Here is a 218,992-nt window from a genome sequence, read left to right as displayed (position 1 = left end):
AGACTATACTTAAAAACAAAGCAACACCGCTGTGAAACCCTTATAGAATAGGGCTTCCAGCGGTGTTTGAATTTTTTTACTGTCAAAGACGGGATTATATCATATATTGTCGGAATCTGTCTATTTTTTTTCTTTGCCGGGTTACAGACCCCCCGGAGATTTCAGAACTGTGAAAAGCAGGTGCAGCAGGTTATGAGGCTCATAGATCATGGGCGGCCGGTCAGGAAACCAGTATTTCATGCGGATGATATAGAATACCACCATAAGGAAGATGCAGACGGCTATGTAGACGGAGAACAGGCGAGCTTTTCGTTCCAGGACGTAATGCTCGTAAAGAAATAAGACTCCACCGGCCAATAGCGGCAGGAGAAATGGATTGCACAGAAGACTGCCGTGGATATCTCCTTTTAACAGCAGGACGGTGGCTCGGGTAAGTCCGCATCCGGGGCATGGAATCCCCAATAAGAGCCGGGCCGGGCACACCTTACCGGCAGCGGCAGTCATGGCAGACAGAAAAATTGCGCACAGAAGCATTCCGGGCAGGCAGTGTCTGACATCGGAAATCAGATGTTTTATTCTTTTTTTATACAAAATCGGGCAGTGATTTTTTTTCATGATTATATGCTATCCTTTTCGGTGGTTGTGTGAAGCTGCAGATTTCATTATAAGGCAGTGTTACCGCTTTTACAAGCTTGTGCCCCGAATAGAGGTTTGATATAATGAAGCTGTTTGATATGCGAAATTAAGATAAACAGGATGGGGGTGTCTATGATCAAAAAAACACATATTGTATTTCTGTCATTTCTCTGTGCCGCGCTTGGAGGCTGCGGGAGCAGCAGGCCAGTGGCGGAGAAAGAGACTTCTCCGATTACCGTCGTGACAGCCACAGATCTGCACTATTTATCACCGGAGCTTACGGACTATGGAACCGGATTTATGAGAATGGTCGGAAATGGGGATGGAAAGCTGACTCAGTACGCGCCGGAGATTACGGACGCTTTTTTAGAGGAGGTAGAGAAGCTGCATCCGGACGCGCTTATTTTAAGCGGAGATCTCAGCTTTAACGGTGAGAAGACAAGCCATGAGGAACTGGCCGGGAAGCTGTTCAAGCTGCAGGAACAGGGAATCCCGGTTCTTGTGCTGCCTGGAAATCATGATATCCTTTATCCATTTGCCGCACGGTTTGAGGCAGAGACGGTGACGAGGACGGAACGGGTCAGCGGCGAAGAATTTCGTGATATATATGGAAGTCTGGGGTATCAGGACGCGGCTGAAAAGGATGGAGAGTCCTTAAGCTTCCTGTATGAGCTGTCGGAACGGGTCTGGCTGCTGCTTCTGGACGCGAATACGGAGGATGCACCCGGCCGGATTAAGGATTCCACGATGCAGTGGGCGGAGCGGCAGATGAAACGCGCTGAGGAAGCGGGGGCCTCCATCATCACGGTGACTCACCAGAATGTCCTGGCTCAGAACAAACTTCTGTCACAGGGCTTTCTGCTGGATCATCATGAGGAGATGGAGCAGCAGCTGAAAGCTCATGGGATCGCTTTGAATCTAAGCGGTCACGTTCATATCCAGCATATTGCAAAGAGCGGCGGCCTTTATGACATTGCAACCGGATCCCTCAACGTGTTCCCGCACCGGTACGGCGTTTTAATGGTTGATCCGGATGGAAGCATCACGTATGAAACGAAGCCGGTAAATGTGGATCGATGGGATGAGGGAAAAGCTGGAATCTCCGGTGAATATGGGGATTTTGAAGCGCTGTCCCAGGCGTATTTTGACGCGTGTACGCGAAAGAAGATGAAGAAAGAGCTGGAAGCGCTGTCGGTTTCGGAGGAGGAGCGGGCGCAGATGGCGGAACTGGCCGTGGAGATGAACCGGAACTACTTTGCCGGCACGACAAAACCGGAAAAAGAAGTGACGGATACCGAGGGCTGGAAACTTTGGAAAGAAAAAGGCGCAGAGCTCTTTTTCGGAAAATACATGGATTCCATGCTGGAAGATGCGGGATGTGATGAAAACGAACTGAAGATAGAAAGGGATCCGCGGTCATAGTATCCGGAGGCGATATTGGAAGGAGGCTTATCCATGGATAAGAAAAATACAAGAATACTGGTCAGCGCCTGTCTGCTGGGGGTTAACTGCCGCTACGACGGAAAGAACGGGCGTCGTGACGAGGTACTGAGGCTGCTTCGGGAGTATGAACTGATCCCGGTTTGTCCGGAGCAGATGGGAGGGATGGAGACCCCCAGAGAGCCGTCGGAATGTCGGAGAGACGGCGGGCGTGTCCAGGTGATGAACCGGAAGGGCCGGGATGTGACAGAGTATTTTGAAAAGGGCGGGGAGGAAGCGCTTAAGATCGCAAAGCTGTATGGATGCCGGTACGCCATTTTGAAAGAGCGGAGTCCGTCCTGCGGCAGCGGGATCATCTACGATGGAACCTTTTCGGGCACAAAGACGGCCGGAGACGGGATGACAGCCCGCCTTCTCAAGGCGCATGGGATCAAAGTTGTGGGAGAAAGCGGCATTTCAAGCTTGATATCGGAAATCAGCAGTGATATGATGGATGACAACATAAAATTTACAGAGGAGTGACAGGAATATGAAAACAAATGTAACGAGAGACAAGGCGCTTTCCCTTCTCATGAAATATAATAAGGAGCCCTTTCATATACTTCACGGGCTTACGGTGGAAGGCACCATGCGCTGGTATGCAAAGGAACTGGGATACGGTGAGGACGAAGATTTCTGGGGAATCGCCGGTCTTCTCCATGATGTGGATTTTGAAAATTATCCGGAGGAGCACTGCATCAAGGCGCCGGAGCTTCTGGCCGAAGCCGGGGCTGAACCGGAGCTTGTTCATGCGGTCGTAAGCCATGGCTATGGACTCGTCTCTGATGTGGAACCGGAGCATGATATGGAGAAGGTACTGTTCGCGTCAGACGAACTTACAGGCCTGATCGGAGCCGCCGCCAGAATGCGTCCGTCGAAGAGCGTAATGGATATGGAGGTCTCCAGTTTGAAGAAAAAATACAAGGATAAACGGTTCGCGGCAGGCTGTTCCCGCGAGGTGATTGCGCAGGGAGCCGAGAGGCTCGGATGGACGTTAGAGGAGCTGTTTGAAAAGACCATTGAGGCCATGCGTTCCTGCGAGGCCTCTGTCAGCGAAGAGATGGAAAAGCTGGGCGTTTAAGAGCGCCGGAAAGGGAAGACCAATCGGGAGAAGAGAACGATGATATCAGTTTCAGTGCTGAATTTTACAGGAGTTTACGAAAGAGAAAGCTTCTATAAAGATGGGGACTGTGAATGGATTGACTGTTCGGATTTGTCCGGGGTAAACGGATTCTGTGATGAGGCATCCATGGAGGAGATTGAGGCGCGGATCAGTGGGCTGTCAGGCTGGATTCACTTTATAGACGGCGGAAATTTCCACTATTTAAGCTATCTCATGGTGAGGAAGATCCGGGAGCCGTTTACCCTGGTGGTATTTGACCATCATACAGATATGAAGCCTTCTATATTTGCTGGAATTTTGTCCTGCGGCTGCTGGATCAAACGAGCGCTGGACGACCAGCCATACTTAAAAAAGGTGATCCTGATCGGTGTCGCGGATTCGCTGGCAGATACCGTAGAATCAGAGTATGCGGACCGCGTGCAGGTGTTTTCGGAGAGCGCGGCCGGGGCAGATGACTCATGGCTTAAGGCTCTGGAAACAGAGGTGTCGGAGGCCGTGTATCTGTCCATAGACAAGGACGCGTTCGGGCGGAAGGAAGTGGTGACTGACTGGGATCAGGGAACCATGACGCTGGAGCAGCTTGAGAGGGCGTATCGCTGCCTGGAGAGCCGCCGGATTCTGGGTGTGGACATCTGCGGCGAAGCGAATCAGGACGATTCTTTTTCGGGATGGATGTCCGTGTCAGACAAACAAAATGACGCGGCAAACAGACGAATCCTCCGAATGCTTCGAAACGGTCATAAGAAGCCGGAGGGCAGTATACAATAGGGAGAGAGAAATGGAAGAAGCACCGATATTTTCGAAGGCGGCCATCAGGCGGCTGATTCTGCCGCTGATCATCGAGCAGTTTCTCGCCGTCTTAGTGGGAATGGCGGATACGATCATGGTGGCCGGAGTGGGGGAGACCGCGGTCTCAGGAATTTCCCTTGTGGATACGCTTAATATTCTGCTGATCAACGTGTTTACCGCCATGGCTACCGGAGGCGCTGTCATCGCGGCCCAGGAGCTGGGGAACGAAAACAGGGAGGAGGCGTTAAAGGCCTCCAATCAGCTGATTCTTGTGGTTCTGGTATTTTCAACGGTTTTAATGGTGTTGTCCTTACTGTTCAACTACCAGATTCTGCGGACGATTTACGGGAAGATCGAACCGTCCGTCATGAATTATGCCAGAACGTATTATTACCTGACAGCGCTGTCGTTCCCGTTTCTGGCAGTGTATAACGGGTCGGCGGCCATCTGCCGCTCCATGGGCAATTCCGGGATATCCATGAAGGTGTCCATGCTGATGAACGGGATCAACATTGTGGGAAATGCCATTCTGATTTACGGCTTTCATCTGGAGGTGGCCGGAGCCGGGATCTCCACGCTGCTGTCACGAATTACCGCGGCAGTCATCCTGGTGTGGGTGATCCGGAATCCGAAGCTTCCGCTGTGCATCGACAGGAATTTTCATCTGGGCTTCCATCCCGCCATCATCCGGCGGATCATGGGGATCGGAGTTCCCATGGGAGTGGAAAACGGCCTCTTTCAGGGCGGTAAGCTTCTTGTGGCGGGGCTGGTCTCCAGCTTCGGTACGACCTCCATTGCAGCCAACGCGGTGGCGGGAACCATTTGTTCCTTTCAGGTGATTCCGGGCAGCGCCATCTCCCTGGCTATGATAACCGTGGTGGGGCAGGCCGTGGGTGCGAAGCGGTATCAGGAGGCAAAACGGTATGCAAAGAACTTTATTTTCCTCATCATGGGAGCGCACTTCCTCATCTGTTTTCCGATGCTGGTATTTCTGCCGCACATTATCGGCTTCTACCATGTGTCAGAACAGACGGCGGAGCTGGCCAGAATCATCTGCACGCTTCACGGGCTATGCTGCGTGCTGATCTGGGCGCCATCCTTTGCGCTTCCCAATGCCCTGCGAGCCGCAGATGACGTGAAATTCGCCATGTGCATTACCATTGCGTCCATGTTTCTGTGCCGGATTGCCATGAGCTTCGTTCTGGGACGGTATCTTGGCATGGGGCTGATCGGTGTCTGGATTGCCATGGTTCTGGACTGGGCAGTGAGGGCGGTGGTCTACGTCGCGCGTGTCGCGTCGGGAGGCTGGCTGAAGCATCATAAAGTTCTGGCCGCGCGCCAGGAGGCTGAAAAAACGGTTTTACAAAACACTTGACAGCGCCCGGCAAGTACGATATTATTTCCGTTAAATAAATTGGATATGTGACAGAGGAGAAAGAAGACATGAAAAAGGTTGTGAAATTCGGCGGCAGTTCTCTGGCCAGTGCAAGACAGTTTAAGAAGGTTGGGGACATCATTCGCTCCGAGAAGAGCAGACGCTATGTGGTTCCATCCGCGCCGGGCAAGAGAAACGATAAAGACGAGAAGGTTACGGATATGCTGTATCAGTGTTACGATGCGGCTGCCGAGGGAAAAAGCTACAAGAAGATTCTGGAGAAGATTAAGAGCCGTTACATGGAGATCATCGACGGACTCGATTTAAACCTGAATCTGGATCATGAATTTGAGACCATCGAGGAGAATTTCTTAAAGAAGGCCGGCCGTGATTACGCGGCATCCAGAGGCGAGTACTTAAACGGCATCGTCATGGCCAACTATTTAGGCTATGAATTCATCGATGCGGCGGAGGTCATTTTCTTCGATGAAGACGGCAGCTTCGAGGCGGATATCACCAACCGTGAGCTGGGAGAGCGCTTAGAGCATGTGGAGCGCGCGGTTATTCCGGGCTTTTACGGCGCCACTCACAGCGGAAGCATCCGCACGTTCTCAAGAGGTGGATCCGATGTCACAGGCTCCATTGTAGCGAAGGCCATCCATGCTGATATGTATGAGAACTGGACCGACGTCTCCGGCTTTCTCGTAGCCGATCCGCGCATCATCGATAATCCGGAGGTCATTGAGACCATTACATACAGAGAACTTCGTGAGCTGGCCTATATGGGAGCCAGCGTTCTGCATGAGGATGCCATCTTCCCGGTCAGAAAAGAGGGCATTCCGATCAATATCCGTAACACCAACAGGCCGGAGGAGAAGGGCACTCTGATCGTGGAGAGCACCTGCCGCAAGCCGCGCTATACCATTACGGGAGTTGCGGGCAAGAAGGGCTTCTGTTCCATCAACATTGAGAAAGCCATGATGAACGCCGAGGTAGGGTTCGGCCGCAAGGTCCTGGAGGTCTTTGAAAAATACGGCATTTCCTTCGAGCATATGCCTTCGGGAATCGATACCATGACCGTATTTGTCCATCAGTCCGAATTCGAGGAATACGAACAGTCCGTGATCGCGGGAATCCACCGCGCGGTCGAGCCTGATTTCGTGGAACTGGAATCTGACCTGGCGTTAGTTGCCGTCGTGGGACGCGGCATGAAGGCCACGAGAGGCACGGCCGGAAGAATCTTCTCCGCGCTGGCCCACGCCCGTGTCAACGTCAAGATGATCGACCAGGGCTCCAGTGAGTTAAACATCATTATCGGTGTTAAGAATGCAGATTTTGAGGCGGCTATCAAGGCGATCTACGATATCTTTATCTCAACCGAAATCTGATAAATTGTATACCCATATATCCAAATGAAAAACCGGTCCGCACAGAGGCTTAAAAGCCTGTGCGGACCGGTTTTGCTGTAATACTTATTAATCCTCCGGAACAAAGACATCTTTGCCCATTCCGCAGATCGGACAGACCCAATCCTCAGGAATATCTTCAAAAGCTGTGCCTGGATTGATTCCGTTGTCCGGATCTCCATCAGCCGGATCATATATGTATCCACATGGCTCACAAACGTATTTTTGCATAACAGTCACCTCTTTCTTTCGTTGATACCCTATTTTACCAGATATGTAACTGTTTTACAACCGGTGCAGATAAATATAGCCCAGGATAAACTTGTAAACTTACAGAATTATTAAATGTTGCTTTCGTCAATAACTTTAGCTGAGATTTCGGTGGTTTCGTTCCGCCAGGGAGCTGGGGCCGGAGCGCTTCTCCCGGTTTCAGCGATTTTTGCAGGACGTCGGCAGCTCTTAGGCCGGAAGGGTGCAAAAACAAGGGGAAAAATCTGACCTCAAAGTCAGATTTTTAGAGGACCTGAATCGGGAAGTCCTTCAGGAGTTCCCGATGAATGTCATCGGTCCCCTTGTTTTTGTATCCTTCCGGCCTTAGAGATGCCCCGGCCGAAACCATGAGCCGAAACTGGGAGAAGCGCTCCGGCCCCAGCTCCCTGGCGGAACGAAACCACTGAAATCTCTCTCAACCTCATGAGGAACCACAATTCTTAATAATTCTGTAAGTTTACAAGTTTATCCTGAATATAGCCAGAAAATACTTTAGAATGCAGGAAATATGTGGTAAAATAAAATCAAAATTTTATACATCAGGGAGGACTAAGATGCAATACCGCAATTTTGGAAAAACAGGAATTAAAGTGTCGGCGCTGGGGTTCGGAACCATGAGATTTCCGCTGCTTCACGATGAGGTGGTCGACGAGGAACGCGCCATCGGGATGATCCGTCATGCCATCGATGAGGGCGTGAATTACATTGACACCGCTTATCCTTACCATCAGGGAGAGAGCGAGAAGATCGTGGGAAAGGCGCTGGCGGACGGCTACAGGGAGAAAACGTATCTTGCGACCAAATGTCCCGTATGGAAGCTTCAGAAGGCGGAGGATTTCGAGACTCTGCTGGAGGAGCAGCTGGAGAAGCTGAACACGGATCATATCGATTTTTATCTGCTTCACGCCTTAAGCGGCGAACGCATGGAGGATAAGGTAAAGCCGTTTGAACTGATTAAGCGGATGGAAAAAGCGAAGGCTGAGGGAAAGATCCGCTATCTTGGATTTTCCTTCCATGATTCATATGACGTGTTTCAGGATATCATAGATTATTATGATGGATGGGATTTCTGCCAGATTCAGTATAATTACGTGGACACTGAGCATCAGGCCGGAACAAAGGGGCTTAAGTATGCCGCTGAGAGAGGTCTCGGGGTGGTGATCATGGAGCCTTTGCTGGGCGGGAGGCTGGCGAATCCGGCATCCCATTTAAAAAAGGTATTTCCGGAGGACAAGTCTCCTGTGGAGTACGCACTGGATTTCCTCTGGGATCAGCCTGAGGTCAGCCTGCTGCTCAGTGGAATGAGCGATGAAAAGCAGGTGGAAGAGAATCTGGAGTACGCGAAGAGAAGCAGCGTGGGTATGGCGACGGAACAGGACAAAGAGGTGGTAAAAGAGGCAAAGCGCGTCTTTGATTCCATGGCTTTGGTGGGATGTACCGGATGCAGATACTGTATGCCATGTCCATTTGGCCTGGATATCCCGAAGATATTCTCACTGTACAACATGACTGCGGCGCACAGGGAGGAAGAGGCCAGGGCGGAGTACGAGGCTCTGGAAAAGAAGGCGGGCGACTGCCGCTCCTGCCGCCGCTGTGAGAAGGAATGTCCGCAGATGATCAAGGTGAGCGAGGTCATGAAGGAAGTTGCAAAGGTGTTTGAGAAGACAGAAGCCTGATTGGCAGGAAAACAGGCTTTCACGGAAGAATGATTGAAGGAGGAACGGGTTATGCTGGAAAAAATTGATTTATCGAAGAAAATGGATAAAGATACGTACAAGCAGGTCATCGGAGAGCAGAGCGAAAGACTGGGCCTTTTGCAGCGGGAGCTGAGAACGGCGGGGATTCCTGTCATGATCGTGTTTGAAGGCATGGGTGCGGCCGGAAAAGGAACACAGATCAACCGGCTGATTCAGGCGATGGATCCCAGAGGATTCGAGGTCTTTGCCAACAGCAAGGCCACCGAGGAAGAACAGCTTCGCCCGTTCCTGTGGAGATTCTGGACCAAGACACCGGCCGACGGCCGGATCGCCATCTTTGACCGGAGCTGGTACCGGCAGGTGACAATCGAACGGTTCGACGGACAGATCAAGGAGAAGAATCTGCCGGAGGCCTTTCAGGATATTTTATCGTTTGAACGCCAGCTGGATGACGGCGGAATGGTGATTATCAAGCTGTTCCTCTATATTTCCCAGGAGGAGCAGAAGAAGCGCTTCAAGAAGCTGGAGGACTCCAAGGAGACGTCCTGGCGTGTGACGAAGGACGACTGGCGTAGGAACAAGGAGTATGGCCGTTATCTGGAGATCAATGAGGAGATGCTTCAGAAGACCGATACGGAGCGCGCGCCGTGGTCCATCATCGAGGCGACGGACAAGGATTACGCCGCAGCCAAGATCATGACCCTTGTAGCGGACCGCTTCGAGGCGGCCTTGAGAGAGAAAGCGGCTTCGAAGCCGGAAGTGTCGGAGAAACCTCCGGTGAAGGAAGAGAGATATCAAAACGGCGTGCTCTCCGGTGTGGATCTGACGAAGACGCTGACCAAGGAAGAGTATAAAAAAGAGATCGACCGGCTCCAGAAGCGCCTGGAGTTTCTGCACAGCGAGATTTACCGCCTGAGAATTCCGGTGGTTTTGGGATTTGAGGGCTGGGATGCAGGCGGAAAGGGCGGCGCTATCAAACGGCTCACCAGCCATTTGGATCCTCGCGGGTACCGCGTGAACCCGACCGCCTCCCCCAACGATATCGAGAAGGTACACCATTATCTGTGGCGGTTCTGGAACAACGTTCCGAAGGCGGGCCATATCGCCGTCTTCGACCGGACGTGGTACGGCCGTGTCATGGTGGAACGGATCGAGGGCTTCTGCTCGGAAGCGGACTGGAAGCGGGCCTATCAGGAAATCAACGAGATGGAGGCCCACATGGCCAATGCCGGAGCCGTGGTCATCAAGTTCTGGCTTCATATTGACAAGGACGAGCAGGAACGCCGATTCAAGGAACGCCAGCAGAATCCTGCAAAAGAGTGGAAGATTACGGACGAGGACTGGAGAAACCGGGAAAAATGGGACCAGTACGAGACCGCTGTCAACGAGATGCTGGTGCGCACCTCCACAACGTACGCGCCGTGGGTTGTCGTGGAAGGCAACTGCAAGTACTATGCCCGCGTGAAGGTCTTAAGGACTGTGGTCGATGCCCTGGAGGAGCGGGTAAAGGCGTGCGGTAAAAAATAACAGTTAGTCCTGCTTGTGTTTTCCTGTTTTTTAGTGTAAATTAATAGGGAGCAGGAGGCAGGAAATGAAAACAGTAATCATTGTGGGCGGTGGCGCCGCGGGGATGCTGGCAGGCATTGCAGCAGCCAGGAATGGCGGCACCGTCCATATTTTTGAGAAAAATGAAAAGCTGGGGAAAAAGGTCTTTATCACGGGCAAAGGGCGCTGTAATGTGACCAATGCATGCGACACCGGGGATTTGTTCCGGAATGTGGTGACAAATTCCAAATTCCTTTACAGCAGTTTTTATGGATTTAATAATTTTGATATGATGGCACTTCTGGAGGAGGCGGGCTGTCCGCTGAAGACCGAGAGGGGAAACCGGGTATTTCCGGTATCCGACAAGTCTTCGGACGTGATTAAGGCGCTGTCCGGAATGCTTGGGAGGCTGGGAGCAGAGGTTCACCTTCACTCGGAGGTAAAGGAGCTTCTTCTGGAAGATGGCCGGTGCCGCGGGATTCTCTTGAAAAAGGGCGGCACGGAGACGAAGGTGTACGGAGATGCGGTGATTGTAGCCTGCGGCGGCCTTTCGTATCCGACTACGGGCTCGACCGGGGACGGATACCGGTTTGCCGGCGCGGCAGGGCACACGGTGACGGAGCTTTCACCGGCTCTGGTGCCGTTTGTGGTGAAGGAACCGGTGGTGAAGGAGCTGCAGGGTCTCTCCTTAAAGAACATTGAGGCCGTGGTGATGCGCGGCAAAAAGGTGATCTACCGGGAGTTCGGGGAGATGCTTTTCACCCATTACGGAGTCAGCGGCCCGGTGCTCTTAAGCGCCAGCAGCTACGCCGTGAAGGAATTGAAGAAAGGGCCGCTTTCTCTCGTCATCGACTTAAAACCGGCGCTGTCGGAGGAACAGCTGGATGCGCGGCTGCTCCGTGAATTTGAGGGGACTTTAAACAAGCAGTTTAAAAATGCGCTGGTTCATTTATTCCCATCCAAGCTGGTTCCGGTTATGGTGGAACGGAGCGGGATATCTCCGGAAAAGAAGGTGAATGAGATCACCAGGGAAGAACGGAAGCAGATAATCCAGGCGACGAAATCATTTACCGTGACGATTACGGGGCTTCGCGATTACAACGAGGCCATCATTACGCAGGGCGGCGTCTCTGTGAAAGAAGTGAATCCCTCTACCATGGAGTCGAAGCTGGTCTCCGGGCTTTACTTTGCCGGGGAGGTGCTCGATTTGGATGCGGTGACAGGAGGCTTTAACCTCCAGATTGCCTGGTCCACCGCCTGGACGGCCGGAAGCGAGGCTGCCGGACCGGATCCTGAATGACGGGCAGTCAAACGTGCGTCTGCACGGCAGAAGAGACAGAATGGGGGCGCGTCCCCAAAGATTAAAGGAGAGTCAAGGATGTCAAAGATTTATAACATTGCAATAGACGGTCCGGCAGGGGCAGGCAAGAGTACCATCGCAAAAGCGGTTTCTGCGAAGCTCGGCTTTGTCTATGTGGACACCGGAGCCATGTACCGGGCCATGGCGCTGTACTTTTTACGAAAAGGAATCAAACCGGACGAGGAAGCCGTGATTTCGGAGGCGGTAAAAGAGGTGGGCGTCACGATTTCCTATGAGAACGGCGCCCAGCAGGTGATATTAAACGGAGAAAATGTGTCCGGTCTGATCCGGACGGAGGAGGTCAGCCAGATGGCCTCTGCCTCCTCCATATACTTACCAGTCCGCGAGAAGCTGGTGGAGCTGCAGAAGGAACTGGCCAGAAATGAGAATGTCATCATGGACGGCAGGGACATCGGAACGTGCGTGCTCCCGGAAGCGGATTTAAAGATTTATCTGACAGCGAGCACAGCGGTGCGGGCAAAACGCCGCTACGACGAGCTGACTGAAAAGGGCGAGCCGTGCAGCCTGGAGGAGATCGAAAAGGAGATTGCGGAGAGAGATTACCGCGATATGCACAGAGAAAACTCCCCGCTGAAGCAGGCAGAGGATGCGGTTCTGGTCGATACCTCCGGCCTGACCATCGACGAGGTAATCGGCGAGATACTTAAGCTGGCTTCAGAAAAAGGGATCGGCTGGCAGAATTAAGGAGACAAAACGTTATGGAAGTGATTGTTGCTAAGACCGCGGGCTTCTGTTTCGGCGTCAAACGCGCCGTGGACAAGGTTTATGAACAGATAGAGCACGCCGGAAAACCGATTTATACCTACGGTCCGATCATCCACAACGAAGAAGTGGTAAAGGATTTTGAGGAAAAGGGCGTACGGGTCATCGAGTCCGAGGAGGAGCTTAAGGCACTCCGCGACGGAATCGTCATCATACGTTCTCACGGTGTGGGAAAGCATGTTTACGATATCCTGGAAGAAAACGGCATTGAGATTGTGGACGCCACCTGCCCGTTTGTGAAGAAGATTCATAAGATCGTACAGGAACAGAATCAGGCGGGAAGACGCCTGATTATCATTGGAAATGAATCGCATCCGGAGGTGCAGGGTATTAAAGGCTGGGGAAATGATAATACTTTAGTGGTGGAAACACCCGACCAAGTGGACAATTTGCCGTTTTCAGAGGGTGAAAAGCTGTGTATCGTGTCCCAGACGACATTTAATTACAAGAAATTTCAAGATTTAGTTGAAAAATTTTCTAAAACGCGTTATGATATACTTGTTTTAAATACGATTTGCAATGCAACACAGGAGAGACAGGTGGAAGCAAGACGGATAGCTTCAGAAGTGGACGCCATGATCGTGGTTGGTGGGAAGACGAGTTCCAATACCCAGAAGCTGTACGAGATATGCCAAAAGGAATGTAAGAACACTTACTATATCCAGACACTAGGTGATTTAGATCCTGAATGTATAAGTTCTGTGCGCAGCGTAGGTATTACAGCCGGGGCTTCAACCCCGAATCATATTATCGAGGAGGTTCATACTAATGTCAGAATTAAGTTTTGAACAAATGTTAGAGGAATCATTAAAAACAATACGTACAGGAGAGATCGTCACAGGTAAAGTCATCGACGTCAAAGAAGATGAAATCGTCTTGAATATAGGTTTTAAATCCGACGGCATCATCCCGCGTAATGAGTACACGGATGACCAGAATTTAGATCTCGCAACTGTTGTATCTGTTGGTGATGAGATGGAAGCGAAAGTCGTTAAGGTAAACGATGGCGAAGGCCAGGTTGCGTTATCTTACAAGAGACTGGCAGCTGACAGAGGAAACAAGAGATTAGAAGAAGCGTTTGAGAACCATGAGGTTCTTACCGCAAAGGTAGCTGCTGTTCTGGACGGCGGTTTAAGCGTAGTAGTGGAAGGGGCGAGAGTCTTTATTCCGGCAAGCCTGGTATCCGACACATATGAGAAGGATTTATCCAAGTATGCAGACCAGGAGATCGAATTCGTAATTACCGAATTCAATCCGAAGAGAAGAAGAATTATCGGCGACAGAAAGCAGCTTATGGTTGCCAAGAGAGCCGAGATGCAGAAAGAATTATTTGAGAGAATCCATCCGGGAGATGTCGTAGAAGGAACGATTAAGAACGTAACCGATTTCGGTGCATTCATCGACCTTGGCGGCGCAGATGGTTTACTTCATATTTCCGAGATGAGCTGGGGAAGAGTTGAGAGCCCGAAGAAGGTTTTCAAAGCCGGCGAGAAGATGAGAGTCTTAATCAAGGATATCAATGGTGATAAGATCGCATTAAGCTTAAAGTTCCCGGAGACCAATCCGTGGAAGGATGCCGCTGTGAAGTATGCAGCAGGCAACATCGTAACAGGCAGAGTTGCACGTATGACTGATTTCGGCGCATTCGTTGAGCTGGAGCCAGGCGTAGATGCATTGCTTCATGTATCTCAGATTTCCAGAGACCATGTAGATAAGCCATCTGACGTATTATCCATCGGCCAGGAGATCGAGGCTAAGGTTGTTGACTTCAACGAAGACGACAGAAAGATCAGCCTGAGCATGAAGGCTCTTCAGATGCAGGATATGTCTCAGATGGATGAAGATGCACCGGTTTATTCAGATGAGGAATAATTTTTGAGTTATAGATATGCAAAAGTTACGCCGCCCCATGGGATCGCTTTCTGATCCTGTGCGGGCGGTTTTTGTGTTTCATGTGCTTTGCGGGGACCGTACTCTGCGCAGGGGAGAATGGCTGCTGTAGAAAACGCGCTCCGGTGCGAAAGTCTGGTAAGGCAGACTCTTTTTAGCGGCCACTAATTAAACGGGTAATCGGATGCTTAACGAAAAAATAATCTTATAAATAGTAAAATATACTTGAAAATATAGTAAATATCAGGTATAATAAACTCATTCAGGCAGATATCTTCTGCTGAATTTTAGACACATTTCTATATAATTCTAATCGGTATTTAGATTGTCGGAAAATGGTTATTTAGAACCGTGATTTGCAGAACCGTTCATGGCTGTATCGGCCGCAAGCTCAGAGGCAGGAATCTAAGGAGGAAAGTGCATATGGCACAGGTGAAACCACAACAGGTATTAGAAAGTCAAAAAAAGCAAGGAGGATTAAAGGGACGGGAAGAACAGAACGCACAGACCGGAAAGCCATTATTCCCGCTGATGACAAGAAGCAGAGAACAGGTATTGGATATGCTGAAAACCAATCCGGATATCTGGCATAAGTTTCAACTCCTGACGAATGCATTTCAGGAGGAGCTGATCGGATTTTCCATGGGAAGCAGCGGGCTGAAAATCAGCTATGATCCCTTTTTTAAACTGGTTTTTGATCCGGATGTACACAATGACCGCTTATCCATGATGCTTTCCTGCATTATGAAGCAGAAGGTGGCGGTAAAACGGGTGTTATCCCCGGAATCTAACCGGATTACGGCAGAAGGCTCTCTGCTGATTATGGATGTCCTGGCAGAACTTGAGAACGGAGAATTGGTGAACATTGAAATTCAGCGTATTGGCTACGCATTTCCGGGAGAGCGGGCTGCCTGCTATTCTTCTGATCTGATACTCAGGCAGTATAGCCGGATAAAAGGCAGGAAAGAGAATGGGTCTACATATAAGAAGCTTCAGAATGTGTATACCATTGTCCTGATTGAGAACAGCAGCGCGGATTTTCACAAAATAGCCGGACAGTATATTCACCGCTCCAGCCAGGTGTTTGATACGGGGCTGGAACTGGATTTACTGCAGAAATATATTTTTGTGGCTCTTGATGTTTTCCGGGAAATCACTTACAATTTAAATGAGGAAATAGAGGCATGGCTGCTCTTCTTAAGTTCTGACAGGCCGGAGGATATCATGAGAATTATAGAGAGATACCCGGATTTCCGCGAAATTTACGAAGAGATAGCTCAATTTCAGGTAAAACCAGAGGAGTTGGTGGGTATGTATTCGAAAGCATTGGAGATTTTGGATAGAAATACAGTGCAGTATATGATTGAGGAACAGAAGCAGGAGATAGAGGAACAGCAGCGGGAGATAGAGGAACAGCAGCAGGAGATAGAGGAACAGCAGCAGGAGATAGAGGAGCATAAACGGGAGATGGAGGAACAGCAGCAGGAGATAGAGGAACATAAACGGGAGATAAAGGAACATAAACGGGAGATAAAGGAGCAGCAGAAGGAAATTGAACGTTTAAAAAAACTTTTGGAACAAAGATAACAGGGTAACCCGGAAAGGCAGGCCAATGGATACAGTGGATGGCCTGTTTTTTCTATCAGAGTCAGTTGCAGAGACTGTCTTAAGAATGTTAAGAGGAGAAGAGATGGATTCCAGCCATGAGATGATTATACCGAATGATAATTTACCGTTTAAGCTGTTTCTCTTTGAGGGCGGAGAGGGGAAGTATAAGAGGGCCAGTCACTGGCATCGGTCGATCGAGATTTTTCTTGTTATGGAGGGGAAGATCGATTTTTATCTGGGGGAGAACCATTTTCCGATTGGTGAGAAGGACTTTATTATAGTGAATTCCAATGAAGTGCACTCGATCGACGCCCCGCTTCCAAACCGCACGCTGGTACTGCAGATTCCTGTGCAGACATTTGAGGTTTACTTGCAGGAACAGCCGTATCTGTCATTTTCCAGGAGATCGGGGGAGCAGAATGGGAAGCTGATGGGTCTTGTGATGGAGATGTACCGGACGTATGAGAGAAAAACGTATGCCTGGGAGCTGAAGATGGGCGGGCTGTTTGAATTTGTCAAGTATCTGCTTCTGACGGAGTTCAAGGATCAGGCACAGGCTCCGGATATTATAAGACAGAAGATCCATTTGGAGAAGCTGTCGGAGATTACGGAGTATATGAAAAATCATTACGACGAGGCGCTGTCTTTAGAGAAGGTGGCGGACCGCTTTGGTTTTTCCCCTACGTATTTATCCAGAATATTTAAGCGGTATGCCAATATCAGCTACCGCGACTATCTGCAGGATTTGAGGGTGGAGTACGCGGTGAAGGAGATGGTACATACTGCCCATGAACTGGGGGATATTGCCGTGAATCACGGATTCTCGGACAGCAGGGCGTTTGCGAAGGCGTTTGCGAAACGATACGGCTGTCTGCCCAGTGAGTACAGGAAAAGGGCAAGAAAGTGCTATTAGGTGGTCAAGTTCCTGCTCACGTAATCTGACGGAAAACGGTATAATAAAACTATGGCAAATTGCGTGAAACAGGTAAGGAGGCAGCAAATGGAATATTTAATTGGTATTGACGTGGGGACATCGGCGACGAAGACCGTGCTGTTCGATAAAAAGGGCAATATAATTGCATCGGCTTCGAGAGAGTATCCACTGTATCAGCCGCACAACGGCTGGGCGGAGCAGAAACCCGAGGATTGGCGGGACGCGGTGATTGCCACCGTGGAAGAAGTGGTGAAAAAGTCCGGCGCAGGAAAGGACGAGGTAAAGGGAATCGGTATTTCCGGTCAGATGCACGGACTTGTCATGCTCGATGAAGCAGGGAACGTGATCCGTCCTTCCATTATCTGGTGTGACCAGAGGACTGGGGAAGAAGTGGAAGAGATGCTGGAGATCATGCCCCGGGAACGCTGGATTGAGATTACGGCCAATCCGCCTCTGACAGGCTGGACGGCGGCGAAAATCTTATGGGTGAGAAATCACGAGCCTGAGAATTACGAACGATGCAGACATATTCTGCTTCCAAAGGACTATATCCGTTACATATTGACTGGTGTGTTTGCGACCGAGGTATCGGATGCCAGCGGGATGCAGCTTCTCGATGTGCCAAACCGCTGCTGGTCGGATGAGGTACTGGAGAAGTTAAACATTGATAAGAGCCTTCTCGGCAAAGTATATGAGTCCTGCGAGGTTACGGGAACGATTCTGCCGGATATCGCGGAGAAGACGGGACTTTCCACAGAGACAAAGGTGGTAGGCGGCGCCGGTGACAATGCGGCTGCGGCAGTCGGTACCGGAGTCGTAAAGGACGGAACGGCATTTACGACGATTGGTACCTCAGGGGTCGTGTTTGCACACAGCAGTCAGGTGACGATCGACCCAAAGGGACGCGTACATACGTGCTGCGCGGCTGTGCCTGGAACGTGGCATGTCATGGGCGTGACGCAGGCGGCCGGACTTTCCTTAAAGTGGTTTAAGGATAATTTCTGCCAGGACTATGTGGAAGAGGCTGTGAGACAGGACGTGGACGTCTATGACCTGATTAATCGTGATATTGCAAATATCCCGGCTGGCAGTGATAAGCTGATTTATCTTCCCTATCTGATGGGAGAGAGAACGCCCCATCTGGATCCGGACTGCCGCGGCGTGTTCTTTGGACTCTCTGCGATTCATACGAAGGCTCATATGCTGCGTGCCGTCATGGAAGGTGTTTCCTACTCTCTCTCTGACTGCAATGACATTTTAAAGGAGATGGGCATCGATGTTGACTGTATGATGGCCTGCGGCGGAGGCGGCAAGAGCCCTGTGTGGAGACAGATGCTGGCAGATTTATATGACTGCAGTGTGAATACGGTGAGACAGACGGAAGGTCCGGCGCTTGGCGTGGCGATTCTGGCCGGAGTCGGATGCGGAATCTACGAAAGCGTGGAGGAGGCCTGCGACGAGCTGATTTCTGAGGCACAGAGCACCGGAGCGGATTCGAGTGTGGTTGGTAAATATAAGGCGTACCATGAACTCTATAAAGCGCTTTATGGGAACTTGAAGAACAGCTATAAGAAGCTTGCTGCTTTATAGGAGAAGAGGAGGAATACTTAAATGGGAATGCAGATCAAAGACATTTCAGATAAAGCGTTTTCTGCCTACGGAAAGGTGATTACCGGTCTTGATGTTACCGGTATCTTAAAAGAGATGGAACATACACCTCTCCCGGACGATGTTATCTACGTACCATCCGTTCCGGAGCTGGAGGCGCTGCCTGAGGCTTTAGTCATTCAGAACAATGTGTACGGGGAGCTTCCGATTCAGATCGGCTTCTGCAACGGTCACAATACGAAGTTAAACGCGGTAGAATACCACAGAAACTCTGAGATCAACATTGCGGTGACGGATCTCGTCCTGATCATCGGAAAACAGCAGGATATCGGGGCAGATTACACGTACGACACATCTCTGATGGAGGCCTTCCTGGTACCGGCGGGAACGGTAATCGAAGTCTACGGCACCACACTTCACTACGCGCCCTGCCATGTAGAAGATGGAGGTTTCCGGTGTGTGGTTGTCCTGCCAAAGGGGACCAACACGGATATGGAGCCGCTGGAGATTAAGAATAAAGAGGACGAATTACTCTTTGCAAGAAACAAATGGCTGATCGGCCACGAGGAGGGCGGTCTTCCGGCCAATGCCTATATTGGCTTAAAGGGTGAAAACCTGCAAGTAGGCAATGAACAGTAAAGAAGCAGGAAGAACAATAAATAGAAAGAATCAGGAGGAAAATACATATGAACAACATACCAGAAGTAAAAGTAGGAATTGTAGCGGTCAGCAGAGACTGTTTCCCGGAATCATTATCTGTCAACAGAAGAAAGGCTCTTGTGGAGGCGTATGCTGCCAAATATGATGCAAAGAACATCTATGAATGTCCGGTCTGCATCGTAGAGAGTGAGATTCACATGGTACAGGCGCTGGAGGATGTGAAGGCAGCAGGATGTAATGCACTGGTTGTGTATCTTGGCAACTTCGGACCGGAGATCTCTGAGACGCTGCTCGCAAAGCATTTCGACGGACCGAGCATGTTTATCGCGGCGGCAGAGGAGAGCGGCGACAACTTAACCCAGGGACGCGGTGACGCTTACTGCGGCATGTTAAACGCCAGCTATAACTTAAGACTGCGCAATATCAAGGCATACATTCCGGAATATCCGGTAGGAACCGCTTCAGAATGTGCGGACATGATCGAGGAATTCCTTCCGATCGCCAGAACACTGGTTGGATTATCCAGCTTAAAGATTATAAGCTTTGGACCGCGTCCGTTAAATTTCCTGGCCTGTAATGCGCCGATTAAGCAGCTTTATAATCTGGGCGTGGAGATTGAAGAGAACTCCGAGCTGGATTTATTTGAAGCGTTCAACAAGCATGCGGACGATCCGAGAATCGCCGATGTGATGAAAGATATGGAGAAAGAACTGGGTGAGGGCAACTTAAAGCCGGAGATTTTACCGAAACTGGCACAGTATGAGCTTACGCTTCTTGACTGGATCGAAGAGCACAGAGGATACCGCAAATACGTTGCCATTGCAGGCAAATGCTGGCCGGCATTCCAGACACAGTTTGGTTTCGTTCCCTGCTATGTCAACAGCCGTTTGACCGGTATGGGAATCCCGGTATCCTGTGAAGTAGATATTTACGGCGCGCTGAGCGAGTTTATCGGAACCTGCGTGAGCCAGGATGCGGTAACACTTCTGGATATCAACAATACGGTGCCGGATGACATGTACGACGGCGACATCAAGGGCAAATACGACTATACACACAGGGATACCTTTATGGGATTCCATTGCGGCAATACATGTTCCAGAAAGCTTTCCGCATGTTCCATGAAGTATCAGATGATTATGGCAAGAGCGCTTCCTGAGGAAGTAACACAGGGGACTCTGGAGGGAGATATTCTTCCAGGCGACATCACATTCTTCCGTTTACAGAGTACGGCAGATTGTCAGCTTCGCGCCTATGTTGCACAGGGCGAGGTTCTTCCGGTTGCGACACGTTCCTTCGGTTCCATAGGAATCTTCGCTATCCCGGAGATGGGCAGATTCTACCGTCACATTTTGATCGAGAAGAACTATCCGCACCACGGTGCAGTCGCATTCGGCCATTTCGGAAAGGCATTATTTGAAGTATTCAAATATCTGGGCGTGGAAGATATCGGATTCAACCAGCCGAAGGGTATGCTCTATCCGTCTGAAAATCCATTTGCATAAGACGGGGATGGCTGCGCAGGCGTGTCATGAAGCCAGTGCCGCTGGACCTAAATACGTACTGCATAGCACCCGCTATCTACGCCAGGAGCACGCCCACGAAGCTAGTCGTAGGGTCCACTACGCCGTCGCTTCGTGGACGCACACCTGACGCAGATATCAGGCACTATGCAGTACGCATTTAAGTCCGGCGGCACTGGTACTGCGTTTTCCGGATTCAGATAATAAGGCAGTAATGAAGTGAAAAGCATATAGAGAGTAAATGACGACAGCAGGAGGATTGCGCGGTGTTTACCGCGTGATCTGTCCGGCTGTTTTTTTGCGTAATAGAGGTGCAATGAGATTCGGACGAAGCTTCTGCCATAGAGACGGTCAGAAGGGCCGCGGGGCTTTCCTGAGAAAAGAAATCACCAGAAAGGACGTGTGCAGTGGAAAAAAAGGACGGTTTGTGCTATACTGAAACAAGCTGATTTGACTGGAGGAAGAGAAGATGAAAGTTGAGAAAACCGTTTGGAATGGAAAAGAAGGGTACCTTCTTCAGAATGAATCCATGGAAGTATTCGTGAATCCGGAGGATGGTATGAATATCTATCAGATGGACTGGGAAGGCCGTCAGATGATCGCCTGGGAAGAGGAACGCTATCAGAGAAAGGCGACGTACGGAGTACCGGTCCTTTATCCCACGCCTAACCGTTCGGAGGATTTGAAGATTCAAACCTTTGGAAGGCAGTATGATGCCAGGATGCACGGTCTGGTGAAGAATCTGCCCTTTGAGGTGAAGGCGGCGGATACAGATGGACAGGCAGCCCTGGTGACGGGTGTTCTGATGTGGAATGAGGCGCAGCCGGATTTCCCGATGTTTCCATTCCCAAGTACATTAAGTATAACGGTCAAGGCGCTGCCTGATGAGGTGGTCTGGAGTTATGAGGTGGAAAACTGCGGAGAGGGAGAAATGTCCTATGGCATTGCGGTCCATCCGTATTTCAATAAGAGAGAACAGGAAGTGAAGATCACCGTCCCGGCCGCTTCTGTCATGGAAATGACGGAGGAGAAGATTCCTACCGGGAAGCTGATTCCGGCAGGAGAGACGGTACCGGATTTACGTACACCCGCGTTGGTGGACAGCCTTTCCCTGGATCACGTATATACGGACTGCCAGGCGGGAGCGCATGCGGAAATCTTCTATAACGACTGTAAGGTCAAACTGGAAGCCACAGAGGAATTTGGCCATATTGTCGTGTTTACTCCGAAGGCGCCGTTCTTCTGCATCGAAAACCAGTCCTGCTCTACCGACTGTTTTAACCTTTTTGCAAAAGGATTCGTCCGTGAATCCGGGCTTCAGACCGTGAAAGCAGGGGAGAAGAAGTCCGGTGCGATCCGGTTTGTATTCGAGAATTAGCGGCATGACCCCTGACAATTTTCCGTGTAGTAATAGCGGGAGACTTATGCTACAATGAAAAAGAAGCGAAAGTCCCTGCCGGAGCGGGCAGTTCATGGTGCACGATGGAAAGGAAAAGTATGAGGGGAACCATCAGATATATGGTGATATGCGGCAGTTTAATATTGACAGTTCTGTCTGCGGGATGCAAAACCGGGGATCAGAGCGTTACCTATGCCGGTGAGCAGGTTCCTGCTGCGTCTGCACCGCAGACAGAGGAGGAGATCATCTATCTGATCGGTGATGATGAGGTGACGGAGCCGGAGAAGTCATCGGGAAAGCGGGATTCTCTGATTAATCCGGAAGGAAAGACTCTGGAGGAACGCTTTTTTACACCGGAAGGCTATACGAGAATTCCCAAGGAAATGGGAAGCTTTCAGGGATATTTAAGGCGATATACGATGAAACCGGATCAGAGCCCTGTCCTTCTTTACGACGGAAGTGAGAAACAAAATCAGAGCGCCCATGCGGCGGTATTTTCCATGCCGGTGTTTGAAGGCGATCTGCAGCAGTGCGCCGACAGTATTATCCGCATCTACTCGGAGTATTTCTGGAAGATGGGGGACTACGATAAAATTGCGTTTCATTTAACCAATGGATTTTTAATGGATTATCCGGCCTGGAAATCAGGAAAGAGACTGGTGGCAGATGGAAATAAGACTTCCTGGGTTTCAAAATCCGGTTCCGACGATTCTTATGAGACGTTTTTAAAATACTTAAGAACAGTGATGATCTACGCTGGTACACTCTCCTTAAACGAGGAGGCGGTTCCTGTAAATGTGAGCGATATTCAGGCGGGAGACATGTTTATAAAGGGCGGGAGCCCGGGACACTGCGTCATGGTGGCTGATGTGGCACAGAACAGAGACGGCAGCCGCTGTTTTCTGCTGGCTCAGGGCTATATGCCGGCCCAGGAATTTCAGATTATAAAAAATCCTCTTCACGAGGACGATCCGTGGTACTATGCTGCGGAACTGAACTATCCTTTTGTGACGCCGGAATACGTATTTGACGAGGGGAGTCTGAAGCGCTGGTATGGATTTGGATATTAAAGAAATCGTCAGGTTATCGCAAAGAAATTCCTTTTTTCTTATGGTATGATAAAGAGAGAATGGGGAAATCAGATTGCGGCAGGCAGGGGGAATACGGATGGCAGGATATTTCCGAATGATTTTTACAATGCTGGTTCTGGCCGCCACTTTGGCCGGATGTACGAAGGAAACCGCCGAAAGGCCCACGGAACAGCCGGTGGAAGAACGGGAAGTGACGGTGGTATCCAACGGTATCAGTTATGTGCCTTTGGAGAACTGGACGAATAATTTGACAACAGAGACAGATAAAGATGGAAATGAGCAGGAGACAGCGTCCTGCGGCCTCTGGCTTACTCCGGAGAAGATCGTGAAGGAGACGGATGGAGAGTACCATATGCCGGAGATTTTCTATGCGGATGACTTTAAGATAAAGGTTAAGGGGAATGGGCACAATCCCATCGATTACATCATCTACAGTATGGGATTTGACACGGTGGACAGTGGAAAGGTGATGAACCCATCCGATATACTCATCCCGGTGAATGGAAAAGACTATTACGTGCAGCTGGAATTTTCACAGGGAGATGAGAAGAATTACTCCCATTACCAATATTTTTTCAAGGTGGTGAAGGGGGATCCGCTTCCGCAGATCAGAGTGACTCATGAGAGGAAGAGTAAGGAGATTCCCAGCGCCTCCGGAGTGATTCTGTGGAACGAGCCGGGAGAGGACGGCGATACGGTCAGTACGGCGGCCTGCGGACCGGAGCCATTTACCGTGCTTGCAAAAGAGGAACGGGAGATTCCGTATCTGCCGCTGGGGCGGTGGATTACAATAGAACTGACCGGGGATAAGCAGCCGGACGAGGTGATTCTTTCCGATTATATCCTGAAAGAAGACGGGAGCCCTCGTTACGATGAAAAGACAATCATAACAACGGAACTGGAGTATGACAACCACGAGATGAGGTTCTGTCTCACTCCCAATTTGAACGCGATGCTGAGCTCGGACATGTCTGCGTATATGACAGGCGGCATACTGCGAGGGTTTAAGCTGGAACTCGTCTGGGATGACGGAAGCCGGGCGGAGTACGGCTTTCTTATTTCCACGGATGCCTCCTTTGTCGGAGAAGACCCTGCGGCTGTGGAGGCGGACCGACCGTTTAAACCGGAAGCTGATTTGTTTCTGGATTTGAAACGATCGGAGGAGGAGGCCTTTGAAAAGAAGCTGGTTCTGGAGATAAATAACCAGTCCAGATCGCCGGTCCTGTTTGGAGACGAGATGAGACTCATGAGAATTGACGGCATGGAGATGACGGAAGTGCCGGTGAATCCTGACGTGATCTGGAACAGCATTACCTATCAGGTGAGTTCCGGCTCCTATAAGGCGCTTACAGTGGATCTGGAACGCCTGTATGGAGAACTGGAGTCCGGCAGATATCGGATCATCAAGGGCGTGCGGCCGGTCGGCGGCAGCAGAAGAGAACTGTATGCGGATTTTATAGTGGGTCCCAGAGAATAAGGAGCTATCAGAGTGAAGAAAGCGCAGCATCCGATCACAGATGCTGCGCTTTTAAAAAAAATCTTTTAGAATAGGATTCCTTTTCCTGATGAAATTACGTACGTGCCTGTGATCGGCTCTCAGATCTTCCGGCACTGTGGATAATGACGCTGATTCTCTTATATACGAGTGATGTAATCAGGGACACGGTAATTCCCTTGATAATATTAAACGGTCCGACACAGATGAGGGCAAAGGTCCATACATTGCTGATTGCCGGATTAATGGCGGCGCCTGCCTGAATAATCGTATCCAGCGGCATCAAATTCGAATAAAACGGGATCAGGATATACACGTTTATGACAACGCCGACTACAGCCATCATGACAGCGCCTGCGGCCATGCCAAGTACCGCGCTCTTCTTTGTCTTATGGAAGCGGTAGATAATGCCTGCCGGGAGAATCAGGGAACACCCGATCATCAGATTAGCAAATTCGCCTACAAATCCGGTGCTGGTTGGCTTTAAAACTAATTTAACCAGAATCTTGACAATCTCCATCACGACGCCGGCAATCGGCCCCAGCGCAAACGTACCTACCAGAATCGGCACCTCGCTTAAATCGAGACCGTAGAAGCTGGGTGCGATAAATGGCAGCGGTATCTCGAAGATCATCAGGACACCGGCGAGCGCGCCGAACATGCCCATTAATACCACATTTTTTGTTGACAGCAGTTTGTTTTCTTTCATTGTTGCATCCTCCTAAAATTTGGTTTTGTAAGTTCATCTCTAAGAGGAATCATGCGGCTTTCTGCAGTTCTGATGATCGGTTGATAGAACAGAGCGCCCGTATTGCGGGACTCAAAAAAACCCTGGATAATTGATCCAGGGCGTCATAATTCATATCAAACCGTGTCAGGCACTGCTGCCTGTCACACAATTTCTTCTCTCATCCAGACTATACTGTCGGTTCCGGAATTACACCAGATCAACCACTGTTACAGTGGGTCGCGGACTATACCGCCGGTGGGGAATCACACCCCGCCCCGAAGAACTTATATTTATTTGTAACTGTATAATATCACAGAAATACGGCGCTTTCAAGAACTTTCTGCCTTATTTGATGTTTTATGTCACAAATCAGATGTTGAGTTGTCTAATTAGATGCAGGAATCAGATATGCAGGAAACGTTATATGCAAAAAGCGAAAGAGAGGAAAAAGACATGAACGAAAAGGAACAAATGGAAACACAAAAGCTGGTAAGACTGGCAGCAGAGGGGGACAAAGGGGCTCTGGAGCAGCTCCTCACCGGGGTACAGGATCTGGTTTTTAATCTCTCCCTGCGTATGTTGGGGACCATTCATGACGCGGAGGATGCGTCGCAGGAAATACTGATCCGGGTGATGACCAATCTGGCCTCTTTCCGTGGGGAGAGCGCTTTTACCACCTGGGTATTCCGCATTGCGGTCAATCATTTGAAAAACTATAAAAAGAGTATGTTTGCGCAGCATCCGCTGAGTTTCGAATACTACGGCGAAGATATTGTGAGTGGAAAAGAAAAGGATATACCGGACTTAACGATGGGGGTGGACCGGAACCTGCTGGAGCAGGAATTAAAGCTTTCCTGTACGAACGTGATGCTTCAGTGCCTGGATACGGACAGCCGCTGTATTTACATTCTCGGTACCATGTTTCGCGTGGACAGCCGTCTGGCGGCCGAGATACTGGAGATTTCTCCGGAGGCCTACAGGCAGAGACTGTCCAGAATTAAGAAAAAGATGGCTGGTTTTCTGGAGGAATACTGCGGCTTAAGCGGTAAAGGGGTCTGTTCCTGCAGTAAACGGATTTCCTATGCGATCGTGACTCACAGGGTGAATCCGGAGAAGCCGGAGTATACCAGCCTGGAGGAAAATACAGAGTTCCTTCAGGAGTGCAAGACGGCGATGGAAGAGATCGATGACCGGTCTCTGGTCTTTTCTTCCCTGCCAGCCTACCGGACGACAAGGGCAGCGCGGCAGTATCTGAATGAATTTCTGAAATCGGACTGCTATTCTATGATTTCCAACGCATAGGAGGCGGTATGATGAGAGAAAACTGTATCATGGACTTTTTAAAAGAACTTGAGCGGAACAATGACTTAAAATGGATGGCAGACCACAAGGCATTTAAGGAACAGGCGGCGGCAGAGTTTGAAGAGCTGCTTCAGATGGTGATGGAACGCCTGGCGGAAAAAGATCCGTCGGTGATTGGACTGCCTCCAAAAAATCTTATATACCGTCTGAATCGGGATACGAGATTCAGCCGCGACAAATCCCCTTATCATGCAGCTTTTCGCGCCCATATATCGCCTGCCGGCCGCGCACCGATTCCGGGCGGCTACTATCTGAATCTGGCGCCGGGAAATGTATTTTTGGGAGGCGGCGTGCATGCGGCCCCGTTTAAGGACGCTGTGACAATGATACGTGATTATATCTGCGGCCATGGAGAGGAATTGGAGACCATTGTATCCGCTCCGGATTTTCAAAACCATTTTACGATGACCGGGGAGCGCTTAAAAAATGTTCCGCGTGGATATGATGCTGATTTTCCCCAAAGTGAATACTTAAAGTATAAAAGCTGGGACATTGAATGCTGCCTGGAGACAGAGGAACTTTGTGATCTGGAGGATTTTTGTGAAAGGGCGTCGGAGCTGTTTCTGCTGATGCGGCCATTCAATGATTATTTTAATGAAGCGGTCAGGGATTTCCAGTACCCGGTTCGGAAATAGATTATCTTTTTGACCGGAAATCCCGGATAATCATGACACACAGTTGACATGTTTGCCGTGATAAGATTAAGATCCAGACAAAGGAGTCTGAGATAAAAGAACTGTGAGGAAGAAAAAATGGATGAAAAGTATTGTCAGAGCTGTGGTATGCCGATGGGAGAAACGGAAGAATTGTATGGAACGAACGGAGACGGAAGCAGGAATGAAGATTACTGTAAATACTGCTTTCATGATGGGTCGTTCGCGATGGACTGTACCATGGAAGAGATGATTGAAGGCTGTGTCCCCATGATGGCGGGAGCGAACAGCGGTATGAGTGAGGAAGAAGCGCGGAATATGATGAAACAGTTTTTCCCGGAGTTAAAACGATGGAAAAAGGCGCCTGTTAATCCAGAGTAAAGTATGGTATGATTAGAAAAATCATTTGCATGGAATGATATAAAACAGGAACCGGCCGGTCTGACGGTGGTTTTGCATGGAGGTTATGATGGCGGACGACATTCTTAATATTTTTTCAGAGCCCACAGCCGGCTGGTTTGCGGAGACATTCGGGAAAGCGACAAAGGTACAGGAGGAGGCGTGGCCGGCGATTGCAGCCGGGAAGCCGGTGCTGGTCAGCGCTCCTACGGGTACCGGCAAGACACTGTCTGCTTTTCTTGTTTTTATTGACAGGTTAAGTATGCTGGCCAGGGAGGGAAGGCTGGAGGAAAAGCTCTATCTGATCTACGTTTCGCCGTTAAAATCACTGGCAGGTGATATACGGGAAAACTTGAGACGGCCGCTTGATGGAATCGGAAGGGAAGCAGGGCAGCAGGAGATCACCGTGGCGATCCGCACCGGGGACACGCCCCAGAAGGACCGCCAGAGAATGGTGAAGCATCCGCCCCATATTCTGATTATCACGCCGGAATCGCTCTACCTGATGCTGACCTCACGGTCGGGCCAGGGGATCGTGAAAACGGCTGAGGCGGTGATCATTGATGAGCTTCACGCTCTGATCGATACGAAGCGGGGGGCTCATCTGATGCTTTCCATCGCGAGGCTGGACCGGCTCTGCGGCCGTAATCTCCAACGCATAGGCCTGTCAGCCACGATAGAGCCGCTGGAGCTGTCTGCGGAGTATTTATCCCCCGATCCGGTAGTCATCTGCGCTCCGGCCATGGAGAAGAAGGTCTTAATTGAGGTGGTGGGAACGACTCCGGCCAACGGGAGAAGAAAGGATCCGGTCTGGGAAGAACTGGGGATGGCAGTCTATCAGAAGTGTCTGGACTGCAGAAGCGTGATTGCATTTTCGGAAGGGCGCCGGTATGCGGAAAAGCTGGCTTATTACGTCAATCTGCTGGGCGGCGACGGGTTTGCCAGAGTTCATCACGGAAGTCTCTCGAAGGAACAGCGGGCGGAGGTGGAGCAGGACTTGAGAGCGGGCCGGCTCCGGCTGCTGTGCGCCACCTCCTCCATGGAACTGGGAATCGATGTGGGCGAGATAGATCAGGTCCTGCAGATCGGCTGTCCGCGCACGGTTTCCAGTACGATGCAGCGGCTGGGGCGGGCGGGCCATAACCCGGGATCGGTCAGCGTGATGTACATGTATCCCAGGACGGCACCGGAGAGCGTCTACTGCGGCATGACCGCCGAGATCGCCAGACTGGGTGGAGTCGAGCATACGAAGCCGCCGAGGCTCTGTCTCGATGTGCTTGCCCAGCACCTGGTGTCCATGGCGGCAGGAGACGGATACAGCGTGGATGATGTGATGGATGTTCTGTGCAGGGCCTATTCCTTCCGCGATGTGACGAGAGAGGACGTAAAAGGCGTGCTCCGGATGCTGGCTGGTGATTACGAACATGGAAGAGAGATTCCAGTGCGTCCGCGGGTGCTCTACGACCGGATTCATGAACGGGTGACCGGAGACGCCTACAGCCGTATGCTGGCTGTCGCGGCAGGAGGAACCATCCCGGATAAGGGGCTCTACGCGGCGAAGACGGAAGATGGAGTGAAGCTGGGAGAACTGGATGAGGAGTTCGTGTATGAATCCCAGATTGGAGACAAGTTTGTGCTTGGATCTTTTGCATGGAAGATCGTCAGCCAGGACCGGGATACTGTGGTAGTGACGCAGGTTCCGGCGGAGGGAGCCAGGCTGCCGTTCTGGAAGGGGGAGACGAGAGGCAGGACGCTTCGCACCAGTCTGGCGTTCGGAAGGCTGTTCCGGGAGCTGGGAAAGGCGGCGGAGGCCGGGGGAGAACAACTGACCGAATATGATAAGCCGGCGGAAGCACGGCATCCAGATGAAGCTGGCCGGCTGGCGAGCTGCTCTGACGTACTTACAGATACACTTACCCGCCTTGGCCTCGACGGCGCGGCGGCCTGCAACGCGGCCTCTTTTTTGAGGCGCCAGATTGTGGTAACCGGAGGACTTCCAGACGACAGGACGATCGTTGTGGAACGGTTCAGAGATCATACGGGAAGCAATCAGGTCATGGTGCACGCGCTGTTTGGGAGACGGGTCAATGCACCGCTGTCTCTTCTATTGCAGCATACGGCCAGACAGTTATGCGGAATTGATATCGGCTGCGTGGATGAGGAGGATGGCTTTCTTTTGTATCCTTATGGGGAGGACGTTCTTCCGGAAGGGCTGCTGTTCAAGATCGACGAGGGACAGGCCAGGAGTGTTCTGGAGGCGGCGCTTCCCCTGACGCCTCTGTTCAATATGACCTTTCGCTATAATGCGGCCCGCGCGCTCATGATGGGAATGAAGCGGAATGGCCGCCAGCCGCTCTGGATGCAGCGGCTGAAGAGCACGGAGATGCTTTCCTCCCTGATTAATGAGCCGGGTCATCCCCTGATCCGGGAGACGAAGCGGGAATGCCTTGAGGACCAGTGGGATATTGACGGCGTAATAAAGATCCTGAGCGATATCAGGGCTGGGCTCATTACAGTACGGGAAGTCTGTGTGGATGTGCCGTCGCCCATGTCTCTTCCATTCCAGTGGCAGGCGGAAGCGGCGGAGATGTATGAGTATTCGCCGGTTACGCAGGGAATACGTGAGGCTGTCTATGAGGAATTGAAGCAGACAGATATGATAAAGCCGCAGGCGGAGGAGCTGGCCAGGATTCAAGCACGGAAGAAGCTTCCGGAGGATGAGGACCAGCTTCATTCCCTTTTGATGATGGAAGGCGATTTAATTGCCGGAGAACTGCCTGTGCCGGTGGAGTGGCTGAAGAATCTGGCGGAGAGAGAATTAGTTTCCTACATGGAGCCTGGGATATGGATTGCAGCAGAACACCGGGAAGAGTATGAGCTGGCTCTTCTGGAGGGGAACGAAGAAGCGGCCATGCATATTGTGCGGCGGATGCTCTATTACCGCGGCGGGCAGAATACGGAAGCGGTGAGTGAACGGTACTTTTTCCCGGAAGGTATGGCGGAATGCATACTGGAAAAGCTGACGGCAGAATCACTCGTGGTGGAGGACGACGGGATCTTTTACCATGCGAAACTCTACGACAGGGCCAGGCGCGCTTCAATCAAAGGTATGCGTCTGGAGGCTGTGACTCAGCCGCCCACGCATTATGCGGCGCTGGCGGCCGAAAGAGCCTTCGTTGCCGCGCCGGGGGAGGAACAACTGAGGCGAGCGGTGGAACAGATCTGCGGAAGGAAGTATCCGGTCAAATTCTGGGAATCCGTCTTTTTTGCACGGCGTGTAAAAAATTATACCGAGGCTATGCTCGACAAGCTTTTGGCACAGGGCGACTATTTCTGGCAGATGAAGCCTGATGGGACACTGGCTTTCTACCAATATGAAGATATCGATTGGGAGGCGCCGATTTCAGGGCTTTCGGAGGAACTGGAGGGGGATGAGAAGCTGATGTATCAGGAGCTGATGCGCCGGGGAGCCAGCTTCCTCAAGTTCCTTACGGAGGTACCGAAGCAGGACAGCGCCCAGGAAGTGCTTCTTAAGCTGGCAGAAAAAGGCCTTGTCTGTGCGGACAGCTTTGTGCCGGTGAGACAGTGGCAGAATCGGGAAAAGGTGAAGAAGGCAACGGCGAGACAGCGGGTGAACGCACGGGTGATGGCTCTGTCTGCCGGCCGCTGGGATATTGTGCGTCCGGTTAAGAAAAGGACCATGGAAGAGTGGCTGGACCTGTTTTTAAAAGAAACGGTGGTCCTCTGTAAAGAGACCTACCGCAAAGCATGCGATCCCTGCATGGATTCAGCCTATGTGCTGTCAGCCGGCGGTACGGACGAAGCTAAGGCGGAGCAGGAGGCAATGACCTGGAGAAAGGCCCTGGATGTGCTTCGGATCTGGGAGTACACGGGGAAAGTCAGACGCGGATACTATGTATCCGGTATGTCGGGGGCGCAGTTTATCCGGAAAGAGGATTATGAAAGCGTGACAGCGGCTTTAAAGCAGCCGAATGATGAGGTGGTCTGGCTGAATGCAGCGGATCCGGCGCAGATATGGGGAAAGGCTCTGGAACAGCCGGAGGACAGAAGCTTTATGAATTTGCCGGGGACAGCCGTCGCTTTCCGGCAGGGAAGGACGGCCGCAGTGATGGAGCGCCAGGGAAAGGTTCTTAAGTTCTTTGAGGAAGAAGGGATGGAGGCTGTACTTTCTGAGTTCGTCCGCTGTTTTCAGAGAAAGCTTTTATTTCCTGAGCAGAAGCGCCTGATTTTGAAGGAATATCCGGAAAATGCCGGCGAATTATTAAAAAAGGCCGGTTTCATCCGCGAGATGCAGGACTATGTACTCTATCGGTAACGAAGACTACAATAGTATCTGTTGGATACTAAGAAACAAATCGGTTACTATCCCACTTATTTGTGCGTTCTTGCTGTAAATGCTGCAGCGGTTTATAATTCAGACAGGAAGACGAGGGAGTCCTGGCGCGTGGTGTAAATCAATTATCAGACACGCTCTCGGATGAGAGATTCCTGGTGAGAGCACAAAAAAGGAGGGAATACCATGAGCGAATGGCAGTCCACGGTGGGGAGACTTATCGAGGAAGCGGAGGCGGTCGTCGTCGGAGCAGGCTCCGGGATGTCGGCCGCCGCCGGTTTAACGTATACAGGCAGGCGCTTCCGGGAGAAATTCGGTGATTTTATCGAGCACTACGGTATGACAGATATGTATTCGGCCGGTTTTTACCCGTTTCCCACACAGGAGGAAAAATGGGCGTACTGGAGCAGGCATATTTATTGTAACCGCTACGATGTTCAGGCTGGAAAGCCCTATCTGGATTTGTATCAGCTGGTGAAAGACAGGAATTACTTTATTCTGACAACGAACGTGGATCATCAGTTTCAACTGGCGGGATTTCCGGAAAAACGGATCTTTGCGGCTCAGGGCGATTACGGTATGTTTCAGTGTGCAAAGGCCTGCCATAAGAAGCTGTACGAGAACGAGAAGGAAGTAAGAGCCATGGTGGCCCGGCAGAAAAATCTGAGAATACCGTCGGAGCTGGTGCCGAAATGTCCGGTCTGCGGTGGTGATATGGAGGTCAATCTGCGGTGCGACAGATACTTCGTTGAGGATGAGGCGTGGGAGCGCGCCTGTGCCGGATATACCGGTTTTATAAGACAGAATCGGAACAGGAGGCTGGTGTTTCTGGAACTGGGAGTCGGCATGAACACGCCGGGAATCATTAAATATCCGTTCTGGCAGCTGACAGACAGGGAGAAACATGGTTTTTATATCTGCATCAATCAGGGAGAAGCCTGGGGGCCGGAGGAGATCAGAGAAAAATCCTTATATGTCAACATGGACATTGCAGAAGCTCTGGAAGCAGTCAGAGAGGTGATGTGATTTGAAAAATGAAAGTTACAAGACCAAGGAAGAACGCCTCAGGTATCTGATCCGGACTATGCAGAAGGAGATGCCTCAGTATCGCGGCATTGTGATTCCAGAGGACAGTGCGGGGCAGAAACAGCTTCTCCGCTCTCTGATGAACGTAAGGCCTCCAATGCCGGCAGATCCGGAGTTTCTGGCAGAACAGGATTTGTATCTGTCGGAGGAGATTGCCGCGCGCGGCATTTTGGAAGGGACGGATCTGGTTCCTGTAAAGGAGAACGGCCGGATCTGTCTTTGGCAGGGGGATATCACACGTCTGAAGACGGGAGCGATTGTAAATGCGGCCAACAGCGCGCTGCTGGGGTGCTTTCGGCCCTGCCACTCCTGTATCGACAATATCATCCACTCCTATGCGGGTATTCAGCTCCGCCTCGCCTGTAATGAAATTATGGAGGCCCAGGGGCACGAGGAACCGGTGGGGCATGCGAAGCTTACACCTGCTTTCAATCTTCCATGTGATTCGATTCTGCATACGGTCGGTCCGATCATTACCGGTCCGCTGCGAAGAACAGACTGCCGGCTTCTGGCGGACTGTTACCGCTCCTGTCTGGAACTGGCTGTGGAAAATCAGATTACCTCGATTGCATTTTGCTGTATCTCGACAGGAGTATTCTGTTTCCCGCAGGAGCGGGCTGCGGAGATCGCGGTGGAGACGGCTGTTGGTTTCTTAAAGCAGAATGAATCGGTCCGTCAGGTTATATTTGATGTTTATACCGATCAGGATTTGGTTATTTATCAGAAACTGCTGGAATCGGGCGTGTCATATTTACGAAATTCGGCGGGTGAGTGAACCGCCGGGAGGAGCGGCTATGAAAGGTGTGATTCTGAGAAAGGGCGAGAGCGCCTACTCGTATTTTTTCGGGGTATTCTCTGCGATTTCCCCGGCTGTTGCGGAACGGAACTGGCTGATAACGGGGTATGAAAATTATCCGGAGGAGCTGGAGCCGTATGGCGGGAACTTAGGCCGGGAAACGTTCTTTTGGTTGTCGGGGGAGCGGTTGGAGGAGATCGTCCGGCAGCAGAATTATCCGTGGTACTGGGGCGTCCTGTCGGGATTTAAGAGAGACATGCCGCTGCACCAGGTGCTAAGCTATGGACTGCCGTATGCGGACGGATACACCGGTTTCTGGAAGAATCCAGTCTCCATTCAGCATCCGATGGCTGATATTGAGATCGTGGCGTGGGACAGTGCGCTTACACTGCTGATCAGCAGGGATGAAGCCATTGCCCAGGCGTTCCGGAATGCCTATCCACGGAGTGAAGACCTGGAGACGTACAATCTCGGGGAACCGGAATCGGAGGAGTGGCGGAAAATATGGGAGGAAGCGGAGCTGCATTACGGGGATGGCGGGAGGTAGAAATGCAGGAACCTGCCGGGTGAAGCTGTCCGAGCATGCAGGAACGAGCTATTGCAATCATCTGTATTACCACGTTATGAGGGAGATTAAAGAGAGACAGATAGATGCGGAAATTGTATTTCTCCACATTCCCATGTTGAAGAATATAGACGAGTTTGAGCGGCTGACTGAAACAGCGACCGGTGATGCGGCATTAGCGTTACCTCCATATATCGGTGAAGAGCAGGACAAAATGGAATAAATACTGCATTTAAACAAAAAATATGCTGAAAATCTTGTACGATCAAGACTTCCAGCATATGACTCATGGAGATAGTGGGATTCGAACCCATGACCTCTTGAATGCCATTCAAGCGCTCTCCCAGCTGAGCTATACCCCCATGTCCGCTATTATAGCAAAAAGATAAAAAATTTGCAATCACTAATTTACACTTTTTTTCTGATTTTTCCGATTTTTGAAATTTTAGCCTGCAATGGAGCCGGATGAAACTAAAATGGAATAGAAAAAAATAGTAAAAAATAAAAAAAGTGCAGGATTTCTATGAAAGATATCCTGCACTTTTTATCATCGAGGCGACAAGATTCGAACTTGCGGCCTCTGCGTCCCGAACGCAGCGCTCTACCAAACTGAGCCACGCCTCGATATGATACGCTTAGAAGCGAACGAATCATATAATAACACTTTTTGGCAGAATTTGCAAGTGGAAAATGAAAGAAAAATTAAAAAGTGGAAACAGTTGGAAGAAAGCTGCCTGGAAAAAGTTCCGTTTTGCATGCTATTACGGGCATTACCGGCTCTTTTTAAATGGAATCAAAAACTCGGGGATTCCGGTTGAGTAGGGGGCGATGTCGTATTGCTGGAAATAGATGACAATCCCCTTGGGTGTTACAAAGAAGCTTTCCGGTTTGAAGCTGGATCGAATCAGAGCCGGGTAATCGTCAAAATAAGTGGAAGGCGAGTCCGTTTCCCGCGCCTTCACCTGCTGGTCCAGAATCCGGAAGATGCCTTCCCGGTAAGCTGGATTGTGAGGATAGAAATCAGCCAGCGTCAAGTATCTGCCGCTGCTGAAATCCCAGGTATCCGAGGTCCGGATCGTGCTTCCGTGTGCGCCTCCCGTATAGGTATACTGATCGGTGTAGAGGCTTGTCATGCATCCGGAATTCCAGGTGACGGTATAAGCGCTTATGAACTCATATCCGAAAAAAGGATAGTTGTCTTTCTTTGCGTATTCTGCCTGAACGGAGGCCTGGGAAGCCAGGACCGTGCGGCAGTACTCCTCCGTCTTTCGGGCTGCGGTGGAATAAAACGCATTGATACTTAAGGCGGCTGCCTCAGAGCAGGTTGTGGTGAAGTAAGGATAACGGATCGTATAAGTGAGTACGGCAGTCCCTTTGCTGTATACGGTGTCCGACAGTACTCTTTGGGTAATGGTCTGCATATTGGCTCCATAAAACAGGATTTCTATATTAATATGGCCGTCAAAATGGAAATATGCAGTATGACTGGGACATCATGGAATTATTTACCAGATGACCTACTTTTTATTCCTTTTTATGGTATTTTGTTGTATGATAGAAAAAAAGGAGGGTGGACATGTTTACGTCGGCAAAGGATATTATGAAAATCATATGGAACGGATTAAGAGAGATAAAGAAAAATTGTTCTGATTACTACGAAAAGGATGCCAGAAAGATATATGAGGAAACCTTAAGCGGAGTAAAGGCGGAACTGTCCGGTCCGGAGCCGGAGGAAAAGCGGAAAGAACGTCTGGTTAAGAACCGATGGGAGAAGATGCGTGTGGAACGGAAGATCGCGGTGGTCAGTATTTTGACGATTCTGGTTTCCCTGGTGCTTGTGACATCCTATGGCAGATGGATGGATTTTGGGGCATTTTTGCTGGTGATGGCGGCGGTGGCCGTTGTTTCGGTCTGGTGGATTTCACACCTGTTCAGGAAGCGTTTCAAACTCAGTCTGGAAGGTTGGCTGCTGGAAGCAAAAGAGGTATAATAACCTTGCTTTTTCATGCATTGTGCGTTAATATAGTAAATAGTATATACAAATGTGAAAGATGCGAAGGAGGTGCCTTATGATGGAAACATTTTTATGTTTTGAGTCAGAGGGCGCTTTTTTTTTGATTCCGCTGAAGTTGGTACGCCATATTGTCCAGGGGAATGCGGGACAGGAGAAGACGCTTACATTTAACGGGTGTGAGGCTGAGCTTTATTCGGTTGGAGCTTCGTGGGGGGACAACCGGGAACAGGAGTACGCAGTCCTTCTGGAGGTGGAAGGCGGTCTTCCGGCTCTTTTGGCTGACCGTGTGGCCGGTGTATTTGAAGTCCCGGACGACAGAATATTTGAGCTTCCTGAGGATGTGACCGGAGAGAAGAATGATTTTTTGACGCAGGCGGTGTATCTTGATTCCTCCGGATGCTGGGCCTTCGTGATGGATATAGAACGGTTTCTTAATAAAGAGAGGAATTGAACGGGTCATGGTTTCAAACAGAGAAAAACGGCTGGACCGTCTGACCAATACGTGGACAGAAGCGGCGGCTGAAGTGATGATTAATGAATACTTGAAGGAAGCGGAGAACTGGGGAGGCGACGGCCTTTTTCTTCTGGAGGCGGCAAACGGCGGGACGAAACTTCCGGAGGCCTCTGTGAAGCAGGCGGCCTTTCTTTTGCAGTGTACCCTGAGGCGGACGGATCTTGTGGCGAGAGTGGGCGAAGACTGCTTTCTCGTCTTTCTTCTGGGATGCCGCAGCCGGGAAGATGCGGTCTCTTCCATGAACAGCGTCCGTACCAGCCTGGAGCGGGAAACGGATCTGTACATGACGGCGGGAGGCGTACTGACAGACGGACGGGAGCAGACTTACGACTCTCTGTTAAAGAGGGCAAAGGCGGCGCTGGCGCGTGCGAAGCAGGAGGAGAAGTTCCTCTGTTTTACAGAGATGTGCGGAAAAATGGAGACAGGGGCGGCGGAAACAGATCTGGCGTATTCGATACGCCCCATACCTGAATACATAGAGGACAGCGGAAAAGCCGACATGGATTTTATCCGCAAAATTATGGATTATTTTCTGCCCGGAAAGCAGGAATGCCCCATCGAAATGGGATTGAAACGGATCTGTGCCTATTATGGATGCGGTGAGGCCTATATTCTGGAGCGAAAATCCGGAGGGAAGGACTATGAGATTACCTTTTCCTGGATGGAAGAGGAGCCGATGGTCCGCAACGATAATTTAAAGACGATACCGGGACTCATTGCAGAACGGTATCTGGAGCTTTTCCGGAACCGGAAGGTGCTGGCCTGTAACAGGATCTGCGAACTGGAGATTCTGGATCCGGTCATCGCGGAACGCCAGAAGCTGAGAAAAACGAGATCCCTGATGCAGTTTCCGATCATGGAAAATGGGGACTATATCGGATATATCAGTGTGAATGATAATAAAAAAGAAAGGCTCTGGACGCTGGAGGAGAGCATGACCTTCGCTCTGGTTGGGCGCGTTATGGCTGCCTGTATTCTGGAACGCCGTTTTCAGCGTTTTACGCAGATTCTGATGGATCATGACCGGCTGACAGAGGCATGGAATTACAACCGCTTTTTAAGCGAGGGAAGGAAGCGGCTGAAGAATGCGCCGCTGTTACAGGCGATAGTCACCATGGATATTAAGAATTTCAAGGTGATTAACGCGAATTACAGTTATGAGACAGGAAACGATATTCTGGTGGGCATCAGTTCTCTGCTCAGTAATTTTACGGGCGGCGGAGAGTGCTTTGCCAGGATTGAAGCCGATAAATTTGCGCTGCTCCTGGAATACCAGACCGTTAATGGCCTGCAGCACCGTCTGGATCAGCTGCTGCGGCGGGTGGAACAGATTCCGCGGGAGGAGAAGAAGGACTTCTCGATCAGCTGCATCATGGGCGTCTGCCTGGTGGAACCGGGAGACACGGAGATGTCTATCCTGGTAGACCACGCCAATATGGCCAGAAAGGCGTTAAAGGATTACCATAAGAGTATCTACAGCTTCTACAACAGGGAGGCGGAGCGCAAATTCGCAAAGGAACGGGAGCTTGCTTTCCGCATGAAACGCGCGGCGGAGAATGAGGAGTTTGTCGTCTATTACCAGCCCAAGGTGGATCTGCCCCGTAAAAGCTGTATCGGGTTCGAGGCGCTGGTGCGCTGGAAGATGATGGAGGGGCAGATGATTCCGCCCGACGAATTTATCCCGCTGTTTGAAAAAAACGGATTTATTACAGAGCTTGATTTATATGTGTTTGAGCGTGTTTGCAGACTGATTAAGAGCTGGAAGGACAGCGGCAGAACGCCGTATCCCATCGCGGTGAATATATCCAGGATACATTTGACAAAGCCTGACTTTTTGGAGGAACTGGAACAGATCGCCGGCAAATACGGTGTGGAGAGCCGATATCTGGAGCTGGAGATTACAGAGAGTGCATTTTTAAACAATCCGGGAGAAATCCTGGAGGTGGCGCGGCGGATCAAAGAGAGAGGCTTTGTCCTGTCCATGGACGATTTCGGAACGGGCTATTCGTCACTGAGCCTCCTGAAGGATCTGCCCGTCGATATTATTAAACTGGATAAAGAATTCTTCCAGAAGCGCTTAAGCGACCGGGAGAAGATCATCATCGCCAACGTGATTCATCTGGCTCATGAGTTGGATATTCAGGTGATTTCAGAAGGAATTGAGACGGCCGAGCATGAGACGTTTCTGACGGAGATCGGATGCAATCTGGCTCAGGGTTACCGATACGGGAGGCCTGCGCCCATCGGGGAATTTACGGATCTGATGGCAGACTGAAGGAAAGGAGGGGCACACATGGAACAGGAAGCGTATGGCAGAGAGATGCTGCGCTTGTATTATGGCGGCGAGTGCGACGTGACAGCCATGGATCGGGTGGAACTGATTCTTCCGTGCCCTGAAATCATAAGGGTGCCGGGGGCGCCTGATAATCTTGTAGGCATGATCTATAAAGAGGGCGGACTGATTCCCGTGTTCCGGCCGGGAAACGACCAAAAACCGGGAAATGACCAAAAGCCAGAAAACGACCAGAGCACAGGGAACATCCAGAACCCGGCGCCGGTGGACGCTCCGGCGTGTGTCGTACTGATAAGAAAAGAAGACGGAAGCTTAAAGGGAATGGCGGCTGATGAGGTTGTCGGAGGGGGCGCGATTGATACGGTTTACGAATGAGGAGTTCACACAGTTGATTACCTATATGTCCGGTCAGTACGGAATTGATCTGTCAAAGAAGAAAATTCTGGCGGAATGCAGAATGAACGGGGAGCTGGAAAAACGCGGAAACATCTCCATGGGAGAGTACATGAGACAGATGGAGATGGACATGACTAAACAGCTGGAGAGCATCCTGTTAAACCGCCTGACCACGAACTATACGTATTTTATGAGGGAGCCGAAGCATTTCGATTTCCTGCGGGAAAAGATACTTCCCAACATTAAGCCGGAATGGGGGCGCATATCGTTTCAGATCTGGTGCGCTGGCTGCTCCAGCGGCGAAGAGTGCTACACGCTGGCCATGCTTTTGCAGGACTATAAGGACCAGGGCGGGTGGCTCCCATCCTTCTCCATTGTGGGAACGGATATTTCGGAGCAGGCTCTGGCCGTGGCTCAGAAGGGGAGATACCCGGTCCGGGAGCTGGAGAATATTCCGGCATTGTGGCAGAAGAAATATTTGTCTATTGACGAGGCGGGAACTTCATTCGATATCGGACACGCCATAAGAGAGAAAGTCCGGTTTCAGCGGATGAATCTCTTGAAACCCAGCGTGGGCCTGGGACAGTATGATCTGGTGCTGTGCCGCAATGTCATGATTTATTTTAATGAGGAGTCAAGAAAGAAATTGATTGAGAAGCTGTACCGGGCTTTAAAACCCGGCGGCTATCTGTTTGTGGGGCATACGGAACTGCTGCCCAGAAACCATGAACTGTTTGAGTACGTGTGTCCGGCTGTCTACAGGAAGTAGAGGCCGCCGCGCCTGATAACGGAGGGGGAAAGTCAGTGGAGGGTCAGACGGAAAATAAAAGCAGGTATTTAGCGGTGATCGGGGCTTCGGCAGGTGGTCCGAAAGCCGTGCTTACGGTGCTTAAGGAGCTGCCTGAGACCACCTGCGGGATTCTGGTGATCCAGCATTTAAGCCACGGCTTTTCCGGGAAATTTGCGGAGTATTTAAATCCCCAGTGCCGGATGCGCGTGAAAGAGGCGCAGTCAGGTGAGCCGGTCTGCGACGGCACGGTCTACATTGCACCGGACGGTTATCAGATGGCGCTGGGAAAACTGGAAGACGGCTTCATGATTCGCTGTGTTCCGGGGAAACGGTACGGAGGATTCTGCCCTTCCATCAGTTACACCATGAACTCCGTTGCGGAGACGGTGAAGGAGAAAGCCATGGGGATTATTCTCACAGGTATGGGGGAGGACGGCGCCAAAGGGCTGCTGGCCATGCGTCAGGCGGGAGCCCGTACTGTTGCACAGGATAAAGAGACGAGCGAGATTTACTCCATGCCGGAATCAGCCTTTCGAAACGGCGGAGCGGAAAGACAGATGGGACTTGGCCTGATCAGCGGAGAGATAACCAGGTTCTGCATGAATATGAATAATAAAACCGGGAGGTAGGGCATGGAAAAGCCATTGATAATGATAGCAGATGATGCGATGTTTATGAGAAGAGTGATTAAGCGTGCGCTGACCCAGGGCGGGTATGACAACTTTGTGGAAGCGGGCGACGGCGTGGAAGCGGTGGAGAAATATAAGGAGGCGCAGCCGGATCTAATGCTTCTGGACATTACGATGCCCGGAAGATCAGGACTGGAAGTACTGAATGATATTCTGGCATTTAAAAGGAATGCAAAGGTCATCATGTGTTCGGCAGTGGGACAGGAGCAGGTTATCGCAGAGGCGATCCGCTGCGGCGCCTCCGACTTCATTATCAAGCCATTTAAGGACGAGGAGATCTTGAAAATCGTAAAAGCGTGTTTGTAGGAGGGAGAAATGAAGGACGAAAGGGAGCTGCCGGGCGGACCGGCGGCAGAAACATTGCTGGAAATGGGTAATATTGGAACCGGAAGCAGCATGGCTTCTTTATCCCATATCATCGGAGAAAAGGTGTGTTACGCCCCTCCTGTCATGAAGACGGTTGATTATGACGGGCTGGCGGAATGGATCGGCTATGCAGAAGAAAACGTGGCGGCTGTTCTGATCCCATTTACCGGCGATATTAACGGCATGCTTCTTCAGATATACAAAGAAGAGATGACGGATGTAATTCTCAGGAAACTGCTGAACGCGGAGCAGGTGTCCGGGGAGATGGATGGACAGATGCTGGATCTGCTCAAGGAGACGGCCAATATTATGGCTTCTTCCTATCTGACCGGGCTCTCGGCCTGTGTCGGACTGAGGATCACGCTGTCTGATTCGGCTGTCTCCATGGATATGACAGGAGCCATTATCACGGCGCTGATCGGGACTGCGGCTGGGACATTTCCAGGCGGAATCTGCATTGGCAATAACTTTTCTACCGCAGAGGCGGAACAGAAAAGCTGTATGCTCATGGTTCTCCGTGAAGACTCCATCTCAGAGATTATGAAAGCGGTGGAGGTGAGCGGATGAGCCAGATCGTGATAAAACCAGATCAGATGGCGGTAGCGAAAGGGGAAACGGTTCTCATCACCATGGCGCTGGGATCGAGTCTAGCCGTCTGTATGTATGATGAAGAGGGAGGTATCGGAGGATTGGTACACACTCTGCTTCCGGATATACGGAGGGAAGGCAATGGGAAAAATGGTCTGCGGTATGTGGACACGGCGGCCCGGGCGCTGTTTGAGGCCATGAAGGAAGCCGGAGCGGTACCGGAACGGATTCGGGTAAAGCTGGTCGGAGGGGCAAAGATTTTCTGCTTTGCCGGACAGGCGGGGCAGCCGGATATTGGCAGGGAGAATGTCAGCTGTGCGAGAAAGACGCTGCAGGAACTGGACCTGGCGATTGTCTCGGAGGACACAGGTGAAAATTATGGACGGAGCGTTCGCTTTATGGCCGGCAGCGGAAGGCTTGAGATTGAAACGGTAAACCGTTCCATATACTGGATCTAGAATGACAGACGGAAGGAAAGAACTGATGAGGAAAATGAAGAATATGAAAATAGGAAAGAAGCTCATGGTTTCTTATGGTATCATTATCATTTTTTATATCATAACCGTGATCGTCTCTCTGTTTGGAGTATACAATGTATCAAAATCACTGGATGTCTTTTACAATAAGGCGTTCACTGCGTCTTATACGGCGGGAAACCTAAGGGCATCCGTGCAGCGAATTGGCCGTACGGTCCTGAGTATTGCCACAGAGGGGGTGAATGTGGACCGGCAGGTACAGCTGGATGAGATCGATGAGATCCTCGGCGATATGGATACGAATTTAACCATGCTGAAAGAACAGATGCCGGATAACGATCTGGTGAACCAGCTGCGGGAAGCTTTAAAAGATCAGAAACAGCCCAGGGAAGCCGTTATTGAGGCATTGAAAAACGGTAACGACGAGGAAGCGATTTCTTTATACGGCAGTGACTACGAGCCAAAAGCGGAGAAGACGAGGGAATGCCTGGAAGAGATTACCGCTTATTCCAAAGTTAATGCGGAGAAATACCTTGACAGAGGGCATGAGGTAAGGAAGCAAATGACAGCGGTAATCCTGGTGTTATCGATCCTCATTCTGATGATAACCGTGGCCCTGTGTCTATATATTACTAAGGAAATTACAGAACCCGTCAGCGAGGTCCGGGAGGCTGCAAAGAATTTGGCGGAAGGGAAGTTACAAGTTCGGCTGAAATACCAGTCAGAGGATGAATTGGGAGAATTGGCGGACAGCTTCCGCGAGACCATAAGTGCCTTAAACGATTATGTGTCCGCAGTGGAAGCGGGGCTTTTGGCGGTTGGAAACGGAAAACTGAACTACCATCCGGAAACTGCGTTTAAAGGCGATTTCGTCGCACTGGGTGATGCGATGGAGCAGATAACAGGACTTTTAAACCGTGCGATCATGCAGATTGCCTGTACGGCAGATCAGGTAGCCGGAGGCTCCGAGCAGGTTGCAAACGGCGCCCAGATCCTTTCCCAGGGAGCCACGGAGCAGGCAGGCTCCATGGAGGAACTGGCGGCCAATATCAACGAGATATCGGACAGCGTTAAGAGCAACGCCAATGATGCCGTGATGACCAGCAAAAAGGTGGACGAGGTAAGCAGACTGGTCACCAGAAGCAGTGACGAGATGAAGGCCATGGTTCAGGCGATCCTTGAAATCCGGGAGAATTCCAGCGCAATCGGAGGCATCGTAAAGGAGATTGAGGATATCGCGTTCCAGACGAACATTCTGGCGCTGAACGCTTCGGTAGAGGCGGCAAGAGCCGGAGAAGCGGGACGGGGATTTTCTGTAGTAGCGTCCGAGGTGCGTCACCTTGCGGCGAAGACGAGGGAAGCCTCCGGGATGATGGCCCGGCTGGCGGCACAAACTACGGAAAAAGTGGACGGCGGCACCGAGGCTGCGGATAAGACGGCCAGAGCGCTGGACCTGGTGGTGAAGGGTACGGAAGTGATCGGTACCATGGTGGATCGAATCTCCGGGGCCTCTGTGCGCCAGGCCGATTCCATTATCCAGATCAGGCAGAGCATGGAAATGGTGTCTGAGATTGTACAGGGAAATTCCGCTACGGCGGAGGAGAGCGCTGCTTCCAGCGAAGAACTGTCGGCGCAGGCACAGGTATTGAAAAAATTAGTGGAGGAATTTGAGCTGTCATGAGTGAGAAGAAAGTGCTGATTGTAGATGATGCCGTGTTTATGCGTTCCATGCAGAAACGTATTATAGCCGGATCCGGGGATTACGAGGTATATGAGGCGGCCGACGGAGAAGAGGCGGTTGCGCTGTACAAAAAAATAAGGCCGGGACTGGTGCTTCTGGATATTTCCATGCCTGGCATTAACGGAATTGAAGCATTAAAACAGATGAAAGAGACCGACGAGAACGCCTTCGTGATTATGTGTTCCGCAATCGGCCAGGATTCCATGATGAAGGAAGCCGTAGACTGCGGAGCCAGGGACTTTATTGTCAAGCCGTTTAAGGCGGAGCAGATCGTCCAGGCCCTTAACCGGGCGTTTCCATCGTCTGCGGAGGTATGAGATGAATAAGTATTCGGATATCAATGAGAGTGCAAGAGATGTTTTAATGGAAATCGGTAATATCGGAACGGGAAACGCGGTCACTGCGCTCTCCAGCATGATTAATCACAGGATCGAGATCGATCATCCTAATGTGAAAATTATGGAATTCGAGGAAGTACCCGCCATGCTGGGCGGTCCGGAGGAAATCAAGCTGGGAGTGCTCCTGGAGCTCTCAGGCGATTTGAACGGCATGTTTATGTTCCTGATCAGCACGAAGTTCGCCCAGGCCATGCTTGGCAAGCTGCTGGGAACAGAGATCGAGGATGTCAGGAACCTGGATGATATGAGTCTTTCCGCGGTCTGTGAGATTGGCAATATCATGTGCTGTTCCTATATTAACGCGATGACAGTGATGATGGATTTAAGGGTTCACGTTTCCGTTCCGGATATCTGTATTGATATGACCGGAGCCATATTAAGCGTTCCGATGATTCACTTTGCGAGACTGAGTGATGAACTGCTTCTGATCGAGGATAAATACCATTTTGACGATCAGGAAGTGGTCAGCCATATTCTGTTCCTTCCGGAGATTCACTCTCTGGAGCGGATTTTCAAGGCTTTGGGTGAGGAATATGAAGGATAATCCTGTAGTGGTGGGAATTGCGCAGGGAAAAGTAGTTTCCCGGCCGGAAAAACTCATTACTTATGCGCTTGGTTCCTGTGTGGGAGTCTGCTTATACGATGAGAAACACCGTATTGCGGGAATGGCACATATTATGCTTCCGGATGCAGGACTGAGCCTTTCTCAGGAAAATCCCTACAAATTCGCGGATAAGGGCTGTGAGGAGCTCATAAAAGAGATGGAGCGCCAGGGGGCGAACCGCCGCTTTATCACGGCAAAGCTGGCGGGAGGCGCGGGGATGTTCTCCAAATACGAAGCCTTCGGAAGCATAGGAGAACGCAATGTAAAGGCAGTAAAAGCTGTTTTAGGGGCGCTGAAGGTGAGTGTGACGGCGGAGGATACCGGTAAGAACTACGGCAGGACGATCACATTTGATTCGGCGGATGGAAGCCTGACAGTCAAGTCAATGAGTGCAGGCATTACGATTATATAGGGTAGAACATGGCGGTTGGAAGGAGAAAAAGCATGACAGGCAGACAGAAGATACTGGCGGTCGATGACAGCCTGCTGATATGCCAGCAGATAGAAAAGGTTTTAAAAAATGAGGAATATACGGTTTATAAATCCCATTCAGCGAAGGAGACTCTGGAGTTACTGGAGGAAGTGGATCCTGATCTGATTCTCCTGGATGTCATTTTGCCTGATATGGAGGGGTATGAACTGTTTGAAAAGATAAAAGAAAAAGATAAAAATCACGCTCCAGTAATCTTTATCACCTCCAAAGACAGCGAGCAGGATGTGATCCGGGGATTTGAACTGGGCGCCTGTGACTATATTAAAAAACCGTTCCGGCCGGAAGAACTGAAATCCAGGGTGAAGGCGCATCTTGAGGACAAGCGGGAAAGAGACGAGCTGAAGATCTTAAATGAGACGCTGAAGGCCAATATGCAGATATTAAACCGCGTGGCCTACCGGGACGAGCTGACCGGTCTTTACAACCGGCGGTTTGTGGTGGAGAAGCTGGCCCAGGATTTGATGGAACCGAATCGCCAGGATGCGCTGGTCATGATCGACGTGGACGATTTCAAACACGTAAACGACTGCTACGGGCACGACGCGGGAGACATGGTTCTCGTCTGTATTGCCAATATTATGGAAAGCGTCTGCCGCCGCCATAAGGTGGTTCGTTGGGGCGGAGAGGAATTCCTGATTATTCTGATGGCAGTCACAAAACAGGAGTGTTATGAAGTCTGCGAAGAGATCAGAAAAGAGATTCAGGCGTTTCCTTTTCTTCAGGGCAATACCACGTTTTACTGCACTGTGACGCTGGGGATCAGCCTTTACGATAAGGAACAGAGCTTTAAGATGAACATGACGCACGCGGATATGGCGCTTTACCGCGGAAAGAAAACGGGAAAAAACCGTACTGTCTGGTATGGTTATGAGGAAGAGTCGGGAGTGTGATGGGTATGGGCTTTTTTGATGAGGACACGGGCGAGATGCTGGAGATTTACTTACTGGAGACCAACCAGCTTCTGGACCAGTCGGATGCCATTCTGCTCTCGGCGGAGCAGGAGATGGTATTCTCCAAAGAGAGTATCAACGGCATCTTTCGTGTGATGCACACCATAAAGAGTTCTTCCGCCATGATGGGGCTGACCGGATTGTCCACTCTGACCCACCGCCTGGAAGACTTGTTTGTGGTGTTTCGGGAAGACCCTTCCAGGCTTTCCGGTTATGAACAGGAGACATTTGATTTAATCTTCGAAGCCACTGATTTCATCCGGGAAGAACTGAAACGAATGAAATTCGAAAGCTTCGAGCCGGAACCGGTGGACCGGTTCTGGGATAAAATAGAGGTTCTCGTACAGAAGGTAAAAGAAAAAAAGAAGATTACCGTCCGTCTGAAATTTGAAAAAGACTGCCGGATGGAGAATGTCCGGGCCTACATGGCGGTACGCCAGATTCGGGATTTATGTGCGGATTTAAAGACATATCCCGAAAATGTGGAGACGGATTCCTCTACAACGGAATATATTCATGATAATGGTTTTTATATCAGATTTACGTCGGAAGACCCGGGAACTGTCTTACAGACGCTTAAGAGCGCGCTGTTTGTGGAGTCCTGTACGGAGCTGGCGGAGATGCCGAAGCTGTCCGGGACGGCGGAGGGACAGGCGGTAGAAGGTCAGACGGCAAAAGAACCGGAGACCGAAGCCGAGACTTCTGTGCAGAACGGCACTGATTTCATCAATGTCCGGGTGGAAAAGCTGGATGAGCTTCAGAATCTGACGGGAGAACTGATTATCGCGGCGTCTTCCTGGCTGGAAGCCTCGAAAGGGAGCGTGGAGGACGGCAGGAACCATCAGGTGGGCCGTTTTTTAAAGGAGCTGGAGGAACTGGTCATATCGATTCGGATGGTGCCGTTTTCCAATGTGGTGCCCCAGTTAGGCAGGATCGTCCGCGACATCTGCAAGAAGGAAAAGAAAGAGGTGTCCTTCCACGTCCAGGGGCAGAACGTGGAGGTGGATAAGAAGATCGCGGATGGCATTCTGGATCCTCTCCTCCATCTGATCCGCAACGCCATTGACCATGGAATCGAGCAGCCGGAAGAGCGGGAGAAGGCGGGAAAGCCGCGGGCGGGCTCGGTGACACTGCTGTTTGCCAATGTTGGCGGTGAGATCGTGGTCAGTGTCAGCGACGACGGATGCGGCATCGATTTGGAACAGGTCCGTAAAAAGGGTAGAGAAAAGAATCTGTTCGTGAGGCCGGAATCGGAGTATTCCGAGCCGGAGATCTTAGAGTTCTGCCTTCTGCCCGGCTTTTCGACGCGGGAGGCGGCTAACGAGTACTCGGGAAGAGGCGTGGGACTCGATGTGGTTCGTCAGATGGTGGAGGCGTTCGGCGGGCACCTTCATTTGGAGAGCACCAGGGGGGAAGGCAGCAATTTCATCATGCATCTGCCTCTGACGCTTACGATCATTGAGAGCATCCGTTTTCAGACCGGGGACCGGTTCTTCGCGGTTCCGGCACACCAGGTGGTTCAGTTTGTCACTTACCAGCCGCAGGGGCCGGGAATGGTGATGCAGGAAGGAAGAGAGTTCTGGATCAGGGAGGGGCGGTATATTCCCGTCATTTCCCTGCGGAAGTTCTACCATATTCCGGGAACACCCAGGAGCGGTTCGGAAATCATGGCGTATGTCAAGGGCAGTACGAGAGAGCTCTGTATCGTGGCGGACCGGGTGGCAGATCAGGGCAGTCTTGTGGAGAAATCGCTTCCGGCCATTTTAGGAAAGCATTTTAAGAAGTATACGGGAATCTCCGGGTGCAGCCTGCTGGGGGACGGAACCATCTGCCTCCAGCTGGATATCGAAGACCTGGCGCGGAATACGGGAGGTGGAAAGACCCATGAATGACTTGGATCAGGCGAAAGAGAAGGAAGGCAGAGAGGAACTGGAGTTTCTGTGTGTCCGCATGACGGATGCAGTCTACGGATTTGAACTTCCCCATATCCGGGAAATCATATGGGACAGCCGGATTACTCCGGTACCCTGTGTGCCGGACTACTTTGAAGGGCTGTGCAACTGGAAAGGGACGATTATTACCGCCGCTTCTTTAAGTCGGATGACAGGAACAAAAGAGAGCGGGTACGGAGACCAGCCGGTAGTCATAATCACGGAGACGGGGGCCCTGCAGTGCGGCTTCCTGGTGAGGGAGGAACCGGAGATCTTGAGGGTACCGGCAGACACGCGGCTGACCGGAGACACGCCGGACCGGATCGGTGAGATCCTGAAGATCAAAGCGGCATACGCCTGGGAGAATGAAGTGATCTATGTGATTGATGCAGAGGAGACTCTGAAATGCATGGTGGTATTTGACTGATACGGCGATGTATGAAAAAAGAGATATGGGAAAAGAGAAAACATGCGAAAAGAAAAATAAGGTGTGAAAAGATAAATAAGACTGTGAAAAGAACAGATCCCGGTTCCGACGGTGAAGAGCGGAAACGGGATCTGTTTGTTATGTGTGGGCATTCGGTTTTACTTTGCCGCTTCCTGTGAGAATTCGGTTGTTACCAGCTTTTCGTAAGGAACGCGCTCATTCAGTTCGCCTGCTTCCTCCAGGATGTTTTCCAGAAGTTCGAAACTGTCTTTTTCGAAGACGGTATCGCCTTTCCAGGTATCCTGATCTTTATAGCGGCCAACGATGGTGGCGATGGTATCCTCATCGGTTTCTTTAAACTGAGGCTGGATCACTTTGGCGATTTCTTCGGCGGAATGGGTGTTTACGTATTCCAGGCCTTTCTGAATCGCATTGGTGAATTTCTGGATTGTGTCAGGATTCTTCTCTAAATAGCTCTTCTTGACGCTGTAAGCAGTATAGGGAACGTATCCGGAATCGACGCCGAGGGAGGCGATGACGTGGCCGCTGCCTTCTTTTTCCAGACCGGTAGCAAATGGTTCAAACTCAACCGTATAATCGGCGTCGTTGCTGGTGAAGGCGGCGGCGGTTAAACCGAAGTTGATGCTCTGGTCGATGGTCAGATCTGCGGCGGGATCGATCCCGTTCTTCTTCAAAATGTATTCAAATACCATTTCCGGCATGCCGCCGGCTCTTCCGCCCAACACCTTCTTGCCCTTCAAATCGGCCCAGGCGAAGTTATCCTGGGCTTCCCGGCCGACCAGAAAGTTACCGGCCCGCTGGGTCAGCTGGGCGAAGTTTACGGCGTAATCGTCAGAACCCTGCTGATAGACGTAGATGCTGGCCTCGGAGCCCATAAAGCCGATATCGGCGTCTCCGGAGATCAGAGCGGTCATAACCTTGTCGGCGCCGGCTCCGTTGACCAGCGTCAGGTCGAGCCCTTCATCCTCAAAATACCCCAGTTCAATGGCGGCATACTGGGGAGCATAGAAGATAGAATGAGCGACTTCATTCAGAACCACTGGCTTAAGCTGTTTCCTTGTGGTCGTTTTACAGCCGGTCACGCAGACGGCAAGCATGGATACGGCGAGAACGATGCTCACGATTTTTTTCATAGAATTCTCCTTTTTTGTTGTTTCTCATAGTGACATTGTATGAAATGTGACAGGCTGCAGTTCCCGGATTATGAGTCGAATTTCTAAATTTTGCATTTTACCCCGAAGTATGATATACTTTTCACGGAGAATTTTACGAAAGCAGGAGAAGGAATTATGGCATATCGAATGATCGTGCTGGATCTGGATGGCACACTGACAAACCGGGATAAAGTGATCACACCGAGGACGAAGGAAGCGCTGATGAAGCTGAAAAGCCAGGGAGGAACTATCGTGCTGGCCTCCGGACGGCCGACCTACGGGGTGATGCCGCTGGCGAAGGAGCTGGGGCTCACAGAGGATGGCGGTTATATCCTGTCCTTCAACGGAGGGCGGATTATCGAATGCAAGACGGGGGAGACCGTGTTTGCAAAGGAGCTTCCTGTAACATCGAATAAAAAGATCATTGCGCTGGCCAGAGAGCACGGCGTGAACATCCTTACATACGAAGGGGACTGCATCATTACGCCGGACCCCGGAGATATCTATGTAAAAAAGGAGTCCGACATCAATAAACTGGAGGTCCGGCGGGTGGAAAACTTCGACCAGTACGTGGATTTCCCGGTGGTAAAGTTTCTGCTTCTCGACGATGGGGATTACCTGGCTCTCGTGGAACCAAAGGTGAAGGCCGCGCTGGGGCGTGATTACAGTGTGTACCGTTCGGAACCCCACTTTCTGGAGGTTTTGCCCAAGGGAATCGATAAGGCGGCGTCTTTAGAGCGGCTGCTTACGCGTCTTAACATGACGAAGGACGAGATGATCGCCTGCGGTGACGGATACAACGATTTGTCCATGATTCAGTATGCCGGTCTGGGCGTGGCCATGGAGAACGCGGTCCTGCCCGTGAAAAATGCGGCGGATTACGTGACGCTTTCCAATAACGACGACGGCGTTGCTCATGTCATCGAAAAATTTATGCTGTCATAAGTGTCCGGGGGTGGACTTTATGACTTTAATATGTTAAAATACTCCATAGATGAAGTAACAGCAAAAATAAAGGGGACTGATTGAAACCATGAATAAAAAAATTAAGACAGATGCGGTTGACCATCTGTTTCAGGCAATACTGACACTGAAGACACCGGAAGAGTGCTATACGTTCTTTGAGGATGTGTGTACAGTCAACGAACTGCTCAGCTTATCTCAGCGGTATGAGGTAGCCAAGATGCTTCGCGAGGGCCGCACGTATCTGGAGATTGCGGAAAAGACCGGGGCTTCCACAGCCACGATCAGCCGTGTGAACCGTTCCCTGAATTATGGAAACGACGGATATGATATGGTATTTAAGCGTCTGGAGGATACAGAGGCGAAGTAGACGCGGCAGCCCGGAGAGGCCGCAGCTTCAGACAAAATGGAGAGATAAATGCAACGCTCCCTTTCATGGGAACAGATTCCGCAGGGAACTGTTCCCATGAAAGGGAGCGTTTTATCTTCACTTACTTACTTTTTCTTTTTGGACGGGTTCGCTTCCCGAAGCTCGTCGATCATCTGTTCCACCATCTGCTTCTTTAAATAGACGTCAAAGGATAATTCGCAGATTAAAGCGAAGAGCCGTAAGTATTCCCTGTCTTCCTCAGCCAGGTTCTCATCCGTAAATGTACCGCCCGCGCGTTCATACTTTGCTTTCACGTCTTCCCGCAAATGTTCCATCTCCTCCGATTCCAGGGAGAAGATCTCTTTGTAGATGTCCTCCAGTAAAAGGCCGTCCTTCAATGCGAAATGACCTGTGGTGATCGGCCGGAACAATTCTTCGATGTCGTTGATGGAAAGAATATTCTTAAAATAATAGATAAAAATCAGAAGCAGGATATGCTCTCTGGAGTACTTCTTTTTGTTGGGCGCAGGCAGCAGGTTGTTCTTGGCATAGTTGTTGATCATGGTTTTCGTCAGCACCTTATCCTCGGGGTAGCGCTTCGTGTTCTTCAGATGTTCATCCATAAATGTAGTAACCTGGTCCATGTAAAGATCAATGCCCGGAATCTCTTCAGGCCTGATATAACTTAAGGTATCCAGACGTTTTAGGATATCCTGTATTCTTTCGTCATTCGTCTTCATAGTTTCACCTCATATCCTATTATATAGTATTCAATACTAGATGACAAGAGGTAAATAAACGAAAAGAAAAACAGGTAAACTAAATATTTTTAAGATAACCTAAAAAACTTTCTTGACTTTTGCGGAATGTGTGATAATCTAGATATATAACGTGAAGAACGAAAGGAGATACATAGAATGAAAAAAGTATTGGCTACAGAAAAAGCACCGGCAGCGATCGGACCATATTCCCAGGCAGTGAGAGGCGGAGATTACGTATACGTATCCGGCCAGCTTCCGATCGATCCGGCAACAGGAGCATTTGCAGGCGAGGATATTGCCTCCCAGACGAAGCAGTCCTTAACCAATATCAAGGCGATCTTAGAGAGCGAAGGCTTATCTATGGCAAATGTGGTAAAGACAACTGTTTTATTACAGAACATCGGCGACTTCGGCGCTATGAACGAAGTTTACGCAACCTTTTTCGAGGGTGCATGCCCGGCCAGAGCTGCATTTGAAGTAGCTGCTCTTCCAAAGGCAGCGCTTGTTGAGATCGAAGCGATCGCATACTGCGGATAGTCAAAAAATCCGCTGCAGGCAGCGGGGCATGCAATCGCCAAATGGACGCGCCAGCGTGTCCGCTTGGCTCGTTGCCCGCGGGAATAAATTGACAGATGATAACAGGGGTGTCCCGGATTGTGGTTCCGGAATACCCCTGTTTTTCATTTTACAGGAACGTTTGTCCTGGCACGCTCTGGCGCGCTGTCCGTGTTTCCGTGAAAGAACCGGAGTAAAAATGTAGAAATCCGTCTGTATTTGCGAAAGAAAGAGGTTGCATAATGGCCGAGTTATATTATAATAAATAAGAAAGCCGGAATTGGCGTGCGTGAAAAGGCGCGCAGTAAGGCAGCATAAGGATTAAGATTACATAAAGAACGAAAGCCGGGGCGTAAGATGAGTTTGGAAAAAACTGCGGAAGAATATCTGGCCGATATCCCCATGTGGGCCAGAAAAAAGAATTCCCTGGAAGATATCAGGGCTTTTCTGGAGCGGATGGACAACCCCGACGAGAAGAGAAAGATCATTCATGTGGCCGGGACCAATGGAAAGGGTTCGGTCTGTGCATATATAACCTCCATGCTGATGGCAGGGGGATACCACACGGGAGCATTTATCTCGCCTCATCTGACGGAGGTGCGGGAGAGATTTTTATTCGACGGTAAGCCGGTCGAATATGGGCCATTTGAGAGCAGCTTTCGTGAAATCAGGGATTTATCGGAATGCATGACGGAAGAGGGATACTGCCATCCATCCTATTTTGAATTCCTGTTTTACATGGGTATGAAGCTGTTTGACCAGATGGACAATGATTTCACGGTTCTGGAGACGGGACTCGGCGGAAGGCTGGACACGACGAATGTGATCCGTCATCCGCTGGCAGTGGCCATCACTTCCATAAGTCTGGATCATACGGAATATTTAGGCGATACCGTGGAAAAGATCGCTTATCAGAAGGCCGGTATCATAAAGCCGGGCGTTCCCGTCATATATGAGAGAGGCGACCAGGGGACAGCCGCTGTGATCGAGGAAGAGGCCGCTGCCAGCCACAGCCCGCTATATCCTGTGGACAGGCAGGACTATGTGATAGAGGCATGGGAAGAGCAGGGAATCCGGGCGGGACTTAAGCGGCTTGACGGCAGCTTTCTCCGCGTGCTGATTCCATCCCAGGCGGAATATCAGGTGATGAACGCTCTGACTGCGCTTAGGACGGTGGAAGTACTGATGCGGCAGAGGGAAGACATACGCTTATCAGAAGAGGAGCTTAAGGCCGGACTGGAGTCCATGAGATGGCCGGCGCGCATGGAAGAGGCGGCGCCCGGGCTGTACCTGGATGGAGCGCACAATCCGGGCGGAATCGAAGAATTTATCAAGACAGCCTCGCGCCTCTGTGAGAAGAGCGGGAAGCGGGCCTGTCTTCTGTTTTCCTCTGTATCGGACAAGGCCCACGATACCATGATCCGTGAGATTGCGGCGTGTCTGCCGCTGGATTCGGTTGCTGTAGCCCATATCCATTCGGACCGGGGAATGGCGAAGGAAGTGCTGGAGGCGGAGTTTTCAGCCGTTTCCGATTGCAGAATATATGGTTTTGATACGGCAGAAGAGGCACTGAAGGTACTGCTCACATGGCAGGATGGGGAACATCTGCTGTTCTGCGTGGGATCCCTGTATCTGATGGGAGAGATAAAGACAATTCTTGGAGGTATAAAGGATGATTGATTTTGAAACCGAGATAAACGATTACAGACCGAGTCTGGAAGTAGATGCCATAGAGGATGCGATCGTGAGAAGCGATCTGACGGATATGAATGATTTGATGATGGAACTGATCAAGGAAGTCGGCAAGGAATAGGCAGGTAAGATATGGATTATGTAAGAAAAACCCGTGTCATTGCCAACAGCTATTATAACATGGGATTAGAGCGGGCGCGGCTGCGGGATTTGTCCGGTGCGGCCGAATGTTTAAAGAAGAGCCTTCATTTTAATAAGTACCAGACGGATGCCAGGAACCTTCTGGGCCTCATTTACTATGAGGTCGGGGAGGTCGGGGATGCGCTGGTTCAGTGGGTCATCAGCATGAACCTGCAGCCGCAGGAGAACCGGGCGGACTACTATCTGGGTGAGATCCAGAGAAAAAAGGGGAGTCTCGACACGGAGCGCCACATGATCCGGCGGTTTAACCAGGCCCTCGTCTACGCCCAGAACGGCAGCGAGGACTTGGCGATCCTTCAGCTCGTCAAGGTGGTGGAGGCGAAGCCGAACTATGTGAAGGCCCAGCTGCTTCTGGCCATTCTCTGTATTGCGAGAGAGGATTACCAGAAGGCGGGAAAATCAGTCTACAAGGTATTGCAGATAGACAGGAATCATCCGAAGGCGCTCTGGTATAAGTCGATCGTCAAGGCAAATACAGGCAGCCGCACCGAGCGTGAGCCTGAAAAGAGGAAGCTGAAAAATGTCCTGTCCCATCGGCAGATGGAGGATGACGATGTCATCATTCCGCCCAGCTACAGAGAGAATACGAAGGATATGGCGGTCGTCAATATCCTCGCGGGCCTGCTTCTGGGGGCGGCCGTCGTCTTTTTCCTGGTTATGCCGGCGAATACGAGGGCGATCAATGAAAAACATAACCAGGAGATGCTTAAGTACAGCGAGAGCTTAAGCCAGGCGAATCAGAAGGCGGACAGCTTAAGTGATCAGATCGCCGGCCTGGAGGCAGATAAGAAAACGGCGGAAGATTCCCTGTCCACATTTACCAATGACTCGGACAGCGTGCTGGCTCAATACCAGAACGTGATCGGAATTCTGCAGGCGTATAAGAAGGATGATTTCACCGCGGCGGTAAAGCTTTACGCCGATTTGAAGACGGAACTCATCGCGTCACCGGATGTGCTGGCCATCGTCGGAGAGATTAAGACCGACATGGAGGAACGGGGATATCAGGTGCTGGAAAGCCTTGGAGACGAGGCTTCGGGCGCGGGAGACAGCCAGACGGCTCTGGATTACTATTTAAAGAGCCTGGCTGTAAAGCCGGATTACTGGGCTGCCAAGTATAAGGCGGCCGTCATTTACAAGGGAATGAATCAGAAGGAACAGGCGAATGAGATGTTTACGGACATCATAAATAACAGCAAAGATGAAACATTGACTGCGCAGGCCAGGACGGAACGGGGATTCTAGTACTGCCTTGCGTAAAAAGGAAGACACGACAGAAGAGAAAGAGAGCTCTTTTGCCGTGTCTTTTTTTGTGCAGCAGGAAAGTGCTCCTGTTACACAAAAAGCTCTGTGATAGAACAAAGAGTCCGGCAAGCGGGATTCTTTTTGGAAAGGAGAACTATGAACAAGCCACTATTTACCTATGAGGCGGACGGCCATGTGCTGATTGTCCACCTGCCGGAGGAGCTGGATCACCACAACTGCACCGGCTTAAAATATGAAACCGATCTGATCCTTTCGGAAAATTATATTAACCGCATTGTGTTTGATTTCTCGGGAACCGGATTTATGGATTCTTCAGGGATTGGAGTGTTGTTAAACCGATACAAGCAGATGGCCCGGAGCGGAGGAAAGGTGACGATCTACGGAGCGGGAGCCCAGGTGCTCAGAATACTGAAAATGGGCGGCATTTTAAAATTAATGAAATTATATGACTCAAAGGAAGATGCAGTCACAGGTTGAGGAGGAAGACATGTTAGAAGAAAACAGACCAGAAGTTTTGAGAATGGAAATTGAGAGCCTGTCCCGGAACGAAGAGTTTGCAAGGGTTGTGGTGTCCGTATTTATGGCTCGGATGAATCCGACGCTGGAGGAGTTGGACGACGTAAAGACCGCGGTGTCGGAAGCTGTGACGAATGCGGTGATACATGGTTATCAGGGAAACGGAGGGATCATCTATCTCGAGGTGGAGATACTGAAACAGGAGCTGACTGTGACTGTGAGGGATACGGGAATCGGGATTCCCAATATTGTGCAGGCGATGGAACCGATGTTTACCACCGATCCAGAGGGAGAACGATCCGGCATGGGATTCTCCTTTATGGAAGCGTTTATGGACGAGGTGCGTGTGGAGTCAGAACCGGACAAGGGTACCGTTGTGACCATGAAAAAGAAGATTAACGGGTGAGTCCTATGGATGAGACCATGAGATTAATAGAAATGGCTCACGAAGGAGATAAAGAAGCACGCGACCGTCTCGTCACCGAGAATATGGGACTGATCTGGAGCATTGTGCGAAGATTTACAGGACGGGGATATGATCCGGAGGATTTATTTCAGATAGGAAGCATCGGCCTTATGAAAGCCATCGACAAGTTCGACATGTCTTTCGAGGTTAAATTCTCCACCTATGCGGTCCCCATGATAACAGGAGAGATCAAGCGCTTTTTAAGAGATGACGGCATGATTAAGGTCAGCCGCTCCATCAAGGAGATGGGCACCCGTGTAAAATGTGTCAGAGAGGCTTTAAACTTTACCCTTGGACGGGAACCGACCATCGAGGAAATTGCCGGAGAGATCGGGGCCAGCAAGGAGGAAGTGGCGGCGTCCATCGAGGCCGGAGCGGAGGTGGAATCGCTCTACCGGACGGTCAATAAAAATGATGAAAACAGCATTCTGCTCATCGACAAGATCGAGGAGGAAAACTCTGCCCAGGAGGAACTGCTAAACCGTATGGTGCTGCGGGAGCTGCTGACTGAGCTCTCCGATAAGGACCGGGAAATCATTGTCAGAAGGTATTATTATAATGAAACCCAGAGCCAGATTGCAACGCGTCTCGGTATCTCTCAGGTCCAGGTTTCCCGTCTTGAAAAAAAGATTTTAAAGCAGATGCGCGAAAAAATATAGAATATAAATACTTCATACGGCTCATACTACTCATGAAAAGTGAAAGAAAAGGATGTGAGCACGTATGGAATCCATGAAACATAAGCTGGGAATTGCACTCCTTGTCGTATGCCTGATCGCTGTGGCCGCCATTGTATGGTACTTAATCGCCGCGGTGCCGGACGGCGGCGAAATGGATGGAACGCTGGTAGAACTCATCCGGAAAGCGGGGCAGATGAGAATATGAGCAAGACTGTCTATCTAAACATCAGCGAGATTACTGAGGTCCATCATAAGGAGATTCAGTTAAAGGATGTGGCGACGGTCTACAGCGATGATTCCGCCGTAACGAACAAGTGCAGCGCCCTGCGCATTAAAACGATTCATTTGGACAGAGATAAACGTTACGTGGAGAGCACGCTGGATGTGATTAAGAAGATCACGGAGATGGATCCGACGATTACTGTCAACAATGTGGGTAAGGTGGATTTTATCATCGATTACCACCGGCCGAAGTCCCCGAACTGGGCCTGGGAATGGATTAAGACCATATTTGTCTGTATTATCTGTTTCTGCGGCGCGTCCTTTGCCATCATGACCTTTAACAACGATGTCAGTGTGACGGATGTCTTCAGCGAGATTTACCGGATCATTATGGGAAAGGAATCCACCGGATTCACGATCCTGGAGGTGAGCTATTCCGTAGGACTGGCGCTGGGAATTGTAGGATTCTTCAACCATTTTGCAAAGTTCAAAATCAATACGGATCCGACGCCGCTGGAGGTGGAAATGCGCCTTTACGAGGACAATGTCAGCAAGACCCTGATTCAGAATGACGGCAGAAAGGAGCAGGACATTGATGTTTCTTAAGCAGTTATTTCTCGTATTTCTGGGGCTTAGCGCCGGCGGCGTCATAGCAGCCGGCGTTTTTGCATTTCTGGCAATCATCGGCGTTTTTCCGCGGCTGATTGGAAAGACCCATACAAATAAACACATTTTTCTGTATGAGACGGTCATTATCATAGGCGGTGTACTGGGAAACGTATCCGATATCTATGAGATCCCGATCCACATGGGCGGGAATGTGTTCCTGGGGATCTACGGGCTGGCAGTCGGAATCTTTGTCGGCTGTCTCGTCATGTCTCTGGCGGAGACTTTAAAGGCCCTGCCGGTTATCAGCAGGAGAATTCATCTGGCCGTGGGACTTCAGTACGTGATCCTGGCCATCGGTCTTGGCAAGCTCATTGGTTCACTCGTATATTTCACGGGTAATTTCGGACAGTAGAAAACAGGAATCGGAGGTAAAATATGGAGATTAACAAACAGGCATACGATGCCTATGTAAAAGAGGTCACGCCGGTCCACAACAAATGGCTGAGTATCGTGAAGGCTTTCCTTGTGGGAGGCGCTATCTGCACCATTGGACAATTGGTGAGCACCTGGTTCATGAACAGCGGGATGGACAAGGATACCGCGGCCTCCTGGACGCTCCTGGTCTTAATCGCGGGAAGCGTTATTTTAACGGGGCTTAACATTTACCCGAAGATCGTGAAATTCGGCGGCGCAGGCGCCCTCGTCCCGATCACGGGCTTTGCCAACTCGGTGGTGGCACCTGCCGTGGAATTCAAGGCGGAAGGCCAGGTATTCGGTATCGGATGCAAGATATTTACCATTGCAGGACCTGTTATTTTATACGGAATCTTAAGCAGCTGGGTCCTCGGCATCCTTTATTGGATCGGCCGGTGGGTGGGCATTTTTTAGTCTTGTAAGCGAAAACGGCTTCTTTATCAGCAGTCTCTGTCCCGGCGGTCCCGCCGGGGCATTTTCTTTTGGAGCGAGTGAAGTGAGACAGCCGGCCTTTTATGACTGGTTTATGGTGAATGATTTGCGGCGGATGAATAGAAAAAAAGGAAAATGGAGAAAGTAGCAGGGAAGAGAGAAACAGCGTACTGCCGCGCTGAGGAAATATGGCCGTATAAGCGGCCGCGCTCCGGTGCAGGAATCCGGCAAGCAGTACTCTTTTTTGAAAAATACGGTTTACAGAGAAATGGAGTGAATGACAGAATGCAGATAGGAAAAGCGAGTATCAAATTTGAGGAACCTCCGGTCATAGAAAGCATGGCCTCCATCGTAGGAAAGAAGGAAGGAGAAGGTCCTCTGGGAAAGCTGTTCGATGTGGTGGAGCAGGACGACATGTTTGGTGCGGACACCTGGGAGCAGGCGGAGAGCGCGCTGCAGAAGCAGACGGCAGATCTGGCCATTGAAAAGGGAGATATCCGGAAAAAGGATATCCGGTATCTGTTTGCCGGAGATTTGCTGGGACAGTTGATCGCCACCTCCTTCGGAACGGTGGATTTGGAAATCCCGCTGTTCGGACTTTATGGAGCGTGTTCCACCATGGGCGAGGCCCTGAACCTGGGCGCAATGACCGTAGCCGCCGGATACGCGGACAAGATCATCGCAATGGCCTCCAGCCACTTTGCAACAGCGGAAAAGCAGTTCCGTTTTCCACTGGCCTACGGGAACCAGCGGCCATTTTCAGCTACATGGACGGTAACAGGCTGCGGAGCCGTTGTGGTATCGAAGCATAAAAGCGAGGGCATTGCGGCTATCACAGGCATTACCACGGGCCGAATGGTGGACATGGGATATAAGGATTCCATGAATATGGGAGCTGCAATGGCGCCGGCGGCGTTCCATACCATCGAACAGAACTTCGAAGATTTCGGTGTGGATGAATCTTATTACGACAAGATTATCACAGGTGACTTAGGAGAAATCGGACGGACCATTCTCCTTGATTTTATGAAGAACAAGGACCACGTGCTGGAGGAAGTCCATACAGACTGCGGAATCGAGATCTACGATCAGGAGACCCAGGACACCCATGCGGGCGGGAGCGGCTGCGGCTGTGCGGCATCCACACTTTGTTCTTACATCCTTCCCAAGATCAAGGATGGAACCTGGAAACGGGTGCTGTTTGTACCGACGGGAGCGCTGCTTTCCACGGTCAGCTTTAACGAGGGACAGCCGATTCCGGGTATTGCACACGCAGTTATGCTGGAGCATATCGGTTAAAACAAGCCTTTGGCAGAAAGGAGATAACGATGGAATTTGTAAAAGCATTTCTTGTAGGCGGAGTGATCTGCGCCCTGGTTCAGATCCTGATGGACAACACAAAGCTGATGCCGGGCCGGATCATGGTGTTGCTGGTAGTGAGCGGAACAATTCTTGGCGCTCTGGGCCTCTATCAGCCGTTTGCGGACTGGGCAGGCGCCGGAGCCACAGTACCATTGCTCGGATTCGGTAACACGCTTTGGAAGGGCGTGTGGAAGAGCATGGGAGAGGACGGACTTCTGGGAATTTTTGAAGGCGGCTTCACCGCCAGTGCGGTGGGAATCTCGGGAGCGCTGATCTTTGGGTATCTGGGGTCGGTGATTTTTAAGCCGAAGATGAAATAAAAAATGCGAAAGGCTATAGGATTCAATTTCTATAGCCTTTTTGTAAGTCCATCCTGTTGATATCTGCATTTAAATTGAGTTGCCAGACCATTTCCAACAACGAAACCATAATTCAACTAAAGTGCGTTTCCTTATGGATTTAATATAGATGGTATCAGATAAATGGATGAGCTCAAACAAGGCAGGCGTATCATCACTAGCCATAAATTCCTTTGTCAGAATTCTTATGGTAACGCTGTCTGGTTCATTTTTTATTCCGCATTTTATCGTGCTTTCTGATTCTGTGTATATTTTTTTATATAACCGATTTATTTTTTCTTTCCGATTAAAAAGTATTGTCTTTTCATGTATCATTTTAAAATTATGAAGCCGCTTCATAAATGAATGAGATACATTAATACGGTTCAAGGTTTGCTTCATGATTTACTCCCTTCTTCATGCCCATATTCAAAAAGATATCGGTGATGCTCTGTTCTCGCCATATCATCAGGAATTCTAAATACCTGATGGTGACCGGAGATCGAAAGGTAACATTTTGCAGCTTTTTCTGTAACCAGACAGCAGATTTTTGCTTCAGACAGGGATCTGCCGCAGCAGACGGGGGCATGATTAGCAATCAGGACTGCATTTTGCTGACCGAGTGCATGAACGGTTTCTTCAGCAAGTGCGAGGTGTTCTCCCGCTCGTATATATTTCTGTGTAATAGGGATTTCGCCTCCAATTAATTGTGTCATCTCTTCTAAGATGGGCGGAATAGAATGGCCGGAAGCACACATGGCTGAAGCATAGCAGGGGTGACAGTGGATAATAGCCTGAATGTCAGACCTTGCCGCATAAATTAGCCTGTGAATGTGCATCTCTGATGTTGGAGCCCTGAATCCGGATATTTTCTTTCCTGCCATATCAACAATGACGAGATCTTCCGGAACCATTTCTTCATATTCAACACGGCTGGGCGTTACTAAGATAAGATTATTGTTCAGACGAAGACTAACATTTCCCCACGTACCGATTACCAGCTCCTTTTCTTGCAGCCATAAGCAGGTTTCAATTATCAAATTTCTTTCCCTAAAATAGTCCATATCATTTTACCCCCTATTCTTTCTTTTATCCTTATTATTTATCATAATACAAAAAAAGTCAAGAATAATAATTGGAAAACAAAAATAAAATATTGTAAAATAAAACGTCGTGTGATAATATGAAAGTATCAATTGGAAAACAAATAATAAAAGGAGGAAAACGTAAATGAAATATGGAATTGTGTATGCATACTGGTCCAAGGATTGGGAAGGGGAGTATATAAAAACAATTGAGCGGGCAGCCAATTGCGGCTTTGATGTACTGGAAATTTTTACTCCCCTGCTTCTTACGCTTCCACAGAAGAAATTAGAAGAAGTAAAAGCAGCGGCAGAGGAGAGAAAGATAGAATTGAGTTTTCTCATCGGACTGGGAAAGGATCATGATATTTCATCAGAAGATGATGGTGTGCGCAGAGCCGGAGTTGAATATTTGAAACAGATATTAGAAAAGGTACACTTTTTAGGCGGGAAAAATTTTTCAGGGATCAATTATTGTGCATGGGCGGATTTCTCGGAATATGAAAGAAAAGCAGAAAAAACAAAATCCAGTATAAAAAGCCTGAAGGAGCTTGGGAAGGTAGCGGAAGAATATGGCATTTCCTATAATCTGGAGATTACGAACCGGTTCGAAAATTTTCTGCTTAATACATCAGCAGAGGCAGTCGATCTCGTCAAAGAAGTGAACAGCCCAAATGTCAACATTCTTCTTGATACATTCCACATGAATATAGAAGAAGCCTCAATGTATGATGCGATCATAGGAGCGGGAGAAAAGCTTGGTCATTTCCATGCAGGGGAAAACAACAGAGTGGTTCCATATGGAGGGGGTATGATGGCCTGGGATCAGGTAGCTAAAGGATTAAAGGAGATTGGTTATCAGAAAACCATTACCCTGGAACCGTTAGTCAGGACAGGAGGCACTGTATCGAGAGACAGTAATATCTGGCGGGATATGACAAATCAGGCAGATGATAAGAGAATGGATGAGATGGCGAAGGAAGGACTCGCTTATATCAAAGGTCTTATGGAATCATGACTGTCAGGAGGGGCAGATGGAAAAATACATAATAGGGCTGGATTCTGGTACATCCGGGATTAAAGCGGTTCTTTTTAATACGAAAGGGGAAGAAATCATGAAACAGGGATTCCCTTTAACCGCTGTCTGTGAACAGGAAAATTGGTTTGAAGAAGATTTAAATGAGATATGGGAAAAAGCAGTATGCTCTGTTCAGGCTATCACAAAGAAATTCGGTGGTGATTCTATCACAGGAATCGGAATTACAGCACAAGGAGATGGAGCCTGGCTGATTGACGAAAAAGGAGAGCCTGTCAGAAGAGGCTGTTGTTTCTGCGACGGAAGAGGTCATGAAGAATTTGAACAGTGGTCGGCAGACGGAACAGCACGGACTGTCTTTGAACAGTCAGGAACGCGGATTTTTACGGGCAATCAGCCCTGCGTTATCAAATGGCTGGATCGCCAGGAGCCCGAAAGCCTTAAGAATGCAAAGTATATTATGCATTTAAAGGATGCACTGTTTTATCGATTGACAGGACAGGCAACAACGGATGTGACGGATCAGTCCCTGATATTTTTAAATATGGAAACTGGCGCCTATTCCAGAGAACTGTTTGAGGCGTACGGGCTATTGGAGTATATGGAAAAATATCCAGAAGTAAAACCGTGTATTGAAAATTATGCGCGCATCAGAAAAGATATGGCATCGCTTTTAGGTCTTAACGAGGAGGTAATCGTATCTGGTGGTCCGATGGATGTGGCGGCCTGCGCAATAGGCGCTGGTGTGCTGGAAACTGGTGAATGCTGTAGCATTATGGGAACGGCAGCGCTTCATGAAATGGTCGTCAGTGAACCATGCAGGGATTCCGTATATGCAGGAATGACAGTATTCCACGGCTGCAGCCAGAAGTGGCTGAGACTAATGGCATCTTTGGCGGGTACACCAAACCTGGAATGGTTTCTAGGCCTTTTTGGGAGTCAATTTGAAACGGAAGCACAGGAATTGGGACTGAGCTTATATGAGTACGCACAGCAGCTCGCAGGAAGCGTACCAATCGGTTCAGCTGGTGTTCTTTATCATCCATACCTTTTGGCAGGCGGGGAACGGGCTCCCTTTACGAATCCGGATGCCAGAGCAAGCTTTACCGGTTTGTCGGTAAGAAATACAAAAGCAGATTTGTTGAGGGCAGTTTATGAGGGCGTTGCATATGCAATGCGCGACTGCTATGATCATATGCCGGGTGAGATTAAAAAAATAACGGTTTGCGGCGGTGGTTCGGCCAGTGATATGTGGTGCCAGATGTTTGCGGATGTTCTGGGAAAAAAAGTAGTGACGGTGCAGGGCGGCGAACTGGGAGCAAAGGGGGCCGCTCTGACCAACATGGTGATACAGGGAGTGTACAGCAGCCTGAAGGAAGCCGCACTATGTACAGTTCATGAAAATAAGAGTTATATGCCTGATATGAAACGCCATGTGGAGTATGAAATGTATTTTGAACTATATCAGGCAACATACCGCGGCCTGGAAAAAAGCTGGAAACTAAGATGGAAACAAACTTGTGATAAAAAGGATTGTATGCTAGAATAAAATTAAATTATTTAGGAAAGGTAAGAAATGCTGGGGTCAGTATTTCCGGATGCAGCAGATGACGAAAGATGCTCGTAGAAAACAGATATTAGATATTATAACAACTACAAAGGCGGTAACCAGTAGTGAATTGAGCGCTTACTTTCATGTGACGGAGGAGACGATACGCAAAGATCTGACGTATTTGAGCGGAGAAGGATTGATTATTCGAACATTTGGTGGTGCGACGGCCAAAGAGACGAATGAAAGCTCGCTGGAGCAGAGAAACGTTTACAATTATCCGCAGAAGAGCGCAATAGCGGCGGAGGCTTCCAATCTGATTCAAAAATCGGACTTAATAGTTATGGATGCGGGATCTACCACCAGTGCGCTTGCTAAGTGTATACCAGAGAATTCAGAAGTAATCGTAATCACAAACTCTCTGGATATTTCAGTCATTCTGTCACAGAAGGCAGGTGTTACCCTAATTTCTACAGGCGGCAAGCTTAATACAAAATCCATGTCGTACCGGGGTGACATGGTGAAGAATGCAATTACGCTGTATAATATACAGAAGGCTTTTATTTCCTGCAGTGCTATTGACATCGAACGGGGAATTATGGATACGAATGAGGAGGAGGCAGCGATTAAGCAATGCATGATTGCCGCTGCCGGTGAGGTATATTTGCTTGCTGACAGTTCCAAGTTTAATAAGATCGCTCATATTACGACCAGCGGTTTTGAAAAGATTACCGCTATTTATACGGACTGCGGAATTGACCCGCAGACAGCAGATATATTCCGGGCAAAAGGGATTTGCCTGAAAATTGTAGAATAGCATGGTACGTTAGCAGGATCATCTTGTATGAAACAGATGATCCTGCTATTTTTTATTTCATACGAGAAAAGTTTGTCCTATGAAATAAAAATCATCCGGGAGCTGCGCACTCCGCGCTAAGGTAATATGGCCGCTGAAGCGACTGCGCTCCGGCGTGCAAGTTCGGCTTGCCAGACTCTTTGTGCAATAGAAAAAGCTTTTGTTCTTAACAAAGCATTCTAAAAACAGAATATTTTTCTTTGAAAATTGGAAAACAAAGATTTAGAATTGTAAAATAGAAAAATAATGTTGACTTTTGCAAAAGTACGATATATAATTTTAATAACAAGAGAATATAAAGTGGAAAAGGAGATGGATATTAGTTGAATGAGCTGCAAATGTTATATTGTGAACAGATCGAAGAAATTGTTGAAGTGTGCAGACGGTCCGGAGAACTGGGGTTTGGAGCGGCGTCTGGAGGTAATGTGTCTTTTCGGGTAGCAGAGAACGTGATATTAATTACACCTACCGGAATTATTAAAAGGAACATTGTTTTCGATGATATCTGCATTGTCAACCTGGAGGGGCAGGTACTCTACGCGAAAGAGGGGCGAAAGCCAACCGGAGAGATGTTTATGCATTTATACTGCCTGAAAGCGAGGCCGGATGTATCAGGTATCATGCACGCGCATCCACCTTACGCAATCGGCATGTCTTTAACGGAGGAAGGTCAAAAAGCGATGCTTCTGCCATTGCTTCCGGAATCTATGACACAGTTAGGACCTGTATTTACAATTCCCTACGTTCAGCCGAACGGAGAAGAGCTGGGGCATTCCTTTGAACCATATATTCAAAAATCCAATGCTTTCATTATGGAGAATCATGGCTGCCTTGTATGCAGCACCAATGGTGTTCTGGATACTGTTGAATCAGTTCAGGTGCTGGAAAGCCTGGCAAAATCCTTGTTGGCAAATAGAATTATGGGGGAAGATATCAGAACCCTTACCAATGAAGAAATGGAAGGCCTGGATAATTTGCTTCTGATCAGAGGAGAGCATATGCCGGGAGGAGAGAAGCAGTTTGCCGGAATGAAAGATATATTTGACAAGGCATAGATGGAGGCATTCGTAATGGATGATAATATTTCAATCCTTCGAAACGGAATCTCCCGGCAGATGATTGGGGTTGGTACATATAAGGCTTCTGCCGAAGGCTGTATGAAAGAAATCATTCATACGGCATGGAAACTTGGTTACAGAGGAATTGATACTGCCGAACATTACGGCAATGAAAGTGAAATTGGAGAAGCGCTTCGTACCTGTAATTATAATCGTGAAGAGCTGTTTCTTACCACAAAGATATGGAATGAGGATCATGGTTACGAAAAGGCCATTAGGGCATTTGAAAAAAGTGAACAGCGGTTGGGAACAACGATTGATTTACTCCTGATCCATTGGCCCTGTCCGATGAATGGACTCTATGAAGAAACCTGGAAAGCGCTTCAGGATTTATATGCAGAAAAGCGTGTAAAGGCAATCGGTGTAAGTAATTTTAAGATTCATCATCTGGAAACGCTTAAGAAGCTGGGGGGAGAGATTCCCATGGTCAACCAGATTGAGATGCATCCATTTTTTATTGATTGGGAGATGCTTGATTACTGCAGGAAGAATGATATATGCGTGGAGGCATGGAGCCCGCTGCTTCGGGGAGCAGAGATATTTCGTAATCCGGTAATAGAAGCGGTAGCGTCACATTATGGCAGAACGCCTGTTCAGATAACACTTCGTTATCTTACGGGGTTAGGAGCCAGAGTGCTGGTCAAGGCTTCTAATCCGGACCATGCCAGACAGAATCTGGATATATTTGACTTTCAGCTAACAAAAGAAGATATTGAATTAATGATGACTCTCAACACAGGGCGCCGCTATTATCAGGACCCGGATGAATACTATTTGTAATGAAAAGAGGGATGAGGGTGAAAACACTTCATATGCTTGCCTGCGATATGGGAGCCAGTAATGGCAGAATCGTATATGGCAGACTGGAAGACGGAACGTTAAAAATCAGGGAGCTGCATCGGTTTGTAAATCGTCCTGTACGCTTGGGAGGCGTTCTTTACTGGGATTTTTTGCAGCTTTTCCAGGAGATCAAGAATGGACTTGCAGCTGCCGCGAAGGAAGGTTTGCCGATTGATACGATGGGGCTGAATTCCTGGGGAAATACAATAGGGCTTCTCGACTGTCAAGGAGATTTGCTGGCTCAGCCGTACCACTACAGGGACAGCAATTCGCATTGTATTCTTGCATCAATGCAGAAAGAAATTCCTAAGGATAAACAGTTTACGATGACTCTTTTTAAGCCTATGGATATTCAGCCGACTGTATTCTTAAAGTATCTGGAGATGAAAAAAGCAGAACTTCTTTCTCAGACGGATACGATTCTGATGATATCTGACCTGTTTAATTACTTCCTGACCGGAGTGAAGGCTTCGGAAATTACAATGGCCGCCACCTCACAGCTTCTTGATATACGGTCGGGGAAGTGGAATCATCATTACAGAGAGATGCTCGGAATTCCGAACTGCTTTCCAGATATTATATTAAGCGGTACGCCGTTAGGTAATCTGACAAAAGAGATCATATCTGAAACAGGGATATCAGGGAATCTCCAGGTCATCGCGGTGGCCGGTCATGATACAGCCGCAGCATCTGTCTGCGCAGATATGGAGCATAAGGCGGAAAGCTTATATTTGAGCTGCGGTACCTGGTCATGTATGGGCTGCCTGATCGACGAACCAATAGAAGACCTGTCTCTGATCCGGTATGGACTGACCAATGATCTTTCCTTGTATGGGAAAAGAAATCTAAGATTTAACCATACAGGATTATGGATTCTGCAGGAGTGTAAACGCGAATGGGAGCTGCAGGGACAGAATTACAGCTGGAGTGAATTGACGGATATGGCGAATGAGTCAGAACCGTTTCATTCGTTTATTGATACAGAGGCACAGGACTTTTTTGGAGAAGGCAGGATGGCAGAAAAAATAAAGGCGTACTGCAGAAGAACTGGACAGAGCATTCCGGAATCAGTCGGTGAAATTGTGAGAAACGTTTGTGAAAGTCTGGCGCTGAGATACCGTTACAGCAGGGATTGTCTGGAGCTGTATGCGGATTGCCGGTTCCGGAAATTACAGTTTTTAGGAGGCGGAAGCCGAAATGAGCTTTTGTGTCAATCGACTGCAGATGCGTTGGGGATCATGGTTGCAGCCGGGCCGGTGGAAGCTTCTGTAACTGGTAATTTTATCCAACAGGCAATAGCTGCCGGTATGATACAATCAATGGAGGAGGGACTTCGGATTATAGAGAGAACCTGGGAGTGTAAAACATACCATCCAAATGCAGTCAGGGAGAATGAATGGGAACGGATTTATAAAAGGATGAGTCCAGTATTTGGCTGGCTTCCGATCGTGAAGGGAGAAGGGAATGAGAGAAGTTCTGCAAAAATACAAGAGAGAACTTGATGAAATGGTTGAGGTGTGTATTAGGGACGGTCAATTGGGATATGGAGCCAGTGTTGGCGGAAATTTGTCTTACCGTGTAGAAGAAAATCTGGTTCTGATTACCCCAACCAAGACCCCAAAGAGAAAGATTACTGCAGATATGATTTGTGCAGTTGATATGGAAGGAGATGTCCTATACGCGCCGGAAGGAAAGAAGCCGACCGGGGAGGCGTTCATGCACCTTCATATTATGAAGAAACGGCCGGAGATCAAATCTGTTATGCATGCCCATCCGCCGCTCTGTATAGGAATGTCTACCTCAAAAGAAGGGAAAAGAGCTATGACGCTGCCTTTGATACCAGAGGCTATGATGCTGCTCGGCCCGATTCTTACGATTCCTTATGCGGAGCCGAATGCAAAGGCGCTGGGCTACGTATTTGATCCTTATGTGGCTGATGCAAATGGTTTTATACTGGAAAATCACGGAGTCGTGGCAGTAAGCCGGTCCTGTGCGCGGGATACAATTGAATATATTCAGATCATGGAGTCGATGGCGGAGTCGATTTTAACTGCGAAGCTTATGGGAGGGGAACTGAAGAGTCTGACAGAGGAAGATATGAATGGCCTGGATCGGGTGATAAAGGATTTGAAATGGGAACTTCCGGGAGCTCCGGGGCGCTACCATACCCTTTCAGAAGCCTTTGACCGATGAAACGGGAGGAGACAGATGATGGAAGGTACTTACATAAAACTGTCGAATGTCAGTAAAACATTTCCGGGGGTGAAGGCGCTTGACGGAATTGAACTGGAAATAAAGTATGGAGAAGTACATGCTCTGGTAGGAGAAAATGGTGCAGGCAAATCAACCTTAATAAAGATTCTGGCAGGAAATTATCAGCCTGATGAGGGCGCACTGATCGAGATCGAGGGGGAGAAGATATCTGGCCTGACACCAATGGAAGCGATACGGCGGGGGATCATTGTCATATATCAGGATTTCTCTTTATTTCCTAATTTGACTGTAGCGGAAAATATCTCTATCAGCAATCAGCTTGAGAAAAAAGGGAAACCAGTGGACTGGAAGGAAATGAGGGAAACTGCAAAGCAGGCTCTTTCAGCCCTTGGAGTGGATATTGATACAGATACGATTCTGGAAAACTTGTCGATAGCCAAACAACAGCTGGTTGCAATATCAAGAGCGCTGGCTTGCAAGGCTAAGCTGATCATTATGGATGAACCGACATCGACCCTGTCTGGAGGAGAGGTAGAGTTGCTGTTTACTATCATAAAAAACCTACAGGCAAGAGGGATATCAATCCTTTTTGTAAGTCACAAACTGGAAGAATTGTTTAAGGTATGCAGCGTTTTTACTGTAATACGTGATGGCCAGTATATCGGTACTTATCCAAAAGAAGAGATGGACAACGAAAAGTTGATTAAGCTTATGGTTGGAAGAAAAGTGGAATTTAACCATCAAAGTGCAAAGCAGATAGGAGAAGCAGTCCTCGAGGTTAAGAATTTATCCAAAGAAGGGAATTTTAAAGATATTTCTTTTGTACTTCATAAAGGAGAAATTCTTGGAATTACCGGGCTTGTGGGAGCAGGAAGAACAGAAATAATACAGGCCATCTGCGGAATTGCCTGTGCAGATTCCGGTGAGATATACATAAAGGGAAAGAAGGTACTGATCCGTTCCATGGAGGAGGCGGTAAAATATGGAATCAGCTACGTACCTGAGAGCCGTTTGACAGAGGGTCTTATCTTAACAAAATCAGTAGAAGATAATATTGCAATTACAGTACTAAAACGTTTGAGGGGAAAGAACCGCCTGATCAGCAGGAAAAAAAAGGAAGATTTGGCAAAGGAGTGGATCGAAAAATTAAATATCAAACCAGGGTATTCCGACATGGAGGCACAAAAACTGTCCGGAGGCAATCAGCAGAAGATTGTTGTTGCTAAATGGCTGGCGTCAGATCCATCGATCCTTATTGTGGATGAGCCCACAAACGGAATTGATGTGGGTGCAAAATCAGAAATACATGATCTGCTCCGAAAACTTTCCGACCAAGGGATGGGAGTTATTATGGTTTCCTCTGAATTGACTGAAATCCTCTCAATCAGCGATCGCGTACTCGTCGTAAGGAGAGGAAGAATCAATGGGCGGTTTGATGGGACTGAAGCATGTCAGACTACCATTATGAATGCGGCAATCTTAAAGAATGAAAAAGCGAAGGGGGGACCAGCCTCATGAAGAACGTATTAAAGCACAAAGAAATGGGCCTGGTGATCATCCTTGTGGCCGTAAGCTTTATCATAACGATTAAAAATCCGGCGTTTTTAAGTGTAGATAATATAATGAACATATTAAAGGGGAATGTGGTTCTGGCTATCGTGTCACTGGGGATGCTGCTGGTTATGATTACAGGCGGTATCGACGTATCAGTAGGGGGCATTATAGCGGCTACTACGCTTTTTGTTGGCAATTTTATGGTCTCTTATACTGGAAATGTGATACTTTCTTTTTTTCTGGGTATGGTGATCGGTTCATGCATGGGAATCTTAAATGGTCTTCTGATTGCTTTTATCAAACTGCCTCCTATCGTTGAGACCCTGGGGATGTACAGTATCATAAGCGGATTCATGCTGTATATAACAAAGGGAGCATACATCAATAATATTCCTGATAATTTTCCGGCATTTGGAAGAATAACAGTGCTGAATGTGATTCCGAACGGAAGAGGCGGGATGACTGGGGTACCGGTACAGATTCTTATCCTGGCGGCAGTCGTTGTTCTTACTCATATAATTATGAAATACACCAAGGTAGGAAGAGGCATTTTTGCAATAGGTGGGAATCGGTTGTCGGCTGAACGCCTCGGTTTTCATGTTAAGAAAATCACAGTATTTGTATATGGTTATATGGGGTTTATATGCGGGACTGCGGCGATGACCCATGTATCTATATTAAAGCAAATCGATCCGAACGCATTTAATGGATATGACATGAAGGTGATTGCCGCAGTTATTTTAGGCGGTGTGAACGTTATGGGAGGTGAAGGCAGTATAACCGGCACATTGCTGGGAGTTGCGTTATTTGCAGTCATAAATAATGGCCTGACACTCATGAAGGTTTCAAGCTACTGGCAAAAGGTTATATTGGGCGTATTTATGGTATTTTCAATCTGTTTTGTGGTGATTGGGAAACGCCGTGCCGGAAGACATTTGGCTAAAGTAGATATCGAGGAGGGGTGAAGATGAAGAAGAATTCTAAAGAAAGAATATTGCTGATTGTTTTCGCCCTGGTATTTATCGCCTTATCCTTCCTGTCTCCAGATAAGTTCCTGACAGTGACGAACATTCGGTCCATGGCGTTTCAGCTTCCCGAATTTGGTATTCTGACGCTTGCAATGATGGTGCCCATACTGACAGGTGGTATTAACTTATCCCTGGTTACGACTGCTACCCTTGGCGGTGTCGTATCGGCAACTGTGATGGCCTCCCTTTATAAGCAGAACTGGAACGAAACACTCATCATCATGATCGCTGTTTTAACATCGGTGGCGGCCTCTGTTCTATGCGGTATCATCAATGGGTATGTGGTATCGTATATTGGGGCAGCCGCTATGATGGCAACACTTGGTACTTCAACATTGTTTGAAGGAATTGGTCTCTATATTTCAAAAGGAAATTCCATTTCCGGTTTTCCGGCTGCCTTCTACTGGATCGGCAACGGTACAGTTTGCGGGGTACCGGTACCTATGATCGTGTTTGGTCTTGTGGCTGGTGTCACATGGCTTCTTCTGGAAAAAACTGCCTGGGGACAGAGCGTTTATATGGTAGGCTGCAACAGAAAAGCGGCATCCTTCTCAGGTCTTAATGTGAACCGCATCATGATGAAAGTATATATGTATTCCGGGTTTTTAGGAAGTCTGGCTATGTTAATCATGATGTCAAGATATAACTCGGCCAGAGTTGATTATGGGTCATCTTATCTGATGCAGGCTGTAGCGGCATCTGTACTGGGAGGAACCATGATTACGGGGGGATACGGAAAAGTGGGGGGAGTGGTGATCGCGGTTGCTATACTGCAGATCATATCGAGTGGATTTAACATTTTCGGACTTGACCGTAATCTGACTACAGTAATTAATGGTGTGATACTGATCGGTGTGCTCACATTGAATTTTTTAAATGAATATCGAAAAAGCAGATAGAAATATCGTAATATTGGAAATCGAATCTTAATCATGAGAGGATAAAAGGAGAAGGAGAATTCATATGAAAAAAAGATTACTTGCAATGGTTTTATCACTGTCAATGTGTGTCTGCGCCCTTTCAGGCTGTGCGGGAAAAAATGAGGAAAAAACACCGGATGGGACTGCTAAGGCGGCAGCAGAAACAACTGCTGAGAAAAAGGAAGAGACTCCTGCAGCAGAAACGAAAGCAGAAAGCGAAGAGAGCGCACAATCAGCAAAAGAGTATAATATAGTGGTGATGCCTAAGGCTGTGGGACTTACGTATTTCGAAGCGGCCAGAGCTGGTGTGGAAAAAGCAGATAAAGAGATCGATGGTGTCAATGCTGTATTTACGGGACCAACAGTAGCGGATGCAGCAGAGCAGGTAAAGATGATTCAGGATTTAATCAGCCAGGGAGTAGATGCGATCTGTGTATCAGCAAATGATGCAGATTCCCTTACCCCGGTGCTTAAACAGGCAAAGGAAGCAGGAATAAAGATTCTGGATTGGGATTCTCCTGCGGATCCGTCTGTGGTAGATTTATCGGTGAAGGAAATTGATTATAAGACGTATGCAGAGGCAAACTGGGATGCACTTGTGGAGTCGATGGGGGAGGAAGGCGAATATGCAATTCTTACGAGTACTCTGACTGCAGGAACGTGTAATGAATGGATCAAGTTCGGTTCCGATTACGCTGCGGAAAAATATCCAGGGCTCAAGCTTGTTACAGATCCGGTTTGTACAAACGAAAGTGTTCAGGAAGCTTATACAAAAACGCTGGATTTAATTACTACATATCCAGACTTAAAGGGGATTATAGGATTTAGTTCACCGGCACCCATTGGAGCAGGCCAGGCAATATCCGAAAAGGGACTTCAGGATTCGATTGCGCTTGTAGGTTCAGCGATGCCGAATGATGCGAGGACTTACCTGCACGATGGCTCTATCGATACGGTTCTTCTCTGGGATCCGGCAAGACTTGGCTATATTACGGTTTATCTTGCAAAGGAAATTCTGGATGGAAAGACACTGAAAGACGGTGATATGGAAGTGCCAGGTTTTGGTACGGTTACGATTCAGGGAAATCACGTGATTATGGGAGCACCTTCTATTTTTACGGATGAAAACGTTGACGATTTTAATTTCTAGCATATAACATGATGATCCTCTCTGATTGTTTAAGATAAAAGGGGTGCCGCACGAATATGGTGCGGCACCCCTTTTATCATTCATGTTTACTGCGCCCCCGGACTCACCTGCACCGGAGATCCTATAGTAGGTGCAGGACTGGTCTGTGCATTTGGCGACACATAGCCAGGTCCGTAAGGCAGTGTTCCCGGTGCTACCGTCTCCGGCATTCCGGTATCGTCCGTAGGCGGGATAATGACAGACGCCTCAGTGTGGATCGGGCAGTAGCCCGGCATTGCAAATACGGAATCGTCCGTGGTACCTTCTTCGCCGGCCGGCAGTGCCATGAATACGGCAGTCGTCCGTTCCGGACAGAATGGGGTGGGCAGGCAGTGAGATTCCGCACACACTGTGGCTCGCACATGGTTGTTGCATACGTCCGTGGGAACGGTACCCTTGGCGAAATATTCCGTATATACCGCATTGCCTCTCGGATCATTTGTACAGACGCCGGCAACCGGAAGTTTTCCTGATTTACGGCAGATCTGTGCGGTCTCCACGCTGTCCGGAACCGTAAATCCGGGATCGGACATTCCTTCGTGTACACGGGTCATAATCTTTTTCCAGATGGCCTTATGGAAGGTCGTTCCGCCGTTCTGCTTGGTCAGCTTCTGGTTGCTGTCACAACCGCCCCAGATTCCGGCGGTATAGTACGGAGTATATCCGACGAACCAGATATCATTGTTGGAAGTAGTCGTTCCGCTCTTGCCGGCATTGGACATGCCGGGAATATTGGCCGACGAGCTGGTGGAGCTGGGGCCGGCGCCCGGACGGGCAAACTTTCGGCTGCTTTCCATGGAATCCGCCATGGCATCCGTCAACAGGAATGCCGTGGAATCTTTTAACACGCGGTGGGTCTCAGGCGTATTGTCGATCAGCACCTTGCCGTCGTGATCGATAATCTTCGTAAAGAACACCGGCTTCGTGTAGACGCCGCCGTTGGCGATAGTGGCATAGGCCGCCGTCATCTCTAAGTTGGACACGCCGTCGGTGATTCCGCCCAGGGCCAGAGCCGCGTTGTAGTCCGTATCGGTCAGCGATGTGATGCCGAAGTTCTTCGCGTATTCCACACCGAGCTGCGGTGTAACGGTCTCCATCAGACAGCGGACCGCAATGACGTTCATGGAATAGATGATACCGTCCCGGATGCTGGAATAGCCCTGATAACCGGAACTGTACCAGTTGGAGAAGGTCTTCTTGCCAACCGTGAAAACCGAATCGTAATAGACGGTTCCCAGCGTCGCGCCGCACGTATCCATGGCGGGGGCAAATGCGGTCAGCACCTTGAAGGTGGAACCGGGCTGACGGAGGGTGTTGCTGGCACGGTTTAAAGTAAGACTTGCCGTCTTTTCCCCGCGCCCTCCGGCGATGGCCTTTACCTGCCCCGTCTTCTGATCCATGATCACGAAGGAGGCCTGAGGCTGAAGCGTCTTGTGAAGGGATTCACCGATGATGGTGTCGCCTTCTTTTAAAATACTGTTCTTGTAATTATCTATATCGGCCTGTATTTTTTCTTCGCTGTCGTACAGACCGTCATAGCCGCTGTCCCCGTTATCACGGTGGTAGCGTTTTAAATTCTCTTCCGAGTAATGGGTGGTGGTGCCGTCTGCTCCGGTGACGGAAAGTCTGTATTCGATGGAATAGCGGGCCGCCGAATAGTTATCGGGGTTGTTGATCTCCTCATCAACGATGGACTGAATCGTGGGGTCCTGTGTCGTATAGATGGAGAGGCCGCCGGAATACAGCATGTTGTGGGCCTGGGTGTTGGTGTAGCCAAGCTTTTCCTTCATGGCATCCTGCACCTGTTCCACCAGCTCGTCCGTGAAATAGCTGTAAGGTGTGGAAGTCTCTTTGGTGACGATCTCCACATCCTGAATCCTGGAATAGACGTCGTCCGCCAGCGCTTCCTCCTGCTCTTCCTTGGAGATATAGCCCTGATCCACCATATACTGCAGGATAACCTTCTGCTTGTCGGAGTTGGCCTTCTGTCCGGTAACCGGATTGAATTTTGACGGGTTCTGGGTGATGCCCGCGAGCACGGCGCATTCGGACAGCGTTAAGTCGGACACCTCTTTATTAAAATATCTCCTTGCCGCTACCTTGACGCCCAGAGAATTCTTTCCCAGGTTGATCGTGTTTAAGTAGTTGGTAATAATCTGCTCTTTTGACATGGCGCTGTCCAGCTTGACGGCCAGATACCATTCCTGCATCTTCCGTTCCAGCCGTTCCCCGAAGCTCTTCTCCATTCCCCCGCCAAAAACGCTGTTTTTAATCAGCTGCTGGGTGATGGTACTTCCGCCGCCGGCAGAGGAATCGCCTGTCAGCACGCCTTTTACCGCACGCATGATGGAGCGCAGATCAATTCCGTTGTGCTCCCAGAATCTTGCATCTTCATATGCTACGAACGCATTGATTAAGTTCTTGGGCAGTTCGTCGTAGCTTGCCTCCTCACGGTTGGAACCGGCGGTGACGAGAGTCTCGGTCACATTGCCGGCACTGTCATACACTGTAGTGGCGTATTCGTTTGGAACAATGGTTGCGATATCGACGTCAGGAGCATTGTCTATGATTCCTTTAACCATGCCAAATCCGATACTCCCGGCGACTACCAGGCAGAACAGGCACAGCACGAACAGACTTTTTAAAAAGGCAAGAAAAACCCGGCTGGTGTATTTCTTCGCTTTTGAATTGACGGATTTGATCTTTTTCTCCGTCTCATGTTTGCCATAGTTCATAGGAAACCTCCTTTACCGAATCATTATACCAGAGATTGAAAATCAATTCAACACTTACTAGTTTTGGAAGAAAATGCAAAGATTATACGTGGAACAGAAAAAAGAGTGATGAAAACGTGCTTGATTAAGTCTGGATTTTTACCTATAATTATGAAAAAAGAAATACGCTGAAAAGGAAAAAAGAAACGAGGAATCCTATGAGAAATCCATATAAGATATTATACCAGGGCGGAACCGCTGAAATTGTGGAGAAGAAATCCAGATTCATTGCGTCTCTGCGCCCCGTCAAGTCGGAAGAGGAGGCGCTTCTGTTTCTGGAAGAGACACGAAAAAAGTACTGGGATGCGCGCCATAACTGCTACGCCTGGGTCATCGGAGAGAACGGGGAGCAGAAGCGGTGCAGTGATGACGGAGAACCCTCCCAGACTGCCGGCCGCCCCATGCTTGATGTGCTGGAAGGCGAAGGTATATGCAACGTCTGTGCTGTTGTTACCCGTTACTTCGGAGGAACCCTGCTGGGAACCGGCGGATTGGTGCGGGCCTATTCTTCCGCTGTCCAGGAGGGGCTTAAAAACAGTACCGTGCTCTCTGTGATGCCTGCGGTAAAGACGGCTGTCACTACCGATTATAATGGAGTCGGCAAGATTCAGTATCTGCTTGGACAGAGGGATATTACCATTCTGGACAGCCAGTATTCAGACCAGGTGATGCTCACGGTGCTGATCCCGGAGGAGCAGAAAGACCGGATGCTTGCGGAGCTGACTGATTTAACCAATGGAAAGGCCGGGATCGAGGTACAGGACGAGGTGGCTTTTGGTATTCTGGATAAACATGTGATTCTGTTGGATAACAGGTAAAGTACGGCGAAAAATATAGAATAAATGAAAATAAAAAAACATGGAATAATTTGATAATAATATGAATATAAGTATGCAATACAATCATAAATAGTATTTTTATACAGATAATATAAAAAACTGAAAATAGTAATAGAATTATCGGGTGAAATCCCGAAATTTTATAAGAAATATAAAAATGTTCCATTTCGTTTTACATCAGAACTTTCTATAATTTTTTTATCTTATAGAATGAAAGAGGGGATTGTGTGAAACGAAGGGGTAAAAACAAATGGAAACAGGCCGTCAGTATGTGTCTTGTATTTCAGATGACGGTGACGTCGCCGGCTGCTGCGGTGACTCTGCCGGCGGGAAAACAGCAGTCAAAGTTTAACACGGGACAGTATGCTGCGGTACTCGATCCATCGGCAGGCGGCGGGAGTCTTGCCCTGTTTAACGGCAGCCAGCCGGATCAGGCCTGGAACACCATGGACGAAGCACTGGTTCCGGGGACGACGATGCTGTGGGACGGCAGCGGCGGTTTTAGGAAGCTGCAGATAACGCCGGAGGCAGTCATGAGTGCAGGCTTAAACAGCGGCGCGGCCACCGGGATCAGGCTGGGAAATGAAGCAGAGGGGGTGAAATCCTGGTTCCTGTTTGAGGATGAGATCATCTGTGCAGGAGCAGGCGTAAAGGTGCGTAAGGAAGAAAGCGGCAGGCTCGTGACGATAGTGGATACCATTCCGGTTACTGACAGCACGAAGCTGGCACTGACAAACCCGAATAATGGATTCCGGCTTGTGCGTACAGCCAGTAAAGAAGGCGGTTTGTGGGCATCGCTGATCGACACGGTGACTCAGGGGGTCCATACCCAGCGGAACTGGCTCAGCGCTTCTTCCGGATCAGGAGCTGCCAACAGTCTGGACTGGTCCTATGTATTCGGTAATGGTGAGAGCGGCTCCTATTTAACGAAGGAATCCGTTTATTACAGGCTCAATACAAAGGAAACGGATGCCGCTCAGCTTGCAGAACTGTTCATCGCGCCGCAGGAAACGTACCAGTATACGCTGGTTGCCGGCAGGACGACGGATGATTATCCCAACAAGAGCCTGTACCAGACGGATGCCAGATTGCTCGTGAATACGACTGCGGTCCAGGCAGCGGCCGATGTGGGGGAAGGCGCAGTAGCTATCACAAAGTGGGAACCGGGAAGTGTCCGGGTGGACAATCAGGTTGTTCCAGTTACCATGGATTACCCTGCGGCACTGGAACTGAAGAAGGATTCTTCCACAGGAAACATCGAACTCACGGCGGCAGTTATGCCGTCACAGCAGGATGGGATTCTGGAGGTGATCCTTGAGACCGCTGGTAAACAGATTTTAGCGAATTCGAATCCGGATGCGCTGCAGGAAGCGGTTATGGGAGAAAAGGTAATACTTAAGTTTGATACCGCGGCCATGGAGGGCAATGCGGTGACTGTAACCATTGAGGGAAAGGTTCCGGATACATTGACGGGCGAAGAGATTACTCTGGTCCGGGGATCGGATGGCAGAATAAAAGCGCCGGAATCCCTGCAGGGGGCGATCCGGTGGGAAGTAAAGATTCCGAAGCCGGATGGAAGCTTTGTCCGCAATGCAGGAAGCAGTAAAATCAAGCGGGAACTAAAGGAAGGAGAGACAGACGGGGACCGAAAAGCCGGTGATGCAGACGGCAGCCACATTGCCTCCGTTCGTGGGGCAGCCGATGGGTACGGCATGATCACCGCACGGGAAAAAGGAACCGTGACGATCGTAGCGACGGATGAACACGGAACGAGCGCAAAATGGCAGGTAACCGTTCTCTATGAGGATCCGGACAATCTGCCGGAGGCGGACTCAGCCGATTATGCTGCGATCCGCAAACGCTGGAAGGAATCGATCATCGGAGCCGATTTGACGGCTGTGGACGGCGGTACTGAAATTCTGGAAACGATCGACGGGCAGGCTATGGCGGCCTGGGAGGCGTATGCATACCGCGGACAGGATTCCTGCCAGGATATTCCGTGGCCGGAGGATGCCGGCGCAGCGGGAAATGCTGACATAGCATACGAGGACGATGCGGTCGAGTTCAGGCCGGCATTTAAAAAGGTACTGGCCATGGCAAGCGCCTATGCGGCGAAGGGAAGCCGGTATTATAAGGACAGCCAGATGCTGAGCGACATGAAGCATATTCTGAACTGGCTCTGTTCCAACTGCTATACGCCGAAGACGCAGACCGATAACTGGTGGACATGGGAAATCGGTCTGCCGAAGGATCTGATTCCGGCACTGGTGCTCTTATATGACGATCTGACTCCGGAAGAAACGGCGCTTTATACCGAAGCGCTTTACTTCTTCCAGCCGGATCCCTATCATGAAGGGCTGATCGGAACCGGAAGCACTCACGCACAGGGATACCGGACAGCCCAGGGGGCCAATATCATCGACTGTTCCAAAACCGCGCTGGGGCTGGGGGTTTTAAGAGAAGACAATGAACTGGTTTACTTAGCTTCCAAGGCAGCCTCGGAGACGTTTGTCATCCAGTCGGTGGAAGACAGCACAAAGATTGCGGATCAGGGATACACCAGCGGATTCTACGCAGACGGTTCCTACCTCGATCACTCCCATGTGCCGTATCTCGGCTCCTATGGGATCGAATTCTTAAAGGGCGGTGTCGGTCTTCCTCCGCTGCTTGCAAAATCACCGTGGGATTTTCCAAGGGAAGTTCAGGAGAATCTGGAATTTTATCTGAAAGAAGGATTTTTAAACGGTATGTACAACGGTTTGATGATGGACAGCCTGAAGGGACGTTCTGTATCCAGACCGGGGGCGAGTGACCGCGATTCGGGAAGAGAAGCCATGGCTCTGATGATTCAGCTTATGAATTCCGTCTCCCCGGAGGTGGAAGAAGAACTGAAGGGCGCTTTAAAGACGTGGATTGATCTCGATCCGGGCTTTTTGGATACCTTAACTGGTGCGGAGAATATGGCGGTAAAAGAGAAGGCCATAGAAATCAGAGATGATGATTCCATCGTAAGCAGTATACAGCCAGTCCATAAAAACATGCCGCTGATGGACCGGGCTGTTCACAGAACGGATGATTTCCAGCTGGCGCTGTCTATGTATTCCGAGCGCATTCAGAACACGGAGATCATGAACCATGAAAACCGTTACGGATGGCACCAGGGAAGCGGGATGACCTATTTATACAACCGTGACGTTCTGCAGTATACAGAGAATTTCTGGAATACGGTCAATCCGCTGCGGCTGGCAGGTACGACTGTGGTTTCCAAGGATATCGGCACAGGACAGCCTGACAGTTCCGGCTTTGCCCAGGGAGGGGATTTCCGGTCGGAAGAGTCCTGGGTAGGCGGCAGTACGATCGGCACGAACGGAATCAATGGTATGTCCATGACCGGAGAGGTCCGGGTGAAGGAGGGCGAGGGATCTCCTTCCATACAGTATTCCCCGGAGTTCTCGGCTAAAAAGTCCTGGTTCATGTTCGGCGGACAGATCGTGTGTCTGGGAGCAGGGATCAACAATTCCGGAGAGTCATATCCGGTGGAAAGCATCATTGAGAACCGGAGACTGAGACCGGAGGAAGACAATGTATTGACGGTCAACGGAGAAGCCGAGGACCTGCCGGTTCAGGAGGCTGATCTGGAAGATATTGTGGCCGGCAGCATCGATGTTTCAGGAACCAGAATTCCAGAGGTGTCATGGGCCCATCTGGAAGGCAATGTGGAAGGAAGCGATATCGGATATTATTTCCCGGGAGGAGACCAGACGGTATCCGTCAGAAAGGGAAGAAATGCGGGAGACTGGTCTCTGATCGGAACTTCGAAAGGCGAGGCTTTGGAGACTTACCTGGAGATGTGGTTTGATCACGGAGCCAATCCGGAGAATGATGCATATGAATACGTTCTCCTTCCTGGGCTGAGCGCCGAAGAGACGGAAGCCTATTCAAAAGAACCGGGAATTACAATATTGAAAAATACGCCGGAGATCCAGGCCGCTGCAACGGCAGACGGGCTTCTGACAGGAGTGAATTTCTGGACAGACGGACAGGCGGAAATCGGGGCAGTGGCGGCCAGCAGAGCGGCATCTGTCATGACAGAAGAGGATGAAGACGGCGTATTGACGATCGCTGTGTCTGATCCGACTATGAAAAATTCCGGGTCGATCACTGTGGATATCAGACGCCCGGCCGAGGAAATCCTGACACACGATGAAAATGTTGACGTCCAGCTGACAGAAAACGGAGTGAGGCTCGTCGTACATACGAAAGGAACCAATGGAACCAGCTCTTACGCGTCCGTAAGGCTGACTACGGCCGTGACACCGCCGTCTGTGGAACACGTTGTGGAACTGATTACACAGGCAGCCAAAACAGCAGAGGCGGCCGGCGATTACGGAGCTTTCGATGTGGTAAAGGCAGTGAAGACGGCGGTTCACGCAGTCTGGAACATATCAAACGAAGAATTGGCAGAGTACTGCATGAAAGATCTGCTGGTTTTGGAAGAACTGTACAGAGAGGTTATGGCGGCCCGTGGCAATCGCGTTGAGGTCAGGGTTGAGACGCCAGAGCTTATGGACAGCCAGGTTACGGCAGCAGGACTTCTGCTGAGTGTCCCGTGGGATGACAGCTTAATGCCGGCGACCCCGTCCCAGGCGAAGAAGGCTACGGCCTCCAATGCCGGTTATAATGCGTTCGGAGCCGCACGCCAATCAGCGGACCCATCAACAGCGACCCCATCAACGGCAACCCCGTCAACAGCAGATTCCCCGGCATCGGCTTCTTCCAAAGAGAAAAAGGAGGCAGGAGTGCGTGCCGCGGTACATTCCGTCATATTAACAGTGACAGAAAACAGCGATGCAGGCTGGCCTGAGGACAGACCGCGCGGGGACTGGAGCCAGTCGTATAAGTTCCAGCTCTGTCTGGAAGATGAAAATGGTGTGAGAAGCGGCCCTGTGGCCTGGAAGGCGCCTGCGAACGTCTGGATGCAGTTTTCTGAGGACGAGGTACAGACAGACACCATTCGTGCATACTCAGACACCGGCAGCGGAGAGGTACAGTCACTGTCAGTCAGCCTGGAGGAGGAAGGGAGAATCTGTTTTGTACTTCCGGATAATGCCAGGGTGTATCTGACAGGAGATAAGACTGCGGCCGCAGAAGAAATCTTCCAGGTATCGATTGAAGAAGACTTGACAGGAGGCAGGATTACGGCCTCGCCCATGAGCGGAAAGAAGGGCACAAAGGTAACCGTGCAGGCGGTTCCCCAGAGCGGTTACCGTCTGGCAAGCCTGTCGGCCAATGGAAAATTGCTTACCGCCGGCAGCGACGGCCGCTGTACCTTTGTGCTTCGGGAAGATACACATCTGACTGGCGTGTTTAAACGATCCGGCAGCAGCTCAGGTTCAGGCTCAGGATCCTCTTCTGGATTCAACCGCGGCTGGAAGAAATCAGGTGAGGTGTGGTACTATTACGACGCCAATGGAAGAAAAACGACCGGATGGCTTTTAGACAATGGAAAATGGTACTGGCTGGATTCCAGCGGAGCCATGACAACCGGTTGGCTGTTTAACGAATCCGATGGCTTCTGGTATTACTTAAAAACCGACGGCTCTATGGCAGAAGGCTGGAATCCGATTAACGGTGTCTGGTATTCCTTCGCTCACCAGACCGAAGGAAGTCCAGGCTGGAGTCTGGTAAATGGCCGCTGGGTCTACGAAAAACCGGAAACGTCTTATCGTCCTCACGGAGCGATGTACAGTGGATGCGTGACACCGGATGGGTATACGGTCGCGGAAGACGGCGCGTGGAATGGAGAAGACAAATAACAGATAACAAATAGCAGAAAGAGATTTCCAGAACATCGGAAATCTCTTTCTGTTAAGATAATATTTATTTTTTATCCTTCTTTTTTTCATTGAAATCAGCAAGTGGTGTTAAGATTCCTCCTTTATGATTCTATCATCAAGGAGGTTTTTTAATGGATATACAAGCATTGACACAGTATTTTCTGCAGTACGGAGCAGTTTTTATATTTGTAATTGTTTTGCTGGAATATTTGAATCTTCCCGGTTTTCCGGCTGGAGTTATCATGCCGCTGGCAGGGATATGGGCCGCAAGAGGGCAGATCGGACTTGGGATGGCGCTGCTGCTGGCGCTGGCTGCGGGACTGCTGGGAAGCTGGATACTGTACGGGCTGGGAAGGCTGGGCGGCCATGTGCTGCTGGAACGGTATTTAAAAAAGTTTCCGGCCCAGCGGCCGGTCATAGAGAAGAACTTTGCCATGCTGGAGAGGCGGGGGGCCATCGGAATCTTTATCAGTAAGCTGATTCCCATGGTCAGGACGGTGATCTCCATTCCGGCCGGAGTGATCCGCATGAATTTTATTAAATACAGCGTGAGCTCGGCGCTTGGAATTTTTGTATGGAATTTTTTCCTGATAGGAGCCGGTTACTGGCTGGGTGACAGGGCAATCAGTCTGTTTTCATAAGAGGAGGAGCAATATGAAGATCGCAATGCTGACAAACAATTACAAACCATTCATCGGCGGTGTTCCGATTTCCGTTGAGCGGCTGGCAGAGGGACTTCGGAGCCTGGGGCATCAGGTGACCGTGTTTGCACCGGAGGGGGCAGGATGGGAGGAAGAACCGGATGTGGTGAGATTCCGGGTCCTTTACGAGTGGCGGGACAAGGGGCTGGTAATCGGCAATTTCAGCGACAGCCGCATTGAGAAGCGTTTCCGCGAAGAACAGTTTGACGTTATTCATGTACATCACCCGGTGGTAATCGGATTTACGGCCGTCTATTTAAGCAAAAAATACGGAATTCCGCTGGCGTATACGTACCATACCCGCTATGAGGAATATCTTCACTATTTTAAACTGTATGAGAGGATGGCGGCGGGGCGGGAGCCTGTGAGAAATGCAGCGCGTTTCAGCAGGGATGTGCTGGTGCCAGGGTATCTGAATACATTTACGGATCAGTGTGACACGGTATTCGTACCGACGGCATCGATGAAGGAATGTCTGGTGAAACAGGGAGTTGCGACACCGCTGGAGGTCCTTCCCACGGGAATTGGCGAGGAGGCATTTAAACGGGATCCGGAACGTGAGAGGGAGATCTGATCCCGGTATTTAAACGGAGAACCGTGGCTGTTTGCCACGACCGCGCGCCTGGAAAAGGAGAAGAATCTCGATTTCCTGCTGCGGGGAGCCGCCCGTCTCAAGGAACTGGTGGGAGACTGCTTCCGCATTCTGATAATCGGGGATGGGACGAGGAAAGAGACTCTTAAGAATCTGGCAGAGGAGCTTGGAATCGGACGTCAGATCGTGTTTGCCGGACGGGTTCCCAACGCCGAGGTGTCCCATTATCTCCATGCGGCAGACGGATTTTTGTTCGCCTCCAAATCGGAGACGCAGGGAATCGTTCTTCTGGAAGCCATGGCCGCAGGCTGTCCCGTAGTTGCGGTGTATGCCAACGGAGTCGTCGATGTCGTCAGCCAGGGAAAGAACGGATTCATGACCAGAGAAGAGGAAGAAGAATGGGCGTCTGCCGCAGCACGCCTCATGACGGAACCGCAGCTGTATCAGAAATTATCGGCGGGAGCCGCAGAAACTGCTTCCTTATATAAGGCGGAGACGGTGGCAAGGGAAGCGGAACACCAGTACCGGAAAATGATAGAGAGAAGAACTTCTCCGGAATGGGAATACAGTGGCAGGCAGCTGCCTGTGCCGTCTTTCCTGCGGCTGTTTAAGATTGCCTGACTATGCCTTCCAGGTGAGTGAGAGAACTGTCGGATCAGGAGGAATGTACCGGCGAAAGTGAAAAAACTGGAAAGGCAATAGCCAAATTTCTGAAAAACACCTTGCAATCTGGTATATAGGGTGCTATACTAATTTATTGTGAAGAGTGTAAATGAAACTAAGGACAGTATAGAGTCCTTAGTTTTTTATTGAGTTTTTATCCAAAGGAAAGAAGAGTACACATATTATGAAGATGAAACGAGAAGACGTCAGAAATGTAGCCATCATCGCCCACGTTGACCACGGCAAAACTACCCTGGTGGATGCCCTGCTCAGACAGAGCGGAATTTTCCGCGAGAACCAGGAAGTTGTTGACCGGGTTATGGACTCCAATGATATTGAGAGAGAGCGTGGTATTACCATCCTTTCCAAGAATACCGCTGTCAACTACAACGGTACGAAGATCAACATTATCGATACGCCAGGCCATGCGGATTTCGGCGGCGAGGTTGAGCGTGTCTTAAAGATGGTAAACGGAGTTATTCTGGTGGTGGATGCCTACGAGGGCGTTATGCCGCAGACAAAGTTTGTTCTGCGCAAGGCGCTGGAACTGGGCCTCTCCGTTGTAGCCTGTATCAATAAGATTGACCGTCCGGAGGCGAGACCGGACGAGGTTGAAGAGGAAGTCTTAGAGCTCCTCATGGACCTTGATGCGACAGAAGAGCAGTTAGACTGCCCGTTCTTATACGCATCCGCAAAGGGCGGCTTTGCAAAGAAGAATTTAGACGACGCGGAAGAGAACATGAGCGCCTTATTCCAGACAATCATCGACCATATTCCGGCTCCGGAGGGTGACCCGGAAGCTCCGACTCAGCTTCTGATCAGCACCATTGATTACAACGAGTACGTAGGCCGTATCGGCGTAGGTAAGGTGGATAACGGAGCAATCCGCGTCAATCAGGAATGTGTCATCGTAAACCACCACGACCCGGACAAGATGCGCAAGGTTAAGGTAGGCAAGCTGTACGAGTACGAGGGACTGAACAAGGTGGAAGTGACGGAAGCGGGAATCGGCGCGATCGTGGCCATTTCCGGTATTACGGATATTCATATCGGTGATACGCTCTGCTCTCCGGAAAACCCGGAAGCCATTCCGTTCCAGAAGATATCCGAACCGACTATCGCCATGAACTTCATGGTAAATGACAGCCCGCTGGCAGGACAGGAAGGTAAATTTATCACCTCCCGTCATATCAGAGAGCGTCTGTTCCGCGAACTGAACACCGACGTCAGCCTTCGCGTGGAGGAGACCGAATCTCCTGACTGCTTTAAGGTATCTGGCCGCGGCGAGCTGCATCTTTCCGTTCTGATCGAGAACATGAGAAGAGAGAATTTTGAATTTGCAGTCAGCAAGGCTGAGGTTCTGTACCAGTATGATGAAAGAAACCGTAAACTGGAGCCGATGGAGATCGCCTATATCGACGTACCGGAAGAGTTTACCGGCGCGGTTATCCAGAAGCTGACCAGCAGAAAGGGCGAACTGCAGGGCATGAGCCCGGCTAACGGCGGCTACACAAGGCTGGAATTCTCGATTCCGTCCAGAGGCCTGATCGGCTACCGCGGTGAGTTCATGACCGATACAAAGGGCAACGGTATCATGAATACGGCATTTGACGGCTACGCTCCTTTCAAGGGAGATTTATCCTACCGTAAGACCGGCTCCCTGATCGCTTATGAGTCAGGTGAATCCATTACCTACGGTCTGTTTAATGCGCAGGAGCGAGGCATCCTGTTCATCGGAGCCGGCGTGAAGGTTTATTCCGGTATGGTAATCGGTCAGAACCCGAAGGCAGAGGATATCGAGATCAACGTCTGCAAGATGAAGAAGCTGACCAACACCCGTTCCTCCGGCGCGGATGATGCCCTGAAGCTGACGACGCCAAAGGAGATGAGTCTGGAGCAGTGTCTGGACTTTATCGATACGGATGAGCTCCTTGAGATCACACCGGTATCCTTGAGAATCAGAAAGAAGATCCTGGATCCGACGATGAGGAAGAGGTCTTCCCTGAACAAGAAATCATTGGGGTAATGGAATCATATTAGCTATACCGACAACGGCTGTATATAAAATTATGCTCTGCGGGAGGAAACTTTCGCAGGGCATATTTGCATCCTGGAAATAGTGAAATCCGCTTACTGTCAATAAATGTCGAAAATGGCAGGAAAAGAGAAGCCGCCGGTATCCGGCATCTGGTATTTCGGGGAAATATGGGGGTAACTGATTTTTTGTGAGGCTTAACAGGTATTTTCTGTCGATATTTTTGGATGTGTTCTTATCATTTCACGGAATCCCTTTTCATACACTTAATATTAGCTGCAAAGCAAATTGTAACCATTCATCCGTGCATCTTTCTGTTTTCCAAAGCTGAAAAACAGAAAACGCAGGACGCCCGGCTGAATCGTTACGGCAAATTAGTGAAAGAAGAGGAGAAATACAATGTCGGAAAAAATGATTGAGAACAACAAAGTAAGCGTAATCGGGGAGATCATCTCCGGCTTCACCTTCAGCCATGAGGTATTCGGAGAAGGATTCTATATGGTGGACGTTGCAGTAAATCGTCTCAGCGAGCAGGCTGATGTCATACCTCTTATGATATCGGAGCGGCTCATCGATGTAGAAGCGAATTACATAGGCTGTACCATGGAAGCCCTGGGACAGTTCCGTTCCTATAACCGGCATGAAGGGACGAAAAACCGCCTGGTTCTGTCCATCTTCGTGCGTGAGATCCATTTCCTGGAGGAATTTACGGATTATACGAAAACAAATCAGATTTTTCTGGATGGATATATATGTAAGGCCCCTATATACAGAAAGACTCCTCTGGGCAGAGAGATCGCGGATCTTCTGCTCGCCGTAAACCGGCCTTATGGGAAGTCTGACTACATTCCGTGTATCGCGTGGGGAAGAAACGCCAGATACGCCTCCGGCTTCGAAGTCGGCGCGCGGGTGAAGGTCTGGGGCCGCGTGCAGAGCAGAGAGTATACGAAGAAGCTCAGCGAAACCGAGTGTGAGAAGCGGATCGCTTACGAGGTATCTGTCAGCAAGCTGGAATGCGCGGAATAACGAAGGATAAGGCGGGAATTAAGAAAACGGTAAGAAAACTTGCAAAAATTTAAATTTTGTGATACGATAAGCGGGTTCTAACGTAGTATATCAATATATTGCTTTTTTGCTGGTATGAGGTGCAAAAGGATGAGTAAAGGTACAATACAGGTTATATGCGGCGAAGGAAAAGGAAAGACGACGGCTGCGCTCGGCATGGGGATCTCCGCTCTGTTAAAGGGGCAGACGGTAATCATGATACAGTTTTTGAAGGGCTGTCAGGAGCTGGCCTCCTGTGAGATTTTAGAGCGGCTGGAACCGGAACTGAAGATTTTCCGGTTTGAAAAGTCCGATGCTTTCTTCGAGACATTATCGGAGGAGCAGCAGAAGGAAGAACGGATGAATATCCGCAACGGCATGAATTTTGCAAGAAAAGTACTTTCGACCGGTGAGTGTGACCTGGTTATTCTCGATGAGGTGCTGGGACTTTTGGATCAGGGAATTATCGAGATGGATGAGATGACGACGCTGCTTCAGTCCAGGGTTGAGGAAATCGACCTGATTCTGACTGGAAAGGTATTCCCGAAGGAGCTGGATCCCCTCGTGGATGGTATCAGAGAAATTGATCATCTTAAAGTTGACAATACAAAGCAATAATGGTAGTATGGTAACATACATAATAAAGTAGAGGTTGCGTTGATTATGAGTATTCTGCCTGATGCATCAGGGTGCATGTGAGGGTGGAGGAAAGGATGAGACGCCGAAGGACGGTACGGCCCGGGACGTATCTGTTCTGGGCATATGATGAAGAATCATATGACTGTCATCCTGCATGGATGGGGCGCTGCTTGAAGATAAGAAGTATTTACCGGATTCTGAACTTTAAGAGCTGACCCCGCTGTCAGCTCTTTTTCTCTGTCAGGAATGATCGTTTTGCAGGCAAAAGGATAAGAGCAGGATAATGGCACGGGGCGGGCGCATGATTTTATGTAGCGGAAGCGTTGGCAACAGGAACAGATTGAATCAGGAGGATAAGACTATGGCACTTTTTGAAGGAGCGGGTGTAGCGCTGATTACACCATTTAAGGACAACGGAGAGGTGAATTACGAGAAGCTGGAGGAACTGCTGGAAGAGCAGATTGCCGGCGGTACGGACAGCATCGTCATCTGTGGAACCACAGGTGAGGCATCCACCATGACCCATGAGGAACATTTAAGCGTAATAAAGTATACGTGTGAAGTGGTAAATAAGAGAATACCCGTAGTGGCCGGAACAGGTTCCAACTGTACGGAGACAGCCATCTATCTTTCAAAGGAGGCGGAGAAATTCGGTGCAGACGGTCTGCTTCTCGTGTCCCCGTATTATAACAAGGCGACTCAGAACGGCCTGATCGCACATTTTACCGCGGTTGCAGATGCGGTGAAGATTCCGATCATTCTCTATAATATACCGGGACGTACCGGCGTGACGATCGCTCCGCAGACGATTGTAACACTCTGTAAGAACGTGCCGAACATTGTCGGTGTGAAGGAGGCCAGCGGAAATCTCACGAATATCGCTGAGATGCTTGCGATGGCAGACGGCTGTGTGGATGTATATTCCGGCAACGACGATCAGATCGTGCCGCTTCTCTCTCTCGGAGGAAAAGGCGTCGTTTCGGTTCTGTCCAATGTAGCGCCTGCACAGACCCACGAGATCTGCGCTTCCTGGTTCCGCGGCGATGTGAAAGAGAGTGCAAGACTTCAGCTGGAAGCGATTCCGCTGATCAATGCTCTGTTCTGTGAAGTGAACCCGATTCCGGTTAAGGCGGCTATGAACTTAATGGGTAAGAAGGTTGGCCCGCTTCGTCTGCCGCTCACCGAGATGGAGCCTGCAAACCAGGAACGTTTAAAGAAAGCTATGGAAGAATACGGAATTTTATAAACCCCGTTAATCATTAAATGCAGGGCCGGACGCATCGGTATCAGGGCGTCCGGCCTGTTGAGCACTCTCAGAAACTTCCCTGCACTCATTATAAAATGGAGGAAAAATACTTATGGTAAAGATGATTATGCACGGCTGCAATGGAGCCATGGGACAGGTGATTTCTAAAATTGTTGAAGAAGACGAGAATATCACAATTGCTGCAGGAATTGATGTAAATGACACCATACAGAATTCCTACCCGGTATTTCCCTCTCTGGAGGCGTGTACCGTGGAGGCGGATGTGATCGTGGACTTTGCATCGGCAAAGGCGGTAAACGGTCTTCTCAGCTACTGTTCCGAAAAGAGGATTCCTGTGGTAGTGTGTACGACAGGACTTTCAGAAGAACAGATTCAGCTTGTGGAAGAGACTTCCCGCCAGGTGGCGGTACTTCGTTCCGCCAATATGTCGCTGGGAATCAATCTGCTGTTAAAGCTGGTGAAAGAGGCGGCAGAGGTTCTGGCAGAGTCCGGTTTCGACATCGAAATTCTGGAAAAGCACCACAATAAAAAGGTGGACGCGCCCAGCGGAACCGCTCTGGCGCTGGCTGACTCCATCAATGAGGCGATGGACAACCACTACCACTATCAATACGACCGCTCCCAGACGAGGGAGAAGCGCCAGAAGGATGAGATCGGAATCCAGGCTATCCGCGGAGGCTCCATCGTCGGTGAGCACGACGTGATCTTCGCCGGACAGGATGAGGTGATTACCTTCCAGCATACTGCCTACTCCAAGGCTATTTTTGCAAAGGGCGCAGTATCGGCAGCAAAGTTCCTGGCGGGTAAAGAACCGGGACTTTATACCATGGCGGATGTGATCGGCTAAGAGAGGGGTACGGATGAGGACTGTCATTTACCGTCAGCTGCGGGAGTCTGAGCAGGCAGAGGCCAGCAGGCAGCTGACGGCCAGCTACCGCGCCGCCTACCGGGGACTTATGGACGAGGCGTATCTGACCTCCCTTCAGGAAGACCACTGGGTGGAGATCCTGCAGGCCAGCATGGAAAGAGGCGATATCTGCTTAGTCGCAGCAGACGGTGATACGATTGTGGGAGCCGCGGTCTGCGGCAGATCCGAAGGGCGCGGGGATCAGGACTGTGCCGAACTTTACGCGATTTATCTGCTGCCCGAATATACAGAACATGGCGCGGGGCACGGGCTTTACTGTGAAATTGAGGCCCGAATGAGGGCGCAGGGGTTCCGGAGCTGTGTCCTGGAGGTGCTGTCCTCCAATGCCCGGGCGATCAGATTCTATGAAGCACACGGGTTTGAGAAGATCTGTTCCTTTATGGTGGAGGAGAACGGGATGAATCTTTCCTGTGATTTGATGCAAAAGGCGCAGTTGCAGCTTATTTCCCCCAAATCAGTTTGAAGGAAAAAGCATCTTTAGATAATTTCGTGTAAAGGAGATTCTTATGGACAGAAATACCAGTGGATCAAACAGTTTCGGAAGCAGAAAGATAATCATATTAGTGATGGGGGTATGTCTGCTGTGCGCGGTGGCGGGGCTTCTGTTTCATACGAAGGCGAAAGCGTCCTGGCGGCCGTCTGATCAGAAGCGGGAAGAGATTGCAGAGATATTTGAGGTTTACCAGCCGTATGGGCTGCGCTACGATAAAAAGGATAATCGGTTATACTATAATGGAGCGCTGGTGCGCTATTTTGAAGACGTTGTGGATGACGACCACTATAAGGAATGGCCCAATCAGGATGGAACCGTGGATATTTATGCCTTGCACGATGAAAGAGGCGGTGTGACCAGCCTGGAACTTTTTGATGATCAGGCATTTGCGGATAGAACGCCTTCTCTGCGATCCGCTCTCTGTGAATTGCAGATAACGGAGAATATAAACGGGTATACAGACGACGGGGAAGCACCGTTTAATGGCGGCGGGAACGATGAAAAATTGAATGAGTATATCAAAGACACCATTGAAGAGGCGTATACGGTCTATCAGCAGTACGGCCTGACTTATGACCGGGAAAGCGACCGTTTATACTACGAAAGCGAATTGGTAGGATATTTTGAAGACAAGGAGCTGGAGCACTATTTCGGCCCCTTTGACGACAGTTCGATTAAAATTTATGCGGTCCGGGATAAAAAGGGGGAACTGTCCGGGCTGAATATAAAACGTGATGAAAATTAAGAATGATGATCGAAGGAAGCGCGAAGTGGAGAACGGGTTGAAAACGAGGATTGCACATGTCTAGCAATGAAAATAAAGTTAAAGAAAAATATCAAGATGCCGGTGAGGAAAAGAGAGCTGCTCAATCAAGGTATTCGGGACTTGAGTTTCACTATACAAAAAAGCATATTAGTGAATACATAAACCAAAACACAAAAGTAGTAGAGCTTGGTTGTGGAACTGGATATTATGCCATGCACTTTTCTGATAAATGTAAGGAGTATGTTGGCGTGGACATTACTCCTGAAAATATTGCCCTTTTTAATGAAAAAGTTAAAGCGCAGGGGCTAAGGAACGTAAAAGGTTTAATCGGAGATGCCACAAATTTGAGCAATATTTCTGACAACTATTTTGATGTGGTTCTGTGCCTCGGACCTCTATACCATCTGCCGCCCGATGAGAGAGAACTTGTTTTTGCTGAATGCAGGCGAATCTGTAAAAATAACGGAATTGTTGTATTTTCATATATAAGCAAAATCGGTGTTTATTCGGGCGCCTGTGTACACGATAAACTGAGAGAATATTATCCGAACGAAAACGCCAACGAAATTATTTTGACGCAAAATAAAGATGACTCAAATCCTGATTTATTCTTCTTTACGATGCCTGAAGAAATGGAATCCATTGCAAGAAAATACGGATTTTCCAAGATAAAAAATTTAGGGACGGATTTTTTTGTAACTATGAGTAGCGTGGAAGCGATGAGCGATGAAAGATTTGAAATCATGAAACCGCTGCTTGATCAAATGGCAAGTTATGAATCATGCACAGGAATGAGCAATCATGCCGTGTTGATCTGTAGAAGATAGTATTTTGGCAGGAGCAATTAGGCTATTTTGCTAAATTCGCATTAGTCAAATAAGGCGTACTTAACAAATTGTAATTTAGCATATATAGTAGACTGACAATATAACCATAACAACTCACACCATAGAAAAGAGAAGGAATTTTATGAAACGCTTAGTAATACTATCACTTTTGAAAACACTTTTCATTACTGTAGGAAGTAGTTTGCTATATATTCTTTATGGTTTAATATCTAATAACCCTTTTAAAATAACCTTAGAATTTGAAATAATATTTTTCTTAGGAGTATTCTTTACCAGTTTAATTGAATATGTATGGCAGAATCGAAAGAAGTAACGGAATACTCTGATATATTGTTTCAGTAAATTGGGCTCATGGATCAGTGTGCAACTTTCAGTTTGTCTGTCTGCTCTAATGCACCTTATATGAACGCCCTGCAGGGTCGGCTGCGCCTCCGTTGAACAGCTGGTCTATGAACGGACATTTAGACCGCCGGAAATGGAGCATACGCCCTTATTCTAGCGATCAGAAGATAGCGGGTAATGTAAATGGTGCCTGTACCCCAAATGCCGCGCCAACTTTACAAAGTTACTTTGTAGAGCGATAGATCCAATTCACATTAGTCGAAAAAAGCAAATTTTAAAATTTGAATTTGTGGAGGTGCCATTTGGCAAGCAGGAAGTTTTTAATAGAAACGGAACGTCTTTTGATCAGAGAAATGCAGCAATCCGATTTTGATGCATTGTGCAGAATCTTGTGTGATGAAGAAGTGATGAGGGCTGCTTATGAAAGTGCGTTCAGCCCAGATGAAGCGCAAATTTGGCTGAACAGACATTTAAAAAGATACGAAGATTATGGCTTTGGACTTTGGGCTGTTGTATTAAAAGAAAATAATGAGATGATTGGCCAGTGTGGCTTGACACTACAGCAGTGGAAAGAGAAAGAGCTTTTGGAAATAGGATATTTGTTTCAAAAGGCGTATTGGCACAGAGGCTATGCAGCAGAAGCGGCAATTGCGTGCAGGGAATATGCGTTCACGGTTCTCGATGCAGACAGCGTCTGCTCTATGATTCGGGACACACATATAGCTTCTCAAAATGTTGCTGTTCGAAATGGTATGAAAATTATTGATAAAGCTGCAAAGAATTTTAGGAATACGGAAATGAACTTTTTTTTATATTCTGCAGAACGGACAAAATGACTTTGAGGCAAGAATTTTTAAGCTGTTTTTCCGGCTTTAGGCCATAAAAAAATTAGAAAAATTTTCCACCATAATTTTTTCTCCTCTAACACATACTAAGCATAGAAAATGAAAGGAGAATGTATTATGAAAAGAATAAAACCATATGTATTTGCAGTACTTGTCATTATGACAGTGATGTGTCTGTCCGCATGCGGCAGCAATAAGAACACAACAAATGAGACCACCGGAGGCAGCAGCGCAGCTACAACGCAGACAACGGCAATGGAGTCCACAAAAGATATGGGGACTACAAGAAATGCTGATGAAGACGCTGAGGAAAGCACCGGAGTCATTGACGGCATGATCAATGATGTTGAGAGAGGTGTCGATGATATAACTGGCGAGAGCAACGGCCATCCGACCAACAGTGCTGATATGAGCTCTGCAGCAGAATAAGTATTTTTATACAGAGACGAAAAATAAAATGGCTTTAGGCCCGGAAAGGCTTGAAGCCATTTTTTCCTTGTTATATAATGGAGCGTATAACAGAAATGAGGACAAATGAATGAAAAAACTGATAAAAAAGGCATTTATTGCACTGATCGTTCTGGGCGTTGCCGGTATTGTCTGCCTGGCGGGCGTCAATACATATATGATTAAATCTACGGAAAAACGGATTCTCACACAGGAGGAAGCGGCCGCGCTGGGAGCGGACTGCATCCTTGTTCTGGGAGCGGGTGTCCATCCGGACGGAAACCCCAGCAACATGCTGGAGGACCGTCTTCTTCGCGGGATCGAGCTGTATGACGCAGGCGCTTCTTTAAAGCTGCTGATGAGCGGAGATCACGGCCGGAAAAATTACGACGAAGTGAACGTGATGAAGCAGTTCGCCGTGGCCCGCGGCGTGCCTTCCGAGGATGTGTTTATGGATCACGCCGGTTTTTCCACCTACGAGAGCATGTACCGGGCCCGCGATGTGTTTCAGGCGGAGAAGGTGATCATCGTGACACAGCGCTACCATCTCTACAGGGCGCTGTATGCCGCGAAACAGCTGGGACTCGACGCTTATGGCGTGGCTTCCGACCAGAGGACGTACGCCGGTCAGAAGCGGCGTGATGTGAGGGAGCTGCTGGCCAGAGGGAAAGACTTTATGACCGGAATCTTCAAGCCGGAGCCGACGTACCTGGGAGAAGCGATTCCGGTGAATGGCGATGGAAATGCAACGAATGACTAATGCGGAGAAAGAAGGGACAGGCTTTTTGAAGATTACCCTGTTTGCAGAAAAACAACGGATGAAACGGTATAACCGGAGTAAGAAGCCGTGGAGAAGCCGCGGCTTTCTCAGGGCGTCCATGGGAAGGCGTACGCACATTTTCAGAAACTGCTTAAGCTGTATGGCTCTGGCGGAGCTGATCGTTATAGGTGTAAATGACCCCGGTATTTTTACGGAGGCCGCGCGTCGATTTCATATTTGCTGCGTGAAGGAAGAGACGGTGGAGACGGCGGATTTTGGGGCTTTAGAAGATGTACCCCCATCTGACAGAAAGGACAGCGGAGTTACAATTGACTGGAAAGAGGGCAGGGTGGAATTCTGGCGGACAGAGGAAAAGCTTCGCCGTGAAAATGCGGAGAACAGACCGGATTAATGCGGCGTCCGGCGCATTTATATGTGAATACAGCCATCGCCCATAAGAATTTATAATATATAAAAATGTTGCAATCGCATTTTCACTGTATTATAATTTCTACTGAAATACCTTGGTTATATTCATAAAACTTATAAATTAATTCAGGAAAAGGACTGGTGGATACCATGGAGAAAAAAGAATTACTGTATGAAGGAAAAGCGAAAAAGGTTTATACAACAGAGGATCCGGACGTATTAATTGTGGATTATAAAGATGACGCTACGGCATTCAACGGTTTAAAGAAGGGTACCATCGTAGGAAAAGGTGCGATCAACAACCGCATGACAAACCATATCTTTAAGAAGCTGGAAGCAGAAGGCGTTCCGACTCATTTCATCGAGGAATTAAGCGACCGTGAGACCGCTGTTAAGAAAGTAGAGATCGTTCCGTTAGAAGTAATTGTTAGAAACTTCTCCGCAGGCAGCTTCGCAAAGAAGATGGGTATGGAAGAGGGCATCAAGTTCGCTTGTCCTACACTGGAATTCAGCTATAAAAATGATGATCTGGGCGATCCGTTCATCAACAGCTACTACGCACTGGCACTGAACCTGGCAACTCAGGAGGAGATCGACGCGATCACAAAGTATACCTTCAAGGTAAACGAAGTGATGAGAGAGTATTTTGACAGCCTCGGCATCGAGCTGATCGACTTTAAGATCGAATTTGGCCGTTACCATGGACAGATCATTCTGGCCGACGAGGTTTCTCCGGATACCTGCAGACTGTGGGATAAGGAAACACATGAAAAACTGGATAAGGACCGTTTCCGCCGCGATATGGGTAACGTAGAAGACGCTTATGAAGAAGTATTCCGTCGTCTTGGTATCCAGTAAACAGCACAGAAAGGCATTACTACATGAGACATGACTTGAATATGACTGCGGGGGATGAGTTACATGAGGAGTGCGGCGTCTTCGGAATGTATGATTTCGATCACGGGGACGTGGCGTCTACCATTTATTACGGATTATTCGCATTGCAGCACAGGGGGCAGGAAAGCTGTGGAATCGCGGTCAGCGATACGGCGGGCCCCAAGGGGAAAGTAAACGCGTATAAGGGGATGGGTCTGTGTAACGAAGTCTTTACTCCTGAGATATTAGAAGGTCTTCACGGCAATATTGGAGTGGGTCATGTTCGTTATTCGACGGCGGGCAGCAGTACCAGGGAAAATGCCCAGCCGCTGGTTTTAAACTATATAAAAGGCACTCTGGCTCTGGCGCATAACGGCAATCTTGTCAATGCGCCGGATCTTCGCCGGGAGCTGGAATATTCGGGGGCGATTTTTCAGACTACGATTGATTCTGAAGTCATTGCCTACCACATCGCAAGGGAGCGTGTGAAGACATCTTCTGTGGAAGAGGCGGTTGCCGGAGCCATGAAGAAGATTGTAGGAGCATATTCCCTTGTTGTCATGAGTCCCAGAAAAATGATTGGGGCCAGGGATCCCTTCGGATTCAAGCCCCTCTGTATCGGAAAACGGGACAACGCCTATATTCTGGTGTCGGAAAGCTGTGCGCTGGATACGATCGGAGCAGAATTCGTCAGGGACGTCAAACCGGGTGAGATCGTTACCATTACGAAGGATGGTATCGCATCGGATACGAGGCTGTGCTTTCAGGACCGGAGCAGGGAAGCGAGATGTGTATTTGAATACATTTATTTCGCCAGACCGGACAGCGTGTTTGACGGAGTGAGCGTCTATCAGGCCAGAATTCTTGCCGGCCGTGCTCTGGCTGTAGATTCACCGGTGGAGGCTGATCTGGTGGTCGGAGTTCCGGAATCCGGCAATGGAGCGGCGCTGGGCTATTCCATGGAATCCCAAATTCCCTATGGCACTGCCTTTGTCAAGAACTCCTATGTGGGCAGAACCTTTATTAAGCCGAAGCAAAGCAGCCGGGAGTCGGCCGTTCGGATTAAGCTGAACGTCTTAAAGGAGGCTGTGGCGGGCAAACGCGTCATCATGATTGATGACTCCATTGTCCGGGGAACCACCAGCGCTCTGATCGTCGGGATACTGCGGGAAGCCGGGGCGAAGGAGGTCCATGTCCGGATCAGCGCTCCGCCATTTCTCCATCCGTGTTACTTTGGAACGGATATTCCTTCCGAGGACCAGCTGATCGCTCACGGCCGGACGGTACAGGAGATCTGCGACATGATCGGCGCAGATTCCCTGTCCTTCTTAAGACAGGAACGGCTGACGGAAATGGCGCAGGGACTGCCAATCTGTACCGCGTGCTTTTCCGGTGAGTATCCGATCCAGCCGCCTGAGGAGGATATCCGGGGCGAGTACGCGCAGTAGTTCAGAAGTCTGCGAACGTGTACGTGCAGTAGTCCGGAAATCTGCGAACGTGTATGTGCAGTAGTTCAGACATTCCGCAGAAGAAAAGAGGCGCTGCACCGGATTGTGTCACCATCCGGCCCGGCGCCTTTTATGCAGGGAGAGCGGCAGTGAGATGGGTAAGATTCGATATGATCCGGCACAACCGTAAATTTTGTGATTTTTTGCTTTTAACTGTGAGCATATTATGATATGATATTTAACAAAAATCAACGAGAATTCTCCCAGCCTCTACAGGTGGGAGATGAATCGCAAAAACAAACTTAGCGGCAGTGGCGGGCAGATATCCCCCACTGACATGAGGTCAAAACAATCCGGGCAACCGGATAAAATGGCAGCATAGCTACTATGTCATTCTGGGTTTTGTATTCTGGCCTCAAAATGTGGATTGAAATCAAATCAAATCAAATGAAAGGGTGGAGACGTGGAAACGGTATCAGTCACTTGCCGGTTCCTCCATATGACGAAAGCCATCAGTCTCCTTGGTATATTTTTATGAACGACCGCTATCAGAGTCCTTTGTCTGAGCGCTATGCCAGCAAGGAAATGCAGTATATATTTTCACCGGATAAGAAATTCCGCACATGGAGGAAGCTCTGGATCGCTCTCGCAGAGACGGAGATGGAACTGGGGCTGCCGGTTACGCAGGAACAGATCGATGAGCTGAAGGCCCAACAGGATGAGATTAATTACGATGTGGCGAAGCAGCGCGAGAAAGAAGTGCGTCACGACGTCATGTCCCATGTGTACGCTTACGGCGTACAGTGTCCGAAGGCAAAGGGAATCATCCATCTGGGAGCGACTTCCTGCTACGTGGGCGATAATACGGATATTATTGTTATGACCGAAGCGCTGGCGTTAGTCAGGAAAAAACTGGTCAACGTGATTGCGGAGCTGGCGAAGTTTGCAGACAGGTACAAAGATCAGCCGACGCTGGCATTTACCCATTTTCAGCCGGCACAGCCGACTACGGTTGGAAAACGCGCTACACTGTGGATGCATGAGCTGGTCATGGATTTAGAGGATTTAGACTATGTGGCAGGCTCCATCCGTTTATTGGGCTCCAAAGGCACCACCGGCACACAGGCCAGCTTCCTGGAGCTGTTTGACGGCGATATGGACAAGGTAAGAAAGCTGGATCCGATGATCGCAGAGAAGCTGGGCTATCCGGGCTGCTATCCGGTTTCCGGCCAGACGTATTCGAGAAAGGTGGACAGCCGTGTCTTAAATATACTGGCCGGCATTGCTCAGAGCGCGCACAAGTTTTCCAATGATATCCGTCTGCTTCAGCATTTGAAGGAGATCGAGGAGCCATTTGAAAAGAGCCAGATCGGCTCTTCCGCCATGGCCTACAAGCGCAATCCGATGAGAAGCGAGAGAATCGCCTCTCTGTCAAACTATGTGATGTCCGATGTGATGAACCCCATGCTGGTGGCTTCCACCCAGTGGTTCGAGCGCACGCTGGACGATTCCGCGAATAAGCGTCTCAGCATTCCGGAGGGATTCCTGGCGATTGACGGTATTCTGGACCTTTACTTAAATGTAGTTGACGGTCTCGTTGTTTATCCGAAGGTGATCGAGAAACACATGATGGCGGAACTGCCATTTATGGCTACCGAGAATATTATGATGGATGCCGTAAAAGCAGGAGGCGACAGGCAGGAGCTTCACGAGAGAATCCGTGAGCTGTCCATGGAGGCCGGAAGAAATGTGAAGGAAAACGGTATGGACAATAATCTCCTGGAGCTGATTGCCGCCGATCCTGCGTTCAATTTAAGCCTTGATGAGCTTAAGCAGAACATGGATCCGAAGAAGTATGTCGGATGCGCGCCGGCTCAGGTGGAGATCTATCTGGATGAAATGATTCGGCCGCTGCTTTCCGCGAATCAGGATGTTCTTGGGATGACGGCTGAGATTAATGTCTAAAAATGTGTAAGATAAATGTGTAAGATAAATGTGTGCCAGCGGAAGACCATTTAGACGGGTATAAAAACAGTGATCTTCCGCAGAATAAGAATGGATTCAGAGCAGAGGCGATCGATAGTCTCTGCTCTTTTCAGGAGGATACGGTATGAGCAGCAATCTGGAATATTACAAGGTGTTTTATTATGTAGGACAGTTAGGCAGCATCACGCTGGCCGCGGAGAAGCTGTGCATCTCCCAGCCGGCCGTCAGCCAGGCGATCCGCCAGCTTGAGCTTTCCGTCGATGCGAAGCTGTTTATCAGGACCTCCAAAGGTGTCAGGCTGACGAGAGAGGGAGAGCTTCTCTATTCTTATGTGAAATCGGGTTTAGATGATATCTGGTATGGGGAGAATATGTTAAGGCGGATGCAGGATCTGGATACGGGAGAGGTTAGAATCGGAGCCAGCGATATGACGCTTCAGTTTTATTTACTGCCGTTTCTGGAGCGTTTTCACGAGAAATATCCGAAGGTTAAGGTAACGGTGTCCAACGGCCCCACACCGGAGACACTGGGCTTTTTAAGTCATGGAACCATTGATTTCGGCGTGGTCAGCTCCCCGGTCGATGCGAGGCCGGAGGTCTCTGTCACTGAGGTAAAGAAGATCCGGAATATTTTTGTGGCGGGAGAGCAGTTTAAGCATTTAAAGGGGAAAAGGCTGGAATACGGTATTCTGAAAGAACTTCCCTGTATTTTTCTGGAAAAGAATACGAGTACGAGACGGTTTATGGATGATTATTTAGAGAAGCTGGGTATCGTTGTGGAACCGGAATTCGAGCTGGCGACCAGTGATATGATTGTCCAGTTTGCCATGAGGAATCTTGGAATCGGCTGCGTGATGTCGGAGTTTGCAGAGAAGGAAATCGAAGCAGGCCATCTGTTTGAACTGGAATTTAAGCAGGGAATGCCGGAGCGTAGTTTCTGCATCATCACAGACCGAAAAAATCCCATGTCTCCCGCAGGAGGCCGTCTGCTGGAACTATTGATGGAAAAACCGGAAAAATCAATGATATAAATGAAACTTATGGAAAACATAAATAATATTGACTTTACTTATGATGTGCTTTGAGCTATGATATACGCGGTGGCAATGAGCAGTGTGGAATCCGGTAAGCGGCAGTCTGCGTCATGCTTGCATGAAAGCAGACTGCCGCTTACCGGATTCCATAGGGCGAAGCCCGTGACCGAGACAGCGTGCCCCGCTTTATCGGGTATGGAGCGGAGCGGAATCGAGGTCCACTGCGGGATAGAACGAAGCAAAATCGAGGTCCGCTGCGGGATAGAACGAAGCAAAAACGAAGCCTGCAGCGGCGCAGAACGAAACAAAATCGAAGCCCCCCGCAAACCGTAGTGAAGTAAAGGAGGAAACAAACAAATGGTAAGAGCAATAGTAGGCGCCAATTGGGGCGATGAGGGAAAAGGAAAAATCACGGACATGCTGGCGAATGAGTCCGACATTATCATCCGTTTTCAGGGAGGCAGCAATGCAGGACATACGATCATCAACAACTATGGCAAGTTTGCGCTCCATCTTCTGCCGTCCGGCGTTTTCTACAGCCACACGACGAGCGTAATCGGAAATGGTGTGGCGTTAAACATCCCGTTCCTGGTTAAGGAAATTGACGAGCTGGTAAGCAAGGGCGTTCCGAAGCCGCACATTCTCGTCTCTGACCGCGCGCAGATTCTGATGCCGTATCATATTCTGTTCGACCAGTATGAAGAGGAACGTCTTGGGAAGAAGTCCTTTGGCTCTACAAAGTCGGGTATTGCTCCATTCTATTCAGATAAATATGCAAAGATCGGATTCCAGGTCAGCGAGCTGTTTGAAAGTGAATCCTTAAAGGAAAAAGTAGCGCAGGTGTGCGAGACGAAGAACGTGATGCTGGAGCATTTATACCACAAGCCGGTTCTCGACCCGGAGGAGCTGTTTCAGACAATGCTTCAGTACCGTGATATGGTGGCTCCTTACGTCTGTGATGTGTCAAAATACTTATACGATGCCATCAAAGAGGGAAAGAATATCCTGCTGGAAGGCCAGCTTGGTTCTTTAAAGGATCCGGACCACGGCATTTATCCGATGGTTACATCCTCCTCCACACTGGCGGCTTATGGGGCCATCGGCGCAGGAATCGCGCCTTATGAAATAAAGAATATCACTACCGTTGTGAAGGCATATTCCAGTGCGGTTGGAGCAGGTGCATTTGTCAGCGAGATCTTCGGCGAGGAAGCCGATGAACTGAGAAAGCGCGGCGGCGACGGCGGTGAGTATGGAGCTACCACAGGACGTCCGAGACGTATGGGTTGGTTTGACGCGGTTGCGAGCCGGTATGGATGCCGTATTCAGGGATCCACAGAGGTGGCACTGACCGTTCTCGATGTACTGGGATATTTAGATGAACTTCACGTCTGCGTCGGTTATGAGATTGACGGTGAGGTTACGAAGGATTTCCCGACTACAGTCCGTTTGGAGCGTGCAAAACCGGTCTACGAGACACTTCCTGGCTGGAAATGTGAAATCCGCGGTATCAAAAAGTACGAAGACCTGCCGGAAAACTGCCGGAAATATATTGAATTTATTGAGAAAGAGATTGAGACTCCGATCACCATGGTTTCCAATGGACCGGGGAGAGACGAGATCATTTACAGATAAGACTGTCCTTATTCATTGGCAGAAAATGAAAGACGGCCAAATCCGGGAAAGAACCATCCGGATATGGCCGTCTTTTTTCTATTCGTTGTTTCTGTCTTTTTCCTCAGGATTTAAGAGCTTGTACACCAGTTGAAAAGCATACAATATGACCGGTATGACGACAGTTGAGAAGATAGCGGCCATCAGCCAGTTATTTGCGGACGGACTGTTGGAGAAAGCCGAAACGATGGCGATAACATACATGGCCAGTATGAATATAACTCCGGCCATGGCCAGAGGGCGTTTCCATTTCATGGGGACACCTCGCTTTCTTTGGGATGGTACTTCCCTTTATTATAACAGAAAACTTCGGAAACTCAAGGTAAGGATTTGGGATTTGTTCACAAAAACTTCAGATTTGCGACCTGTACTTTTTTACCAGATTATAGTACAATCAGAGGGAGATAACGTGTGAAAAGACAGGGAAGGAGTGTGTATTCTTGAAGAAAAGATGGGCAGCGGCGGTTGCAGTGAGCATGCTCTTAAGCCTCGGAAGCGTCATGGCGGCCGCGGCAGATGAGACGGGGGCCGTTCAAACAGAGAACACAACTTCAGAGAGCGGAACTGCAGAGAATGGAAACCCGGCAAACGGAACCTCAGAGAACACAGCCGGACAGGCGTCGGAGCCAGACTCCGGGAATGAAGTAAAGGGAACCTGGAAGCAGGAAGACGGCGGCTGGAGATATTATGACGAAGCCGGAACGTATAAGAAGAACAGCTGGGAACAGATCGGCGGTTACTGGTACCATTTTGGCAAGGACGGTCTTATGGCTGTGGGCTGGCAGAAGATCGGCGGATATAACTATTGTTTCCGGGAGACGGGAGATTTGGCAATCGGCTGGTGCTATAATGATGACGATGAGAAATGGTACAATTTTGATGCGGATGGCACTGCGAAGAAGGGCTGGTTTCAGGATGAAGACGGAAGCTGGTACTGGTTCTCCACAAGAGGGGAGATGGCTTCTTCCGGTTATAAGTCGATCGACGGGAAACGGTATTATTTCTTCGAGGATGGCCAGATGGCGGCCAATCAGTATGTTGGACTGTTCTACATGGACGAGAATGGCCAGAGGGATAAGCGCTATGACATCGTGATAGAAGGAAAGAGCAAGGAATCATCTGTGGCATCTGAGACGAAAGAGGAGATCACAGCAGCCCTCGAACATATTCCGAGAGGCTGGATCAAGTATTTTGTGGATCACGGATGGGAGATTCTCTATTATCCGGATAAGGAATATTTTTCCGCGCCAGAGTCCGACGGCAGTACATACTATGTATATCATAAGCTGGATACAAGCTACCGGAAGATTAAGTTCTGCAGGCCGGAGGGATTGACCCAGGCCTTTGGAGAATACATCGGATACGCGGCTGACTGCTTTGACAGCGACAGCCAGTTCGCTGTGGATCTGGCCATGAATAAGGGGAATGTGGATGAGTTCGTCGATGTCCCCGATTATTACACGAACAACATGCAGTTTTATTTCGGTAAGCTGGTGGAGGCATACTTAAGCGACAACGATACGAGAACCGCTATGGAAGCGGATTCGCCTCAGGTCTGTGAGATTTTGAGGAAGGTTTTGTATGCGCGGTAAGCGGCTTTAACAAAACAAGCAATAAAAAAGCAGGAGCAATCCTGTTTTTTTATTGCTTCTGAAAGGATAGGGAGATAGAAGACAGGAGATAATAGACGCAGAAAACAGGATACGAATAACCTAAGCGACGTAAAAGACGTCACTACAAATTAATCGATAAAAAAATACTTATTTACTCTTGACTCCTGAAGGCAACGGGTATATACTAACCATAGAACGTTAATTATTTAACAAAATAGAAAAACCTTATAAATGAAAAACTTATCTTAGTTCAATTTAAAACAATTAAATCATTTTTATTATTAATGAGGAGGCGGCATCCATGAAGAAGATGGAAGGTAAAGTCGTACTGATTACCGGCGGTGCGAGAGGGATCGGTTATGGTATTGCAAAGGCATTTGCAGAAGAGGGCGCCAATATCGTTATTACGGGACGTACGGCGAGTACACTGATCGAGGCAAGAGAGAATCTGGAAGCAGATTACGGTATCGAGGCGCTGTTTGTAGTCGCGGATGGCGGCGATGAGACGGCTGTAAAGAACGTGGTAAAGCAGGCGGTTGACCGTTTTGGCAAGCTGGATTGTCTTGTTAATAACGCACAGGTTTCCAAGTCCGGCACAATGCTGGTGGACCACACGAAAGAGGATTTCGACCTTGCGATCTATTCCGGTCTGTATGCGACGTTTTTCTATATGAGAGAGGCATTCCCGTATTTGAAGGAGACAAAAGGCAGCGTAATTAATTTCGCCTCCGGAGCGGGCCTGTTCGGCAAACTGGGCCAGTCTTCCTATGCGGCAGCCAAAGAGGGAATTCGCGGTATGTCCCGTGTGGCAGCGGCAGAGTGGGGCGAGTTTGGAATCAATGTGAATGTAGTCTGCCCGCTGGCTATGACACCTGGTCTGGAAAAGTGGAAAGATGAGTATCCAAAACTGTATGACCAGACGATTCAGAGCATTCCTCTCAAGCGATTTGCAGATCCTGAGAAGGATATCGGACGTGTCTGCGTATTTCTTGCATCGGACGACGCGAGTTATGTGACGGGTGAAACAATTACACTTCAGGGTGGAAGCGGATTGAGACCATAAATGAAAAGAATCCATCGGAGACGATACGTCTTCCGGTGGATTCTTTTTATTCCCGCGGGCAGCGAGTCGGGTGGAACCGTTCCTATTCAGCAAGCGTTTCCCATATTTCATAGAGTTCTTCCAGCCTTGTCTGAATCTCTTCTTTCTCTTTGTTGAGTTCCATGAGGCGGGAGACATCGGTGAAGACTTCTTCCCGGGTGAGAAGCCCGTCGATTTCGCCGTCCCTCGTCTCCAGCTGATGAATCTCATCCTCGGTCTTCTTTAAGTCGTTCTGCCGTTTGCGGATTCTGGCCTGTTCCTCTTTAAATGCCTTCCAGTCCTGTTTAACTTCGGAACCCTCGGGAGTCTGTGATGCGCCGGCTTCCGCTCCATTTTCCTGATTTCCTGACGGATCTGAGGCGTAAAGCTCTGTCATCAGCTCTTTCTTTTCCAGATAATAATCGTAATTGCCGATGTAATTGACCAGCGTGTGACCCGTCAGGTCGAGAATGCGGGTGGCAGTTTTGTTGATGAAGTAACGGTCGTGGGATACGTAGAGAACTGTGCCCGTATAGCTGTTCAGCGCATCCTCCAGAATTTCCTTGGAGGTGATATCCAAATGGTTCGTCGGCTCATCGAGGATCAGGAAATTGGCCTCGGACAGCATCAGCTTCGCCAGAGAGACGCGTCCCCGTTCCCCGCCGCTTAAGTCCTTGACCCGTTTGAACACATCGTCTCCGGTGAATAGAAACGCGGCAAGAATGTTCCGGATCTGCGTGTTGTTCATGTTGGGATACGTATCAGAAAGCTCGTTAAAGAGCGTCTTTTCCATGTGCAGAACCTGATGTTCCTGGTCGTAATAGCCGATATGCACCTTGGAACCGAGACGAATTTCCCCGGTATCCGCAGGCAGTAGGTTGTTCAATATCTTTAAAATCGTGGTCTTTCCGGTTCCATTGCCTCCGATAATGGCAACCCGTTCCCCCCGTTTGATATCAAAATCCACATGGTTAAACAGATGGTTGGGGCCGAAGGCCTTGCTTAGGTCACGGACGGTCAGCACATCGTTGCCGCTGATGATGTTAGGCTCTAAGCGGATTCGCATCTCGTCATTGACTTCCGCCGGTTTTTCCAGGACCTCGATCTTATCCAGCATCTTTTCACGGCTTTCCGCCCGTTTGATGGATTTTTCCCTGTTGAAGGATTTCAGCTTCGCAATGACCTCCTCCTGGTGGCGGATTTCCTGCTGCTGGTTTAAATAAGCCTTCATCTTCGCGTCCCGGATCATGGCGCGCTTTTCGCTGTAGGCTGTGTAATTGCCCTGATATACGGCAAGATTGCCGCTGTCCATCTCGATGATCTTTGTGACGACGCGGTCGAGAAAATACCGGTCATGGGCGACGATGATGACACTTCCGTCGTAATTAGTTAAATAACCCTCCAGCCAGGCAATGGAGTTCATGTCTAAATGGTTGGTAGGCTCGTCCAGAAGAATAATATCGGGCTTTGTTAAAAGAAGCTTGCCCAGGGAGACTCTGGTCTTCTGGCCTCCGGACAGGGCCGATACCGGCTTTGTGAATTCTTCCTCCGTAAAGCCCAGACCTTTTAACACACCGGTTACCTCGCTCTGATAGGCGTAACCGTTCTGAAGTTCAAACTCATGGCTTAAACGGCTGTAGACGGAAAGCATGTTTTCCAGCTCATCTCCGGAAGCGTGCTTCATATCCAGCTCCAGTCTGCGGATCTTTGCTTCCATCTCAATCAGCGGCCGCTTTACCTCCAGCACCTCATCGAAAATGGACCTATCGCCGCCCAGCTCCTGGTGCTGCGCCAGGTATCCGAGTGTCTTTCCCTTGGAAATTACGACCTCTCCTTCATCGGCGGCCAGCTCTCCGATGATGATTTTTAACAGTGTGGATTTGCCGGCGCCGTTGATGCCGACGATGGCTGCCTTTTCATGGTCCTCTATATGGAAGGAAGCATGGCGGATAATTTCCGTGCTTCCAAAGGCCTTGCTTATGTTGCTGCATGATAAAATCATGGTAGTTCCTCCCCTTGAATGGCTCGAATAAATGTTGAATAACACGAATAGTATAATATAGGTTGGAATTTTTTTCAACTGCAACGATTAAGAGGAACGCCCAAGCAAGAAAAATAAAACCTGTTTGACATTATTTTGTCATGACTGTATAATAGTAGTTAATTTAACAAAACAAGCGAAAAGTCCCTCGCCGCTGTAAGACAGAGGGATGAAAAGGAATAAACAAACTATTGAAGAAGGTGAAGATGTGGCAGAAAAAGAGATATCAAAAGCAGTGATTGCGAGGTTACCGAGATATTACCGATATCTTGGAGAACTGATGGAGGATGGGGTGGAAAGAATTTCCTCCAATGACTTAAGTGTCCGTATGAAGGTTACTGCGTCTCAGATCCGCCAGGATCTGAATAATTTCGGAGGCTTTGGACAGCAGGGCTATGGCTATAATGTAAAGTATTTATATACGGAGATCGCTAAGATCCTCGGAATCGACAGACAGCATAATATTGTGATTATCGGTGCGGGTAATCTGGGACAGGCAATTGCCAATTACGCGAATTTTGAGAAGAGGGGTTTCCTGATCAAGGGAATGTTCGATATTAATCCCCGTCTTATCGGGCTCGTCGTACGAGGGATTGAGATCAGAAGTGTCGATGATCTGGAGCAGTTTGTGAGGGATAACGATGTTCAGATTGCAGCTTTGACGATACCGAAGACCAAGGCGCCGGAGATTGCGGACCGTCTTGTGAGCGCCGGAATCAAGGCGATCTGGAATTTCGCCCATACGGATCTGGTGGTACCGGATGACGTGGTGGTGGAGAACGTACACCTTTCTGAGAGCCTGATGCGCTTATCCTATAAGGTTTGCAGCATGCAGGACAAGGCAGAGGAAGAAAAGGCGGAGCGGGAAAAAGGCAAATCTTGACCCATTTCCTTTGTGAAATGAGTGCCGGCAGGCAAAGGAGAAATTCTTCTTTGCCTGCCGGCAGTTTTGTATTATAATAGAGAACATGCAGAGATGAGTTTCAGATCGTTAAGACTGAGGGATGAGTTTTTAGTCGGAAAGGCGAATGGGTATGAGATATCTGGTATCGGGAAGCCAGATGAAGGAAGTGGACAGCTATACCATCCAGTCCATAGGAATCCCTTCACTGGTGCTTATGGAGCAGGCGGCAGCAGCTGTTGTGCGCGAAGTGCAGAAAAAGGCGGAGAAAAAGGACCGTATCTGGGCAGTCTGCGGGACTGGGAATAATGGGGCGGACGGGATTGCAGCCGCCAGGCTTCTCCATTTAAAGGGGTACACCGTGACCGTGATTCTGGCAGGGACGAAGGAGAACGGGACGGATGAATATAAGAAACAGCTGGCCATTGCGGAGCGGCTGGGCCTGAATCTGATTGAGTACAGCGATTTTATACCGGGTCGCTGCGAACTTATTATCGATGCCGTGTTTGGCGTGGGGCTGTCCAGAGAGGTAGGCGGAACGTACCGGGACTTACTGGCTACGCTCCCCGGATGCGGAGCGGCTTACGTGGTGGCTGTGGATATTCCGTCCGGAATTCACGCCGACACGGGGGAGGTCATGGGAATTGCCCTGAAGGCCGATGTGACGGTGACCTTTGGTTATGAAAAACTGGGAACGCTTCTCTATCCGGGACGCGCTTACAGCGGCGCCGTTGTTGTGGCGGATATCGGTTTTCCGCCGGTCAGCTTAGAGCGGCTGAGTCCGGAACTGTTTACCTATGAAGCTGAGGATATCCGTATGATTCCAGCCCGCCCGGCATATTCCAATAAGGGAACCTTCGGCCGTGTCCTGATTGCCGCGGGTTCGAAAAATATGAGCGGAGCGGCCTGGTTAAGCGCTATGGCGGCATACCGGATGGGGGCCGGTCTGGTGAAGATCTTTACCGTGGAGGAGAACCGGGCGATCCTGCAGACTTCGCTTCCTGAGGCGATTATCACCACCTACGACCCGGAGGAGGCACAGACGCCTACCGTGCGTTTCCAGACGCTTCTGGAGGCTCAGTGTGAATGGGCCAGCGTCATCGTCCTGGGCCCCGGAATCGGCCAGGAGCCGTATACGAGAAACCTGGTGGAGACGGTGCTGGCCAATGCCTACGTCCCCATTATCCTCGATGCGGACGGCCTCAATACCATTGCGGCATTTCCGGAGCTGACCAATTATTTTACGGAGAATATCATCGTGACGCCTCATCTCGGTGAGATGGCGAGGCTGACAGGAAGTTCGGTAGAGGCGATCAGAGGGTGTCTGATCCCCACCGCGAGGGAATACGCGGATCGTTATGGAATTACCTGCGTGCTGAAGGACGCGGTTACAGTGGCGGCCTTAAAGGACCAGCGGACCTACATCAATACCAGCGGCAACAGCGCCATGGCGAAGGCGGGAGCGGGGGATGTCCTGACCGGAATTATCGCAGGACTTCTGGCGCTTGGCATGGAGGAATCGGACGCCGCGGCCATGGGCGTGTACCTGCACGGACGGGCGGGGGATCTGGTAAAGCTTCAGTCGGGAGAGCACGGCCTTCTGGCCCGGGAACTGACGGAAGTACTGGCAGACATTATAAAATCATGAGACAGAATAATCTGAAGGAAGTATAGAGAAATGGAACGATACAGCAGAGTTTATGAGACGGTAAATCTGGACGCCATCAGACAGAATATGGAAGCTATGAGGGCCAATCTAAAGGAAGGAACTGAGGTGATTGGCGTGGTAAAGGCGGATGGATACGGTCATGGCTCAGTACCGGTGGCGTGTGCCATCGACTCTTACGTAAGCGGATACGCGACGGCCACCCCGGAGGAGGCTGTCATATTGAGAAAACACGGTATTACGAAGCCCATCCTGATTCTCGGAGTGAGCCCGGAGAGCAGCTTCATCCAGCTGATCGAGTACGATCTCCGCCCGGCCATCTTCCGCTATGAAAGCGCGGCGCGCCTGTCGGAACTGGCAGTACAGGCGGGGAAAAGGGCGTCCATCCACATCGCCCTGGATACCGGCATGAGCCGGATCGGCTATCCGGTGACTGCAGCGGCGGCGGATGAGACAGTGCGGATCAGCCGTCTTCCAGGAATCCGCATCGAGGGTCTCTTCACTCATTTCGCCAGGGCGGATGAGAAGGACAAAGGTGCCACGGACCGCCAGATGGAGCTGTTTACCACGTTCGTTTCCATGCTTTCTGAGCGGAGCATCACGATTCCGATTCTGCATTGTTCCAACAGTGCGGGAATTTTAGAGCTTCCGAAGGCGAACTTTAATGCGGTCCGCGCGGGAATCTCCATTTACGGCCTCTATCCGTCAGATGAGGTGGGGAAGGAGCCGGTTCGTTTGATTCCGGCCATGGAGTTAAAGAGCACCATAACCTATTTGAAGACGATTGCGCCGGGAACTCCGGTCAGCTACGGCGGCACCTTTACGGCAGAGAGAGAGACCTCCATTGCGACCATCCCGGTAGGGTACGGGGACGGTTATCCCCGGGCGTTGTCAGGCCGGGCGGATGTCCTGATCCGCGGCCGCCGCGCCAGAATCCTGGGCCGTGTCTGTATGGATCAGCTGATGGTGGATACGACGGATATCCCTGAGACGGAGGAGGGCGACGAGGTCACTCTGATCGGAAAAGACGGAGAGGAAGAAATTACAGTAGAGGAGCTGGCGCGCATCGGCGGCGGATTCCATTACGAAATTCTCTGCGACATCGGCAAGCGTGTCCCAAGAGTCTACATAGAAGCGGGAAAAGTGGTCGGAAAAAAAGATTATTTTGATGATATTTACGAAGGTTTCGGAAAGTAATCCGAAAAGGAAGTGAAGGGACGAATAACGTCATCCATGTCCGTATCATATCATAGAATATGCGGCAACGATTCAGCAGTGCGGCAGTTTATACAGAAAGATGTGTCACAAGCTCGCTTGTATAAGCATTTTTCTGTATAAACTGACATAGGGCGGAACGCCCGGGCTTCTTGGTTTCGCGTTTTTCGAAAACAAGAAGATGCACGGCTGAATCGTTACAAATATTCAGCAGAAGAACTTAAGTGAATACACGAGTCAAAAAAGGTCAATAATAGACGTAAATCAATTGACGGAGTGTGAGAAAGTGATAATCAGACGTGGAGACATTTTTTATGCAGACCTAAGACCGGTAGTAGGCTCCGAGCAGGGAGGAATCCGGCCGGTCCTCATCATACAGAACGACATCGGAAACAAGCACAGCCCCACCGTCATCTGCGCAGCAATCACGTCCCGGATGAACAAGGCAAAGCTTCCCACTCATGTCGAACTCGATACCAGAAGATGCGATATGATAAAAGATTCCGTAATCCTGTTAGAGCAGTTAAGGACCATAGACAAGCAAAGACTGAAAGAGAAGATCTGTCACATCGATGAGGAACTTCAGGAGAAAGTGGACTATGCGTTAAAAATCAGTTTGGAACTGGATACATAGTTCAGGAATACGAAAGAGACAGGGAAAATGGTTTTCCATGAAGCTGCGGAAAAAACGTGGATTCCGGTGAAAGAAGCGTAAATACTTGACAAATGAGGGGGAGGAGGGTATCATCTTTCATAGCTACGAGCAGGGCAGCCGTAAAGAGGGAAAGGGCAGGGGCCAAGCTCGCTTGTCCCCTGCCCTTCCCTCTTTACGGCTATGCGGCGACAGCCGCGAAGCCTTGAGCCGCCAAAGCGGCTCAAGGCTTCCCCCCTCCCGCGGATTCAAAACAACACCCAATATTTTCAAAAACAACAACAACCAATGACAATCAATTAAAGGAGTAAAACAAGACAATGGACGATGGCAACCCGCTTCCCAGCGTGGCAATATTTTTACTATTCATCCTGTTAGACGCCATATTCTACGGATTTGGCGCCGCAATTCAAAACGTCAACACGAATGACTTAGAGCATCAGATGGAAGAAGGCAGTGACAAGGCAAGAAAGCTGCTACATATCGTTAACAGGCCTACCCGGTTTGTAAACACGATACAGGTATCTACCAATATCATAGGCATAATCACCGGTGCCTTTATTTTAGAGCAGCTGGGCGGCCGCCTTACCCTTATTCTGGACCGCCGGGCCAGCATGTCCGCTCCCTGGCTTTCCATCTTAAGCCTTCTGATCGTAGGCATTCTCCTGATCGTGCTGCTTATCAGCTTCGGCATCGTGATTCCGAAACGCTGTGCGGCCCAGAACCCGGAGAAATGGGGCTATAACATGCTTCCGGTCGTCACCTTTTTCATGGTTCCCCTAATGCCGTTTACCTGGCTCATCAACGCAGTAGCATTTCTGTTTCTGAAGCTGATCGGGATCGATATGATGTCGGACAATGAAAATGTGACAGAAGAAGACATCATGTCCATGGTCAATGAAGGCCACGAGCAGGGCGTTTTAGAGGCCAGAGAGGCGGAGATGATCACCAATATTTTCGAACTGGACGACAAGGACGCCGGCGACATCATGACGCACCGGAAGAACCTGGTTGCCCTGGACGGTTCCATGACCTTAAAGGAGGCGGTGAATTTCATCCTGAAGGAAGGCTATAATTCCAGGTACCCGGTTTACGAAAAGGATATTGACGACATCACCGGCATCCTCCATATGAAAGATGCGCTCATTGCCGCGGAGAACGACGGTAATGCGTCGGTTCCGATCTGTGAGATCGAGGGACTTCTGCGGGAGGCCCATTTCATTCCGGAGACGAGAAACATCGATTCTCTCTTCAAGGAGATGCAGTCCCAGAAGATTCACATGGTTATTGTGGTCGATGAATACGGGCAGACGGCCGGTATCGTCACCATGGAGGACATTCTGGAAGAGATCGTCGGCAGCATCATGGATGAATACGACGTGGATGAAGAATTTATTGCCGAGTCGGAGGACGGCTCCTATATTGTCAGCGGCATGACCCCGTTAGACGAGGTGGCCAAGACACTGGATATCGAATTTGAGGAGGAGGATTACGACTCCTATGACACTATCAACGGGTTCCTCATCTCGAGGCTGGACCGCATTCCGCAGGAAGGCGAGCAGACAGAGGTGGAATACCTGGGATACGGATTCAAGATTCTTCAGGTGGAGAACAAGATGATTCACACCATCCGCGTACAGAGGCTTGTGCCTCCGCCGGATACCCCGTCAGGGCCGGAAAATGGCGGGGAAAGCCCGGTGGAGAGCGAAAATTCCTTGCCAGATTAACAGAATGGTGTTAAAATGGAAAAGATGCTGATTTTTAGAATATTTTCAGGACGAAGAAGATAAAGGAAAAGGAGTGTTATAACAATGTCAGGACATTCAAAGTTCGCAAATATCAAACACAAAAAAGAGAGAAATGATGCTGCAAAAGGCAAAGTTTTCACCGTAATCGGAAGAGAACTTGCAGTGGCAGTGAAAGAAGGCGGACCGGACCCTGTGAATAACAGCAAGCTGCGCGATGTCATTGCAAAAGCCAAAGCCAACAATATGCCGAACGATACGATTGACCGTGGAATCAAGAAGGCGGCCGGCGACGCTAATGCTGTGAATTATGAGACCATTACATATGAAGGATATGGTCCGAACGGGGTAGCGATTATTGTTGACACCTTAACCGACAACAAAAACAGGACGGCAGCCAATGTGAGAAGCGCCTTTACCAAGGGCGGCGGAAACGTAGGAACGCCAGGCTGTGTATCTTATATGTTCGATAAAAAGGGCCAGATCATCATTGACAAGGAAGAGTGTGAGATGGACCCGGATGAACTGATGATGATGGCTCTGGATGCGGGAGCTGAGGATTTCTCCGAGGAGGAAGACAGCTACGAGGTAATCACGGCGCCGGAAGATTTCAGCGCGGTGCGTGAAGCGCTGGAAGCGGCCGGAATTCCGATGGCAGAGGCCGACGTAACCATGATCCCGCAGACCTGGGTAGAACTGACCGATGAGGACGCGATCAAAAAGATGAACCGGACTCTCGATCTTCTGGACGAGGATGACGACGTTCAGGCCACCTATCACAACTGGGAAGAATAATATTGAAATGAGAAGCCGGCTTAAGAAAATAATACTTTCTGAGCCGGCTTTTTGCATAAAGAAGAGGGCGAATGCAAATTGAAGGAAGAAGAGGCATACTTAAGGGCCGTTGATGTGGATTACTCCTTTCATCTGGCAAAGCGGATGGAGCAGTATAAGTGCAACGAGGCGCTGGGATACCGGACGGCCGGTTCCAGGGCGGAATGGGAGACCGGGGAGATGATCTGCCGGGAGATGGAGGCCATCGGGCTGGAACGCGTGAGAAAGGATGAAATCTCACTGGATTCCTGGGAGTTTAAACAGGCCATCCTCAGATTTCACGATGCATCCGGTCAGATGAAGGAGTGTCAGCTGGGGGCGTATCAGACGGATTTTCACACCGATGGATTCGAGGAGTTCACCATCGTCTGCGGCGGTAAGGGGACGGCGGCGGATTACGAGGGCGCCGATGTCTCCGGCAAGCTGGTTTTGGCAGAGATCAACCAGAGGGAGGAGTGGTGGATTAATTTTCCTGTGTATGAGGCCCATATCCGGGGCGCGGCGGCCTTAATCGCCGTTCAGGGCGGCGGCTACGGGGAGGTGGATGATACCGCCTTAAATGCCCAGGATATCGGAGGTCCGGCCGATGCGCCTGCATTTTCCATGTCACGGGCGGATGCGCGTGCATTGAAGGAAAGCATGGCCGGTACGGGTGAAAAGAAGGTCTGGTTCTGCGCGGATTCGACAGTAAAGACGGGGGCGGTCTCCTACAACATTGTGGGGGAGATACCGGGACGGGACCGGGAGTCCATGATACTGCTGTCGGCCCATTACGACTCTTATTTTTCGGGTTTTCAGGATGACAACGCGGCGGTGGCCCTGATGCTGGGGATCGGCAGAGCCCTCATACAGAGCGGATACCGCCCGGAAAAAACCATTGTCTTCTGCGCCATGGCGGCAGAGGAGTGGGGGATGGCGGATTCGAAATACGACTGGTCAACCGGCGCGTGGCAGCAGGTTTCCGTCGTCCATCCGGAATGGCGTGGAAAGGTGGCGGCAGATTTTAATTTTGAACTGCCGGCTCACGCACACGGAAAAAAGGACGCTATACGCACGGTGTACGAGTATGCGGATTTTCTGGAGTCCCTGCTCAAGGGTACCGGTGTGGGAAAGGACGTGTATCCGGAAGGCGTGGCTGTGCTCTGTCCCGTCGAGACCATGTCGGATGATTTTTCCATGGCAATCTCGGGCATTCCATCCATGGTCAACGATTTCACGTCGGGCCAGTTCATGGAGACCCACTACCATACGCAGTTTGACAATGACGACTATTACGACGAGGCAGTATACCGGTTTCATCATGAGCTGTATGGATGTCTGGTCATGGCATTCGACCGGACGGCGGTAGCGCCCCTTAATTTTGAGAGGCTGTTTCTGGCGCTTAAGGACAGCCTGGATCTCGACTATTCGGAGAAAACCGGAGCCGGCGGAGAAAGGCTGAAGGAGCTGACGGAAGAGGGGGCCCGGCTGGGAAAAGCGGTTTATGAGAAGGTGTGCCGGATAAATGAAAATTACAGACGTATTTTGCGGGAGGCAAAGGAGAAACAGGGACCGGATCAGATACAAATCTACAGACGGGCCAAGGAATACCGAGAAAACTGCCGCGAGCTGGAAACAGTTTTGATGAAACTGTTTAAGAAGGAACAGGATTGCTTCGTGAGGCTGGACTGGCACGATGAGGTCTGCTTTCCGCAGGAAGCTGTGCGGAGAAATTTAAAGCTGGTCCGGACCGCTGTCGAATGCCTGGAAAACGGCCATGGGCGGTGTGCGCTGGAGGCCATCTACGGGATCGACAACAACCGGTATGCATTTCAGTTTGGCGAGGAGGTGTTCCGCCATTTTACGGATTACGTGATGAATCAGGAGGCGGGGCGTCTGCAGTGGGGAGCCGGCCGGATCGTTCACCACGAAAATCTGTTTCATCTGGTGCAGCTTCTAAAGGGCAAGCTGGAGGAAGAGGACGAGGATTTTACGGAAGAGCTTCTGATCCTTAAGCGGGTGGAGGAGAACCAGCTGGCCTGCTATTTGGACGATATTGAATATATGAACCACGCAATAGAAAAAATGATACAGAAATTAAAGGAGATAACAGAGAACGAATCATGGAAAGTGACCGATTGTACCGAGTGAAAAGAGAAGATGTGGAGAAGCTTAAGGAGCTGCTGACAGCATGTTTTGCCAGAGACCCTCTGTACTGCAAGCTGATCCCTGATGAAGACACGAGGAAACGGCTGATGCCGGAGCTGTTTGAATGCGATATGGAGGAATTCTTTGAGACGTGTGAAATCTACGCGGACAGCCCGGAAATTAATGGAATCATTGTGGTGGATGATGAATCGGAGCCCTATAATCCGGTGCATTACTATCTGACAGAGGCGGCCGCGACGCTGCGGACAGACGGGTATCTGATCAAGGAAGACCCATCACTGAAGACGTTCTGGAATTTTGCCATGGGACGGGACTATTTAAATTCCAAATGGACGGACCAGCTCCATCAGGAGGAGCGGTTACATATTATTTATCTGGCCGTGAAGCCGGAAATGCAGCACCACGGAATCTCGGCTCTGCTTTTAAATGAAGCGATCGATTATGCGGACCGCCACAGGCAGATGATCTCACTGGAGACGCACAATGAAAAGAACGTGGCGTTTTACCAGCATTTCGGGTTCAAGGTATTTGGCGTGGTGGAGAAGCATTTTGAGTTGAAGCAGTATTGTATGATTCGGGAAGTATAGAGAAGCTGGCGGGAGCCGGTGCAGAAACAGACATCTGTCCTGCGCCGGCTCCCGTTAACCATTGAACCAATTATTCATTAATACATGTAATACGACAGTGTCTCTGTAAATGCAAAGCCCAGCCTCCGATAAAGTGCAAGCGCCGGTTCATTGTCCCCGGATACCTGAAGCAGGACGCGGCTGACAGGAAGGTCCTCCGGCTGCGACCTGGCTGACCGGTTTAATTCCTCGATGAGCGCGGCGGCGGCACGGGTTCCGATTCCCTGATTCCGCAGGGGTTCCTGAATCTCGAAACCATAGAAGTAGACGGTATCATTATGAAAAATGAGATGAAAGGAGCCGGCAGACTGATCATTTACGTAGATGGTATAGAGCGTGTCTTCAGCCTGGGGACTGAGCGCGGGGGAGAATTGGACCGCCCGGCTGTCCAGGCCGGGAGACGGCGCGGGCAGGCGCAGCTCCATCATATGTTCCCGGTTTAATAGTTCCGCCCCGATGGCGTCCAGCGTATGCTTCGCGTCGGCGCAGGAATCATCGGCCAGGAAGAGGAGATCACATTCGTCCGACTCCTTCAGCAATTCTTCCAGCAGCCGGGTAAAATGCCCGCGCCTCCGGCATGACGGGAGCGTGAAGGCGCTGCAGCTGCATGTCTCAAATTCGTTAAAAATTGCAGAAAATGCGGATAAGAGCGTTTCTTCGTCGTATAATAGAAAGAAAAGACAGCCGTCTTCCGTGGGTAAGGTGAGTGAAGTCTGATCGTGCGACCGACATGCGGTTTCGAGGGCGTGCAAGTCTTCCAGCTGATGGAGGTCTAATTGCTTCGTGCGTATGATTTTCATGGTGTTCTCCCTTTTCTTTTCCGGAGGAAATTAAAGCACTGCACTGCGCAGTACCGGTGTATACAGTATAGTACAAGAAACCATGTGATTTCAATCAAATATTTTCCATATTGCTGATTGTTTCTTTGAAATATGGGTGATAGAATAAAACCAGTGGATATAGTGGAGGGATTATTTTGAAAAAGAGAGATGAGATACCGGTGTGTGATACCTGGAACCTGGCGGATATTCTGCCGTCCGATGAAGCTTGGGAAACGCTGTTTCTCGAGACTGAGAGAGAACTGGCCGGTTATAAGGAGTTTGAAGGACATCTGGCCGAATCCGGCGAGGTGCTGTTTCAGTGTTTGAAATTCGATGAAGACATTTCACTGAAGATTGAGAGGCTGTTTGTATACGGAAGAGAGAAATCCGATGAGGATACGGCAAAGGCGAAGTATCAGGATTTTTCGGCAAGAGCCCAGGCGCTCTCCTATAAGGCGGCGGGACTTTCGTCTTATATTGTTCCGGAGATTCTGGCCATGGATGAGTCTGTGCTGAACGGTTTGATCTGCACGGTGAAGGAGCTCCGCCGGTACGCCCGCACATTTGAAATCATCATGAAGAAGAAGGCGCACACGCTTTCTGCAGGAATGGAACAGCTTCTGGCAAGGTCCATGGAAGCGACCCAGAGCCCTTCCGATATTTTTAACATGTTTAATAACGCGGATGTGAAATTTCCGTCCATCACAGACAGTGAGGGAAAGGAAATTCCCGTCACCCACGGAACGTATATTCCGCTCATGGAGAACCGGGACCGCCGTGTGAGAAAAGAAGCATTTCAGTCCATGTACAGCGTCTACGGCCAGTTCGCCAATACGCTGGCTGCGACGTTCGCGGCAAACGTAAAGCAGGCCTCCTTCTATGCGAGGACCAGAAATTACGCCTCCAGCCGCGCCTATTATCTGGCGGAGAACGAGGTGCCCGAGAGCGTCTACGACAATCTGGTGGCGGCGATTTCAGAAGGCTTACCACTGCTCCATGATTACGTCGCCGTCAGAAAGAACGTGCTGGGGCTGGATGAGATCCACATGTACGATTTGTATACGCCCATGGTCAGCCGTGACGACAGCCGGATTCCCTATGAAGAGGCGAGGGAGATGGTGAAAAAGGGCCTGGCTCCGCTGGGAGAGAAGTATCTGTCCCTTTTACAGGAAGGCTTTGACAACCGCTGGATCGATGTCTATGAGAATGAAGGAAAACGCAGCGGCGCGTACTCCTGGGGCGTCTACGGAACCCACCCGTATGTGCTGCTCAATTACAGCGGCACTCTAGACAGCGTATTTACCCTGGCCCATGAGATGGGGCATTCCCTGCACTCCTGGTTTTCCGATCAGGCGCTGCCTTATGTAGATGCGGGATACAAGATTTTCGTCGCGGAAGTGGCGTCCACGTGCAATGAGGCGCTGCTGAACCGTTATCTGCTGGCCGTGACGGAGGATAAAAAGGAGCGGGCGTATCTACTGAACCATTTTATGGAGAGTTTCCGGGGAACGGTGTTCCGTCAGACCATGTTTGCGGAGTTTGAGGCCGAGACCCACAGGAGAAGCGAGGCGGGAGAACCGCTCACGGCGGAGCTGCTCTGCAGGCTGTACCATGAGCTGAATGTAAAATACTTCGGACCGGAGATGGTGGTCGACAGCGAGATCGATTATGAGTGGGCGAGAATCCCTCATTTCTATACGCCATTTTACGTATATCAGTATGCGACGGGCTTCTCGGCGGCCATGGCGATCAGCAGCAGGATACTGGCCGGTGATGAAAAGGCCCTGGAAGGCTATTTCAAGTTCTTAAGCGGCGGCAATTCCATGCCTCCGATCGAACTTCTAAAGCTCTGCGGCGTGGATATGTCCACAGCCCAGCCGATCAGGGAGGCTCTGGCCGTATTCAAGGAACTGCTGGAGGAATATAAGACGCTGTAGCGAAAAGAGGGGAGCAGGGATGAATCTGTATCAGATGATCTTCAAGAGAAGATCCATTCGAAAATTTAAATATGAAGCGGTACCGGAGCAGCTGCTAAAGGATATTCTGGCCTTTGCAGGCTGCGTGGCGACGCTCTGCCCGGAGATTTCCATAAAGATGGAGATTAAGGAAAATATAGAGAAAGACCTTCACGTTAAGGGCCTGTGGAAGGTGGAAGCGCCGTATTACCTGGTGTTTTATTCGGAAGATAAGGAAGGCTATATGATGAATGCCGGATATGTTCTGGAGCCGGTCCTCCTCTATATGACCGGAAAAGGGCTGGGAACGTGCTATCTCGGCAGCACCCGCATCCCCGGAGCGGAACCGGCTGGGATGAAGGCGGCCATAGCCGTTGCGTTTGGATACCCCAAATCCCTGCTGTACCGCGATCCGGCTACGGCAAAGCGTCTGCCGTTAAAAGAACTCTGCGTGTTTAAGGATGAGATCGGCGAGCCGGTGAAGAATATCCTGAAAGCCGTCCGTCTGGCGCCTTCGGCCATGAATACACAGCCCTGGCGTTTTATTGTTTACCATGACAGAATCTATATTTTTTCCTGCAAGGAATTTCTCCCGTCCCAGACCATGGTGGCGATGAGGGATTTGAGCATGGGAATCATGCTGTCTCATCTGTCCATCGCGGCGGAGGAGCTGTGGCTGAATTTAAAGATCGAAGTGGAAGCGCAGATGGTAAAGAAGTCTTATAAGAGCGGCGCCTACGTGGCAACTGCATTTCTGCTGGAATAATGCCGGACTGTGTTTCAGGCATGGATACAGAGAATGGATAATAGAAGAAAATCGAGACATCAAGATAAAAAAGGGACAGCCCCTTCGGAAATCGCTGCCGTTATGAAACGGCAGACGGATCGCTCCGGGGGGCTGTCCTCATTTTCTATTCTAAAGGGGGCTGCGGGGATATGTGTTATTCAATGGTGATGTAGTGATTTTCTTCAATCTGCTTCGGAGCTTCCTTCGGAACGGTCAGCTTCAGTATTCCGTTGTCGAAAGCAGCCTTGATGTCTTCCTGGCGTAACTGGGATCCAACGTAGAAGCTTCTCTTGCAGGAGCCGCTGTAGCGCTCTTTGCGGAGGAAGTTTCTGCCCTCGCTGTCTTCGGAAGAGCCTGACGCCTCGGCAAAAATGGTCAGATAGCCGTCCTTTAACTCGGCACGCACATTCTCCTTTTTGTAACCCGGAAGTTCTACGTCGATGATGTAATTGGTTCCGTCATCTTCAATATCGGTTCTCATAAGCGTTGTTCTGTTCTGAACAGAGTCGTTAAAAAATGGATCGTTGAAAAATTCATCGAATAAGTTGTTTCTTCTGGATAATAACATAGGTTCTTCCTCCTTATTTATCTGCACCGCTTTTGATGCGGTGTTGTTGTTTGATTTGTTCTAGGTGTAATATAACACAAATTGTTAGCACTGTCAATAGGTGAGTGCTAATTTTTCTTGCGATTTCTTTTATTACCTTATATAGACCGGAGGTACGGCGAGAAAGACGCTTGAAACAGCCCCTTACTTATGATAGAATTGGTAAGAATAGAGAAAATGTGAGGAACGAAGGAGGAGACTATGATTAATCAGTTGATTCAGAGGATTCAAAAAACAAAGGCACCCATCTGTGTTGGACTGGATCCGATGCTTGGCTATATACCGGAGCATGTGACAAGAAAGGCATTTGATGAGTTTGGTGAGACACTGGAAGGCGCAGCGGAGGCCATCTGGCAGTTTAATAAAGAAATCGTGGACCATGTCTATGACATTATTCCATCTGTAAAGCCGCAGATCGCCATGTATGAGCAGTTTGGGATCGAAGGACTTAAAATATACAAGAGAACTGTCGACTACTGTCAGGAGAAGGGACTTCTCGTGATCGGCGATGCGAAGAGAGGGGACATCGGTTCCACCTCTGCGGCGTATGCCACGGCGCATATCGGCCATGTGAAGGTGGGGAGCAGCGTGCTTACCGGTTTCGGTACCGATTTCCTGACTGTGAATCCATATCTTGGCACCGACGGGGTAAAACCGTTTGTCGATGTCTGCAAGGAGGAGGACAGAGGCCTCTTCGTGCTGGTAAAGACCTCCAACCCTTCCAGTGGTGAATTCCAGGATCAGCTGATCGGCGGCAGACCGCTGTATGAGCTGGTAGCAGACAAGGTAGTGGAATGGGGAGCAGACTGCATGGATGGCGCTTACAGCAACGTCGGAGCCGTAGTGGGTGCGACCTACCCGGAGATGAGCAGAATCTTAAGGAAACTGATGCCGAATACCTACTTTCTGGTACCGGGATACGGTGCGCAGGGCGGCACCGCTGAGGACTTAAAGTACTGTTTCAATGAAGACGGACTCGGCGCCATTGTCAACTCCTCCAGAGGCATCATTGCCGCTTATAAGCAGGAGAAATACGCGAAGTTTGGCGCGGAGCATTTCGGTGAAGCGTCCAGACAGGCCGTGATCGACATGGTTTCCGATATCAACAGCGTACTGTAGGAGGAATCATGGCGCAGAAAAAAGTAACAGCCTTTGTGGACAGTCAGGAAAGGCTGACAGAAGATGTATACAGCATGTGGATCCGGGAGGAGGAGATGGCTGCCCAGGCAAAGCCGGGACAGTTTATTTCTGTGTATACAAAGGACGGAGCAAAACTGCTTCCGCGCCCGATCAGCATCTGTGAGACGAATAAAGAAACCGGTATGCTGCGGATTGTATACAGGACCGTTGGAGCGGGAACGGAGGAGTTCTCCCGTTACCAGGCGGGAGATACGGTCGATATCATGGGACCTCTCGGCAACGGATTCCCGCTGGAGGAAGCAGCAGAGGGAAAGACTGCCTTCTTAATCGGCGGCGGAATCGGGATTCCTCCCATGCTGGAGCTGGCGAAGCAGTTACACTGCAAAAAAGAAGTGATTTTGGGATATCGTGATGTCCTGTTTTTAAATGAAGAATTCACCCCTTACGGGGAAGTGGTTCTTGCGACAGAGGACGGAAGCGCCGGAACAAAGGGCAATGTCATTGATGCCATCAGAGAGCACGGTTTAAAGGCGGACGTAATCTTTGCCTGTGGTCCGACTCCTATGCTGCGCGCGTTAAAGGCTTATGCCGCCGAGGAGAACATCACCTGCTTTCTGTCTCTCGAGGAGAAGATGGCCTGCGGAATCGGCGCATGTCTGGCCTGCGTATGCAAGACAAAGAACGTGGACGAACACTCCCAGGTTCACAATGCGAGAATCTGTAAAGACGGGCCGGTATTTCGGGCAGAGGAGGTAGAACTCTGATGAATATGAAAGTAAACTTAGCCGGTGTGGAGCTGAAAAATCCGGTCATGACGGCTTCCGGTACCTTCGGATCCGGAGCAGAATACGGCGAGATGGTGGATTTAAACGGTCTGGGCGCAGTAGTGACCAAGGGCGTGGCCAATGTGCCGTGGCCCGGCAATCCGACTCCCAGGATCGCAGAGACGTACGGCGGCATGATCAATGCCATCGGCCTGCAGAATCCGGGAATCGATGTGTTTGCAAAGCGCGATATTCCATTTTTAAAGCAGTATGATACGAAGATTATCGTTAATGTCTGCGGCAGAACCACGGAGGACTACGTGGAAGTGGTGGAACGGCTTGGGGATGAACCGGTGGATATGCTGGAGATCAACATTTCGTGTCCCAATGTAAAGGAAGGCGGCATTGCCTTCGGACAGGATCCGAAAGCGGTGGAGGCCATCACCAGAGAGGTAAAGAAGCATGCAAAGCAGCCGGTCATTATGAAGCTGAGTCCCAACGTGACGGATATCACCGTCATGGCGAAGGCGGCGGAGGCGGGCGGCGCCGATGTGATCTCTTTGATCAATACGCTGACAGGCATGAAGATTGATATAAACCGCAGAACTTTCGCGGTGGCGAATAAGACGGGCGGATTATCCGGTCCGGCTGTGAAGCCGGTGGCGGTCCGCATGGTGTATCAGGCGGCAAATGCCGTGAAGATCCCCATCATCGGCATGGGCGGCATTATGAACGCGGAGGATGCGCTGGAATTTATCCTGGCGGGAGCCACGGCGGTTTCTGTGGGAACGGCCAACTTCCATAATCCGTATGCCACAGCCGAGGTTGTGAGCGGAATCGAAAGCTATATGAAGAAATATAACGTAGAAGATATCAATGATTTAGTCGGAGCCGTACGGTAAGAGACCGGCGAAAGGAAGGACGATAAGATGGAGCAGTATAAGCAGGAATTTATAGAGTTTATGGTAGACAGCAGCGTGCTGAAGTTTGGAGATTTTACCTTGAAAAGCGGAAGAAAGTCTCCATTTTTTATGAATGCGGGAGCCTATGTGACAGGCGCGCAGTTAAAGAAGCTGGGTGAGTATTATGCCAAAGCGATCCATGATAATTTCGGGGATGATTTCGATGTGCTGTTCGGACCGGCGTACAAGGGAATTCCGTTAAGTGTGGCGACCACCATCGCTTACCATGAATTATACGGGAAAGAGATCCGATACTGTTCGAACCGGAAGGAAGCAAAGGACCACGGAGACGCAGGGATTCTTCTGGGAAGCCCGATTAAGGACGGCGACCGCGTGGTGATCATCGAGGACGTAACCACATCCGGCAAATCGATTGAAGAGACATTTCCAATTATCAAGGCACAGGGTGATGTGACAATTCTTGGCCTGATGGTTTCCTTAAACCGTATGGAGAAGGGAAAAGGAGAGAAGAGCGCTCTCGACGAGATTCATGACAAGTATGGTTTCAACGCAAAAGCCATCGTTACTATGGCAGAAGTAATCGAATATCTGTATAATAAGGAATATAACGGAAAGATTATTATTGATGATACTTTAAAGGCGGCAATTGACGCCTATTATGAAATCTACGGCGTAAAGTAAGGAGAGCTGAAAATGGAGAGAGTTTATAAGACCATGAGAAATGCGGGCGCGCTTAACATTGTAATCGGAATCATTATTACAGTAGCAGGCTTAAGCGTTGGAATCATGTCTATCATCAATGGCGCTGTTCTGCTTAAGAGAAAATCCGAGATCACTTTTTAAATGGGGCATTTATGATAAAAAATACAACAAAACGACAAAAGCTGGGTTGGGTGATTTTTATCGTTTACCTGATTTTTTTGGCGTATTTCCTGTTCTTCTCTGAGGACTTTGGCCGGGGAAGCCATCTGCAGGAGGAGTACGCCTATAATCTGGTGCCGTTCAAGGAGATCAGACGCTTTACTGTGTACTGGCACGTGGTAGGAATCCGGTCGTTTTTGCTGAATATTGTGGGAAATGTTGTTGGATTTATGCCATTCGGATTTTTTCTTCCGGTTATCAGCCGCAGAAGCCGTCACTGGTATAACACCGTGCTGTTAAGCTTTCTGTTCAGCCTCTGCATCGAGACGGTGCAGCTGGTGTGGAAGGTCGGCAGCTTCGACGTGGACGATATGATACTCAACACCCTTGGCGGTTTACTCGGCTTTGTGTTCTACAAAATTGTACAGACGATAAGAGTGAGGAGGAAGCGGCGTGCAGCAGCAGAAAAAAGTATCCTACATTAGGAAACCATTTGCGAGGAGAAGCTTCATGGCCCTTGGGCTTGCTGTCGCCGCTTTGATTCTTGCGGTCATCGGTGTGGCGAGCTCGGTCATGACGGCAGGGAACGCGGAGCTTAATGTGGCCGCGGTGTGCTTCTGCAGCTTCCTGATTGCCATAGTCTCTCTGATTTATGGGGCGCTTTCTTTTTTGGAAAAGGAAAAGAAGTACATACTGTCCAAAATAGGGATGGCCGTCAGCGGCCTTCTGGTTATTGTATGGGCAGTTCTGATTATCATTGGATTTGGAGGATGACAATGAACGTTTGTGACAGATTCAAAGAAGAAAATGAAAGTGTGATGGAACGGTATCAGCTTTCCATGGAACGGCTCCAGGCCATCCAGAGCGAGGAGACGGTGGAAGAACCGTACCGCTCCTATTTCCGTAAGATGGCATCCTTTATCGGCATGATCGGCGATTATAGGGAAATGGTGGCAGGCGGACTGGCGGAAAACGCGCCGCTTAAGGAGTTAAAGGACTGGAACCACAGGCTTTATGAGGACATTCTTCCGGAGAATTATGAGACCAGCTATGGCAATCCGCAGTACGCTGTTTCCGCTCTGGGGGAGGAGTATGGACAGCTGCTTTCCTACCTTTATAAAGAAATCCGGGGCGATATTATCTTTGCTGCGGAAAACAGGCTTACGGATATCACCATTTTAAATGAAACACTGATTGAGATTTACAATATGTTTGAGGATACGGTCCCTTCCGCCGCCAGTATTAAGGATGTGCTCTACTGGTTTGTCAGTGATTACTGTGACTATACGGTGGCATACCGCATCCGGGAAGGCGTGGATCCCACGCTGACTTTTGCGAAGGACATCATCCTGGACAGCGATTTAAGCGACCTGCGGTATTTATACCGGTTTGGCGATTATATATCCGAATCCGAGCTGCTAGTGGCGCAGTTTATGAATTCGCTTCCGGAGGAGACGGTGCGGCTTATGGCGGACACCTACACGGAAGGGTACCGGAAGGGCTTCGAGGTGATGGGACGCGATCTGTCAAAGAAGAGCGCGGTGCAGATCCGGTATGAGCTGGGCTTTGAGCGTATGGTGAAGGCGGCGATTGTAAACTTCCGTGAGATGGGGCTGGATACGATCCTTTGCCGCTCTGCGGTGTGGTCTGTAAATCAGAAGGCTGGCAAAAAGGTGGGCTATTACGGCACGCCGGCCAACCGCCAGTTTGAGTACGATCATCGCTACGACGAGGCTATCTACTTAAACAAGGCGTTTACTGACAGGAAGGCTTCCGTTCTGCGGGTGGCCTATGAGCAGTATAAGAAAGAAGCTGCGGCCTACGCGGGTCCTGCTGTGATCGAGACCTTCGGACAGGAGGGCTTCCAGCCGGTCAATAAGCCGGAGGCCAACCGCCTGGACGCAAAACAGGAAAAGCTGAGCGCCAGGGCAGCCAATGAGACGGCTGTGATTACCAACGAATATATGCCGGGTGATGAGACCAGCTTTACGATCATTGCATTTCCGGTTCCTGAGATCGGACGTGACAGCCGCAGTGATTCCAGCCCGGAGCAGGCAAGAGAACGCTACGAGAAGATATTCGAGGAGACCATTGCGATCAATACGCTGGATTATGAAAAGTATAAGACGATCCAGCAGACGATCATCGATGCGCTGGATGAGGCGGATTACGTGGAGGTGAAGGGAAAGGGAGACAACCGGACCGATCTGCGCGTAAGCCTGCATGAGCTGGGAAACAGGGAAAAGGAGACGAATTTTGAGAACTGCGTGGCGGATGTCAACATTCCGCTGGGCGAGGTGTTCACGTCGCCGAAGCTGTCCAAAACGGAGGGGACTCTGTTTGTCGGAACGGTGTATATCGGGGATTTCCAGTTTAAGAATCTCTCTATGACGTTTGAAGACGGAATGATTAAAGAGTACGCCTGCGATAATTTTGAGAATCCGGAAGAGGGGAAGGCGCTGGTAAAACAGATGATTCTGAAGAACCACGACACGCTTCCCATGGGAGAGTTCGCCATCGGAACGAATACGACGGCGTACGCCATGGCCGGGAAATACGGAATTCTTGACAGGCTTCCGATTCTGATCGTGGAAAAGATGGGACCGCATTTCGCGGTCGGCGATACGTGCTACAGCTGGGCCGAGGACAGCGCCGTGTATAATCCCAACGGCAAGGAAATTATAGCCAGAGACAACGAGATATCCATTTTGAGGAAGGAAGATTTATCGAAGGCGTATTTCAGCTGCCACACGGATATCACGATTCCTTATTCGGAGCTGGATACGATCGACGCGGTGCGGGCGGACGGCAGCAGGATTTCGATTATCGCCGACGGAAGATTCGTACTTCCGGGAGTGGAGGAGCTGAATGTTCCGCTGGACTGAACGCGGAAGAAACTACCGGGCATGGACTCAAAGAAATGCAGAAAATGGGAGATAGAATTTGCGTTATGAATTTTAGAGCTTAAATAAAAACACAGAATGTGCCGAAGGGTCAGGCCCGACGGCGTATTCTGTGTTTTTTCCTTACATTGTTTTCTGCAGTATCATTCGAAAGATAAACAGGACCAGTACATAGACAGCCAGGATTACCAGGAGTGTCTTAAGTATAATGATACTGATGAAACCGCTGACCAGGATTCCGATGTAAAGTATGAACAGCATGGCATATCCGGCGTAAGCCCAGCTGCGCAGCCCCAGCATACGGTTCCTCTCGTCCGTCTCATAGATTTCCCGCTCTTTCTTTAAGTCTGGTTTCTTTAAATAACGGACATTTTTGATGATCGTAGCGATGGCGGCGAAAAGCAGTCCGAATCCGGTTCCCATATAGAAGCCCGGGATGAAGTCATAGTGGTCGGCGGTCATGTACAGCACGGGAATATGGTCGCCTGCCAGGAAGGACAGGGCGATCGTGACTGCGCCCAGCACCAGAAGAAGGCAGCTGGCGATGATTCTGGTCTTGCATCTCTTCTCAAAATTAATCGGATTATCAATAAAAAAATTGTTCAGCAACATAGTTTATTCCTCCTCGAATAAGAATATTTCTTCAATGTTCATGTGAAAATATACTGCAATTTTGTGGGCCAGCTGGAGAGAGGCATTATACTTGCCGTTTTCCAGGGAGATGATCGTCTGTCTCGTTACGCCCAGAGCATCCGCCAGTTCTTCCTGCGTGATTCGCGATTGCTTTCTCAGCTCCTGTATTCTTGTTTTCACTTACACAACACTTCCTTTTCTTTTTTCTTAAAAGTAATGTTCCCTTTACATTTATAGTATAGCACGCTTTACATTAAAAGTAAAGTGCATTTTACAATTTTTGTAAAGGAAGTTTTACATTATTTTATATACGAGGATTTTCAAGAAAATTATTGACGGGAACATAAAAAGCTAGTATTATAATTATAAGTAAATACTGATTTATGAGCTTTATATATTAATATAACTAATGAGAAACATAACCGTTAATAATGAAAGGAGATTTACTATGGCAAAGGCAGCAATTGTTATGGGTAGTGATTCCGATATGCCTGTTATGGCGCAGGCCGCGGACGTTCTTGAGAAACTGGGTGTTGATTTTGAGATTACGGTTATTTCGGCTCACAGAGAGCCTGATATATTCTTTGATTATGCAAAGACAGCAGAGGCAAGAGGAGTAAAGGTGATTATCGCGGGAGCCGGCAAGGCGGCTCATCTTCCGGGTATGTGCGCAGCACTTTTTCCGATGCCGGTTATTGGAATTCCGATGAAGACTTCCGATCTCGGCGGCGTGGATTCCCTCTATTCCATCGTACAGATGCCATCCGGTATTCCGGTTGCCACAGTTGCAATTAACGGAGGAACAAACGCGGGAATTCTTGCGGCTAAGATTCTTTCTACGTCCGACGAGGCTCTGCTCGGCAGATTAAAGGAGTATTCTGAGAATTTAAAGAATGATGTGGTGAAGAAAGCGGACAAACTGGATCAGATCGGATACAAGGAATATCTTGCGCAGATGAAGAAATAAGACAGAGTCACTAAGTGCTCATAACGAGCCACTGCACTAAGTTCGTGAGAAACCTCACTAAGTGCCAGTGACATGTATCGTACGTAAGCGCCTGAAATACAGGCGCTAAGTGCTCATAACGAGGAGGAAGAGAAATGGATTACAAGAATGCCGGTGTGGATATTGAGGCTGGATATAAGTCAGTAGAGTTGATGAAGGAACACGTGAAGGGAACCATGAGACCGGAGGTGTTAGGTGGAATCGGCGGCTTTTCGGGAGCATTTTCCATGAGTGCATTTAAGGATATGGAGAAACCGACTCTGGTTTCCGGCACCGATGGCGTAGGTACGAAGCTGAAGCTTGCATTTCTTATGGATAAGCATGATACCGTGGGCATTGACTGTGTTGCCATGTGTGTCAACGACATTGCCTGCGCAGGCGGAGAACCTTTATTCTTTCTGGATTACATTGCCTGCGGAAAGAATTTTCCGGAAAAGATTGCTGAGATCGTCGGCGGCGTAGCGGACGGCTGCAAACAGGCCGGCGCGGCCTTAATCGGCGGCGAGACAGCCGAGATGCCAGGCTTCTATCCGGAGGACGAGTATGATCTGGCCGGTTTTGCGGTCGGAGTTGTCGATGAAAAGAACCTGATCACAGGAAAAGACTTAAAAGCAGGCGATGTGTTAATCGGCATGGCTTCTTCCGGTGTGCACAGCAATGGCTTCTCTCTCGTACGTAAGGTATTTGAGATGACAAAGGAGAGCCTTGATACGTATTACGATGAACTGGGCGGAACTTTAGGAGAGACACTGATCGCTCCGACCAAGATTTATGTGAAAGCCTTAAAGAGCGTGAAGGACAGCGGCGTTACGATCAAGGCATGCAGCCACGTGACGGGCGGCGGCTTCTATGAAAACATTCCGCGTATGCTTCCGGACGGTGTCAGAGCAGTCATCAAAAAGGACAGTTACGAGGTACCGGCGATCTTTAAGCTTCTGGCTGAGAAGGGCAGTATTGAAGAGGAAATGATGTACAATACCTATAACATGGGTATCGGCATGGTTCTGGCGGTCGATCCTTCTCAAGTAGATACAGCCATGGAGGCCGTCCGTGAGGCTGGCGAGATTCCGTACGTAATCGGTTATGCGGAGGCAGGAGAAAAGGGAGTGACCTTATGCTGAGAGTCGGCATTCTCGTATCCGGCGGCGGCACGAATCTTCAGGCCATCTTAGACAGGATGGACGACGGCCATCTCACCAACGTAAGCGTGGAAGTGGTAATCAGCAACAACCGTAACGCGTATGCGCTGGAACGGGCGAGGAATCATGGAATCAGGGATGTCGCCATTTCTCCGAAGGAGTTTGAAACCAGAGAGGCGTTTAATGAGGCATTTCTGGCAAAGATAGATGAATACAAGCTGGATCTGATCGTGCTGGCCGGTTTCCTCGTAACGATTCCGGAGGCTATGACCAGGAAATATAAGAACCGTATCATTAACATCCATCCATCACTGATCCCCTCTTTCTGCGGCGTGGGCTATTACGGTTTAAAGGTTCACGAGGCGGCGTTAAAGCGGGGCGTAAAGGTTACCGGTGCAACGGTACACTACGTGGACGAAGGCGTGGACAGCGGCCCCATCCTTTTACAGAAGGCTGTAGAGGTGAAGGACGGGGATACGCCGGAGATTCTGCAGCGGCGTGTGATGGAAGAGGCGGAGTGGGTTATCCTGCCGCAGGCCATCCAGCTGATTGCAAACGGCCAACCAAATAATTGATATTTGTAAAAACAGACTTACTTATTAGAATATCAGGAGGCGGATGATGAAGGTACTGATTGTAGGAAGCGGCGGAAGAGAGCATGCGATCGCGTGGAAGGTGGCAAAGAGCGCGAAGGTGGATAAGATTTACTGTGCTCCGGGCAATGCGGGAATTGCTGAATTTGCGGAATGCGTGCCGATCGGCGCCATGGAGTTCGACAAAATGGCAGCGTTTGCGAAGGAACACCAGGTGGACTTAACTGTGATTGGTATGGATGATCCGCTGGTGGGCGGCATCGTGGATGTATTCGAGAAGGAAGGACTCCGCGTATTTGGACCGAGAAAGAATGCGGCGATTCTGGAAGGCTCCAAGGCATTTTCCAAGGATCTGATGAAGAAATATAAGATTCCGACGGCAGGCTATGAGACCTTTGATACCCCGGAGGCGGCGCTTCTGTATCTGGAAACGGCCGAAATGCCCATCGTATTGAAAGCGGATGGCCTCGCTCTTGGAAAAGGTGTTTTAATCTGCAATACCAGGGAAGAGGCGAAGGAAGGCGTCAAGACGCTGATGCTGGATAAGCAGTTCGGCTCCGCCGGTGACCGGATCGTGGTGGAGGAGTTTATGACCGGCCGTGAAGTATCCGTGTTGTCTTTTGTGGATGGAGATACGATCAGGATCATGACTTCGGCTCAGGATCACAAGCGGGCGAAGAATGGAGATCAGGGACTTAATACCGGCGGTATGGGAACCTTTTCCCCGAGCCCGTTCTATACGGAAGAGGTGGATGAATTCTGTCGGAAATACGTGTATCAGGCTACTGTGGATGCGATGAAAGCCGAGGGAAGACCGTTTAAGGGAATCATTTTCTTCGGTCTGATGCTTACGGAGAAGGGGCCAAAGGTCCTGGAATACAATGCGAGATTCGGGGATCCGGAGACTCAGGTCGTACTGCCGCGTATGAAGAATGATATCGTGGAAGTGTTCGAGGCCTGTGTGGACGGCACGCTGGATCAGATCCAACTGGAGTTTGAGGATAACGCGGCGGTCTGCGTTGTGCTGGCTTCCGAGGGGTATCCGGAGCACTACGAAAAAGGATATCCGATCAGCGGATTTGAGAATTTTAAGGATCATGACGGATACTACGTGTTCCACGCCGGAACGAAGTTCGACGACGAAGGCAGAATCGTGACTAACGGCGGACGTGTGCTGGGTGTGACGGCAAAGGGGGAGAATCTCAAGCTGGCGCGGGAGAATGCGTATCGGGCGACAGAGTGGATTGAATTTGGGAATAAGTATATGAGGGATGATATTGGGAAGGCGATTGATGAGTTGATTGTCGAATAAAGTCAAGTTGTGTCAGTTGGAGAAATAATATGATATAGTAAAAGCCTTAAAAGACGCTCCGAAAGTGGGCGTCTTTTGCGTTGCAAGCGTTTGTTTCGGTATGGTAAAATAGTTTAGTATTTACAGAGTAGAGAAGCAGAAGGGAGGAGAGTTATGGATAAATCATATTATTTTAATGACAGAAATGTACTTGCAGAAAACACGCAATATATGTTAAGAAAACAACTTTCGGAGGACAAAGAGGTTTACTATAATCTATTTTCTGAAATATCTATAGTAAAGGGTCGGATGGAAGAGACCATTTTCCGAAAATATTTTGAAAAGATATGGGTGGAAGAGCAAAGTGAAGACGCTATTCGTGTTTCGGTTATATTGAAGAAAGACGGCGCCTATGTAGGAAATATTACATTGCGTGAACTCAATTCCAAGACTCCGGAACTAGGGATTGACGTTGTTCAAAGATATCAGAGACAGGGGGTAGCATATAATGCTCTGCGATTATTTATGTGTCAAGTATCCAGTATAAGCAAGATAGATTATTTTCTGGCACGAATTTATTCAAATAATGAACCAAGTTTGGGATTGTTTCAAAAATTAGGTGCAACATTTATTGGAAAAGAGCCAAGTGAGTATCAGGCTTTTTTGAATCAATTAAAAGAAAAAGAGGGTGAGAATTATGAACGGTTAATTAATTTGCACCCTGAGATGGAAAATATTGCCGGAGAAAGATTCATTGCTCACTATAAAGTGATATGTAAAGATATCGAGTAGGTCTGTAATGCAGAAAAAACGGAGGGGCGAAGCGGAAAAATGTAAATAAAATATCTAAAACATCCAATCGCCAGAGTTGATTGGATGAAATAGACCTCGCTTGGTGTACAATTAAGATGTAATGCTATATAGCAAAAAGTAGTAAAAAGCGCTCAGAAAATGGGCGCTTTTTATGTTGCAAACATTTGTTCGACATGTTAAAATAGCTTAACGGGGAAAGAAAAAAGAGGTGATTGAATGGCCGATAAGAAATTCCAGATTAGAAACAGCACTGTGGATTTTTTAGTATTTACAAAGCAGAATTCAGAAGATTCTATAGAAGTTCGTGTTCAGGATGAGGATGTCTGGCTTACTCAGGATGCAATTGCAAAGCTTTTTGATAAAGGAAGAAGCACGATTACGGAGCACCTGAAACATATTTTTGATGAAGGGGAGTTGGAGGAAAATTCAGTATGTCGGAATTTCCGACATACTGGCTCGGATGGAAAACAATATAATACAAAGTTTTATGGCTTAGATGCAATAATCTCTGTAGGCTATCGTGTTAATTCCCTGCGAGCAACGCAATTTCGTCAATGGGCAACGAAGGTATTAAAAACGTACACAGTACAAGGATATGTGCTTGATAAGAAAAGATTAGAAAATGGGCAAATATTTGACGAGGAATATTTTGAATATTTACTGGATGAGATCAGGGAAATCCGCGCCAGTGAGCGAAAATTCTATCAAAAGATAACCGATATCTACGCTACCGCAGTCGATTATTCAAAAGATGCAGTTACTACAAAGGAGTTCTTTAAGACTGTGCAGAACAAACTGCATCATGCGATTCATGGTCATACTGCTGCGGAGGTTATTGTCGAGAGGGCGGATCATAAAAAGGAACATATGGGGCTGACCACATGGAAAAATGCACCAGGTGGAAAGATTGTTAAAGCAGATGTAAGCGTGGCGAAGAACTATTTGTCTCAGAATGAGCTACAAGATTTGAATCAGTTTGTATCAATGTATCTGGATTATGCAGAAAGGCAGGCCAAAAAGCGCATTCCTATGACAATGGAGGATTGGGCATCTAAGCTGGAAGTTTTTCTGAAAATGAATGATGAGGATATTTTGATGGACAAAGGTAAAGTTACACATGAAATTGCAAAAGCATTTGCAGAAAGTGAATTTGAAAAATACAGGGTGATACAAGATCAATTATATGAGTCAGATTTTGATAAGTTGGTAATGAAAGTTGATTTGTAGTAGATATAGACTGCTAATAATTAAAATATCCATTTCATCCAATCACCAGAGGTGTAAGCAGTCATTTGGATGACACTTGTGGTATTTGAAGAAATAAGTGAGTGAAACCACAAGATATGGTGGATTTGAGGCTGAAAATGAGCTAAAATCATGCTTTTTCGGCTGTGTTTTATGAGGCTGAAAATGGCAAAGTGTGGATGACATACCCCGGTTCGAGGATTTTGAACCGGGGTTTTGCTGTAATTAAAGGGGAAATGTGATAACCAAAAAGTGTTTCCGGCAGTGTCTATGTCAATTGTGCCGTTGACCGATCCTGAATCAGAGATAAACTTGCTACCATATCCATTACTGTCTAAAACTCTTACCTCAAACTTATCCGAGGTATTATCGGCACCAATTAGTACGCGTATTGAGGAACCGCTTTGCAAAGATACTGAATTAAACTTTACGGATCCCTGTCCGGGTACCATAAAGTCAACTTGATTACTGCCTCTTACACTTAACGTTCCTAAGTTTGTAGAGGTATTATTACTTTCACTTTGTACTTTTAGAACGCTAGAAGCGTTATTGTTTATTTCATTTAGATCAGCAGATGCAAATTGAGCAACAAGATGATTTTGTGTACTAACTATTTCATTGGCAGCCCCATAGGTAACGGCTGGTGATAGGTACTGCGTTTCGTCAATCGCCAGGACCAGCGGCGGCTTCTTCTCCCGGTATAATAATACCCGCTCCTGGATGGCACGGAACATACCGGTCTTATTTTTTTATAATGTTGCTTACGTTTATACAAAAGCTACATTGGTTTAACCCGATCATCTATTTTTACACAAAGAAGTTTTGTGAGTTTTGCGAATGTACCTGCGATCGAAACATGTCTGCTGTAATTAATAAAGAACAACGCGCTGTATATGTGCATCTGATTGTCAAACTAGCTCGCGATATTCCAGCCAGTACAATATCTGTTAATGCTTTTTCAGATAAAAATTACAAGTTAATAAAAGGGACCGTGATCTGAAAATGCTGGTGAACCACAGCTATGATTCCTTAAACTGCTTCAGTCTAATCCTCGTGGGAGAACTCTATATAAATCACATCTTAGATAAGCAGGTACACGAGGCCCTGCGTCAGAGGATTACGGTTTACGATAATTATGAAGGTTTGCATGTATCCCCGGATTACAGATAGAAGATTGGGCGTAATAAATTATATGAGAAAGAAGTTCTTATATGGGGCTTCTTATTTTGTGAATTAATGAGGAGAAACCCCCATGTTTTTTTGCCTTTTCCGCGATACGGAAGAAATTTACCCAGAGACTATTCAAATGATACCTATATTTCTAATATCTACCCCTATCATTTCTGTGATAGTGATATGAAAACGAGCAGAGAAAGGATATAAAATGAATATTAAGGATTTCAAAAAAGGCCAGAATGCTTATGTATTCACGGGCCGAAGGCTGCTTTTTAAGGAGGAAAATGTCCTGAATTATTATTTTGAGAAAATGGATAAATGGACTTGACTCCATAGAAACTGTTCTAAGCTTTACCGGTTAGAACCGCAGAAATTCCAGCAAATACGGTAAATCATAGAGGCGGCACATGCGGAGGACTATTCTAAGAGGAGGTATGTGAAGTGTTAAAAATGACGGTGTATAACTCCTGGAAAACGCAGGAGAAACAAAGAAAGATGTGGCACGTTGTCCCCATAAATTCATCTGACAGGTACGATTGTGGATGCTTCAAGATGTATAGAACCCAGCAGAAAAAGATATTCACCTTATTTGCTGAGTTCCTAAATGCAGCCACAAAAGATATCATTTCTTGATTTTCACTTTGCCGATGTGATTTATGTTACCTCTGAACAGTAACATTTATCGTTACAAATTGGAAACAGCTTCCAAGACCTTATTGCGTTTTTACATAGAATACTATATAATAATTAGCAAAAGAAACTATTGTGAACAAGGATGATCTGACCATTTTTACGCTCCTGCGAAATTATACCGCGACTATATATGCGAACAAATAATACGAAAGCATAAAACTTTATGAAAATTCACAGCCAGAAAAGCCGATATTCAGTTCAGCTACATTTCTTGCTTACCATGCAAAAAACGAGGCCGTCCCGGACGGCCTTACTTGATGGTTGCACTGAGTTACTACATAAGAGAGTGGAGAGTTCCAATGCTGAAAAACACGAAAATGCAAACAAGGCTGTTGATTTCCAATGCTTTGATTATTGCTATCTCAATGGCGGCAAGTATTGCTGCTCTTATCATGTTGAGGAGCACAGGTGCGAATACCGCCCGGCGTACCCAGCAGGCGGCACGGGCGGATTTACTGCTGGCGATCACGTCAAAGGATGATGTCTTGGAGGGCGAGACGGTAGAAAGTTCCAAACGCAATCTCGCAGCGATGAGAGAGAAGTTACCTATCATACGCAGCACATTTAAAGGGGATACCGGCCTGGTCGACCGGATTGAAGCGATATTTGATGAAGCGATTGACTACCGTGATCAGATGTTTCAAGCTGAAAAGTCATAGTTTTTATTAAAAGTACCTGGAATACTTAGGAAAACACGAAATCGGACACTTTTATACTAAGGGGGAACGCTCATGATGGATGTATATGATAATTTTATAAAAGAATCTGAGCGTATCATGCAGAACACCTTCCAACCCGGGCGTTACTATGTACTATATATAAATATTGCGGATATTTGTATCCTGAGCCGCAATTACGGCGGTGAAGCCGCTGATGTAATTCTGCATGAGATGGAAGAACTGTGTCTTAAGGAGCCGGACATTCTTCTATGTAGCCGAATATCGGAGAAGCTGATTCTTTGCCTGTGTTATTTGGTTGAGGAAGGGCCGCTGGAAGATTTTTTAAAACACTGTGACGATGAGCTCCAGGCATTTCTGGTCAAACAGAGGGAGAAATACCTGAATTGCGGTTTGAAAGCAGTCTGCGGCATCGGTAGGATAGAAAACAGCCATCTGCTTAAATCCGGCGATGCGGCCGATGCAGCTGATGCAGACGGTGCATCTGATGAGTCACAACGAGGGCCCGAAAAACAGTCTACTTATCTGCAGATGGAAGAGCAGTCATTAAACCGTATGCTTCCTCACGGTGACCTGCTGGCGCATACCAGGTTTTATTTATTCATGATTGTGCTGTGCGCCGTTTTTCTCGGAGTCTGCATTACAGGCGTGCTGACAATCAGCCGCAGGCAGACGCAGAAAGAATTCACGGCTATGGTGCTGGAAACGCTCAATGCTTATACGGATGGGCAGCGGGAGAATACGCTGAAGGAGATTGACGGCGTTACCAGCACGCTTCAGTCGCTTGCCATTCTGATTCGAAAAAATAATAAACGGGACTTTATCAACGCCTATCTTCAGACTCTGAATGAGGACAGTCCGGAAGTAGAATATATGTATTCCACGTTAGAGGAGTATTGGAAATTACATCAGGAGGGCCGCAGACTGGAGCATGATACCGCCATCATCGGGCGCATGGAGCAGGGCGAAATTGTGGTTACGGATATTACATACTCCGAGCGCCTGGGTAATATTTATTGCATCGAGATTGGGGTGCCTGTCGTAAAGGACGGCGAATTGATTGGGATAGTACGCGGGATTATCAACGCCGCTACTCTGGTTAAGACAGAACTCTATGATCCGGCCCAGGGAGAGCTTGCCGCTGTTTTCCTGACAGATGACGTCAGCACGATTCTCCCAACCCAGACAGCGGACGGAGTAGGCGTCGGGCAGCGCCTGCTGGACCGGCTGGAAAACTATGGGATTGATGGAGAGACCCTGGAAACTCTGGAAGCGGCTTTCCGGTCGGACGAATCCAGGGCGGAAAGTGTCCGCGTCGGCGCCTTTGACGGTTATCCGTACTACCTTTCGGTGACAGGGCTTAAATATAATGGTTGGCATCTGGTAGTATGTCTGAAGGCGGACCGGGCGCTGGAGCATTACCAGTATATCATTCACGGAACCGCGTACAGCATTGCAGGTCTGCTGACTGCTGTCCTTGCGGCATCTGCCGTACTGCTTATTTTGGGAAGGAAAATGCAGCAGAGGTTTTCCATGGATGAGCGGCGGTATCTGCTGCTGGAGCGCTTTTCCGATACGGTTTTATTTGATTATGACTGCTGTCATGATACCATCCGGTTTACGTCCAATGTCACGAAGTTCCTGCGGGTGCATGAACTGGTTCAGGCGGATTTCCTGAAGCATTTAAATCAGGTCTATATTCATGAGGCGGATCAGGATTTGGTCAGACAGATGCTGAAAGGCCGTCTGGACGGAGACCCAGGGGCAAATGACCTGGGGATAAGTGCCCCTGTGGGAAGTCCCTCGGAAGGAAGTCCCCCGGGAGAAATTAAGGTGCGGCTCATGCGGCCGGAGGCGGATGAATATTTTTGGTGTCTGGCGCAATACCAGTATCTATATGAAAAAGGAACACTGGTCTCCATTATCGGTAAGATTACCGATATTGACGAACAGATGAAGCATGAGGACCTGCTTTTAAAAATATCGGAGACGGACGGATTAACGGGGCTGCTCAACAAGGCTGCGGCTGAGAACGTGGTATGCAGCCGCCTTGAGAAGGTGCAGAAGGCAATGCTGTTTATCATGGATGTGGATGATTTTAAGGAGATCAATGATCAATATGGACATGATGCCGGTGACCGGGCACTGCAGTTTTTAGGAAAATGTATGCGGCTCGCTTTTTCGGAACAGGATATTTTGGGCAGAATCGGCGGGGATGAAATGCTCGTTTTTTCCGAGAATATCGGCAGCCGGGAGGAGGCTGTAAAAATATCCGCACAACTGAACCGGTATCTGGCTGATGGAGGAAAAGATGGCATTCCCGGGTTTCACGTTAGTTTCGGCGCGGCGCAGTATCCGGAAGACGGGAGCTGTTTCCAGGAGCTGTTTCACGCGGCCGATCAGTCCATGTATACCCAAAAGAAGAGGGCGAAGAGCAGACAAGATACGGATACGTCAGTAAAATCAGGGGGAGCTATATGAAGAAGGAGGGGAAGGTAACGGCAGAGCAGGGGCAGGAGGAGATAAAAAAGGCATCCATGTGTCTGGTTGTTTCGGGCAGTCTGCTGCTGATTATAGTGATTTGCTTGACTGCCGTTCTCTTTTACCGCTCTCTGGAACATGAAATATATATGGAACGCACCACATATTTGAAGGAAATTTCCGAATAGCGGTGACTACGACGGATACCATTTCAGACGCACAGTGGGATGTCTTTCCGATGCGGCAGCGCAGATGCAGATGATGATTGACTGCGGTTTCCTGGATGCCGAAGATACCAGGCGCACGAGGGAGGAATGCTGCGACCATTTCTTTAACAGGGGAGCGGCTATGTATCTGAACGGAGGGACGATCCCGCGGTTTACACAGAATGAGGACGGTACAGGCGACCGGTACGGCATCATGCCGTTTTTAGGGCTTAACGATGCCAACAATGTGCTGATTACGAAACCGCTGGTCTATTTTAGTTTATCCAAATCCCTGTCGGAGCCGGGCAACGAGCAGAAGCTGAAGGATGCCCTGAAGTTCATGGAGCCGTTAAAGAGACGGAACTGACGGTTATGGATGTGATAGGAGATTATCTAAGGGCCATTTTACATTGCTCCGTCTGCTCTACCGCCAGTCCATTGCCGCCGTATGGTCAAGGGCAGAGGTACGGGCGAAACGTGTTTTTCTATCCAACCGGTATTATGGTAAAAAAGTAATTGCAGCCAATATGACAAACATATTATAGGCTGAAGCATAACAGCAGACTGCTTTTCAGTACAACTTCCTTAAAGAAGCTGAAAATTTTCACTGTTGTATATCGGGTTCTATAAAATGGCGTGTTTAAATTATACTAGAAGAGGAAGGGGAAAGAAACATGGTATATTCATGGATTCCAGCGCTGGTGATTGGATTAACCCTGCTGGAAGGGATCATAGAATCTCATACGTGGGCAGTACTTCAATCACCTACCAGAAAGATGACGACGTTAAATGTTGGAATTACCCTTCTGGTTATCCTGCTGAATCTTGCATGGCTCTATTTCATGCTGCCGGTAACACTGTACTACATCCTGTTTTATCTGATCCGCATACTTCATTGTTCTGTTAAGAAAGAACGTCTGTCGAAGAACCTTTTTTTTATCAATCTTGGATATATCAATTATCTGGTCCTGCATCTCACAATTATAGGTGCAATGGCTCTCGTTCAGCGAACATCAATGCCTGCACTGCTGGAAAATCCTTTCTGGCGGGCTGTCAGTTTGATGGCATGTTCCAGTGCCAATATCATAGAAACTGCCTCAGTGTGGAAAGGAAAAGCCTACTCCTTTTCTTTAAACGAAGAAGCGGAGAGTGCGGAAGCGCGGCTTTTAATGGCTTTCTTAAAGTTCTCTACGGTCTACCTGTTATTGGACAGTCTCCTGTGCTTCAGTGATTCGGAACCTGTGTTTACGGCCCTTTTCCTGATTGGCAGCTGCACGATACTGATCTCGGTTCTGATTCTATATCTTTGGTACATCGGGAAACTTTTGCAGAACAGCCGCCTGAGAGATGAAAACGTTCAATTAGAGGCGGAGCTGGCCTTCCATGCGCAGCAAACCGGGACGTTGCGGCAGATAACGGACTGGGATACCATGACTGGAGCCTATTCCAGGCGGTATGGCATCAGACAGTTGGAACAATTTTTAAAGTCCAGTCAGGAGATTTCGATTTCCTTTCTCGATTTGGATCACTTAAAAATCGTCAATGACCGGGATGGGCATGAGGCAGGAGACCAGTACCTGATTGGCTTCGTAGAAACACTGATGAGCCAGTTAGGAGGAAGCGGCATCGTTTCCCGCATAGGTGGTGACGAATTCATGGTACTGCTGCCTGGATACCGCTATACGGCCGCGAAGCAGTGTATGGGACAGATCCGTTCTGCCATGGAGGACGGAGAACAACCCTTTTTCTTTTCCTTCGGAATATCCAGTTGTCCGGCAAGTGGACAGTGCAGCATAGAGAAAATGATACGTGAGGCGGACTTGAGCATGTATCAGGACAAACGCCGAAGGCGCTGAGGAAAGGGGAGTGGCGACATTGTCTAATAATATTATTCTGATCATTTCAATAATGACGCCAATTACATATTACTATTTTAACTGGTGTTATTTTACTTTGGTAAGGACACTCCGCGGGCTGGGAAATCAACGTCCCGGCTGGATTATGGTTACGGCCACACTCAATTATCTGCTGTTCGTTATGTGCAGTCTTGCCGAACTGAACTTGATTTGGAACTGGACTGCTTTCTTTTTGTTTTTGATGACAGAGACATTTTTCTACTGCCGAGGTGGAAGGAAGGAGGCGGCTTTTTTTGCTTTTATTGGCATCCTTTGCGGCCTGACAGTCAATATTTTCTGCCGCTGTGTTATCGCAATCATCATTTCACAGCCGCTGGCAAATTTTGATAATCATGTTGTTTCTAATACGGAAAACCTAAAAGCGATACCGGTCAGCCTGGGGTTTTTACTGGGAGGTGTTGTCTTCCGGATTCTGGTTAGACCGATGCCGGGAAGAAGAATTCGCACCTTACTGGGACATTCGGAACATCTTTCGTTTGTACTTAAGGTCATGACCGGAATGTTTTTATATCTTTTTTTGAATCTGCTGATCTATCAAACAAGAGAGAATGGACTTCTGCTTAAACTATGGGGAATCAAATCCTGCGTATTTGTAACCGCAGGCACTTATCTGGGGATACGTTTCGCCCAGCAAATGTGTGATTTATCCGATTTCAGGAACCGAAACCATTTAGTCCGGCAGGAACTGCTTTTAAAGTCCCAGGAAGAAGAAAAACTTCGGGCCGAAGCCTATCAGGATACGCTGACAGGCTGTTATACCCGCCTGTACGCTGAGGAAGAGCTGGCGCGGCTGTTAAAAGAGGGTATACCGTTTTCCATCTGCTTCGCGGATCTGGATGGCTTAAAGCAGGTCAATGACCGATACGGTCATGAGGCAGGGGACCAATACCTCGTTGCTGTGGCCGCGACACTGTCCGGCATCTGCGGAGAACTGGAAATCCTTACCCGGTATGGAGGAGATGAATTTCTTGCTTTATTTCCGATGCAGTCCACGGCGGTCATATCGAACCGGATGCAGGAGGCTGACCGGAAGCTGCAGAGAAACGGGGAATCAGAACTGTTTTCCTTCCCCATGTCGCTGAGTTTTGGGGTTGCCAACAGCAGTGAGAGTACGGATATGAAGGAATTGCTCCGAATTGCTGATAAGAGAATGTATGCCAGAAAGAACCACAAATCAGAAGACTTGATGGAACAAAATTAAAGGACAGGGCCAAGGTTGCTTTGATTAGTATCATATGCTACCATGTCACCTTACAGAAGCGATATACTGAAGGAAGTGAGGCTCGACAGCAGGCATATATAGCAGGCCTTGGGATGAGCATTCCTGTCTGTGATATGTCTGCAGGACAGGAATTTTAGGTTCATCACCCGGCTAAATGTACAGTTTTGGGTGAAATCCTAATTTACCTGATATTTGCTATAGCAAATGGAAGCCATTTATATTTAAATGGAAGAAAAGTGAATATTTAATAGAATTTTCCTCTATGAACTGATAGAATAAATATCAAGGAGGGGAAGCGTCTTGGAATATGAGCATCAGTTATCAAATCTAATCTACGATTATCTTCTTAACAGGTTTCGGTTCGGATACTATCAATATGGTGACAATCTGCCTACGGTGGAAGTTTTCTGCAGCCAGTTTAACGTGTCTGTGCATCCGATATGGGCTGCATTGCGGCGTCTGCGTACGGACGGTTATATAGACATGAAAAACGGTCGGATAACAAAAGTAATATATAAACAGACGGAGCAGGATTGCAGGGAGGTAGTCATTGATTACTTCTCGCGAAGGTGGAGGGCTTATCTTGACATCTACCAGACCACTGAGTGGTTTTATGTGCCTTTTATGATTGAAGGATTTAGCCGTATGAATGAGAAGGATCTTTCTTATATCACACAGCTGGCAGAACGTGCAGATGCAGATGACATGATTCTGTTTTATAGTTTTGCAATGCAGAAAGTCCGAAATCCGCTGCTTATGAATCTTTTTTGGGAAACATCCCTGTTTTTGGGATATCCTTTTGCAAAGTCAGGATTTCGTCCATATGACTATGATGCAGGGCTTGGCCGGCAGCAGTTAAGGAGTCTTGTTCATCTCATAAAAGAAGGCTCCTGGGATGACGTTCGGGATACACTGATTCAACATCAGAGAAGCGTTAAGGACGGGCTGATTGTGAACATGGAACCTCAAATAAGAAGGATACCGGTCCATGAACAGATTCCGTTTATCTGGCGGGTCTATAACAGCCATCCGCAGGTGTGCTATGACCTGGCCTCTCATCTGCTTCATGAAATGTATATGGGGGAGTACCGCAAAAAGGAGTTCCTGCCATCTTACAATAAGATGGCGAAGCGGTTCGGGGCTTCGGTCAGCACAGTGCGCCGGACGGTCAGTATGTTGAACCGGATTGGAGCTGCAGAGTCCATCAACGGAAAAGGTACCCGTATTTTATCTACCGGCGAATGCTGCAGTCCTGATTTCACAAGCCCTGTCATACGCCGTAACCTATCCTTTCTTGTACAGTCCCTGGAACTGCTGATGTATACCTGTGAGAAGGTATCATATCACTTTTTTCAACATCTTCTTCCGGAAGAGAGGGAAGAACTGATTAACCGGTTTGAGGAGAACCGGAGTTGCGGGAGGGGCAGGCTGTCAATCCATACATATCTGTATTATATTTCCAGATACAGCCGTATACAGGCAGTAAGGCAAATCTACGGAACGGTTTACGGCCAGTTCCTCTGGGGATATCCCCTGAGGATATCCAGCGGGGCAGAATCAGATATGGTTCAGAGAGGCGTCGACTTCACAGCTTCAATGATACGACATATGAAAGAAAATGAAGTAGAGCAATGTGTGGAAGCCGTTAAAATGTATATTCAGGAGGAGCAGCCTTACGGAATTAATTATTTGAAACAGCATGGAATTGCGGAGGAAGAACTGAGGAGTTCTTCTCCTATCCGGCTGATGATTTTAGATGAATGAAAACAAAAACCAAATATACAAAAGGATCTGTTTCTAATCAAAACGTCCCCCGGTCTGGATATAACCCGACCGGGGGATATTTTTGTTAAACTGGAAATACGCCGTATGTCAGTGATAAATTGGATTAAATGCCCCTGCATTATTGCGCTTTAAGATGTTACGCAGTATAATTACTGAAAGAAACTATTATGAACAAGGATATGCAGGGAAGTCAAAGGAGAAATTCATATGAAAAAAAATATTTCTTCCCCCTATTAGCGGTAATGGCGTTTATCACTGGACTTACAGTCCCTATTTTCGCCATGACAGCCAATTCTGGTACATACATAGTTTTACCTGCTTATGATTTGTACTATTATTTTCAGGGTAAGACAGCTCCATTTAAAATGATTGCAGATAATGTAAATCAAAAGAAGTATTATGAATATTAAGGAGAACGATATGAGACGTTTGATAAGCAGGTCCGCAGTACCAATGCTGATTGTGTCGCTTCTTGTAGGTGTGATTTATTTTCTCTCCTCGCGGATTGAGGTGCAGATGGAACAGTCGGCAACGGAAAATGTGCGGGAGATTGTTCAGGTAATCGAATCCAGCATTGCTGAGATCAGAAGAAATGATGTAACCGCAGCCCAGCGCCTTACGAATTTTTTTTCATCGGAAAAGGACACTGTTAGTCTTTTAATGCGTATGCAGGAAAACAGCCCGTTTGCGAGGATTTCTTTTATCCCGGTTAATTCTGACACAGGCGTTAATAACTGGGGAAAGACATTTTCCTTGACTTCTCTCCCGGATTGGGAAGAGGTACCGGTTAAGGAAAGTGCCGTTACAGACGTTTACATGAGCGACTTAGGTGCATGGACCTATACGATCAAATATTCCATGCAGATGGCTATTGATGAGTTTGAGCGCGCCCATCCGGAGATTCGGATATCATATAAATCCTACACCCCTATGAACGCGCAGGAGAAAAGCTACGACGATGCCGTGTGTGACCGTGTCAGAAACAACATGGGGGATGACCTCTATATCATGAATCCGGATGTAGCATATGAAATGTACCGGGAAGGGTATCTGGCTGACCTCTCGGATTTATCAGCCGTGCCGTATCTGACAAACGAGGCCCTGAGCCAGTGTACCATCGATGGAAACGTTATTTCTGTGCCTATGACCATGATCTGTTATGGCCTGTTTGTTAACCAGGATCTTTTGGATAAATACGGATTGGAACTGCCAAAGACAAAACAGGATTTCCTGCACTGTTGTGAGGTCCTGAAGAAAAACGGAATCATGCCCATGGCGGCAAACCGCTGGTAGATGGAAACGTTCGTGCTCACACAGGGCCTTGCTTCCCTTTATATTGAGGACGGACGTGAGGAAAAGATTGCCGCACTCAACAGCGGGGAAACACCCATCAGCCAGTATATGCGGCCGGGATTTGAGTTCCTGCAGGAGATGATGGACATGGGATATTTTGATGTGGATTTTGCAAAAAACGCTGAGGCGGGAGATGAGAAGGAGCAGTTTTTAAATCAGGAGGCAGCGTTCGTTGTCCACTATGATACGGCTATCCAGGATCAGGTCTACGGGACACACGAATTCAGGATGGCCTTTATCGGCTTTCCTACAGATGAATACGGGCAGGTCAATCTGTTTAACGCCGCACAGCGGATCTGCATAAGCAATAAAACAACGAATCTTGAGATGGCGAAAGAATTTGCGGATCAGATGGTATCCCAAAAGGTCACAGCTGATTTATTAAAAAACAGCGGTGGTTTTTCACCCAGAAAGGATGCGGTCTTTGAGCGCCCTGAAATCCTTGCCACAGCCTATGAAAATGTGGACGCAGGCAGAACCATGCCCGGCTCTAATCCGGAAATTGATTTAGAACAGTGGGGAACTACCTGTGTCATGGTACAGGAACTGTATAAAGGCCGGAGTGTAGACGAAATAATGGCGGAATTTGACGCACGTCAGATGGAGCTTGCTTATACTGGTCAGCAGAATCAATGACCTGCTCGGCATGAACGCGGCTGGCATCTCCGTGAGGGCAGTGCTTACAGGCAGGTGGGAACTACATCGGCCAATGCCCAAAAGAGCAACGGAATATAAATGTAATAATCAGCCAGCCTGTTAAAAACCAAGCTTTCAGTTATAGAATAAGGGGGTAAAATAAATGAGCAGAGACAAACTGTCAAACTGTAAAAAATGCTATCAGGCCACCATATTATCTGATAAATCCTATGCATTGATTAATATGAATATCAAAAAATTTCGATATATGAATTATGCGTATGGAAAAAAAGAGGCTGACAAGATTTTGCAGGTCATAAAGAAAACGATACAAAATTTTTTGGCTGATGATGAAATCATTGTTCGAGGGGAGGCCGATAACTTCTTTTTACTGGTTTCTTACATATCTAAAAAGGATTTTGAAAAAAAATGGCTTATTGAATTGGTAGATTTAATTTTCGACATTGATAATCACTACATTCATCATAATATCTATACCTCCTTTGGTATCTACTTTATCGATTCCAAGGAGGTAAAATTCGAAGATGCCTTAGAAAAAGCTCAATTCTGCCGATTAATGAGTAACAGCCTGGATCGCAGGGTATTTAGCTATGAAATATACGAACAGTCAACCTATGACGAATATATGCATACTTGCTATTTGGAAGAATATACGGCAAAGGCCAACGAACGGGGAGCGTATCGGGTATACATACAGCCCAAAATAGATCTTAAAACAAGAAAAATCATAGGCGGTGAAGCCTTATTAAGATTGCTGGATCATGAAAAGCTGCTTCCAGCATCAGAGTTTATACCTATGTTGAATAAAAATGGCTACGTCCGCATTATGGATTACTACGTATTTAAAAGTGTTGTAGCCGCCTTAAAAGAACGAATAAATCAGGGGAAGAAAAATGTCAGGGTCAGTGTAAACATATCCAATTCATTTTTTAAACAAGATGACTATGTAAGAGAATATTCTAAAGTTATAAAGGAATATGATATGGATACACGTTATCTGGAAGTCGAATTTATGGAAAATATAAATGTTCATAAAGGAGCATTAAAAGAAAACATTCGTGCTTTTCATGACATGGGGATTTGCTGCTCTTTAGATGATTTTGGCAATGGCTTCTCTAACTTCGAAGTATTAAAAGAATGTGATTTAGATGTTATAAAAATTGATCGCTGCTTTTTTATTGAGGAAATGAATGATTTAAATAAGGAAATCCTTAGAACAATTATTCACTTGATAAAAACTATAGGAATGAAAGTAATTGCAGAAGGCGTGGAAAGAAAAGAAGACGTTGATTTTCTTACTTCCATTGGCTGTGATGCTGTTCAAGGCTTTTATTTCTATAAGCCACTGCCTATGGAAGAATTCTTCGCATTAATAGATGATTCAGATACCTTGTAAACTGCAATATAAAGAAAAAACAATGGCACTTTCTCTTTTCTTGACAGAATATAACCAAAGTGTCTCCTAGTACCATCAGCACTACCGTTTGCCGTCTGACGAACAGTTGAATTACTTTGATTATCGAATAGAATAGCAACCCCATAGCCACCATACCGATATGTGAGAATACCTATCCTGGTAATGCGCTAAGATTTTCCAATCTCTTTTAATGTAATATCGCCTTTCTGATGTTCATAATAATTATTATATTCTTTAAAGCGACATCCAGTATTGCAACTGAATCGGTAGTTCGGAACACAGGGAGTCGAGGATTTTGTCCGCTTCCTGACTCGCCGGATCTTGTGACCATTTAACTACAGCCGTTCAATCGAATAATTCTTACAGTTCTGCTTAAATGACAGGTTGAATATTTGTGTCCTTATAATTGTTTTGGTGTTATATTCTATTAATATAACAATATAATACAAGCTTCCTTTAAAGCATTTATTTTACTGTCTTTTTGTTATCTTATAGATATATTCATCTGGTCAAGATAAGCGGTTGCTTCATCTAAAAGAATAAAATTAGACGATATTTAGTTATTATTGCTACTATTGATTGGGTTAACATTGGCATGGCAGGACGAGTTTTAGAAATTGACAGTGTATTCCGCATTAATGTAAATTATAGCGGATTGCTTTATACTGTCATTGGATTATGGCTGGCAACTGCCTTGGCCTATCTGCTAGATTATAAGACTCGTGACACCTGTCATGTGGCCGATGCTAACACTTGGTGTATTGGGCTGTTCAGATAATGGTCAAGTAAAAAATGTTGGAAATAGAAGATAAAGTTTTCTTTTATCTATCGGTAATCTTCAATTCTGGATATTCAAAACCTTAAAGGGATGGTTCTGTTACCAAGCGCTTATTGCTCTGACATCTATTTGCATTTTAAACGCCTTTTTAATATACTTTTTATAAGAACTGTTTACACAAAATTGTACAATCAATCTTTTGGGGGATATCCTCTGCAAAGTAAAATGGAGAGTCAGGAATTGATAAATATTGGTTATCTTAAACAAGCCGGGAGTGGCCATATGCAGCTGCAATGACGGCCTGCGCCCTGTGATATTCAAAGTGGAGGCGACCGAAGAGGAGTCGGAGGTTTACATTTCAGGGGGAAAGGGTGTATGATAAAACAAGAATGATATGGGGCGGAAGGATGCCGGAAGGGGTGTGCGATGGCGTACAGGGTGTTGGTAGCAGATGATGAATACATAATCAGGAGGGGAATTATCCGTTTCCTCCGCAAGTATGAAGAAATGGAAATCGTGGCGGAGGCAGAGGATGGGGAGGTAGCCAGGGAATTCATTGAAAATCAGGAGATAGACGTGGCTTTCGTGGACATCAATATGCCCTTCTTAAACGGCCTGGGATTTATCCGGCAGCTGAAGGAGATAAGCCCGAAGACGGTGGTAGTCATCATAACCGGGTATGACGATTTTGAGTATGCGCGGGAGGGAATCCGGCTGGGCGTGTTTGAATACCTCTTAAAGCCTGTGATGGAACAGCCCTTTGACGAGATGATCCAGAAGGTCTTAGGCAAGCTTCGGGAGGATAAGGCTGCCAAGGACTATCTGGAATGGGCCAGACAGACGCTGAAACAGAATATGGACATGCTGACTGCGGATTTCCTGGAAAAATGGCTGGACGGCCACTATTCCGCCGAGGAGGCCGAGGAACGCATCCGGTATCTGGGACTGGAATTTCCCGAGGAGTTTCTTCTGGTCTATGTGCATCTGCAGTACCGGGATATGGCGCAGATCGACGGGCAGTGGGACGATGACCTGCTCTATTACGCCGCGCGCAATATCTGCAATGAGATCTACAATGAACTGCAGGGGATCACGACGCTCAGGAACGATTCAGGCGACCTGATAGCCATTACGGCTGACTGCGCGGATTCGGAGGAGAAAAAACGGAAGTTTTCGCAGGTACTGGAGGAAATTCTGCCGGTCAGGGCATTGATCATGCAGAGGAAGGGATACGGGCATGAGACATTTCCGGAGGTGTGCAGGGCGCTGTCGGAGGAGATCGGCCAGCTGAAGGGATGCTCGTCGGCCGTGCAGAGCGTGAAGGATGTGATTGAGAAGCATTATATGGAAGCGGAATTCTCCCTTCAGGACGCGGCGGAGGAGATGCATCTGTCGCCCCAGCATCTAAGCAGGATGTTTCACAAGGAGATGGGAATCACCTTTATTGACTATCTGACCCGGGTGCGGATACGAAAGGCCATCGGTCTGCTCTATCAGGACGATTTAAAGATGTACGAGATCGCAGAGAATGTGGGCTATGCGACGCAGCATTATTTCAGTAATGTGTTCAAGAAAAACATGGGAGTCAGCCCGGCAGAGTACCGGAAATCCATAAAAAACACGAATTTATAATATTTTAATTTCAATATGTGATATTTTAGCACGTGTCAGGAGAGGTCTCCGGATGCGTGCTAATTTTTTGTATGTTCCTCCCTTTTTATTGTAAATACTTTTTTGCGCAGTTTTACTACAATAGATACATAACAAAGGGAAAGAAAACCCGGGAAAATGAAGGAGGAAATGGTAATGAGAAAGAAAACATGGAGTCTGGTTTTATGTGCGGCAATGGCGGCGTCAATGATGGCAGGGTGCGGAGCAAAGCAGGAGACGGCGGCCACAACGGCAGCCACGACAGCGGCTCCGGCAGCGGATACGGCAGCGGCAGCGACCACAGCTCCGGCGGCTGAAGCAGCGAAACCGGAGAGTAAGGGCAATGATAAACTGGTAGTCGGTTTTGCACAGATCGGACAGGAATCCGGCTGGAGAGACGCGGAGACGGCTTCCATTCAGTTTTATGCAGGACAGAATTTAGATACGATTGATTTAAAGTTTGCAGACGCGCAGCAGAAGCAGGAGAACCAGATCAAGGCCATCAAGTCCTTTATCGATATGGGCGTAGACGTAATCGGCCTGGCGCCGGTGGTTGAGACCGGATGGGACGCGGTATTTACGGAGGCAAAGGACGCGGGAATCCCCATCGTGCTGGTAGACAGAAAAGCGGACGTGGACGAGAGCTTATATGAGACCTTTATCGGTTCCGACTTCATCGAGGAAGGCAAAAACGCAGCGATTGAGATGTCCAATTTACTGGGCGGCGAAGGCAAGATTGTGGAGCTGGAAGGAACCGTCGGCGCATCTGCGGCCAATGACAGAAAGAAAGGCTTTGACGACGAGATCGCCGCAAACCACACGGGCATCGAGATTCTGGAATCCCAGACCGGCGACTTTACAAGAGCCAAGGGCAAGGAAGTTATGGAATCCTTCTTAAAGACATACGGCGATCAGATCAAGGGCGTCTATGCACACAACGATGATATGATGTTAGGCGCCATCGAGGCCATCAAGGAAGCCGGATTTAAGCCGGGTGTCGACATCAAAACCGTGTCTGTGGACGGCGTAAAGGGATTATTCGAAGCGATGGCGGCCGGTGAGGCGAATGTGACGGTTGAATGCAATCCTCTTCTGGGCGAGCAGTTCTTTACCACCTGCATGAAGTTAAAGAACGGAGAGCCTGTTGAGAAATGGGTAAAATCCGATGAAGGCATCTATCGCCAGGATACGGCGGCAGCAGATCTGCCAAACCGTAAGTATTAATCGATACCATTTGAGTACGGGGACGCAGCGGAACACTGTTGCGTCCTTTTATCATGAAGGGGAAGAAAGAAGGAGGAAGCATGGAAGAGAAGAAAGAGCTTCTAACAATGAACCATATATCAAAGCATTTCTCTGCAGCCGTGATTGCCCTGGATGATGTAGAATTCCGGTTGAACCGTGGAGAGATCCACGCGCTTTTAGGGGAGAACGGCGCCGGCAAATCCACTCTGATCAAGGTTTTGACCGGGGTCGAGGAGCGGACTGCCGGGACGGTGTTATTAGAGGGTAATGAGATTTATCCCAAAAGTCCCCAGGAGGCGCAGCAGGCCGGGATCAGCACCGTATATCAGGAGGTTAATCTCTGCCCCAACTTATCGGTGGCGGAGAATATCTATATCGGCAGGGAACCGGTAAAGGGAGGGCGGATCGACTGGAAAACCATCAACGCCAATGCAGCCGCCCTCTTAAAGAAATTTGATTTGGATATCAGCGTCACAAGGACGCTGGACAGCTATTCTGTGGCAATTCAGCAGATGATCGCCATAGCCAGGGCGTGCGACATATCCGCCAGGGTGCTGATCCTGGACGAACCGACCTCCAGTTTATCGACCGCTGAGGTGGAAAAGCTGTTTGAGATCATGAAGAAGCTGAAAAGCCAGGGGATGGGGATTGTCTTTGTCACACATTTCCTGGATCAGGTCTATGAGGTCTGTGACAGGATTACGGTGCTCCGGAACGGAAAGTACGTGGGAACCTATGAAACGGAGCATCTGCCGCGGGTGGAACTGGTCGGAAAGATGCTGGGCAAGGATTACGACAAGCTCAATGCAGTGACGGCTTCGGATGACGGGAGCCGGGAGGATGGGGAGATCCTCGTGGAAATGGATCATGTCTCCGGCCTTGGCACGATCGAGGACTTTGACCTGACCCTCCGGCGGGGCGAGGTGCTGGGGCTGTCGGGGCTGCTGGGCTCCGGCCGCTCGGAAACGGCCAGGCTGATCTTCGGCGTGGACCAGGTGGAAAAGGGCCAGCTGAAGATGAAGGGCAAAAAAGCCGCTCTGAAGACTCCTCTGGACGCCATCCGGGAAGGGGTCGCCTTCTGCCCGGAGAACCGGAAGACGGAGGGGATCATCGGCGATCTGTCCATCCGCGACAACATCATTCTGGCGCTTCAGGCAAAGAAAGGGATGTTTGCCGCCATTACCAGGCAGGAGGCGGAGCGCATTGCGGATGAATACATTGAAAAGCTGGAGATCAAGACGCCGTCCAGGGATCAGCTGATTAAGAATTTAAGCGGAGGCAACCAGCAGAAGGTGATTCTCGCCCGATGGCTGGCCACCGACCCGGATTTACTCATGCTGGATGAGCCGACCAGAGGAATCGACATTGGAACAAAGGCGGAGATCCAGAAGATCGTCGTGGATTTAGCGCGGAAGGGCATGTCGGTCCTCTTCATTTCGTCGGAGATCGACGAGATGCTCCGCTGCTGCAAACGGATGGTAGTGCTGCGTAATTTGAAGAAGGTTACGGAGTTAAAGGGGCAGGAGATTTCGGAGGGCGAGATCATGCGCTATATAGCGGGAGGTGAAGCAAATGAAAAAGTGGAGTAAGCTGACGAAATACCAGGCGTTCTGGCCATTTGTCATTCTGCTTGCCATCATTGTGTTTAACGGGATTATCACAGGAGGCAGCTTTTTCCAGATGAAGATCGTGGATGGCCATCTCTACGGGCGGGTGATCGATATCATCCGGAACGGAAGCAAGCTGATGATTCTGGCGGCAGGGATGACCATGGTGCTGGCCACGGGTGGAACCGATATCTCTGTAGGCTCTGTGATGGCCATCAGCGGAGCGGTTGCATGCAGTATTATCAGCGGCAGCCTCTTCCCGGCGGTTGGAGGCAGTGTGGCTGTAGCCATCTGCGCGGCGGTGGCGGCCGGGGTGCTCTGCGGGCTGTGGAACGGCTTCCTTGTGGCTAAAATCAAGATACAGCCCATTGTAGCTACCATGATCCTGATGGTGGCGGGGCGGGGGATCGCCCAGCTGATAACGTCGGGCAAGATCATTACGGTCAATTCGGGCGCTTATTATTTCATTAACGGCGGCTATATTCTGGGACTTCCGTTTCCGGTATTTATCGTGCTGTTCGTCGTAATCATTCTGATTCTCTTTACGAAGAAGACCGCATTCGGGCTTTTCCTGGAATCCACGGGATGCAATTCTCTGGCCAGTAAATTTGCTGGAATCCATGTGGATAAAATCAAGCTGCTGGTGTACACCTGCTGCGGAACGCTGGCAGCGGTGGCGGGGCTGATTGAAAGCGCAGGAATCAAGGGCGCGGACTGCAATAACGCGGGACTGATGATCGAGATGGACGCGATTCTGGCGGTAGCCATCGGCGGGACTTCACTGAACGGCGGGCGGTTTTCGATACCGGCCAGCATTGCAGGTGCTCTGATTATCCAGAGTATCACGACAACCGTCTATGCGCTGGGCATCGCCCCGGAGATCACACAGGTAGTAAAGGCAGTTCTGGTTGTCATTATCTGCCTGTTCCAGTCAAAGGAATTCAGGGAACAAATCGAAAATCTGCTTCATAAGGGAAAGGCGGTGCAGGGGGCATGAAGGAACGGTCCGGAAAGAAAGTAAAGATCAATAATATATCGCTGCTGATTACCATCATTCTGTTTGTGGCGCTGTTTTCGTTTGGCGCGGTCCGGTATGACCGGTTTTTATCCCTCTCTACGCTGTTTAATCTGATCAATGACAATTCGTATCTGATCATAGCGGCCATCGGGGTTACCTTTGTGCTTCTCACAGGCGGAATTGATATCTCCATTGCGTCCACCATTGCGTTTACCTGCGTGCTTTCGGCGTATATGCTGAAACGGGGCGTTCCGGCGCCGGTCGTGATCGCGCTCGTGCTTATCATCGGCCTTCTGCTGGGAGCCGCCATGGGATATATCATCCACTACTTCAAGCTTCAGCCATTTATCGTGACGCTGGCGGGACAGTTCCTGATGCGGGGGCTGTGTGCGGTGATCAGCACGGAGTCCATACCCATCAGCAACTCCTTTTATAAGAAAATGGCCCTTACCAGAGTCATGATTGGAAAGGGAAAATTATACTCCTATGCCTTTATCGCCTTCGCGGTAATTGCGGTTGCCTTTTACGTGCTCAAGTACACGAAGTTCGGCCGCAGCGTTTACGCTCTGGGTGGAAATGAACAGTCGGCCGTTCTTATGGGGCTTCCGGTGGCCAGGACCAAAATCGCAGTCTATGCCATCAGCAGCTTCTGCGCAGCGCTGGCCGGCGTCGTCTTCAGCTTCTATACGCTGGCGGGCTATTCCCTCCAGAATATGGGCCTTGAGCTGGATGCCATCTCCTCCGCCGTAATCGGCGGCACGCTTTTGACCGGCGGAGTGGGCAGTATTATCGGAACCGCCATCGGCGTGCTGATCCAGGGCATTATCCAGACGATTGTCATCTACCAGAACCTCAATACATGGTGGACGAAGGTGACGATCGCGGCGCTGCTGTGCGTCTTTATCGTTATCCAGAGGATCATCTCCATACGTGCCGAAAAAGCGAAGGGAAGGTAGGTTCTAATTGTAAAACAGTACCATTGCTGTTATACTGGTAGAAGAATGATACAGGGGTGAGTGCAATGAAATTTGTGAAGAATAAAATCATGAATCTGTCTATCCGAAACAAGATGATTTTATCCTACATTTTAATTGCACTCATCCCTTTCTGTATTTTCGGGATCGTGGTCATCAGCATTTTTGCCGGACAGGCGGAAAATGATATCTCGGAGCACACGGGCCAGATGATCAGCCAGGTGAGAACCTCCATCGATGTCTATATCAGCAGTATTGAAAAAATCTCCAACTATGTGATCGAAGAGCTGAGAAGCGTGGATTTCAATGAGATGTATACGGAAGACGACATATTCTGGATGCAGGAGAGCTCAAAGGCAGTCGCCAGGCTGAAGCATGTGGCCAATACCCATCCGGAGGTGGCAGGAATTCTGTTTGCCACGGAGAATGACCTGTATATCAGCACGGGGATGACCCGTATCTCCAGGGATTCCTTCGTGAATGAGGAGTGGTACAGGCTGGCGGTCAGCAATCCGGACACCGTCTGCCTGATCAGCGACACGTCGGGCCGCAATATTGTGACCAATGAAAGCTACAGCATCGACAATGTATTTTCCATGGTGAAGGCAATCTATAAGGAAGGAACCACGGAGGTCATGGGCGTGCTGCTCATGGATATCAAGCACGATATCATTTCCCAGTCCATCGACAATATTACGATCGGACAGAAGGGGTTTGTATTCGTGATCGATTCGGAGGACCGTGTGGTCTACACCCCGGCCAATCCCATTACCTACCGTGTGAATCCCGACTGGATCCGGAAGGAAAATGCTCCTGTGACCGCCAGAATACGGGGAGAAAAGTACCAGATCCGCAGCGAACGTTCGGATTACACGGGCTGGCGTGTGGTAGGGGTATTCTCCATCGACGAGATTATGGGGCACATGAACACGCTGATTTTCGCGCTTACCTGCGGATTGCTTCTGCTTCTGGCGTTTGTCTTTGTGATTACGGTGAAGATATCCCAGACGATCACGAATCCGGTGGTGGAGCTGGAGCAGCTGATGAAAAAGGCGGAGTCCGGGGATCTGGCCGTCCGCTTTCAGGGAGATTACCATGACGAAGTCAGCGAGCTGGGGCGTGATTTTAACCATATGCTTGTGCGGATTGAGGACCTGATCCAGCAGGTATACATCGAGCAGAAGAACAAGCGGATGGCGGAACTGAAGGTACTTCAGGAACAGATCAAGCCTCATTTCCTGTACAACACTCTGGACACCATAAGCTGGATGGCCAGGGATTACGGAGCCGGGGATGTGGTGCGGCTGGTGGATGCGCTGACCAATATGTTCCGGATCGGGCTGAGCCGCGGCAGGGACTATATCAGCGTGGAGCAGGAGCTTTCCTATGTGGCCAACTATCTGTATATCCAGAAGATCCGCTACGGCGGCAAGCTGAATTACCAGATCGTCAAGGATGAGGAAATCTTAAATGAGGAGGTTCCCAAGCTGATGCTCCAGCCGCTGGTAGAGAATGGAATCTACCATGGGATCAAGACCAGGAGGGGAGAAGGGCATCTCACCATCCGGGCCGTGAAAACTGCGGATGGGCTGCTGGAGTTCTCCGTGGAGGACGACGGATCAGGCATGAGCGCACAGCAGGCGGAGGAACTGAACCATCTGTTAAATGAACCATGCGAGCTGGAGGAGCGGCAGAGCTTCGGACTGTTCTATATCAAGGAACGGCTTCGGATCAAGTACGGAGACGGATTTAAGATCCGGGTCAACAGCATCGAGAATGTGGGAACGAAGGTTGTGATCCATATTCCGATCCAGGAAGACGGTGTATAGGAGATGGCGATGAAGAGAAAATGGATGGCGGCAGCGGCAGCAGTCCTGATTCTGCTGGCAGCAGGAGTCTGGTGGCTGTATACGGAAAGTGGCCGCGGCCGGATCGAACAGGTGGACTATGTGATCGGAGTCTCCCAGGCCAATATGCGTGAGACCTGGAGGCTGGCTTTAATCAGTGAAATCGAGGATGCGGCAGCGGAATATCCCAATATCAGGCTGATCATGACCGACGCCACTTCTGATGGGGAAAAGCAGAAGAAGGACGTAGAGAGACTCATGCAGTTTGATATCGACCTTCTGATTATCTCCCCTGGAGATGCCAGGGAGATGACGGATGTGATCGGCCAGGTGTACCAGAAGATTCCGGTTATCGTCATGGACCGCGGCGTGGAGGGCTTTGATTACACGCTGTTTATCGGCCCGGATAACGAACTGATCGGACGGCAGGCCGGCGAAGGGGCCGCGAAACGGCTCGCGGGAAAGGGCGGGACTGTGTTCGAGGTCTGCGGAAGCGAGAATTCCATTTCCAGCGCCGAGAGAAGCAAGGGATTTGACCTGGTGCTCTCCAGGGAGCCGGGGATCGTCAGAGAACAGTTTCGTGTGGAGCGGGAGTCCAGGGATCAGGCGGAGGACTTATTTCTGGAGCTGGGACAACGGCTGGCGGGTGTGGACGTGGTGTTTGCCCACAACGATTACATGGCATCCGGGGTCTATGAGGCGGTGAGAAAGCTGGGGTACTCCCCGGAAATTATAGGAGTGGACGGATTTTCCGGACCCAATGGAGGCATGGATCTGGTGCGGCAGGGAAAGCTGAGCGAGACCATTACCTGCCCTACCGGCGGCAAGGAGGCGATCCGGTATGCCATGGATATCTTAAACGAAGTCTCCGGAGTGCCCAAACAGGTCATTCTGCGGAGCCACAACATTACCATCGACAATGTGGACAGCGAGGTAAAGTGGGAGCAGTATAAAAAGAAGGACAGGAACACGATCCAGGTGGGATACTCCCAGGTGGGAACCGAGAGCGCCTGGCGTCTGGCCAATACGGAGTCCATCAAGAGCGCGGCCAGGGAGGCCGGGATCAGCCTTCATTTTGAGGATGCGGATCAGCAGCAGGAGCGGCAGATCGAAGCCATCCGCACGTTTATCAAGGAGGAAGTGGATGTGATTGTTCTGTCGCCGGTGGTGGACAGCGGCTGGGATGAGGTTCTGACGGAGGCCAGGGAAGCCGGAATTCCCGTGCTGCTGTCGGACAGAAGGATTGAGACAGAGGATGACGGGCTGTACCTGACCTACATCGGCGCGGATTTCATGGAGGAGGGCAGGCGCGCCATGCGCTGGATCGCCGCTAATGTGAAGCCGGAGCATGGGCCGGTGAGGATCATGGAGCTCCAGGGAACTTTAGGTGCGTCGCCTACCGCGGAGCGCAAGCGCGGCTTCGAGGAACAGATGGCCGGGAATCCCGGCTATCGGATCGCCTATTCCGAGTCGGGAGACTTTACGTATGAAGGCGGCCGCCGAATCATCGAAGACTATATTGAAAACTACCCATGGGACATTGATGTGATCTACGCCCACAACGATGATATGGCTTTAGGCGCCGTGAACGCTTTGGAAGAGCATGGGATCCACGCGGGCAGTGACGTGGTAATCGTGTCGGTGGACGGCACGAAGGATGCCTTTCAGGCCATGATAGACGGCAAGTTGAACTGCGCCGTGGAATGCAATCCTCTTCTCGGCCCGCAGCTGATGAAGGCAGTGCAGGACCTGATGGAAGGGAAGGAACTGCCGCTGCGGATTATTACGGAGGAAAAAGTGTATGATCAGACGGATGCGCGGGAAGTGATGAAAGAGAGAAGGTATTGAGTGGATAATCAAAAACTCTGAAAGCCGGTTGTATGCCGCCGGTTTTCAGAGTTTTTCTATTAATCATGTTCTTTATTCATACCGGCATCCTCATAGGCTGGAACTCCCGATCGGTTGTAATATGGTGATTTTAGCAAATATCCTTTGGGAATACAAGGGAATAACCGTGCTTTGGAGGGGATGGTAATTTTGGTAAGTAGAGAAAAAAGAGATTTACGAAAAAGATATTTAAGAAAAAAGAAAGGTAATGGTGTGGACAATCGATTATAATGGAATAAAGTATTTTGATGGGATGAAGCAGATAAACCTGTACTGGCCGGACGCAGCCACTTTGTGGAATTGCAGATGGATACGAATTCTGAATAACAATGGGATAGTATGCGGGATGGACAAGACGTAAAGAACAGGAGGCTCTATAAGATGAAAAATAAAATGACATGTAGAATGAGAAATAAAATAAGAAATCAAACGAAAAAATTACTGCAGCCTGCAGTTCTAATAGTATGCGTACTCGCATTAACCGGATGTACCGGGAAAACCGACAGTACGACGAGCCACGAACCAATCATCCAGCATACCGATACCGGCGCGATCAGTGATCCGGCCGCGGCGCTTCAAATGGCGTGAAACGGGAAAATGTCATTGTCATTCTGTCCGATTTAAAAACAGGGGAAAATACCTGGAGTTTTGAACCGAACTCTGTGTATACGGACTGGAACTGGATTTTGATCCGGGATGGCGGGGCGTCTGAGTGGGTTGTGGATGATTATGGGAATGAATAGAGAGGAAATGAAATAATAATTTTATTAAATGGAAAGGACATCGAGGGAAATTATGGCACAGGAAATTTTATTGATAGAAGATGATGACACCATTCGTACTGCTTTAAAATATGCTTTGGAGGATGCTGGATACCAGACTTTGGAAGCGGAATCCATGGAGGCGGTCCGGCGGGTTTCGTGGAAGGAGGTAGATCTGATTTTGTTGGATCTGGGGCTGCCGGACGGACATGGCCTGCAATTTTGTGATGAAGTATGCCGGGCTGGCGGTCCTGCGGTGATTATCGTGACGGCCCAGGATGACGAGCAGGATATTATCTGTGGACTGAATACAGGTGCGGACGATTACGTGACGAAGCCATTTAAACTGGGAGTCCTGCTGTCGCGTATTGGCGCAGTTCTTAGGCGCAGAAAGCGGGAGGAAACAGAGAGCATGGCTGTCGGCAATACGATTGTCTGCGGACCTGTGACATTATATAAGTCAGGAACTACGGCGACGGCTGATGGAAAGCAGCTTCAGCTGACTGTAGGAGAATACCGGCTCCTGGAATACTTAATGGAAAATAAAAACCGGACAGTAACCAGGGCTATGATCTTGGGGGCGCTGTGGGATCAGCAGGGGAATTACGTGGAGGACAACGCCCTGACCGTTCTGATGAGACGTCTTCGTGAGAAACTCGGTCCGAATGGACAGCAGATAATCAGGACTGTGCGGGGAATCGGATATAAAGCGGAGGATGGATATGAAAAGTAAAGGGCAGAGAGCTGCTGTTACCACAGGTCTGATGGGATTGTGTCTGTTGTTCTGTCTGGCGGTTTCTGTCGCTGTCGTCAGGCGATGCGAGGCGGCTTTCTATGATCGGGCGGCAGCGGTGGCATCTGTATTTCCAGATAAAGCCTCTGATCTGATGGCGGCATTAAAAACTCCATCTGCCGCCGATCTTTTGGCCGGCCGTAACATACTTTCCGCCTACAGTTATAAAGGACAACTGCTGGACGCAAGGTTTATAGCCGCAGAGATCATCGGTGTCTCTCTGCTTTATTTGTTGTGCTTTTTTATAATTGCGGCACTGGCGTTGGCGGCAGGAAGACGAAGGGAAGCCCGTCGGATTGCGGATCTGGTTCAGTATCTTCGGCAGGTGGAAAGCGGTGTATATCCGGTGCTGCCGCGTTCAGGAGAAGATAAATTCTCCCATTTGGAAGACGAATTGTATAAGACAGTATCCGCCTTGCGGGAAAGCCGGGAGATGGCTGCGCTGGGAAAAGAAAATTTAGCAGTGAATCTGGCCGATATCTCCCACCAGTTAAAGACTCCGCTGACCGGTGTATCCCTGATGGGGGAGCTGCTTCTGCACAGCCTTACCGATAAAAAACAGAGACAGGCGGCAGAGACGATCATCAGCCAGAATAGCCGAATGACAGATCTGGTGTCTTCGCTTTTAACTCTGTCCAAATTGGATGCGGGAGTATTGCCGCTTAACCGGAAACCTGTTTCTGCTAAAGATGTGATTTCCAGTGCGGTGCAGGCGGTTGATCCGCTTTTAAAACAAAAAAGGCAGAACCTGGTGATCCAGGGAGACAGCGATTCCATTCTTTTCTGTGATTTCGGCTGGACTGCGGAGGCACTTGGTAATCTTATAAAGAACTGCAGCGAACACGGTCCGGAAGGTTCCCAAATCACCGCAGCAGCTGAGCAAAACCCAATCTATACCCAGATTACAATAGAAGATGAAGGCCCTGGCTTTTCCCCAGAGGATATCCCCCATCTGTTTGAACGTTTTTATCGGGGAAAGCAGGCAGTCCGGGGAAGTATCGGTATCGGGCTGGCTCTGGCAAAATCCATTGTTGAACGGCAGGGAGGTGAACTCTATGCAGAGAACAGCAAGGACTGCAGCGCACGATACGTAATTCGTTTTTATGAACACGCGCCAGAAGAAAATAATGAGTATATACGGTCTCTGACACCGAATTGTTAGTTTGGTTTAGTAAAATGGTCTGCAAAGGAGGTAATTAAATTATGAATATTCTTCGCTGCGAACATCTTACGAAAACTTATGGCTCAGGTTCTACCATGGTAAATGCCTTAAACGGGGTGGAGCTTGCCGTCGAAAAGGGCAGTTTTGTAGCTATTGTCGGCACTTCAGGCTCTGGAAAGTCTACACTGCTCCACTTGCTGGGAGGGGTAGACCGTCCCACGACCGGCCATATCTTTATTGAGGATACAGACATTGCATCTTTGAGCGAGAAGCAGCTGTCCATCTTCCGCCGCAGGAAGGTAGGGCTGATCTACCAGTTTTATAACCTGATTCCTACACTGGATATTCGTCAGAACATTCTTTTACCTATGCTGCTGGATGGGCAGAAACCGGATGAAAACCGTTTTTCGGAGCTGGTTCAGACGCTGGGCCTGGCGGATCGGCTGTCCCACCTGCCGCACCAGCTATCAGGAGGACAGCAGCAGAGGGCGGCAATTGGCCGGGCCCTGATCTACCGGCCGGCCATTTTAATGGCTGATGAGCCGACTGGAAATCTGGACCGGAAGAATTCTCAGGAGATATTAAGTCTTTTAAAGGTGTCAAACCGACGGTATAAGCAGACGGTACTTTTAATTACGCATGATGAACGACTGGCTTTGGAGGCTGACCGGATTATCACCATAGAGGATGGCCGCATCATTTCAGACCGGGAGGTGAGAAAATGATGGTGCTGTTTCGTTATACCCTGGAAACTCTTCGCCGAAACAAGTATACTTCACTTTCTATTATGGCTGCCATACTTCTTGCGTCCACACTGCTGTACACCTTATGTTCCTATGGATATAACCAGTGGCGGTGGGGAATAGAAATTGCAGAATATAATGGTGGATCCTGGCATGGGGAATTGGGCGGCAATTTAAAACAGAAGGACTTAGAACTGGTGGATCATAATATCCACGTGAAAGAGACTATGGTGAAAGGGCCATTTCGATCCATAAAGCTGCCGGAGGACGCTTCCATTCCTTATCTGTTCCTTTTGGATGCGGATAAAAATTACTGGGAGGAGATGGGGGAGAAGAACAGAATTCTGGAAGGACGGGTGCCGCAGAAGCCGGGAGAGGTCGTGGTATCCAAGACATTCTTTGAGAAGAATCCACAGTACCGCCTGGGGGAGACCCTGACGCTTCCAAAAGGAAAGAGGCAGCTGGGAGATGAGAACCTGGGTACCGGAATCTACAGAGCTGGAGAGACGTTCGTCCCAAAGGGTGAGGAGACCCTGACGCTGGTGGGAAAAATTGATGTGACAACCCCTACCACGGTACCGGGCTATTATTCTATGGGTTATCTGGAACGCTCTGCCATATTACCGGAAGATGATCTCGTTGTTTATCTGAAAATGAATCAAATGAGGGACATCTATAAGGTAATGCCTGAAATTGCAGAAACGCTTGGGATTGAGAAGGATGAATATGGACAGTACAAAAATAATTTCCGCTATAATACAGTGTTATTGAGGTATTTTGGAATATTTGATCCGCAGGAACCGTTTAACCCCCTAAATTATATTAATGTAATAATCTATGGGCTGCTGATCTTTATGTCGGCTATGGCGTTTGTCCTGATTATTCAGAGCGCCTTTGCGTTGTCTGCCGTTTCTCAGGCCAGACAGCTGGGGATGTTCCGCACAGTCGGAGCGACTCCGGGCCAGATACGTCTGACGATTCTGATGCAGGGAGTCCTGCTGGCGTCTATTCCCATTCCGTTGAGTCTGGGGCTGGGCCATCTGTTTACATTTTTTACGTATGGACTTTATACCGATATAGCGGGAGATTTGCTGTATTTTCCGATTACGGTTCGGTTTTCCTGGGGCATTGCAGTGTTGGCAGTGCTGGTTTCTCTGGCTACTGTGCTGCTGTCTGCATTCCTTCCCGCGAGGTGGATTGCCGGATTGTCTCCATTGGAGGCTATACGGGATCCTGAGGGAAAACAGCGGATAAAAGCAGGCAGACACTGCTGTTTCTTCTCCCAAATATCCGGAATCTGCGGGCAGCTGGCTTCCGCCTCCTACAGGGCCAATCGCAGGGCTTTTCGGTCCGGCATTATTGCCATGACCCTTTGTCTGGTTCTGGTACTTTCTTTTTTCAGCCAGCTGTTAATCAGTGATCTGGTATCAGAACGGAATCGGCAGGCCAATCACTACAATATCAGGGCAAGACTGCAGATGACAGAGGAACTGGATCCTGCGCTGTGGGAGGAGGTTAAAACAATACCAGGAATAGTGGAAATGGCATGTTACAGCGCAAAAAGGGTATCTCTCTGGGTTTCTCCCTCGCAGGAACTCGAGGCTTTTTCGGAGAAAGGCGGGCTTGCATCGATCGATGGCGGACTGTTCAGCGTGGTGGAGAGAAACGGCAAATATCGTATCCAGGCAGAGATTATTGGGTTAGAACCGGAATATTTCGACGCGTGGTGCCGCCGGCAGGGAATAGACCCAGTCCCATATTATAATACAGGTCAGTACAGGGCGCTTGCCATGAGCTGGGCACCGGCGCACCCGTTCAGCAATAATAATGAGAAGGCCAAAGAGTTTTTTCCTTTTTTAAAGTTATCGCTGGGGCAGCGGCTTGATCTGGAGGAAAAGACGGATGATTCCATGGATTCGGATTATACATTTTCTTTTGATGTCGGCGCGGTAATAGACGGACCGCCGCAGATCGATTATAATCCCAGGGATTACCGGGTCATGCTCTGTGTTCCCATGGAGACGTATTACGCTGTGGCTGAACATTTTCAGCCGGAATACGCAGCCGCGTCTTATCGTACGTATCTGCTTCTGAAGACTTCGGGAGCCGATGACCTGGCGGTTACGCAGCGGCTGCGGGAAATATGTGAGTCGAATCTGTCCACTGAGGATGTGTCGCTTTACAGCCTTGAGGAAGATCGATTGAGTAATGAGACCGGAGGCCGGGCTATGGGGGCGGTGATTAACTGTATCGGCGCATTGCTGGGCTTTATCGGAATATCCCATGCCTTTTCATCGGTTACCGGTTCTATGCACCAGCGTCGTAAGGAATTCGCCATGCTGCGGTCGGCGGGAATGGATTCAGCGGCAGTCAGGAAGCTGCTGCTTATAGAAGGTCTGCGAATGGCCATTGCGCCAGTGCTTCTGGCGATTCCAATCATTGCCGCGATGTGGGCATTTCTCCTGAAAACCACAGAAATATCCTGGAAACCTTTTTTGCTGCAGCTTCCTGTTGGAAAGATGAGCAGCTATATGTTGGCAGTTACGGCGGTGATGTGGCTGGCCTATTGGATTTCTTCACGGTGGATTCAAAAAGATACGATTATTGATGCAGTTCGGGATGAGACCATATAGGGGCTGTAAGGTAAGAATTTTGGACTTATGTATGAGCTGCTACAGGGATACTGTTTATGACAGTGTCCCTTTTTCAGTGATAAAGTGTTACTCTTTATATTCCTCCATCAGGCGTTATAAATAAAAACTCTCAACGTTTATATATACGTCGAAAAAAGTCGAGATATATCCATTGATTTGCCATAAATTTCCATAGTATGATTGAAGGTGATAGGGAGAGGAGAAAAGCCATGAGAGAAAGAGAGATAGAAAATCTTTTGCTACGGCTTGGAGCGAATCGATCATATACAGGATTTTACTATGTAATATCTGCAGTACAATTATCCATAGAAGATGGAGATAAGTTACAATTAATATCGAAATGGTTATATCCAGAGGTAGCAAAGAAATACCATACATCAGTACAATGCGTAGAGAGAAATATCAGAACGCTGGTTGCATTAATATGGAATAAAGGTGACCGGTCACTGCTCGAACATATTGCCTATACCCCTTTGAGAAAGAAACCGAATAATGCCGCATTTATTTCTATTTTGGTTTCCTATCTTTGCGACGAGAACTAGGGCGGAGTTATATTTTTACTTCTTTTTACTAACTGCCAGATGAATTGATGCATCCAATCTACGGTTCCCTGTAATTTTACATTTTCAGTATTTAATTCGTCGATTTTATAAGTGAGAATTGCAATGATTTCACGAGTGTTATTTATTTTATGCGGAGCAATGATTCTTCGAACAACGGAAGAGGATGAAGCAATCATTTGATCAGCAAGTAATTCATCGCGTTCATAACAGTTTAGATTGACGAATTCTTTATATTCTATTGGCAGCAGCGCCATATCAAGATCACATCTCGGACAGACCGCATATTTGGCTAAAGGATAATAAGAATAAAACCCGCATTTTTTGCAAAAATATACTGATAAGTCACGCATCAGAAATCTCCTTTTAAAACTTTTTTATAATTAGATTATAACTCTAAAAAAGTTTTAAAGGAGTATATAGTAATTCGACAAAAAACGACGTATACTCTGCAGACCGGTCATTCAGACCGGTCTGCAGAGATTATAATCCTTATTTTCCCGTATACCAAGCTCGCCTAGCATGAGAAGCATCCACATAATCGGTGTAGCAATTGGCAGATTCAGGTTTACAAATGCCTGTGCCGAGTAACAGAGCACTGCAAAAAAAGCCGCTGTGACATACTGGTTTTTGTTGGCTCTGCGAATGACTCTCACTGCAAAAGAAATCAAAAAGGCAAGGTACGCAATTAATCCGGCAAATCCTACTGTGACGAGATAATGCAAATACTCATTATGCGCGTTATCAAATGTCTGACCGTAAATGTTTCCTTTTGTTTTATTTAATAACACAATTCCAAAAGTATCAGGGCCGAAGCCAATGATTTTTTTCCTCAATGGAAACTGGTTAAAGCATTCCATGGCATTGCGCCATATGTAACCCCTGTGAGTCCCCCAGTCATCATTAAACAGCAGATAACTGCCAAGAGCTCCATACCGTTCTGCGTTTCCTTGGAAATTAACGTCAACGAGTGCGCATCCGACACCCAGAATGCAAAGTACCAGAAGTGCCATCCAGGTTCTTTGCAAGCCTCTGCAGCCTGTCGGCTTATATTCATTTCCACTGAAAATATGAGTCTGCATAGAGGCAGACATGTGTTTCTTGTAGGCATTTACAAAATCTGGTCCGTAAACGAAGGCGCAGAGAATCCAGAGAAGTAATAGGAGAAAGAGAAGGCCATCGCTTTGGGATATGATCTGAAACGCGCTGTCGATCTCCGGCACGCTGGTTCCCAGCCCGGTATTAATCCAGTCAATGCATTGAATCACCGAGAAAAATGAAGTGATGATTAATAAATAGGCTTTGACACCCTTCTTGTTCTGAAACAGATAAAGCGGAAGAAATCCGAACAACGCGGCCAGTGACAAGTAGGCATTATCGCTGATCCCCATGACCAATGCAAAGATGCTGATAATGAGACTGACAAAGTACAGACACTTCTTTTTCCATCTGCCTTCTGCTGCAAACAATACGGCCGACACCGCCGTTACCATTCCGACCAACGCAGTATACGTATTGATATTACCGATTGTTGAGGTAAACATAAACTTTTCGTTTTCCACCATACCCACTTTAAAGTGCAGGAGATCTAACTGAAAGTAATCCGTAATACCAAATATACAAACGAGTAAATTTGCGGCTAAAAATGCATCAAGGTACCATCTTTTAAAATTCCCCAGTCTTGTTACACAAAAGTATGCTGCACCATATAGACTGAGTAGGAAGAGTCCGGAAAAACGCCCCTCATTTCCCCAAAAAGATTCATACACGTAATCGGAACGGATCGTTGAGATGCCTGCGATGAGCAGAAAGACCAAAAGTGCGGTATCAATGGTGGAAAACGTCTTTATAAAATCCTTCCATTTAAAAGATGCAAAATACGTTTTCAGCCTACTCTGCCCGATAGTATCGGCGATTAATGCAGCTGTCAGCAGAAAAATTACTGACCCGATATAAAAATAATATTTTACCTTCAATAGTTCATAATACTGATTCACAACAAAAAGGGGAAAACAGCACAGAATCAAAAACACATAAACATCGATGATATGCGGCAACAACATGGAATCACTGCTCCTGTTTGTTCCCTTACCCGTTTTTACTGACGACATAAATACCCCTCTCCACGCTGTATAAAACCATAACTTATCTGTTAATGGCTCGTTTTTTATATTCCAGTATAGTATTTCCGGCGTTCTCCCGGTATTTCCTGCGGACTACAAGGCAATTCAGCCGGACAATAATTGAAGGATTGTACTGGTAACCTGTTCCTTAAAAATAAGAAAATTCAGGCCGATATGTGAGAATGAGGACTGTTCCTGCCTCAATGCATCGATCAAAATACAACAGGTATAAATCCTCTCCATAAGATCGGCTCGTTCCACACCATTTTTATTCAGCAGCCGGATCAGCTTCATAAAATATTCGTTTTCTAAATCTGAAAAATGACGGTTGATCTCTTCGTCTTCTAATATCATCATTCTTAACTGCGCTAACGCGTGCCCGGAGGCTGCATACAATTCGAGATATACAGTGACCCAGTTTTCCACGAAATCCGGTAATGGAAGCGTCTGAGATTGTTCCAGTTCTTCAAATAAACGTCCCGAAATCTCTTCGAGATAGCTGTCAAATGCTGCAATATATATTTCCCGCTTATCTTTAAAATAACTGTATACGGCTCCGGTTGAAACACCGGCGTGTTTTGCAATCTCGATGGTATTTGTTTTGTAGTAGCCGTGTTCACAAAAAAGTTTAAAACCGGAGCTTAAAATCTTTTGTTTTCTTTCTATGGACCGTCTCTGGACGGGAATTCTCTTATCAGCCATATCCTCACCTCTTTTTTATTATACATGGGGTCCTGCCCCAGGTCAATAAAATGTGAATTATTATTCGCATTTTATTGACGTCTGCTGAAATCCCTGCTATGATTATAAACGTGAAGTATTATTCATGTTTTGAAGGAGGATATTATGGACTTTTTAACTTTAGCGAAAAAACGTTGTACGACACGTGGATTTATGGAGAAAGAAATACTGTCAAAAGATCTGGAACAGATATTGTCAGCGGGACGGGTTGCCCCAACTGCCTGCAACAGGCAGCCGCAAAGAATCATCGTTGTCCGGAGAAGAGAAAACATGGTAAAGGTAGAAAAAGCGTACCGAACCTTTGGCGCTCCATGCGCACTCATCGTCTGCCGGGACAGGCGCGGAGAATTGATCCGCCCCTATGATAAAAAGTGTTCCGGAGATCTGGATATAGGTATTGTCTGTGACCACATGATGCTGGCAGCGAGAGAGTTGGAAATTGGAAGTGTCATGGTAGGCTTGTTTGATCCTGCTGTTATAACAAAAGAATTTATCCTGCCGGAATATTTAGAGCCGACAGCGCTGTTGTTCCTTGGGTATCCCAGCAAAGGCTTTTTGGACTCAGAACGGCACGCAGAGGAGAGGAGGCAGCTGTGTGAAACGGTGTGGTATGAAGCGTACGCGGAGTGATCCAACAGGATAGCAATACCAGTTCATCCGTTCCGCATTTTTGTAATCTCAATTTTATGTCAGAAAGCAATTAGTGCCTACCCATAACGGAGTTTGTAAGGTATCATAAAAGATACCAAAAAAATGGGGGAGAATTGATACATGAAGAAATATACGGTGTGTATCTGTGACGACGAACAGCCGATACGCGACAAACTGAAAAAATATATTACGGTATTTCTTCGCATGTGACGTGGAGATCGATCTCATCGAACTGGATGCCGCCGAAAAACTGTATGACCTGACGAAACCTTATGACATCCTGTTTCTGGATATCCGGTTCGGGAACAGAAGCTTCCGGCCTTTTTTGCTGCCGCGCTGTCACAACTTTGCATTATCCCCATGTATCATCAGCTCCCCGCGAAAAAGCCGCCAGGCTTTTTATTGCTTAAGCGTTGATCTCATTGTATAATACCCTTGAACAGAGAATGTTTTACTTAGGGGATAATGAGATGAAACGTGACGCTTTGTGGCAAAATGGTTCGAATAAGAGCCCGATCCGGTTTTCAATCAACAAAAAAATATTGATGCTTGCGGCGGCGATTGTCCTGCCATTTTTCATTGTGGTGGTGGTTCTGCTGGTTTCCATGATTCAGTACAGCAGGGTGTACGATAAGATCGTCAGCGATATGACCATTGCCAATAATTATAATCTGAATTTTAAAGATGAGATGGACGAGAGCCTCTATAAGCTTGTGGTGGGATATGTAGACTTCGGAAATATTTCTGAGGATGAGACGTTAAAGGATCCCTATGCCTTAATCGGAGAGCTGCGGGCGGAGTTTACGAAGCTGAAGGATATCACCACGGAGACGGAGAGCCGCGTGTGGCTGGAGACCCTTTTACGGAATATCGACACCCTGGAAAAGAGGGTGGATGATATTTTCGAGAACATCAGAATCGGCGGGCGGTATGATGAAAATATCCAGGAGCTGGATAATAACATCTACATCCTGACAGAACTGATTCAGGACGATATCCAGTATTATATCTATTACCAGACGAAGGCCATGGAGGTGGTCACAGGGAATTTGAAGCAGCAGATGCAGAGCTTTATCATCGTGTGCGGGCTCCTGGTGCTGTTTCTGGTGGTTTTGACGATTATAGCGACATGGCGGATTACAACCGGTATTCTGCGGCCGGTTAAAGTGCTGTATGATGCGACCAGACAGGTCTCGGAGGGCGATTTATCAGCAAGGGCCGACGTCTGTTCGAAAGATGAGATAGAGATCCTGGCCAATGGATTTAATGATATGGCGGCCAATATGCAGACGCTGATCGGGCAGATCAAAGAGGATGAGCAGAAGATGCGGCGGCTGGACCTGCGCCTTTTACAGGAACAGATCAATCCCCATTTCCTGTATAATACCCTGGATACGATTGTCTGGCTGATCGAGGATGAGAAGGCGGATGAGGCGGTGAACATGGTGGTGTCCCTGTCCAGCTTTTTCCGGCTGGTGCTCAGCAAGGGGAAAGAGATTATTACGCTCAGGGAAGAGGAGCAGCATATCAGCAGTTACTTAAAGATTCAGGAAAGACGGTACCGGGACATCCTGGAGTATGATATCCAGATTGACGAGGAGCTGTACGATTATCAGATTCTGAAGCTGTCGCTGCAGCCATTGGTTGAAAATGCCCTTTATCACGGCATAAAATATAAGCGCTCCAGAGGCTGCATCCATATCAGCTGTGAGAAAACCGGAGAGGTCCTCCACCTGGCGGTCAGTGATAATGGGATCGGTATGGATGAGGAAGACTTGGAGCAGCTGCGAAGGGAAATCGAGCGTCCCTGCAGCGAGACGGAAAAAGGCTTTGGACTGGCAAATGTAAATGAGCGGATCCGCATGTATTTCGGCTCTGGCTACGGAATGAAAATAGAGTCTGAAAAGGGAAGAGGAACCATTGTGGAACTTACAATACCGGCGATTAAAATTTATGAGAGTCTGCTGCGGAAAGCATAGAAAGGGTAAGTACATATGGAAATACCGGCAAAGAAAATACATATTTTTTTCATTCCTCTGCTGTTCCTGATCCTGATTCTGTCCGGCTGTGTAAAAGAATACGGGTCGGAAGATACAGAAAATACAGTCGATGAAAATCTGATCGTGGTGGGAGTGTCTCAGGTAGGCAGTGAATCTGTGTGGAGAACTGCCAATACGGCTTCCATTCAAAATATCCTTACCAAAGAAAATGGATATTTTATGATCTTTAATAACGCGAGGCAGAAGCAGGAGAATCAGATTAAGGCACTGCGGAGCTTTATCTCCCAGCGGGTGGATTATATTGTGTTTTCTCCGATTACGGAAGACGGTTGGGAGACTGTGCTGCAGGAGGCGAAGGAGGCAGGGATTCCTGTCATTTTAATCGACCGTAAAGTGAATCTCAGCGATCAGTCATTATATACGACCTGGATCGGCTCCGATTTTTACAAGGAGGGGAGAATGGCCGGAAATATCCTGGACGAGTACCTGACGAAGCAGCACAGGCAGGAGGTGAGTATCCGCATCGTGGTTTTACAGGGAACCGAGGGAGCGACGGCCACGATCGGCCGCACGAACGGATTCAATGAAGTCGCAGAAGCCCACGAAAACTGGCTGATCCTGGAGCAGGCGGATGGGGAGTTTACGACGGCAAAAGGACAGGAAGAGATGGAAATGCTGCTGCACCGGTACAAAGATATCGATGTGGTGATCTCACAAAACGACGACATGACCTTCGGCGCGCTGACGGCCATACAGAATGCAGGGCTTACGGCTGGAGAGGACGGAGACATCATGGTCATCTCCTTTGACGCGGTGAAAAGCGGACTGCAGCTGGTGGATGAAGGGCTGGTTACCGCGGACATCGAGTGCAATCCCAATCAGGGCGAATACGTTGAAACGGTCATCAGAAAACTGGAGAACAACGAGGCCGTGGCAAAGCTGTATTTTGTTCCGGAGACGGTATTTACAAAGGAAAATGTGAAGGACGCCCTGGAGAAGAGGACTTATTGATGGGAAACGGACTTGTGAATGGAAAAGAGGAAGCAAATGTTAAAAGTATTTCTGGTGGAAGATGAAAGCGTCATAAGAGAAGGGTTTCGGGATAAAATTCCGTGGGAGCAGTATGGGTTTCAGCTGGTGGGAGAGGCCGGAGATGGGGAGATGGCGCTTCCGATGATCCGGAAACTGAAGCCGGATCTGCTGATCACCGATATTAAGATGCCGTTTATGGACGGCCTTTCTTTGAGTGAAATCGTGAAAGAGGAATTTCCCAAGATAAAGATCATTATCATCAGCGGCTATGATGATTTTGAATATGCGCGCCAGGCGATCAAAGCGGGAGTGGACCAGTATCTGCTGAAACCGATTACGAGAACGACTCTCCGCGGCGTCCTGCTGGAGATGAAGGAAAAAATCGAGCAGGGGATGGAACAGAAGGATTATCAGGCCCAATACCAGGATGAGGTGCAGGAATTTGAACAGTTTTCGCTTCGGAGATTCTTTGAGAAGATTCTGGAGGGGAAGCTTTCGGTGAAGGAGATCTACGAGGAGGCGGCAGCCCAGTCGCTGCAGCTTACGGCCTCCTGTTACAATCTGCTGCTTTTCTCCATCTATGAGAAAGCCGAGGTATCATCCCGGGAGTCCCGGGAGCGGCTGATCAGAAAACAGGAGGAGGTATTTCACTATTTTCTGCGGCATCCCCAGTATATTCTGTTCCGTTTCAATGTCAGCTGCTATGGCGTTCTGATCAAATCGGAGCGGTCCCAGATGGAGGAACTGACAGAGAACAGCCTGGCCCATTTAAAAAAGGTCTGCACGCCGGAGGAGGATCACCTGGAATGGTACGTTGCGGTGGGAACGGAGGTGGAGCGTTTGAGCATGCTGCCTCAGTGCTATAAAGATGCGAACCACTATTTTGCCTACCGGTTTATTAAGCCGGGTCTCCATGTGCTGTCGGAAACGACGCTTTCGGACTGTCTGGCCGGACAGGGAGAAAAGAATATCGGCACGGTGGATTTTATGCAGATGGATCCGGAGATTATCCGCGACTTTCTGTCACGGGGAGAGGATAAGGAGATTCATGATTTCGTGGAATCCTATCTTTACAACATTCAGAATGCCTTAAAATCCAGTATGTTCCGCAGCTATGTGATCCTGAATATCCGATTTGCCGTCGTTGCTTTCCTGGAGTCTATCGGCGCGGATCAGGCGGAGTATTTAGAAGAGATCGAGCATGCGGTGCAGATGATCCGCAGCGAGGACAGCGAGATTTTCGAATACTTTGCAGGCATGCTGGAGACCGCGATGGGGATTCGGGACCGGATCAACAGCTGCCAGGGCGGGAAAATGTTAAAGAAGGCACTGGATTATATAGACGATCACTACGACTGCGACACACTGTCCCTTAACCTGGTGGCCGAGAACATCGGCATGAGCGCCAGCTATTTAAGTGCCATCTTCAGCCAGAACATGCAGAAAACATTTGTTGAATACGTGACGGAAAAGCGGATTGAAAAGGCGAAAAAACTGTTAAAGCAGACGGACAAAAACTCCGGTGAGATAGCGAAGGAGGTGGGGTATAAGGACTCCCATTACTTCAGCTTCGTCTTTAAAAAGCTGCAGGGATGCAGTCCGAGAGAATACCGTGCAGAAAAGAAGCATTGACCGGCGCATCACCGGTCAGTCTGAGTGCTTTCCTTTAAGTTCAGTTTCCAGCGGGTTTCCTGTGAAGACACGGGAAGCCCGCTCAGTTTTTTAATCACAGCCTCCGCTGCCTTTGTCCCCATCTCATGGGGCTCATGGGAGAGTGTGGTTACCGCTAGAATGTTGGAACTGCTGAAATACGTATGATCGAAAGCGGCCACGGCCATGTCCTCGGGCAGCCGGCAGCCTGCGGACTGGAGTTCATCCACCAGATAATAGGCGATGATGTCATTGTAGCAGACGACTGCGGTGCAGGAGGAAAGGGACTCCGCCGCCATTTCCTTTAAAAACCGTGTATCTTTTCCGTGAAGCAGCCGGTCTAAATCACGGGAGCCGTACCAGCAGATGCTGTGGTCGGAGACCGGCAGCTCTAAGTCGCGCAGCGTTTCCGTGAAGCCCTGATAGCGCTCGATTCCCTGCATATCATCAGATTTAAAGATACCGCCGATGGCCGTATGGCCCTGAGCGGCCAGATGGCGGACTAAGAGGGCGCTCCCCGAATAGTTATCGTCTTTGATAAAGAGGCAGCCGGTAAGGGCCGGATAATAATTATAGAGAAACACGATCTGACAGCCCTTTTTGACCAGCCTGCGGTACAGGTCCAGATTGGGATTGGGGAGCGCACTTTTACAGCCCTCCGCGATGATTCCGCGCAGAGGGTTTTTCAGAAGCTGCAGCAGGATCTCCCTTTCTCTGGAGATGGAATTACCCGTTGTAAAAACCTGGCCAGTGAAACCATGTTCAGAAAGCGTGTTTTGGATATCATGGATTACGCCGGGATAGATGTATTCCTGATCGCTGGAAATGAGAATTCCGATGACATTCCCCTGCGGCCTGGAGGAGTGTCCTGTAAGGAACGAGCCGCTTCCCTGCTTTCTGACGATGAAGCTCTTTTCCTCCAGAAGCCCCAGAGCCATGCGGATGGTCTGACGGCTTACGTGATATTTCGTGCAGAGCTCCTGCTCCGACGGCAGCTTATGAATTCCATCTTGAATGTTTTTCTCAATCATAAGTTCCAGACGCTCCGCGACCCATTTGTATTTTACAGTCATAGAATCCTTACCTTTCCCGATTTTATGAAAAAATTGCCTGATTTGTTCCCCGGATAAACGTAAGAAAATGTATAAATATCATAAAAAATCCCCGATTTATCTTCTTGAAAGTCAATATGCACAACAAAAATCCCCCGCATCTGATCCCTGAAAAATGGCAGAATCTTAAAATTTCCACCTGTTTTGTAAGAAATCACACCAAAGAATACAACTTGTATTGTATTTTGATTATAGCACCACATATTTGTATTGTAAATAACTTCCAAACCGCATAAATACAAGGGATTACAAATTGAATCACAGTGCCGCCGCTGGTAAGATACAGGTACAGGGAGAAACGAATCCCAGGAGGAAATCAATTATAAAAGCGGAGGTAAGAAAATGAAAAAGAGAACTCTCGTAACAATGTTGGCAGTATCCATGGTGGCGGCCAGCCTGGCCGGATGCAGCAGCTCCAAGACATCATCAGCAGGAACGACAGCAGCGACCGAGGCGCCTGCGGCAACTGAAGCAGCGGCTTCTGCGGCAACCGAAGCGGCAAAGGCGGAGACAGAGGCGCCGGCTCCTGCGGCAGCGGATGGGGAACTGATCAAGGTCGGCATCATCAACAACGACCCCAACGAGTCCGGATACAGAACCGCGAACGACGCAGATATGAAGGCCATGTTTACGAAGGAAAACGGATATGACGCCTCCTTTGCCTACAGCTTAAAGAATGACGAGCAGATCACGGCGGCTCAGAAGTTTATCCAGGACGAAGTGGATTACTTACTTCTCTCCGCGGCAGATACTTCAGGCTGGGACAGCGTTTTAAAAGACGCACAGGACGCGGGAATCGGCGTAATCCTGTTTGACCGTACCATCGACGCCAGCGAGGACTTATATCTGGCTTCCATCGTTTCCGATATGAACAAGGAAGGCGAGACAGCAGTAAACTGGCTGGCTGACCAGGGCTTAGACGAATACAACGTCATTCACATTCAGGGTGTTATGGGTTCTGCGGCACAGCAGGGACGTACCGGTGCTCTCGACACAAAGGTAGCGGCCGACAACTCCTGGAATCTGATCACACAGCAGACCGCAGAGTGGAACTCCGAGAAAGCACAGCAGATCGTTCAGTCTGTCATCGATTCCGGCTCTAAATTCAATGTCATCTACGCAGAGAACGACGATATGGCTAAAGGCGCCGTAGCCGCATTGGATAAGGCAAATATCTCCCACGGCGTCGGCAAGGACGTAATTGTTATGGGATTTGACTGCAATAAATGGGCGCTTCAGGAACTGCTGGATCAGAACTGGAACTACGACGGACAGTGCAACCCGTTCCAGGCTGCCTACATCGATGAAATCATCAAAAAGGTTCAGAACGGGGAAACGCTCACCGAGAAGACTATCATTATGGATGAGAAGGGCTTCGACGCCACGACCATTACGGCAGAAGACGTTGAAAAATACGGAATTTAGGCGACAAGCCAATAAAATGTTTATAGGATAGAAAATGGAAAGAGTGCAGCGCGGCATAATTGATATTCGTATGAACGCTTTGCGCTCTTTCCCTACAAAAAGGAGTGAATGGCGCTGGTGAAAGAGAAGTCTGTATTGGAAATGAGAAATATACATAAGAGCTTTCCGGGAGTACGCGCGCTGCAGGCGGTGGATTTTACCCTGTGTGAAGGGGAGATTCACGCGCTGATGGGTGAAAACGGAGCAGGAAAGTCCACACTGATCAAGGTGCTGACGGGTGTATATGAAAAGGATGAAGGCGAAATTTATTTAAAGGGCATGGAGAAGGCTGCGGTTATCAAATCTCCCCGTGACGCACAGAATCTGGGAATCAGCACGGTATATCAGGAGATTACCTTGTGCCCGAATCTTACGGTGGCTGAAAACATGTACATCGGACGCGGAAAAACGCAGATGATGGACTGGAAGAAGATGAATGCGGATGCGGACGCGATTCTTGACAAACTGGGGATTCCGGCAGGGGCCACCCAGCAGTTATCCGACTGCTCCATAGCGATTCAGCAGATGGTAGCGATCGCCCGCGCGGTTGACATGGACTGCAAGGTATTGATTTTAGATGAGCCGACCTCTTCCCTGGACGAATCGGAGGTGGAAAAGCTCTTCGGCCTCATGAGGGATTTAAGAGAGCGGGGCGTCGGCATCATCTTTGTCACCCATTTCCTGGATCAGGTCTATGAGGTATGCGATAAAATCACGGTTCTGCGCGACGGCCAGCTGGTGGGAGAATACGTCATAGAAGAGCTTCCCAGGGTGAAGCTGGTTGCAAAGATGCTCGGCAAGGAACTGAACGATATGGAAAATATCCGGGAGAAGACAGAAGGCTATAAAGGCGCCGACGAGCGTGTCATCGAGGCCCAGGGGCTTCAGAGCGATGCGGGAATCAAGCCGTTTGATTTCTACATCAAAAAAGGTGAGGTCAACGGCTTTACCGGCCTTCTGGGCTCCGGGCGGAGTGAATGTGTCCGCGCCATGTTCAGCGCAGACAGGGTAATCGGCGGAACGATGAAAAAGAACGGAAAAACGGTGAAGATGACTAAGCCTCTGGACGCCATGAAAAATGGGATTGCCTACCTTCCGGAGGACCGCAAGAACGACGGTATCGTGGGAGACCTCTCCGTGAGAGACAATATTATCCTTGCGGCACAGGTGCTTAGAGGATTTTTCCGGCCGTTCTCCAGAGCGGAGGCAAATAAGTTTGCAGACGAATACATCAAGCTGCTGGAAATTAAGACCGCGTCGGCGGATACACCCATTAAGTCACTTTCCGGAGGAAACCAGCAGAAGGTCATTCTTGCCCGCTGGCTGCTGACCCATCCGGAATATCTGATTCTGGACGAACCGACCCGCGGCATCGACATTGGCACGAAAATCGAAATACAGAAGCTGGTATTAAAGCTGGCCGCGGAGGGAATGAGCGTCACCTTTATTTCTTCTGAAACGGATGAGATGCTTCACACGTGCTCCCGTTTGATCGTCATGCGTGACCGCAGAGTGGTCGGAGAGCTGTCGGGTGAGGAGCTGAATCAGGCTAAAATCATGGAAACCATTGCCGGAGGTGAGATGGAATGACAGGGAAGAAGAGTACAACGATATCAAATGCGTTTGCCGGTTTATTCAGGAAGCAGATATTCATCCCCATTGCGGCGCTTCTGCTGCTGACGGTATTTAACCTGGTAATTGACCCGGCGTTTTTCAAAATCACACTGGGTACCAACAGCGGCGGAGACCCTGTTTTAACCGGATATGTGATGACGATTCTCGACTATGGCTCCGAGGTGGCTATTCTGGCCATCGGCATGACGCTGGTCACGGCGGCTTCCGGCGGACAGGATATCAGCGTCGGCGCGGCTGTGGCGATTGCAGGCTCCGTGATTCTGCGGGTTCTCGTCGGACTGGGCGGAGACGGGACGCTTAGGGCTCCGATCATCGTGGCATTTCTGGCTGCGTGCCTGACCGCCATGATATTTGGCGCGTTCAACGGCGTGCTGGTAGCGATCTTTAAAATCCAGCCCATGGTTGCGACTTTGATCCTCTATACCGCCGGCCGTTCCATCGCCGCGTGGATCAATAACAATGAGCTTCCTATCGTAACAGATAAGACATTTACGTATTTCGGCGGATTTATTCCGGGAATCCCGATCCCCACACCGTTTTTCCTGGCAGTGGTCTGCGTCATCATCGCCATGCTGGTGTTAAAGTTCACGAATCTGGGCTTATATACCCAGGCTGTCGGAATTAACGCCAGCTCCTCTAGGCTGAACGGTTTAAACCCTGCGTTTATCAAATGGCTGAGCTTCGTCATTCTGGGGCTGTGTGTAGCGGTTGTGGCCCTGATTAAAACGAGCCGGCTCTCCACCATCAACTATTCGGTCATTGCCAAGGATATCGAGATGGATGCCATCCTGGCGGTCGCCCTCGGCGGAAATGTGTTAAGCGGCGGTAAGTTTAATATTATGGCGTCGATTCTGGGAGCCTATGTCATTCAGTTCCTCACGACAACCCTTTATAAGTTTAATGTCTCCTCGGATGCCCTTCCGGCCTATAAGGCCATGGTCGTCATCGTGCTGGTCGTCATCAGCGCCCCGGCTGTAAAAGAGAAGATTTCCAGCCTCGGAAAGAGTTTAAGAAAACAGAGGGAGGTCGCCTGATATGTCAAACACAAAAAAAGCAGGCAGCCAGGCGCTGCCAAATAAGCCGAAAAGGCTGACTGACACGAATTTGCTGCTTCTCATTACGATCGTGGTTTTCCTTGTCATGTATATCGGAGCCATGATATTTCTGAAAAAGGGGTTTTTAAAGCCTCAGACGTTTTTTAATATTCTGAATGCGAATGCAGCGCTCATCATTACCTCCTGCGGCATGAGCCTTGTTATGATCACCGGCGGAATCGATATCTCCGTGGGAGGCGTCGTCGCACTGGTCAGCATGAGCTGCGCCGTATACCTGGATTATCACGGAGGCAGTGTCTTTGCCTCCCTGCTGATTGCGCTGGGAATCGGTCTGGCATTCGGCGCGGTACAGGGCTTTCTCGTGGCCTATCTGGATATCCAGCCGTTTATCGTCTCACTGGCGGGGATGTTCTTTGCCAGAGGCATGACGACGATTGTTCATACGGCTCCGTTTAATGTGGCCAATGAAGGCTTTGCAGCCTTGAAAGATACGCGGATCAATGTACCCGGACTCGGAACGGTAAACAAGCTGGGAAAATACATTAACGCCTATGTGGAAATCGGCGTGATCGTCGCCGTTCTGGTGGTGATTATCCTGTTCTGTATCCTGAAATGGACGAAGGCAGGGCGGAATTTTTACGCGGTGGGCGGCAGCAGGCAGAGCGCTCTGATGCTTGGAATCAATGTGAAGAAGACCAGATTTCTGGCGCATTTGCTCTGCGGCCTTCTGGCGGGGATCGGCGGTTACGTCTATTTCCTGCACGTAGGCTCCGGATCGGCCTCCCATGCCATGGGCATGGAGATGAACGCAATCGCGTCATCCATCATCGGCGGAACGCTTCTGACAGGCGGCGTCGGCAATATCGCCGGTACGTTTGTCGGCGTGCTGTCACTCAGCACGATTCAAAATATCGTTTCCTCCATCGGCCTCGATCAGGCGTGGTGGACGGGAATTACCGTGGCCGCCATGCTGTGCCTGTTTTTGGTGGTGCAGAGTATGATTATGGCGCGGAAGAAGAAAAGAGTATAAGGAAGAAGTGGATGACAATCCCCCGGTCCGGGTGTTCGGACCGGGGGATTGGTGTGTGTGGAACTCTTCTGTCAGCACGGTCTGTCACATTTCTCAATACATTTAAGCAGACACTCCATTTCCCGAATCCCATTCTGCTGCGACACGATAATGGACTGGATAATCGGCTTCAGCTCCTGGCAGATTGGAAACTGCAGGGCATTCCGTGACATTTGGATGGCGCCTCTGTGATGGGGAATCATTTCACGAATAAAATTCGCATTGATATCATTTGTGGAACATGCATTTCTCATATCATCAAACATAGTCTGTGTAATTTGCTTATAGTGACAAAGGAAAAGTTCAATTTTCTGCGGCGGGTTGCAGAACATCTGACAGCGGTTCTGGATTGCCTCCATATTCTCAATGCTCTTATTCTGTTCTTCAATGATATTTAACGCAATTTCCTGCAGTGGTACCAGGGTGGTGTAATGCAGGAGATTACAGGACATCTCGATTGCTGCCTTGTGGTGGGGAATCATCTGAACAATAAAGTTATAGGAAATACTGTTGCTCAGTTGGGCACTGTTCATCTGCTGTATCATTTGGTCCAGTATGTTGTTAAAGCAGGTTAAGTATTTGTCTGTTACGATGCTTAGCTGTTCTTGTCTCATCATTATTTACGCCTCCAGTTCTATATAGGGTATGCAGAGGGGCAGGCGGTTGATATAGAATCAGATGCATATTCTGATTGCAAACATACGTTCGATATGGTATGATGGTAAAAACAGCGTTATATCCAGATGTCCTCAAGAATGGAGTATGCCGGAATTAACACCGAATAGAAAAAGGGCAGACACGGTCACGCATCTGTCTTAAAATTATGGTATAGTGGGAAAAGAGGTGCTGCTATGCATGCGTGGGAATCCATACAAAAGACTTTAAACTATATCGAGGAACATATTGGCGAGGAAATCCAGATCGAGGAGTTGGCGGATCTTGCCGGACTGTCGTTGTTTTACTATCAGAGGCTGTTCGCGCGGCTGGTGAAGAAGCCGGTGCGGGAATACGTCAAACTGCGGCGTTTGGCCCGGGCATGCGAGTCTCTGAGAAACAAAGAAAACAGCATCTTGAATGTTGCAGTGGAATTCGGCTTCGGCGGTCGTGAGACTTTCACACGGGCATTCAAAGACACCTATGGCATCACACCGGCGCAATACCGGGACAAGCCTGTCGGCCTGATGAATTATGACAAGCCTGATCTTTCCCTGAATTACAGGATGGTAGACGAAGGTGTGCCCTTAATCGGCGAAGGGTTAGTGTTGGAATATAACCGAAGGACCCTAAAGGAGCCTGTCAACTTCCTTGGTGTTGTCGGATATTACTCCTTTTCAAAAGGGAAGATGATGGGTGAAAGGACAGGAGTAGATGAATCCGACGCCATTTGGAAACAGTTTTTCGATGCCCTGAAAGACATTCCGCATATACCCGGCGGCCTGATACTCGGTGTCTCTTATCACGGCGATGCGCCGGATGGGTATTCGACTTATTTCATCGGGGTAGAACCGTGTGAAGAGGATTCCCGTTTTGTAAGCTGGCAGCTGCCTGCGAGAGAATATGTCGTCTGTTCATTTGAGGCTGATAATCCCAAACAGCTGATGGCCTCTATGGGAAAGATGATGAAATTTACCAGGGGCTGGCTGAAAAGCCATGGGTTGATTGCTGACGGCTTTTTCCCGGAGATGTATGATCATCATACGCCTGAAATGGCATATATGGAGATGTGGATTCCGTTCAGAGCGCGGAATGGCAGTGAATGAATCATGGCTAAAGCTGTGAATGATTTTAATAAAGATGATGAGTTGCCGGTTTTGTGAGTTTCACGAACGATAAATTTAACAGGAGGAGTTAAACAATGAGCAGATATGAAGAGGGAATAAAATTAATAGAAGAGAGCTGCGGCAATGGAAAAGATAATATTATTGCGCTTTCGACCGTAGTAATGGAACCAAATGCTGACGGAATGCCCAGTTCCTGTGTTCGTGATGTGGATGCTTATTATGAAGATGGAGTGTTCTATATTACGACATGGGCGAAGTCAAATAAAATGCTTCAGATCGCTCAGAATAAAGAGACTGCATTTGCTGTTTGCTTCGAGGGGATTTACGGACATGGGATTGGTGAAAATCTTGGCTGGGTGCTGGATCCGAAGAATGCGGAACTGAGAGTGAAACTTCGCCGGGCATTTGCCGACTGGTACGATCAGGCAAACGATGAAAAAGACGAGAGCTGTGTTATTCTGGCGATCCGCATTACTCGTGCCAGAATCATGAGAGACCACGGCGCGGTGCGTTATAATTTGGATTTCGTGAAGAAGACAGAGGCGGAAGACGGGATAATCGGATAAGCAATATATGGATAATGCGATAGTATCAGGCGGACCTTGATTCTATTGTATTATCCATATTCCCATCAGTCTATCATTCCCAAACGACGTTTAAAAACCAACATCCTAAGTTCCAGTTTCCTATCTATAACTAATCATGGAATACAGATTTATCACAATCATCGCAGCCGCAAAGATAAGAAATATTCCGTTGACAGCCCTAACGGCCCTGGAAGAGGTTTTCTTAATAAAACAGATCAGAAAAACGATCCACGCGATATATGCAATAAAAATGATTCCGCGGTTACGAATGAACAGCGACAAAAGAAAAAGCAGATTTATAACAGTCATTGATTTCTCCGAGCTCAAAGCAGTTTTAATCTTATCGTTCATAGAGGTACCTCCCTGTATATTTGCCAATAGTATCGTGTTTTTCCTTTTTATTAAATTATTTTGTATTTTATTTCATTCTACGTTCTCAAAACAATTCTGTCAAACGCCAATATTCCGTTTCAGGGTTTTATCAGGTTGTTATTTTTGACAGGCACCTATGAAATATGATTTTAAACCTTCCCCTCCAACTACCCATATACAAGTTTTATAGAATCAATAAAATCTGCCGTCGCGTCAGGAGCTGTTTGCAGAATATGCGATTCAATCATTGACATAGGCGTCTGGAGGAATGGTTTGACATACCGGCAGGCATATACTAGAATTAATTTATGAAGCAGCATGCACCCGATTGCGGCATAAATGTTTGCTGACAGACCGCTGCCGACAGGAGGATACCGCTATGAATCAATCACTTTGGATCTTTGTTATCGTAGTATCAGCCATTTCACTGATAGGCTCAGCACTTGTTGTAATCTATTTCTACAGACTTGTCAAGAGTCGGGAAGATCATACCGGGATGCCGCAGGAAGAAAAGAGTACCGGGAAGAAATGGGGATATTTTCTTCTGTGGAGTTTGTTTTACTGCGCCATCGGGGCGATTATGATGGTTCAGTATGAGCGCGGTATGGCAGACCGGGAATGGGGAGATATCTTTTTTGTCCTGGTACCTGTTGTATTTATGTTGATTGGATCAGCCATGGGGCGTAAGGCCGCTAAGAGGCGCAGATTCGCCACCGCCGTGACCACTGCCGTCGTGGTGGACAAAGAACCGCGGGGCAGCAGCCAGAACAGAACGTACGCCCCCGTATATGAGTTTTACGCAGAAGGCGCTAAACACAGAATTACTTCGGAATCCAGCACCAACAGCAGCTTTGGGAGCGGCTTTCTTTCTGTTTCTGTTGGGGAGGAAGTAGAGCTTTATTATATTCCCGGGCGTCCGGATAAGATTTATGTGCCAAAAGAACAGAGAGGGACCTGGTTTTTCGTATGGATCTTCCGGTTTATCGGAGTTGGCTTCCCTGTCATTGCATTGTCAGGACCATTCCTGAGGGGCTGGATGAAGTGACAATACCGGCCGCAACTGCTTTGAAACTCCATTGGTGGCCGGTTATTCCGGCAGCAGCCCCGGCAGCTGGTCAGCCCGGATGCTTTGAGGGAAGCGGAAGAGATTGCATGGATCATACCGTTTCTTGATTTCAACTAACCGCTCTTTATTCTCTCCATAGTAAGCGTCCATGTAGTGATCTGTATATAGATACGGGAAATTAATATACGAACCTGTGGTTAAGGAATGCAAATATGGAAAGCGTGCCGCCATCCATGCCTGATTCTCCGCTTCGAAGAAGCAGTCTTCCCATACCGTTTCGATTCCGATGATAAAGTCGGAATTTCTGTAATAGAATGCGGTTTCGCAGGGATTTACAGCTCTGACTTTGCCGCCCATGGCGTAGAGAGCCACGGAAGCATAGGAGGCCCCGCGCGCTCTGGTCTTGATGAGGCTGAGGAGCGATATAATCTGGCTGTCTGAAAAGTCCGCATACGCGAAGCGTCCTGCAAACTGAAACGTTTCAGAAGCCGGGTAAATCGAAGCGTCAATTTCGGTGGCTTCCCAAAAAGTGACATAGCGAAACGAAACCTCTGCCCCGTAGATATCGAGAAATGGCTGAACCGCAGCCTCCGCTTCGTCCGGTGTTCCATAGAAGAAGCCACGCAGGAATATGCCCATCCCGTCCCGTGCAGAATTAAAAATGCGGCTGTTGGGAGTGAAACGAATTTCGCCGCCTGTGGTCCAAGCCTGCCATGTCTGAAAGAATTGGAGCGCGGTTAAATCGTCGATCCGGGAATATTCTATATCCACATAGGTGACATGAGAGACTACAGGTGTAAGGCGGTAACTCAGTGATGTCACGACGCCGAAGTTCCCGCCTCCCCCGCCCCGCAGAGCCCAGAAAAGGTCGGGATGAGACGCTTCACTGGCAGTAATCAGCCTGCCGGAGGCATCGATGAGTTCTGCTTCCACAAGGCTGTCACAGGCCAGTCCATACATTCTGGAGGAATGTCCCCAGCCGCCTCCCTGAGTCAGGCCGACTGCATTTACGGTAGGGCAAGTACCGCTGGGAAATGGATAGCCGTATTGTTTCAAGAAATGGTAAAGTTCTCTGTTGGAGACACCGCCGCCGATTTTGAGCGTTCCGGTGCTGTCAAGCTGAATCCCTTTTAAAGGACTGGTATCAACCGTCATCTTACCATTACCGATGCAGTATCCTTCATAATTATGTCCGCCGGATCTCACTCGGATTTCCTGCTTCTGCCTGGCGCCATAACAAACTGCCCGTGCCGCCTCATCATCATTCCTGCAATAGATGATGGAGGAGGGACATTTTTGTATGGAGCGGTTAAAGATCTGCCTCGCCGATTCGTAGGACGGACAGTACGGCAGAATAATTCTGCTGCATAGATCTGTATTCATCATAGCATCCTTTTGCCGGCTGCTGTTCGCAGTTCGGGACAACGTTGTTTTATAATACAGTATGCGGGTGGAGGAGGGGAGGTTCTGATGGCGGTGTGTAAGAAATGATGGAATCATGTATGCGGAAAAGATTAATTAGTTCCGTCTTTTTGAATATGGTTGAATTGTGAATTATTCTATTGTACAATTAGCTACAATATGAAAGCTTTTTGAAACAACACATGACAAGGAGCAGCTAATGACATTAAATGAAGTAGGCAAGATGGCCGGCGTTTCAAGAATGACGGTATCCAGATATTTTAATGGTGGATATGTCGGCGAGGAAAGCAGGGCGAAAATAGAAAAGATAGTACAGGAAACGGGATTCAGGCCGAGTGCACAGGCAAAAGCGCTGAAGACGAGGAAGACGGAGACGATCGGCGTTATGATCTCCTCTCTGGATTCTGCGCTCCTGGTAAATGTGATCAATTTGCTGCATGCCAGCATGGAAGCAGCAGGATATCAGATTCTGATCATGCGTTACCTACAGTCCAAGCAGCTCTTGATCCAGCAGATTAGAAATCTGATTGCAAAGGGCGTGGATGGTCTGATTGTTTCTTTGGTAGTGGCAGATGACGAGATAAAAAAAGAATTGGAATTATGTCCTGTTCCAGTAGTCTGCTTTGGTCCTATGGGGCTGGAGGGTATCAGTAGTGTGATTCATGATGACAACAGCGGCCTGGCGTTGATTGTGGATGAGCTGGTAAAACGTGGACACAAAGAAATCGGCTGCCTGGGACCGGATTTTGATTCACAGATGTCAAGTGTTCGTATCTCTGCCATACAGTGTGAAATGAAACGTAAGGGGCTGCCTGTTCGAAAAGACTGGTTTCTTCAATGCAGGGACGATACAGCAACACATTACGAGATAGGGAGGCGCCTGGCGGCAGAGGTGATCAGCCTGTCTTCCATGCCAACTGCCATGATTGCATTATCCGACCAGATTGCAATCGGAGCACTTGCAGTATTAGCAAAAGCCGGAGTTAAGGTTCCCGTACAGTTGGCGATCACCGGATATGGTAACATCGATGTGGGAAGCTTTCTGAATCCTGCATTGACAACGGTTGATATGAACTTACAAGAAATAGTAGACAAAATAACCTTCCTTCTTTTGGAACAAATTAACAAAAATCAAAAAATTGTAGAAAAAGTCCATGTAAAACCTTTACTGATTGTGCGTGAAAGTATATAATAAAAAACACAAGACATGTGAACGTTCACATATAGACCATAACGGGAGTAAATCCGACTCCCGTTTCATTTAAAAATATGTGTGAACGATCACATAAAAAAGGAGGAAAACATGAAAGGTAAGAGCTTGAAAAAGAAAGCAGTGCTGTTGTTGGTGAGTCTGATCATTATGATCGGTTCTGCATGGGGAGCACAAGGGATTGAGTCACAGTTTGGTAATGTCAGTGTGAAACGGATTTATTTTAATAATGATGATGGGTATCGGATGAGTGGAATCCTTTACCAGCCGGTAAATGCGACTTCGGAAAATCCGGCGCCGGCAATTGTTACATCACATGGAAACAACGGGTACACGGCAGCAATGACATCATATAATGTGGAATTGTCGAGACGCGGCTACGTAGTTCTCGCACTGGAGATGGAAGGCCATGGCAGAAGCGAATACGTACCGGATGAACTGGGTGATGGGAGTTATGGAGGAATTGCAGCGGCCGAATATCTGATGAACCTGGATTTTGTCGACCATTCTCAATTAGGAGGGACAGGGCATTCCAAGGGGGCGAATGCAGCGGTCGGTATGGCTAAGAAGTATCCGGATAGTGTAAAGGGAATCTTATTAAACGGTTATATCAGTCCTTCCATTACAGGCGGCGGACTGGACGAGTCTCTGACCCATACCAATGTGGCACTAAATATGTCACGTTACGATGAATGTGGTCAGGACCTGCTGCATCATGTGATGGGAACAGAATGGAATTACGATTATTTGAGAAATAAAGAAGTGGCAGCCGCTTTGTTTTCAGAGACCTGGGGCGGGGCAGAGATCCTGAATCTTGTAAACGTGGGGTGCGGCAGCTGGGAGGATGGAACAAAACGTATTTTCTATACCATAGAAGACTGCACGCATGTGACTACCGTAAACAGCAAAAATGCAGTTAAAAATGGACTTGATTTTTTTATGAAATCCATGAAGGCGCCAGTTCCCATTGACAGCTCCAATCAGGTCTGGGGATTGAGATTTTTATTCGGTACAACGGAGATTATAGGATTTGTTATGTTGTTTTTATCCCTGGCGAATCTTCTTTTCCTGTGGAAACCTTTCGAGAGTCTAGAACAGAGGGAGACATCCGGGACTGCTGTTATGACTGGAACGCGCAGCATATGGTACAGGATCTGCTTTATTACTTTATTTACAGTGATACCGGTTCTTACGTTTGTGCCCTGCTATGTATATGGGGAAAACCGGGTGAAACAGTCTGCATTGTTCCCCTTTAATCCCAGCTCCTTTGGTTATTTAATCTGGACAGTGGCTAATGCGCTCTGTATGCTGGTGATCTTTATTATCTGGCATTTTGCCTATGGAAAGAAACACGGCGGAAATATGGAAGTCTATGGCTGGAAGGTAGGGAAAAATGCCTCTGAAACGGCAGTATACATAGGAAAAGCTGCTCTATATGCGGTATGTCTGATTGTACCGGTTTTTGTGATTATGGCTGTCACGGAAAAGGTTTTTACTGTTGAAGCTGCCTCGTGGATATTTAATATCAGAACGTTTTCACTTGGCAGACTGGTTTATCTGATTCAGTATTTTATTCCGTTCTTTGTTAGCTTTTTAATTGGAAGTATTGCATTTTCGGCGATTTTAAGAGATGATAGTATGGAGGAGAACGGCAGAAAACAGATGGTTAAGAACCAGATGATCGGTATCCTGCAGGCAGTCGGCGGGCTGACAATCATGTATATCATATGGAATATGGTTTATTTTGTATCGGGAAAACCGTCCTTCCTTTACAGGGAGACTCCGTATGTGATGGGAAACGCAGGCTTTATGTGTATTTGCTTCTCGTTGATACCGATGTTTGGAATAAATGCGATTCTTTCCACCCATATGAGTGTGAAAACAAAACGAATCTGGACAGGTGCTTTTGTATGCGCGCTGTTTATTGTCTGGATTACGTTTGCAGGGCAGAGTATGGCATTACCCAGCACTCAGAGTGCGGTAGGAGCATTAGCCGGTTAAAATTATGAAAACTGTAAAAAAGTGCGGTAGGGTATGGACAGCGGCGGCAGTACTGATGCTCTATTTTACAAGTGTTGTCAATCAGCTGCTAAGCTTTGTCCTGCCGCTGCAGTTTGAAAAAATGGATTTTCGTATTGCTGCATTGGGACTGCAGTTAAGCTTTTTTTCAGCAGGGGCCCTGTTTTCCAGAGTCCTGCTGCTAAATTTGATTCGTGAAGAGAATATGAAAAAGTTTGCAGCGTTTGGTCTTGGATTGATGGCAGTGGCATGCAGCGGTTTCCTGTTGTTTACGGAAGCCGTTCCCGCCATGCTGTGCAGAATTCTTCAGGGCACTGCTTTCGGTATTGCCAGTTCGGCGGTACCGTCAGTTGCAATGAGATTCATCGAAACGCCGGAAAAGTCCGTGGGACTGATAGGAATTGCTTCGATTATGGCGTCCCTTACTGGCCCGTATCTGGCGCTGGAAATCGTGAAGCGCAGTCCGGAGAACGGGTTCAGGCTGGTATGCCTTTTGGCAGTATTAGCCGCTATGGCTGGTTTTCTCCTGTGTATGTGGATACCTGCAGCAGAAAACGGGGAAAATGCAGTTGAAAAACAAAAGAAAGGTCTACCTGGAAAGACAGCTGTGTACCTTTTTTTTACGGCTTCTTTTCTGATTTTGTGTAACTGCTACATGGCATTGCTTACTGTTTTTGCAGATAGTGAAGGCAAACTGAAGGATGTGGTCGTCTTTTTGGTGGCTTCTTCGCTTTCTTCCATACTAATCAGAACAGGTCTAAAAGAGGTCATGAAGACCCAGAGGAGACTGCATGGGCTTCTGTTTTTTGGAGCAGTACTTTACTGTGCAGCAATGTTGTGGGTAGGTAAGACACCAGGACGCAGTTCATTTCTTGCCGGCGGCACCGCTGTGGGGTTATTTTCCGGGATTATGATGTCCTGTGCTCATCTGGATATTTTAAGGCTGGATGATAAGGATTCGGCTCACGCAAACACACTTTTTTACTGTGTACAGGATATTGCCAACATTTTATGTGGAGTTTTATGGGCATTAGCCGCATCCTGGCTAGGGTACGGCATGAGCTTTGTATGGAGCGGTGTGGGGATATTAGTTATCTGTGGGGTATATATTCTTTTTAGAAAGAAAGTGGTACTTCGAAAATAACAGGGCTGTGAACTGCAACTAACAGGTCGAAGAAGAGAGTATAAATTCTCAGGACTTATTGTAAACACCTCCGTAATTGTGTAAAATAGTAATATACAGGAATCAGCATATCTATTTTCTGAAAGGCTAGTACTGCGTTGCGCAATTAACTGTGATAAAACACCCGCTATCTACGCCAGAGCCGCGCCTGCAAAGCTAGTCGTAGAGCCCACTGCGCCGTCGCTTTGCAGACACGCCTCTGACGCAGATATCAGGCATTTTATTCACAATTAATTACGCAATGCAGTACCAGGTGACACACTGAGGCAGAGCAAAGAATACAAAAAGGAGGGGCTATGTGGAATTATACCAAATGTACGGCAAAGGACAGAATCGAAAAGTTGAACAGGCTGACAGATGCTTTCCATGAGGAGGCGGACTGTCTGGAATACCTGTCAGAAGTACAGAACTGTATTAACAGCACACAGACAACCATGGTATTGCTGCAGGATCTGGATGCCAATATCATGATAGAAATGGACTATGTTCCGGTTAATAACTATTCGTTTCATGTGGTTTGTATTGGAGAAAACGGCATAAAGACACAGGAAAGGCCATGTAAAAATATTGAGCAGGCGGTGCGGCAGTTTTTAGCGAATATCAGTTGAGCGGTTAACTTATTATATATACCATCTGCCAGTTCCAGGTTCTTACATCGGAAGCTGTCATAAAAAATGGAGCTGCTCAGGATCAAAATAGAAAAAGCTGTCCGATTAAGGGCAGCTTTTTCTATTTTCTTATCTAAGAAAAACATCTGAATAATTCTCTCATATATGATATAATTATTCCAATAATTTCCATAAAATACCCCAGGTATTTGTTTTAATGCATGTTTCAAGAATAATTATTTTAAACAATGGTACGCTACATACAAAAATCATAGTTTAAAATGTACAATATGTATAAATTATGTAATTAAAAATATATAAATATTGACAAATGCAGCAGACAAGAATATAATTATATACATAAAAGAAATAATTATTTAACGATATATAATAATTATTTCTCGAGTAACTTCTGCTGCTGGAAAGGATGCGTTTATGAGTAATATTAAAGATGTGGCAGCATTAGCCGGAGTATCTGTTCCTACTGTTTACAAAGCCTACAGCAATACGTATTTTACCAGCCCTGAGATCAGGGAAAAAGTATATGCAGCTGCGAAAGAACTGGGATACGTACCGAAGACGGTAAACAGAACAGGGGGAAAGGAAAGTAAAAGGACAGTGGCGTTGTTTTTAGATGAGATTGTGAACCCGTTTTACAGTGCCATGGTGAGGGAGACCTCCAAGGAACTGGAACATAAGGGATACCAGCTTGCTGTTATGTACAACAGCAACAGTGCATCTGTGGAACGGGAGAACTTTGAAGCAGCCATTGCTCATAAGTATGACGGCATTATTTTCGTGCCGTCTCCTGAGGGGGACGGGGAGCTGATAAAACAGCTGAACGCAAAGCGGTTTCCACTGCTTCAGCTGTTTCGGACAGTTTACCCCGATCTGGACACACTGCTGATTGATGATGAGCTGGGAACGTACCTGGCTGTGAAGCACCTTCTTCAAAGTGGCCATAAGAAGATCATGCTGATCAGTAAGACTAATCCGGCTCTTGTCAAGCGGGAGGTTGGATACGCAAGGGCATTTGAAGAGGAAAGACTGGAAATGGATAATGAATGCCTGTACCTTATGAGCTATGCGGACTGCGCCAAAGAGATGATCAAGGAAAAGATTCACGCGGTGCAGCCCACTGCAATTCTGTCGGTTGGAGAATCCACCAGCATCAACGTCATCCAGGCGCTTTCCGAGATGAATTTGTCCATACCGGACGATATCAGCTTCATTATTTATGATGATCTGCCCTGGACAGCGGTTTACGGCATCACTACAGTGGCACATTCTTACGAGTCCATCGGCAGGCTCATAGCAGAGATGATTGACGGCCAGTTCAACAAAAGGGAAAACGGATCAGGAGAGCAGCCTGCAAGGCTGGTGCTGGACCCGCGGCTGGTAGCGAGAAAATCGGTAAAAATACTGCTGTGATTATGCCTGTCAAATTATTTGGAGGTATTTTATGAAGAAGAGGTATTGGAAGAAAGTTATGGTATTGGGGTTGACTGTATCATCAGCATTTTTGTTTGCAGGCTGCGGAAAGGGAAATGAGGCAGCAGGTACAACAGCGGAGCAGTCTTCCGCAGCAAATCAGGCGACTGCAGAGGCGTCACCTAAAAGCAAGACAGAGGAAGGCAGTGCCGGAAACGATGGAGCAGCAGAGAAAGCTTATAAATTTGTGTTTGCTGAGCACGTAGCGAATGTAGAGGAACAGGCACCTCAGGTATATGCCGTGGTACAGGCATATATGAAGGAACATCCGAACGTAACGATCGAACTGCAGGGGACCGCCTCTGACGATCAGATACGTAATATTAAGATGGCGGCACAGAATGGTTCACTTCCTGAACTGTTCTGGATGGAGCAGGGCGGAGCGGTAGAGATGGCAAATGCGGGATATCTGGCCGATTTATCGAAAGAAATTAATTCTGATCAGGCGTTCATGGATGGCTTTCTTCCGGGGATGCTGGATTCTCTGAAGATTGATGGCAAGATTTACGGCATTCCCTGTGAGCTTCAGTCCAATGGCATATGGCTGAACAAAGCTTTATTTGATCAGTACGGTCTGGAACTGCCTGTGACTTATGAGGACTTTATCCACTGTGCTGAAGTGTTCCGCTCAAACGATATTATCCCAATGGCACAGGGCGCCAAAGATACCTTCACTGCATGGGCGTTTGAAAATATGCACTGCAGATACGGTTTTTTCGACCATATAGACGACATTATCGCAGGAACGGATCAATGGCAGAATGATGATTACTTAAAGTTTTACAACAGGCTTGCAGACATGCGCGATAAGGGCGTATTCCCTGATAATGTGACTACCATGAGTTATGATCAGTCTGTGGAAGCCTTTATGGGGGGGAAGGCGGCTATGCTCAACTCCGGTGTATGGGATACCAAGAAATTCGATCAGAGTGATCTGGCCGGATCCATCTACTACTGGTGGGGACCAACGTTCAGTGACGGGATTGGCAATCAGAATGTATCCATGAAGGCACCTGCTCATCCTTACTGCGTTTCCGCTAAAGTACAGAAAGAGGATCCGGAATTGTACGCGGTCATCGTAGATTTCCTGAAGTTTTATTATGGGGAGCAGGGAACCGGGATTATTGCGAGAGATAATCAGAGTATTCCGGTTACAAAATATGACGGTGAGATCGACAAGGAGAAATACCCTGTATTTGCAAGGGTTATGGAAAAGATGAATGATGACTGGGAAAGCCCGGCGGCGTGCCCTGATATGTATATCCCTGGTCAGCTTATCAATCAATACAGGGAGAGCATGATCGGTGTAATTAACGGAATCTATACACCGGAAGAGGCCCTCAGCTATATGGACGAACAGCAGAGCACAATCCAGTAACAATTTTTGGCGCTGCCAGTCATGGCAGCGCCATTTCTGACTCAAAAGGAGAGACGGTATGCATTGGTTCAGTACCAAAAAGACAAAAATACTGATGATTGCACCGGCAGTAATTCTATTTCTGCTGTATATCATTATTCCGGTCTTCATGGCGTTTTATTATGGATTTACTAATTTTACGGGAATTGGAAAGCCTGAGTTTTTAGGTTTACGGAACTACATAACGCTGTTTTCAGATAAGATATTTTATATTGCTTTGAAAAATACGGGACTTGTCCTGGCGATGTCTCTGCTTCTCATAGTTCCCTGCTCCTTTGGATTATCATTGCTGTTTGCCAGGAAGATGCGGGGCGGAAAGCTGGTAAAAGCCTTTTGTTTTTCCCCGAATATTATCAGTCCCATATTAATTGGCCTGATCTGGGTGTTCATTCTGGATCCCAAGATTGGACTTATCAACGCATTTCTACGGTATATTGGCGTGTCTGCCCAGCCGGAATGGATTGGAGGGAAAACCCTGACACCATACTGTGTAGGCGCTATTTTCCTCTGGCAGACTCTGGGCTATAACGCCACCATATTTCTGGCAGGTATTAAAATGGTGCCGCAGGAACTATATGAGGCGTCGGAAATTGACGGTGCAGGGAAGATGCAGCAGCTGATCTATATCACATTTCCTATGATCAGGCAGACCATTATTATAGTTATGCTTCTGGTGATTACAGGCTGTTTCAAAATATTCGAGGTCGTCTATCAGTTGACTGGCGGCGGTCCGAACCACATGTCGGATCTGCTGGTGACTTATATGTATTATTCCACATTCACATCCTCCCGGTATGGATATGGTATGAGCATAGCATCGGTGACATTTCTGATTTCTGCTCTGTTTGCGGTTATCTATCTCTATGTCACGAGAGAACAGGTAGGAGAGGAGGAGTAAACTGCCATGTTGGACGAAAAAAAGAAAAAAAGGATTGGAGCGGCAGCATTGTCTGCGGTTACTGTATTAATTACAGCGGTGCTCATGATTCCATTCCTCTGGCTGGTGGTGCTGGCCTTTAAGACGAATACTCAGATTATGAATGAGCCGTTTGCGCTGCCTGAGTCGATGAACTGGGGCAATTTCAAGAACGCACTTGCTATTCTGCCTCTTGGAAGTATGTATAAGAATACGATTATTATCGTGGCCTTTACCCAGATACTCTGTCTGGTGGTGACTTTTATGTGTTCTTTCGCATTGACCAGACTGAAATTTCGCAGCAGGAAGCTTCAAAACGGAATTTATTTATTCTTGTTGTCGGGTCTTATGATTCCCACCTATATTTTGCTGTTCCCGATTTACAGAATAAATATTGCCCTGAAAATTGTTAATACGTATCTGTCTGTCATACTGCCTCTGGCGGCCTCATCCGTTTCTTTTAATACGCTGTTGTTTGTCGGTTTCTTAAAAGGATTTTCCAGGGATATAGAGGAGGCGGCTATTATTGACGGCTGCAGCCTGATGAAGCTTTGTACGTATATTACCATTCCCTTAATCAAGCCAGTCCTGGCTACAGTTACCGTATTCAATGTGCTCTATGTATGGAATGAATTCCCGTTGGAAGTTACCCTGATCCAGAATCCAGCCATGCGTACAATTTCCATGGGTGTTTCCATGTTCCGTGGAAAATACAGCATTGATTATGGCGGACTTGTAGCAGGAGCTCTGCTTATCCTTGTACCTCAGCTGATATTCTACGGATTTTTCCAAAAGTACGTGGTGGGAGGTCTGACTGCTGGAGCGGTTAAGGGCTGAATGCATAAAAAATCTTATAACAATAAAGGAGTTTACGATGAAACACAGACCAAGTTATCATTTTCTGCCTGAAAAGAACTGGATGAATGATCCAAATGCAACAATTTATTTTAAAGGGGAGCATCATCTGTTTTACCAATATAATCCCACGGACTGGCATTGGGGGAATCTTCATTATGGACATGCCGTAAGTAAGGATCTGCTTCACTGGGAACATAGACCGATTGCTCTGTATCCGGCTCTGGACAGGGGGGAGACACACTGTTATTCCGGATGCAGCTATATCAATAACGGTCAGATAGAACTGCTTTATACCAGCGTTGGTCAGGGAGAACGATGTCAAAACAGTGGCTCCCAGCAGTGGGCGGCCACGACAGAGGACGGCGTAACCTGGAAACAGATTCCGGAAAACCCGGTTATAAGAAATACGGATGCTCCGGGGAAACGGCTGACAGAGTGGCGTGATCCTTTCGTATTTCGGTGGAAAGGAAAAATTTACTGCCTTGTTGCGGGGATTGTAGATGAAAAATATGGTGCCGTACATCTGTACACAACGAATGATTTTCGGTCATGGACTTATGTTAATGAGTTTTTTCGCAATACGTGTGCGAAGGAGGTTATGGAGTGCCCCAATCTGATTGTTTATGGAGATAAGGTGTTGTTTATCCATTCGATATGGGACATTCGTGTCCTGCACTGGTTTGTGGGTACCATTACGGAAGAGGGGAAGCTGGAAGTTTACAATCAGGGGAGTGTGGATTATGGCGATTTCTTCGCATCCCAGATCTCATTCGATGAGAAAGGGCGGACTCTGATGTGGGGATGGCTTCGGGAAGATCCCAGGAGAGGACTTTATACGGATGGAGAATGGTCCGGTGCCCAGGCAATTCCAAGAGTGATATCCATTAATGAGGAAAATGAACTGGTTCAGGAGCGTCTGCCGGAATTCGAGACTCTGCGCCGCACGGATGAAGAGGTTCAACTTCAGAATTTTACCGGCCGATATGAATTTAAAACAGTATCTGGCACGGCGGAGATGGAAGGAACCATTCAGTCTGACGATGTATTTTCATTCCGTTTTCTGGCGGACAGCGATGGACAGGAATATACCGATGTCATCATTAACCCACGGGAAGGTACTTATTATGCGCCGATGGAGGATAGCAGCCTGATTAAATCCGTAGATAAAAGGCCGATTTTGGGCTGTTTTAGACGGAAAAAAGATGGAAGTGTTCATGTAGATATCCTGATTGACAATTCTGTAGCAGAGATTTTTATCAATGGAAATTCTGCCATGACGCTTAGAATCTATCCTCAGATGGAGGGCGGCAGGATGTCTGTTGAAACGAAGGGTCTTATAGCAGATGCAGAGATTCATGTCTATGAAATCGGGTTATAAGGGGGAAATAAGATGAAAGAATGTTTCAGAATACCTACTACAGGTGCGTTTGGCGATCCGATTGATGAGAATCCTTCAGGGGCTATGATGGAAGCCGGCTTTCGAAGCACGGGCTTGAACTGGCGCTACCAGCTGTTTCGTGTGGCGGCCTGTGACCTGCAGGATGGGCTGGACGGCATCAGGGCTTTGGGATTTTCGGGGCTGAATCTGACCATACCTCATAAGATTACTGCGGTCTCTTATATGGAGGGACTTTCGGAAAGCGCTGCTCTCATAGGGGCAATCAATACGATTTTGGTAAAAGAAGGAAAACTGCACGGGGAAAATACGGATGGAAAAGGTTTCGTTATCGGACTTCGTGAGAATGGCATTTTTTTGGCTGGCAAACGACTTGTCATCCTGGGGGCAGGAGGCGCCGCAAGAGCGATCAGCGTGGAATGTGCGCTGGCAGGGGCCGTTCACTTAACAATCATCAACCGGACAGAGGAAAAAGGCAGAGAGCTGGCAGCACTTATTACAGAGAATACCAGCTGTACCGCAGAATTTATAAAGTGGGTGGAGAAAGTCAGCATTCCGGCGTGTGATATTCTGGTAAATGCCACAAATATCGGCTTGTACCCAGATAAATCACTACCGGATATTGATTACGATACCATTAATCAAAACATGGTAGTACAGGACATCATTACAAATCCGGCATATACGCCATTTCTGCAGAAGGCCGGTGAACGGGGAGCCCATATACTCGACGGCCAGAGCATGCTCATCTATCAGGGAGCCCTGGCGGTTGAATTGTGGACGGGGAGGAAGCCCGATCCGGAAGCAATGAGGATGGCGCTGATCGAAAGTTTTACATAGAGTGGAACTATCATAAAAATACAACGCAAAAGGTGCTGAAAAATCTCTATATCATCGGGATTTCTCAGCACCTTTCCGTCTCCCCAATCATTTCTTGATATCCCTTGACACATGGAGTACAAAATGTTATCATAAATTTAGAGTACAGCATGTAATCTAAAATGGAGATGAGAAAAGATGCAGCAAATATCAGAATATGAATTGATACTTATGAAAATCATTTGGAACAACGGCGGAACGGCGTTGTATGCGGAGATTGTCAGGGCATTAGAGGACAGAGGCACCCCCTGGACAAAAAATACGATCATTACTTTATGCTCGAGGTTGGCCAGCAAAGGCTTTTTGAAGACGAATAAGATAGGACGCAGGAATGAATACACAGCTGTTGTTTCCGAGACAGAGTATCAGGAGGTGCAGACGCAGGATTTTCTCGAAAAAGTCTATGAATGCGATGCGAAGGGGCTTGTAGCCACGCTGTTACAAAAAGACTTGCTTTCCTGCGAGGACTATGAGGACTTAAAACGCCATTGGGAAAAAGGAGGCAGTCACAAATAAACGAAATGATAAAACTAATTTTGTCACTATCCCTTTCCGGGTCTATCCTTATTCTCATTCTGTTCCTTTGCAAACCTTTCTTTCAATCAAAAATGAGCAAGGCCTGGCAGTATTATATTTGGCTTGCCGTAATTGCCAGACTGCTGCTCCCCTTTGCGCCGGAACATAATCTTGTGGGTAGCCTCTTTAGAAACTATGATTACGCAGCCTCACAATTAGAACGGAAAATGCTTCCTGAATCTGGTTTTGCGTCGCTGCAGGGAACGGATCTCTTTCCAAATACTTTCACAGATGACAGTAAAGCTGAGGATGAAGGCTATTCCCCGGTGAATGTGATGAAATATGGTCTTCTGATGCTGATACGTAATTTGGGCCTGGTTTGGATGGCAGTCGCTCTGATCCTGTTGATACGGAAAATTACAATCTATCAGAGCTTTATAAAATACGTAAAAGCCGGTTGTACTCAGGTAGACGATATTAATCTTCTGGAGCAGTTTGGAAAAGAGGCAGAAGACGCAAAAATCAATGTCCCGGTGGAACTGTATACAAACAGCCTCATATCATCTCCTCTGCTGCTTGGTTTTTTCCATCCCTGTATCGTGCTGCCGGGAACGGATTGTTCGGATTTAGATTTTCAATATACCATAAGGCACGAGCTGACGCATTTTAAGCGGAAAGATATGTTTTATAAATGGCTTATGCAGACGGCGGTATGTCTGCATTGGTTTAACCCCCTCGTGTACCTGATGGCGCGCGATGTCAACCGTCTGTGTGAACTATCCTGCGATGAAGCTATTATCCGGCATTTGAATGAGAATGCTATGCGGGACTATGGGAATACCTTGCTGGGTGCGGTCAGACCCAAAGGAAACTATAAAAATTCACTTGCCTCTGTTACATTGAATGAAAGCAGAGAGCTGCTGAAAGAAAGGCTGGATGCTATTATGAATTATAAAAAACAATCAAAGGTGATTAAAGTATTATCCTTTATCATGACGCTTGCGATCTGCCTTGGCGGAGCATTTACCGGTGCTTACGCCGCTGCCCCGAATCCGCTGCCGGGAAATGCCTCCGGACAGGATACCACAGAGACAGAAGAGGCGGTCGTCTTTCATCTGTCGAGTAATGGACATAACGGCATTACCAAATCGGACAGCTTCGAGGCAGAAGACGATCAGATTTTAACCATAACGATTCAATCTGACATCAAAGGCGGTTCCGTAGATTTGTTTCTATTCTCACCTGATAATAAAGAACAGCGCATTACCATGAACGATTCTGATGAGACGAAAACAATTACGCTTTCAGCCGGCAGATGGGCTTATAATTGTACCGGATTCTTTCAGAGTGGCAGTATTACCATTCGCGGCACAGTTCCCCGCAGTCATGACAAGGGTGATAGTCCAGACAAAACGGCAGCAGAAGTGGAGAACAATATAGGTACTGTCATAAATCTGAGTAATGGTAAGCAAGACAGTATTACCCGCTCGGGCAGCTTTGATGCGAAAAACGATCAGGTTTTAACTCTTACCATTCAGTCTGATATTAAGGGCGGCTCCGCAGATATCACTCTTTTTTCACCCAATCATGAAGAACATCGTATTACGATCACTGACAGTGATGTGACTAAAACGATCGCGCTTTCGGCCGGCAGATGGGCTTATAATTGTACCGGATTTTTTGAGAGCGGAGATATTACGATTACTGGCAAAATAGAATAGATGGAATTTCGTGTTGTCCTGCCCAATCGGCGGCGGTCTTGAAAGTGACTAATTTCAAGGCCGCTGTTTCTTGTTCATAGTCCCGGCTGCACGTTTGTCCAAAGATAAACATGTAATTTTTTTCCATACCGCATTTAACTTTTGTACATTTACGGCAGAGGATTAGGAATGGTATCATAAATCTATCAAAGAGACAGGAGGAAGTTACATGAAAAAAAGTGTATTTGCAATTGCAGCAGCGTGTATGGTGACGGTGGGAGCTTTAGCAGGATGCGGAGGCCAGGGGAAGGACACAGCTGCAGAGGTTCCACAGACAGAATCAGTAAAGGCTGAGGCTTCGAAGGAACAGCAGGAGACACCGGCAAAGGAAGCCGGCAGCAAAGAAAAGGTGGTCGTGACAGCCCTGATTCAGCAGTCCCGAAACTTCGAGGGTCTCCAGAAAATGATTCAGAAGCTGGAAGAGGAAGAGAATATTAAGATCGATGCACAGATCGTGCCGGATGATGAATCTCTGAACATGATTAAGATGAAGCTCAATTCAGGAGAGTGCCCGGATATCATTGATTATAATGTTCCAGCCGTGTACGATATCATTGATCCGGCATCTAATTTTGCAGACATGACGGGCGAAGCCTGGACAGACCGTCTGATTATACCGGAGAACGTAACGGCCAAGGATGGAAAGATTTATGGATTCCCGTTCCTTTCCGTACCGGGACTGCATGGATTTATCTACAATAAAGAGGTGTTTGACAAAGCTGGTGTTGAGGTGCCGGCAACCTGGGATGAGCTTCTCGCTGCATGTGAGAAAATAAAGGAGAGCGGGACTACACCGATCTTTATGCCGAAAGATACCTGGGTTCCGCAGATACTCATGACAGATAATTTTGCAAAAATCCTGGGAGCGGACGGATGTAAGGATTTTGCTGACAAGATCCTGAAAAACGAAACAAAGTGGAACGATGTTCCGGAATTTGCCGAGGTACTGGACAAATATCTGGAATTATATCAGAAAGGCTACGTAAACAGCAACTTTGCATCCGCAACCTACGATGATGCCATCGCGGCTGTGGCGGACGGAACAGCAGCCATGCACTTTAACGGAGACTTCTTTGCGACGTCTGTCCTGGAGGCAAATCCAGAAGCCCAAATCGGTATGTTCCCTATCTCTATGAAGGAGGGCGCGGACGTTATCACCGAGAATATGTCTTCTGCAGGATTCGTGGCATATAAAAATTCCGAGAATCTCGATGTCGTGAAAAAGATCTTTGATCTGTGGTCCACACCGGAATATGCAAATCTCTACTTTGCAGACCGCCCGGCATTCCCGGCATTCCAGGGTGTTGACGGCGGCAAGGTTCCGGATTACCTGGCTGAGATTAATGAAAACTATATCAAAGAGGGAAAAGCGATCCCAGAATTCAATTATTACGTAATGACATTAAATCCGTTGTTTGAGAGCAGCTTATACGTTTACTATGTGGATGCTCCTGCCAAAGGAACTATGGATGGAAAGGCCGTTATGGAGAAATTCCAGAAGGATTATGAGCAGTATATGAAGGATCAGGGAGCGGAAGGATTTTAAATAAGTAGTTTAAGGATCGGGTGCTGCGGGCTGTGAAGGCAGAGCAGTACCCTTTCTTTCATTAATCAGGAGGTTTTAATGTATGAACAGAAAGCTGCGTTCAAAAATATATCCGATGTGGATCGCTCTTCCGGGGGCGCTTGTATATACCGTTTTTTTTGTAGTGCCGATTATTATTGCATTCTTCTATTCCTTTACGAACTGGAATTTGGACCGCATGGATTCACCGCAGTTCATAGGTCTTCGCAACTTTATCAATCTGTTCCAGGATGAAGTATTTGCCTGTTCCATATTTAATACACTGCTGTTTGCGTTTACGACCACTCTGTTTAAAACCGTAACGGGGCTGCTGATTGCGCTTGTGGTTGTAAAGCGTTTTCGCGGCAACAGCATATTCCGGACCCTGTTCTATCTGCCCTGTGTGCTGAGCTGCATGATTGTGGGACTTTTATTTACCGGGATTTTAAAGCAGGATGGTCTGGTCAATAACCTGCTGGCTGCCGCGGGGATGGGGCAGTTGGCCAGAGACTGGCTGGGCAGCTATGGAACCGCCATGTTCTGGATTATCTTCATTGAAGTCTGGATGTGGGCGGGATTCAGCATGTTTCTTTTTATCTCAGGCTTAAATGCGATCTCCGGTGAGTATTATGAAAGCGCCCAGTTGGACGGAGCCAGTCCGTGGCAGCAGTTTTGTCACATTACGCTTCCCCTGCTGGCCCCATCTTTTACCGTTGTAACAACGCTGAATATCACCGGTGGTTTAAAGGTATTTGATCTCGTATACTCCCTTACCGGCGGAGGACCAGGGTTCGACACTCAGGTTTTAAGCACTTATACGTACCGCGCGTTCGGAATGGGACTTCTTGGGAAATCCAGCGCCAGCGCATTGCTGTTGTCTGTCGGAGTTGTGATAATCACATTTTTATTAAACAGACTATTAAAATCAAGGGAGATTGATGTATAATGAAGTTATTCTGGATACGCCATAGAAAAAAAATAATACCTTTCCTGATCTGTCTTGTTCTATGTCCGGTGTTTCTGATCCCTCTGATTATGATGATTCTGGGATCGTTTAAGACTCAGGGAGAGGCACTGCATATGGATTTGAGCCTGCCGTCACATTTTCAGTTTGAAAATTATCTGCATGTGATTCAGACAGGGGAGATTTTAAGGGGCTATAAAAACAGCCTGATTGTGACGGTGTGTTCTGTCGCCATTGTTATTATACTTGGCTGTATGACGGGAATTATAATTTCCAGACGGAACGATAAAAAAGCCGGCGCCCTGTATTACTATTTTGTATTTGGGCTGACAGCCACCATGCAGATGGTGACAACCTATTTTATGATGATTAAAATGAATCTGTATGGAAGTTATATCGGTGTGATTCTCGTCTTCGCTGCGGTGAATCTGCCATTTGCAGTCATGACCTTTTCCAGCTTTGTAACTGGTGTGCCTAAGGAGATCGACGAAGCGGCGATCATAGATGGCTGCAATACATTTCAATTGATATTTAAGGTGTTGCTGCCGATCTTAAAGCCGGTCATGATCACGAACCTGATTATTGCAGCCATCGGAATCTGGAACAATTTCCAGGTGCCCCTGTATCTGATGAGCAGTTCGAAACGAACGACGATTCCGATGATGATCTTTAATTTTTATGGCCTGTATTCCAGAAACTGGAATTACGTCTTTGCCGCGCTTGTTATTACAGTGCTGCCCATCGTCATCCTGTATCTGGCCCTGCAGAAATATATAATAGAGGGGATGACAGCCGGAGCAGTGAAGGGGTAGAAAGAACCGAAAAGAAAGGTTTTTATGCTGAAAAAAGTAAAGTTCCAATCGAAAATGATTTTTTTTCACATAGTTATGGTTCTCTTTGTATCGGCCGCCCTCATGGGAATCTTTTACCGGTATGTGGTGGATGCCATAACGGAACGGACAAATGATGATTTTGAGGTGATCGCCACCAGCGTTGCCGACAGACTGGATAACCACCTTTATAATATGGATAAAACGGCGCTTCAGATAGCCGCAAATCCCAATATCGTGAGTGTCTTCCAGAAGGTGGACCAGGAGCCGGACAGCAATTTTTTTATCCGGGAGCCTCTCATTGCTTCGGAGGTTATCAAGCTGCTGAATTCTTATAATTTTAAGAAGGACGGGTATGCCAGAATCTGTCTCTATAATGATGATCAGGATTTTGTCTGTACGGCGACAACCGTTACGACAGCGACCGGAACAGAGGCTTATTTTTCGGGAGAGGAGTATGCAAAGATACGCGATTTCTTCAGGCAGGAGGACAGCTTCGTATGCTTCGTTCCGCCGCAAAACGATGTGCTGAACGATACCGGGTTATCTGAAAAAATGTATTTCTCCGTTGTCAGACAGATTAAGGATTACTCTTCCAACAGCTTAAAGTGTGGATATGTGGAAGTGCAGGAATTTGCAGAACGGCTTGATGAAATGTTTTATGGGATAGGGAAAGATATTAATTCCGTAATCCTAACGGACGAGGGGGAGGCTGTTTACCGGAGCTTCGGCTCCGAAAGCGGCAGGACCGAGAGCAGACTGGAAGCAATGATACAGATGGCGTCAGAGGGACGGCTGAGCGACGGGGATAAAAGTGTACCGGGCCGGTATGTGTGCAGCAGAAAACTGCGGAACGCGCCGTTTACCATTCTCTTCGAAAAACCGGAGAATGTGCTGATGGAGCCGCTGGCCCAGTTTAACCGACTGATGATTCTGGGAATGCTGCTGATTCTTATTACTGCGATTGTGACGGAAATTCTGATCGTGAGGAAGCTGTCAAAGCCGTTGACGGAGTTGAACCGTTCGATCAAAATGATCTCACTGGAACATTTCCGGATGGACATCGCAGGTTATGAAAGCAGCGATGAACTGGTACAGATCAAGAATGCTTTTAACGCGGTATTGAGCCGGATGAAGGAGTCTGTGGAACAGCAGTACGCCGCGGAGACGAATGAACTGAAATCCCATTTATTTGCATTGCAGTCTCAGATGAATCCTCATTTTCTCTATAATATATTGGCGATTATCTCTATGGAATCACAGGCAGACGGCAATGAGAAGGTGGAAAATATCTGTTCGCGGCTCTGCAAAATGCTGCGTTTTACCTCATCGATGGAAGATGGATTCTGTACGATGGAACGGGAAGTTGAAAATGCAGTCAATTATATGGAACTGATGAAGGAACGGTACGAAGACCTGTTCGAATATGAGGTTCATATGGACCAGGCGCTGTCCGATGTCCGGATACCAAAGCTTATGATCCAGCCTGTCTGTGAAAACTGTTTTAAGCATTCTTTTAAAAACACGGAACCGGTATGGAAAATCAGGCTTCTGGTTTATGCAGAGGATGGGAAATGGTTTATAAAAGTACATGACAACGGAACGGGATTTGCGGAAGCATATTTAGAAGAATTTGGAAGGATGAAAGAGAATTTGACCTTCAAAAATGTGAGGGAGAGCCTGGAACAGATATCGATCGGCGGGCTTTGCATCCCGAATATCTATATGAGGCTGATGATATGCTATGACAGGAATTTCGAATGCCGGTTATATAACGATGAGGAGGGGGCAGTTGTGCTACTTGGAGGTGAATTGGAATGATTAGGGTCCTGATTGCGGAAGATGAATTACCTCTTCTTCGCGGCATAAAAAAGATGATCGAGGGACTTGATCCTGAATTTTCGGTAGTGAAATGCGCGAAAAACGGCAGAGAGGCCATGGAATATCTGGAAGAGCAGCAGGTGGAGGTGGTATTTACCGATATTAATATGCCAATGGCGGATGGGACAGAGATTCTAAAATACATATATGAAACGTGCCCCTCCACGCTGGCGGTAGTGATAAGCGGTTACCGCGATTTTTCCTATGCACGGAAGGCCCTTTTATACAATGCGAAAAATTATCTGCTGAAGCCCGTGGACAGAGAAGAACTGGCTTCACTGCTGGCTCAGATGAAGGAAGAACTGAGGCAGAGGGCGGGGGCGGAAAAAAGCAGGATTCTGACAGGGATACTGTATGAAGGAAATCCCTGTGAGGCGGGGAACGCGTTATTTGAGACGGTATATCCCGTCTATCTGATGGCCGGCGCGTTTAATTCCAACAGTCTGGAGGAGATGACGCCGGGGAATGTGTACTGGAAGAATCATGACTTAAAACAGATCGTTTCCCTTGTGACCAGACAGGAGAAAGGGATATTCTGCTTTTTCGGAAAGGCGATGAATGAACAGATTCTTCTTCTGGAGGGGTTAAACGAGCCTGATATGGCCGGAATCGCGGAATCAATTCTATCGCTGCTTCCTCCCCGTATTTCGATAACCATCTGCTATGGAAATGCCATTACAGATATCAGTCAGGTGCAGGAGAGGCTTGGCGCACTCCGGGCGGAGATAAGGGAAAAATGCATGTTTGGCGTATCATCTGTGACTAACACTCTGCCGGAACGAAGACCCTTCACTCTTGCTGCGTCAACGGAATCCGCCATCTCCTTTGCCGTAAAGAAAGACGATTTTGCCGAACTGAAGGGGATTCTGATGAATGTCAGAGACCAGATGAAGCTGTTCAGAGTCACGCAGACGGAGCTGGAACGGATTTTGCAGAAGCTGTTTCTGATGGCGGCAGTCCATTCCGCAGAGCGAAATGAGCCGGAGGAAAATAATACGTTTCCGGATATTGCGGAACTTCTTTCCTCTGCTGCGGATATGGACCAGGTGTTTGATGAATTTCTTCTATATGTGAAAGACATGAGCATGGGAAAATCGGCGGAGGAAGGAAAGAATCTGATGCGGGAGGTAGATGAATACATTCTGGCTCATTTGGATGCACAGATTACGACGAAGATGCTGGCTGCCAGATTCGGTCTGGTTTCACCGTATCTCAGCAGACTTTTTAAAGCGTATAAGGGCCTGACGCCGTCGCAGTACATCCAGAATATTCGTCTGAACAATGCAAAGGAGCTGCTGACTGCGTATCCGAATATTACTTCAAAGGATATTGCGGGGATGGTAGGATATCAGGACCCCCTGTATTTTTCCAAAATATTTAAGAAAAATACGGGAATCTACCCGTCGGAATACCGGGCGGTGTATCAGGAAGAAAAAGAGAAAGGGAAGGACTAAAATGAAATTTCGATTGGATCAAAGTGCCGCAAAAGTAAGGGAAGGGCTGGAGCTGCTGCTTGAGGAGCGGGGCCATGAGCTCGGGAAAGAAGGGGAGAGCACCGCAGTAAGGGAACAGCCGGTCATCTGCTGGGAACAGGAAGGAGAACATGAGATTTCAGTCTCTTTGAAACATGGCGTCTTAACAATCAGATGCAGGGAAAAGGTCCATTTTTTCAGAGGTTTTATGAAGGCGCTGGAATATCTGGAGACGCATGGGGCAGATTCGGAATTAGAGCAGCAGGAAAGTGCCTGCTTCCAGTCATCGGGGGCTATGCTTGACTGTTCCAGAAACGGCGTATTAAAGGTCGGGAAAATAGAAGAGTACATCAGACGCATGGCATCCCTGGGCATGAATCTTATGATGCTGTATACGGAAGAGACGTATGAGGTCCCGGAGTATCCGTATTTTGGTGCTTTCCGCGGACGTTACACGAGAGAGGAACTGAAGTCCTGTGATGACTATGCGGAACTGTTTGGAATCGAGATTGTACCGTGCATTCAGACGCTGGCGCATCTGCATACGGCGCTCCGATGGAAGACCATGCAGGGGCTGACCGATACGCCGGACATTCTCCTTGCCGGCGACGATGAGGTCTACAGGCTGATCGATGCCATGATAAGCAGTGTGTCCTCCGCTTTCCGCAGCAGGCGTGTCCACCTCGGTATGGATGAGGCGCATGAACTGGGCCTTGGGAATTATTTAAATAAAAATGGCTATCAGAACCGCTTCGAGATCATGAACAGCCACTTACAGCGGGTGCTGTCCATCTGCCGGAAATACGGGATGGAGCCGATGATCTGGAGCGATATGTATTTTCGGCTGAAGTCCCCCAGCGGCGATTACTACGATCTGCCGCCGGAGACCGATTTTTCCGATCTGCCGGAAATTCCGAAAGGCGTAGCGATGGTCTACTGGGATTACTATCACGATGAGAAAAAACACTATGAGAATTATATCAGGCTTCATAAGAAACTGTCAGACCAGACGCTGTTTGCAGGCGGTGCGTGGATATGGAACGGTGTTGCACCGAATTATTCCTGGATGGCGGCGACGCTTATGCCCGCGCTGGAAGCATGCCGGGAGAACGGTGTATCAGAGGTGATCTGTACATTCTGGCAGGACAATGGGGCGGAGACGCCGATGACGGCCGGAAATCTTTCGCTCACAACCTTTGCAGAAGCCTGTTTTTCCGGAGAAAGTGGTTTGCAGGGCGAAGAACAGAGGGCGGACGGCGATTACATGGAATTTCTCTGGGGCGACGGCAGGGAGGCATGGTGGCTTCTGGATCGGTTCGACAACGTTCCCGGTGCCGGTAAGAATAACCGTTACGCGGACAATCCATCCAAGTTCCTGCTCTACCAGGACGTTATGCTGGGCCTGTTCGATGAACAGATTCGTGATCTGGGACTGACGGAACACTATCAGAAGCTGGCAGAGGAACTGGCTGACTACAGGAGCCGCCATTCGGGCGCCCATGTGCTGTTTGAGTACTACGAGGTTTTAGCACGGCTTCTGGAACAGAAAGCAGAACTGGGGATCCGGATCCATGACAGCTACCACAGCGGAGACAGGGATTATCTGGCGGAAGCGGAACAGAACGGCATTCCGGCCTGTATCAGACTGACGGAGAGACTTGCAGACTTAAGACAGGGAATCTGGATGGAGGAGTGTAAGGTGTTCGGATACGAGGTGCTGGATATCAGACTGGCCGGAGTGAGGGCGCGCCTGGAATACGCCGGAAAAAGGCTGACCCAGTATCTTTCCGGTGAGACCGACTGCCTGCCGGAGCTGGAGGAGAAGAGACTTGTCTATGCGCCGGATCAGAGCGACGGCAGCCATGCGCTGTGCAGCTGTAATTTCTGGCAGAATATTGTCAGCGCGGGGAATATCGCAGGAATATAATGGAAGATGCAGAAGAAACACGGGTTAAAGAAATGGATGCGGATGATTCGTGTGTAAAAAAAACTGGTTGAGCCTGTGCGCTCAACCAGTTTTTTTACACCGACTGTCATTCCCATTTGAAAAATCGAATAGAAACTCCGCCGCAGACTACCGCGATCACCGCCATGACGGCAAGGGAAGCCATCACATTTTCAGCCGGCAGGCCCAGGGAGGCAGCCTTCAGCAGCTTAATTCCCTGAGTCAGCGGCAGCAGGTCCGCGAGTTTTTGCAGCACTGCGGGCATCACCTCATACGGAAGTGTGGCGCCGGAAAAGATCAGCATTGGGAAATAGAGTAAGCTTGCAAGAACGCTTGCGATTTTTGTATTAGGAGATACGCCGCCTACCAGCATTCCAATACTGAACATGGAGATCATGACAAGGAAAAAGGCGCCCATAAACGGTAGGAAGGCTCCCTGCAGCTTCATGCCGAATAACAGCACAGACACCAGATAGATCAGCACCAGTGCGATCAGGGAATAGATCATGTAAATGGCCACCTGAACCGACAGTAAAAGGACGGGGCTGGACGGCGTAATTTTAAAGCGTTTGAGGATTTTCTTCTGCCGGTAGTCGGAGATTACCAGAGGCAGCCCCATGACGCCGCCCGCGCAGACTGCGATTGTGGAGACTGCGCCGAAGGATTGTTCCAGAAAAGTATAGTCCGCGCCGTCAAAAGCCGGTTTTCCGCCGTAAATAATCCCGAGCAGTATAACCACGACCACGGGCATGCAGACGGCGAATATGATCATGTCCATTCCACGGAAGGAGAGTTTTAACTCGGTTTTCAGCATTGTAAGAAATTTATTCATCTCCGTCAGCCTCCTCTCCCGTAAACCACAGATACGCCTCTTCCAGCGTATTGCCCGGGCTTAACGCAACCGCTTCGGCTGTTGTTCCGCAGAATGCGAATGCTCCGTCTTTTAAGATACCGATTCTGTCGCAGAGCTCTTCCACCTCATCCATGAAGTGCGAGGTTAAGAAGATCGTGAGCCCTCTGTCTTTCAGCTCCTGAAGGCTCTTCCACACACTCCTTCTTGCCTTGGTGTCAAGGCCGGTGGTCAGTTCATCTAAGAATACCACCTGGGGATCGGGGATTAATGCCAGAACGATAAACAGCCTCTGTTTCTGGCCGCCGGACAGTTCGCTGACAAAATTCTTTGCTTTTTCCTGGAGTCCAAACTGCTTTAACAGTTTGGTGTAGTCGGCCGGACCATTGTAGAGGCAGGCTGTTTCCTCGCACAGCTCGCTCACCCTGATCTTGTCAGGATAATTGGCCTCCTGAAACTGCACGCCAACCTGCTGAAATAAGCTCCTGCGGTCCTTTTGCGGGCTCATTCCCAGAATGGAAATACTGCCGGTATCGGCTTTTTTTGTACCCAGCATGCACTCGATCGCCGTGCTTTTCCCCGCGCCGTTAGCGCCGAGAAGACCGTAAACTTCACCTTTGGATACCGTTAAATCAAGATTCCTGATAACATGCAGCGCACCGTATGACTTTGAAAGACCGGATACCTGAATTGTTGTTTTCATACCATTTTCTCCTCTCGTTGTTGTGAGAAGAGAATAGCACACAGATACAGATTGGTGGGTAAGTGGAGGGTTTCTTTTTACTTCATTTTTTTGATTTTATGAGATACCATCTTTATTCCATCTAAGACAACGCCATAAAACACAAAAGTGATAGCGGATCCGAAGTACCAGTAAACAGATATTTGACCGGTGACCGTATTGCAGGAAACCTGCCGGCCGGAATCCATCAGATTATATAAGGAGCCTTGCGAATCAGCAATCATACGCAGCAATGGATTGAATCTGATAAGCATGATGCTTTTCGAATCCTGTCCGATTTGGTGCATTAAAATTTCGAGAATTGATATCACCAGACACCAAAAGGTAAAGGATTTAAGTAGTTTTTTCACTGTATAACCTCCGTTTTAGATAAAATTACATCTGTTTATAAAATCTTTCCAACCCCTTTTGGTAAGGGAGAGTCTTCTTGATATTCTATTCATTATAGCAGAGAAAGATAAAAAATAGAAGAACCGAAACGTGTGTATGGAGTTGTTTCAAGACAATTATCGTAACAGTTCACTCCCCACCAGGGGCACCGCAGTCCGGTTCGGCCGGGCAGCGGTGCCCCTGGTGGGGAGTGAACTGTTACCAATTATCAAAATTATGCTGTAATTCGAAATTTCCTGAAGGAACAGCAGATTTGACAGCGCTATATTGAGAAAGTGACACTGCAAAAGAAAATTGACAGGCAGTTGGCACGTCAGGCCGAAATCGTCATGGCTTCTGACCTTTACAGGGGAAATATCTTTACAAAGAGTATTATTCTCTTTACGGATATGCCATTCTGCGGTACACTTTTAGAGATGTCTGTCCCCGCTATAGCTGTGAGCCGCAGATAAGACTGCATGGCTGGGTGGGGACAGTGCCGGATATGAGATCGACGGCGAACCGCCAGGCATCGACCGGCCGGATCTGGCAGCCGTATTGTTTAAGAAAACAGAAGAATGGCTGAATCAGGATTCAATACAGTAATCAAAACTTAGGAGAGCGAATCAATATGGTAAGAACCGTTGTAAGAGATGTATTTTTTCTGGCACAGAAATCGGAACCGGCGACAAAGGATGACCTGGGGACAGTACAGGATTTACTGGACACTCTGCAGGCGAATACCGATCACTGCGTGGGCATGGCAGCCAACATGATCGGTGTCAGAAAGAATGTGATTGCCGTTCAGATGGGAATGGTGAACGCAGCCATGCTTAACCCGGTGATTGTTAAAAAGACAGGCCCCTATGAGGCGGAAGAGGGCTGTCTGTCGCTGGAAGGAGTCCGCAGGACTATACGGTACCAGGAGATCGAAGTGGAGTATCAGGATATTCATTTTTGTAAGCACCGCCAGAAATATTCCGGATGGATCGCGCAGATCATTCAGCATGAGTGCGACCATTTAAATGGAATCATCATCTAGCACTACAGTGCAGCCGGTCAACCATGCTTCAGGAAACAGTCAGTGAGATAAAAAATGAAAATATTAGTAGATGCGGACGCATGTCCGGTAGTGAGAATTGTGGAACAGACCGCGGAGCGCTATAAGATTCCGGTGGTGCTCTTATGTGATACCAACCATGTGCTTCAGTCTTCCTACAGCAAGATACAGGTCATCGGAGCGGGCGCGGATGCCGTGGATTTCGCGCTGGTCAATCGGTGCAGCAAAGGGGATATCGTGGTAACCCAGGACTATGGAGTGGCTGCCATGATTCTGGGAAAGGGAGCACATGGAATCCATCAAAGCGGAAAGTGGTACACCAACGAAAACATCGACCAGATGCTGATGGAACGCCATCTGGCCAAGAAGGCCCGTATGGGAAAGGGAAAGCACCACCTGAAGGGTCCGGCGAAGAGGGTGGAAGAAGACGACGAGCGGTTTCAGGAGTCGCTCTGCAAGTTGATTGAAGTGGTGCTGCACAGCAGCCAGAATTGAAAAGACACCGTACAGCAGCTGATTTTTTAGCTGCTGTGCGGTGTCTTTTTTGAAGCCGCAAAAACCCGCTCCAGGATCATATTGACCGCGATTCCGGCCGCGATGATCATGCCGCCCCAGAGCGTGGCGCCGGTCTGATAGCTTCCGGCCACAGTATCCAAAAGGATTCCAGTGAAGACCTGGCCGACGAAGACGAGAAGCGTCAGCTGAAATCCCGGTATCTTCGGAACCGTGATATTTAAGAGCATTACCACCACGACGCCGAGAGCGCCGCCGAAGTAAATCCAGGGGCGGAAGCTGCCTCCCGCGGAAGCGGCTGCGGAGGTACCGCTTGCTGCGGCCACGGCAAAGGCGAGGATTACCGTAATCGGAAGTCCCACCAGATGATTCACCAGCGATCCCTGCAGCGCCCCGGTTTTCTCTGCCAGCCGCGCGTTGGCGGTCCGGGACAGCACCATGGAAATACCGGATGCAAAGGAGATGGCAGCCCCCAGCGCCGCCGCCGTGACAGAGGTATCCAGCATCACAAAGATACCGAACACCGATAAACCCAGGCCGATAAACGCATACCGGGGAAGCGGCCTTTTTTCCATACCGAACAATCCGGAACTGTCGATCACCAGAGACGTAACTGTCTGTCCCAGAAGTCCCAGGGCGATCACGCTCGTGATGCTGATGTAGGTGAAGGCCAGATTTTGAAATACCGTTGTAAAAACACCGATTGCACCGCCGAGATAAATCCATTTGGGCCTGTGAGTCCAGACCGGCTTTCTGTTTTTCTGTGAAGCGCAGAGCAGCAGCGCAAACAAAGAACCGACCGCATGGATAATCGCGGCAGCCGTGAACGCACTGTACTGGACGGACAGATTTCCATTTACGGAAATCATCACGGACAGAATAATACCATTGATAAGGGCTAAAAGCTGATACATGACAGTTTACCTCCTGATATGAGGATATCAGAATATCCGCCGTACCATGTAGGACATTTGTCATGGTGTTTTTTCCGGTTTCTGTTATAATAAATAGTAAGATCATAATCAGGTTAAGTGAGGTAATCGATTTGAAAAGGCTTCCATTGAGAAAAGAACATGCCGCCCGTCTGGCAGAATACGGCCTGCAGAATATTCCGCTGAACGCCTGCTGCTGTCTGCGATTTTTTGCAGGAGAAGAGGTGCTGCGCGAGGGGCAGCCTATCGGCTGGCTGTCGATTGTCGTTGACGGCAACGCGAAGGTCTGCCGCACAGCGCCGAACGGTAAGAGTCTGATCCTGTGTTACAACATTTCCCGTGGTTTGATCGGCGAGATTGAACTGATGACAAGACAGCTCAATGCCACCTGTTCCGTGAAGGCGGTTACGGATTTTGAGTGCATTGCGGTCTCCTATCAGAATTGCCTGGCAGAACTGAAAACGAATCTCGTGTTTCTGAATAAACTGGGAACGGAGCTGGCGGAAAAGCTGACTACCAGTTCGGACAATTTCACATCGACCGCGTTATGCACCGGCGAGCAGCGGCTTTGCGCCTACATTCTTCAGAATTCACACCGGGGCCTCTTCCGCGACACGCTGACGGATGTCTCCTGCTCCGTGGGGATGAGCTATCGCCATATGTTCCGGCTGCTGGGGCAGCTCTGCGAAGAGGAAATACTGGAAAAGAGGGAGAGCGGATATTACATTATGAATTACGAGGAGCTGACACGGCGTTCCCATACGGCAGCCGAGCTTTATCAGAGAGTATAAGAAAAACGGGACCTGTTTTGCCGGATGCAAAGCGGGTCTCGTTCTTTTTTGTGCAAAGAATAGCTGTAAATTTGGACTTAAATGGTAAAATATTAATATTGCCTGGAATTTAATTGCAATTAAGATAGATAGCACAAAGAGAGGAGAAGTTATATGAAACAGAGTAGAATTGGGGCGGCTGCGTTATGTGCGGCACTTTGCGTGGGGACTATTCAAATATTGACGGAGCTGTAACCCCCTGGTTCTTGTGATCGAACCGGAGGGGGCTTTTGGTCCGCTGTCCGGCCCCCCGAGAAGCTGCTGTATGAGGCCGTGACAGATTTAACATGTGTTGCAGAGATCACTTGTGTTGAGCTGTCTCTTTTGGTATAATAAACTGGACCGGTCATGGACAGCGCTGCCGGTGTACCTTTCTGTCCATGGCAGCCCGAAGAAAAGAGGAAATAATACATGCCTGCAAATAAAACTATTCTGGTCGTGGAAGATAATGAAATCAATCGTTTGATGTTAGGTGAGCTGCTCTCTCCGGAATATACGGTTCTGGAAGCAGAAAACGGGCAGCAGGCCCTCGATGTTCTGGAGAAAAGAAAGGATGAGATTTCCCTGATTCTGCTGGACATCACCATGCCTGTTATGGATGGATATACGTTCCTGACGATTGCGAAGGCCGATCCTGCACTGGCATCCATCCCCGTGATTGTCACGACGCAGAGTGACAGCGAGGCGGATGAGGTGGCAGCCCTGTCCCATGGGGCCACCGATTACGTGGCAAAACCATATAAGCCTCAGATTATCCGGCACCGGGTTGCGAGCATCATCCATTTACGGGAAACAGCCGCTATGATCAATCAGTTTCAGTACGACCGGCTTACCGGACTCTACAGCAAAGAGTTCTTTTATCAGCGTGTGAGGGAAAATCTTCGCCAGAATTCGGGGCGGAATTATTACATCGTCTGCTCCGATATCGAGAATTTTAAGCTGATTAACGATGTATTCGGTGTGGCCGCCGGAGACCGGCTGTTGTGCGGGATTGCAGATATGTACCGAAGACAGGTGGGAGAACGCGGGATATGCGGACGCCTGAGTGCGGACCAGTTTGCGTGCCTGCTGGAATTCGACCAGGAGTTTACGGTGGAGATGTTTAGCCGGGTCAGTGACGAGATTAATAAACTTCAGAATTCTATAAATGTCGCGGTGAAATGGGGCATTTATTCGGTCGAGAGCCAGAAGGTGACGGTGGACCAGATGTGCGACCGCGCCCTTTTGGCCGCCCGCAGTATCAAGGGCCAGTACGGAATCTATTTTGCCGCCTACGATGATAAGCTTCGGGATGAACTGCTGCGGCAGCAGGCCATCATAGACAGTATGGAGACGGCCCTGGAAGAAGGCCAGTTTTTAGTCTACCTGCAGCCGAAATACAGGATATGGAATGAGACCATGGCCGGAGCCGAGGCTTTGGTGCGATGGAAGCACCCGGAATGGGGATTCCAGTCGCCTGCGGAATTTATTCCATTGTTTGAAAAAAATGGATTTATCACAAAACTGGACCAGTTTGTATGGGATAAAACCTGTTATTATCTGCGCAAGTGGGACGATGAGGGCTATCCGCCCGTTCCTGTCTCCGTGAACGTATCCCGGGCGGATATTTATCACGCGGATATCGCAGATATCATGATGCGCACCGTCAGTAAATACGGCCTGACGCCTTCCAGGCTCCATCTTGAGATTACGGAAAGTGCCTACACGGAGGACCCGGGACAGATTATTGAAACGGTCAGCCATCTCCGGGAACTGGGCTTTGTCATCGAAATGGACGATTTCGGGAGCGGCTATTCTTCTCTGAATATGCTGAATCAGATGCCGATCGATATCCTAAAGCTGGATATGACGTTTATCCGGAGTGAGACGGCGAAACCTGCGGATCAGGGCGTACTGCAGTTTATTATGGAGTTAGCCCGCCGAATGCACTTAAGCGTGGTGGCGGAGGGCGTGGAGACAAAGGAACAGCTGGATCGTCTCAGCGAGACCGGATGCGACTATGTGCAGGGCTATTATTTTGCCAGGCCTATGCCCGCGGGAGATTTTGAAAGGCTGATGAGGGATCAGATTTCCAGCCGGAAAAAATCACTGTCCTCATAAGGAAAGTCATAAACCACCGGTACATCCGCTCTCTCTATTTTCGTAAACCCGGCCCTTTCATAAAACTTATGGGCACGGTCCGTATTTTTCGGTGTATCCAGAATCAGCTGCTTCACGCCGTGGGTTCTCGCATAATCCAGAAGAGTTCCGTAAAGCTGTCTGCCCAGGTGGCAGGGGGCGCCCCGGTAGGGCTCATAGACAAAGAATTTTTTCAAAACAGCGGTTCCATCGCCAAACTTCATCAGGCCGATGCTGCCCGCTGTTTTTCCGTTATCCTTTGCCACCCAGAAGTTACCGCCGCCGTCCATATACTTTTCCGGAATACGGCGCAGCTCCGGCTGATCGTCTACCGACACAGACGGGCGGGTTCCATCGTTCTGGCAGTGCAGGACAAGGCGTATCACCTCTTCCCTGTCTTCATCGGAATAGGTTCTGATTTCTATCATAATATCTTACCTCCCTAAAATGATCTGTAAATTCTTGACGTTCCACCTTCTCTATACTATAATAGCGGAAAAAGAAGCTTCGGTCTAATAGATAATAAGAAACTGATAATTCGATATTACTGAACTATTTTGGAAAGGCGCACCATATGGAGCTGAAATACTTAACCACCTTCAAAACCATTCTCGAGACCGGCAGTTTTCAAAAAGCGGCGGAGCGGCTGAATTACGCTCAGTCCACCATCACCCTGCAGATGCAGCTGCTGGAGCAGGAACTGTCTGTCAAGCTGTTTGAAAAAATCGGACGGAGGATGGAGCTGACTCAGGCCGGGGAAGGGCTGCTGCCTTATATCGACGCGGTTTTGGAGGCCGTCCGGCAGATGGAGAATTACGGAAAGTGCGGCCATCTGCTGGCTGGCACCCTGAGAATCGCCATGCCGGAGACGCTGCTGTCGTATCAGATGCACCAGGTCTTAAGTGCGTTTCGCAAACTGGCCCCAGATGTAAAGCTGTCTCTCCGGACGCCCAACTGCTACGAGATACGTGAGCAGATCATCAGCGGCATCGTGGATCTTGGGGTGCATTACGATATCGGCGGTTACGGTGCCTCCCTCGTTGTCGAGAAGCTGCGTGACTACCAGCTGGTTTTAGCAGGCAGCATGGAACTGAAGCAGGAAGCGTGTGATTTCATAACGAAGGGCCAGAGAAAGGATATCGGCCTGCTGACCATGGACAAAAACAGCTTATACCACAGACAGTTTGAGGAATACTTGAGAAAATCAGACATCACCCTGAACGGAGAGATGGAGCTTGTCAGTACGGAAGCCATAAAACGAAGTGTCGCCGGGAATCTGGGCGTCGCCTACCTGCCGCGTTTTACGGTGGAGGAGGAGCTGCGGTGCGGGCTGATCCGGGAGCTTCCCGTCTCCATAGAGAATAACAGGATCACCACGGTATGCACCTATCATAAAAATAAGTGGGTTACGCCGGCAATCGATCTTTTTATCAGCCTGCTGAGAGAACAGGCGGCAGCCGGCGGCGTGTACAGTGACGAAGAAGCTTCTGATAAAAATCTGTACAATGGTGCAGAATAAGTATATAATCCCGTCTTTGACACATGAATGAACGTATAAGTGCCACAACCCCTTTGAAATACTGGGCTTGTGGCACTTTGTACTCTCTTCACGAAATATAGTAATGTT

The 218,992-nt window shown here is 48.6% G+C and carries 205 protein-coding genes, 2 tRNA genes, 2 pseudogenes and 2 riboswitches; of the genes and pseudogenes, 181 read left to right on the top strand and 28 right to left on the bottom strand.

Features of this window, described 5'->3' with window-relative positions:
- Positions 1 to 141: 141 nt before the first annotated feature.
- Complete coding sequence (locus tag DFR60_RS22365; protein ID WP_110324867.1) at positions 142 to 615, bottom strand: DUF2752 domain-containing protein; 474 nt, start codon at positions 613 to 615, stop codon at positions 142 to 144.
- A gap of 153 nt (positions 616 to 768) precedes the next feature.
- On the opposite strand from DFR60_RS22365, the gene DFR60_RS22360 reads away from it, so the two are divergent.
- The 6 genes from DFR60_RS22360 (at position 769) to DFR60_RS22335 (ending at position 6,790) form a co-directional block, all read left to right on the top strand.
- The gene (locus tag DFR60_RS22360; RefSeq protein ID WP_110324866.1) at positions 769 to 2,058 is read left to right on the top strand and encodes a metallophosphoesterase; all 1,290 of its coding nucleotides are present in this window, start codon (positions 769 to 771) and stop codon (positions 2,056 to 2,058) included.
- Positions 2,059 to 2,091: 33 nt separating this feature from the next.
- Positions 2,092 to 2,598, top strand: coding sequence for a 2-thiouracil desulfurase family protein (locus DFR60_RS22355; protein WP_110324865.1), 507 nt, complete (start codon positions 2,092 to 2,094; stop codon positions 2,596 to 2,598).
- Between the two features lie 7 nt (positions 2,599 to 2,605).
- On the top strand, positions 2,606 to 3,196 hold the full coding sequence (locus DFR60_RS22350; protein ID WP_110324864.1) for a hydrolase: 591 nt from the start codon (positions 2,606 to 2,608) through the stop codon (positions 3,194 to 3,196).
- Between the two features lie 39 nt (positions 3,197 to 3,235).
- Positions 3,236 to 4,006: an arginase family protein gene (locus DFR60_RS22345; RefSeq protein ID WP_110324863.1), complete on the top strand. Its 771-nt coding sequence runs from the start codon at positions 3,236 to 3,238 to the stop codon at positions 4,004 to 4,006.
- A 10-nt stretch (positions 4,007 to 4,016) separates the two neighbouring features.
- Positions 4,017 to 5,402 (top strand): MATE family efflux transporter, encoded by a 1,386-nt coding sequence (locus DFR60_RS22340; RefSeq protein ID WP_110324862.1) that lies wholly within the window; start codon positions 4,017 to 4,019, stop codon positions 5,400 to 5,402.
- A 68-nt stretch (positions 5,403 to 5,470) separates the two neighbouring features.
- Complete coding sequence (locus DFR60_RS22335; RefSeq protein ID WP_002600380.1) at positions 5,471 to 6,790, top strand: aspartate kinase; 1,320 nt, start codon at positions 5,471 to 5,473, stop codon at positions 6,788 to 6,790.
- An 87-nt stretch (positions 6,791 to 6,877) separates the two neighbouring features.
- Here the strand turns inward: DFR60_RS22335 and rd are convergent, their stop codons facing one another.
- Positions 6,878 to 7,039, bottom strand: coding sequence for a rubredoxin (rd, locus tag DFR60_RS22330; RefSeq protein ID WP_110324861.1), 162 nt, complete (start codon positions 7,037 to 7,039; stop codon positions 6,878 to 6,880).
- Positions 7,040 to 7,632: 593 nt separating this feature from the next.
- On the opposite strand from rd, the gene DFR60_RS22325 reads away from it, so the two are divergent.
- The 14 genes from DFR60_RS22325 (at position 7,633) to DFR60_RS22260 (ending at position 24,653) form a co-directional block, all read left to right on the top strand.
- On the top strand, positions 7,633 to 8,754 hold the full coding sequence (locus DFR60_RS22325) for an aldo/keto reductase (protein WP_110324860.1): 1,122 nt from the start codon (positions 7,633 to 7,635) through the stop codon (positions 8,752 to 8,754).
- Positions 8,755 to 8,805: 51 nt separating this feature from the next.
- Entirely contained in the window at positions 8,806 to 10,302 is a 1,497-nt protein-coding gene (pap, locus tag DFR60_RS22320; RefSeq protein ID WP_110324859.1) for a polyphosphate:AMP phosphotransferase, read from the top strand.
- Positions 10,303 to 10,366: 64 nt separating this feature from the next.
- Positions 10,367 to 11,620 (top strand): BaiN/RdsA family NAD(P)/FAD-dependent oxidoreductase, encoded by a 1,254-nt coding sequence (locus tag DFR60_RS22315; protein WP_110324858.1) that lies wholly within the window; start codon positions 10,367 to 10,369, stop codon positions 11,618 to 11,620.
- A 78-nt stretch (positions 11,621 to 11,698) separates the two neighbouring features.
- A complete protein-coding gene (gene cmk, locus DFR60_RS22310; RefSeq protein WP_110324857.1) occupies positions 11,699 to 12,385 on the top strand; it encodes a (d)CMP kinase in 687 nt (228 codons plus the stop codon).
- Positions 12,386 to 12,399: 14 nt separating this feature from the next.
- Positions 12,400 to 13,251, top strand: coding sequence for a 4-hydroxy-3-methylbut-2-enyl diphosphate reductase (gene ispH / locus DFR60_RS22305; RefSeq protein ID WP_110324856.1), 852 nt, complete (start codon positions 12,400 to 12,402; stop codon positions 13,249 to 13,251).
- Positions 13,232 to 14,335, top strand: coding sequence for a 30S ribosomal protein S1 (rpsA, locus tag DFR60_RS22300; protein WP_002600372.1), 1,104 nt, complete (start codon positions 13,232 to 13,234; stop codon positions 14,333 to 14,335). Before ispH ends, rpsA begins: the two co-directional genes overlap by 20 nt.
- 441 nt (positions 14,336 to 14,776) lie before the next feature.
- Complete coding sequence (locus tag DFR60_RS22295) at positions 14,777 to 15,940, top strand: Rpn family recombination-promoting nuclease/putative transposase (protein WP_243005148.1); 1,164 nt, start codon at positions 14,777 to 14,779, stop codon at positions 15,938 to 15,940.
- A gap of 25 nt (positions 15,941 to 15,965) precedes the next feature.
- A complete protein-coding gene (locus tag DFR60_RS22290) occupies positions 15,966 to 16,874 on the top strand; it encodes an AraC family transcriptional regulator (protein WP_243005147.1) in 909 nt (302 codons plus the stop codon).
- Positions 16,875 to 16,961: 87 nt separating this feature from the next.
- A complete protein-coding gene (gene xylB / locus DFR60_RS22285) occupies positions 16,962 to 18,485 on the top strand; it encodes a xylulokinase (RefSeq protein ID WP_110324854.1) in 1,524 nt (507 codons plus the stop codon).
- Between the two features lie 21 nt (positions 18,486 to 18,506).
- Positions 18,507 to 19,142 (top strand): DUF4867 family protein, encoded by a 636-nt coding sequence (locus DFR60_RS22280; protein WP_110324853.1) that lies wholly within the window; start codon positions 18,507 to 18,509, stop codon positions 19,140 to 19,142.
- Positions 19,143 to 19,189: 47 nt separating this feature from the next.
- On the top strand, positions 19,190 to 20,668 hold the full coding sequence (locus DFR60_RS22275) for an L-fucose/L-arabinose isomerase family protein (RefSeq protein WP_110324852.1): 1,479 nt from the start codon (positions 19,190 to 19,192) through the stop codon (positions 20,666 to 20,668).
- A 487-nt stretch (positions 20,669 to 21,155) separates the two neighbouring features.
- A complete protein-coding gene (locus DFR60_RS22270; RefSeq protein WP_110324851.1) occupies positions 21,156 to 22,064 on the top strand; it encodes an aldose 1-epimerase in 909 nt (302 codons plus the stop codon).
- A 119-nt stretch (positions 22,065 to 22,183) separates the two neighbouring features.
- On the top strand, positions 22,184 to 23,155 hold the full coding sequence (locus DFR60_RS22265; protein WP_110324850.1) for a DUF4846 domain-containing protein: 972 nt from the start codon (positions 22,184 to 22,186) through the stop codon (positions 23,153 to 23,155).
- Positions 23,156 to 23,252: 97 nt separating this feature from the next.
- Positions 23,253 to 24,653, top strand: a complete 1,401-nt coding sequence (locus tag DFR60_RS22260; RefSeq protein ID WP_110324849.1) for an immunoglobulin-like domain-containing protein — start codon at positions 23,253 to 23,255, stop codon at positions 24,651 to 24,653.
- A 94-nt stretch (positions 24,654 to 24,747) separates the two neighbouring features.
- On the opposite strand, the gene DFR60_RS22255 is transcribed toward DFR60_RS22260, so the two are convergent.
- Positions 24,748 to 25,380 carry an ECF transporter S component gene (locus DFR60_RS22255; protein WP_002600362.1) on the bottom strand — a complete coding sequence of 211 codons (633 nt, stop codon included), beginning with the start codon at positions 25,378 to 25,380 and terminating at the stop codon, positions 24,748 to 24,750.
- A 187-nt stretch (positions 25,381 to 25,567) separates the two neighbouring features.
- A riboswitch (FMN riboswitch) is annotated at positions 25,568 to 25,688 on the bottom strand.
- A 166-nt stretch (positions 25,689 to 25,854) separates the two neighbouring features.
- Between DFR60_RS22255 and DFR60_RS22250 the strand changes: the two genes are divergently transcribed.
- The 8 genes from DFR60_RS22250 to DFR60_RS22215 all read left to right on the top strand — a co-directional run bounded on the left by DFR60_RS22250 (position 25,855) and on the right by DFR60_RS22215 (position 34,839).
- The gene (locus DFR60_RS22250) at positions 25,855 to 26,703 is read left to right on the top strand and encodes an RNA polymerase sigma factor (RefSeq protein WP_110324875.1); all 849 of its coding nucleotides are present in this window, start codon (positions 25,855 to 25,857) and stop codon (positions 26,701 to 26,703) included.
- An 8-nt stretch (positions 26,704 to 26,711) separates the two neighbouring features.
- Positions 26,712 to 27,398 (top strand): DUF2461 domain-containing protein, encoded by a 687-nt coding sequence (locus DFR60_RS22245; RefSeq protein ID WP_243005146.1) that lies wholly within the window; start codon positions 26,712 to 26,714, stop codon positions 27,396 to 27,398.
- Positions 27,399 to 27,515: 117 nt separating this feature from the next.
- The gene (locus DFR60_RS22240; RefSeq protein ID WP_110324847.1) at positions 27,516 to 27,797 is read left to right on the top strand and encodes a zinc ribbon domain-containing protein; all 282 of its coding nucleotides are present in this window, start codon (positions 27,516 to 27,518) and stop codon (positions 27,795 to 27,797) included.
- Between the two features lie 88 nt (positions 27,798 to 27,885).
- The gene (locus DFR60_RS22235; protein ID WP_110324846.1) at positions 27,886 to 32,151 is read left to right on the top strand and encodes a DEAD/DEAH box helicase; all 4,266 of its coding nucleotides are present in this window, start codon (positions 27,886 to 27,888) and stop codon (positions 32,149 to 32,151) included.
- 204 nt (positions 32,152 to 32,355) lie between these two features.
- A complete protein-coding gene (locus DFR60_RS22230) occupies positions 32,356 to 33,195 on the top strand; it encodes an SIR2 family NAD-dependent protein deacylase (RefSeq protein WP_110324845.1) in 840 nt (279 codons plus the stop codon).
- Between the two features lies 1 nt (position 33,196).
- Positions 33,197 to 34,030, top strand: coding sequence for a protein-ADP-ribose hydrolase (locus tag DFR60_RS22225; RefSeq protein WP_110324844.1), 834 nt, complete (start codon positions 33,197 to 33,199; stop codon positions 34,028 to 34,030).
- Between the two features lie 19 nt (positions 34,031 to 34,049).
- Positions 34,050 to 34,598, top strand: coding sequence for a hypothetical protein (locus DFR60_RS22220; protein WP_110324843.1), 549 nt, complete (start codon positions 34,050 to 34,052; stop codon positions 34,596 to 34,598).
- Positions 34,585 to 34,839 carry a pyroglutamyl-peptidase I family protein gene (locus tag DFR60_RS22215; protein WP_167437686.1) on the top strand — a complete coding sequence of 85 codons (255 nt, stop codon included), beginning with the start codon at positions 34,585 to 34,587 and terminating at the stop codon, positions 34,837 to 34,839. The genes DFR60_RS22220 and DFR60_RS22215 overlap by 14 nt, the downstream gene beginning before the upstream one ends.
- A gap of 66 nt (positions 34,840 to 34,905) precedes the next feature.
- Here DFR60_RS22215 and DFR60_RS22210 read toward each other — a convergent pair.
- The 3 genes from DFR60_RS22210 to DFR60_RS22200 form a co-directional block, all read right to left on the bottom strand.
- Positions 34,906 to 34,978 (bottom strand) — tRNA-Ala (locus DFR60_RS22210).
- 188 nt (positions 34,979 to 35,166) lie between these two features.
- Positions 35,167 to 35,240: transfer RNA gene (locus tag DFR60_RS22205), tRNA-Pro, on the bottom strand.
- Between the two features lie 146 nt (positions 35,241 to 35,386).
- Positions 35,387 to 36,037: a DUF3298 and DUF4163 domain-containing protein gene (locus DFR60_RS22200; protein ID WP_110324841.1), complete on the bottom strand. Its 651-nt coding sequence runs from the start codon at positions 36,035 to 36,037 to the stop codon at positions 35,387 to 35,389.
- Between the two features lie 155 nt (positions 36,038 to 36,192).
- Between DFR60_RS22200 and DFR60_RS22195 the strand changes: the two genes are divergently transcribed.
- The 16 genes from DFR60_RS22195 to DFR60_RS22120 all read left to right on the top strand — a co-directional run bounded on the left by DFR60_RS22195 (position 36,193) and on the right by DFR60_RS22120 (position 49,286).
- Positions 36,193 to 36,606, top strand: coding sequence for a hypothetical protein (locus DFR60_RS22195; RefSeq protein ID WP_110324840.1), 414 nt, complete (start codon positions 36,193 to 36,195; stop codon positions 36,604 to 36,606).
- Between the two features lie 79 nt (positions 36,607 to 36,685).
- The gene (locus DFR60_RS22190; protein WP_110324839.1) at positions 36,686 to 37,081 is read left to right on the top strand and encodes a chemotaxis protein CheW; all 396 of its coding nucleotides are present in this window, start codon (positions 36,686 to 36,688) and stop codon (positions 37,079 to 37,081) included.
- A gap of 7 nt (positions 37,082 to 37,088) precedes the next feature.
- On the top strand, positions 37,089 to 39,419 hold the full coding sequence (locus DFR60_RS22185) for a bifunctional diguanylate cyclase/phosphodiesterase (RefSeq protein ID WP_110324838.1): 2,331 nt from the start codon (positions 37,089 to 37,091) through the stop codon (positions 39,417 to 39,419).
- An 18-nt stretch (positions 39,420 to 39,437) separates the two neighbouring features.
- The gene (locus tag DFR60_RS22180; RefSeq protein ID WP_110324837.1) at positions 39,438 to 39,812 is read left to right on the top strand and encodes a CheW domain-containing protein; all 375 of its coding nucleotides are present in this window, start codon (positions 39,438 to 39,440) and stop codon (positions 39,810 to 39,812) included.
- On the top strand, positions 39,793 to 40,602 hold the full coding sequence (locus DFR60_RS22175) for a CheR family methyltransferase (protein ID WP_243005145.1): 810 nt from the start codon (positions 39,793 to 39,795) through the stop codon (positions 40,600 to 40,602). Before DFR60_RS22180 ends, DFR60_RS22175 begins: the two co-directional genes overlap by 20 nt.
- Positions 40,603 to 40,637: 35 nt before the next feature.
- Positions 40,638 to 41,252, top strand: coding sequence for a CheB methylesterase domain-containing protein (locus DFR60_RS22170; protein WP_167437685.1), 615 nt, complete (start codon positions 40,638 to 40,640; stop codon positions 41,250 to 41,252).
- Between the two features lie 3 nt (positions 41,253 to 41,255).
- Positions 41,256 to 41,618 (top strand): response regulator, encoded by a 363-nt coding sequence (locus DFR60_RS22165; protein WP_110324834.1) that lies wholly within the window; start codon positions 41,256 to 41,258, stop codon positions 41,616 to 41,618.
- Between the two features lie 9 nt (positions 41,619 to 41,627).
- Positions 41,628 to 42,245, top strand: a complete 618-nt coding sequence (locus DFR60_RS22160) for a chemotaxis protein CheC (RefSeq protein ID WP_110324833.1) — start codon at positions 41,628 to 41,630, stop codon at positions 42,243 to 42,245.
- Positions 42,242 to 42,724 (top strand): chemotaxis protein CheD, encoded by a 483-nt coding sequence (locus DFR60_RS22155; RefSeq protein ID WP_110324832.1) that lies wholly within the window; start codon positions 42,242 to 42,244, stop codon positions 42,722 to 42,724. Before DFR60_RS22160 ends, DFR60_RS22155 begins: the two co-directional genes overlap by 4 nt.
- A 43-nt stretch (positions 42,725 to 42,767) precedes the next feature.
- Complete coding sequence (locus DFR60_RS22150; protein ID WP_207659564.1) at positions 42,768 to 44,423, top strand: methyl-accepting chemotaxis protein; 1,656 nt, start codon at positions 42,768 to 42,770, stop codon at positions 44,421 to 44,423.
- Positions 44,420 to 44,800, top strand: coding sequence for a response regulator (locus DFR60_RS22145; protein ID WP_002600341.1), 381 nt, complete (start codon positions 44,420 to 44,422; stop codon positions 44,798 to 44,800). The genes DFR60_RS22150 and DFR60_RS22145 overlap by 4 nt, the downstream gene beginning before the upstream one ends.
- 1 nt (position 44,801) lies before the next feature.
- Positions 44,802 to 45,425 carry a chemotaxis protein CheC gene (locus DFR60_RS22140; protein ID WP_110324830.1) on the top strand — a complete coding sequence of 208 codons (624 nt, stop codon included), beginning with the start codon at positions 44,802 to 44,804 and terminating at the stop codon, positions 45,423 to 45,425.
- The gene (locus tag DFR60_RS22135) at positions 45,415 to 45,897 is read left to right on the top strand and encodes a chemotaxis protein CheD (protein ID WP_167437683.1); all 483 of its coding nucleotides are present in this window, start codon (positions 45,415 to 45,417) and stop codon (positions 45,895 to 45,897) included. The genes DFR60_RS22140 and DFR60_RS22135 overlap by 11 nt, the downstream gene beginning before the upstream one ends.
- A gap of 32 nt (positions 45,898 to 45,929) precedes the next feature.
- Positions 45,930 to 46,868, top strand: coding sequence for a GGDEF domain-containing response regulator (locus DFR60_RS22130; RefSeq protein WP_110324829.1), 939 nt, complete (start codon positions 45,930 to 45,932; stop codon positions 46,866 to 46,868).
- Between the two features lie 5 nt (positions 46,869 to 46,873).
- The gene (locus tag DFR60_RS22125; protein WP_110324873.1) at positions 46,874 to 48,820 is read left to right on the top strand and encodes a chemotaxis protein CheA; all 1,947 of its coding nucleotides are present in this window, start codon (positions 46,874 to 46,876) and stop codon (positions 48,818 to 48,820) included.
- Positions 48,813 to 49,286 (top strand): chemotaxis protein CheW, encoded by a 474-nt coding sequence (locus tag DFR60_RS22120; RefSeq protein ID WP_110324828.1) that lies wholly within the window; start codon positions 48,813 to 48,815, stop codon positions 49,284 to 49,286. Before DFR60_RS22125 ends, DFR60_RS22120 begins: the two co-directional genes overlap by 8 nt.
- Positions 49,287 to 49,444: 158 nt before the next feature.
- On the opposite strand, the gene DFR60_RS22115 is transcribed toward DFR60_RS22120, so the two are convergent.
- Positions 49,445 to 50,440, bottom strand: coding sequence for an ABC transporter substrate-binding protein (locus tag DFR60_RS22115; RefSeq protein ID WP_110324827.1), 996 nt, complete (start codon positions 50,438 to 50,440; stop codon positions 49,445 to 49,447).
- A gap of 156 nt (positions 50,441 to 50,596) precedes the next feature.
- On the opposite strand from DFR60_RS22115, the gene DFR60_RS22110 reads away from it, so the two are divergent.
- Both DFR60_RS22110 and DFR60_RS22105 read left to right on the top strand, forming a co-directional pair.
- A complete protein-coding gene (locus DFR60_RS22110; protein ID WP_110324826.1) occupies positions 50,597 to 51,406 on the top strand; it encodes a Cof-type HAD-IIB family hydrolase in 810 nt (269 codons plus the stop codon).
- An 88-nt stretch (positions 51,407 to 51,494) separates the two neighbouring features.
- Positions 51,495 to 51,794 carry a YerC/YecD family TrpR-related protein gene (locus tag DFR60_RS22105; protein ID WP_110324825.1) on the top strand — a complete coding sequence of 100 codons (300 nt, stop codon included), beginning with the start codon at positions 51,495 to 51,497 and terminating at the stop codon, positions 51,792 to 51,794.
- A gap of 125 nt (positions 51,795 to 51,919) precedes the next feature.
- Here DFR60_RS22105 and DFR60_RS22100 read toward each other — a convergent pair whose 3' ends face one another.
- Positions 51,920 to 52,534, bottom strand: coding sequence for a DUF1836 domain-containing protein (locus DFR60_RS22100; RefSeq protein WP_110324824.1), 615 nt, complete (start codon positions 52,532 to 52,534; stop codon positions 51,920 to 51,922).
- 177 nt (positions 52,535 to 52,711) lie between these two features.
- Between DFR60_RS22100 and DFR60_RS22095 the strand changes: the two genes are divergently transcribed.
- From DFR60_RS22095 to spoVAE, 13 genes are all read left to right on the top strand, one after another.
- A complete protein-coding gene (locus tag DFR60_RS22095; protein ID WP_110324823.1) occupies positions 52,712 to 53,092 on the top strand; it encodes a RidA family protein in 381 nt (126 codons plus the stop codon).
- Positions 53,093 to 53,467: 375 nt separating this feature from the next.
- Positions 53,468 to 54,790: a bifunctional folylpolyglutamate synthase/dihydrofolate synthase gene (locus DFR60_RS22090; RefSeq protein WP_110324822.1), complete on the top strand. Its 1,323-nt coding sequence runs from the start codon at positions 53,468 to 53,470 to the stop codon at positions 54,788 to 54,790.
- Positions 54,783 to 54,923: a hypothetical protein gene (locus tag DFR60_RS30510; protein WP_002600329.1), complete on the top strand. Its 141-nt coding sequence runs from the start codon at positions 54,783 to 54,785 to the stop codon at positions 54,921 to 54,923. Before DFR60_RS22090 ends, DFR60_RS30510 begins: the two co-directional genes overlap by 8 nt.
- An 11-nt stretch (positions 54,924 to 54,934) precedes the next feature.
- Positions 54,935 to 56,248: a tetratricopeptide repeat protein gene (locus tag DFR60_RS22085; RefSeq protein WP_110324821.1), complete on the top strand. Its 1,314-nt coding sequence runs from the start codon at positions 54,935 to 54,937 to the stop codon at positions 56,246 to 56,248.
- Positions 56,249 to 56,404: 156 nt separating this feature from the next.
- Positions 56,405 to 56,746: an STAS domain-containing protein gene (locus tag DFR60_RS22080; RefSeq protein WP_002600327.1), complete on the top strand. Its 342-nt coding sequence runs from the start codon at positions 56,405 to 56,407 to the stop codon at positions 56,744 to 56,746.
- Between the two features lie 10 nt (positions 56,747 to 56,756).
- Positions 56,757 to 57,191: an anti-sigma F factor gene (gene spoIIAB, locus DFR60_RS22075; RefSeq protein WP_002600326.1), complete on the top strand. Its 435-nt coding sequence runs from the start codon at positions 56,757 to 56,759 to the stop codon at positions 57,189 to 57,191.
- A 5-nt stretch (positions 57,192 to 57,196) separates the two neighbouring features.
- The gene (sigF, locus tag DFR60_RS22070) at positions 57,197 to 57,910 is read left to right on the top strand and encodes an RNA polymerase sporulation sigma factor SigF (protein WP_025530535.1); all 714 of its coding nucleotides are present in this window, start codon (positions 57,197 to 57,199) and stop codon (positions 57,908 to 57,910) included.
- A 64-nt stretch (positions 57,911 to 57,974) separates the two neighbouring features.
- Positions 57,975 to 58,136, top strand: coding sequence for a hypothetical protein (locus DFR60_RS30505; RefSeq protein ID WP_002600324.1), 162 nt, complete (start codon positions 57,975 to 57,977; stop codon positions 58,134 to 58,136).
- Positions 58,133 to 58,759, top strand: coding sequence for a stage V sporulation protein AA (locus tag DFR60_RS22065; RefSeq protein ID WP_110324820.1), 627 nt, complete (start codon positions 58,133 to 58,135; stop codon positions 58,757 to 58,759). The genes DFR60_RS30505 and DFR60_RS22065 overlap by 4 nt, the downstream gene beginning before the upstream one ends.
- Positions 58,749 to 59,174, top strand: a complete 426-nt coding sequence (locus DFR60_RS22060; RefSeq protein ID WP_002600322.1) for a stage V sporulation protein AB — start codon at positions 58,749 to 58,751, stop codon at positions 59,172 to 59,174. The genes DFR60_RS22065 and DFR60_RS22060 overlap by 11 nt, the downstream gene beginning before the upstream one ends.
- Before the next feature lie 23 nt (positions 59,175 to 59,197).
- Positions 59,198 to 59,650 carry a SpoVA/SpoVAEb family sporulation membrane protein gene (locus DFR60_RS22055; RefSeq protein ID WP_002600321.1) on the top strand — a complete coding sequence of 151 codons (453 nt, stop codon included), beginning with the start codon at positions 59,198 to 59,200 and terminating at the stop codon, positions 59,648 to 59,650.
- Positions 59,651 to 59,953: 303 nt separating this feature from the next.
- The gene (spoVAD, locus tag DFR60_RS22050) at positions 59,954 to 60,967 is read left to right on the top strand and encodes a stage V sporulation protein AD (protein WP_110324872.1); all 1,014 of its coding nucleotides are present in this window, start codon (positions 59,954 to 59,956) and stop codon (positions 60,965 to 60,967) included.
- A gap of 29 nt (positions 60,968 to 60,996) precedes the next feature.
- On the top strand, positions 60,997 to 61,350 hold the full coding sequence (gene spoVAE, locus DFR60_RS22045; RefSeq protein WP_002600319.1) for a stage V sporulation protein AE: 354 nt from the start codon (positions 60,997 to 60,999) through the stop codon (positions 61,348 to 61,350).
- A gap of 416 nt (positions 61,351 to 61,766) precedes the next feature.
- On the opposite strand, the gene DFR60_RS22035 is transcribed toward spoVAE, so the two are convergent.
- Positions 61,767 to 62,432, bottom strand: coding sequence for a class II aldolase/adducin family protein (locus tag DFR60_RS22035; protein WP_110324818.1), 666 nt, complete (start codon positions 62,430 to 62,432; stop codon positions 61,767 to 61,769).
- Between the two features lie 166 nt (positions 62,433 to 62,598).
- On the opposite strand from DFR60_RS22035, the gene DFR60_RS22030 reads away from it, so the two are divergent.
- The 11 genes from DFR60_RS22030 to DFR60_RS21980 all read left to right on the top strand — a co-directional run bounded on the left by DFR60_RS22030 (position 62,599) and on the right by DFR60_RS21980 (position 74,715).
- Positions 62,599 to 63,468, top strand: coding sequence for a D-psicose 3-epimerase (locus DFR60_RS22030; RefSeq protein WP_110324817.1), 870 nt, complete (start codon positions 62,599 to 62,601; stop codon positions 63,466 to 63,468).
- 16 nt (positions 63,469 to 63,484) lie between these two features.
- Complete coding sequence (locus DFR60_RS22025) at positions 63,485 to 65,035, top strand: FGGY-family carbohydrate kinase (protein WP_110324816.1); 1,551 nt, start codon at positions 63,485 to 63,487, stop codon at positions 65,033 to 65,035.
- A gap of 58 nt (positions 65,036 to 65,093) precedes the next feature.
- Positions 65,094 to 65,852 carry a DeoR/GlpR family DNA-binding transcription regulator gene (locus tag DFR60_RS22020; RefSeq protein WP_167437682.1) on the top strand — a complete coding sequence of 253 codons (759 nt, stop codon included), beginning with the start codon at positions 65,094 to 65,096 and terminating at the stop codon, positions 65,850 to 65,852.
- 377 nt (positions 65,853 to 66,229) lie between these two features.
- The gene (locus tag DFR60_RS22015; protein ID WP_110324814.1) at positions 66,230 to 66,946 is read left to right on the top strand and encodes a class II aldolase/adducin family protein; all 717 of its coding nucleotides are present in this window, start codon (positions 66,230 to 66,232) and stop codon (positions 66,944 to 66,946) included.
- A 15-nt stretch (positions 66,947 to 66,961) separates the two neighbouring features.
- Positions 66,962 to 67,789, top strand: a complete 828-nt coding sequence (locus DFR60_RS22010) for an aldo/keto reductase (protein WP_167437681.1) — start codon at positions 66,962 to 66,964, stop codon at positions 67,787 to 67,789.
- Positions 67,790 to 67,806: 17 nt separating this feature from the next.
- A complete protein-coding gene (locus DFR60_RS22005) occupies positions 67,807 to 69,351 on the top strand; it encodes a rhamnulokinase (protein WP_167437680.1) in 1,545 nt (514 codons plus the stop codon).
- Positions 69,314 to 70,042 (top strand): class II aldolase/adducin family protein, encoded by a 729-nt coding sequence (locus DFR60_RS22000; RefSeq protein WP_110324811.1) that lies wholly within the window; start codon positions 69,314 to 69,316, stop codon positions 70,040 to 70,042. Before DFR60_RS22005 ends, DFR60_RS22000 begins: the two co-directional genes overlap by 38 nt.
- A gap of 69 nt (positions 70,043 to 70,111) precedes the next feature.
- Positions 70,112 to 71,581, top strand: coding sequence for a sugar ABC transporter ATP-binding protein (locus DFR60_RS21995; protein WP_243005144.1), 1,470 nt, complete (start codon positions 70,112 to 70,114; stop codon positions 71,579 to 71,581).
- Entirely contained in the window at positions 71,578 to 72,582 is a 1,005-nt protein-coding gene (locus DFR60_RS21990) for an ABC transporter permease (protein WP_110324809.1), read from the top strand. The genes DFR60_RS21995 and DFR60_RS21990 overlap by 4 nt, the downstream gene beginning before the upstream one ends.
- Before the next feature lie 2 nt (positions 72,583 to 72,584).
- Positions 72,585 to 73,544 (top strand): ABC transporter permease, encoded by a 960-nt coding sequence (locus DFR60_RS21985; RefSeq protein WP_110324808.1) that lies wholly within the window; start codon positions 72,585 to 72,587, stop codon positions 73,542 to 73,544.
- 64 nt (positions 73,545 to 73,608) lie between these two features.
- Entirely contained in the window at positions 73,609 to 74,715 is a 1,107-nt protein-coding gene (locus DFR60_RS21980) for an autoinducer 2 ABC transporter substrate-binding protein (protein ID WP_110324807.1), read from the top strand.
- An 86-nt stretch (positions 74,716 to 74,801) separates the two neighbouring features.
- Here DFR60_RS21980 and DFR60_RS21975 read toward each other — a convergent pair whose 3' ends face one another.
- Complete coding sequence (locus tag DFR60_RS21975) at positions 74,802 to 77,489, bottom strand: transglycosylase domain-containing protein (protein ID WP_110324806.1); 2,688 nt, start codon at positions 77,487 to 77,489, stop codon at positions 74,802 to 74,804.
- A gap of 197 nt (positions 77,490 to 77,686) precedes the next feature.
- Here DFR60_RS21975 and DFR60_RS21970 point away from each other — a divergent pair, with 197 nt between their 5' ends.
- The 23 genes and pseudogenes from DFR60_RS21970 to DFR60_RS21855 all read left to right on the top strand — a co-directional run bounded on the left by DFR60_RS21970 (position 77,687) and on the right by DFR60_RS21855 (position 103,978).
- Complete coding sequence (locus tag DFR60_RS21970) at positions 77,687 to 78,346, top strand: YigZ family protein (RefSeq protein WP_110324805.1); 660 nt, start codon at positions 77,687 to 77,689, stop codon at positions 78,344 to 78,346.
- A 248-nt stretch (positions 78,347 to 78,594) separates the two neighbouring features.
- Positions 78,595 to 84,183, top strand: coding sequence for a polysaccharide lyase family 8 super-sandwich domain-containing protein (locus DFR60_RS21965; RefSeq protein ID WP_243005143.1), 5,589 nt, complete (start codon positions 78,595 to 78,597; stop codon positions 84,181 to 84,183).
- A 152-nt stretch (positions 84,184 to 84,335) separates the two neighbouring features.
- Complete coding sequence (locus tag DFR60_RS21960; protein WP_110324804.1) at positions 84,336 to 84,845, top strand: DedA family protein; 510 nt, start codon at positions 84,336 to 84,338, stop codon at positions 84,843 to 84,845.
- Between the two features lie 13 nt (positions 84,846 to 84,858).
- Entirely contained in the window at positions 84,859 to 85,479 is a 621-nt protein-coding gene (locus DFR60_RS31000) for a glycosyltransferase (protein WP_110324803.1), read from the top strand.
- A gap of 24 nt (positions 85,480 to 85,503) precedes the next feature.
- Positions 85,504 to 86,118 (top strand): annotated as a pseudogene (locus DFR60_RS30995) (glycosyltransferase); the annotation flags it as partial.
- 226 nt (positions 86,119 to 86,344) lie between these two features.
- Complete coding sequence (gene typA, locus DFR60_RS21945) at positions 86,345 to 88,186, top strand: translational GTPase TypA (RefSeq protein ID WP_110324801.1); 1,842 nt, start codon at positions 86,345 to 86,347, stop codon at positions 88,184 to 88,186.
- A gap of 408 nt (positions 88,187 to 88,594) precedes the next feature.
- Positions 88,595 to 89,221 carry a single-stranded DNA-binding protein gene (locus DFR60_RS21935; RefSeq protein ID WP_002600312.1) on the top strand — a complete coding sequence of 209 codons (627 nt, stop codon included), beginning with the start codon at positions 88,595 to 88,597 and terminating at the stop codon, positions 89,219 to 89,221.
- Between the two features lie 129 nt (positions 89,222 to 89,350).
- Positions 89,351 to 89,857 carry a cob(I)yrinic acid a,c-diamide adenosyltransferase gene (locus DFR60_RS21930; protein ID WP_002600311.1) on the top strand — a complete coding sequence of 169 codons (507 nt, stop codon included), beginning with the start codon at positions 89,351 to 89,353 and terminating at the stop codon, positions 89,855 to 89,857.
- 20 nt (positions 89,858 to 89,877) lie between these two features.
- A riboswitch (Lysine riboswitch) is annotated at positions 89,878 to 90,055 on the top strand.
- Between the two features lie 184 nt (positions 90,056 to 90,239).
- Entirely contained in the window at positions 90,240 to 91,124 is an 885-nt protein-coding gene (dapA, locus tag DFR60_RS21925) for a 4-hydroxy-tetrahydrodipicolinate synthase (protein ID WP_110324799.1), read from the top strand.
- A 112-nt stretch (positions 91,125 to 91,236) separates the two neighbouring features.
- Positions 91,237 to 91,992 carry a 4-hydroxy-tetrahydrodipicolinate reductase gene (dapB, locus tag DFR60_RS21920; RefSeq protein WP_110324798.1) on the top strand — a complete coding sequence of 252 codons (756 nt, stop codon included), beginning with the start codon at positions 91,237 to 91,239 and terminating at the stop codon, positions 91,990 to 91,992.
- A gap of 13 nt (positions 91,993 to 92,005) precedes the next feature.
- Positions 92,006 to 92,536 carry a GNAT family N-acetyltransferase gene (locus DFR60_RS21915; RefSeq protein ID WP_110324797.1) on the top strand — a complete coding sequence of 177 codons (531 nt, stop codon included), beginning with the start codon at positions 92,006 to 92,008 and terminating at the stop codon, positions 92,534 to 92,536.
- A 43-nt stretch (positions 92,537 to 92,579) separates the two neighbouring features.
- The gene (locus DFR60_RS21910) at positions 92,580 to 93,311 is read left to right on the top strand and encodes a hypothetical protein (RefSeq protein WP_110324796.1); all 732 of its coding nucleotides are present in this window, start codon (positions 92,580 to 92,582) and stop codon (positions 93,309 to 93,311) included.
- Positions 93,312 to 93,367: 56 nt separating this feature from the next.
- Positions 93,368 to 94,159, top strand: a complete 792-nt coding sequence (locus DFR60_RS21905) for a class I SAM-dependent methyltransferase (RefSeq protein WP_110324795.1) — start codon at positions 93,368 to 93,370, stop codon at positions 94,157 to 94,159.
- 716 nt (positions 94,160 to 94,875) lie between these two features.
- On the top strand, positions 94,876 to 95,358 hold the full coding sequence (locus DFR60_RS21895) for a GNAT family N-acetyltransferase (RefSeq protein WP_243005149.1): 483 nt from the start codon (positions 94,876 to 94,878) through the stop codon (positions 95,356 to 95,358).
- Between the two features lie 126 nt (positions 95,359 to 95,484).
- Positions 95,485 to 95,796 carry a hypothetical protein gene (locus DFR60_RS21890; protein WP_002600304.1) on the top strand — a complete coding sequence of 104 codons (312 nt, stop codon included), beginning with the start codon at positions 95,485 to 95,487 and terminating at the stop codon, positions 95,794 to 95,796.
- A gap of 109 nt (positions 95,797 to 95,905) precedes the next feature.
- The gene (locus DFR60_RS21885; protein WP_110324792.1) at positions 95,906 to 96,574 is read left to right on the top strand and encodes a SanA/YdcF family protein; all 669 of its coding nucleotides are present in this window, start codon (positions 95,906 to 95,908) and stop codon (positions 96,572 to 96,574) included.
- Positions 96,567 to 96,986, top strand: coding sequence for a hypothetical protein (locus DFR60_RS21880; protein ID WP_110324791.1), 420 nt, complete (start codon positions 96,567 to 96,569; stop codon positions 96,984 to 96,986). The genes DFR60_RS21885 and DFR60_RS21880 overlap by 8 nt, the downstream gene beginning before the upstream one ends.
- 167 nt (positions 96,987 to 97,153) lie before the next feature.
- Positions 97,154 to 97,861, top strand: coding sequence for a phosphoribosylaminoimidazolesuccinocarboxamide synthase (gene purC / locus DFR60_RS21875; RefSeq protein ID WP_002600301.1), 708 nt, complete (start codon positions 97,154 to 97,156; stop codon positions 97,859 to 97,861).
- A 23-nt stretch (positions 97,862 to 97,884) separates the two neighbouring features.
- Complete coding sequence (purF, locus tag DFR60_RS21870) at positions 97,885 to 99,327, top strand: amidophosphoribosyltransferase (RefSeq protein WP_110324790.1); 1,443 nt, start codon at positions 97,885 to 97,887, stop codon at positions 99,325 to 99,327.
- A gap of 534 nt (positions 99,328 to 99,861) precedes the next feature.
- The gene (gene purB / locus DFR60_RS21865) at positions 99,862 to 101,292 is read left to right on the top strand and encodes an adenylosuccinate lyase (RefSeq protein WP_341457988.1); all 1,431 of its coding nucleotides are present in this window, start codon (positions 99,862 to 99,864) and stop codon (positions 101,290 to 101,292) included.
- A gap of 145 nt (positions 101,293 to 101,437) precedes the next feature.
- Positions 101,438 to 102,343 carry a LysR family transcriptional regulator gene (locus DFR60_RS21860; RefSeq protein WP_110324789.1) on the top strand — a complete coding sequence of 302 codons (906 nt, stop codon included), beginning with the start codon at positions 101,438 to 101,440 and terminating at the stop codon, positions 102,341 to 102,343.
- A 75-nt stretch (positions 102,344 to 102,418) separates the two neighbouring features.
- On the top strand, positions 102,419 to 102,679 hold the full coding sequence (locus tag DFR60_RS30190) for a hypothetical protein (protein ID WP_146218621.1): 261 nt from the start codon (positions 102,419 to 102,421) through the stop codon (positions 102,677 to 102,679).
- A gap of 24 nt (positions 102,680 to 102,703) precedes the next feature.
- Entirely contained in the window at positions 102,704 to 103,978 is a 1,275-nt protein-coding gene (locus DFR60_RS21855) for an adenylosuccinate synthase (protein ID WP_110324788.1), read from the top strand.
- Between the two features lie 78 nt (positions 103,979 to 104,056).
- Here DFR60_RS21855 and DFR60_RS21850 read toward each other — a convergent pair whose 3' ends face one another.
- Positions 104,057 to 104,272 carry a hypothetical protein gene (locus DFR60_RS21850; RefSeq protein WP_110324787.1) on the bottom strand — a complete coding sequence of 72 codons (216 nt, stop codon included), beginning with the start codon at positions 104,270 to 104,272 and terminating at the stop codon, positions 104,057 to 104,059.
- A gap of 185 nt (positions 104,273 to 104,457) precedes the next feature.
- Here DFR60_RS21850 and DFR60_RS21845 point away from each other — a divergent pair, with 185 nt between their 5' ends.
- Together DFR60_RS21845 and DFR60_RS21840 are read left to right on the top strand one after the other, a co-directional pair.
- On the top strand, positions 104,458 to 105,609 hold the full coding sequence (locus DFR60_RS21845; RefSeq protein WP_110324786.1) for a cell wall-binding protein: 1,152 nt from the start codon (positions 104,458 to 104,460) through the stop codon (positions 105,607 to 105,609).
- Between the two features lie 322 nt (positions 105,610 to 105,931).
- Positions 105,932 to 106,693, top strand: a complete 762-nt coding sequence (locus DFR60_RS21840) for an SDR family NAD(P)-dependent oxidoreductase (RefSeq protein WP_055655319.1) — start codon at positions 105,932 to 105,934, stop codon at positions 106,691 to 106,693.
- Positions 106,694 to 106,775: 82 nt separating this feature from the next.
- Here DFR60_RS21840 and DFR60_RS21835 read toward each other — a convergent pair whose 3' ends face one another.
- The gene (locus DFR60_RS21835) at positions 106,776 to 108,713 is read right to left on the bottom strand and encodes an ABC-F family ATP-binding cassette domain-containing protein (protein WP_110324785.1); all 1,938 of its coding nucleotides are present in this window, start codon (positions 108,711 to 108,713) and stop codon (positions 106,776 to 106,778) included.
- Positions 108,714 to 108,960: 247 nt separating this feature from the next.
- On the opposite strand from DFR60_RS21835, the gene DFR60_RS21830 reads away from it, so the two are divergent.
- From DFR60_RS21830 to DFR60_RS21795, 8 genes are all read left to right on the top strand, one after another.
- Complete coding sequence (locus tag DFR60_RS21830; protein WP_055655681.1) at positions 108,961 to 109,635, top strand: redox-sensing transcriptional repressor Rex; 675 nt, start codon at positions 108,961 to 108,963, stop codon at positions 109,633 to 109,635.
- A gap of 151 nt (positions 109,636 to 109,786) precedes the next feature.
- Entirely contained in the window at positions 109,787 to 111,301 is a 1,515-nt protein-coding gene (locus DFR60_RS21825) for an NAD(P)H-hydrate dehydratase (protein WP_110324784.1), read from the top strand.
- A gap of 30 nt (positions 111,302 to 111,331) precedes the next feature.
- Positions 111,332 to 112,516, top strand: coding sequence for an alanine racemase (gene alr, locus DFR60_RS21820; protein WP_110324783.1), 1,185 nt, complete (start codon positions 111,332 to 111,334; stop codon positions 112,514 to 112,516).
- 304 nt (positions 112,517 to 112,820) lie between these two features.
- Positions 112,821 to 113,168: a type II toxin-antitoxin system PemK/MazF family toxin gene (locus DFR60_RS21815; RefSeq protein WP_002600289.1), complete on the top strand. Its 348-nt coding sequence runs from the start codon at positions 112,821 to 112,823 to the stop codon at positions 113,166 to 113,168.
- A 338-nt stretch (positions 113,169 to 113,506) separates the two neighbouring features.
- A complete protein-coding gene (locus tag DFR60_RS21810) occupies positions 113,507 to 114,913 on the top strand; it encodes a hemolysin family protein (protein ID WP_110324782.1) in 1,407 nt (468 codons plus the stop codon).
- Between the two features lie 84 nt (positions 114,914 to 114,997).
- Positions 114,998 to 115,726: a YebC/PmpR family DNA-binding transcriptional regulator gene (locus DFR60_RS21805; RefSeq protein WP_002600287.1), complete on the top strand. Its 729-nt coding sequence runs from the start codon at positions 114,998 to 115,000 to the stop codon at positions 115,724 to 115,726.
- A gap of 144 nt (positions 115,727 to 115,870) precedes the next feature.
- The gene (locus DFR60_RS21800; RefSeq protein ID WP_341457989.1) at positions 115,871 to 117,895 is read left to right on the top strand and encodes a M28 family peptidase; all 2,025 of its coding nucleotides are present in this window, start codon (positions 115,871 to 115,873) and stop codon (positions 117,893 to 117,895) included.
- On the top strand, positions 117,868 to 118,500 hold the full coding sequence (locus DFR60_RS21795; RefSeq protein WP_110324780.1) for a GNAT family N-acetyltransferase: 633 nt from the start codon (positions 117,868 to 117,870) through the stop codon (positions 118,498 to 118,500). Before DFR60_RS21800 ends, DFR60_RS21795 begins: the two co-directional genes overlap by 28 nt.
- 77 nt (positions 118,501 to 118,577) lie before the next feature.
- On the opposite strand, the gene DFR60_RS21790 is transcribed toward DFR60_RS21795, so the two are convergent.
- Complete coding sequence (locus DFR60_RS21790; protein ID WP_110324779.1) at positions 118,578 to 119,339, bottom strand: GNAT family N-acetyltransferase; 762 nt, start codon at positions 119,337 to 119,339, stop codon at positions 118,578 to 118,580.
- Between the two features lie 176 nt (positions 119,340 to 119,515).
- Between DFR60_RS21790 and pepF the strand changes: the two genes are divergently transcribed.
- Positions 119,516 to 121,297 carry an oligoendopeptidase F gene (gene pepF / locus DFR60_RS21785; protein WP_110324778.1) on the top strand — a complete coding sequence of 594 codons (1,782 nt, stop codon included), beginning with the start codon at positions 119,516 to 119,518 and terminating at the stop codon, positions 121,295 to 121,297.
- 19 nt (positions 121,298 to 121,316) lie between these two features.
- Entirely contained in the window at positions 121,317 to 122,081 is a 765-nt protein-coding gene (locus DFR60_RS21780) for a nitroreductase family protein (protein WP_002600282.1), read from the top strand.
- 175 nt (positions 122,082 to 122,256) lie between these two features.
- On the opposite strand, the gene DFR60_RS21775 is transcribed toward DFR60_RS21780, so the two are convergent.
- Positions 122,257 to 122,670: an Hsp20/alpha crystallin family protein gene (locus DFR60_RS21775; protein WP_002600281.1), complete on the bottom strand. Its 414-nt coding sequence runs from the start codon at positions 122,668 to 122,670 to the stop codon at positions 122,257 to 122,259.
- A gap of 240 nt (positions 122,671 to 122,910) precedes the next feature.
- On the opposite strand from DFR60_RS21775, the gene pyrF reads away from it, so the two are divergent.
- Genes pyrF through DFR60_RS21740 form a run of 8 tightly spaced genes read left to right on the top strand, consistent with a single transcriptional unit; the run spans position 122,911 to position 129,282 of the window.
- The gene (pyrF, locus tag DFR60_RS21770) at positions 122,911 to 123,828 is read left to right on the top strand and encodes an orotidine-5'-phosphate decarboxylase (RefSeq protein WP_110324777.1); all 918 of its coding nucleotides are present in this window, start codon (positions 122,911 to 122,913) and stop codon (positions 123,826 to 123,828) included.
- A gap of 8 nt (positions 123,829 to 123,836) precedes the next feature.
- On the top strand, positions 123,837 to 124,613 hold the full coding sequence (locus DFR60_RS21765) for a dihydroorotate dehydrogenase electron transfer subunit (protein WP_110324776.1): 777 nt from the start codon (positions 123,837 to 123,839) through the stop codon (positions 124,611 to 124,613).
- Positions 124,613 to 125,515, top strand: coding sequence for a dihydroorotate dehydrogenase (locus DFR60_RS21760; RefSeq protein WP_002600278.1), 903 nt, complete (start codon positions 124,613 to 124,615; stop codon positions 125,513 to 125,515). Before DFR60_RS21765 ends, DFR60_RS21760 begins: the two co-directional genes overlap by 1 nt.
- Positions 125,516 to 125,542: 27 nt before the next feature.
- Positions 125,543 to 126,217 carry an orotate phosphoribosyltransferase gene (pyrE, locus tag DFR60_RS21755; protein WP_025529316.1) on the top strand — a complete coding sequence of 225 codons (675 nt, stop codon included), beginning with the start codon at positions 125,543 to 125,545 and terminating at the stop codon, positions 126,215 to 126,217.
- Positions 126,218 to 126,229: 12 nt separating this feature from the next.
- Positions 126,230 to 126,379, top strand: a complete 150-nt coding sequence (locus DFR60_RS30490; RefSeq protein ID WP_002600276.1) for a hypothetical protein — start codon at positions 126,230 to 126,232, stop codon at positions 126,377 to 126,379.
- Positions 126,380 to 126,390: 11 nt separating this feature from the next.
- Positions 126,391 to 126,882, top strand: a complete 492-nt coding sequence (locus DFR60_RS21750) for a VanZ family protein (protein WP_110324775.1) — start codon at positions 126,391 to 126,393, stop codon at positions 126,880 to 126,882.
- The gene (locus DFR60_RS21745; RefSeq protein WP_243005141.1) at positions 126,851 to 127,171 is read left to right on the top strand and encodes a DUF6142 family protein; all 321 of its coding nucleotides are present in this window, start codon (positions 126,851 to 126,853) and stop codon (positions 127,169 to 127,171) included. Before DFR60_RS21750 ends, DFR60_RS21745 begins: the two co-directional genes overlap by 32 nt.
- 2 nt (positions 127,172 to 127,173) lie before the next feature.
- Complete coding sequence (locus tag DFR60_RS21740) at positions 127,174 to 129,282, top strand: aminopeptidase (RefSeq protein ID WP_110324773.1); 2,109 nt, start codon at positions 127,174 to 127,176, stop codon at positions 129,280 to 129,282.
- Between the two features lie 141 nt (positions 129,283 to 129,423).
- On the opposite strand, the gene DFR60_RS21735 is transcribed toward DFR60_RS21740, so the two are convergent.
- Together DFR60_RS21735 and DFR60_RS21730 are read right to left on the bottom strand one after the other, a co-directional pair.
- Positions 129,424 to 129,912: a hypothetical protein gene (locus DFR60_RS21735; protein WP_110324772.1), complete on the bottom strand. Its 489-nt coding sequence runs from the start codon at positions 129,910 to 129,912 to the stop codon at positions 129,424 to 129,426.
- A gap of 3 nt (positions 129,913 to 129,915) precedes the next feature.
- A complete protein-coding gene (locus DFR60_RS21730; protein ID WP_002600271.1) occupies positions 129,916 to 130,113 on the bottom strand; it encodes a helix-turn-helix transcriptional regulator in 198 nt (65 codons plus the stop codon).
- A gap of 268 nt (positions 130,114 to 130,381) precedes the next feature.
- Between DFR60_RS21730 and purE the strand changes: the two genes are divergently transcribed.
- The 6 genes from purE (at position 130,382) to DFR60_RS21700 (ending at position 136,002) form a co-directional block, all read left to right on the top strand.
- Positions 130,382 to 130,900: a 5-(carboxyamino)imidazole ribonucleotide mutase gene (purE, locus tag DFR60_RS21725; RefSeq protein WP_110324771.1), complete on the top strand. Its 519-nt coding sequence runs from the start codon at positions 130,382 to 130,384 to the stop codon at positions 130,898 to 130,900.
- 134 nt (positions 130,901 to 131,034) lie between these two features.
- Positions 131,035 to 132,060 (top strand): phosphoribosylformylglycinamidine cyclo-ligase, encoded by a 1,026-nt coding sequence (purM, locus tag DFR60_RS21720; protein ID WP_110324770.1) that lies wholly within the window; start codon positions 131,035 to 131,037, stop codon positions 132,058 to 132,060.
- Positions 132,054 to 132,653 (top strand): phosphoribosylglycinamide formyltransferase, encoded by a 600-nt coding sequence (gene purN / locus DFR60_RS21715; RefSeq protein WP_110324769.1) that lies wholly within the window; start codon positions 132,054 to 132,056, stop codon positions 132,651 to 132,653. Before purM ends, purN begins: the two co-directional genes overlap by 7 nt.
- Before the next feature lie 46 nt (positions 132,654 to 132,699).
- Positions 132,700 to 133,983, top strand: a complete 1,284-nt coding sequence (purD, locus tag DFR60_RS21710) for a phosphoribosylamine--glycine ligase (protein WP_110324768.1) — start codon at positions 132,700 to 132,702, stop codon at positions 133,981 to 133,983.
- Positions 133,984 to 134,136: 153 nt separating this feature from the next.
- Positions 134,137 to 134,754 carry a GNAT family N-acetyltransferase gene (locus DFR60_RS21705; protein ID WP_110324767.1) on the top strand — a complete coding sequence of 206 codons (618 nt, stop codon included), beginning with the start codon at positions 134,137 to 134,139 and terminating at the stop codon, positions 134,752 to 134,754.
- 237 nt (positions 134,755 to 134,991) lie between these two features.
- Positions 134,992 to 136,002 carry a virulence RhuM family protein gene (locus DFR60_RS21700; RefSeq protein ID WP_110324766.1) on the top strand — a complete coding sequence of 337 codons (1,011 nt, stop codon included), beginning with the start codon at positions 134,992 to 134,994 and terminating at the stop codon, positions 136,000 to 136,002.
- Positions 136,003 to 136,022: 20 nt separating this feature from the next.
- Here DFR60_RS21700 and DFR60_RS30990 read toward each other — a convergent pair whose 3' ends face one another.
- On the bottom strand, positions 136,023 to 136,754 hold the full coding sequence (locus tag DFR60_RS30990) for a hypothetical protein (RefSeq protein WP_243005140.1): 732 nt from the start codon (positions 136,752 to 136,754) through the stop codon (positions 136,023 to 136,025).
- Positions 136,755 to 136,774: 20 nt separating this feature from the next.
- On the opposite strand from DFR60_RS30990, the gene DFR60_RS31505 reads away from it, so the two are divergent.
- From DFR60_RS31505 to DFR60_RS21555, 28 genes and pseudogenes are all read left to right on the top strand, one after another.
- The gene (locus DFR60_RS31505) at positions 136,775 to 137,020 is read left to right on the top strand and encodes a M56 family metallopeptidase (RefSeq protein WP_110324765.1); all 246 of its coding nucleotides are present in this window, start codon (positions 136,775 to 136,777) and stop codon (positions 137,018 to 137,020) included.
- Positions 137,021 to 137,637: 617 nt separating this feature from the next.
- Positions 137,638 to 137,829, top strand: a complete 192-nt coding sequence (locus tag DFR60_RS21680) for a hypothetical protein (RefSeq protein ID WP_110324764.1) — start codon at positions 137,638 to 137,640, stop codon at positions 137,827 to 137,829.
- A gap of 359 nt (positions 137,830 to 138,188) precedes the next feature.
- Complete coding sequence (locus tag DFR60_RS21675) at positions 138,189 to 138,548, top strand: hypothetical protein (RefSeq protein ID WP_110324763.1); 360 nt, start codon at positions 138,189 to 138,191, stop codon at positions 138,546 to 138,548.
- A 72-nt stretch (positions 138,549 to 138,620) separates the two neighbouring features.
- Positions 138,621 to 141,047: a sensor domain-containing diguanylate cyclase gene (locus tag DFR60_RS21670; protein ID WP_110324762.1), complete on the top strand. Its 2,427-nt coding sequence runs from the start codon at positions 138,621 to 138,623 to the stop codon at positions 141,045 to 141,047.
- The gene (locus tag DFR60_RS21665) at positions 141,044 to 141,235 is read left to right on the top strand and encodes a hypothetical protein (RefSeq protein ID WP_110324761.1); all 192 of its coding nucleotides are present in this window, start codon (positions 141,044 to 141,046) and stop codon (positions 141,233 to 141,235) included. The genes DFR60_RS21670 and DFR60_RS21665 overlap by 4 nt, the downstream gene beginning before the upstream one ends.
- Positions 141,236 to 141,299: 64 nt before the next feature.
- A complete protein-coding gene (locus DFR60_RS21660; protein WP_110324760.1) occupies positions 141,300 to 141,620 on the top strand; it encodes a hypothetical protein in 321 nt (106 codons plus the stop codon).
- Positions 141,621 to 141,927: 307 nt separating this feature from the next.
- Positions 141,928 to 143,109, top strand: a complete 1,182-nt coding sequence (locus DFR60_RS21655) for a GGDEF domain-containing protein (RefSeq protein WP_110324759.1) — start codon at positions 141,928 to 141,930, stop codon at positions 143,107 to 143,109.
- Between the two features lie 19 nt (positions 143,110 to 143,128).
- Positions 143,129 to 144,370 (top strand): GGDEF domain-containing protein, encoded by a 1,242-nt coding sequence (locus tag DFR60_RS21650; protein WP_110324758.1) that lies wholly within the window; start codon positions 143,129 to 143,131, stop codon positions 144,368 to 144,370.
- A 321-nt stretch (positions 144,371 to 144,691) separates the two neighbouring features.
- The gene (locus DFR60_RS21645) at positions 144,692 to 146,155 is read left to right on the top strand and encodes a GntR family transcriptional regulator (protein ID WP_110324757.1); all 1,464 of its coding nucleotides are present in this window, start codon (positions 144,692 to 144,694) and stop codon (positions 146,153 to 146,155) included.
- Between the two features lie 188 nt (positions 146,156 to 146,343).
- Positions 146,344 to 146,586 (top strand): hypothetical protein, encoded by a 243-nt coding sequence (locus tag DFR60_RS21640; protein WP_110324756.1) that lies wholly within the window; start codon positions 146,344 to 146,346, stop codon positions 146,584 to 146,586.
- A 10-nt stretch (positions 146,587 to 146,596) separates the two neighbouring features.
- On the top strand, positions 146,597 to 147,469 hold the full coding sequence (locus DFR60_RS31290) for an ABC transporter substrate-binding protein (RefSeq protein WP_167437676.1): 873 nt from the start codon (positions 146,597 to 146,599) through the stop codon (positions 147,467 to 147,469).
- Positions 147,470 to 148,165: an extracellular solute-binding protein gene (locus DFR60_RS31285; RefSeq protein ID WP_110324754.1), complete on the top strand. Its 696-nt coding sequence runs from the start codon at positions 147,470 to 147,472 to the stop codon at positions 148,163 to 148,165.
- 163 nt (positions 148,166 to 148,328) lie between these two features.
- Positions 148,329 to 149,582 (top strand): EAL domain-containing protein, encoded by a 1,254-nt coding sequence (locus DFR60_RS21625; RefSeq protein ID WP_110324753.1) that lies wholly within the window; start codon positions 148,329 to 148,331, stop codon positions 149,580 to 149,582.
- A 1,058-nt stretch (positions 149,583 to 150,640) separates the two neighbouring features.
- A pseudogene (locus tag DFR60_RS30980) lies at positions 150,641 to 150,760 on the top strand (TIGR04076 family protein); the annotation flags it as partial.
- 47 nt (positions 150,761 to 150,807) lie between these two features.
- Entirely contained in the window at positions 150,808 to 152,013 is a 1,206-nt protein-coding gene (locus DFR60_RS21615) for a response regulator (protein ID WP_110324752.1), read from the top strand.
- 174 nt (positions 152,014 to 152,187) lie between these two features.
- Positions 152,188 to 153,255, top strand: a complete 1,068-nt coding sequence (locus DFR60_RS21610) for an ABC transporter substrate-binding protein (RefSeq protein WP_002600258.1) — start codon at positions 152,188 to 152,190, stop codon at positions 153,253 to 153,255.
- 80 nt (positions 153,256 to 153,335) lie between these two features.
- The gene (locus DFR60_RS21605; protein WP_110324751.1) at positions 153,336 to 154,865 is read left to right on the top strand and encodes a sugar ABC transporter ATP-binding protein; all 1,530 of its coding nucleotides are present in this window, start codon (positions 153,336 to 153,338) and stop codon (positions 154,863 to 154,865) included.
- Entirely contained in the window at positions 154,849 to 155,880 is a 1,032-nt protein-coding gene (locus DFR60_RS21600) for an ABC transporter permease (protein WP_002600256.1), read from the top strand. Before DFR60_RS21605 ends, DFR60_RS21600 begins: the two co-directional genes overlap by 17 nt.
- Positions 155,877 to 156,857, top strand: coding sequence for a galactofuranose ABC transporter, permease protein YjfF (yjfF, locus tag DFR60_RS21595; protein WP_110324750.1), 981 nt, complete (start codon positions 155,877 to 155,879; stop codon positions 156,855 to 156,857). The genes DFR60_RS21600 and yjfF overlap by 4 nt, the downstream gene beginning before the upstream one ends.
- Before the next feature lie 65 nt (positions 156,858 to 156,922).
- The gene (locus DFR60_RS21590) at positions 156,923 to 158,704 is read left to right on the top strand and encodes a cache domain-containing sensor histidine kinase (protein ID WP_025529330.1); all 1,782 of its coding nucleotides are present in this window, start codon (positions 156,923 to 156,925) and stop codon (positions 158,702 to 158,704) included.
- Positions 158,705 to 158,713: 9 nt separating this feature from the next.
- Positions 158,714 to 160,570, top strand: a complete 1,857-nt coding sequence (locus DFR60_RS21585) for a substrate-binding domain-containing protein (protein WP_110324749.1) — start codon at positions 158,714 to 158,716, stop codon at positions 160,568 to 160,570.
- Between the two features lie 420 nt (positions 160,571 to 160,990).
- Positions 160,991 to 161,197: a hypothetical protein gene (locus tag DFR60_RS21580; protein ID WP_110324748.1), complete on the top strand. Its 207-nt coding sequence runs from the start codon at positions 160,991 to 160,993 to the stop codon at positions 161,195 to 161,197.
- Positions 161,194 to 161,352 (top strand): hypothetical protein, encoded by a 159-nt coding sequence (locus tag DFR60_RS30485; RefSeq protein ID WP_167437674.1) that lies wholly within the window; start codon positions 161,194 to 161,196, stop codon positions 161,350 to 161,352. The genes DFR60_RS21580 and DFR60_RS30485 overlap by 4 nt, the downstream gene beginning before the upstream one ends.
- A 52-nt stretch (positions 161,353 to 161,404) precedes the next feature.
- Positions 161,405 to 162,103: a response regulator transcription factor gene (locus DFR60_RS21575; RefSeq protein ID WP_110324869.1), complete on the top strand. Its 699-nt coding sequence runs from the start codon at positions 161,405 to 161,407 to the stop codon at positions 162,101 to 162,103.
- Entirely contained in the window at positions 162,093 to 163,325 is a 1,233-nt protein-coding gene (locus DFR60_RS21570) for a sensor histidine kinase (RefSeq protein WP_167437673.1), read from the top strand. The genes DFR60_RS21575 and DFR60_RS21570 overlap by 11 nt, the downstream gene beginning before the upstream one ends.
- Positions 163,326 to 163,366: 41 nt before the next feature.
- Positions 163,367 to 164,050: an ABC transporter ATP-binding protein gene (locus DFR60_RS21565; protein ID WP_110324746.1), complete on the top strand. Its 684-nt coding sequence runs from the start codon at positions 163,367 to 163,369 to the stop codon at positions 164,048 to 164,050.
- Positions 164,047 to 166,701 carry an ABC transporter permease gene (locus DFR60_RS21560; RefSeq protein WP_110324745.1) on the top strand — a complete coding sequence of 885 codons (2,655 nt, stop codon included), beginning with the start codon at positions 164,047 to 164,049 and terminating at the stop codon, positions 166,699 to 166,701. Before DFR60_RS21565 ends, DFR60_RS21560 begins: the two co-directional genes overlap by 4 nt.
- 230 nt (positions 166,702 to 166,931) lie before the next feature.
- The gene (locus tag DFR60_RS21555; RefSeq protein WP_002600251.1) at positions 166,932 to 167,264 is read left to right on the top strand and encodes a sporulation initiation factor Spo0A C-terminal domain-containing protein; all 333 of its coding nucleotides are present in this window, start codon (positions 166,932 to 166,934) and stop codon (positions 167,262 to 167,264) included.
- Here the strand turns inward: DFR60_RS21555 and DFR60_RS21550 are convergent.
- From DFR60_RS21550 to DFR60_RS21540, 3 genes are all read right to left on the bottom strand, one after another.
- Entirely contained in the window at positions 167,261 to 167,635 is a 375-nt protein-coding gene (locus tag DFR60_RS21550) for a hypothetical protein (RefSeq protein WP_110324744.1), read from the bottom strand. The genes DFR60_RS21555 and DFR60_RS21550 overlap by 4 nt on opposite strands.
- Before the next feature lie 111 nt (positions 167,636 to 167,746).
- The gene (locus DFR60_RS21545; protein WP_110324743.1) at positions 167,747 to 169,393 is read right to left on the bottom strand and encodes an O-antigen ligase family protein; all 1,647 of its coding nucleotides are present in this window, start codon (positions 169,391 to 169,393) and stop codon (positions 167,747 to 167,749) included.
- Between the two features lie 117 nt (positions 169,394 to 169,510).
- On the bottom strand, positions 169,511 to 170,107 hold the full coding sequence (locus DFR60_RS21540; protein WP_110324742.1) for a TetR/AcrR family transcriptional regulator: 597 nt from the start codon (positions 170,105 to 170,107) through the stop codon (positions 169,511 to 169,513).
- A gap of 144 nt (positions 170,108 to 170,251) precedes the next feature.
- Between DFR60_RS21540 and DFR60_RS21535 the strand changes: the two genes are divergently transcribed.
- From DFR60_RS21535 to DFR60_RS21515, 4 genes are all read left to right on the top strand, one after another.
- Positions 170,252 to 170,776: a nitroreductase family protein gene (locus DFR60_RS21535; RefSeq protein WP_110324741.1), complete on the top strand. Its 525-nt coding sequence runs from the start codon at positions 170,252 to 170,254 to the stop codon at positions 170,774 to 170,776.
- A gap of 491 nt (positions 170,777 to 171,267) precedes the next feature.
- Positions 171,268 to 172,776, top strand: a complete 1,509-nt coding sequence (locus DFR60_RS21525) for a sensor histidine kinase (RefSeq protein WP_110324739.1) — start codon at positions 171,268 to 171,270, stop codon at positions 172,774 to 172,776.
- A 15-nt stretch (positions 172,777 to 172,791) separates the two neighbouring features.
- Complete coding sequence (locus DFR60_RS21520) at positions 172,792 to 173,808, top strand: ABC transporter substrate-binding protein (protein WP_110324738.1); 1,017 nt, start codon at positions 172,792 to 172,794, stop codon at positions 173,806 to 173,808.
- Between the two features lie 36 nt (positions 173,809 to 173,844).
- Complete coding sequence (locus DFR60_RS21515) at positions 173,845 to 175,461, top strand: response regulator (RefSeq protein ID WP_110324737.1); 1,617 nt, start codon at positions 173,845 to 173,847, stop codon at positions 175,459 to 175,461.
- Between the two features lie 8 nt (positions 175,462 to 175,469).
- On the opposite strand, the gene DFR60_RS21510 is transcribed toward DFR60_RS21515, so the two are convergent.
- Positions 175,470 to 176,552: a GntR family transcriptional regulator gene (locus tag DFR60_RS21510; protein ID WP_110324736.1), complete on the bottom strand. Its 1,083-nt coding sequence runs from the start codon at positions 176,550 to 176,552 to the stop codon at positions 175,470 to 175,472.
- 381 nt (positions 176,553 to 176,933) lie between these two features.
- On the opposite strand from DFR60_RS21510, the gene DFR60_RS21500 reads away from it, so the two are divergent.
- The 4 genes from DFR60_RS21500 to DFR60_RS21485 all read left to right on the top strand — a co-directional run bounded on the left by DFR60_RS21500 (position 176,934) and on the right by DFR60_RS21485 (position 181,775).
- Positions 176,934 to 178,016, top strand: coding sequence for an ABC transporter substrate-binding protein (locus DFR60_RS21500; RefSeq protein ID WP_110324734.1), 1,083 nt, complete (start codon positions 176,934 to 176,936; stop codon positions 178,014 to 178,016).
- 108 nt (positions 178,017 to 178,124) lie between these two features.
- Positions 178,125 to 179,645, top strand: a complete 1,521-nt coding sequence (locus tag DFR60_RS21495; RefSeq protein ID WP_110324733.1) for a sugar ABC transporter ATP-binding protein — start codon at positions 178,125 to 178,127, stop codon at positions 179,643 to 179,645.
- Positions 179,642 to 180,724: an ABC transporter permease gene (locus DFR60_RS21490; protein WP_110324732.1), complete on the top strand. Its 1,083-nt coding sequence runs from the start codon at positions 179,642 to 179,644 to the stop codon at positions 180,722 to 180,724. Before DFR60_RS21495 ends, DFR60_RS21490 begins: the two co-directional genes overlap by 4 nt.
- A 1-nt stretch (position 180,725) precedes the next feature.
- Positions 180,726 to 181,775: an ABC transporter permease subunit gene (locus DFR60_RS21485; protein WP_002600235.1), complete on the top strand. Its 1,050-nt coding sequence runs from the start codon at positions 180,726 to 180,728 to the stop codon at positions 181,773 to 181,775.
- A 71-nt stretch (positions 181,776 to 181,846) separates the two neighbouring features.
- Here DFR60_RS21485 and DFR60_RS21480 read toward each other — a convergent pair whose 3' ends face one another.
- Entirely contained in the window at positions 181,847 to 182,431 is a 585-nt protein-coding gene (locus tag DFR60_RS21480) for a DUF305 domain-containing protein (protein WP_207659563.1), read from the bottom strand.
- A gap of 234 nt (positions 182,432 to 182,665) precedes the next feature.
- Between DFR60_RS21480 and DFR60_RS21475 the strand changes: the two genes are divergently transcribed.
- The 3 genes from DFR60_RS21475 to DFR60_RS21460 all read left to right on the top strand — a co-directional run bounded on the left by DFR60_RS21475 (position 182,666) and on the right by DFR60_RS21460 (position 185,599).
- Positions 182,666 to 183,574 carry an AraC family transcriptional regulator gene (locus DFR60_RS21475; RefSeq protein WP_110324731.1) on the top strand — a complete coding sequence of 303 codons (909 nt, stop codon included), beginning with the start codon at positions 182,666 to 182,668 and terminating at the stop codon, positions 183,572 to 183,574.
- 95 nt (positions 183,575 to 183,669) lie between these two features.
- Positions 183,670 to 184,161 carry a pyridoxamine 5'-phosphate oxidase family protein gene (locus tag DFR60_RS21470; protein ID WP_110324730.1) on the top strand — a complete coding sequence of 164 codons (492 nt, stop codon included), beginning with the start codon at positions 183,670 to 183,672 and terminating at the stop codon, positions 184,159 to 184,161.
- 772 nt (positions 184,162 to 184,933) lie between these two features.
- Entirely contained in the window at positions 184,934 to 185,599 is a 666-nt protein-coding gene (locus DFR60_RS21460) for a DUF3592 domain-containing protein (protein ID WP_110324729.1), read from the top strand.
- 42 nt (positions 185,600 to 185,641) lie between these two features.
- Here the strand turns inward: DFR60_RS21460 and DFR60_RS21455 are convergent, their stop codons facing one another.
- On the bottom strand, positions 185,642 to 187,006 hold the full coding sequence (locus DFR60_RS21455; RefSeq protein ID WP_167437672.1) for an FAD-binding oxidoreductase: 1,365 nt from the start codon (positions 187,004 to 187,006) through the stop codon (positions 185,642 to 185,644).
- Positions 187,007 to 187,241: 235 nt separating this feature from the next.
- Between DFR60_RS21455 and DFR60_RS21450 the strand changes: the two genes are divergently transcribed.
- The 18 genes from DFR60_RS21450 (at position 187,242) to DFR60_RS21365 (ending at position 209,933) form a co-directional block, all read left to right on the top strand.
- Complete coding sequence (locus DFR60_RS21450; RefSeq protein WP_110324727.1) at positions 187,242 to 188,234, top strand: LacI family DNA-binding transcriptional regulator; 993 nt, start codon at positions 187,242 to 187,244, stop codon at positions 188,232 to 188,234.
- Between the two features lie 111 nt (positions 188,235 to 188,345).
- On the top strand, positions 188,346 to 190,253 hold the full coding sequence (locus tag DFR60_RS21445) for an alpha/beta hydrolase (RefSeq protein ID WP_110324726.1): 1,908 nt from the start codon (positions 188,346 to 188,348) through the stop codon (positions 190,251 to 190,253).
- Between the two features lie 4 nt (positions 190,254 to 190,257).
- Positions 190,258 to 191,415 carry an MFS transporter gene (locus DFR60_RS21440; protein WP_110324725.1) on the top strand — a complete coding sequence of 386 codons (1,158 nt, stop codon included), beginning with the start codon at positions 190,258 to 190,260 and terminating at the stop codon, positions 191,413 to 191,415.
- Between the two features lie 335 nt (positions 191,416 to 191,750).
- Entirely contained in the window at positions 191,751 to 192,062 is a 312-nt protein-coding gene (locus DFR60_RS21435) for a hypothetical protein (protein WP_110324724.1), read from the top strand.
- 435 nt (positions 192,063 to 192,497) lie between these two features.
- Complete coding sequence (locus tag DFR60_RS21430; RefSeq protein WP_110324723.1) at positions 192,498 to 193,493, top strand: LacI family DNA-binding transcriptional regulator; 996 nt, start codon at positions 192,498 to 192,500, stop codon at positions 193,491 to 193,493.
- Positions 193,494 to 193,524: 31 nt separating this feature from the next.
- Positions 193,525 to 194,931, top strand: coding sequence for an ABC transporter substrate-binding protein (locus tag DFR60_RS21425; protein WP_110324722.1), 1,407 nt, complete (start codon positions 193,525 to 193,527; stop codon positions 194,929 to 194,931).
- Positions 194,932 to 194,989: 58 nt separating this feature from the next.
- Positions 194,990 to 195,868 carry a carbohydrate ABC transporter permease gene (locus DFR60_RS21420; protein WP_110324721.1) on the top strand — a complete coding sequence of 293 codons (879 nt, stop codon included), beginning with the start codon at positions 194,990 to 194,992 and terminating at the stop codon, positions 195,866 to 195,868.
- Positions 195,869 to 195,874: 6 nt separating this feature from the next.
- Positions 195,875 to 196,723 carry a carbohydrate ABC transporter permease gene (locus DFR60_RS21415; protein ID WP_110324720.1) on the top strand — a complete coding sequence of 283 codons (849 nt, stop codon included), beginning with the start codon at positions 195,875 to 195,877 and terminating at the stop codon, positions 196,721 to 196,723.
- 37 nt (positions 196,724 to 196,760) lie between these two features.
- A complete protein-coding gene (locus DFR60_RS21410) occupies positions 196,761 to 198,122 on the top strand; it encodes a glycoside hydrolase family 32 protein (RefSeq protein WP_110324719.1) in 1,362 nt (453 codons plus the stop codon).
- A gap of 12 nt (positions 198,123 to 198,134) precedes the next feature.
- The gene (gene aroE, locus DFR60_RS21405) at positions 198,135 to 198,980 is read left to right on the top strand and encodes a shikimate dehydrogenase (RefSeq protein WP_110324718.1); all 846 of its coding nucleotides are present in this window, start codon (positions 198,135 to 198,137) and stop codon (positions 198,978 to 198,980) included.
- 177 nt (positions 198,981 to 199,157) lie between these two features.
- Positions 199,158 to 199,535: a BlaI/MecI/CopY family transcriptional regulator gene (locus DFR60_RS21400; RefSeq protein ID WP_110324717.1), complete on the top strand. Its 378-nt coding sequence runs from the start codon at positions 199,158 to 199,160 to the stop codon at positions 199,533 to 199,535.
- Positions 199,508 to 201,256 (top strand): M56 family metallopeptidase, encoded by a 1,749-nt coding sequence (locus tag DFR60_RS21395; protein WP_110324716.1) that lies wholly within the window; start codon positions 199,508 to 199,510, stop codon positions 201,254 to 201,256. The genes DFR60_RS21400 and DFR60_RS21395 overlap by 28 nt, the downstream gene beginning before the upstream one ends.
- 208 nt (positions 201,257 to 201,464) lie before the next feature.
- A complete protein-coding gene (locus tag DFR60_RS21390; protein WP_110324715.1) occupies positions 201,465 to 202,841 on the top strand; it encodes an ABC transporter substrate-binding protein in 1,377 nt (458 codons plus the stop codon).
- A gap of 82 nt (positions 202,842 to 202,923) precedes the next feature.
- Entirely contained in the window at positions 202,924 to 203,805 is an 882-nt protein-coding gene (locus DFR60_RS21385) for a carbohydrate ABC transporter permease (protein WP_110324714.1), read from the top strand.
- Positions 203,805 to 204,635 carry a carbohydrate ABC transporter permease gene (locus DFR60_RS21380; protein WP_110324713.1) on the top strand — a complete coding sequence of 277 codons (831 nt, stop codon included), beginning with the start codon at positions 203,805 to 203,807 and terminating at the stop codon, positions 204,633 to 204,635. Before DFR60_RS21385 ends, DFR60_RS21380 begins: the two co-directional genes overlap by 1 nt.
- A gap of 24 nt (positions 204,636 to 204,659) precedes the next feature.
- Positions 204,660 to 206,474, top strand: coding sequence for a sensor histidine kinase (locus DFR60_RS21375; protein WP_110324712.1), 1,815 nt, complete (start codon positions 204,660 to 204,662; stop codon positions 206,472 to 206,474).
- The gene (locus tag DFR60_RS21370; RefSeq protein ID WP_110324711.1) at positions 206,471 to 207,988 is read left to right on the top strand and encodes a response regulator transcription factor; all 1,518 of its coding nucleotides are present in this window, start codon (positions 206,471 to 206,473) and stop codon (positions 207,986 to 207,988) included. The genes DFR60_RS21375 and DFR60_RS21370 overlap by 4 nt, the downstream gene beginning before the upstream one ends.
- 1 nt (position 207,989) lies before the next feature.
- The gene (locus tag DFR60_RS21365; RefSeq protein WP_110324710.1) at positions 207,990 to 209,933 is read left to right on the top strand and encodes a beta-N-acetylhexosaminidase; all 1,944 of its coding nucleotides are present in this window, start codon (positions 207,990 to 207,992) and stop codon (positions 209,931 to 209,933) included.
- 106 nt (positions 209,934 to 210,039) lie between these two features.
- Here the strand turns inward: DFR60_RS21365 and DFR60_RS21360 are convergent, their stop codons facing one another.
- From DFR60_RS21360 to DFR60_RS21350, 3 genes are all read right to left on the bottom strand, one after another.
- The gene (locus tag DFR60_RS21360) at positions 210,040 to 210,783 is read right to left on the bottom strand and encodes an ABC transporter permease (protein ID WP_110324709.1); all 744 of its coding nucleotides are present in this window, start codon (positions 210,781 to 210,783) and stop codon (positions 210,040 to 210,042) included.
- A complete protein-coding gene (locus tag DFR60_RS21355; RefSeq protein WP_110324708.1) occupies positions 210,776 to 211,504 on the bottom strand; it encodes an ABC transporter ATP-binding protein in 729 nt (242 codons plus the stop codon). Before DFR60_RS21355 ends, DFR60_RS21360 begins: the two co-directional genes overlap by 8 nt.
- 77 nt (positions 211,505 to 211,581) lie before the next feature.
- Positions 211,582 to 211,893, bottom strand: a complete 312-nt coding sequence (locus DFR60_RS21350) for a hypothetical protein (protein ID WP_110324707.1) — start codon at positions 211,891 to 211,893, stop codon at positions 211,582 to 211,584.
- A gap of 650 nt (positions 211,894 to 212,543) precedes the next feature.
- Here DFR60_RS21350 and DFR60_RS21345 point away from each other — a divergent pair.
- Together DFR60_RS21345 and DFR60_RS21340 are read left to right on the top strand one after the other, a co-directional pair.
- Positions 212,544 to 212,954: a peptide deformylase gene (locus tag DFR60_RS21345; RefSeq protein WP_110324706.1), complete on the top strand. Its 411-nt coding sequence runs from the start codon at positions 212,544 to 212,546 to the stop codon at positions 212,952 to 212,954.
- A 54-nt stretch (positions 212,955 to 213,008) separates the two neighbouring features.
- Positions 213,009 to 213,467 (top strand): YaiI/YqxD family protein, encoded by a 459-nt coding sequence (locus DFR60_RS21340; protein ID WP_110324705.1) that lies wholly within the window; start codon positions 213,009 to 213,011, stop codon positions 213,465 to 213,467.
- A gap of 26 nt (positions 213,468 to 213,493) precedes the next feature.
- Here the strand turns inward: DFR60_RS21340 and DFR60_RS21335 are convergent, their stop codons facing one another.
- The gene (locus tag DFR60_RS21335) at positions 213,494 to 214,399 is read right to left on the bottom strand and encodes a DMT family transporter (RefSeq protein ID WP_110324704.1); all 906 of its coding nucleotides are present in this window, start codon (positions 214,397 to 214,399) and stop codon (positions 213,494 to 213,496) included.
- Positions 214,400 to 214,545: 146 nt separating this feature from the next.
- Here DFR60_RS21335 and DFR60_RS21330 point away from each other — a divergent pair, with 146 nt between their 5' ends.
- Both DFR60_RS21330 and DFR60_RS21325 read left to right on the top strand, forming a co-directional pair.
- Positions 214,546 to 215,208, top strand: coding sequence for a cyclic nucleotide-binding domain-containing protein (locus DFR60_RS21330; RefSeq protein ID WP_341457986.1), 663 nt, complete (start codon positions 214,546 to 214,548; stop codon positions 215,206 to 215,208).
- A gap of 450 nt (positions 215,209 to 215,658) precedes the next feature.
- A complete protein-coding gene (locus tag DFR60_RS21325; protein ID WP_110324702.1) occupies positions 215,659 to 217,347 on the top strand; it encodes a two-component system response regulator in 1,689 nt (562 codons plus the stop codon).
- Here DFR60_RS21325 and DFR60_RS21320 read toward each other — a convergent pair.
- On the bottom strand, positions 217,311 to 217,793 hold the full coding sequence (locus DFR60_RS21320) for a GNAT family N-acetyltransferase (protein ID WP_029466085.1): 483 nt from the start codon (positions 217,791 to 217,793) through the stop codon (positions 217,311 to 217,313). The genes DFR60_RS21325 and DFR60_RS21320 overlap by 37 nt on opposite strands.
- Before the next feature lie 146 nt (positions 217,794 to 217,939).
- Here DFR60_RS21320 and DFR60_RS21315 point away from each other — a divergent pair, with 146 nt between their 5' ends.
- Complete coding sequence (locus DFR60_RS21315; RefSeq protein WP_110324701.1) at positions 217,940 to 218,884, top strand: LysR family transcriptional regulator; 945 nt, start codon at positions 217,940 to 217,942, stop codon at positions 218,882 to 218,884.
- The last annotated feature ends 108 nt before the right edge of the window (positions 218,885 to 218,992 follow it).

Source organism: Hungatella effluvii (genome assembly GCF_003201875.1).
GTDB lineage: Bacteria > Bacillota > Clostridia > Lachnospirales > Lachnospiraceae > Hungatella > Hungatella effluvii.
The sequence above is the reverse complement of the archived record's forward strand: the minus strand, read 5'-3'. Positions and strand labels throughout refer to the sequence as shown.

Bases quoted from the DNA above. Each gene is read 5' to 3' on its own strand.
- DFR60_RS22135 (WP_167437683.1), top strand. From the start codon at position 45,415: ATGAAGGATAATCCTGTAGTGGTGGGAATTGCGCAGGGAAAAGTAGTT.
- DFR60_RS22345 (WP_110324863.1), top strand. From the start codon at position 3,236: ATGATATCAGTTTCAGTGCTGAATTTTACAGGAGTTTACGAAAGAGAA.
- DFR60_RS22180 (WP_110324837.1), top strand. From the start codon at position 39,438: ATGGAACAGGAAGCGTATGGCAGAGAGATGCTGCGCTTGTATTATGGC.
- DFR60_RS22190 (WP_110324839.1), top strand. From the start codon at position 36,686: ATGATGGAAACATTTTTATGTTTTGAGTCAGAGGGCGCTTTTTTTTTG.
- DFR60_RS22100 (WP_110324824.1), bottom strand. From the start codon at position 52,534: ATGAAGACGAATGACGAAAGAATACAGGATATCCTAAAACGTCTGGAT.
- DFR60_RS22275 (WP_110324852.1), top strand. From the start codon at position 19,190: ATGAACAACATACCAGAAGTAAAAGTAGGAATTGTAGCGGTCAGCAGA.
- purB (WP_341457988.1), top strand. From the start codon at position 99,862: ATGAACGACCGCTATCAGAGTCCTTTGTCTGAGCGCTATGCCAGCAAG.
- DFR60_RS22360 (WP_110324866.1), top strand. From the start codon at position 769: ATGATCAAAAAAACACATATTGTATTTCTGTCATTTCTCTGTGCCGCG.
- purC (WP_002600301.1), top strand. From the start codon at position 97,154: ATGGAGAAAAAAGAATTACTGTATGAAGGAAAAGCGAAAAAGGTTTAT.
- purF (WP_110324790.1), top strand. From the start codon at position 97,885: ATGAGACATGACTTGAATATGACTGCGGGGGATGAGTTACATGAGGAG.
- DFR60_RS21600 (WP_002600256.1), top strand. From the start codon at position 154,849: ATGAAAAAGTGGAGTAAGCTGACGAAATACCAGGCGTTCTGGCCATTT.
- DFR60_RS21385 (WP_110324714.1), top strand. From the start codon at position 202,924: ATGAACAGAAAGCTGCGTTCAAAAATATATCCGATGTGGATCGCTCTT.
- DFR60_RS22055 (WP_002600321.1), top strand. From the start codon at position 59,198: ATGGAGATTAACAAACAGGCATACGATGCCTATGTAAAAGAGGTCACG.
- DFR60_RS21335 (WP_110324704.1), bottom strand. From the start codon at position 214,399: ATGTATCAGCTTTTAGCCCTTATCAATGGTATTATTCTGTCCGTGATG.
- DFR60_RS21615 (WP_110324752.1), top strand. From the start codon at position 150,808: ATGGCGTACAGGGTGTTGGTAGCAGATGATGAATACATAATCAGGAGG.
- DFR60_RS21835 (WP_110324785.1), bottom strand. From the start codon at position 108,713: ATGATTTTATCATGCAGCAACATAAGCAAGGCCTTTGGAAGCACGGAA.
- DFR60_RS21475 (WP_110324731.1), top strand. From the start codon at position 182,666: ATGCATGCGTGGGAATCCATACAAAAGACTTTAAACTATATCGAGGAA.
- yjfF (WP_110324750.1), top strand. From the start codon at position 155,877: ATGAAGGAACGGTCCGGAAAGAAAGTAAAGATCAATAATATATCGCTG.
- DFR60_RS21565 (WP_110324746.1), top strand. From the start codon at position 163,367: ATGAATATTCTTCGCTGCGAACATCTTACGAAAACTTATGGCTCAGGT.
- DFR60_RS22125 (WP_110324873.1), top strand. From the start codon at position 46,874: ATGGGCTTTTTTGATGAGGACACGGGCGAGATGCTGGAGATTTACTTA.
- DFR60_RS22220 (WP_110324843.1), top strand. From the start codon at position 34,050: ATGAAAGGTGTGATTCTGAGAAAGGGCGAGAGCGCCTACTCGTATTTT.
- DFR60_RS21610 (WP_002600258.1), top strand. From the start codon at position 152,188: ATGAGAAAGAAAACATGGAGTCTGGTTTTATGTGCGGCAATGGCGGCG.
- DFR60_RS22115 (WP_110324827.1), bottom strand. From the start codon at position 50,440: ATGAAAAAAATCGTGAGCATCGTTCTCGCCGTATCCATGCTTGCCGTC.
- DFR60_RS22165 (WP_110324834.1), top strand. From the start codon at position 41,256: ATGGAAAAGCCATTGATAATGATAGCAGATGATGCGATGTTTATGAGA.
- DFR60_RS22095 (WP_110324823.1), top strand. From the start codon at position 52,712: ATGAAAAAAGTATTGGCTACAGAAAAAGCACCGGCAGCGATCGGACCA.
- DFR60_RS21990 (WP_110324809.1), top strand. From the start codon at position 71,578: ATGAAGAACGTATTAAAGCACAAAGAAATGGGCCTGGTGATCATCCTT.
- DFR60_RS22340 (WP_110324862.1), top strand. From the start codon at position 4,017: ATGGAAGAAGCACCGATATTTTCGAAGGCGGCCATCAGGCGGCTGATT.
- DFR60_RS30490 (WP_002600276.1), top strand. From the start codon at position 126,230: ATGGAGAGAGTTTATAAGACCATGAGAAATGCGGGCGCGCTTAACATT.
- DFR60_RS21655 (WP_110324759.1), top strand. From the start codon at position 141,928: ATGGTATATTCATGGATTCCAGCGCTGGTGATTGGATTAACCCTGCTG.
- DFR60_RS21355 (WP_110324708.1), bottom strand. From the start codon at position 211,504: ATGAAAACAACAATTCAGGTATCCGGTCTTTCAAAGTCATACGGTGCG.
- DFR60_RS21670 (WP_110324762.1), top strand. From the start codon at position 138,621: ATGATGGATGTATATGATAATTTTATAAAAGAATCTGAGCGTATCATG.
- DFR60_RS21560 (WP_110324745.1), top strand. From the start codon at position 164,047: ATGATGGTGCTGTTTCGTTATACCCTGGAAACTCTTCGCCGAAACAAG.
- DFR60_RS22145 (WP_002600341.1), top strand. From the start codon at position 44,420: ATGAGTGAGAAGAAAGTGCTGATTGTAGATGATGCCGTGTTTATGCGT.
- DFR60_RS21370 (WP_110324711.1), top strand. From the start codon at position 206,471: ATGATTAGGGTCCTGATTGCGGAAGATGAATTACCTCTTCTTCGCGGC.
- DFR60_RS22295 (WP_243005148.1), top strand. From the start codon at position 14,777: ATGGCACAGGTGAAACCACAACAGGTATTAGAAAGTCAAAAAAAGCAA.
- DFR60_RS22015 (WP_110324814.1), top strand. From the start codon at position 66,230: ATGTTATATTGTGAACAGATCGAAGAAATTGTTGAAGTGTGCAGACGG.
- DFR60_RS21540 (WP_110324742.1), bottom strand. From the start codon at position 170,107: ATGGCTGATAAGAGAATTCCCGTCCAGAGACGGTCCATAGAAAGAAAA.
- DFR60_RS21985 (WP_110324808.1), top strand. From the start codon at position 72,585: ATGAAGAAGAATTCTAAAGAAAGAATATTGCTGATTGTTTTCGCCCTG.
- DFR60_RS21520 (WP_110324738.1), top strand. From the start codon at position 172,792: ATGGAAATACCGGCAAAGAAAATACATATTTTTTTCATTCCTCTGCTG.
- DFR60_RS22130 (WP_110324829.1), top strand. From the start codon at position 45,930: ATGACAGGCAGACAGAAGATACTGGCGGTCGATGACAGCCTGCTGATA.
- DFR60_RS22000 (WP_110324811.1), top strand. From the start codon at position 69,314: ATGAGAGAAGTTCTGCAAAAATACAAGAGAGAACTTGATGAAATGGTT.
- pap (WP_110324859.1), top strand. From the start codon at position 8,806: ATGCTGGAAAAAATTGATTTATCGAAGAAAATGGATAAAGATACGTAC.
- DFR60_RS21430 (WP_110324723.1), top strand. From the start codon at position 192,498: ATGAGTAATATTAAAGATGTGGCAGCATTAGCCGGAGTATCTGTTCCT.
- DFR60_RS21675 (WP_110324763.1), top strand. From the start codon at position 138,189: ATGCTGAAAAACACGAAAATGCAAACAAGGCTGTTGATTTCCAATGCT.
- DFR60_RS21765 (WP_110324776.1), top strand. From the start codon at position 123,837: ATGGCGCAGAAAAAAGTAACAGCCTTTGTGGACAGTCAGGAAAGGCTG.
- dapA (WP_110324799.1), top strand. From the start codon at position 90,240: ATGGCACTTTTTGAAGGAGCGGGTGTAGCGCTGATTACACCATTTAAG.
- pyrF (WP_110324777.1), top strand. From the start codon at position 122,911: ATGATTAATCAGTTGATTCAGAGGATTCAAAAAACAAAGGCACCCATC.
- DFR60_RS21510 (WP_110324736.1), bottom strand. From the start codon at position 176,552: ATGACTGTAAAATACAAATGGGTCGCGGAGCGTCTGGAACTTATGATT.
- DFR60_RS21450 (WP_110324727.1), top strand. From the start codon at position 187,242: ATGACATTAAATGAAGTAGGCAAGATGGCCGGCGTTTCAAGAATGACG.
- DFR60_RS21390 (WP_110324715.1), top strand. From the start codon at position 201,465: ATGAAAAAAAGTGTATTTGCAATTGCAGCAGCGTGTATGGTGACGGTG.
- DFR60_RS21490 (WP_110324732.1), top strand. From the start codon at position 179,642: ATGACAGGGAAGAAGAGTACAACGATATCAAATGCGTTTGCCGGTTTA.
- DFR60_RS31290 (WP_167437676.1), top strand. From the start codon at position 146,597: ATGAGACGTTTGATAAGCAGGTCCGCAGTACCAATGCTGATTGTGTCG.
- DFR60_RS22240 (WP_110324847.1), top strand. From the start codon at position 27,516: ATGGATGAAAAGTATTGTCAGAGCTGTGGTATGCCGATGGGAGAAACG.
- DFR60_RS22185 (WP_110324838.1), top strand. From the start codon at position 37,089: ATGGTTTCAAACAGAGAAAAACGGCTGGACCGTCTGACCAATACGTGG.
- DFR60_RS22235 (WP_110324846.1), top strand. From the start codon at position 27,886: ATGGCGGACGACATTCTTAATATTTTTTCAGAGCCCACAGCCGGCTGG.
- DFR60_RS30510 (WP_002600329.1), top strand. From the start codon at position 54,783: ATGATTGATTTTGAAACCGAGATAAACGATTACAGACCGAGTCTGGAA.
- DFR60_RS21550 (WP_110324744.1), bottom strand. From the start codon at position 167,635: ATGCGTGACTTATCAGTATATTTTTGCAAAAAATGCGGGTTTTATTCT.
- DFR60_RS22350 (WP_110324864.1), top strand. From the start codon at position 2,606: ATGAAAACAAATGTAACGAGAGACAAGGCGCTTTCCCTTCTCATGAAA.
- aroE (WP_110324718.1), top strand. From the start codon at position 198,135: ATGAAAGAATGTTTCAGAATACCTACTACAGGTGCGTTTGGCGATCCG.
- DFR60_RS21440 (WP_110324725.1), top strand. From the start codon at position 190,258: ATGAAAACTGTAAAAAAGTGCGGTAGGGTATGGACAGCGGCGGCAGTA.
- DFR60_RS21320 (WP_029466085.1), bottom strand. From the start codon at position 217,793: ATGATAGAAATCAGAACCTATTCCGATGAAGACAGGGAAGAGGTGATA.
- DFR60_RS21585 (WP_110324749.1), top strand. From the start codon at position 158,714: ATGAAGAGAAAATGGATGGCGGCAGCGGCAGCAGTCCTGATTCTGCTG.
- DFR60_RS22025 (WP_110324816.1), top strand. From the start codon at position 63,485: ATGGAAAAATACATAATAGGGCTGGATTCTGGTACATCCGGGATTAAA.
- typA (WP_110324801.1), top strand. From the start codon at position 86,345: ATGAAGATGAAACGAGAAGACGTCAGAAATGTAGCCATCATCGCCCAC.
- DFR60_RS22355 (WP_110324865.1), top strand. From the start codon at position 2,092: ATGGATAAGAAAAATACAAGAATACTGGTCAGCGCCTGTCTGCTGGGG.
- DFR60_RS21915 (WP_110324797.1), top strand. From the start codon at position 92,006: ATGAGGACTGTCATTTACCGTCAGCTGCGGGAGTCTGAGCAGGCAGAG.
- DFR60_RS21810 (WP_110324782.1), top strand. From the start codon at position 113,507: ATGGACGATGGCAACCCGCTTCCCAGCGTGGCAATATTTTTACTATTC.
- DFR60_RS21535 (WP_110324741.1), top strand. From the start codon at position 170,252: ATGGACTTTTTAACTTTAGCGAAAAAACGTTGTACGACACGTGGATTT.
- DFR60_RS21325 (WP_110324702.1), top strand. From the start codon at position 215,659: ATGCCTGCAAATAAAACTATTCTGGTCGTGGAAGATAATGAAATCAAT.
- DFR60_RS22365 (WP_110324867.1), bottom strand. From the start codon at position 615: ATGAAAAAAAATCACTGCCCGATTTTGTATAAAAAAAGAATAAAACAT.
- DFR60_RS21365 (WP_110324710.1), top strand. From the start codon at position 207,990: ATGAAATTTCGATTGGATCAAAGTGCCGCAAAAGTAAGGGAAGGGCTG.
- DFR60_RS21930 (WP_002600311.1), top strand. From the start codon at position 89,351: ATGAGTAAAGGTACAATACAGGTTATATGCGGCGAAGGAAAAGGAAAG.
- DFR60_RS22020 (WP_167437682.1), top strand. From the start codon at position 65,094: ATGACGAAAGATGCTCGTAGAAAACAGATATTAGATATTATAACAACT.
- DFR60_RS21880 (WP_110324791.1), top strand. From the start codon at position 96,567: ATGACTAATGCGGAGAAAGAAGGGACAGGCTTTTTGAAGATTACCCTG.
- DFR60_RS21890 (WP_002600304.1), top strand. From the start codon at position 95,485: ATGAAAAGAATAAAACCATATGTATTTGCAGTACTTGTCATTATGACA.
- pyrE (WP_025529316.1), top strand. From the start codon at position 125,543: ATGGAGCAGTATAAGCAGGAATTTATAGAGTTTATGGTAGACAGCAGC.
- DFR60_RS22315 (WP_110324858.1), top strand. From the start codon at position 10,367: ATGAAAACAGTAATCATTGTGGGCGGTGGCGCCGCGGGGATGCTGGCA.
- DFR60_RS22325 (WP_110324860.1), top strand. From the start codon at position 7,633: ATGCAATACCGCAATTTTGGAAAAACAGGAATTAAAGTGTCGGCGCTG.
- DFR60_RS22230 (WP_110324845.1), top strand. From the start codon at position 32,356: ATGAGCGAATGGCAGTCCACGGTGGGGAGACTTATCGAGGAAGCGGAG.
- DFR60_RS21435 (WP_110324724.1), top strand. From the start codon at position 191,751: ATGTGGAATTATACCAAATGTACGGCAAAGGACAGAATCGAAAAGTTG.
- DFR60_RS21750 (WP_110324775.1), top strand. From the start codon at position 126,391: ATGATAAAAAATACAACAAAACGACAAAAGCTGGGTTGGGTGATTTTT.
- DFR60_RS22155 (WP_110324832.1), top strand. From the start codon at position 42,242: ATGAGCCAGATCGTGATAAAACCAGATCAGATGGCGGTAGCGAAAGGG.
- DFR60_RS22085 (WP_110324821.1), top strand. From the start codon at position 54,935: ATGGATTATGTAAGAAAAACCCGTGTCATTGCCAACAGCTATTATAAC.
- DFR60_RS22245 (WP_243005146.1), top strand. From the start codon at position 26,712: ATGATGAGAGAAAACTGTATCATGGACTTTTTAAAAGAACTTGAGCGG.
- DFR60_RS21360 (WP_110324709.1), bottom strand. From the start codon at position 210,783: ATGAATAAATTTCTTACAATGCTGAAAACCGAGTTAAAACTCTCCTTC.
- DFR60_RS22270 (WP_110324851.1), top strand. From the start codon at position 21,156: ATGAAAGTTGAGAAAACCGTTTGGAATGGAAAAGAAGGGTACCTTCTT.
- DFR60_RS21910 (WP_110324796.1), top strand. From the start codon at position 92,580: ATGGACAGAAATACCAGTGGATCAAACAGTTTCGGAAGCAGAAAGATA.
- DFR60_RS22290 (WP_243005147.1), top strand. From the start codon at position 15,966: ATGGATACAGTGGATGGCCTGTTTTTTCTATCAGAGTCAGTTGCAGAG.
- DFR60_RS21425 (WP_110324722.1), top strand. From the start codon at position 193,525: ATGAAGAAGAGGTATTGGAAGAAAGTTATGGTATTGGGGTTGACTGTA.
- DFR60_RS21380 (WP_110324713.1), top strand. From the start codon at position 203,805: ATGAAGTTATTCTGGATACGCCATAGAAAAAAAATAATACCTTTCCTG.
- DFR60_RS21525 (WP_110324739.1), top strand. From the start codon at position 171,268: ATGAAACGTGACGCTTTGTGGCAAAATGGTTCGAATAAGAGCCCGATC.
- DFR60_RS21790 (WP_110324779.1), bottom strand. From the start codon at position 119,339: ATGAAAATCATACGCACGAAGCAATTAGACCTCCATCAGCTGGAAGAC.
- DFR60_RS21795 (WP_110324780.1), top strand. From the start codon at position 117,868: ATGGAAAGTGACCGATTGTACCGAGTGAAAAGAGAAGATGTGGAGAAG.
- DFR60_RS22110 (WP_110324826.1), top strand. From the start codon at position 50,597: ATGGCATATCGAATGATCGTGCTGGATCTGGATGGCACACTGACAAAC.
- DFR60_RS22080 (WP_002600327.1), top strand. From the start codon at position 56,405: ATGAACAAGCCACTATTTACCTATGAGGCGGACGGCCATGTGCTGATT.
- DFR60_RS21590 (WP_025529330.1), top strand. From the start codon at position 156,923: ATGAAATTTGTGAAGAATAAAATCATGAATCTGTCTATCCGAAACAAG.
- DFR60_RS21515 (WP_110324737.1), top strand. From the start codon at position 173,845: ATGTTAAAAGTATTTCTGGTGGAAGATGAAAGCGTCATAAGAGAAGGG.
- ispH (WP_110324856.1), top strand. From the start codon at position 12,400: ATGGAAGTGATTGTTGCTAAGACCGCGGGCTTCTGTTTCGGCGTCAAA.
- DFR60_RS21935 (WP_002600312.1), top strand. From the start codon at position 88,595: ATGTCGGAAAAAATGATTGAGAACAACAAAGTAAGCGTAATCGGGGAG.
- DFR60_RS30190 (WP_146218621.1), top strand. From the start codon at position 102,419: ATGAGCAGTGTGGAATCCGGTAAGCGGCAGTCTGCGTCATGCTTGCAT.
- DFR60_RS21470 (WP_110324730.1), top strand. From the start codon at position 183,670: ATGAGCAGATATGAAGAGGGAATAAAATTAATAGAAGAGAGCTGCGGC.
- DFR60_RS21740 (WP_110324773.1), top strand. From the start codon at position 127,174: ATGAACGTTTGTGACAGATTCAAAGAAGAAAATGAAAGTGTGATGGAA.
- rpsA (WP_002600372.1), top strand. From the start codon at position 13,232: ATGTCAGAATTAAGTTTTGAACAAATGTTAGAGGAATCATTAAAAACA.
- spoVAD (WP_110324872.1), top strand. From the start codon at position 59,954: ATGCAGATAGGAAAAGCGAGTATCAAATTTGAGGAACCTCCGGTCATA.
- DFR60_RS21800 (WP_341457989.1), top strand. From the start codon at position 115,871: ATGGAGCAGTATAAGTGCAACGAGGCGCTGGGATACCGGACGGCCGGT.
- DFR60_RS21605 (WP_110324751.1), top strand. From the start codon at position 153,336: ATGGAAGAGAAGAAAGAGCTTCTAACAATGAACCATATATCAAAGCAT.
- DFR60_RS30990 (WP_243005140.1), bottom strand. From the start codon at position 136,754: ATGTTCCGTGCCATCCAGGAGCGGGTATTATTATACCGGGAGAAGAAG.
- DFR60_RS30505 (WP_002600324.1), top strand. From the start codon at position 57,975: ATGGAATCCATGAAACATAAGCTGGGAATTGCACTCCTTGTCGTATGC.
- DFR60_RS22065 (WP_110324820.1), top strand. From the start codon at position 58,133: ATGAGCAAGACTGTCTATCTAAACATCAGCGAGATTACTGAGGTCCAT.
- DFR60_RS22105 (WP_110324825.1), top strand. From the start codon at position 51,495: ATGAATAAAAAAATTAAGACAGATGCGGTTGACCATCTGTTTCAGGCA.
- DFR60_RS21340 (WP_110324705.1), top strand. From the start codon at position 213,009: ATGAAAATATTAGTAGATGCGGACGCATGTCCGGTAGTGAGAATTGTG.
- DFR60_RS21775 (WP_002600281.1), bottom strand. From the start codon at position 122,670: ATGTTATTATCCAGAAGAAACAACTTATTCGATGAATTTTTCAACGAT.
- rd (WP_110324861.1), bottom strand. From the start codon at position 7,039: ATGCAAAAATACGTTTGTGAGCCATGTGGATACATATATGATCCGGCT.
- DFR60_RS21445 (WP_110324726.1), top strand. From the start codon at position 188,346: ATGAAAGGTAAGAGCTTGAAAAAGAAAGCAGTGCTGTTGTTGGTGAGT.
- DFR60_RS22150 (WP_207659564.1), top strand. From the start codon at position 42,768: ATGAAAATAGGAAAGAAGCTCATGGTTTCTTATGGTATCATTATCATT.
- DFR60_RS21665 (WP_110324761.1), top strand. From the start codon at position 141,044: ATGAAGAAGGAGGGGAAGGTAACGGCAGAGCAGGGGCAGGAGGAGATA.
- DFR60_RS21905 (WP_110324795.1), top strand. From the start codon at position 93,368: ATGTCTAGCAATGAAAATAAAGTTAAAGAAAAATATCAAGATGCCGGT.
- DFR60_RS22280 (WP_110324853.1), top strand. From the start codon at position 18,507: ATGGGAATGCAGATCAAAGACATTTCAGATAAAGCGTTTTCTGCCTAC.
- DFR60_RS21895 (WP_243005149.1), top strand. From the start codon at position 94,876: ATGCAGCAATCCGATTTTGATGCATTGTGCAGAATCTTGTGTGATGAA.
- cmk (WP_110324857.1), top strand. From the start codon at position 11,699: ATGTCAAAGATTTATAACATTGCAATAGACGGTCCGGCAGGGGCAGGC.
- DFR60_RS21640 (WP_110324756.1), top strand. From the start codon at position 146,344: ATGAACAAGGATATGCAGGGAAGTCAAAGGAGAAATTCATATGAAAAA.
- DFR60_RS21850 (WP_110324787.1), bottom strand. From the start codon at position 104,272: ATGAAATGGAAACGCCCTCTGGCCATGGCCGGAGTTATATTCATACTG.
- sigF (WP_025530535.1), top strand. From the start codon at position 57,197: ATGGATGAGACCATGAGATTAATAGAAATGGCTCACGAAGGAGATAAA.
- DFR60_RS22030 (WP_110324817.1), top strand. From the start codon at position 62,599: ATGAAATATGGAATTGTGTATGCATACTGGTCCAAGGATTGGGAAGGG.
- DFR60_RS22255 (WP_002600362.1), bottom strand. From the start codon at position 25,380: ATGAAAGAAAACAAACTGCTGTCAACAAAAAATGTGGTATTAATGGGC.
- DFR60_RS21555 (WP_002600251.1), top strand. From the start codon at position 166,932: ATGAGAGAAAGAGAGATAGAAAATCTTTTGCTACGGCTTGGAGCGAAT.
- DFR60_RS21885 (WP_110324792.1), top strand. From the start codon at position 95,906: ATGAAAAAACTGATAAAAAAGGCATTTATTGCACTGATCGTTCTGGGC.
- DFR60_RS21735 (WP_110324772.1), bottom strand. From the start codon at position 129,912: ATGTTGCTGAACAATTTTTTTATTGATAATCCGATTAATTTTGAGAAG.
- DFR60_RS21855 (WP_110324788.1), top strand. From the start codon at position 102,704: ATGGTAAGAGCAATAGTAGGCGCCAATTGGGGCGATGAGGGAAAAGGA.
- DFR60_RS21455 (WP_167437672.1), bottom strand. From the start codon at position 187,006: ATGATGAATACAGATCTATGCAGCAGAATTATTCTGCCGTACTGTCCG.
- purD (WP_110324768.1), top strand. From the start codon at position 132,700: ATGAAGGTACTGATTGTAGGAAGCGGCGGAAGAGAGCATGCGATCGCG.
- DFR60_RS21970 (WP_110324805.1), top strand. From the start codon at position 77,687: ATGAGAAATCCATATAAGATATTATACCAGGGCGGAACCGCTGAAATT.
- DFR60_RS22120 (WP_110324828.1), top strand. From the start codon at position 48,813: ATGAATGACTTGGATCAGGCGAAAGAGAAGGAAGGCAGAGAGGAACTG.
- DFR60_RS21400 (WP_110324717.1), top strand. From the start codon at position 199,158: ATGCAGCAAATATCAGAATATGAATTGATACTTATGAAAATCATTTGG.
- DFR60_RS21410 (WP_110324719.1), top strand. From the start codon at position 196,761: ATGAAACACAGACCAAGTTATCATTTTCTGCCTGAAAAGAACTGGATG.
- DFR60_RS21460 (WP_110324729.1), top strand. From the start codon at position 184,934: ATGAATCAATCACTTTGGATCTTTGTTATCGTAGTATCAGCCATTTCA.
- DFR60_RS22335 (WP_002600380.1), top strand. From the start codon at position 5,471: ATGAAAAAGGTTGTGAAATTCGGCGGCAGTTCTCTGGCCAGTGCAAGA.
- DFR60_RS21570 (WP_167437673.1), top strand. From the start codon at position 162,093: ATGAAAAGTAAAGGGCAGAGAGCTGCTGTTACCACAGGTCTGATGGGA.
- DFR60_RS21345 (WP_110324706.1), top strand. From the start codon at position 212,544: ATGGTAAGAACCGTTGTAAGAGATGTATTTTTTCTGGCACAGAAATCG.
- DFR60_RS21580 (WP_110324748.1), top strand. From the start codon at position 160,991: ATGAAAAATAAAATGACATGTAGAATGAGAAATAAAATAAGAAATCAA.
- DFR60_RS21805 (WP_002600287.1), top strand. From the start codon at position 114,998: ATGTCAGGACATTCAAAGTTCGCAAATATCAAACACAAAAAAGAGAGA.
- DFR60_RS21705 (WP_110324767.1), top strand. From the start codon at position 134,137: ATGGATAAATCATATTATTTTAATGACAGAAATGTACTTGCAGAAAAC.
- DFR60_RS21480 (WP_207659563.1), bottom strand. From the start codon at position 182,431: ATGATGAGACAAGAACAGCTAAGCATCGTAACAGACAAATACTTAACC.
- DFR60_RS22200 (WP_110324841.1), bottom strand. From the start codon at position 36,037: ATGCAGACCATTACCCAAAGAGTACTGTCGGACACCGTATACAGCAAA.
- purE (WP_110324771.1), top strand. From the start codon at position 130,382: ATGGCAAAGGCAGCAATTGTTATGGGTAGTGATTCCGATATGCCTGTT.
- DFR60_RS22250 (WP_110324875.1), top strand. From the start codon at position 25,855: ATGAACGAAAAGGAACAAATGGAAACACAAAAGCTGGTAAGACTGGCA.
- purN (WP_110324769.1), top strand. From the start codon at position 132,054: ATGCTGAGAGTCGGCATTCTCGTATCCGGCGGCGGCACGAATCTTCAG.
- DFR60_RS22215 (WP_167437686.1), top strand. From the start codon at position 34,585: ATGGCGGGAGGTAGAAATGCAGGAACCTGCCGGGTGAAGCTGTCCGAG.
- xylB (WP_110324854.1), top strand. From the start codon at position 16,962: ATGGAATATTTAATTGGTATTGACGTGGGGACATCGGCGACGAAGACC.
- DFR60_RS21315 (WP_110324701.1), top strand. From the start codon at position 217,940: ATGGAGCTGAAATACTTAACCACCTTCAAAACCATTCTCGAGACCGGC.
- DFR60_RS21840 (WP_055655319.1), top strand. From the start codon at position 105,932: ATGAAGAAGATGGAAGGTAAAGTCGTACTGATTACCGGCGGTGCGAGA.
- DFR60_RS21415 (WP_110324720.1), top strand. From the start codon at position 195,875: ATGTTGGACGAAAAAAAGAAAAAAAGGATTGGAGCGGCAGCATTGTCT.
- DFR60_RS21760 (WP_002600278.1), top strand. From the start codon at position 124,613: ATGAATATGAAAGTAAACTTAGCCGGTGTGGAGCTGAAAAATCCGGTC.
- DFR60_RS21860 (WP_110324789.1), top strand. From the start codon at position 101,438: ATGAGCAGCAATCTGGAATATTACAAGGTGTTTTATTATGTAGGACAG.
- DFR60_RS22060 (WP_002600322.1), top strand. From the start codon at position 58,749: ATGTTTCTTAAGCAGTTATTTCTCGTATTTCTGGGGCTTAGCGCCGGC.
- DFR60_RS21825 (WP_110324784.1), top strand. From the start codon at position 109,787: ATGAGATATCTGGTATCGGGAAGCCAGATGAAGGAAGTGGACAGCTAT.
- dapB (WP_110324798.1), top strand. From the start codon at position 91,237: ATGGTAAAGATGATTATGCACGGCTGCAATGGAGCCATGGGACAGGTG.
- DFR60_RS21485 (WP_002600235.1), top strand. From the start codon at position 180,726: ATGTCAAACACAAAAAAAGCAGGCAGCCAGGCGCTGCCAAATAAGCCG.
- DFR60_RS21420 (WP_110324721.1), top strand. From the start codon at position 194,990: ATGCATTGGTTCAGTACCAAAAAGACAAAAATACTGATGATTGCACCG.
- DFR60_RS22260 (WP_110324849.1), top strand. From the start codon at position 23,253: ATGGCAGGATATTTCCGAATGATTTTTACAATGCTGGTTCTGGCCGCC.
- spoIIAB (WP_002600326.1), top strand. From the start codon at position 56,757: ATGTTAGAAGAAAACAGACCAGAAGTTTTGAGAATGGAAATTGAGAGC.
- DFR60_RS31000 (WP_110324803.1), top strand. From the start codon at position 84,859: ATGAAGATCGCAATGCTGACAAACAATTACAAACCATTCATCGGCGGT.
- DFR60_RS21980 (WP_110324807.1), top strand. From the start codon at position 73,609: ATGAAAAAAAGATTACTTGCAATGGTTTTATCACTGTCAATGTGTGTC.
- DFR60_RS22160 (WP_110324833.1), top strand. From the start codon at position 41,628: ATGAAGGACGAAAGGGAGCTGCCGGGCGGACCGGCGGCAGAAACATTG.
- DFR60_RS31505 (WP_110324765.1), top strand. From the start codon at position 136,775: ATGTTGCTTACGTTTATACAAAAGCTACATTGGTTTAACCCGATCATC.
- DFR60_RS21660 (WP_110324760.1), top strand. From the start codon at position 141,300: ATGCAGATGATGATTGACTGCGGTTTCCTGGATGCCGAAGATACCAGG.
- DFR60_RS22195 (WP_110324840.1), top strand. From the start codon at position 36,193: ATGTTTACGTCGGCAAAGGATATTATGAAAATCATATGGAACGGATTA.
- DFR60_RS21700 (WP_110324766.1), top strand. From the start codon at position 134,992: ATGGCCGATAAGAAATTCCAGATTAGAAACAGCACTGTGGATTTTTTA.
- DFR60_RS22035 (WP_110324818.1), bottom strand. From the start codon at position 62,432: ATGGACTATTTTAGGGAAAGAAATTTGATAATTGAAACCTGCTTATGG.
- DFR60_RS21500 (WP_110324734.1), top strand. From the start codon at position 176,934: ATGAAAAAGAGAACTCTCGTAACAATGTTGGCAGTATCCATGGTGGCG.
- DFR60_RS21545 (WP_110324743.1), bottom strand. From the start codon at position 169,393: ATGTCGTCAGTAAAAACGGGTAAGGGAACAAACAGGAGCAGTGATTCC.
- DFR60_RS21960 (WP_110324804.1), top strand. From the start codon at position 84,336: ATGGATATACAAGCATTGACACAGTATTTTCTGCAGTACGGAGCAGTT.
- purM (WP_110324770.1), top strand. From the start codon at position 131,035: ATGGATTACAAGAATGCCGGTGTGGATATTGAGGCTGGATATAAGTCA.
- alr (WP_110324783.1), top strand. From the start codon at position 111,332: ATGGAACGATACAGCAGAGTTTATGAGACGGTAAATCTGGACGCCATC.
- DFR60_RS21375 (WP_110324712.1), top strand. From the start codon at position 204,660: ATGCTGAAAAAAGTAAAGTTCCAATCGAAAATGATTTTTTTTCACATA.
- spoVAE (WP_002600319.1), top strand. From the start codon at position 60,997: ATGGAATTTGTAAAAGCATTTCTTGTAGGCGGAGTGATCTGCGCCCTG.
- DFR60_RS21575 (WP_110324869.1), top strand. From the start codon at position 161,405: ATGGCACAGGAAATTTTATTGATAGAAGATGATGACACCATTCGTACT.
- DFR60_RS22010 (WP_167437681.1), top strand. From the start codon at position 66,962: ATGGATGATAATATTTCAATCCTTCGAAACGGAATCTCCCGGCAGATG.
- DFR60_RS22140 (WP_110324830.1), top strand. From the start codon at position 44,802: ATGAATAAGTATTCGGATATCAATGAGAGTGCAAGAGATGTTTTAATG.
- DFR60_RS21780 (WP_002600282.1), top strand. From the start codon at position 121,317: ATGAATCTGTATCAGATGATCTTCAAGAGAAGATCCATTCGAAAATTT.
- DFR60_RS31285 (WP_110324754.1), top strand. From the start codon at position 147,470: ATGGAAACGTTCGTGCTCACACAGGGCCTTGCTTCCCTTTATATTGAG.
- DFR60_RS22090 (WP_110324822.1), top strand. From the start codon at position 53,468: ATGAGTTTGGAAAAAACTGCGGAAGAATATCTGGCCGATATCCCCATG.
- DFR60_RS22265 (WP_110324850.1), top strand. From the start codon at position 22,184: ATGAGGGGAACCATCAGATATATGGTGATATGCGGCAGTTTAATATTG.
- DFR60_RS21975 (WP_110324806.1), bottom strand. From the start codon at position 77,489: ATGAACTATGGCAAACATGAGACGGAGAAAAAGATCAAATCCGTCAAT.
- DFR60_RS21495 (WP_110324733.1), top strand. From the start codon at position 178,125: ATGGCGCTGGTGAAAGAGAAGTCTGTATTGGAAATGAGAAATATACAT.
- DFR60_RS21625 (WP_110324753.1), top strand. From the start codon at position 148,329: ATGAGCAGAGACAAACTGTCAAACTGTAAAAAATGCTATCAGGCCACC.